Annotated in this window: 198 protein-coding genes, 6 tRNA genes, 36 pseudogenes, 1 CRISPR repeat array and 1 riboswitch (1 of these 242 cut by a window edge); of the genes and pseudogenes, 66 read left to right on the forward strand and 174 right to left on the reverse strand. The window is 39.2% G+C overall.

Annotated features, from left to right (window positions below):
- Positions 1-1,687: pseudogene (locus MAQA_RS01355) on the forward strand (LTA synthase family protein) (it extends 150 nt beyond the left edge of the window).
- 113 nt (positions 1,688-1,800) lie between these two features.
- On the opposite strand, the pseudogene MAQA_RS01360 reads toward MAQA_RS01355, so the two are convergent.
- Positions 1,801-2,522 (reverse strand): annotated as a pseudogene (locus MAQA_RS01360) (DUF2238 domain-containing protein).
- A 116-nt stretch (positions 2,523-2,638) separates the two neighbouring features.
- A complete protein-coding gene (locus MAQA_RS01365) occupies positions 2,639-3,280 on the reverse strand; it encodes a redox-sensing transcriptional repressor Rex (protein WP_036070572.1) in 642 nt (213 codons plus the stop codon).
- Positions 3,281-3,587: 307 nt separating this feature from the next.
- Between MAQA_RS01365 and MAQA_RS01370 the strand changes: the two genes are divergently transcribed.
- Complete coding sequence (locus MAQA_RS01370; protein ID WP_036070575.1) at positions 3,588-5,570, forward strand: ABC-F family ATP-binding cassette domain-containing protein; 1,983 nt, start codon at positions 3,588-3,590, stop codon at positions 5,568-5,570.
- Positions 5,571-5,601: 31 nt separating this feature from the next.
- On the opposite strand, the gene glmS is transcribed toward MAQA_RS01370, so the two are convergent.
- From glmS to MAQA_RS01410, 7 genes and pseudogenes are all read right to left on the reverse strand, one after another.
- Positions 5,602-7,410 carry a glutamine--fructose-6-phosphate transaminase (isomerizing) gene (gene glmS / locus MAQA_RS01375; protein ID WP_036070578.1) on the reverse strand — a complete coding sequence of 603 codons (1,809 nt, stop codon included), beginning with the start codon at positions 7,408-7,410 and terminating at the stop codon, positions 5,602-5,604.
- Positions 7,411-7,828: 418 nt separating this feature from the next.
- On the reverse strand, positions 7,829-8,656 hold the full coding sequence (locus tag MAQA_RS01380; RefSeq protein WP_036070580.1) for a hypothetical protein: 828 nt from the start codon (positions 8,654-8,656) through the stop codon (positions 7,829-7,831).
- Positions 8,657-8,723: 67 nt separating this feature from the next.
- Positions 8,724-10,077: pseudogene (gene glmM, locus MAQA_RS01385) on the reverse strand (phosphoglucosamine mutase).
- A gap of 197 nt (positions 10,078-10,274) precedes the next feature.
- A complete protein-coding gene (locus MAQA_RS01390) occupies positions 10,275-11,639 on the reverse strand; it encodes a CdaR family protein (RefSeq protein ID WP_036070583.1) in 1,365 nt (454 codons plus the stop codon).
- Entirely contained in the window at positions 11,636-12,457 is an 822-nt protein-coding gene (gene cdaA, locus MAQA_RS01395) for a diadenylate cyclase CdaA (RefSeq protein WP_036070586.1), read from the reverse strand. Before cdaA ends, MAQA_RS01390 begins: the two co-directional genes overlap by 4 nt.
- A gap of 654 nt (positions 12,458-13,111) precedes the next feature.
- On the reverse strand, positions 13,112-13,993 hold the full coding sequence (locus MAQA_RS01405; protein WP_036070591.1) for an arginase family protein: 882 nt from the start codon (positions 13,991-13,993) through the stop codon (positions 13,112-13,114).
- 274 nt (positions 13,994-14,267) lie between these two features.
- Positions 14,268-16,097: an APC family permease gene (locus MAQA_RS01410; RefSeq protein WP_036071001.1), complete on the reverse strand. Its 1,830-nt coding sequence runs from the start codon at positions 16,095-16,097 to the stop codon at positions 14,268-14,270.
- A gap of 280 nt (positions 16,098-16,377) precedes the next feature.
- Between MAQA_RS01410 and MAQA_RS01415 the strand changes: the two genes are divergently transcribed.
- From MAQA_RS01415 to MAQA_RS01450, 9 genes and pseudogenes are all read left to right on the forward strand, one after another.
- Positions 16,378-16,449: transfer RNA gene (locus MAQA_RS01415), tRNA-Glu, on the forward strand.
- 86 nt (positions 16,450-16,535) lie between these two features.
- Positions 16,536-16,609 (forward strand) — tRNA-Thr (locus MAQA_RS01420).
- Between the two features lie 7 nt (positions 16,610-16,616).
- A tRNA-Tyr gene (locus tag MAQA_RS01425) sits at positions 16,617-16,700 on the forward strand.
- 5 nt (positions 16,701-16,705) lie between these two features.
- Positions 16,706-16,780: transfer RNA gene (locus MAQA_RS01430), tRNA-Gln, on the forward strand.
- A 5-nt stretch (positions 16,781-16,785) separates the two neighbouring features.
- Positions 16,786-16,858: transfer RNA gene (locus MAQA_RS01435), tRNA-Lys, on the forward strand.
- 90 nt (positions 16,859-16,948) lie between these two features.
- Positions 16,949-17,548, forward strand: a complete 600-nt coding sequence (locus tag MAQA_RS01440) for a ChbG/HpnK family deacetylase (protein WP_052008391.1) — start codon at positions 16,949-16,951, stop codon at positions 17,546-17,548.
- Complete coding sequence (locus MAQA_RS14505) at positions 17,509-17,649, forward strand: hypothetical protein (RefSeq protein WP_159099946.1); 141 nt, start codon at positions 17,509-17,511, stop codon at positions 17,647-17,649. Before MAQA_RS01440 ends, MAQA_RS14505 begins: the two co-directional genes overlap by 40 nt.
- A 281-nt stretch (positions 17,650-17,930) precedes the next feature.
- A complete protein-coding gene (locus MAQA_RS01445) occupies positions 17,931-18,320 on the forward strand; it encodes a phosphatase PAP2 family protein (RefSeq protein ID WP_241463011.1) in 390 nt (129 codons plus the stop codon).
- A gap of 91 nt (positions 18,321-18,411) precedes the next feature.
- A pseudogene (locus tag MAQA_RS01450) lies at positions 18,412-19,471 on the forward strand (FAD:protein FMN transferase).
- Positions 19,472-19,576: 105 nt separating this feature from the next.
- On the opposite strand, the pseudogene MAQA_RS01455 reads toward MAQA_RS01450, so the two are convergent.
- Positions 19,577-20,597, reverse strand: a pseudogene (locus tag MAQA_RS01455) (branched-chain amino acid aminotransferase).
- A gap of 231 nt (positions 20,598-20,828) precedes the next feature.
- On the opposite strand from MAQA_RS01455, the gene MAQA_RS01460 reads away from it, so the two are divergent.
- Both MAQA_RS01460 and MAQA_RS01465 read left to right on the forward strand, forming a co-directional pair.
- Positions 20,829-21,578 carry an alpha/beta hydrolase gene (locus MAQA_RS01460; protein ID WP_036070594.1) on the forward strand — a complete coding sequence of 250 codons (750 nt, stop codon included), beginning with the start codon at positions 20,829-20,831 and terminating at the stop codon, positions 21,576-21,578.
- A gap of 20 nt (positions 21,579-21,598) precedes the next feature.
- On the forward strand, positions 21,599-22,030 hold the full coding sequence (locus MAQA_RS01465; RefSeq protein WP_077913522.1) for a GNAT family N-acetyltransferase: 432 nt from the start codon (positions 21,599-21,601) through the stop codon (positions 22,028-22,030).
- Between the two features lie 49 nt (positions 22,031-22,079).
- On the opposite strand, the pseudogene map reads toward MAQA_RS01465, so the two are convergent.
- Positions 22,080-22,821 (reverse strand): annotated as a pseudogene (map, locus tag MAQA_RS01470) (type I methionyl aminopeptidase).
- A 195-nt stretch (positions 22,822-23,016) separates the two neighbouring features.
- Here map and MAQA_RS16520 point away from each other — a divergent pair.
- Positions 23,017-23,554 (forward strand): annotated as a pseudogene (locus tag MAQA_RS16520) (DUF1361 domain-containing protein).
- Here MAQA_RS16520 and rpiA read toward each other — a convergent pair.
- Positions 23,555-24,227: pseudogene (rpiA, locus tag MAQA_RS01475) on the reverse strand (ribose-5-phosphate isomerase RpiA).
- Between the two features lie 264 nt (positions 24,228-24,491).
- Between rpiA and MAQA_RS16525 the strand changes: the two are divergent.
- The 5 genes and pseudogenes from MAQA_RS16525 to dltD all read left to right on the forward strand — a co-directional run bounded on the left by MAQA_RS16525 (position 24,492) and on the right by dltD (position 28,917).
- Positions 24,492-24,640, forward strand: a pseudogene (locus tag MAQA_RS16525) (teichoic acid D-Ala incorporation-associated protein DltX).
- Between the two features lie 33 nt (positions 24,641-24,673).
- Positions 24,674-26,200, forward strand: coding sequence for a D-alanine--poly(phosphoribitol) ligase subunit DltA (dltA, locus tag MAQA_RS01480; RefSeq protein WP_036071005.1), 1,527 nt, complete (start codon positions 24,674-24,676; stop codon positions 26,198-26,200).
- Positions 26,197-27,387: a D-alanyl-lipoteichoic acid biosynthesis protein DltB gene (dltB, locus tag MAQA_RS01485; protein WP_036070596.1), complete on the forward strand. Its 1,191-nt coding sequence runs from the start codon at positions 26,197-26,199 to the stop codon at positions 27,385-27,387. Before dltA ends, dltB begins: the two co-directional genes overlap by 4 nt.
- 15 nt (positions 27,388-27,402) lie before the next feature.
- Entirely contained in the window at positions 27,403-27,642 is a 240-nt protein-coding gene (gene dltC / locus MAQA_RS01490) for a D-alanine--poly(phosphoribitol) ligase subunit DltC (RefSeq protein WP_036070598.1), read from the forward strand.
- 15 nt (positions 27,643-27,657) lie between these two features.
- Positions 27,658-28,917, forward strand: coding sequence for a D-alanyl-lipoteichoic acid biosynthesis protein DltD (dltD, locus tag MAQA_RS01495; RefSeq protein WP_036070601.1), 1,260 nt, complete (start codon positions 27,658-27,660; stop codon positions 28,915-28,917).
- 70 nt (positions 28,918-28,987) lie between these two features.
- Here the strand turns inward: dltD and MAQA_RS01500 are convergent, their stop codons facing one another.
- The 19 genes and pseudogenes from MAQA_RS01500 to MAQA_RS01580 all read right to left on the reverse strand — a co-directional run bounded on the left by MAQA_RS01500 (position 28,988) and on the right by MAQA_RS01580 (position 47,855).
- Positions 28,988-29,974 (reverse strand): choloylglycine hydrolase family protein, encoded by a 987-nt coding sequence (locus MAQA_RS01500; protein ID WP_036070604.1) that lies wholly within the window; start codon positions 29,972-29,974, stop codon positions 28,988-28,990.
- A pseudogene (locus tag MAQA_RS01505) lies at positions 29,958-31,213 on the reverse strand (MFS transporter). The gene MAQA_RS01500 and the pseudogene MAQA_RS01505 overlap by 17 nt, the downstream one beginning before the upstream one ends.
- 262 nt (positions 31,214-31,475) lie before the next feature.
- Positions 31,476-32,030: a GNAT family N-acetyltransferase gene (locus tag MAQA_RS01510; protein ID WP_036070607.1), complete on the reverse strand. Its 555-nt coding sequence runs from the start codon at positions 32,028-32,030 to the stop codon at positions 31,476-31,478.
- A 284-nt stretch (positions 32,031-32,314) separates the two neighbouring features.
- Complete coding sequence (locus tag MAQA_RS01515; protein WP_036070609.1) at positions 32,315-33,592, reverse strand: hydroxymethylglutaryl-CoA reductase, degradative; 1,278 nt, start codon at positions 33,590-33,592, stop codon at positions 32,315-32,317.
- Positions 33,593-33,606: 14 nt separating this feature from the next.
- The gene (locus tag MAQA_RS01520) at positions 33,607-35,100 is read right to left on the reverse strand and encodes an acyl-CoA carboxylase subunit beta (protein WP_036070613.1); all 1,494 of its coding nucleotides are present in this window, start codon (positions 35,098-35,100) and stop codon (positions 33,607-33,609) included.
- A 7-nt stretch (positions 35,101-35,107) separates the two neighbouring features.
- A complete protein-coding gene (locus MAQA_RS01525) occupies positions 35,108-35,872 on the reverse strand; it encodes an enoyl-CoA hydratase-related protein (RefSeq protein ID WP_036070616.1) in 765 nt (254 codons plus the stop codon).
- Positions 35,873-36,085 (reverse strand): acyl-CoA carboxylase biotin carboxyl carrier protein subunit, encoded by a 213-nt coding sequence (locus MAQA_RS01530; protein WP_036070617.1) that lies wholly within the window; start codon positions 36,083-36,085, stop codon positions 35,873-35,875.
- A pseudogene (locus tag MAQA_RS01535) lies at positions 36,085-37,246 on the reverse strand (acyl-CoA dehydrogenase family protein). Before MAQA_RS01535 ends, MAQA_RS01530 begins: the two are co-directional and overlap by 1 nt.
- Before the next feature lie 128 nt (positions 37,247-37,374).
- Positions 37,375-38,196 (reverse strand): aldo/keto reductase, encoded by an 822-nt coding sequence (locus tag MAQA_RS01540; RefSeq protein ID WP_036070618.1) that lies wholly within the window; start codon positions 38,194-38,196, stop codon positions 37,375-37,377.
- Between the two features lie 120 nt (positions 38,197-38,316).
- A complete protein-coding gene (locus MAQA_RS14510; protein ID WP_159099947.1) occupies positions 38,317-38,454 on the reverse strand; it encodes a hypothetical protein in 138 nt (45 codons plus the stop codon).
- Positions 38,455-38,695: 241 nt separating this feature from the next.
- On the reverse strand, positions 38,696-38,881 hold the full coding sequence (locus tag MAQA_RS13415) for a hypothetical protein (protein ID WP_052008393.1): 186 nt from the start codon (positions 38,879-38,881) through the stop codon (positions 38,696-38,698).
- Positions 38,868-39,245, reverse strand: a complete 378-nt coding sequence (locus MAQA_RS13420; RefSeq protein ID WP_052008394.1) for a hypothetical protein — start codon at positions 39,243-39,245, stop codon at positions 38,868-38,870. The genes MAQA_RS13415 and MAQA_RS13420 overlap by 14 nt, the downstream gene beginning before the upstream one ends.
- Positions 39,246-39,248: 3 nt before the next feature.
- Positions 39,249-39,935, reverse strand: coding sequence for a YjjG family noncanonical pyrimidine nucleotidase (locus MAQA_RS01550; RefSeq protein ID WP_036070619.1), 687 nt, complete (start codon positions 39,933-39,935; stop codon positions 39,249-39,251).
- A 123-nt stretch (positions 39,936-40,058) separates the two neighbouring features.
- Positions 40,059-41,717, reverse strand: a complete 1,659-nt coding sequence (locus tag MAQA_RS01555) for a peptide ABC transporter substrate-binding protein (RefSeq protein ID WP_036070620.1) — start codon at positions 41,715-41,717, stop codon at positions 40,059-40,061.
- A gap of 196 nt (positions 41,718-41,913) precedes the next feature.
- Positions 41,914-42,477, reverse strand: coding sequence for a GNAT family N-acetyltransferase (locus tag MAQA_RS01560; RefSeq protein ID WP_036070622.1), 564 nt, complete (start codon positions 42,475-42,477; stop codon positions 41,914-41,916).
- A 70-nt stretch (positions 42,478-42,547) separates the two neighbouring features.
- Entirely contained in the window at positions 42,548-44,017 is a 1,470-nt protein-coding gene (cls, locus tag MAQA_RS01565) for a cardiolipin synthase (protein ID WP_420911919.1), read from the reverse strand.
- Between the two features lie 279 nt (positions 44,018-44,296).
- Positions 44,297-46,183, reverse strand: coding sequence for a PTS fructose transporter subunit IIABC (locus tag MAQA_RS01570; protein ID WP_036070627.1), 1,887 nt, complete (start codon positions 46,181-46,183; stop codon positions 44,297-44,299).
- Positions 46,180-47,103: a 1-phosphofructokinase gene (gene pfkB, locus MAQA_RS01575; RefSeq protein ID WP_036070630.1), complete on the reverse strand. Its 924-nt coding sequence runs from the start codon at positions 47,101-47,103 to the stop codon at positions 46,180-46,182. The genes MAQA_RS01570 and pfkB (MAQA_RS01575) overlap by 4 nt, the downstream gene beginning before the upstream one ends.
- Entirely contained in the window at positions 47,100-47,855 is a 756-nt protein-coding gene (locus MAQA_RS01580; RefSeq protein ID WP_036070633.1) for a DeoR/GlpR family DNA-binding transcription regulator, read from the reverse strand. The genes pfkB (MAQA_RS01575) and MAQA_RS01580 overlap by 4 nt, the downstream gene beginning before the upstream one ends.
- Before the next feature lie 242 nt (positions 47,856-48,097).
- On the opposite strand from MAQA_RS01580, the gene MAQA_RS01585 reads away from it, so the two are divergent.
- The gene (locus tag MAQA_RS01585; protein WP_036070635.1) at positions 48,098-48,472 is read left to right on the forward strand and encodes an iron chaperone; all 375 of its coding nucleotides are present in this window, start codon (positions 48,098-48,100) and stop codon (positions 48,470-48,472) included.
- A gap of 76 nt (positions 48,473-48,548) precedes the next feature.
- Here the strand turns inward: MAQA_RS01585 and MAQA_RS01590 are convergent, their stop codons facing one another.
- From MAQA_RS01590 to MAQA_RS01605, 4 genes are all read right to left on the reverse strand, one after another.
- Positions 48,549-49,073 carry an HdeD family acid-resistance protein gene (locus tag MAQA_RS01590; RefSeq protein WP_036070638.1) on the reverse strand — a complete coding sequence of 175 codons (525 nt, stop codon included), beginning with the start codon at positions 49,071-49,073 and terminating at the stop codon, positions 48,549-48,551.
- A gap of 133 nt (positions 49,074-49,206) precedes the next feature.
- Positions 49,207-49,413 (reverse strand): heavy-metal-associated domain-containing protein, encoded by a 207-nt coding sequence (locus tag MAQA_RS01595; protein WP_036070641.1) that lies wholly within the window; start codon positions 49,411-49,413, stop codon positions 49,207-49,209.
- Positions 49,414-49,440: 27 nt separating this feature from the next.
- On the reverse strand, positions 49,441-51,900 hold the full coding sequence (locus MAQA_RS01600) for a heavy metal translocating P-type ATPase (RefSeq protein WP_036070643.1): 2,460 nt from the start codon (positions 51,898-51,900) through the stop codon (positions 49,441-49,443).
- A gap of 17 nt (positions 51,901-51,917) precedes the next feature.
- On the reverse strand, positions 51,918-52,358 hold the full coding sequence (locus tag MAQA_RS01605; RefSeq protein ID WP_036070646.1) for a CopY/TcrY family copper transport repressor: 441 nt from the start codon (positions 52,356-52,358) through the stop codon (positions 51,918-51,920).
- 198 nt (positions 52,359-52,556) lie between these two features.
- Here MAQA_RS01605 and MAQA_RS01610 point away from each other — a divergent pair, with 198 nt between their 5' ends.
- A complete protein-coding gene (locus tag MAQA_RS01610) occupies positions 52,557-53,426 on the forward strand; it encodes an alpha/beta hydrolase (protein ID WP_052008395.1) in 870 nt (289 codons plus the stop codon).
- 10 nt (positions 53,427-53,436) lie between these two features.
- On the opposite strand, the pseudogene MAQA_RS01615 reads toward MAQA_RS01610, so the two are convergent.
- The 4 genes and pseudogenes from MAQA_RS01615 to secA2 all read right to left on the reverse strand — a co-directional run bounded on the left by MAQA_RS01615 (position 53,437) and on the right by secA2 (position 58,156).
- A pseudogene (locus MAQA_RS01615) lies at positions 53,437-54,100 on the reverse strand (N-acetylmannosamine-6-phosphate 2-epimerase).
- A gap of 16 nt (positions 54,101-54,116) precedes the next feature.
- Positions 54,117-54,469, reverse strand: a pseudogene (locus MAQA_RS16320) (hypothetical protein).
- 66 nt (positions 54,470-54,535) lie between these two features.
- On the reverse strand, positions 54,536-55,696 hold the full coding sequence (locus MAQA_RS01625) for an AI-2E family transporter (protein WP_052008396.1): 1,161 nt from the start codon (positions 55,694-55,696) through the stop codon (positions 54,536-54,538).
- 134 nt (positions 55,697-55,830) lie between these two features.
- A pseudogene (secA2, locus tag MAQA_RS01630) lies at positions 55,831-58,156 on the reverse strand (accessory Sec system translocase SecA2).
- Between the two features lie 435 nt (positions 58,157-58,591).
- Between secA2 and MAQA_RS01635 the strand changes: the two are divergent.
- Both MAQA_RS01635 and MAQA_RS01640 read left to right on the forward strand, forming a co-directional pair.
- Entirely contained in the window at positions 58,592-60,313 is a 1,722-nt protein-coding gene (locus MAQA_RS01635; protein WP_036070652.1) for a LysM peptidoglycan-binding domain-containing protein, read from the forward strand.
- A 114-nt stretch (positions 60,314-60,427) separates the two neighbouring features.
- Positions 60,428-61,568, forward strand: a pseudogene (locus MAQA_RS01640) (class I SAM-dependent rRNA methyltransferase); the annotation flags it as partial.
- 46 nt (positions 61,569-61,614) lie between these two features.
- On the opposite strand, the gene MAQA_RS01645 reads toward MAQA_RS01640, so the two are convergent.
- Positions 61,615-61,821 carry a YdbC family protein gene (locus MAQA_RS01645; protein WP_036070654.1) on the reverse strand — a complete coding sequence of 69 codons (207 nt, stop codon included), beginning with the start codon at positions 61,819-61,821 and terminating at the stop codon, positions 61,615-61,617.
- A gap of 165 nt (positions 61,822-61,986) precedes the next feature.
- Between MAQA_RS01645 and MAQA_RS01650 the strand changes: the two genes are divergently transcribed.
- Positions 61,987-62,697: a threonine/serine exporter family protein gene (locus MAQA_RS01650; protein ID WP_052008397.1), complete on the forward strand. Its 711-nt coding sequence runs from the start codon at positions 61,987-61,989 to the stop codon at positions 62,695-62,697.
- A gap of 12 nt (positions 62,698-62,709) precedes the next feature.
- On the forward strand, positions 62,710-63,168 hold the full coding sequence (locus MAQA_RS01655; protein ID WP_036070658.1) for a threonine/serine exporter family protein: 459 nt from the start codon (positions 62,710-62,712) through the stop codon (positions 63,166-63,168).
- Between the two features lie 51 nt (positions 63,169-63,219).
- Here MAQA_RS01655 and MAQA_RS01660 read toward each other — a convergent pair whose 3' ends face one another.
- The 4 genes and pseudogenes from MAQA_RS01660 to MAQA_RS01670 form a co-directional block, all read right to left on the reverse strand.
- Entirely contained in the window at positions 63,220-63,948 is a 729-nt protein-coding gene (locus tag MAQA_RS01660) for a GntR family transcriptional regulator (protein WP_036070660.1), read from the reverse strand.
- A gap of 61 nt (positions 63,949-64,009) precedes the next feature.
- Positions 64,010-65,395 (reverse strand): glycoside hydrolase family 1 protein, encoded by a 1,386-nt coding sequence (locus MAQA_RS01665; protein WP_036070662.1) that lies wholly within the window; start codon positions 65,393-65,395, stop codon positions 64,010-64,012.
- Positions 65,396-65,529: 134 nt separating this feature from the next.
- Positions 65,530-65,715, reverse strand: coding sequence for an Hsp20 family protein (locus tag MAQA_RS16530; RefSeq protein WP_420911920.1), 186 nt, complete (start codon positions 65,713-65,715; stop codon positions 65,530-65,532).
- Positions 65,700-65,975, reverse strand: a pseudogene (locus MAQA_RS01670) (Hsp20 family protein); the annotation flags it as partial. The gene MAQA_RS16530 and the pseudogene MAQA_RS01670, both read right to left, overlap by 16 nt.
- 755 nt (positions 65,976-66,730) lie before the next feature.
- Between MAQA_RS01670 and gdhA the strand changes: the two are divergent.
- Together gdhA and MAQA_RS01680 are read left to right on the forward strand one after the other, a co-directional pair.
- Positions 66,731-68,112: pseudogene (gene gdhA / locus MAQA_RS01675) on the forward strand (NADP-specific glutamate dehydrogenase).
- Positions 68,113-68,295: 183 nt separating this feature from the next.
- The gene (locus MAQA_RS01680) at positions 68,296-69,384 is read left to right on the forward strand and encodes a lactonase family protein (RefSeq protein ID WP_052008398.1); all 1,089 of its coding nucleotides are present in this window, start codon (positions 68,296-68,298) and stop codon (positions 69,382-69,384) included.
- Between the two features lie 10 nt (positions 69,385-69,394).
- Here the strand turns inward: MAQA_RS01680 and MAQA_RS01685 are convergent, their stop codons facing one another.
- From MAQA_RS01685 to MAQA_RS01715, 10 genes are all read right to left on the reverse strand, one after another.
- Positions 69,395-70,069: a histidine phosphatase family protein gene (locus MAQA_RS01685; protein ID WP_036070668.1), complete on the reverse strand. Its 675-nt coding sequence runs from the start codon at positions 70,067-70,069 to the stop codon at positions 69,395-69,397.
- Between the two features lie 164 nt (positions 70,070-70,233).
- A complete protein-coding gene (locus tag MAQA_RS01690) occupies positions 70,234-70,476 on the reverse strand; it encodes a DUF2187 domain-containing protein (RefSeq protein ID WP_036070671.1) in 243 nt (80 codons plus the stop codon).
- Positions 70,477-70,639: 163 nt separating this feature from the next.
- On the reverse strand, positions 70,640-71,557 hold the full coding sequence (locus MAQA_RS15065; RefSeq protein WP_241463012.1) for an ATP-binding domain-containing protein: 918 nt from the start codon (positions 71,555-71,557) through the stop codon (positions 70,640-70,642).
- Positions 71,541-72,110 (reverse strand): hypothetical protein, encoded by a 570-nt coding sequence (locus tag MAQA_RS15070; RefSeq protein ID WP_241463013.1) that lies wholly within the window; start codon positions 72,108-72,110, stop codon positions 71,541-71,543. Before MAQA_RS15070 ends, MAQA_RS15065 begins: the two co-directional genes overlap by 17 nt.
- Positions 72,058-72,429, reverse strand: coding sequence for a hypothetical protein (locus MAQA_RS15075; protein WP_241463014.1), 372 nt, complete (start codon positions 72,427-72,429; stop codon positions 72,058-72,060). Before MAQA_RS15075 ends, MAQA_RS15070 begins: the two co-directional genes overlap by 53 nt.
- On the reverse strand, positions 72,422-72,955 hold the full coding sequence (locus tag MAQA_RS15080; protein ID WP_241463015.1) for a helicase domain-containing protein: 534 nt from the start codon (positions 72,953-72,955) through the stop codon (positions 72,422-72,424). Before MAQA_RS15080 ends, MAQA_RS15075 begins: the two co-directional genes overlap by 8 nt.
- Before the next feature lie 213 nt (positions 72,956-73,168).
- Positions 73,169-74,113 (reverse strand): siderophore ABC transporter substrate-binding protein, encoded by a 945-nt coding sequence (locus MAQA_RS01700; RefSeq protein WP_036070673.1) that lies wholly within the window; start codon positions 74,111-74,113, stop codon positions 73,169-73,171.
- 10 nt (positions 74,114-74,123) lie between these two features.
- Positions 74,124-74,903, reverse strand: a complete 780-nt coding sequence (locus MAQA_RS01705; RefSeq protein ID WP_036070676.1) for an iron ABC transporter ATP-binding protein — start codon at positions 74,901-74,903, stop codon at positions 74,124-74,126.
- Positions 74,900-75,844 (reverse strand): iron chelate uptake ABC transporter family permease subunit, encoded by a 945-nt coding sequence (locus MAQA_RS01710; protein WP_036070679.1) that lies wholly within the window; start codon positions 75,842-75,844, stop codon positions 74,900-74,902. The genes MAQA_RS01705 and MAQA_RS01710 overlap by 4 nt, the downstream gene beginning before the upstream one ends.
- Positions 75,837-76,784 (reverse strand): ABC transporter permease, encoded by a 948-nt coding sequence (locus MAQA_RS01715; protein WP_036071013.1) that lies wholly within the window; start codon positions 76,782-76,784, stop codon positions 75,837-75,839. Before MAQA_RS01715 ends, MAQA_RS01710 begins: the two co-directional genes overlap by 8 nt.
- Before the next feature lie 169 nt (positions 76,785-76,953).
- On the opposite strand from MAQA_RS01715, the gene cbpA reads away from it, so the two are divergent.
- Positions 76,954-77,595 (forward strand): cyclic di-AMP binding protein CbpA, encoded by a 642-nt coding sequence (gene cbpA, locus MAQA_RS01720; RefSeq protein WP_036070681.1) that lies wholly within the window; start codon positions 76,954-76,956, stop codon positions 77,593-77,595.
- Positions 77,596-77,645: 50 nt separating this feature from the next.
- Here cbpA and MAQA_RS01725 read toward each other — a convergent pair whose 3' ends face one another.
- Complete coding sequence (locus MAQA_RS01725; protein WP_241463016.1) at positions 77,646-78,674, reverse strand: serine hydrolase domain-containing protein; 1,029 nt, start codon at positions 78,672-78,674, stop codon at positions 77,646-77,648.
- Between the two features lie 350 nt (positions 78,675-79,024).
- Here MAQA_RS01725 and MAQA_RS01730 point away from each other — a divergent pair, with 350 nt between their 5' ends.
- Entirely contained in the window at positions 79,025-80,038 is a 1,014-nt protein-coding gene (locus MAQA_RS01730; RefSeq protein WP_036070683.1) for a tagatose-bisphosphate aldolase, read from the forward strand.
- Between the two features lie 51 nt (positions 80,039-80,089).
- Here the strand turns inward: MAQA_RS01730 and MAQA_RS01735 are convergent, their stop codons facing one another.
- Both MAQA_RS01735 and MAQA_RS01740 read right to left on the reverse strand, forming a co-directional pair.
- The gene (locus tag MAQA_RS01735) at positions 80,090-80,737 is read right to left on the reverse strand and encodes a CPBP family intramembrane glutamic endopeptidase (RefSeq protein ID WP_241463017.1); all 648 of its coding nucleotides are present in this window, start codon (positions 80,735-80,737) and stop codon (positions 80,090-80,092) included.
- A 178-nt stretch (positions 80,738-80,915) separates the two neighbouring features.
- A complete protein-coding gene (locus tag MAQA_RS01740) occupies positions 80,916-82,250 on the reverse strand; it encodes a 6-phospho-beta-glucosidase (RefSeq protein ID WP_036070685.1) in 1,335 nt (444 codons plus the stop codon).
- A 149-nt stretch (positions 82,251-82,399) separates the two neighbouring features.
- On the opposite strand from MAQA_RS01740, the gene MAQA_RS01745 reads away from it, so the two are divergent.
- Positions 82,400-83,368 (forward strand): LacI family DNA-binding transcriptional regulator, encoded by a 969-nt coding sequence (locus tag MAQA_RS01745; RefSeq protein WP_036070688.1) that lies wholly within the window; start codon positions 82,400-82,402, stop codon positions 83,366-83,368.
- A gap of 70 nt (positions 83,369-83,438) precedes the next feature.
- On the opposite strand, the gene MAQA_RS01750 is transcribed toward MAQA_RS01745, so the two are convergent.
- Positions 83,439-84,095 (reverse strand): Crp/Fnr family transcriptional regulator, encoded by a 657-nt coding sequence (locus MAQA_RS01750; RefSeq protein WP_036071016.1) that lies wholly within the window; start codon positions 84,093-84,095, stop codon positions 83,439-83,441.
- 177 nt (positions 84,096-84,272) lie between these two features.
- On the opposite strand from MAQA_RS01750, the gene MAQA_RS01755 reads away from it, so the two are divergent.
- On the forward strand, positions 84,273-84,587 hold the full coding sequence (locus tag MAQA_RS01755; protein ID WP_036070691.1) for a hypothetical protein: 315 nt from the start codon (positions 84,273-84,275) through the stop codon (positions 84,585-84,587).
- Positions 84,568-85,791, forward strand: a complete 1,224-nt coding sequence (locus tag MAQA_RS01760; RefSeq protein WP_036070693.1) for an MFS transporter — start codon at positions 84,568-84,570, stop codon at positions 85,789-85,791. Before MAQA_RS01755 ends, MAQA_RS01760 begins: the two co-directional genes overlap by 20 nt.
- Before the next feature lie 54 nt (positions 85,792-85,845).
- Here MAQA_RS01760 and MAQA_RS01765 read toward each other — a convergent pair whose 3' ends face one another.
- From MAQA_RS01765 to MAQA_RS01830, 14 genes and pseudogenes are all read right to left on the reverse strand, one after another.
- Positions 85,846-86,658, reverse strand: coding sequence for a sugar phosphate isomerase/epimerase family protein (locus MAQA_RS01765; RefSeq protein WP_036070695.1), 813 nt, complete (start codon positions 86,656-86,658; stop codon positions 85,846-85,848).
- A 411-nt stretch (positions 86,659-87,069) separates the two neighbouring features.
- Complete coding sequence (locus MAQA_RS01770; protein ID WP_036070697.1) at positions 87,070-87,486, reverse strand: PTS sugar transporter subunit IIA; 417 nt, start codon at positions 87,484-87,486, stop codon at positions 87,070-87,072.
- Positions 87,487-87,500: 14 nt separating this feature from the next.
- Positions 87,501-88,496 carry an SIS domain-containing protein gene (locus tag MAQA_RS01775; RefSeq protein WP_036071019.1) on the reverse strand — a complete coding sequence of 332 codons (996 nt, stop codon included), beginning with the start codon at positions 88,494-88,496 and terminating at the stop codon, positions 87,501-87,503.
- Between the two features lie 20 nt (positions 88,497-88,516).
- Complete coding sequence (locus MAQA_RS01780) at positions 88,517-89,593, reverse strand: SIS domain-containing protein (RefSeq protein WP_036070699.1); 1,077 nt, start codon at positions 89,591-89,593, stop codon at positions 88,517-88,519.
- A 12-nt stretch (positions 89,594-89,605) separates the two neighbouring features.
- Positions 89,606-90,427, reverse strand: a complete 822-nt coding sequence (locus MAQA_RS01785) for a PTS system mannose/fructose/sorbose family transporter subunit IID (protein ID WP_036070701.1) — start codon at positions 90,425-90,427, stop codon at positions 89,606-89,608.
- The gene (locus MAQA_RS01790; protein ID WP_036070704.1) at positions 90,408-91,235 is read right to left on the reverse strand and encodes a PTS mannose/fructose/sorbose/N-acetylgalactosamine transporter subunit IIC; all 828 of its coding nucleotides are present in this window, start codon (positions 91,233-91,235) and stop codon (positions 90,408-90,410) included. Before MAQA_RS01790 ends, MAQA_RS01785 begins: the two co-directional genes overlap by 20 nt.
- 21 nt (positions 91,236-91,256) lie before the next feature.
- A pseudogene (locus MAQA_RS01795) lies at positions 91,257-91,725 on the reverse strand (PTS sugar transporter subunit IIB).
- 22 nt (positions 91,726-91,747) lie between these two features.
- A pseudogene (locus MAQA_RS01800) lies at positions 91,748-92,441 on the reverse strand (GntR family transcriptional regulator); the annotation flags it as partial.
- A 6-nt stretch (positions 92,442-92,447) separates the two neighbouring features.
- Positions 92,448-93,197 carry a GntR family transcriptional regulator gene (locus MAQA_RS01805; RefSeq protein ID WP_036070708.1) on the reverse strand — a complete coding sequence of 250 codons (750 nt, stop codon included), beginning with the start codon at positions 93,195-93,197 and terminating at the stop codon, positions 92,448-92,450.
- Positions 93,198-93,440: 243 nt separating this feature from the next.
- Positions 93,441-94,615 (reverse strand): annotated as a pseudogene (locus MAQA_RS01810) (MFS transporter).
- A 172-nt stretch (positions 94,616-94,787) separates the two neighbouring features.
- On the reverse strand, positions 94,788-95,261 hold the full coding sequence (locus MAQA_RS01815) for a MarR family transcriptional regulator (RefSeq protein WP_036070710.1): 474 nt from the start codon (positions 95,259-95,261) through the stop codon (positions 94,788-94,790).
- Between the two features lie 97 nt (positions 95,262-95,358).
- A complete protein-coding gene (locus tag MAQA_RS13425) occupies positions 95,359-96,234 on the reverse strand; it encodes a DUF6270 domain-containing protein (protein ID WP_149023273.1) in 876 nt (291 codons plus the stop codon).
- A 91-nt stretch (positions 96,235-96,325) separates the two neighbouring features.
- Complete coding sequence (locus MAQA_RS13430; RefSeq protein ID WP_052008401.1) at positions 96,326-97,381, reverse strand: hypothetical protein; 1,056 nt, start codon at positions 97,379-97,381, stop codon at positions 96,326-96,328.
- 434 nt (positions 97,382-97,815) lie between these two features.
- A complete protein-coding gene (locus MAQA_RS01830; RefSeq protein ID WP_036070716.1) occupies positions 97,816-98,568 on the reverse strand; it encodes a MurR/RpiR family transcriptional regulator in 753 nt (250 codons plus the stop codon).
- Positions 98,569-98,774: 206 nt separating this feature from the next.
- Between MAQA_RS01830 and MAQA_RS01835 the strand changes: the two genes are divergently transcribed.
- On the forward strand, positions 98,775-100,100 hold the full coding sequence (locus tag MAQA_RS01835; RefSeq protein WP_036070719.1) for a 6-phospho-beta-glucosidase: 1,326 nt from the start codon (positions 98,775-98,777) through the stop codon (positions 100,098-100,100).
- Positions 100,101-100,156: 56 nt separating this feature from the next.
- On the opposite strand, the gene MAQA_RS01840 is transcribed toward MAQA_RS01835, so the two are convergent.
- Complete coding sequence (locus tag MAQA_RS01840) at positions 100,157-100,588, reverse strand: universal stress protein (RefSeq protein WP_036070722.1); 432 nt, start codon at positions 100,586-100,588, stop codon at positions 100,157-100,159.
- A 147-nt stretch (positions 100,589-100,735) separates the two neighbouring features.
- Here MAQA_RS01840 and MAQA_RS01845 point away from each other — a divergent pair, with 147 nt between their 5' ends.
- The gene (locus MAQA_RS01845) at positions 100,736-101,188 is read left to right on the forward strand and encodes a MarR family winged helix-turn-helix transcriptional regulator (RefSeq protein WP_036070725.1); all 453 of its coding nucleotides are present in this window, start codon (positions 100,736-100,738) and stop codon (positions 101,186-101,188) included.
- Between the two features lie 11 nt (positions 101,189-101,199).
- Positions 101,200-101,559: a Lin0512 family protein gene (locus MAQA_RS01850; RefSeq protein ID WP_036070732.1), complete on the forward strand. Its 360-nt coding sequence runs from the start codon at positions 101,200-101,202 to the stop codon at positions 101,557-101,559.
- Positions 101,560-101,594: 35 nt separating this feature from the next.
- Here the strand turns inward: MAQA_RS01850 and MAQA_RS01855 are convergent, their stop codons facing one another.
- The 10 genes and pseudogenes from MAQA_RS01855 to pfkB (MAQA_RS01915) all read right to left on the reverse strand — a co-directional run bounded on the left by MAQA_RS01855 (position 101,595) and on the right by pfkB (MAQA_RS01915) (position 111,381).
- A complete protein-coding gene (locus MAQA_RS01855) occupies positions 101,595-102,077 on the reverse strand; it encodes a methylated-DNA--[protein]-cysteine S-methyltransferase (RefSeq protein ID WP_036070734.1) in 483 nt (160 codons plus the stop codon).
- Positions 102,078-102,090: 13 nt separating this feature from the next.
- The gene (locus MAQA_RS01860; protein WP_052008402.1) at positions 102,091-102,801 is read right to left on the reverse strand and encodes an HAD-IIB family hydrolase; all 711 of its coding nucleotides are present in this window, start codon (positions 102,799-102,801) and stop codon (positions 102,091-102,093) included.
- Positions 102,802-102,987: 186 nt separating this feature from the next.
- Positions 102,988-103,236, reverse strand: a complete 249-nt coding sequence (locus MAQA_RS01865) for a hypothetical protein (RefSeq protein WP_149023274.1) — start codon at positions 103,234-103,236, stop codon at positions 102,988-102,990.
- 313 nt (positions 103,237-103,549) lie between these two features.
- Positions 103,550-104,164: an ATP-binding cassette domain-containing protein gene (locus MAQA_RS01870; protein ID WP_338151602.1), complete on the reverse strand. Its 615-nt coding sequence runs from the start codon at positions 104,162-104,164 to the stop codon at positions 103,550-103,552.
- A 1,815-nt stretch (positions 104,165-105,979) separates the two neighbouring features.
- Positions 105,980-106,330: a hypothetical protein gene (locus MAQA_RS01890; RefSeq protein ID WP_036070739.1), complete on the reverse strand. Its 351-nt coding sequence runs from the start codon at positions 106,328-106,330 to the stop codon at positions 105,980-105,982.
- A 71-nt stretch (positions 106,331-106,401) separates the two neighbouring features.
- Positions 106,402-106,800 carry a hypothetical protein gene (locus tag MAQA_RS01895; protein ID WP_036070740.1) on the reverse strand — a complete coding sequence of 133 codons (399 nt, stop codon included), beginning with the start codon at positions 106,798-106,800 and terminating at the stop codon, positions 106,402-106,404.
- A 160-nt stretch (positions 106,801-106,960) separates the two neighbouring features.
- Entirely contained in the window at positions 106,961-107,341 is a 381-nt protein-coding gene (locus tag MAQA_RS01900; RefSeq protein WP_052008403.1) for a DUF3324 domain-containing protein, read from the reverse strand.
- 259 nt (positions 107,342-107,600) lie between these two features.
- A pseudogene (lacD, locus tag MAQA_RS01905) lies at positions 107,601-108,543 on the reverse strand (tagatose-bisphosphate aldolase).
- On the reverse strand, positions 108,536-110,449 hold the full coding sequence (locus MAQA_RS01910; protein WP_036070741.1) for a fructose-specific PTS transporter subunit EIIC: 1,914 nt from the start codon (positions 110,447-110,449) through the stop codon (positions 108,536-108,538). Before MAQA_RS01910 ends, lacD begins: the two are co-directional and overlap by 8 nt.
- Before the next feature lie 2 nt (positions 110,450-110,451).
- A complete protein-coding gene (gene pfkB, locus MAQA_RS01915) occupies positions 110,452-111,381 on the reverse strand; it encodes a 1-phosphofructokinase (RefSeq protein WP_036070743.1) in 930 nt (309 codons plus the stop codon).
- 141 nt (positions 111,382-111,522) lie between these two features.
- Here pfkB (MAQA_RS01915) and MAQA_RS01920 point away from each other — a divergent pair, with 141 nt between their 5' ends.
- The 3 genes and pseudogenes from MAQA_RS01920 (at position 111,523) to MAQA_RS16330 (ending at position 114,128) form a co-directional block, all read left to right on the forward strand.
- Positions 111,523-112,284 (forward strand): MurR/RpiR family transcriptional regulator, encoded by a 762-nt coding sequence (locus MAQA_RS01920; RefSeq protein WP_036070745.1) that lies wholly within the window; start codon positions 111,523-111,525, stop codon positions 112,282-112,284.
- A gap of 197 nt (positions 112,285-112,481) precedes the next feature.
- Positions 112,482-112,805: pseudogene (locus MAQA_RS16325) on the forward strand (thiamine pyrophosphate-binding protein); the annotation flags it as partial.
- 51 nt (positions 112,806-112,856) lie between these two features.
- On the forward strand, positions 112,857-114,128 hold the full coding sequence (locus MAQA_RS16330) for an alpha-keto acid decarboxylase family protein (RefSeq protein WP_338151604.1): 1,272 nt from the start codon (positions 112,857-112,859) through the stop codon (positions 114,126-114,128).
- Positions 114,129-114,270: 142 nt separating this feature from the next.
- Here MAQA_RS16330 and MAQA_RS01930 read toward each other — a convergent pair whose 3' ends face one another.
- The 19 genes from MAQA_RS01930 to sufC form a co-directional block, all read right to left on the reverse strand.
- On the reverse strand, positions 114,271-114,603 hold the full coding sequence (locus tag MAQA_RS01930; RefSeq protein WP_149023275.1) for a hypothetical protein: 333 nt from the start codon (positions 114,601-114,603) through the stop codon (positions 114,271-114,273).
- A gap of 866 nt (positions 114,604-115,469) precedes the next feature.
- On the reverse strand, positions 115,470-115,832 hold the full coding sequence (locus MAQA_RS01940; protein ID WP_036070755.1) for a hypothetical protein: 363 nt from the start codon (positions 115,830-115,832) through the stop codon (positions 115,470-115,472).
- Between the two features lie 64 nt (positions 115,833-115,896).
- On the reverse strand, positions 115,897-116,460 hold the full coding sequence (locus MAQA_RS01945; RefSeq protein WP_036070756.1) for a YcaO-like family protein: 564 nt from the start codon (positions 116,458-116,460) through the stop codon (positions 115,897-115,899).
- Between the two features lie 227 nt (positions 116,461-116,687).
- Positions 116,688-117,137, reverse strand: coding sequence for an ABC transporter permease (locus MAQA_RS13435; protein WP_077913525.1), 450 nt, complete (start codon positions 117,135-117,137; stop codon positions 116,688-116,690).
- Positions 117,103-117,516 carry an ABC transporter permease gene (locus MAQA_RS13440; RefSeq protein ID WP_052008405.1) on the reverse strand — a complete coding sequence of 138 codons (414 nt, stop codon included), beginning with the start codon at positions 117,514-117,516 and terminating at the stop codon, positions 117,103-117,105. The genes MAQA_RS13435 and MAQA_RS13440 overlap by 35 nt, the downstream gene beginning before the upstream one ends.
- A complete protein-coding gene (locus MAQA_RS01955) occupies positions 117,509-118,393 on the reverse strand; it encodes an ABC transporter ATP-binding protein (protein WP_077913526.1) in 885 nt (294 codons plus the stop codon). The genes MAQA_RS13440 and MAQA_RS01955 overlap by 8 nt, the downstream gene beginning before the upstream one ends.
- Positions 118,365-118,595: a CPBP family intramembrane glutamic endopeptidase gene (locus MAQA_RS16535; RefSeq protein ID WP_036070762.1), complete on the reverse strand. Its 231-nt coding sequence runs from the start codon at positions 118,593-118,595 to the stop codon at positions 118,365-118,367. The genes MAQA_RS01955 and MAQA_RS16535 overlap by 29 nt, the downstream gene beginning before the upstream one ends.
- A gap of 358 nt (positions 118,596-118,953) precedes the next feature.
- The gene (locus tag MAQA_RS01970; RefSeq protein ID WP_036070767.1) at positions 118,954-119,769 is read right to left on the reverse strand and encodes a SagB/ThcOx family dehydrogenase; all 816 of its coding nucleotides are present in this window, start codon (positions 119,767-119,769) and stop codon (positions 118,954-118,956) included.
- A 12-nt stretch (positions 119,770-119,781) separates the two neighbouring features.
- Complete coding sequence (locus MAQA_RS01975; RefSeq protein ID WP_036070770.1) at positions 119,782-120,561, reverse strand: hypothetical protein; 780 nt, start codon at positions 120,559-120,561, stop codon at positions 119,782-119,784.
- Positions 120,562-120,571: 10 nt separating this feature from the next.
- A complete protein-coding gene (locus MAQA_RS01980) occupies positions 120,572-121,138 on the reverse strand; it encodes a hypothetical protein (protein ID WP_036070773.1) in 567 nt (188 codons plus the stop codon).
- Entirely contained in the window at positions 121,090-121,428 is a 339-nt protein-coding gene (locus MAQA_RS01985) for a hypothetical protein (RefSeq protein ID WP_036070776.1), read from the reverse strand. Before MAQA_RS01985 ends, MAQA_RS01980 begins: the two co-directional genes overlap by 49 nt.
- Before the next feature lie 143 nt (positions 121,429-121,571).
- Positions 121,572-121,856, reverse strand: a complete 285-nt coding sequence (locus MAQA_RS01990) for a hypothetical protein (RefSeq protein ID WP_036070779.1) — start codon at positions 121,854-121,856, stop codon at positions 121,572-121,574.
- Between the two features lie 631 nt (positions 121,857-122,487).
- Positions 122,488-122,910: a LytR/AlgR family response regulator transcription factor gene (locus MAQA_RS16540; RefSeq protein ID WP_420911916.1), complete on the reverse strand. Its 423-nt coding sequence runs from the start codon at positions 122,908-122,910 to the stop codon at positions 122,488-122,490.
- Positions 122,911-122,920: 10 nt separating this feature from the next.
- Positions 122,921-123,232, reverse strand: a complete 312-nt coding sequence (locus MAQA_RS15100) for a response regulator (RefSeq protein ID WP_241463018.1) — start codon at positions 123,230-123,232, stop codon at positions 122,921-122,923.
- A 522-nt stretch (positions 123,233-123,754) separates the two neighbouring features.
- Entirely contained in the window at positions 123,755-125,149 is a 1,395-nt protein-coding gene (gene sufB, locus MAQA_RS02000) for a Fe-S cluster assembly protein SufB (protein ID WP_036070782.1), read from the reverse strand.
- A 13-nt stretch (positions 125,150-125,162) separates the two neighbouring features.
- Positions 125,163-125,603 carry a Fe-S cluster assembly sulfur transfer protein SufU gene (sufU, locus tag MAQA_RS02005; RefSeq protein WP_036070785.1) on the reverse strand — a complete coding sequence of 147 codons (441 nt, stop codon included), beginning with the start codon at positions 125,601-125,603 and terminating at the stop codon, positions 125,163-125,165.
- Entirely contained in the window at positions 125,600-126,826 is a 1,227-nt protein-coding gene (locus tag MAQA_RS02010) for a cysteine desulfurase (protein WP_036070788.1), read from the reverse strand. The genes sufU and MAQA_RS02010 overlap by 4 nt, the downstream gene beginning before the upstream one ends.
- Before the next feature lies 1 nt (position 126,827).
- Positions 126,828-128,129, reverse strand: a complete 1,302-nt coding sequence (gene sufD, locus MAQA_RS02015; RefSeq protein WP_036070791.1) for a Fe-S cluster assembly protein SufD — start codon at positions 128,127-128,129, stop codon at positions 126,828-126,830.
- 19 nt (positions 128,130-128,148) lie between these two features.
- Positions 128,149-128,937 carry a Fe-S cluster assembly ATPase SufC gene (gene sufC, locus MAQA_RS02020; RefSeq protein ID WP_036070794.1) on the reverse strand — a complete coding sequence of 263 codons (789 nt, stop codon included), beginning with the start codon at positions 128,935-128,937 and terminating at the stop codon, positions 128,149-128,151.
- A gap of 417 nt (positions 128,938-129,354) precedes the next feature.
- On the opposite strand from sufC, the gene MAQA_RS02025 reads away from it, so the two are divergent.
- Together MAQA_RS02025 and MAQA_RS15990 are read left to right on the forward strand one after the other, a co-directional pair.
- Entirely contained in the window at positions 129,355-131,760 is a 2,406-nt protein-coding gene (locus MAQA_RS02025; RefSeq protein WP_052008406.1) for a family 20 glycosylhydrolase, read from the forward strand.
- On the forward strand, positions 131,723-132,073 hold the full coding sequence (locus tag MAQA_RS15990; protein WP_036070795.1) for a MucBP domain-containing protein: 351 nt from the start codon (positions 131,723-131,725) through the stop codon (positions 132,071-132,073). Before MAQA_RS02025 ends, MAQA_RS15990 begins: the two co-directional genes overlap by 38 nt.
- An 84-nt stretch (positions 132,074-132,157) precedes the next feature.
- On the opposite strand, the gene MAQA_RS02035 is transcribed toward MAQA_RS15990, so the two are convergent.
- Complete coding sequence (locus MAQA_RS02035; protein WP_036070796.1) at positions 132,158-132,637, reverse strand: GyrI-like domain-containing protein; 480 nt, start codon at positions 132,635-132,637, stop codon at positions 132,158-132,160.
- A gap of 109 nt (positions 132,638-132,746) precedes the next feature.
- Between MAQA_RS02035 and MAQA_RS15110 the strand changes: the two are divergent.
- Both MAQA_RS15110 and MAQA_RS02045 read left to right on the forward strand, forming a co-directional pair.
- Positions 132,747-133,711: pseudogene (locus MAQA_RS15110) on the forward strand (helix-turn-helix transcriptional regulator).
- A 208-nt stretch (positions 133,712-133,919) separates the two neighbouring features.
- Positions 133,920-134,975, forward strand: coding sequence for an Lmo2079 family surface lipoprotein (locus tag MAQA_RS02045; RefSeq protein ID WP_036070797.1), 1,056 nt, complete (start codon positions 133,920-133,922; stop codon positions 134,973-134,975).
- Between the two features lie 138 nt (positions 134,976-135,113).
- On the opposite strand, the pseudogene MAQA_RS02050 reads toward MAQA_RS02045, so the two are convergent.
- From MAQA_RS02050 to MAQA_RS02190, 30 genes and pseudogenes are all read right to left on the reverse strand, one after another.
- Positions 135,114-135,943, reverse strand: a pseudogene (locus MAQA_RS02050) (MetQ/NlpA family ABC transporter substrate-binding protein).
- A gap of 17 nt (positions 135,944-135,960) precedes the next feature.
- A complete protein-coding gene (locus MAQA_RS02055; RefSeq protein WP_036070799.1) occupies positions 135,961-136,626 on the reverse strand; it encodes a methionine ABC transporter permease in 666 nt (221 codons plus the stop codon).
- Positions 136,623-137,646, reverse strand: a pseudogene (locus tag MAQA_RS02060) (methionine ABC transporter ATP-binding protein). Before MAQA_RS02060 ends, MAQA_RS02055 begins: the two are co-directional and overlap by 4 nt.
- An 81-nt stretch (positions 137,647-137,727) precedes the next feature.
- Positions 137,728-137,835, reverse strand: a riboswitch (SAM riboswitch).
- Positions 137,836-137,915: 80 nt separating this feature from the next.
- Entirely contained in the window at positions 137,916-138,110 is a 195-nt protein-coding gene (locus tag MAQA_RS02065) for a hypothetical protein (RefSeq protein WP_036070801.1), read from the reverse strand.
- Positions 138,111-138,183: 73 nt separating this feature from the next.
- Positions 138,184-139,333 (reverse strand): annotated as a pseudogene (locus MAQA_RS02070) (sensor histidine kinase).
- Positions 139,317-140,009: a response regulator transcription factor gene (locus MAQA_RS02075; protein WP_036070804.1), complete on the reverse strand. Its 693-nt coding sequence runs from the start codon at positions 140,007-140,009 to the stop codon at positions 139,317-139,319. The pseudogene MAQA_RS02070 and the gene MAQA_RS02075 overlap by 17 nt, the downstream one beginning before the upstream one ends.
- A gap of 100 nt (positions 140,010-140,109) precedes the next feature.
- Positions 140,110-140,974, reverse strand: a pseudogene (locus tag MAQA_RS02080) (cation diffusion facilitator family transporter).
- Positions 140,975-141,114: 140 nt separating this feature from the next.
- Entirely contained in the window at positions 141,115-141,423 is a 309-nt protein-coding gene (locus MAQA_RS02085) for a thioredoxin family protein (protein WP_036070808.1), read from the reverse strand.
- Between the two features lie 67 nt (positions 141,424-141,490).
- Positions 141,491-141,874, reverse strand: a complete 384-nt coding sequence (gene gcvH, locus MAQA_RS02090) for a glycine cleavage system protein GcvH (RefSeq protein WP_036071028.1) — start codon at positions 141,872-141,874, stop codon at positions 141,491-141,493.
- Positions 141,875-141,922: 48 nt separating this feature from the next.
- Positions 141,923-142,276, reverse strand: a complete 354-nt coding sequence (locus tag MAQA_RS02095; RefSeq protein ID WP_036071030.1) for an arsenate reductase family protein — start codon at positions 142,274-142,276, stop codon at positions 141,923-141,925.
- A 582-nt stretch (positions 142,277-142,858) separates the two neighbouring features.
- Positions 142,859-143,524: a type II-A CRISPR-associated protein Csn2 gene (csn2, locus tag MAQA_RS02100; RefSeq protein ID WP_036070811.1), complete on the reverse strand. Its 666-nt coding sequence runs from the start codon at positions 143,522-143,524 to the stop codon at positions 142,859-142,861.
- On the reverse strand, positions 143,524-143,826 hold the full coding sequence (gene cas2, locus MAQA_RS02105) for a CRISPR-associated endonuclease Cas2 (protein WP_241463019.1): 303 nt from the start codon (positions 143,824-143,826) through the stop codon (positions 143,524-143,526). Before cas2 ends, csn2 begins: the two co-directional genes overlap by 1 nt.
- A 26-nt stretch (positions 143,827-143,852) precedes the next feature.
- The gene (gene cas1, locus MAQA_RS02110; RefSeq protein ID WP_036070814.1) at positions 143,853-144,725 is read right to left on the reverse strand and encodes a type II CRISPR-associated endonuclease Cas1; all 873 of its coding nucleotides are present in this window, start codon (positions 144,723-144,725) and stop codon (positions 143,853-143,855) included.
- Entirely contained in the window at positions 144,726-144,953 is a 228-nt protein-coding gene (locus MAQA_RS16740; RefSeq protein WP_036070818.1) for a Cas9 endonuclease PAM-interacting domain-containing protein, read from the reverse strand.
- Positions 144,928-145,488 carry a Cas9 endonuclease PAM-interacting domain-containing protein gene (locus MAQA_RS16745; protein ID WP_036070821.1) on the reverse strand — a complete coding sequence of 187 codons (561 nt, stop codon included), beginning with the start codon at positions 145,486-145,488 and terminating at the stop codon, positions 144,928-144,930. The genes MAQA_RS16740 and MAQA_RS16745 overlap by 26 nt, the downstream gene beginning before the upstream one ends.
- Positions 145,427-147,640, reverse strand: a complete 2,214-nt coding sequence (gene cas9 / locus MAQA_RS16750; protein ID WP_479481409.1) for a type II CRISPR RNA-guided endonuclease Cas9 — start codon at positions 147,638-147,640, stop codon at positions 145,427-145,429. Before cas9 (MAQA_RS16750) ends, MAQA_RS16745 begins: the two co-directional genes overlap by 62 nt.
- The gene (gene cas9, locus MAQA_RS16755; protein ID WP_479481410.1) at positions 147,558-148,730 is read right to left on the reverse strand and encodes a type II CRISPR RNA-guided endonuclease Cas9; all 1,173 of its coding nucleotides are present in this window, start codon (positions 148,728-148,730) and stop codon (positions 147,558-147,560) included. Before cas9 (MAQA_RS16755) ends, cas9 (MAQA_RS16750) begins: the two co-directional genes overlap by 83 nt.
- A gap of 126 nt (positions 148,731-148,856) precedes the next feature.
- Positions 148,857-149,039: a hypothetical protein gene (locus tag MAQA_RS02130; protein ID WP_036070823.1), complete on the reverse strand. Its 183-nt coding sequence runs from the start codon at positions 149,037-149,039 to the stop codon at positions 148,857-148,859.
- 247 nt (positions 149,040-149,286) lie between these two features.
- Positions 149,287-149,718: direct repeats of the CRISPR family, unit length 36 nt; unit sequence GTTTTAGAGGTATGTTATTCTGAATGGTTCCAAAAC.
- Between the two features lie 349 nt (positions 149,719-150,067).
- A complete protein-coding gene (locus MAQA_RS02135) occupies positions 150,068-150,634 on the reverse strand; it encodes a hypothetical protein (RefSeq protein ID WP_036070826.1) in 567 nt (188 codons plus the stop codon).
- 87 nt (positions 150,635-150,721) lie between these two features.
- A complete protein-coding gene (locus MAQA_RS16545) occupies positions 150,722-150,985 on the reverse strand; it encodes a DUF3267 domain-containing protein (protein ID WP_077913527.1) in 264 nt (87 codons plus the stop codon).
- Positions 150,986-152,051: 1,066 nt separating this feature from the next.
- Positions 152,052-152,264, reverse strand: coding sequence for a hypothetical protein (locus MAQA_RS02140; RefSeq protein ID WP_036070829.1), 213 nt, complete (start codon positions 152,262-152,264; stop codon positions 152,052-152,054).
- Between the two features lie 134 nt (positions 152,265-152,398).
- On the reverse strand, positions 152,399-152,806 hold the full coding sequence (locus MAQA_RS02145; protein ID WP_036070831.1) for a hypothetical protein: 408 nt from the start codon (positions 152,804-152,806) through the stop codon (positions 152,399-152,401).
- Between the two features lie 678 nt (positions 152,807-153,484).
- Positions 153,485-153,838 (reverse strand): hypothetical protein, encoded by a 354-nt coding sequence (locus MAQA_RS02155; protein ID WP_036070837.1) that lies wholly within the window; start codon positions 153,836-153,838, stop codon positions 153,485-153,487.
- 262 nt (positions 153,839-154,100) lie between these two features.
- Positions 154,101-154,307: a hypothetical protein gene (locus MAQA_RS02160; RefSeq protein WP_052008407.1), complete on the reverse strand. Its 207-nt coding sequence runs from the start codon at positions 154,305-154,307 to the stop codon at positions 154,101-154,103.
- 567 nt (positions 154,308-154,874) lie between these two features.
- On the reverse strand, positions 154,875-155,231 hold the full coding sequence (locus MAQA_RS02165; RefSeq protein WP_036070844.1) for a hypothetical protein: 357 nt from the start codon (positions 155,229-155,231) through the stop codon (positions 154,875-154,877).
- A gap of 42 nt (positions 155,232-155,273) precedes the next feature.
- Positions 155,274-161,841 (reverse strand): annotated as a pseudogene (locus MAQA_RS02170) (DNRLRE domain-containing protein).
- A 343-nt stretch (positions 161,842-162,184) separates the two neighbouring features.
- Positions 162,185-163,357 (reverse strand): rod shape-determining protein RodA, encoded by a 1,173-nt coding sequence (rodA, locus tag MAQA_RS02175; RefSeq protein WP_036070847.1) that lies wholly within the window; start codon positions 163,355-163,357, stop codon positions 162,185-162,187.
- 188 nt (positions 163,358-163,545) lie between these two features.
- On the reverse strand, positions 163,546-164,328 hold the full coding sequence (locus MAQA_RS02180; RefSeq protein ID WP_036070850.1) for an ABC transporter ATP-binding protein: 783 nt from the start codon (positions 164,326-164,328) through the stop codon (positions 163,546-163,548).
- The gene (locus MAQA_RS02185; RefSeq protein WP_036070852.1) at positions 164,325-165,329 is read right to left on the reverse strand and encodes a FecCD family ABC transporter permease; all 1,005 of its coding nucleotides are present in this window, start codon (positions 165,327-165,329) and stop codon (positions 164,325-164,327) included. Before MAQA_RS02185 ends, MAQA_RS02180 begins: the two co-directional genes overlap by 4 nt.
- Positions 165,326-166,295, reverse strand: a pseudogene (locus MAQA_RS02190) (ABC transporter substrate-binding protein). The gene MAQA_RS02185 and the pseudogene MAQA_RS02190 overlap by 4 nt, the downstream one beginning before the upstream one ends.
- A gap of 102 nt (positions 166,296-166,397) precedes the next feature.
- On the opposite strand from MAQA_RS02190, the gene MAQA_RS02195 reads away from it, so the two are divergent.
- Both MAQA_RS02195 and MAQA_RS15115 read left to right on the forward strand, forming a co-directional pair.
- Positions 166,398-167,027: an alpha/beta hydrolase gene (locus MAQA_RS02195; RefSeq protein WP_241463020.1), complete on the forward strand. Its 630-nt coding sequence runs from the start codon at positions 166,398-166,400 to the stop codon at positions 167,025-167,027.
- Between the two features lie 234 nt (positions 167,028-167,261).
- Positions 167,262-167,468: pseudogene (locus tag MAQA_RS15115) on the forward strand (SdpI family protein); the annotation flags it as partial.
- A gap of 230 nt (positions 167,469-167,698) precedes the next feature.
- On the opposite strand, the gene MAQA_RS14515 reads toward MAQA_RS15115, so the two are convergent.
- Positions 167,699-167,866, reverse strand: a complete 168-nt coding sequence (locus MAQA_RS14515; RefSeq protein ID WP_159099948.1) for a hypothetical protein — start codon at positions 167,864-167,866, stop codon at positions 167,699-167,701.
- Entirely contained in the window at positions 167,863-168,531 is a 669-nt protein-coding gene (locus tag MAQA_RS02205; RefSeq protein WP_052008408.1) for an alpha/beta hydrolase-fold protein, read from the reverse strand. The genes MAQA_RS14515 and MAQA_RS02205 overlap by 4 nt, the downstream gene beginning before the upstream one ends.
- A gap of 231 nt (positions 168,532-168,762) precedes the next feature.
- Here MAQA_RS02205 and MAQA_RS02210 point away from each other — a divergent pair, with 231 nt between their 5' ends.
- Both MAQA_RS02210 and MAQA_RS02215 read left to right on the forward strand, forming a co-directional pair.
- Positions 168,763-169,311, forward strand: a complete 549-nt coding sequence (locus MAQA_RS02210; protein ID WP_036070854.1) for a DUF2975 domain-containing protein — start codon at positions 168,763-168,765, stop codon at positions 169,309-169,311.
- Between the two features lie 8 nt (positions 169,312-169,319).
- Positions 169,320-169,538, forward strand: coding sequence for a helix-turn-helix domain-containing protein (locus tag MAQA_RS02215; RefSeq protein ID WP_036070856.1), 219 nt, complete (start codon positions 169,320-169,322; stop codon positions 169,536-169,538).
- A 60-nt stretch (positions 169,539-169,598) separates the two neighbouring features.
- On the opposite strand, the gene MAQA_RS02220 is transcribed toward MAQA_RS02215, so the two are convergent.
- Entirely contained in the window at positions 169,599-170,624 is a 1,026-nt protein-coding gene (locus tag MAQA_RS02220; RefSeq protein ID WP_036070858.1) for a glyceraldehyde-3-phosphate dehydrogenase, read from the reverse strand.
- A 172-nt stretch (positions 170,625-170,796) separates the two neighbouring features.
- Between MAQA_RS02220 and MAQA_RS15120 the strand changes: the two genes are divergently transcribed.
- Genes MAQA_RS15120 through MAQA_RS15130 form a run of 3 tightly spaced genes read left to right on the forward strand, consistent with a single transcriptional unit; the run spans position 170,797 to position 173,111 of the window.
- Positions 170,797-172,068, forward strand: coding sequence for an AraC family transcriptional regulator (locus MAQA_RS15120; RefSeq protein WP_241463021.1), 1,272 nt, complete (start codon positions 170,797-170,799; stop codon positions 172,066-172,068).
- Positions 172,049-172,564: a hypothetical protein gene (locus tag MAQA_RS15125; protein WP_241463022.1), complete on the forward strand. Its 516-nt coding sequence runs from the start codon at positions 172,049-172,051 to the stop codon at positions 172,562-172,564. The genes MAQA_RS15120 and MAQA_RS15125 overlap by 20 nt, the downstream gene beginning before the upstream one ends.
- Positions 172,548-173,111 (forward strand): hypothetical protein, encoded by a 564-nt coding sequence (locus tag MAQA_RS15130; protein ID WP_241463023.1) that lies wholly within the window; start codon positions 172,548-172,550, stop codon positions 173,109-173,111. Before MAQA_RS15125 ends, MAQA_RS15130 begins: the two co-directional genes overlap by 17 nt.
- A gap of 172 nt (positions 173,112-173,283) precedes the next feature.
- On the opposite strand, the pseudogene brnQ reads toward MAQA_RS15130, so the two are convergent.
- Positions 173,284-174,634 (reverse strand): annotated as a pseudogene (gene brnQ, locus MAQA_RS02230) (branched-chain amino acid transport system II carrier protein).
- Between the two features lie 466 nt (positions 174,635-175,100).
- Between brnQ and MAQA_RS02235 the strand changes: the two are divergent.
- The 3 genes and pseudogenes from MAQA_RS02235 to ybaK all read left to right on the forward strand — a co-directional run bounded on the left by MAQA_RS02235 (position 175,101) and on the right by ybaK (position 177,777).
- Positions 175,101-175,631, forward strand: a complete 531-nt coding sequence (locus MAQA_RS02235) for a YceI family protein (protein ID WP_036070861.1) — start codon at positions 175,101-175,103, stop codon at positions 175,629-175,631.
- 440 nt (positions 175,632-176,071) lie between these two features.
- Positions 176,072-176,998, forward strand: coding sequence for an EamA family transporter RarD (rarD, locus tag MAQA_RS02240; protein WP_036070864.1), 927 nt, complete (start codon positions 176,072-176,074; stop codon positions 176,996-176,998).
- Positions 176,999-177,299: 301 nt separating this feature from the next.
- Positions 177,300-177,777: pseudogene (ybaK, locus tag MAQA_RS02245) on the forward strand (Cys-tRNA(Pro) deacylase).
- A gap of 37 nt (positions 177,778-177,814) precedes the next feature.
- Here ybaK and MAQA_RS02250 read toward each other — a convergent pair.
- Genes MAQA_RS02250 through MAQA_RS02260 form a run of 3 tightly spaced genes read right to left on the reverse strand, consistent with a single transcriptional unit; the run spans position 177,815 to position 178,600 of the window.
- Positions 177,815-178,003: a hypothetical protein gene (locus MAQA_RS02250; RefSeq protein ID WP_036070868.1), complete on the reverse strand. Its 189-nt coding sequence runs from the start codon at positions 178,001-178,003 to the stop codon at positions 177,815-177,817.
- Position 178,004: 1 nt separating this feature from the next.
- Positions 178,005-178,334, reverse strand: a complete 330-nt coding sequence (locus MAQA_RS02255; RefSeq protein WP_036070872.1) for an N-acetyltransferase — start codon at positions 178,332-178,334, stop codon at positions 178,005-178,007.
- Complete coding sequence (locus MAQA_RS02260; protein ID WP_036070874.1) at positions 178,319-178,600, reverse strand: GNAT family N-acetyltransferase; 282 nt, start codon at positions 178,598-178,600, stop codon at positions 178,319-178,321. Before MAQA_RS02260 ends, MAQA_RS02255 begins: the two co-directional genes overlap by 16 nt.
- A gap of 137 nt (positions 178,601-178,737) precedes the next feature.
- Here MAQA_RS02260 and MAQA_RS15135 point away from each other — a divergent pair, with 137 nt between their 5' ends.
- The 8 genes and pseudogenes from MAQA_RS15135 to MAQA_RS02290 all read left to right on the forward strand — a co-directional run bounded on the left by MAQA_RS15135 (position 178,738) and on the right by MAQA_RS02290 (position 184,813).
- On the forward strand, positions 178,738-179,049 hold the full coding sequence (locus tag MAQA_RS15135) for a GntR family transcriptional regulator (protein ID WP_241463025.1): 312 nt from the start codon (positions 178,738-178,740) through the stop codon (positions 179,047-179,049).
- The gene (locus MAQA_RS15140) at positions 179,046-179,315 is read left to right on the forward strand and encodes a UTRA domain-containing protein (RefSeq protein ID WP_241463036.1); all 270 of its coding nucleotides are present in this window, start codon (positions 179,046-179,048) and stop codon (positions 179,313-179,315) included. The genes MAQA_RS15135 and MAQA_RS15140 overlap by 4 nt, the downstream gene beginning before the upstream one ends.
- Complete coding sequence (locus MAQA_RS15145; protein WP_241463026.1) at positions 179,266-179,436, forward strand: hypothetical protein; 171 nt, start codon at positions 179,266-179,268, stop codon at positions 179,434-179,436. Before MAQA_RS15140 ends, MAQA_RS15145 begins: the two co-directional genes overlap by 50 nt.
- Positions 179,437-179,495: 59 nt before the next feature.
- Positions 179,496-180,611: an amidohydrolase/deacetylase family metallohydrolase gene (locus MAQA_RS02270; protein WP_036070877.1), complete on the forward strand. Its 1,116-nt coding sequence runs from the start codon at positions 179,496-179,498 to the stop codon at positions 180,609-180,611.
- Positions 180,592-181,695 (forward strand): DgaE family pyridoxal phosphate-dependent ammonia lyase, encoded by a 1,104-nt coding sequence (locus tag MAQA_RS02275; RefSeq protein ID WP_036070879.1) that lies wholly within the window; start codon positions 180,592-180,594, stop codon positions 181,693-181,695. Before MAQA_RS02270 ends, MAQA_RS02275 begins: the two co-directional genes overlap by 20 nt.
- A gap of 2 nt (positions 181,696-181,697) precedes the next feature.
- Positions 181,698-182,439, forward strand: a pseudogene (gene dagF, locus MAQA_RS02280) (2-dehydro-3-deoxy-phosphogluconate aldolase).
- A gap of 15 nt (positions 182,440-182,454) precedes the next feature.
- On the forward strand, positions 182,455-183,462 hold the full coding sequence (locus tag MAQA_RS02285; RefSeq protein WP_036070883.1) for a sugar kinase: 1,008 nt from the start codon (positions 182,455-182,457) through the stop codon (positions 183,460-183,462).
- Positions 183,463-183,478: 16 nt separating this feature from the next.
- Positions 183,479-184,813: a GntT/GntP/DsdX family permease gene (locus MAQA_RS02290; RefSeq protein ID WP_036070884.1), complete on the forward strand. Its 1,335-nt coding sequence runs from the start codon at positions 183,479-183,481 to the stop codon at positions 184,811-184,813.
- A gap of 47 nt (positions 184,814-184,860) precedes the next feature.
- On the opposite strand, the pseudogene MAQA_RS02295 reads toward MAQA_RS02290, so the two are convergent.
- A pseudogene (locus tag MAQA_RS02295) lies at positions 184,861-189,274 on the reverse strand (acyl-CoA dehydratase activase-related protein).
- Positions 189,275-189,574: 300 nt separating this feature from the next.
- On the opposite strand from MAQA_RS02295, the pseudogene MAQA_RS02300 reads away from it, so the two are divergent.
- From MAQA_RS02300 to MAQA_RS02310, 3 genes and pseudogenes are all read left to right on the forward strand, one after another.
- Positions 189,575-192,394: pseudogene (locus tag MAQA_RS02300) on the forward strand (sigma-54-dependent transcriptional regulator).
- 167 nt (positions 192,395-192,561) lie between these two features.
- Positions 192,562-193,041, forward strand: coding sequence for a mannose/fructose/sorbose PTS transporter subunit IIB (locus tag MAQA_RS02305; RefSeq protein WP_036070886.1), 480 nt, complete (start codon positions 192,562-192,564; stop codon positions 193,039-193,041).
- 112 nt (positions 193,042-193,153) lie between these two features.
- Positions 193,154-193,618 (forward strand): DUF986 family protein, encoded by a 465-nt coding sequence (locus tag MAQA_RS02310; protein ID WP_036070888.1) that lies wholly within the window; start codon positions 193,154-193,156, stop codon positions 193,616-193,618.
- 44 nt (positions 193,619-193,662) lie between these two features.
- Here the strand turns inward: MAQA_RS02310 and MAQA_RS02315 are convergent, their stop codons facing one another.
- The 4 genes from MAQA_RS02315 to MAQA_RS02330 all read right to left on the reverse strand — a co-directional run bounded on the left by MAQA_RS02315 (position 193,663) and on the right by MAQA_RS02330 (position 196,698).
- Positions 193,663-194,049 carry a hypothetical protein gene (locus MAQA_RS02315; RefSeq protein WP_036070890.1) on the reverse strand — a complete coding sequence of 129 codons (387 nt, stop codon included), beginning with the start codon at positions 194,047-194,049 and terminating at the stop codon, positions 193,663-193,665.
- A gap of 113 nt (positions 194,050-194,162) precedes the next feature.
- Positions 194,163-195,284, reverse strand: a complete 1,122-nt coding sequence (locus MAQA_RS02320) for a serine hydrolase domain-containing protein (RefSeq protein ID WP_052008409.1) — start codon at positions 195,282-195,284, stop codon at positions 194,163-194,165.
- A gap of 107 nt (positions 195,285-195,391) precedes the next feature.
- Positions 195,392-195,706, reverse strand: coding sequence for a hypothetical protein (locus MAQA_RS02325; protein ID WP_036070891.1), 315 nt, complete (start codon positions 195,704-195,706; stop codon positions 195,392-195,394).
- A gap of 65 nt (positions 195,707-195,771) precedes the next feature.
- Positions 195,772-196,698: a diacylglycerol/lipid kinase family protein gene (locus tag MAQA_RS02330; RefSeq protein WP_036070894.1), complete on the reverse strand. Its 927-nt coding sequence runs from the start codon at positions 196,696-196,698 to the stop codon at positions 195,772-195,774.
- Between the two features lie 142 nt (positions 196,699-196,840).
- Here MAQA_RS02330 and MAQA_RS02335 point away from each other — a divergent pair, with 142 nt between their 5' ends.
- Positions 196,841-197,836 carry an acrylyl-CoA reductase family protein gene (locus MAQA_RS02335; protein ID WP_036070896.1) on the forward strand — a complete coding sequence of 332 codons (996 nt, stop codon included), beginning with the start codon at positions 196,841-196,843 and terminating at the stop codon, positions 197,834-197,836.
- A 38-nt stretch (positions 197,837-197,874) separates the two neighbouring features.
- Here MAQA_RS02335 and MAQA_RS02340 read toward each other — a convergent pair whose 3' ends face one another.
- The 14 genes and pseudogenes from MAQA_RS02340 to MAQA_RS02405 form a co-directional block, all read right to left on the reverse strand.
- Entirely contained in the window at positions 197,875-198,525 is a 651-nt protein-coding gene (locus MAQA_RS02340) for a GntR family transcriptional regulator (RefSeq protein WP_036070899.1), read from the reverse strand.
- Between the two features lie 38 nt (positions 198,526-198,563).
- Positions 198,564-199,037: a hypothetical protein gene (locus MAQA_RS13445; protein ID WP_052008410.1), complete on the reverse strand. Its 474-nt coding sequence runs from the start codon at positions 199,035-199,037 to the stop codon at positions 198,564-198,566.
- Between the two features lie 422 nt (positions 199,038-199,459).
- Positions 199,460-200,068, reverse strand: coding sequence for a PepSY domain-containing protein (locus tag MAQA_RS02350; RefSeq protein ID WP_052008412.1), 609 nt, complete (start codon positions 200,066-200,068; stop codon positions 199,460-199,462).
- 128 nt (positions 200,069-200,196) lie between these two features.
- A complete protein-coding gene (gene hflX / locus MAQA_RS02355; protein WP_036070903.1) occupies positions 200,197-201,456 on the reverse strand; it encodes a GTPase HflX in 1,260 nt (419 codons plus the stop codon).
- A gap of 321 nt (positions 201,457-201,777) precedes the next feature.
- Entirely contained in the window at positions 201,778-202,395 is a 618-nt protein-coding gene (locus MAQA_RS02360; RefSeq protein ID WP_036070905.1) for a flavin reductase family protein, read from the reverse strand.
- The gene (locus MAQA_RS02365) at positions 202,385-203,005 is read right to left on the reverse strand and encodes an alpha/beta hydrolase (RefSeq protein WP_036070907.1); all 621 of its coding nucleotides are present in this window, start codon (positions 203,003-203,005) and stop codon (positions 202,385-202,387) included. Before MAQA_RS02365 ends, MAQA_RS02360 begins: the two co-directional genes overlap by 11 nt.
- Positions 203,006-203,013: 8 nt before the next feature.
- A pseudogene (locus tag MAQA_RS02370) lies at positions 203,014-203,974 on the reverse strand (ring-cleaving dioxygenase).
- Positions 203,975-204,862: a VOC family protein gene (locus MAQA_RS02375; RefSeq protein ID WP_036070910.1), complete on the reverse strand. Its 888-nt coding sequence runs from the start codon at positions 204,860-204,862 to the stop codon at positions 203,975-203,977.
- Positions 204,863-205,000: 138 nt separating this feature from the next.
- A complete protein-coding gene (locus MAQA_RS02380) occupies positions 205,001-205,366 on the reverse strand; it encodes an iron-sulfur cluster biosynthesis family protein (protein ID WP_036070913.1) in 366 nt (121 codons plus the stop codon).
- A gap of 56 nt (positions 205,367-205,422) precedes the next feature.
- Positions 205,423-206,433 carry a type I glyceraldehyde-3-phosphate dehydrogenase gene (gene gap, locus MAQA_RS02385; protein ID WP_036070915.1) on the reverse strand — a complete coding sequence of 337 codons (1,011 nt, stop codon included), beginning with the start codon at positions 206,431-206,433 and terminating at the stop codon, positions 205,423-205,425.
- A gap of 226 nt (positions 206,434-206,659) precedes the next feature.
- On the reverse strand, positions 206,660-207,019 hold the full coding sequence (locus MAQA_RS02390; protein ID WP_241463027.1) for a GNAT family N-acetyltransferase: 360 nt from the start codon (positions 207,017-207,019) through the stop codon (positions 206,660-206,662).
- Between the two features lie 93 nt (positions 207,020-207,112).
- The gene (locus tag MAQA_RS02395; protein ID WP_036070918.1) at positions 207,113-207,853 is read right to left on the reverse strand and encodes an FAD synthetase family protein; all 741 of its coding nucleotides are present in this window, start codon (positions 207,851-207,853) and stop codon (positions 207,113-207,115) included.
- A gap of 146 nt (positions 207,854-207,999) precedes the next feature.
- Positions 208,000-209,952: a heavy metal translocating P-type ATPase gene (locus MAQA_RS02400; protein ID WP_036070921.1), complete on the reverse strand. Its 1,953-nt coding sequence runs from the start codon at positions 209,950-209,952 to the stop codon at positions 208,000-208,002.
- A gap of 251 nt (positions 209,953-210,203) precedes the next feature.
- Positions 210,204-211,118, reverse strand: coding sequence for an aldo/keto reductase (locus MAQA_RS02405; protein WP_036070922.1), 915 nt, complete (start codon positions 211,116-211,118; stop codon positions 210,204-210,206).
- Between the two features lie 146 nt (positions 211,119-211,264).
- On the opposite strand from MAQA_RS02405, the gene MAQA_RS02410 reads away from it, so the two are divergent.
- Positions 211,265-211,355, forward strand: a tRNA-Ser gene (locus MAQA_RS02410).
- Positions 211,356-211,395: 40 nt separating this feature from the next.
- On the opposite strand, the gene MAQA_RS02415 is transcribed toward MAQA_RS02410, so the two are convergent.
- From MAQA_RS02415 to MAQA_RS02455, 10 genes are all read right to left on the reverse strand, one after another.
- The gene (locus MAQA_RS02415; protein WP_149023277.1) at positions 211,396-213,507 is read right to left on the reverse strand and encodes an ATP-binding cassette domain-containing protein; all 2,112 of its coding nucleotides are present in this window, start codon (positions 213,505-213,507) and stop codon (positions 211,396-211,398) included.
- A 554-nt stretch (positions 213,508-214,061) separates the two neighbouring features.
- On the reverse strand, positions 214,062-214,265 hold the full coding sequence (locus tag MAQA_RS02420) for a hypothetical protein (protein ID WP_036070924.1): 204 nt from the start codon (positions 214,263-214,265) through the stop codon (positions 214,062-214,064).
- Between the two features lie 155 nt (positions 214,266-214,420).
- The gene (locus MAQA_RS02425; protein WP_036070926.1) at positions 214,421-215,500 is read right to left on the reverse strand and encodes a PTS sugar transporter subunit IIC; all 1,080 of its coding nucleotides are present in this window, start codon (positions 215,498-215,500) and stop codon (positions 214,421-214,423) included.
- Between the two features lie 252 nt (positions 215,501-215,752).
- Positions 215,753-216,271, reverse strand: a complete 519-nt coding sequence (locus MAQA_RS02430; RefSeq protein WP_036070928.1) for a hypothetical protein — start codon at positions 216,269-216,271, stop codon at positions 215,753-215,755.
- Between the two features lie 84 nt (positions 216,272-216,355).
- Positions 216,356-217,183, reverse strand: a complete 828-nt coding sequence (locus tag MAQA_RS02435) for a WxLIP family cell surface protein (protein WP_241463028.1) — start codon at positions 217,181-217,183, stop codon at positions 216,356-216,358.
- Positions 217,143-217,388 carry a WxL protein peptidoglycan domain-containing protein gene (locus MAQA_RS15150; protein ID WP_241463029.1) on the reverse strand — a complete coding sequence of 82 codons (246 nt, stop codon included), beginning with the start codon at positions 217,386-217,388 and terminating at the stop codon, positions 217,143-217,145. The genes MAQA_RS02435 and MAQA_RS15150 overlap by 41 nt, the downstream gene beginning before the upstream one ends.
- Before the next feature lie 21 nt (positions 217,389-217,409).
- Positions 217,410-218,156, reverse strand: coding sequence for a WxL domain-containing protein (locus MAQA_RS02440; protein WP_036070931.1), 747 nt, complete (start codon positions 218,154-218,156; stop codon positions 217,410-217,412).
- A gap of 38 nt (positions 218,157-218,194) precedes the next feature.
- Complete coding sequence (locus MAQA_RS02445) at positions 218,195-218,950, reverse strand: WxL domain-containing protein (RefSeq protein WP_036070933.1); 756 nt, start codon at positions 218,948-218,950, stop codon at positions 218,195-218,197.
- A 4-nt stretch (positions 218,951-218,954) separates the two neighbouring features.
- Positions 218,955-219,287 carry an LPXTG cell wall anchor domain-containing protein gene (locus MAQA_RS02450; RefSeq protein WP_036070935.1) on the reverse strand — a complete coding sequence of 111 codons (333 nt, stop codon included), beginning with the start codon at positions 219,285-219,287 and terminating at the stop codon, positions 218,955-218,957.
- Positions 219,288-219,557: 270 nt separating this feature from the next.
- Positions 219,558-220,313, reverse strand: coding sequence for an SDR family NAD(P)-dependent oxidoreductase (locus MAQA_RS02455; protein ID WP_036070938.1), 756 nt, complete (start codon positions 220,311-220,313; stop codon positions 219,558-219,560).
- A 333-nt stretch (positions 220,314-220,646) separates the two neighbouring features.
- Between MAQA_RS02455 and MAQA_RS02460 the strand changes: the two genes are divergently transcribed.
- Positions 220,647-221,174: a hypothetical protein gene (locus tag MAQA_RS02460; protein WP_036070940.1), complete on the forward strand. Its 528-nt coding sequence runs from the start codon at positions 220,647-220,649 to the stop codon at positions 221,172-221,174.
- A 408-nt stretch (positions 221,175-221,582) separates the two neighbouring features.
- Here the strand turns inward: MAQA_RS02460 and lepB are convergent, their stop codons facing one another.
- From lepB to MAQA_RS14520, 5 genes are all read right to left on the reverse strand, one after another.
- On the reverse strand, positions 221,583-221,993 hold the full coding sequence (gene lepB / locus MAQA_RS02470) for a signal peptidase I (RefSeq protein WP_241463030.1): 411 nt from the start codon (positions 221,991-221,993) through the stop codon (positions 221,583-221,585).
- Between the two features lie 43 nt (positions 221,994-222,036).
- Positions 222,037-222,531 carry a hypothetical protein gene (locus tag MAQA_RS02475; RefSeq protein ID WP_036070947.1) on the reverse strand — a complete coding sequence of 165 codons (495 nt, stop codon included), beginning with the start codon at positions 222,529-222,531 and terminating at the stop codon, positions 222,037-222,039.
- A 265-nt stretch (positions 222,532-222,796) separates the two neighbouring features.
- On the reverse strand, positions 222,797-223,324 hold the full coding sequence (locus MAQA_RS02480) for a hypothetical protein (RefSeq protein WP_036070948.1): 528 nt from the start codon (positions 223,322-223,324) through the stop codon (positions 222,797-222,799).
- 573 nt (positions 223,325-223,897) lie between these two features.
- The gene (locus MAQA_RS02490; RefSeq protein ID WP_159099949.1) at positions 223,898-226,150 is read right to left on the reverse strand and encodes an Ig-like domain-containing protein; all 2,253 of its coding nucleotides are present in this window, start codon (positions 226,148-226,150) and stop codon (positions 223,898-223,900) included.
- A gap of 184 nt (positions 226,151-226,334) precedes the next feature.
- The coding region (locus MAQA_RS14520; protein ID WP_159099950.1) for an Ig-like domain-containing protein at positions 226,335-227,843 on the reverse strand (1,509 nt) is incomplete at its 5' end.

A 227,843-nucleotide genomic window follows, 5' to 3' on the forward strand; every position in this document is an offset into this window, starting at 1 on the left:
TTATCATATTTACGTTTACGCTTCGCTCACCTTTATTGTTGGCGTACTCATGTTGGTATTCGTTTTATATAGCCGCTTCTATCATGAAATTCCAACCTATCACAGCTTCTCGCTAATTGGCGAAGTTGGCGTTGTAAAAGATAGTGCCTCAAGTTTACTTAAATGGTATGACTGGTTGTTCTTTGCTAATTTATTGCTTTTCCCTGTCGTTCTTTACTTACGACTTAAAAAACACGTTGCTTTTAAATCTTTTCGAATCAAGCGTAACTGGTTTGGGGCTCTTGCTTCTATTTCGGTTTTACTGATCGGACTTTTCACTTACGACATGATGAATCAAAATATTATCAGTGATACAAAACGTGCTGAAAAAATGGGCGTGTTTACTTTTAACCTCGCCACTGCTTTTACCGGAACCGCCCATGTTCGTGCAGCTGATTTAAATGCTCAAAATGTTCAAAAGCTAAAAGGAATAACACCGAAGAAAAATCCTAAATATTTTGGAACAGCTAAAGGAAAAAACTTGATTATCATTCAATTAGAATCCTTGCAGCGGAATTTGACAAGTGTCAAAATAAACGGGCAGTCTATTACGCCAACGCTTGACAAATTGCAAAACGAAACGCTTTACTCTGATTCGTTTTTCCAAACCGTTTCAAAATCAAACACAGCTGATGCGGAATGGTCCGTTTATACTTCTACATTCCCAAGTGGCTACTACACGAACACACAAACTTATGGAAACCGAGTCATTCCTGGCTTGCCACGCGTTCTTGGAAAGAAAGGTTATACATCTGCTACGTTCCATACAAACGATGCAAGTTTTTATAACCGTGAGAATTTCTATCCAGCAGTTGGTTTTGATAAATTTTATGATCGTTCATTTTTTGGAGACGAAGACAAAATTGGATTTTCTGCAAGTGATGAAGTCTTGTATAAAAAATCACTGCCTGTTCTTGAAGAGCACTATACAAACAAAGAGCCTTTTTATGCCCAGCTTATTTCTGTAAGTTCACACATGCCATTTAAAATTCCAGAAGAAAAACAAGAATTGACACTTCCAGCGGATCTTGAAGGCACGGAATTAGGAGATTACTTCCAAGCCGTACATTATGCGGATAAACAACTTGGTCAATTTATTGATGAACTAAAGGCAAAAGGAATTTGGGATGATTCTGTTGTTGTGATGTACGGTGATCACCATATTATCGACACAACAGCACTTCCTGACAATCAAAAGAAATATATTAATCGTTCCTCAGAACTGAAAGCTCAACCTGCTGATGATTATCGTATTCCATTTTTCCTTCATGCTCCTGGAATTGAAAAAACTGGGAAAATCAATAATATTGGTGGGGAAATTGATGTAATGCCAACAGTTCTAAATCTTCTTGGTATCAAGACGGATAATCAAATTATGTTCGGGGAAGACATTTTAAATTCTAAGACAAACTTTGTTCCTGAGCGATATACAATGCCTGAAGGTAGTTATTTTGCTAATGATTATATGTACGCGCCAGATGAAAGTTTTGAAACTGGGAAAGCTACCCACTATGATGGTTCGAAAATGCCACTAAACGACTCCATCAAAGAACGCTTTGATGCTAGTCGGAAGTTGTTGCAGTACTCAGATAGCTATGTGGAAAATTTCCCGAAACAAAAAGATGAAGAAAAGCAAGAGGAGAAATAAAAAACGAGACTAACTAGCCAAAAATAAAAGAACAGAAATCGTTCAATGAAACCATTTGCAGAAATGGTAGACTTGACGATTCTGTTCTTTTTTGTTTTATTCCGAGCTTATTTTTATTTGGTTTTCTTCCAATTTTTCCGCTTAAAAGTAAATTGCTTCATCCACGGTAAGCCCTTCTTAAGCGCGATATAACCAATTATCGCAATAACAAGTGCTCCTAAAATATCTACAATGATGTCTCCCATCGTATCAGCAAGTGCTGCCCGTCCAACATAAGGCGTGCCTCCTGATGATTCAAAGCGTTGCATGTTAAGTCCAAGTAACCCATCAAACGTGTATTCATAGACTTCCCAAAATGCGCCAAGTGTGACTGCGAAACAAAAAAGAAAAAAACAGCTACAAAGCCTGGCTTCATTTTCAATACAACATTTTCATTGAAGTTCAACAAGCTTACAAAAGAAAAGCCTATCGCTCCTAGCATCGCACCACTGAAAATATGCAAAATTTTGTCCCAATAAGGAACGATCGAATAAAACTTTTGAATTGTTCCTAAATAAATGGAACCGTAAAGGAAAATAATAAACAATAAATACACGAGTCCAGGAATTTCAAACTTAAAACTTCTTGCAAGAATTGACGGAAGCGCCAAAATTAAAATCCCTAAAATAATTTCGACCAATAAAAAAATATAGTCACTTTGTAAAGTTACTTTTGGGCCGTGTACGGGTTGCTCAACAGGTGCGGTGAAAATCTCAAATACCGTAAAAACAAGTGACACCGCCATTGACGCAAAAATAAATAGTGCTACCCACTGCGTCCAGTTCAATTTTTTAATCCAGTTCATTCTTTTGTACCTCCCAATCATTTTAACAAGGCTTTCCGCCTTTCTTTACCCAAAAATAGTCAGAAAAAAACCGACATGATTTTCTCATGCCGGCGCAAAAGCTTTCTTTAATTTTTGGAAGGATAATTTTCCAAGAAATAAATGAGCGTTTGCAGTTCCGTCGTCAAATCAATGTGGTGTACGCGAACTTGTTTAGGAACGCTGATTCTCGCTGGAGTAAAGTTTAAAATCCCTTTCACATCAGCTTCTACGAGCTTATCTACCGTTTCCTGAGCTTCATCAGCTGGAACCGTTAAAATGACTACTTCCACTTGATTTTCTTTCAAAATCTCTTCCATATCGTTTAAATGATAAATTGGAATTTCTTGTTGAACCGTACCCACTTTGGCAGGATCAACGTCAAAAGCTGCACAAACTCGGATATTGTTGTTTTTCATGAAGTTATAATGAAGCAGAGCCATCCCAAGGTTTCCGACTCCGATGATGGCTACATTAGTTTCTTTATCTTGACTTAATGTTTTACCAAAAAAATCAAGTATGTAAGAAACATTATAGCCATACCCTTTTTTCCCTAATGCTCCAAAGTAAGAGAAATCACGACGAATCGTTGCAGAGTCCACTTTCACAGCTTCGCTTAATTCCGCTGAAGAAACGCGCTCCTTGCCTGATTCGTAAAGATATTTCAAATAACGATGATAAAGCGGTAAACGCTTCGCCGTCGCCTGCGGGATTTTTGTTGTTTCATCCATATTCTTCATTCGTCCTTTCTACCTTAAAATTCACTTTTTTTGACTACAAATCTGCAGTTAATTTAGTTTGAAGCTGTTCTTACTTTCACAATGCTTGCTTTACTACTATAAACATTTCACAAGCAATGCACAATCTTTTTGCTCAAAAAAAACCAAAAAAAAGTACTTAATTGTTTAATTCAACAGACCGTTCTATTTTATTTTACTGTAAAATCACAAATAAAGCTAACTATTTCACATAATTTTTTTTATGTGATTGCATGATAAACCGCTTTAAGCTAAACTAATAGAGATGGGAGAGAGAAAAATGATTCTATTACAAGCGCAACAAATTGCAAAATACTTTGGCGCAGAAGTGATTTTAGAAAATATAAAACTCGAAGTGAAAACAAACGACCGGATCGCGCTTGTTGGCCGAAATGGTGCTGGGAAATCAACACTTCTTAAAATTATTGCCGGACAAATCGGCTATGATGCAGGAACCATCTCACATCCAAAAAATGTGCGGATTGGTTACTTGGCACAAAACACTGGACTTGAATCAAGCAAAACCATTTGGAATGAAATGCTTGCTGTCTTTGATGATTTATTGGAGCTTGAAAAAGAGATCCGCATGATGGAAAAACGCCTTGCTGATACTAGTTTATATGAAGACCCTGAGTCTTCAAAACAAGCGCTTGAAACCTATGATAACTTACAGCATCTTTTCAAAGAACGTGGTGGTTATACGTATGAAGCGGAAATCCGTTCCATCTTGAACGGCTTTAAGTTTTATCAAGAAGACTATGGTAAACCCGTCTCCTCGCTAAGTGGCGGGCAGAAAACACGACTCGCGCTCGCCAAACTACTTTTATCAAAGGAAGACTTGCTGATTCTTGACGAACCTACCAATCATCTTGATATCGAAACACTCGCTTGGCTAGAAAATTATTTACAAAACTATGCGGGCGCGCTTTTGATTGTTTCACACGATCGCTATTTTCTCGACAAAGTGGTCAATCAAGTTTATGAAATCAGCCGTACGAAAATGCAGCACTACACGGGAAACTACAGTCGCTACTTGGTTCTCAAACAAGAAAAACTAGAACGTGAATGGAAAGAATTTGAAAAGCAACAAACTGAAATTGGAAAACTTGAGGATTTCGTTGCCCGCAATTTGGTTCGCGCTTCAACCACTAAACGAGCGCAGAGCCGCCGAAAGAAGCTTGAAAAAATCGAACGTCTGGACCGGCCTGAGGGAGCCGAAAAAGCGGCTCACTTTGGTTTTCAATTTGAGCGTGCCTCTGGAAACGATGTTTTATTTGTTGAAGAACTTGCAATCGGCTATGACAAAGAAAAAACAGTTTCGAAAAACTTAACCTTTGAAATGAAGCGTCAAGATAGTCTTGCACTTGTTGGACCAAATGGAGTCGGAAAATCGACATTGCTCAAAACGCTAATCCAAGAACTTTCTCCACTAAGTGGTAGCTTTCACTTCGGTGCAGGCGTGAAAATCGGTTATTATGACCAAGAGCAGGCGAAACTTTCTTCAAACAAAACCGTACTACTGGAGCTTTGGGACGACTATCCCGAGCTTGAGGAAAAAGTCATTCGAACAACACTCGGCAATTTTCTTTTTTCTGAAGACGATGTTTTAAAACTAGTTTCTACACTGAGTGGTGGCGAAAAAGCCCGACTTGCTCTTGCCAAACTAACCCTTCTTGGCGCTAACGTACTTATTCTTGATGAACCGACTAATCACCTTGACATTGAGAGTAAGGAAGTACTCGAAGCGGCTTTAATTGATTTCGCTGGAACGATTCTTTTCGTTTCACATGATCGCTATTTCATTAACCGAATTGCTTCTAAAGTCGTTGAACTGAGTCCAAACGGAGCTCTAGTTTATCTAGGCGATTACGACTACTACCTAGAAAAACTAGCTTACGAAAAAGAAATTGCTCAACTTGAATTTGAAGAAAAGCTTCAAACTGGCCAAATTGAAGAAAAAAGTGTTTCTGGTAGCAAAGAGTCCTATCAAAAAAGTAAAGAAAACCAAAAATTGTTCCGCCAAAAAACTAGAAAACTTGCAGAGGTTGAAACCGCGATGGAAGATGCCGACAGCAAAATTGCGGAGCTTGAACAGCTTCTAACACAACCTGATGTATTTAACGATCATGAAAAAACGCTACAAATCACAGAGGAACTAGATAGCGTAAAACAAGTAGCAGAGGCACTAATGGAAGACTGGGAAATTTTAAGTATGGAAATTGAAGAACTAACTGAATCAATAAAAAAAAAGACAAGCTCGTAGAGTACCTACGAGCTTGTCTTTTTTTTTGATTTTATTCAACCGTTACACTCTTTGCTAGATTACGCGGCTTATCCACGTCACAATCCCGATGAAGAGCGGCGTAGTAAGCTAGCAACTGACAAGGAATGACGCTAACAAGCGGTGTTAACAATTCATGAACGTGCGGTAACACCAACTGATCTCCCGGCTGTTCTAAGCCTTCCATCGCGAAAATACAAGCATTTGCTCCACGTGCTAACACCTCGTTTACATTTCCGCGGATGTTCCAGTTGATATTTTCTTGCGTAATAATCGCAAAAACAGGCGTTTCATCTTCAATGAGAGCAATGGTTCCGTGCTTCAATTCCCCACTTGCAAAGCCTTCCGTTTGAATATAGGAAATTTCCTTCAACTTAAGCGCCGCTTCCATAGCTACGAAATAATCAACACTTCTACCGATGAAGAAAGCATTGCGTGTTGTTGCTAAAAATTCACCTGCGATGTGTTCCACAAGTTCCTTGCTTGAAACCATCGCTTCCATGGCCGTCGCTGCGATCCCAAGTTCCGATACAAGATCAAATTGAATGGCAGCTTTATTTCCCCGAGCACGCCCAGCCGCTACAGCCAAAATGCTTAACACTGCTACTTGTGCTGTATAAGCTTTCGTTGAGGCTACCGCAATTTCTGGGCCAGCATGAAGATACATGGCTTGATCTGCTTCCCGGTCAAGCGTCGATCCCGGTACATTCGTAAGCGTCAAAGTCCGGTACCCCATTTCTTTTACTTTCACAAGAACTTGACGGCTGTCAGCTGTTTCCCCACTTTGCGTAATGAATAAGAATAACGGATTCTCTGAAAGAAGGGGCATATTATAACCAAACTCACTTGAAATATGCACTTCTACAGGAATTCCTGCTAAACGTTCGATTAACACTTTTCCTACATAACCTGCGTGGCTACTTGTTCCACAAGCAATAATGTAAACACGGTCTGAGGCAAGAAGTTCGTCAAGTACGGCTTGATCGACTGAAATTTCACCAGTATCATTTTGATACGCTTGAATGATACGGCGCATCACAGCTGGCTGCTCATCGATTTCTTTTAACATATAATGCGGATAAGTGCCCTTTTCAATATCTGAAGCATCAATGGTCGCAGTAAATGGAGCACGTTCTACTTCTTCCCCGTCAAGTGTTTCAATTTCAATTTGATCGCGCTTCAAAATAACAAGTTCTTCATCAGCGATTTCAATAAATTCACTTGTTTCCTTTAATACAGCCATCGCATCACTTGCGATCACATTAAAATTAGTCCCAGTGCCAATTAAAAGCGGGCTTTTATTTTTAGCTGCAAAAAGAGTATCCGGTTGGTTTTTATCAATAACACAAATTGCATAAGAACCGTGAAGAAGCCTTAAAGTCTTACGAATTGCTTCTTTAGTTTCCAATCCTTCTTGCGCAAATTTTTCAATGAGTTGAACGATAACCTCTGTATCTGTATCACTTTTAAAGAGCGCACCCTCTAGGTATGTTTCTTTTAGTGAAGCATAGTTTTCAATAACGCCATTATGCACAATAACAAAACGTCCTGATGCGCTTTGATGCGGGTGGGCATTTTCTTCACTTGGCTTACCGTGAGTCGCCCAGCGTGTGTGACCGATTCCAACTTCACCAAAAGCTTCATTCCCCACTTTCTTACGCAAATCTGCAATGCGCCCTTTTTCTTTAATCACTGTTACTTGTTCATGGTCTAATAGCGCAATACCCGCTGAATCATAACCACGATATTCTAATTTTTCAAGTCCGTTTAATAAAATCTCTTTTGCATTATTTCTTCCAATATACCCAACAATTCCACACATAATAAAAAGCCTCCAATTAATTTAAGGCAGACAAATCCAATTTCTCTACTGCCTCCTATTTTTCACGTTCCCTTGGAGGTTGTCGTGCACATGTTCTTTAGCGCTCTGTTCAACCAGTCACCTGATTGGTTTGTAGCTAAAGCTTAACGACTGCATGCACAGCCGGGAGACTCCCGCCGAATTCTCGATTAATCTCCTCCTCGTCAACTGATTTCAGATAAGCCGGAATTTCACCCGCTCATTTATAGACTGCAATCAGTTCTGGCGCTTTTATTTAGTTTTTAACGATCCTCCTTTTTCTCATCATTCAAGGAAACTTCTCTAAGTTTACAATAAAATGTATATACCGTCAAGCATGACAATTAGTCATTTTAACAAAATTGGTCTATACAAAAAAAGAACGTAATACCCTTTGGCATTACGTTCTTTTTTTACCAACTAATTGGAAGACTCCAGAAAGAGTTGCAAATAAAGCAATTAATAAATTGATGCCAAAAATGCGATTTTCTCCGTTCCCAAATTTCAAACCATTTTTAGCCGCATAGCGCATCCATTCATCAAACCAGAAATAATTCGTCAAATAAATAAATCCAATTCCTAACACAATCCCTGCCAAAAGGTAAGAACCTTTTCTAAAAGTCCAAATTGCCGCCAGAATAAGCAAGATAATGCTTACCCCCGCAAAAACTGCATCAAAATCGTTACTGAATAAAAATGGATTATTTTTCGCCGGACTACTATATTCCATTACAATAATAATTAACGCCCAAATAGCAAGTCCCGCAGCTAGTAATGCTGTTATCGCCCCAGAAATTCGCCATTTTGTCTTCCACGCTTCACTTTGTAAAACCGAACTCGTCGAATCGCTCATTCGAATAAAAAGTAAAACCACAAACAATGCGAATGCAAGAACCGTGAGGATTAGATTCGTGTAATTAAAGGGCATTTTTTGCTTTAATTCACTTAGCGGTTTAATTTGATAAAAATATGTTGATAAACCTTGAAAAACTACAAAACCAAGGAGGACAATAAGCGCTGGGATTCGAGTCGGATGACTTTTTAAAAGTAAAAAGCCCGCTCCAACTAATAAAAGCATGAATAAGCCTATAACCCAGTAGTTCCAGATAAAGTCGTACCCTTCTTCACTTGCAAAATAGCCATAAGCGGCACTCAAAAAGCTATAAAATTGTGTAAACCCAAGCATAAAAATTATACTCGCGCTTATTTTTCGAGCTCGTTCTGTCATTTTTTCAAGTCCTTTCTCTAAATAAAAAATCCCGCTACCGAAAAGCGATAACGGGATGCATTTAAAATTAGTTATCTAAACCCATTTCTTCTTGTACAACAGCAGCGATTCGGTTACAGTAACTTTCAGTTTCCTCAGCTGTCTTCGCTTCCACCATTACCCGTACAAGTGGCTCAGTTCCAGAAGGACGAACAAGTACTCGACCGTTTCCAGCCATATCTTTTTCAACGTCTTCAATAACGGCATGAACTTTCGGATTATCCGTCACAGCGTGTTTATCAGTTACGCGAATGTTCACGAGTTTTTGTGGGTACGTCTGCATTTCACTAGCCAGTTCAGAAAGTTTTTTTGCCGGTCGCTTTCATCACATTGATCAACTGAATTCCAGAAAGTAACCCGTCGCCTGTTGTATTGTGATCAAGAAAAACAATATGTCCGGATTGCTCGCCACCAAGATTATAATTCCCGCTCCGCATAGCTTCAACAACGTAGCGATCTCCAACAGCAGTTTGTACATCATGAATGTGAAGCTCTTCTAAGCCTTTATAAAAGCCAAGATTACTCATCACTGTTGAAACGACAGTGTTTTGTTTTAATAAGCCTTGTTCATTTAAATATTTAGCGCAAATGAACATGATTTTATCTCCATCCACAATAGTTCCATTTTCATCAACCGCAATGACACGATCGCCATCACCGTCAAAAGCAAGTCCAACATCCGCTTCTTTTTCTTTCAAGAATGCAGCAAGTGCTTCAGGATGTGTCGATCCAACACCAGCATTAATATTCAAACCATCAGGCGAAGCGCCCATTGACACAGTATCCGCCTCTAAATCTGCAAACAAGTGTGTTGCAAGACTCGACGTAGCTCCGTTTGCACAATCAAGTGCCACTAATAGGCCTTCAAAATTTTGATCAACCGTTTGTTTTAAGAACTGTAAGTATTTTTGTTTACCTTCAAAATAATCGCTTACAGTTCCGAGCCCCTCAGCACTCGGCCGAGGCAAATTATCAGTGGCCTCGTCAAGCAAAGCTTCAATTTCAAGCTCTTGATCATCTGAAAGCTTGAAACCATCAGAACCGAAAAACTTAATTCCATTGTCTTGTACAGGATTATGTGAAGCTGAAATCATTACACTTGCTGAAGCGCCTTGTGCTGTTGTTAAATAAGCCACACCAGGTGTTGAAATAACACCAAGTCGCATCACTTCAATCCCAACAGAAACAAGCCCAGAGATAAGAGCTGATTCAAGCATTTCCCCAGAAATTCGCGTATCACGTGCAACAAGTACTCGCGGATGTTCTCCCACATGACGCGTTAATACGTAGCCGCCCATACGACCTAATCGGAAAGCTAGTTCAGGTGACAACTCTTCATTAGCAACTCCACGAACTCCATCTGTTCCAAAATATTTACCCATTATTGATTCTCTCCTTCTATTCAAAGAAACATTAAAATTTAATTTTCCACTACTGAATCAAGCAGAATTTATTTTTTTCTTAACTGGCAAAAATTCACTGCAGGTTACATTATACCTTTTTTATAAGAAAAATTCATCTAAAGTCTAAAATCCAGCTTCAAAAGCGTTTGCCTGACTGATTTATAACATTTTATTCTTCATTTTTTTTCTTCAACTGTGAAAACAGCTGTGCTTGTAGAAAGTGAATAGGTGACCCCTCTTGGGATCCCTCCGACTTCAATCATTGTGCTATAGCGACCAACTGTTGCATTAGCTAAGTTGGTTGTAACACTTACATTTGAAGAATTAAGACCGTTCAGTAAACTACTTTTCCCATGTAGCGTCAAATTCACTTTGCCATTTGCTGGTGAAATTAAAGTTGCCGTTAAATTGGCTGGCAGAGATCCCGTTGAAATAGTGTGTCCAGATAAAGTCTTTGAAGACTCCGTATCTTCCTCATTATTTTCTTGCCCTGAATCGCTCTGCTCATTCGTGTTACCGCTTGAATGATTTTCTTCTGCTTCCTCATTTCCATTTCCACTTTCATTTGAGGAATTTTCATCCCCACTAGACTTTTTTGCTGTTTTGATCCGCACTTCAATTGATGAAGGTTGTACAGCTTTTGCCCCACTAGGAACTGGGATCTTAACCTCTTTTACCGTGTCCGCAGTTAAACTTGACACAGGAACGTTCACCGTGATTTGATCAATATCTTTTAGTACATCGTCATCACCAACGACTACAACCTCATCTTGATCTGTCGTCATGCTTTGGATAGAAATATTATCTGGCAAGTTGCCTTCCGCTTTTAATTTAAGCGGAACGGACTTCCCCACCTTGTTCACCGAAACCTTTACGTTTACTTTTTGTGGGCTGATCTCGACATCTAATTTATTCAAGTTCCGATCAAATGCAGAGACCGTCGCTTCGGCTTCAAAATCGTCCTTATGCTTCTTGTTATCATCTACATTGGCTTTGACATAGGCAATTTCTTCAATCGTATCTTTTGCACCTGTCACAGAAACTTTTCCAGGACTGATTTTAATATTTCCAGCTTTATAACCACTCGCAATCGCACTACTACTTAGTTCAGCATCTACTGAAAATTTCTTCGTTACTTTTTCCTGAACGTTCACTTTTACAGTTTGCGGACTAATAGTAGCTTTTAAGCGATTCGAAAGGTTTTTGATTTTAAGCTTCGTGTTTTGTTCTCCAATCGAAGCATTCCGCAAATCTGCATATACTTTGAAGTCCTGTTGAGCCTTTGTATTTTGAACAATGCTTCTTGGACCACTAATCGTAACGGATACCGTTTCAGGAAGCCCCGAAACATAAAGGTTTTTCTTATCATAGTAGACCTCTACCGGGACATTTTGAACAACCTCCGTATCATTTTGTGTCGTTGTTTGGAAAGTTCCACCGCTATTTTTATTATCTGTATTCACAGAAGTAAACAAAATGGCAGCTAACACAAGAGCAAGAATGCGAATCGACCATTTATTATTTAAAATTCGATCCATCATTTTTTACCGCCTCCTAGCCATTTAGAAAAGAAGGTCGTCTTTTTCTCTGGTAATTTTACGAGTTCTTTTTCAAGAATCTCTCTTAAGCGTTCCTCTGAAACATCGCGAAATAGCTCGCCGCTTTTCGTTACAGAAATTCCACCCGTTTCTTCTGAAACAACAACCGTTAAACTATCTGTCACTTCACTAATTCCAAGTGCAGCGCGGTGTCTTGTTCCGAGTTCCTTAGATAAATAAGGACTATCTGAAAGTGGCAAATAACTAGCTGCTGAAGCAATTTCATTGCCTTTAATAATAACCGCGCCATCATGGAGCGGCGTATTTGGAATGAAAATATTAATTAAAAGTTGAGAAGAAATCCGAGCATGTAGTGGGATTCCCGTTTCAATATAATCTTCCATTCCCGTATCTTTCGCGATCGAAATCAGCGCACCAATTCGTCTTTTTGACATATATTTGGTTGAATCAATGATCGCATCCACAATTTGATGCTGTTCCTTTTCAATACGCGAGCCAATCCGCATAAAGATATTTCCCCGTCCGAGCGTTTCAAGAGCTCGTCTCAACTCGGGTTGGAAAATAATGATAATCGCAAGAAATCCCCAAGTTAGTGCTTGATCCGTGATCCATTCTACAGTTTGAAGGCCAAGGAAGCTACTGATGATTTTCACCGCAATAATAATGAAAATTCCTTTTAAAAGTTGAACAGCTTTCGTTCCGCGGATGAGCATGATCAGCTTATAGATTACAAACCAAACAACAAGGATATCTATGATGTTTGCAAGATAGTGCAAAATTGAAATGTTTGAAAAGCTCATCTTTTCGCCTCCGTCTTTTAGGCAAACTTGCCTACATAATTACAAACTATCCGACAACATTCGGACAGATTCACTTTTCTTATTGTATCACAAAAGCTTTCTAACAACGATTAATATCACATGAGAAATGAAGAAGATTTTGCTTTTTTGAATAAAACTATTCCGAGCTTTTCCTTAATGAATTAAAAAAACACCCACAAAAAATTTTGAGGATGTTTCAGCTTCTAAATTTCATGATATTGCGTTTTCAAATCTTTTTTAGGCGTTCTTTTTTTTCTTATATTCCGTATTAAAATGTATCACGAACCCAAACAATTGGTGCAAGGATCCAATTAGCCCACCAGAAACACAAGCAACAAGTGTTATCATAAGAAAATTAAGTAGTGGAAAAGCTATACCACCGGTTCCAGCAATGCCAAGTATGAAAATAACAATCATGGGTATAACATAGTATCGAATATCCAGATTTGACATCTTGTGCACTCCTCACCTTCCAAAAAACTTCAAAATTCTTTACACACTTATTTCTAATTACAAGTATACGCTCAGATAAGCCCAATTTCAAGACGTTTTTCAAAGTTCACAAAATTGTCAAGTTTAACAAATGAAAGGTGATTTTTCACAAATATTTTCCCTTGTCTTTCTCTTGAATTTTCAAGTTAAACCTTTAGCTTTTTTTTCATCTACTAGAGATCGAGTTTTAAAATAAATTTCAAACATTCTAGCCATAAATTTAGCCGATTTATTCCCCTCATCTCGAAGTGGATTTAAGCCCGCAACCATAATCGACGAAAACGAGCCTCTCTTCGCCATAACTTCCATAAAATGTGCAACTTCTCTATACGTGAGCCCGCCAACAGATATCCGGTTTACACCAGGAACAAACACTGGATCTATCGCGCTTGCACTCAACAGTAAATGAACAGACGCATCTTTTTTGCGAGTCCAAGCAAGCAATCTCAAAATGACCTCTTCAAAGCCCAAATTTTCAATATCCGCTAGCCCAAAATATTTTACGCCAGCTTTCTCAAAGAAAGCTTTTTCAGTCTCAAGTTCTCTTTTGGCACTCAAAATACAAAACTGTGAAGGTTTTAACCTCAAATTTCCTAATTCAGAATTAGGTTCTTCCAAAAGCTTTTTTAAAACGCCAAGGTATGAAGCAAAAAAATCTGTTTGCACCGGTGCGTCAAGAATGACATAAATACTTTCATCATTTTGTTTTTGAGCGGCGAGAAAAAGCAACTGCGCAACCCACTCATCTCCAGCAAGAACAAGAGAAGTGTCTACTTGTCGAAGCATTACTTCAAGCAACTCCGTTTGACTTAGCATTTTATTTGTAACCGCTTTCAAATCAGTTCTTAAAAAAAGCATCTCTTCCGTACAAAAATCCAAATTTTCAAAATCACACAGTTCTATTTCCATATTGCTCAATTGTTCCAAAATCCCCGTATAACGAATCGCAAAAGGAGCTAATGCCGTTCCTTGTCGCTCATCTGAAAAAACCCAAGGGATTCCAACTACCCCTACTTTCTGCATCATTCATCCACCTATTCTCTATTTATTAGTAACACGTTCATTCTATCATGATTCAAGCTAAAAAGAAAAAATTTCGATGAATTATTAAAATTGTTTTTTCAGGTTAAAGAAGACATAAAAAATCGTATTTTCCTAATAGGAAAATACGATTTTCAAAAGAAAGTTCGTGAAGAAAAACAAATAGTTCACTTTTTACAGTTTTATTTCGTTTTGTTAAGCTTACTTCATTCCGAATACGAAATAGAAGTGAAGTTCCCCTACTTTTAATTCGTAATTATTCCTTTAGATGGTACGGATAGGTGGCAACAATAACATCACGCTGCATCATAAGCCTTGTCCGAATCATTAAACTGGTTTGGTTATGCAATAAGTTTTGCCAACCCTTCTTAGGAATAAATTGAGGAATAAGCACAGTTAATGAATAGTTATCATGATCTGCTTTTTGTTTAGCCGTATCAATGAACTTCATCAGCGGTTCAGAAATCGAGCGATAGGTCGAATAAAGATGGGCAACACGAACCTCAGGGTGAATTCGGTTCCACCTCTCGACGAATTCTTTTCCCTGCATCCGGTCAATCGAGACATGAACCGCAATAACTGTGTCGCCAATAGATTTCGCATATTTAAGCGCTCCTTCCACCACTTTTGTCGTATCAGAAACTGCGACAATCACAACATTTCCTTTGAAATCAGAAACGTCAATATCCATGGATTCATCCACTCGAAGTTGTCGTTTTAACTTTATATAGTGGCTTCTCGTCCGGTGAAAAACAAAAATCATGATCGGCAAGAAAATAAAGACGGGCCACACCGAATCGATCCGCGTAAGGAATAAAACGATTAACACTGTGAAAGAAATGATCGCCCCTAACAAATTGGCAGCGAGCTTTTTATGCCAACCTTCTGAGCGTTCCTTCCACCATTTGATGATCATCCCCGTTTGTGAAAGCGTAAATGGAATAAACACTCCAACCGAGTACAGTGGAACGAGCAATTCTGTTTTTCCTTTAAATAAAATGATCAGTAAAATCGAGCCAACCGCAAGGGTGATAATGCCGTTTGAGTAACCAAGCCTATCTCCTCTTGCCAAATACATCCGTGGCATATATTTATCTTTCGCAAGGTTAAACGCTAGAAGCGGAAAAGCGGAAAAACCGGTATTAGCGGCAAGCACCAAAATCAATGCGGTCGTTGCTTGAATAAAGTAAAACATGAAATTTCTACCAAAAACATTTTCTGCAATTTGTGAAAGAACGGTTACTTTAAGTTCAGGTACTGTTCCGTAAACGAAAGCAAGCACAGTAATTCCGAGGAAGAAGAACCCAAGAATCGTCGCCATAATCGTCAATGTTTTAGCAGCATTTTTAGCTTGCGGCTTTTTAAAAAGCGGCACTGCATTTGAGATGGCTTCAATCCCTGTTAACGAAGCCGAACCAGATGCAAAGGCCCTTAATAGTAGAAAGAGTGTCACTCCTTGTACATGTGTGCCAATTGAAGCCGTTTCGTGTGTAGCATCCATTCCTAAAAGAACTTTGATGATCCCCGTTAAAATCAGCACAACAATTGAAAAGACAAAGAGGTAGACAGGAATTGCTAAAATGCTAGCAGATTCCGTAATACCACGCAAATTAATGATCGTGACAACAATTACGAGAAAAACTGCAATCGGAACTGCAAAAGGAAAAAGTGAAGGAACTGCGGAAACAATGGCATCAGTTCCTGATGAAATACTTACGGCAACCGTAAGCATATAATCGACAAGAAGAGAACCACCTGCGACAAGTCCAGCATTTTTCCCAAGATTTTCTCGTGAAACTACATAAGCGCCACCGCCATGCGGATACGAATGAATAATTTGTTTATAAGAAAGATTGAGCGCAAATAAAAGAACCAATACGCAAAGTGCGATTGGAATCGAATACCACATAGCCGCTGCACTCACAGCAACTAAAACGAGCAGAATTTGTTCTGTTCCATATGCAATAGATGATAACGCATCTGATGAAAGCACAGCTAAAGCTTTCAATTTCCCTAATTTTTGTTCTCCCGCTTCTGAGCTTTTAAGCGGGCGCCCAATGAGTAGTCTTTTTAAAGGCGATGCCAATTTCATTCCCTACCTTTTTTTGAATTTCGTACAACAAGCTATACAATATCACACATTATAGCACAGGGCGCAATCAATATGTGCAACTTTTTATTACAAATCAAATACAGCTTGATGTTAGCAGCGTTACGGTGGGTTTTTTGACCAATTGATGATATTCTTTATCCGTATTTTGGCAAAGTCTTATTTTCAGAAAAAAAAAAACTTTATTTTAACTATTTACAAATGTCGTGACAGTTTATATAATAGTTTTTGGCTGTGAAAATTCTTTTCAAAGTTTGGCCCGTTGGTCAAGTGGTTAAGACACCGCCCTTTCACGGCGGTAACACGGGTTCGAATCCCGTACGGGTCATCAAAGCCCAGTTTTCCTCAAAAAAACTGGCATTATTTTAAAAAATGTTATACTATAATAAAGTGACGATTCACTTGGTATAACATGCCGACTTAGCTCAATCTGGTAGAGCAACTGAATCGTAATCAGTAGGTTGCGGGTTCAATTCCTGCAGTCGGCACTTTATTGGAGGAGTAGCGAAGTGGCTAAACGCGGCGGACTGTAAATCCGCTCCTTCGGGTTCAGTGGTTCGAATCCACTCTCCTCCACCAGTTAATGGGCTATAGCCAAGCGGTAAGGCAACGGATTTTGATTCCGTCACGCGCTGGTTCGAATCCAGCTAGCCCAGCCATTAATGAGCCATTAGCTCAGTTGGTAGAGCATCTGACTTTTAATCAGAGGGTCGATGGTTCGAGCCCATCATGGCTCATCAAAAGGATGAAAGAGAAGTCTCTTTCATCCTTTTTCTTATTTTTAATGCTATAATTTAAAAAATAATCGACTGAAAGGAACTAAAAAAATGAAGCTCGTAATTAATGCAGATGACCTCGGTTATACAAAAGCAAATACAGATGGAATTTTTCTCAGTCATAGTGAAGGTGTTTTAACCTCGACAACACTTTTAATGAATACAAGCGCAACAGCGTATGCAATAAGCGAAGCAAAAAACTACCCAGCTCTTGGTATCGGAGTTCATCTAACATTAACAGCGGGTTACCCGCTCACCAGTCCTAAAACACTGATACAATCAAACGGTGCTTTTTTAGATCAACTTACGCTTCGGCAAGCAGTGATTTCTGAAACAGAAGTCTTGCAAGAATGGCAGACACAAATAGAGCATTTTGAAAAGCAAATGGGTAAAAAACCGACGCATCTCGACAGTCATCATGATGTCCACTTTGATCCTCGCTTTTTTAAACTTGCGAAAGCTCTTGCAAAAAAATGGGATATTCCTCTTCGCGGCGCCGATCCAAGAATCCCAAACGTTCAAAATGCTTTCCCAGACCCTGAAGCGATTTCACCTGATTCTTTCATCAAGCACCTTGATCATCAAAGTAGTTACACAGGAACCGAGTTATTTTGTCATCCAGCTTTTGCGATGCCGAGCTTCGTAAATTAAGTTCCTATAATGAAGCACGTGAACTTGAATTAAAAGTCTTAACTGATCCAGTGATTCAAGCTTATCTTGCTGATTCGCAATTTGAACTTTCTACTTATTAAAAGGAGTGTTTCTATGCTGAATTCCAAAAAACAACCTGCTCATTCGATTTTGCTAGTTAGCGGAACGTTTTTTTGCACTTATCTTTCTCTTTTTCTGGAGAAGTCTTTCCACCAAAGCAGAATGGCTCACACAGCTTGATCAGAGCTTAAATCACCTGATTCGTTCTGACTTAAAAGAACCCTTTATCAAATTTTTTAAAGTTTTTACTGATCTTGGCGGGACAATGATTCTCACCCTTTTTTCAGTTCTACTTTTTCTTTTTTTATGGAAAACGAAAGGATTGTTTTTTTCACTTTGGGCCGGTTTCACCCTTCTACTCGGTGAACTTGTATTGCCACAAATTGTGAAACATATTGAACTACGTCCTCGTCCGCTTGATAAATTAATTTCCATTTCTGGTTACAGCTTTCCAAGTGGTCATGCAGCTGGATCAACTGCTTTTTATGGACTCACAGCTCTCATTCTTATTTTATTTTTCTTAAAAAAAGCATGGCAAAAATGGATTATTGGTATCTTAGCCTTTCTTTTAATTAGTCTGATCATGTTCTCGCGTGTATATCTTGGCGTCCATTATCCAAGCGATGTACTTGCTGGCTTTTCCCTTTCCGCTTCACTACTCTCTTTTTCTTTCTATTTTTTGTTTAAATCACCAATTTTGCAAAGAAGTTAACAAATTCTGTTGACTTCCCTGCAGTAAAAGGATACATTTAGTAACGGAATAAATTAAATTCGAGGTGACAGAATGAAAAAAAAGAAAATGGATTGCGCTTCTTTTTCTTGCTCTCATCGTTGCGCTTGCAGGTTGTGGAAAAAGTGAAACGACAGATAAAAAGCAAGCAGAAAAAAACAACTATCCTAGAAACCCCTTACAAAAAAACAGAATTCTTAATGGGGACAGTTGTCACTCTTTCCATCTATGATAAAGGCAAAGAAAAGGTGCTTGATAAAGGCTTTGATCGTGTAAAAGAACTGGCAGATAAAATCGATGTTAATGACGAAAAGACCCGTACGTCCGAAGTAGATAAAATCAATGCTGCAAGCGGTGTAAAAGCTGTCAAAGTGGACGACGACATTTATTACCTTATTAAAGAAGGTCTCAAATTCAGCGCACAAACCGGTGGTTCCAAAGATATCACAATCGGCCCCATCACTTCACTTTGGCATATTGGTTTTCCAGACGCGCGTAAACCTTCGCAAAGTGAAATCGATGAACGTCTTCCTCTTATCGGCTATAAAAATGTTGAATTAAATGATCAAAATAAAACCGTTTATTTGAAGAAAAAAGGTATGGAACTTGACCTTGGCGGAATTGCCAAGGGCTTTATTGCCGACGAAGTGAAAAAAGTTTTTAAAGAAAACGGCGTCACAACAGCCATCATTGATCTAGGTGGTAACATTTTACTTGAAGGTGAAAGTCCAAAAGGAAAAGACTGGAATGTTGGGATTCAAGATCCATTTTCCCCACGAAATACAATTCTAGGAAAACTGCCAGAAACCGATAAATCCATCGTAACTTCTGGTATTTATGAACGCTATCTAGAAGTGGATGGCAAAAAATATCATCATTTATTTGACCCGACTACTGGTTATCCATTTGATAATGATGTTGCTGGTGTCACAATCATTAGTAAAAAATCAATTACTGGAGATGGCCTTTCTTCAGCTGCCTTTTCAAAGGGTATCGATGAGGGACTTGCATTTATCGAAAAACACAAAGGCGTTGAAGCGATCTTTGTCAGCAAAGAAAAGAAAGTCTATATAACTTCTGGTCTCAAAGGAAAATTCGAACTTACAAGTTCTGAATTTAAAATGGGGAATTAAGAGAAAGTAAGCCTGACAAGCCTTAGTAAATGTTTTGTCAGGCTATTTTTTCATCAAAAAAGCCTTCACGAGAGCTTCAATAGCTCTCGTGAAGACTTCTTAAGATTATTTAACTTTAACGATCCAATCTTCTGGAGCCTTTCTTTCACCGAATTGAATGCCACAAAGTTCGTCATAAAGTTCTTTTGTTACTGGCCCAACTTCTGTCTCGCTATAGAAAACATGGAAGTCATCGCCATTTTGAATACCACCAATAGGTGTGATAACCGCTGCAGTCCCACAAGCCCCTGCCTCTTTAAAATCATCTAACTGGTCGATATACACGTCTCCTTCTTCTACTTCAAGCCCTAGTCTGTGTTCAGCTAAATAAAGTAGCGAATACTTAGTGATACTTGGCAAAATAGAAGGCGAAAATGGTGTAATGAAGCGATCATCTTTCGTAATAGCAAAAAAAGTTCGCTGCACCCACTTCTTCAATTTTCGTGTGTGTAGCTGGATCTAAATAAATAGCATCTGCAAACTCACGTTTTTTAGCTTGTTTGCCAGGAAGTAAACTCGAAGCGTAGTTTCCGCCGACTTTAGCTGCACCTGTGCCGCGTGGCGCTGCTCGGTCGAATTCGGATACGATAAAGTTTGCAGGCTGTAAACCACCTTTAAAATACGCACCTACTGGCGTACAAAAAATCGAAAAGATATATTCATTAGCAGGTTGAACCCCAACATTATCTCCCACACCGATGACAAATGGACGAAGATAAAGCGTGCCCCCAGTTCCATAAGGAGGTAGATAATCTTCATTAGCAGAAACAACTTGTTTGCATGCTTCAATAAATTTCTCAGTTGGAATTTCTGGCATTAACAGACGCTCACAACTTTTTTGCATCCGCTGTGCATTTTGATCGGGACGGAACAAATTAATCGAGCCATCTTTGGCGCGATAAGCTTTGAGCCCTTCGAAACACTGTTGGCCGTAGTGAAGCGCCGTTGAACCCTCGCTAATGTGAAGTACGTTATCTTCTGTAAGTGTTCCTTCGTCCCATTTTCCGTCTTTAAAATAGGAAATGTAACGCTTATCTGTTTTGATATAACTAAATCCTAAATTTTTCCAATCAATGTCTTTCGGCATTCTTTTCCCTACTTTCTCTCTCCAAAATCCACTGGAGCTTCTTTTAAATTCTAGTATAGCACAACATCTTTTCAGTTTCAGTAATTTTTTAAACCTATTTTTCAAATAAATCAAACTATCTAAATTCATTATATTTTCTATTTTCCCCGTTTAAATAAGCAAAATAGCCGCCTTTTTTATTCAATCCATGATAAAATGAAAGCATTCTGAACTGGAAGGGGAGATGGATCCATGGCTGAAGGAAAAATACTTGAAGAAAAATTGTTTAGTAAGCATTTAAATGAAGAAATGGAAGTCATCATTTATTTGCCGAAGCAGTACTCAACTCTTTACAAATATCCGCTTTTCATTATCCAAGACGGGAAAGACTATATTCGGTTCGGTAAACTCCCAAAGCTTGTTGACGAGCTTACAGAAAGCGGTCAAATCCAAAAATCTGTATATGCCTTTCTCCCGTATAAAACGGTGGAAGATCGACGAAAAAAATACCATCCAGATGGCGAGCAAAATGAGGCTTATTTACGCTTTTTAGCCCATGAACTCGTGCCTTTTCTCGAAAACTTAGTTCCATCTTTCCAAATGGCCGGCAGTCGTTTTCTAATGGGCGATTCACTTGGTGCGAGCACTTCCTTAAAGGCCTGCCTCAAGTACCCCTACACATTCGGAAATGTCGTACTCCACTCGCCATTTATAAATGACGACTTGCTAGAACTTGTGAAACAGGCTAATCCTGGGATGCTCAAAATCTTTCACATTATCGGGGACCAGGAAACGGAGGTTGAGACTACAAACCACACAATTGATAACTTCTTGCTTCCAAATGAAGCCTTACATAAGTTGATTCAAGATAAAGGCTTTGAATCTGAATTTCACTTATTCGAAGGTGGACACCGCTGGACTTATTGGCAACCCTTTTTAAAACCAAGCTTAACATATATGCTTCCGGCTCACACGTTTGACCTAGAAAGTATGGAAAGCTGATTAGAGGAGGAAAACAAACGATGACTGTACAAAAAGCAACTACTGAACAAATGCGCAAAGATGCGCTTCAAATTCGTAATGACGTTTTTGTAAAAGAGCAACATGTAGATCCAGAGCTCGAATGGGACGAATTTGATGATGATCCAGAAACTACCATGTTTGTAGATTATGATCAAGACCATACTCCCTTGCGACGGGGCGTTTCCGGATTGTCCATGGTTATGGCAAAGTTGAGCGCATTTGTGCTCAAAAAGTCGCTCGCGGAAAAGGCTCTGGTAGAAAAATCATGGAAGCCATCGAAGCGGAGGCAAAAAAAACGAGGTGTGAGCAAACTTAAACTGGGCGCTCAAGTAACCGCGATCCCTTTTTATGAAAAACTAGGCTACGAAGTGTGTTCGGATATTTTCATGGATGCTGGTATTGAACATAAAGAAATGCAAAAGCAAATTTAATCAAAAAAATAAGCCGGTCGCAAGCTTGCGACCGGCTTATTTTTTAGATCTACTTGGTCAAAATGATGGGGCCTTCTTTCGTCAAAATAAGTGTATGTTCAATTTGTGCTACATAACTCTTTTCAGTCGCATAAGTCCAACCATCCGTTTCTTGAAAAACTTCTTCTTCAAAAGTTGAAATAAATGGTTCGAAAGCAATCACCATTCCGTCTTTCAGTAGCTCATCATCCCAAGTGGCATTGTAGTTAAAAATATGGTCGGGAGCTTCATGAATCGTGTGCCCAATCCCGTGTCCCGTGAGGTTTTTGATGACCGTCAAATCATGCTCCCGAGCCGTTTTCCAAACTGCTCGACCAATTCCACTTTTTTTTAGAACCAGGTTTTGCTTTAACAAGTCCTGCATCAAAAGCTTTTTTAGCAACTTCGCAAAGTTGCTTAAGCTCTTCCTTTCCGTTTCCTACTACAAACGAAAGACCCGTATCCGCAAAATAACCATTTTTCGATCCAGAAACATCAATGTTGACTAAATCCCCATCTTTAATTTCACGATTTCCTGGAATCCCATGGGCAACTTCTTGTCCAACGCTAATACAAGTGAATCCCGGGAAGTCATATTCGCTCTTAGGTGCAGAAACAGCGCCTTCCTCTTCAAAAAGCTTACCTGCTAGTTCATCAAGCTCTTTTGTTGTTACACCGGGTTGTGTTTTTCGAACGAGTTCATCACGAATCCTAGCTACGATTTTCCCAATTTCTTTTAACGCTTCAAAATCTTCATTTGTTTTTGCTATCATTTTATTCCTCCATTACTTATTCAAAATAAGATTTTAAATTTTTATTAAAGATCTATCAAAAACAGGTATAATAGAAATTAGACAGCCTGAAAGGAGTTGCTACTTAAAATGAAAAAGCTGATCTGGCTTGCCGAATTTTTTATTTAAGCCTTATGTTGCTTCTTTTTTTTCGTTCTTGATTACTATCATTTTCTAATTTTAAACGTAACACTTGCTTATATTCCATTTGAAATCGCCGTATTTCTTTATCATAAAAAGCGAAATCCTTTTGTATTTTGGATCGTAGCAGTCGCTTGGCTACTCTTTTTCCCCAATGCCTTCTACCTTGTGACAGACTTTTTTCATCTGAAGCAATTCCGAATTTATGATTACAATGGGATTCTCAAAAAAGATAGTTTTCTTTGGCAAAGCTTTTCTGTGATGGCTGCTTCCATCTTCTTCGGTCTTTTCGTAGGCAACCTATCACTACAGTTTTTCTTAGATGCAGCCAAAGAACGAATGAAAAAAAAATCGAACGTTCCTTTTGCTTCCCCTTGTGCTCCTTTTATCGAGTTATGGCATCTATCTAGGACGTTTCGAGCGACTCCATACCATTCATCTTATCACAGAACCACTGGAAGCTGTAAAAAGTATACTAGATATCTCAAGCTTTCAATTTGAATTTATCGGTTACTTATTTATTTTGCAACTACTCGTATACTTGATGTTCCGTTTTTTCCCAAAAAGGCCTTAATCAACGTTTTTCGATTGTGCCGTCTTTTTTACCAATTAAAAGTTCACTTGCCACCTGTAAAAATAGTCCATGCTCTAAAATACCGGAAATGCTATCGAGTTTTTGTGCCAGCAATTCGGTATTTTTTATTTTTTTTTAACGAAAGATCAAAAATATAATTTCCATTGTCGGTTATAAACGGCTCTTTACTATTAAATGCATTTCGAAGCCTTGGATGAAACCCTAGTGCTACAAGTTCTTTTTCAACTTGTCTGTAGCCAAAAGGTAAAACTTCAACCGGTAGTGGAAAAGCTCCCAGTTCCTGAACAAGTTTGGTTTCATCAACCACCCATAAATTCCGTTTAGAATGAAGCGCGACCATTTTTTCACGAAAGAGAGCTCCCCCGCCGCCTTTTATCCCATTTAAGAAAGAATCTACTTCGTCAGCCCCATCAATAGTTAAATCAATCTCATGAACTTCATTTAAAGAAACAAGTGGAATTAATCGTTCACTTGCTAGCTCTTCCGTTTTTTTTGATGTTGCAACCGCCCGAATTTTGAGCCCAGCACTTACTCGCCTTCCGAGTTCTTCAATCGCATAAAACGTTGTTGACCCCGTCCCAAGTCCGACGACCATTCCTTCTTTTATCTCTTCGCATGCTTTTTCGCCAGCTAATTTTTTCATGTTTACCATTTCTTCACCCAACCTTACATTTTTAACATCTTTCTGACCGTTAAAATTGATTTCCTTCTTTCATTATACCGATAATCCTTGTTATTTTCAGGATTTTATTACTCCTCCACTGACCGTAATCGCTAAATGTTTATTTTTCGCCACATGTAAGCGCTTCAACCTTACAAAAATGTAATTAGACATTTGCAAACCCCTGGGTTACATTATTAATTGAGTAAAAGCTTAATATTTGTAACACAATAGTAATATTAATGAGGTGAATACATGAACAAAGTCAAGCATTTTTTTCTGTCTTCCCGGAACGGTTTTTGTTTTAAAAAACAATCTTCTATTTAGCTGTCTTACTTGGCTTGCTCTGGTTTTACGGATTCAAAAATCCGAACAGTACAAACTTTATCTATAACGAATTTTAAAAAGAAAGGATGAATAAAATGAGTGTGCAAACCATGGCAACATCTATTGTCGAACGAATTGATGAATGGGCAGAACGAACACCTGACTTTCCTTGCTATGATTATCAGGGAAGAGCACTTTCCTATCTGGCACTCAAACAAATGTCAGATGCTCTTGCCAGTCACTTGTTGAAAAAGCTGAAGCAAACAGACAGTCCGATTGTTGTTTACGGTCATATGAATGAACTTATGCCCGTTGCATTTATGGCTTCACTAAAAAGTGGACATGCTTATATTCCAGTGGATATATCCATGCCAAGCGAAAGAATCGAACAAATCATTCAAGCATCCGAGCCTTCTATGGTTCTTGCTGTTGAAAGTCTACCTGAAGATGTACTTTTGAAAGCTCAAGTTATGACAAGAGCAGAAATAGATGAAGCGATTCAATCAGAAGTAGGCGTGCAAATTGATCGCAGTCATTTTGTAAAAGGTGATGCCAATCATTATATCATTTATACTTCTGGAAGCACTGGTATGCCTAAAGGAGTTCAAATCAGTCAAAATAACTTAGTCAGTTTTTCCAATTGGTTATTGCAAGACTTTTCGCTTCGTGAAGGAATGCGCTTCTTAAATCAAGCCCCATTCTCCTTTGACCTTTCTGTCATGGATTTATATCCTTGTCTCCTTTCTGGGGGAACACTTGTACCAGTTGACAAAACGATTACCTCTAATTTGAAAGACCTTTATAGCACACTGGGTACTTTAGATTTAAACGTTTGGGTTTCAACCCCTTCTTTTATGGACATTGCGCTTCTTAGTCCAGACTTTAACGCTGAAACTTGTAAAACTTTATCTTCCTTCATTTTCTGTGGTGAAGTCTTAACCAAAGAAACCGCACGCGAACTTCTGAAACGCTTCCCAGATGCTAAAATCTTTAACACATACGGACCAACAGAAGCGACCGTTGCAGTGACTGAAATGCAAGTAACTAAAGAAATAATTGATGCCTATCCAAGTTTACCACTTGGTAAAGTCAAACCGGATACCAAGCTTCTAATTGTAGATCCAGAAACCAAGCAAGAAGTTGCTTCTGGTGAAAAAGGAGAAATTGTTTTAGTAGGACCTAGTGTTTCAAAAGGTTACTTAAACGAACCAGAAAAAACGGCAAAAGTCTTTGAGCACACAAATGAAGCTAATGCGTACTTTACAGGTGACTGCGGTAGCATTCAAGATGGCTTTCTTTTCTTCTATGGTCGGCTTGATTTTCAAATTAAACTTCACGGCTACCGAATTGAGCTAGAAGATATTGAAAACAACTTAAAAGAAGTCAGCTATATTCGCTCGGCTGTTGTAATTTCTAAAATTGTCAGTGGAAAAGTTGATAGCTTAGTGGCTTTTGTTGTCCCTAATCCACATTCTTTTGACAAGCCGTTTAAGCTAACTAAAGCGATTAAAGAAGAACTCCAAGTGAAGATGCCAAGCTATATGATTCCGCGTAAATGGATTTATAAAGACGAGTTTGCACTTACGAATAACGGAAAAATTGATCGCAAAGTTTTAAATGACGAGGTGAACGAATGACAACCCCATACGGTACAATATTTTACTTTGCAATCCTGGCTCTTTTTATCGCGCCTATCGTGATTGCAAATTTAATGGGGAAAAGACTTCCCGTTTATAACGCATTTGTAACGTTACTCTTTATTTTCTTTATGTTTTCAAGCAACATGGTACAAGGTATTGCCTTTATTGTTTTCATTTTTTGGCAACTTGTGGTCGTCCGGTTTTACTTTAATTACCGGCGCGTTCAAGGAAAAAATCATGGTGGCATTTTTGTATTAGCAGTGATTTTATCTATCCTGCCGCTGATTATAGTAAAAGTGCAACCTTTGCTTGAAAGTCAAACAACACTCGTCGGGTTTCTCGGCATTTCGTATTTGACCTTTAAAGCGACCACAATGGTAATGGAAATTCGCGATGGACTCATTAAAGAATATGATTCCACACAATTCGTCAATTTCTTGCTATTTTTCCCAACTATTTCTTCTGGTCCAATTGACCGGTTCAGACGCTTTCAAAAAGATGTCACAAAACCAGTTGATCAGGAAAAATACTTGGGGCTTTTAAATCGAGGTATTTTTTACATCTTCCTTGGTTTTCTGTACAAATTTATTATCGCTTATTTGATCGAAACCTACTGGAAAGGACCACTTGAGTTCAATGTCTTGCATCATGTTGACTTTGGTTCTAGCTTGTTCGGCTATATGTATGGCTACAGCATGTATCTCTTTTTCGACTTTGCTGGGTATAGTTTATTTGCCGTCGGTGTTTCGTACTTACTTGGTGTGAATACGCCAATGAACTTTAATAAACCATTTCTCGCTCGCAATATTAAAGACTTCTGGAATCGTTGGCACATGACACTATCCTTCTGGTTCCGAGATTTCATCTTCATGCGACTTGTCTTCTGGCTAACAAAGAAAAAATGGTTCAAAAGTAAGTTTACAATTGCCTACATTGCCTATTTCGTAAATTTCTTCGTGATGGGAATCTGGCACGGTCTACACTGGTATTATATTGTTTACGGTCTTTATCAAGCCTTGCTAATTGTCTGCTTTGATATTTTCGAACGTATCAATAAAAAATATAAGTTTTATCCAAAAAATAAAATCACTTATGTCATCGGAATGTTCATTACCTTCAACTTCGTTTGTTTTGGTTTCTTGATCTTCTCCGGCATATTTGACAAATTAATCAATTTAAACTAAAGGTGGGAATTAATTATGGCTTTTCGTGACGAAGTTTTAGATATTTTAGAGGAAATCACAGAATCTGAAGAAGTAAAAGAAAATACAGATGTACAACTATTTGAAGAAGGACTCCTTGATTCGATGGCAACTGTCCAGCTACTTGTTGAAATTGAAAACAACCTTGACATCACAGTTCCTGTTTCTGAATTTGAGCGCGACGATTGGGCAACTCCAGAAATGATCATCAAACAGCTTGAGGCATTAAAAGGATGAAAAAAAAAGCTTTGGATGATTTTTGGGCCGATTTTAGTGGCAGGTTTTATCTTCCTATTCATTTTATTTGGACCAAGCGCCATTTTTGGTGGTGTCTCCGAACGAGCTGTTAGTGAAGGGGCAACTTCAATGAGCCCCGCCGTGGTTGGTGGAGAAGAGATTCAGCGTGTAGCTTTTGAATCTGATAAGTATTTACCAATTTTTGGTTCATCGGAACTTTCACGAATTGATCCGCTTCATCCAAGTGTCTTTGCTAAAAAATATAAAACCGGCTACACACCCTTTTTAATCGGTCGACCAGGCACTCAGTCGCTCTATCATTACTTGGATATTAACATGCTAGAAAATGAACTAAAAAATAAGAAAGTCGTCTTTGTTTTATCACCTCAGTGGTTCCAGCCAAAAGGGGTAGACGATAATCACTTTGGCGCTACATTTTCACCAATTCAAGCCTATACATTTGCGTTACAAGATGAAAAGGAAACGCCTGAACGTCGCTACGCTGCACGCAGATTGTTAAGTTTTAAAGTCGTTCAAAATGACGCAACTCTTTCGAAACTGCTTGAAAATATCGCAACAATTGGTCCTAATAAGCCACACAGTCCGTTTCTTACAAAAAGAGCTGGTGAAATTCAGTATCGTGTTTTAAAACGCAAAGACGAACTGCAATCAAAGTTTGTAACAGGATCTAAACAAGCAAAAATCGACAAAGAAGTAAAGCAACTACCGGATCAACCAAACTTTAAAGAGTTAGATGAGTTTGCAAAATCACTTGGTGAAAAACAAACTGATAACAATGATTTCCATGTAAAAAATCACTACTATACTAAAAAAATCAAACCTATTGAAGAGAAATTAAAAGATAGCAAGAAAGATTTAAGTTACGTAGAATCTCCGGAATACGATGATTTACAACTTATGATGGATGCCCTTAAGAAGGTGCACGCAGATGTGTTATTCGTAAATCCACCGATCAATCGTGAGTGGACAAACTATCTTGGAATGGATCAATCAAAACTTCATAAGTACTATGAAAAATCAGAGGCTCAGGTTAAAAAAAATGGATTTAAATACCTTTCCTTAGAAGAGTATTCCGATATGCCTTACTTCTTAGAAGATCCGATCCACTTAAGTTGGCGCGGATGGGTTCAAGTAGACAAATCTTTAAATCGCTTTATGAAAGAGCCACTTCCGGTTCATTATCCGAAAAACAGATCCAAAATACTATTTTTAAAAAAGCAACCCTTGCAGAAAAAATTTAAAAACAAGAACTAAAAAAAGAAAAAATTAATTTAAAAAAGCGAAACGCGTTAGAAGATAGTATCTTCTAACGCGTTCGTTTTTGTTATTTTAGGGGAGTCATTTTAGCAACTTGCTGTTCGGATATGATTTGAAATCTAGTCGGTTCAGTTACCTTTTCAAGCGATAACATTTGTATTTGCCGATTATCATATAAATGGACATACAGTGCTTTTTCTTTTAAATCATACGCTGAGGTATATTGTGTAAACTGCACTTTATGGTTATCGCCCGATACCACTACACCTTTTGGAATATCAAAACTATCTAAAACATGGAAAATCAATTCAATTGCTTTATCATCATCTACAGGATCTGAAAATTGGTTTAAAAAAGTCGCGCGGACAAAACGAGAATGAGGCGTGAAGTCTCCTGGAATACCATAAAGTCCATTTCCCTTTCCTGAAGAAAAGATATTTGCCTCGCCGATTTTACGAGCCGGGGCAATTTCCTGACTTAATCCTACATAATTTTCGAGATTCGTTACGTGCCAATCAAATTTGGGGCTATTCGTAAAGGTTCCCACTAAATTATCATAGATTTCAAAACTACCTGGAATAGATGGCTCAACAACAAGCGACTTGCCGGACAAATCTTGAAAAACATAGTGCTGCGGGAGTGAGGTTCCAAGCATTCCACCGTCCGATGAAATTGCTACTTCGGCTAAGGCTTTTTCCCGCACTTCTTCAACATTTTTACAGTTTGCAAGTGCCCAGGTCACAAACTCTTCCCCTGCAAGCGGCAACTTACCTGCGGCTTCGATCTCACTTTTTGGTTCGTAGCGATTGACATTGCCAAAATAAAATGAACCGCCAGCTAACCCTGCATCGTTAACACCATCAACGACCATATCAGCTCCTTTTATGGAAACTCCTACAAAGGAATGTTTAGCCACATACTCTGTAAGTGATGCTTGAATCACTGTTTGAGCAGGTATAATTAATCCAAGATACTCTAAATCCATATCAAATTCTTGGGTTCTTCCCCAAAAAGGATTTCCTTGCTTCGAAAACACACTAATTCCTGTACACATATTTATCTTCTCCTTTTACACAAGTTGTTTTTGTTTTTTTCCGTTTTCCTCTAATCATAAGAACCGCCAAGCCGCCAAAAAGAAAAGTACCTGCTAGGAATAGAAAAGCGGACTGATACGAGCCTGTTTTTTGGACAAGCGCCCCAATAATCATCGGCGCAAAAAAAACCACCGAATACGCCACCCGCATTTACCGTTGCATACTTAGTTGCCACTTCATCTGGTCGGAACAACTGATGCGGCAAGCTCATCAATGTCGAAAAGGCGATGATACAAAGCATGTTAGCAATACAAAGCATGATGATTGATGTCAGTAAACTTTGCATCATAAAAACGCCATAAATACAAAGCGCTCCAACCAGGCCAGAAAGAACAATGATGTGCTTTTCTTTTCCTCTGAAAAATCGTCCAATCAAATATCCACCTAAAACGCCTGCAAGTAAAATGAAGACCCCCGTTAAAGAACTCACGTAGCCGACTTGATCAATAGGAAGCCCGCGAGCTTCACTTAAATAAGAAGCAAGCCAACTTGTTAAGCCGTAAACCGACGCATTCATAAGAAACGCAGCGATCACGAGCACCCAAATCACAGGATCTTTAAGAATTTGGAGAAATGAAAGGCTTTGCTTAGTTTCCTTCGTTCCACTCTTTGCTGTTTTAGTTTGCTTAGGCAATATTAAAAGCGAAAGGCCTATCAAAATAACGATGCCACCCATTATGTAATAGGTGTTGCGCCAACCCACTGTTGTCAAAAGCGGAGCCACAAGTAGTGGTCCAATAAACATTGCAAAACCTGATGAAGAAATCATGATCGTTTGTGCAAATCCTTTTTTCTCAGCTGGAACATTTGTCGCGATAAAACCACTCACAGAAGGGGGATATCCAGCGTGAGCAAGTGCACCCGTCAAAAAGCGAATAATCACTAAAAATAACAATGAAAAACCAAAGCCAAAGATCATTAAAAAAAAGACCCACTCCAACGAGTGAAAAAACAAGTACAATCTTAGAACCAAATTTATTGCTCAAATAGCCCATCGGTATTTGCATGATCGTATAGCCAAGGAAAAAAGCACCTAAAATAATTCCTTTTTCACTCGGATCAAAACCAAGATCTTTTGATATCGTTACTAGTGAGATTCCGATCGTATATTTATCTACATAAACACACGTATAGCCAATAAATAAAAGAAGCAGTAGAAAAAACGATTGATTAGCTCTTCCCTCTTTTTCAGTTGTCACGGCAAATTGCCCCTCTCTTTGATTTATTCTCTTGTTTCTACCGTCTAGCAACCTAAAACTGCACCCCATTTGACTGCGCTTACATTCATCTCCTCTCTAAAAGGCAAATTACTTCTATCACGACAATTATATCACCAGATAGCTTTTCAAGATAGATAATTAACAAACTAAAGTTTTATTTATCAAATTAGTTAACAAATTTGTCAAAAATAAAGAAATCCTTGCGATGCAAGGATTTAACAATCTTTACCGGCCGCCCGATTTAACCTTTAATAAATTCATTTTTTAAGAGCGCGTAGGTGTTTAAATCTGTAAATTCATCATAAAGTTTCTTGGCCTGTCTAAATGTTCCTTCTTTTTGAAACCCACTTTTTTCAGCCACACGATTACTGGCTACATTAGTTATATCCGCTACAATCGTCAAGCGGTTTAGCTTCATCTCTAGAAAAGCAACTTCACAAACAGCTCGCACCGCTTTTGTCGCAATGTTTTTCCCGCAATGAGTAGAACTCACCCAGTAACCAATCTCCGCACATTGATCGCTTAAACTCATGAAATGCAAATCAATCGCGCCAATAATTTCGTCATCAAAGGCAATAAAAAACAAGCGGTCTGTTCCTTTCATGTAGCCATCTAATTTCATTTTTATGTAGGCGCTCTCGTCTTCTGGGCTTTTTGTGCTATCTACGAAATCCAAAAATGTTCGCAAATGATCGCGATTTTTATCGAGCACATCAAAAACCTCTGTTGCCATCGAAAGACTCGGTTGAACCAAGCTCAACTGTTCATCAACCATTAATTTAAAAGCTTTCTCCATTTGCAGCTCCCCCTAAGTTCAAATTTTTCGTTCAAACATTGCTAAAAGTCAGATTTTTCTTTTCATAGTAACATATCTCCGCTTTTTGAACAACAAAAAAAGCATTGCAAGGATATGGTCGTAGAAAAGAGAGTTCTAAACAACTTAGGGAGCCTTGCAATACTTTATTTAATCATATCCTATTTCTAAAAAGAAGTCTGTGACAAATTTGTGAATAATTTATGAATTTATAGCCTTTTGTGTTGCTTTTTCGGTCCCATAAGAATAAATTATGAGACTTTTACTCAATTAGACGATAAATCACGCATTTTTTGCAAAATCTCAGAGGCACTTGTAAGACTCACACTGCGATTTTTCAGCAAAATTTCTGCCACTCGTTCCACTTCCGCTCCGACTGCTCCAGCTGCGATCGCCGTTGATTTGGCTTGTAGTGACATATGACCGCGCTGAATCCCTTCAGTAACTAGTGCACGCAAAGCCGCAAAGTTTTGCGTAAGCCCCACCGAAACAATGAACTCGGCAAGTTCACTCGCTGATTTCACACCCGAAATTTTTTTTGAAAGGGAGACAAGTGGGACAATCCCAATTGAACCACCGACCATGGCAACTGGCATGGGAAGCGTGAGTTCACCAACCAGCTCCCCCGCATCAGAAACTGACCAACTACTCATCGGTTGATACGTACCCGTTTTTGCTGCATAGGCATGTGCCGCTGCTTCCACCGCACGGGTATCATTACCAAAAGCAAGAACAACTGCATCCACACCGTTCATGATTCCTTTATTATGCGTTGTCGCTCGGTAAATATCGGCTGACGCAAATTCGTAAGCACGAACTATACGATCACGAACTTCTTCTCCACTAAAGCCCTTTCCTGAAATCAAGTCAGGTGAGATCACACACTTAGCCGTTGCCGTTGCTTGATCGACCAAATTGGTCAAAATCCGCATTTCCGCGATTCCACAAGAGAGTTCTTCAAGCCTCGGAGCAAGGGCTTCTACCATTGTATTGATCATATTGGCTCCCATCGCTTCAAGTGTTTCAACCGATATATGCACAACTAAAAGCGTCTCCCGCACCGTCTTTACCTCTCGAACAGTCAAATCAACAGCACCGCCCCCGCGCTTTTGTAAAGACGGATAGGCACTATTAGCAAGAAACAATAGCTCTGTTTTCTGCGCCAAAATGGCAGCCCGACTTTTCTTGACATCTTTTATCCCGCATAGCTCAATTTGCCCTGTCATTTCACGTGAACGCGACTCGGCCTTGATTCCCCCAGCTTGACGAATCAACTTTCCTGCTCCACTTTGTGCAGCAATCACAGAAGGTTCTTCCGTTGCCATTGGAACGAGATAATCCCGACCATTCATTCGCATGTTTAATCCCAGTCCAAATGGCACTCCATAAGTCCCAAGTAAATTTTCTACCATATGATCTGCTGTCTCAAAAGAGAGTGCCCCTGCTTGGTCAAACAAAGCACGTTCCTCATCAGACAATCCGCACAGCTCTTGAACCGCATCTAGTCGTTCTGTTCGCGTTTTCTTATAAAAGCCCTCAAGCATTTTTTCTCACCTACCTACATCGGATAAATTTTATGTGTCTGCGTCGTCTCCCGTTTATCCTCATAAAATGTAAAGCGCATCTCAAGTTCCTGACGCAATTTTTCCGGTGCAACGATTGCATCCACAATAAGTTCAGAAGCTTCTTGATAAATATTAATTTCCGCTTGATATTCTGCCGTTTTTTCCGCGATAAACGCCGCACGTTCCTTTTCATCTAACTCCGCAATCTTTCCTGCATAAACCGCATTAACAGCCGCATCAGGCCCCATCACCGCCACCTCAGCCGAAGGAAGCGCAAGAACTGCATCTGGCTCAAACGCCGGACCAGCCATCGCATAAAGACCTGCCCCGTATGCTTTGCGTACAATCACAGAAATCATCGGAACCGTTACATCACTTACAGCTGCAATCATTTTTGCCCCGTGACGAATAATTCCTGCCCTTTCAACTTGTGAGCCGATCATAAATCCAGGTACATCCGCTAAAAACAAAAGTGGGATCCGGTAAGCATTACAAATCTGGATAAACTTCGTCGCCTTATCCGCAGAATCTGGGAACAGCACGCCGCCCTTTACGATCGGCTGATTCGCCACAACGCCAATCGATTTTCCGTTCAAACGAGCAAACCCCGTAATCAGTTCCTTGGCAAACAGCGCTTTTATTTCAAGAAAACTATCTGCATCGACAAGCGCTCCAATGACTTGATACATATTTAGTGGAGCGTTGGGGTTTTCTGGAATGAGCGAACCAAGATCTTGCCCATTGGGAAGGTTAGGAATTTCCCCATCTGCCTCATCTAAAACTGCTAAATACCGTCTAGCAAAAAGAAGAGCCTCATCCTCTGATTTCGCAAGGACATCGCCACATCCCGATACCGTACAGTGCATCCGTGCTCCACCCATTTCTTCAAGCGACACCTTTTCACCAATGACCTTTTCCGCCATTCGTGGTGACCCTAGATACATTGAAGCATTTCCTTCCACCATGACCACAATATCACAGAAAGCAGGTATGTAAGCTCCGCCTGCAGCAGATGGACCGAATAGCAAACAGATTTGCGGGATTTTTCCAGCAAGCTGCACTTGATTGTAAAAAATTCGTCCAGCTCCCCGTCGCCCTGGAAACATTGCGACTTGATCTGTAATGCGCGCCCCTGCGGAATCCACAAGGTAAAACAGCGGAAGTCCCAATCGCCCTGCCGTTTCTTGCATCCGAACGATTTTCTCTACCGTTTTTGTTCCCCATGAGCCAGCTTTCACCGTCGAATCATTAGCAATTACCGCCACTTTTCGCCCATTCACAAAACCCAAACCGGTTACGACCCCGTCCGCCGGAAGTCCTTTTGCTTCACTTTCCGCAAACAAACCATCTTCTTGAAAAACGCTATCCGTATCGAGCAGTAGTCGAATCCGCTCACGAACAAACCGTTTACCTTTTTCGCTATTAGCTTGATGATATTTGGCTTTACCGCCCGCTTTAATCTTCTCTATCCGTTCATTCAAGTCCACTATACCGTTACCTCCCTTGAAATTTGGCTCTCCGCTTCTCTTGAAAAGCCAAAAGCCCCTCACGTCTGTCCGCCGTTGGAATCGTCTTTAAATAGCCTTCTTTTTCTAGCAAGAAGGCGTCCTTCTCAGGCAATTCGCTTGCTCCGCCGATCACTTCCTTGGCAATTTGAACCGCAATGGGCGCATTCTTTGCCAGCTGCTCCGCCCAGTTTAGCGCCGTATGGAGAGCATCTTCCGCTACTTGATTCACTAAACCAATCTCAAAAGCAGTTTCAGCCGTTACTTTCTTCGCCATCAAAATCAGCTCCATTGCTTTGCTTTTTCCTACAAGCCTTGTGAGCCGTACCGTTCCAAAAGAACCCGGAATAATGCCAAGGCTTGTTTCCGTAAGCCCAAGTTTCGCTTCTGGCGCCGCAATTCTAAAATCGCATGCGAGGGCGAGTTCAAGCCCGCCTCCAAATGCGCCACCTTTTAAAACGGCAATCGTTGGACACTTTAGCGCTGCCACTTGCGCACATACCGACCGAATCCGTTCTACAGCGGGCCAAACTTCATCCTCACTTAAACCTGCTCGTTCCGACAAATCTGCCCCAGCCGAGAATACGCGTTCGCCACTTCCTATAATGAGAAGCGCACGAACTGGCTTTAATGTTTGGAGCGTCTGCTCTAAATCAGCAAGCATTTCCTTTGAAAGCGCATTGGCCTTTTCAGGGCGATTTAGTGTCAAAATGGCTACTTCATTTTCTAAGTATTCCAAGTTGATCAGTGCCATTTAATCAAGCATCCCGATCGTATCATTTTCATTTACAAACTCGCCTTCTGTAACTGACCATTCTACAATTTTCCCCGTATTTGGAGCTTCAACAGGAATCAGCATCTTCATGGATTCAATTTCTGCCAAGACTTCTCCTTTTTCCACTTCGTCCCCTGCATGTTTTTTAAATTGATGAAGTGTTCCTGTAATGACCGCACGAATTTCTTCCATTATTTGTTCTCTCCTTCTTCCTTAAATAGTTGTCTTGCAATCACGAGACGCTGAATTTCTGATGTGCCTTCACCGATTTCAAGAATTTTAGCATCCCGAATCAAGCGTTCAACTTCTGCAGGTCGCATATAACCTGTCCCACCTAAAATTTGCATTGCCCGGTTAGCGTTTCTAGTAGCTGTTTCCGATGCAAAAACTTTTGCCATGGCGGCTTCCTTAATATAAGTTTCTCCGGCATCTTTGAGTAAACAAGCTTTTTGAACAAGCAATCTTGCAGCCTCCGTTTCAGTCAGCATATCCGCAAGCTTAAACTGAACAGACTCAAATTGCCGAATGGGACCGCCAAACTGAACGCGTTCCCCGGAATGACGGAGCGCTTTATCAAACGCGTCTTGCGCAAGGCCAACTGAAATCGCTGCAATCGAAATGCGGCCGCCATTTAGCACATTTAGCAACTGTTTCAAACCATCCGTTTCTTGCCCTAATAAGTTTTTTTTGCGGGACGTGCACATTTTTAAAAGTGATTTCACCCGTGTCGGATGAACGAGCGCCCATTTTATCATACGGGCTCGTCACGGTAATTCCTTCTGTATTAAGCGGTACAACAATCGCCGAAATAATTTTTTCGCCAGAAGATGTATAGCCCGTGATCGCCGCAACCGTGATGATAGAAGCGTAGTTCGCATTTGTAATCCACTGCTTGGTTCCATTCAAAATATATTCATCGCCCACTTTTTCAGCCTTCATCTCGATTCCCTTCGCGTCAGAACCTGCTGTTTTCTCTGTTAGTCCAAACGCTGCCAGTTCGTGGCCCTCTGCAAGCGGTCGTAAAAATTTCTCTTTTTGTTCGGGTGTTCCGTATCTTGCAATCGGTTCTGTTCCGATCGAAACCGTTGCGACATAACTCAGCGCAACGCCTAAACTTGCTCGAGCAATTTCCTCAGCGGCAATCATGTAAGCAAGTGTTCCCATGCCTTTACCGCCATATTCCTCAGAAAAAGGTAGCCCAAGATAGCCTCGTTTTCCCATTTCTGCAAATAATGCGCGCGGGAAACGTGCCTCTTTATCGAGCTTATCCGCCATAGGACGAATTTTTTCTTCCGCAAAAGCACGTACCTCTTTTTTTAGCGCGACAAGTTCCTTTGAAAATTCAAAATCCATGTTGCTTCCTCCTTCTTGGATTGTAAAATTACTTCCCTTCAATGATAACTATTCTCATTTTGAAAAGCAATTTTCAGGATTGCAAAAAAATCCTGCACAAGGCTACCTTGCGCAGGATTTTAGCTTCTTTAGAAATTAAAATTGTCTGGATCTGGACCCGTTCTTTCGTCTTTATTCATCCCTGAGATTGCAAGCATATCTTCCTCAGAAAGTTTAAAGTCGAACACATCCGCATTTTCCAAAATCCGTTCCTTGTGAACCGATTTTGGAATCGTCACAATCCCATTTTGCAGATCCCACTTAATAATTACTTGAGCTACGGATTTTCCGTATTTATCTGCAATTTTTTTAAGTTCAGGATCGCTTAACATTTGACCATTTCCAAGCGGCGACCATGCTTCAACAACAATTTTATGGTCGCGACAGAATTTCCGAAGCGGCTCTTGCGTTAAATGCGGGTGAAGCTCGATTTGGTTCACCATTGGAACAATATCTGCATCTGCAATGAGTTCCTTCAAGTGATGCTCTTGGAAATTACAAACTCCAATCGCCCGAATTTTACCATCTTGGTAAAGTTGTTCAAAAGCACGCCACGTATCTTTGAATTTCTGAGCAACTGGCCAGTGAATCAAATAAAGATCAAGATAGTCGGTCCCAAGTCGTTTAAGGCTTGCTTCAAAAGCTTCGATCGTTGCATCATAGCCTTGATCAGCATTCCAAAGTTTACTTGTAATAAAGAGATCTTCACGCTTTATTCCCGACTCCTTAATTGCTTGTCCGACGCCAGCTTCATTTCCGTAAGCTTTTGCCGTATCAATGGCCCTGTACCCAGCTTGAAGTGCCCATTTAACGGGATCAATCACTTCTTTGTCATCCACTTTCCAAACACCGAAGCCAAGGCGAGGCATTTTCACGCCGTTAGCGAGTTCAACGGTTTCTGTTATACTCATTCTCTTCACCTTCCTATTCTTTACGACTTTATTTTATACCCTTCTAAATGAATTTCAAATCATCCGCTCACAAATTTCATTCACCATTAAAGAGATAACCCGTTCCCCAAATCGTTTCAATTAGCCGATTCTCTCACTGGAATGTCTCTTTTCCTTTGTGCTTTCTGCCTGTGCTTGTTCCCCGTCTGCTTGCCCCATTCCACAACCTGAAATAATAAGCCCCGCTCCTAAAATAGCAATCATCATTTTTTTCTTCATTTTTTTCAGCTCCTCTTTCTTTGATAATTTTATTATAGGAGAGAGTTCTAAACTGCCAATAAACCAATTCTTAAATAATTCTTAAATCCCAAAAAAAGCTTGCCCTCATTCGGACAAGCTTTTGCGTTTGTTTTTTCGCTTACGAACAACTACAAAAATGATTCCCGCAAACACTATAAGTAGAATCCCTGCAAAAATAGCGATATTTAGCACATTCGGAACGCCTACTTCCACAAACAGTTTATTTTTTTTGATCGAGTGGCACTTTCCAAGTTAGCTGTCCGCCATCTTCCCGGTCCGCATTGCTATCTTGAACTTGCGAAATCGGCAAATCGAGCACAAAAGTATAATCAATCTGTGCAAGCACTTTCTCTGGAATAGGGATTTCTCCACTGCCCAACTCTCCAATAAGTTTAGGAATATCCAAATTCGCTTCCACCCGGTAAGAAGTCATAAAAAAAACCACGTTTCTCCCGGATTTTCACGCCATATTTTGCAAGTTCCTGCTTTGAAAGCGCCTGTTGATCCATTTTCTTCACTTTTTTACGAACTAGAAAATGTGTGGTTGACTCTTTTTTAACTGAAAAACCTTGCTCTTTCAATTTTGCTTGAATATCACCGCTGACCTGCTCAGAAAAAAGCCCTGCTAGTTTCGAAAGTTTGATATCAAAAGTGAGTTCAGCGGAACGATCACGATTCACCTTCACTGTATTTGTCACACTAGCACAGCCAGCTAAAAATACGACTAGTACTAACAACCATAAAACAAGAATTCGTCCTTTTCCTTTCATCGCTTACCCCACAACAATCTTCGGAAGCTCTTCGAGTGATTCAATTTCAAAAGTTGGTGTGTTTTCAGAGCTATTAATATCTTTATGCGGATTAAACCAACAACTATCTAGTCCAACTAAATTCGCCCCGCGAATATCTGAGCTAAGCGAATCACCAATAATCAGACTTTCTTGTAAAGAAAAAGCCGGAATTCGTTCAAAGCAATATTTAAAGAATTCAGGCATTGGTTTTTGAAACCCTGTATCTTCTGAGACAAAAATCCCCCGAAAATATTGATCCATTCCAGAATCCTTCAAACGTCTGTATTGTGTCTTCGATACACCATTTGTCACGATATACAAATCAAATTCCCGGTACAACCTTTCAATTAGCGGTTTAGCTCCATCAATCAACTGATGCCCGTCTTCAAGAAACTCTCGGTACCGACTTTCCATCGCAAAACCATCCACTTGTTTATTAAATTCCGCAAATACTCGTTTAAAGCGCGTATTTAAAACTTCTTCACGAGAAATTTCTCCACGTTCAAATTGACGCCACAAACCCGCATTCAGGTTTTTATATACCATTAAAAGCTCCTGACTAGCATCAATTTTTTCACTTTGAAACAAACGCTTTAAAGCACTATCTTCAGCCACTTTAAAATCAAGCAACGTATCATCCACATCAAAAAGTAACGTCTTATACCCCATTTCCCAAGACTCCTCTCAAAACTCTGTTCTCAACAAATCCTATCATAAAACGCGTCCCCTTGCCATTAAAAGTTCCCATTTAAAACAAAAACTTGCTGGCCTTTTGGCCAGCAAGTTCCTATCTTATTTCCATTCAATCCACTTATAGCTATAAGGAGCACCAAACAAGTGATGAACCATCCCAGTTAAGTTTGACTTTTGAAGTGCTGCCGTTCCATTTTGATAAAGTGGAGCGATCCCAGCATCATCTATCAAAATTTTCTCTGCATCAATCATCGTTTGCCACCGCTCTTCTGGTTTAGTTGCAAGCGTAGTTGAAGCTTCATTTAAAAGCTTATCATATTCTGCATTTGAATAATTCGCTCGATTATAGTTGTTGTTTGTAATTTGCGTCGCAAGGAATGTGATGGGATCTTGATAGTCTGGCCCCCAGCGCGTCAGTTGAAGCGTGTAATCCTTATCTTCATCCAGTTTTAGCCGTGACTTATAAGGAACCGTCTTAATTTTCACTGTCACACCGTCTAAGTTTGACTGCAAGGCATTTTGGATGAACTCCCCAGATTTCTTGTTAAAATCTTGGTCATCAACAAGAAGTTCCACCGTAATTTTATCCAGTCCCAGTTCTTTTTTCGCTGTTTCCCAGTATACTTTTGCTTTTTTCGCGTCTGTTTTGACTAACGCCCCACTTTCTTTCCGGAAATCTTCTTTAGTTTCTGGATTGAACGTGAATTTTTCTGGCACATACCCTTCAGCCGGCTTCGAACCATTTCCAAGAACAGTATCGACCAATTGTTCACGATCTAGCGTAAGTGCGAAGGCTTGACGCGCATTTTTATTCGCAAATAGGGTATCTTTTCCATCTAGTTTTTGATTAAATTTCAAATAGTAAACAAAAGCTTCTAGTTCAGTTTTATAATCCTGGTCTTTTTGTTTCTGCTTAGCGTAATCACCCGTAAGTGTTGCCCGGTCCAGCTTCCCAGTATTGTAAAGATTAACCGCTGCACCAGGTTCTTTTACCACTTGCACATTAATTTGGTCCACTTTCGTTTGCTTTTTGTTCCAGTATTTATCATTTTTCTTGAACGTCCACTTTTTGCTTGTGTTTGTCCAGTCTTTCATCACAAATGCACCATTATAAATCATATGTTCACTGTCTTTAGCATAATCTTTCCCTTGTTTTTCCACGTACTCTTGTTTTTGTGGATAAAACGTCGGGAAAGTAAGTAGTGAAAGGAAATAAGGCGTCGGTTGCTCAAGAGTAACCTCAAGCGTTTGATCGTCCTTTGCTTTTACACCCAGTTCTTCAGGTTTTTTCTTCCCTCCAATAATATCCCCAGCATTTTTCACAACTCCTTCAAAAATGCTAGCATATTCCGCAGCAGTTTCAGGATTCACGATGGTTTGCCATGCATATACAAAGTCATGTGCTGTAACAGGGCTCCCATCGCTCCACTTCGCATCCTTACGAAGCTTCATCGTATAAACCGTTTGGTCTTTGTTCACTTCTGGTTCCCCAGCTGCAACGCCTGGTGTCACTTGATCTTTTTGATTCAAATAATAAAGTCCTTCAAAAGCTTGATTGATAGCTGTAAAACTTACGCCATCTGTGCCTTTCTTCGAGTCCATTGAAGGAATCTCAGCTAATTCCATCAGATTTACAACTTTCTTTCCATTTTCACTTGAGCCACTTTTCGAACTAGAATCACTGTTTCCTCCGCATGCAGACAAAACAAAGCTGATAATCATGATGCTCGAAATAAGCCAAATACCCTTCTTTCTCATACAAAACTCCCTTTCTTTTTTGTTAGTCACACGCGAAATAGTTGTTTTCAAAAATCATAATAGATTTTATACATCAAATTTTCAGTGTTTTTATATATTAGCATATTTATGATAAATAAAAAAGGGGAATTTTCAGTGTTTTTAAAAAAGATGCAAAAAAAAAGAAATCACAGCGATTAAACTGCGATTTCTTTTCTTAAATTCTTTTTTGCATATGGTCGTATAAGTGTCCACTCAAAACGATTTCTGAAGTGGCAACGAACCCTTGCCGTTGATAAAGCTTTTTGGCTTTCGGGTTGGCTTTATCGCAACTAAGACCGATTAATTTTTCACCTTCAGATCGAGCGATTTCCGGTAATGCTTCAAGCAGTTGCGTCCCGATCCCTTTACCGCGAAAACGAGAATCTGTCACAATCGAGTCTAAATACCATTCACCTGGAAATGTTTCTTTTTCAGTAAATACAGGAAACGTATAATTCAACTTATTTCGTTTTGCAAGGACTTGCCAAGGCTCATCGATAATTGGTTCATCTTCACCAGGATACCCCGCCACAACGCCTGCAATTTCGCCCTTTTCTTCAAAGACATGCATTCGGTTATATCCGTAGCGGTAATCGGGTACAGCAATTCCCTCTTGAAGAGTAGCTAAAATCGCCTCTTCAGAGTCTGCCTCCAAAATAGGAAGTTCCATATCCTTCCAAATAGTGAGTAAAAGTGGTGCGATTTGTTCAGCATCTGCTGGTGTCGCTTTTCGAATCATTTTATACAATCCCCCAAAACTAATTAACGTTAGGTTAATTATAACATGCTTCCAAAAATCCGTCTATGACTCATAAAATTGGTGAAAGCAAACTTGATAAGTTTTCTTTCATTTTCGTAAACGTAGATTTCTTATCCATATCAGCCATCGTATACAAATGGCTTTCTGCAAAATCTCGTTCAAAGTCTTGTTGCATTTTAAGAATGGCATCATCACGATCATATAAAAAGACCATCAGTTCATGATTTAAACGGAAACTTCTTACATCAAAGTTTGCCGTTCCAACTGCACCGCGTTCACCGTCGACAAGCACTTGCTTCGCATGGATGAAGGAATCATCACGATAAGCATAGACTTTGGCTCCCGCTTCAATCATTGTTTCAATATTTCCATTGCTACCATAAAAAGAAATGCCTCGGTCACCTTTTCCTGGCAAAATGATTCTCACATCAATCCCACTCATGGCTACACGTCTGATCACGGCAAGAGCTTCCTCATCTGGCACAAAGTAAGGAGAGGTTATCCAAACAGATTCTTTAGCCGAATCCATTAAATCAAGCAATGCATCTCGAACCCATTTTTCTTTATCATACGGTCCGCCGTAAATAACTTGCGCCCAGTTATCACCTACTGGTTCTGGTGAAAAGTATCTTGCTAATCCTGCAGAATCAACAAACGGCTTTGCAGAATCGGCTTTGTTTTCCATATACACCCAGTCAACCAGAAATGATTCTTGAAGCTCCATAACAGCTGGACCTTCAATTTTAATATGGGTATCACGCCAAATAACGAACTCTTTCGAATTACTTCGATATTCTTCTCCGACATTCAAGCCCCCTGTAAAGCCAATTTGACCATCTATAACCACCATTTTTCGGTGATTTCTCAAATTAGCTGTCCGCGCAATCCAGATAGAACCAAGTGGATCAAAAGCATGAATCTTAATCCCAACTTTTCGCATCGGCGCTAAAAAATGTTCCGATAATTTTGAGGATCCCCATGCATCATACATGAATTTCACTTCTACCCCAGCTTCTGCACGTTCGATTAAAAGATCTCGGATTTCCTGTCCGATTGCATCTGACCGGTAAATATAATATTGAATATGGATATGATTTTGCGCTTGTCGCATTGATTCAAGTAAAGCAGGGAATGTTTCTTCTCCATTTGTAAGCAAGGTCAACCGATTTCCGTTAACAGGTTGAATATGCGTAAGATGCTCAATTCGTTTTGATAAATGTGGTGGTTTCTGACCCTTTGTATAGGGTGCTAACTCATGGATTGTATCTGTAATGCGATCCATTTCTTCAATCTGATTGTGTTGAAAAATGCGATTTTGTGGATTTCTACCAAAGAACCAATAAATAATAACACCAAATATAGGTAAAATGAAGATTGCTGCAATCCAAGCGATTTTTGATGAAGTTACGCGACGGTCAAAGAAAAGCAACCGAATTGCAATAATCATCCCACAAAGCTCAACAAAAATACCGGCACTGTATAAAATAATGGATGACCATTGTTTTAAGACAAATCCAATAATCAGGATAAGTCCAATCAGTATGACTAACTGAAATCTTTTTTTTCATTTTTTTTTCCCCTTTTCCCAAGTTTCGCTTTCTATTGTATGTAAATTTCGTTTAAGATTCAATCTAAAACCCCATCTTTCAAAATTCTCCATCTAATAAAGCGAACCAAATTTAAAGATACCTTGAAATTGGGTAGATGGGTACTCAAAAAATAGTTTTTCAAAATAGGAATATTGATGACTTGCTAAAAAGACGTAGGTGAACAATCACCTACGTCAGACGGATAGATTTTACGCATTTTCACGTGGTTTTTTCCAAAGCCCGTAAATCAAGCCTGAGATGACCATCCCGATTAAAATTGCGGCTAAAAACATCAGCGGTTTATTCGCAAGGAAAGAAACAAAAATACCGCCGTGAGGTGCTGGTACATTGACAGCCCAAATTTGTGTGAGCGCACCAGCTATCGCTGAACCAATAACAGAAGATGTGATTACACGAAGCGGATCAGCTGCTGCAAACGGAATGGCACCTTCTGTAATAAACGCGAGTCCAAGAACATAGTTTGTGATCCCAGATTGCCTTTCTTGTTCAGTAAATTTATTTTTAAAGAACGTTGTCGCAAGTGCAATCGCAAGCGGTGGAACCATCCCACCGGCCATAACAGCCGCCATAAATGCGCCATCGCCTGTCGACGTAAATACACCGATCGCAAATGTATAAGCTGCTTTATTAAATGGACCACCCATGTCGATCGCCATCATCCCACCAAGCACAAGTCCAAGAATAGCAGCATTTGCTGTTCCTAATCCTTCTAGTTGCGTTGTTAAGAACGAGTTGATTACCTTAAAAATCGGATTGACAATAAAGTACATCAAAGCCCCAGAAATCAAGAGCCCAAAAACAGGATAAAGCAGAATCGGTTTCAGTCCATCAAGCGAGCGTGGTAAGCCACGGAACAAGCGTTTCAAACCAACCACTACGTAACCAGCTAGAAAACCGGCGGCAAGACCGCCGAGGAAACCTGCACCAGAATTAAGAGCCATCAAACCGCCTACCATACCAGGCATAAGTCCCGGACGGTCTGCAATACTGCTTGCAATAAAACCAGCGAGAATCGGAATTAGGAATAGAAACGCCCCAGTTTCTCCCCCAGAAATCGTCGAAAGCATATTGAAAATAGGACTTTTTGGATAAAATTGCTCGATTAGGAAGGAAATCGCCATAAGAATCCCGCCGCCAACAACAAATGGCAACATGTGCGAAATCCCATTCATCAAATCTTTATAAATTTTGCTTCCAACCGAAACTTTTTCGCCCTCCGCTTCAGTTTGTTCTCCATTTGGATCTGCGTGGTAAACTGGTGCTTCTTGTTTTAGTGCTCGATTAATCAATTCTTCTGGCTTACGAATCCCATCACTAACCGGCGTTTCCAAAACATGTTTCCCATCAAAGCGAGCCATCTCCACTTTTTTATCTGCCGCAACAATGACACCAGAAGCCCGTTCAATGTCTTCACTTGTCAACCGGTGTTTAATACCTTCCGAACCGTTTGTCTCAACTTTAATTTGCACGCCCATTTCCTTGGCTTTTGCTTTCAAAGCATCCTCTGCCATGTACGTGTGAGCAATCCCAGTTGGACAAGCTGTAACTGCAATAACAAGAGGCTCATCTGTTGCTTTTGCTTCTGCTGGCTTTTCAGGCTCAGCTTCCACTTGTTCTGATTTCGCTTGTTCAGCATCAAAAAGTTGAACGACTTCATCCGGTGTTTGCGCATTTTTTAGGCTATTTACAAAATCTGGATGCACAAGGAGACGAGATAAAGCAGCGAGAGTTTCAAGATGGGTTTCATTTGCCCCGTCTGTTGCTGCAATCATGAAAAACAAGTGTGCCGGCGCCCCGTCAAGGGATTCATAGTCAAGCCCTGCTTCGCTCTTTGCGAAAACAACAGTCGGCGTATTCACCGCTTTTGTCTTCGCATGTGGCATCGCGATCCCATCGCCAATTCCCGTTGAGCTCTGCGCTTCACGCTTCATAATTTGTTCTTTAAACAAAACGGGATCATTTATCTTTCCATGCTCTTCAAGCGAGGCAATCATTTCATCAATCGCGCCTTCTTTTGTTGTCGCTTTTAAAGACATGATCATAACATCTTTACTGAGTAAGTCCGTAATTTTCATTTCGAATCCTCCATTTTTACGATTTCCACTTGCGGTAAGATTTCTTCAATCCGCTTCGCTTCTGCAAGATCAGTTGAAAAAGCTGTCGCAGTTCCTGTTGCAACACCAAGACGGAACGCTTCTACAGCATCACCAGACTGATGAAACTTCCCAACAAAACCAGCAATCATCGAATCTCCAGCACCCACGGAATTTTTTACTTTGCCTTTAATGGGTTTCGCAAAATAAACTTCGTCTCCTGAAAAAAGTAAGGCGCCGTCTCCTGCCATCGAAACAATCACGTGTTTCGCTCCCATTTCTAGACACTTTTTACCATATGGAATCAAATCTTCTTTTGTCTCAAAATTCACATGGAACAAATCAGCGAGCTCATGATGATTTGGTTTAATCAAAATCGGTTTTTTAGGAAGTGCAGCAAGAAGCTCTTCCCCAGTCGTATCAATCATGAAATCAGCTTTTTTCGCCTGAGTAAATTCAATAATTTTATCATAAAAGTTTTTCCCAAGCGAAGGCGGGACACTTCCTGACAAAATCACGATATCGCCAGCACCAATTCCAGCAAGGGTTTCAAAAAAATGCTTTTGTTCGCTTTCTGTCACAACTGGACCAAGCCCGTTAATTTCGGTTTCTTCCCCAGATTTCAGCTTGATATTGATGCGCGTATCATCAAGAACTGGCGCAAAGTTGGTTTTGACCCCTTCTTTTTTCAACCAGTCCGCAATGAAACCGCCCGTGAAGCCCCCGAGGAAGCCGCTCGCTTTTGACTCAATTTGAAGTTGACCAAGTACACGTGAAACATTAATACCTTTTCCACCAGGAAGCTTATGGTCTTCCTTCATTCGATTTAATGCACCAATTGAAAAATTTTCTACTTCGACAATGTAATCAATCGAAGGGTTAAGTGTCACTGTATAAATCATTTTTCTACCTCGATTATCTTGGTTTTTTGGATAAAGGTTTCTCGGTTTTGTTCCTCTGGTAAAAAGTCTGTGATAATCACAGCTTGTTCCAGTTCAAACATTTTCGCAAAATTTGCTTCGCTAAATTTCGAATGATCCGCTAGCACAAAAGATTGTTCTGCTAAATGAACTGCTGCCCGCTTTAAAAAAGCTTCTTCAGGGTCAGGCGTCATAAACCCACTTCGTTCATGAATGGCATTTGTCCCCATAAAAACTTTATCAAAGTGATAATTTTGGATATTATCAAGGGCCACGGCACCAATCACTGCTTTTGTATGAGCTTTCATTTTCCCGCCTAGCAAGTAGCTATCAATTTGAAGCTGAACGAGCTTTTCAATATGCATCAAACCATTTGTGACAACGGTTACTTTCTTGTCCTTCAAAAAAGGAATCATCTCAATTGTCGTAGAGCCAGCATCCAAGTAAATAAAGTCATTCGTTTCAACTTGTTCCGCCGCATATGCAGCAATTTCACGTTTACTTTGAATGTTTTTGAAAGATTTTTCATTCATGCTTGGTTCCAAATTGTGTTGCTTCACAAGTTTAGCCCCGCCATGAACACGTTCAAGTAATCCATCTTCTTCAAGTTCAATCAAATCTCGGCGAATCGTTGACTCAGAACAATTGAGTTTTTCCACCAGATCCGTTAACTTCACAACGCCAAAGTGCTCTAAAGTGCTAAGAATTCGTTCCTTCCGTTCTGCATTTAGCATTTCCTTTGCCTCCATCCATTTGTAGTTTACCATCATATTCATTCAAAAACAATCATTTTCTTTCTTTTTTATTCATTTTCTTTCTTCATTTTACCATAAAATAAAGAGCTAGCTTGGTCTTCTTTAAGTGCAATTCGTTGAAATGTGCTTTTTTACCCTGAAAATTGTGTTTTTTCTGGTGTTTTATAAAAGGGCTTGGTAGACTACTAATAAGCAAACCTTTTCGAATTAGGGGGATAAAAATGGAAACATTAACGGAATACTTAGACACGCTTGAAATGCCAGAGCAGCGTGCTCGCATGGTGGAGATTTTTGATTGGATAAAAGAAAGCTTCCCGGATCTCGTTCCAGTCATCAAATGGAATCAACCAATGTTTACTGACCACGGCACTTTTATCATTGGCTTCAGCACTTCCAAAAAACATATCTCGGTAGCGCCTGAGGTGAAGACCATGAAGAAATTTGAAGAAAAAATAGCAGATGCTCATTACGGAGCTACTTCCAACTTGTTTCGAATCACTTGGATACAACCGACCAATTTCGATTTATTGAAAGAAATTATCGAATTTAATGTGACTGATAAACAAGATCATACAAAATTTTGGCGAGAAGCTTGATTGCGCAAGAACTGCAACACCGAAATAAAAGCACAAAAAAAGGATTAGCTGTTTTCAGCTAATCCTTTTTTAGAACTTATTTCGATCTACCAGTTACAAATGCTGTAGCGATAGCACCGATTCCTTCGAGAATGAAGAAAAATCCCATCAACAAGACGATACCAAGTGCGCTCACAACTGGATTGAATAGGGCGATAAAACCAAGTATGATTCCAACAATCCCGATAAAGAGCACAAAGCCCCAACTTGAACCTCCAGCTTGTTTAAGCGTAAATGCGCCGATCGTCCGAACGATTCCAGCGAAAAGAACCCACATTGCAAACACAAGAATGAGCGATGCGGCTCCAGCAAATTGATTGGCCAACATCAAAATACCAAGTAACGTCGATAAGATCCCGTCTGCTAGTACCCAACCGGACAAGTGACGTTCACTTTCAGTAAAGTATGAAATGATGTGGAAAATCCCCGATATCAAGAGTAGTAAACCAATCACAACGTTGAGTGTCAACAAGGATGCTACTGGATTGAACATCACCCAGAATCCCATGATGATCATCGCTATTCCCGCTAGAACGATTAAAATTTTTGTAAAAGTCTTCATACATTTCCCCTCTCTTCTTATTACTCTTGAATATTACCTCATTTTTAAGTTTTTGAAACCCAGAATTCCTCTTTTAAAAAAAATAAAAAAAGGTGCCCTACTTACCTTTTAGGCAAATCGGACACCTTTTCTTTTAAATTTCAGCGACGACTATAAACTTAGTTCCATCAAGCGCTTGATTCAAGCGTTCCACTGAAACCTCTTCTCCTGTCACTTTAGCTTGTTTCTTTTCTAGATCCACATCAACAGATGCAACACCTGGAATTTCTTCGAATGAAGATTTGACGATATTTTTGCAACCATCACATTTCATCCCACTAATACTGACCGTTTTTTCCATTTCCCATCTTCACCTCCTTCAAACTCATTATTTAGCTGGTTTAAACCGTTTTAAACGCAGTGCATTCATTAAAACAGATACCGAACTAAAGCTCATGGCTGCCCCAGCAATCATTGGGTTGAGTAGTGGTCCGCCGAACAAATACAAAATTCCCATTGCAACTGGAATCCCCAGTACATTGTAAGCGAATGCCCAGAACAGGTTTTCACGAATATTTTTAATTGTTGCCTTGCTAAGTTCGACAGCTGTCGCCACATCAAGCAAATCACTATGCATCAAAACGATATCCGCTGATTCCATTGCAACATCCGTTCCCGAGCCAATCGCAATTCCAACATCAGCTTGTACAAGAGCTGGCGCATCATTAATGCCGTCTCCAACCATGGCTACTTTTTTACCATCTTGTTGAAGTTTCGCTACTTCACTTGCCTTATCTTCAGGCAAAACCTCACTTAACACGCGAGTGATCCCCACTTGTTTCGCAATAGCTTCAGCTGTTTTACGATTATCCCCGGTAATCATAGCCACTTCAATGCCCATTTGTTGCAAAATTTGGATGGCTTTCTTGCTGCTAGGTTTGATGGTATCCGCAACCGCGATAATTCCAACAAATTGATTGTTAAGCGCCACATACATAGGCGTCTTCCCTTGTTCTGCTAACTTTTCAGAAGTAGTTGCAAATTCGCCTAGCAGAATACCACGATCTGCCATTAGTTTTTGGTTTCCTAATAAAAGTGCTCCTGCTTCAACAACAACCTCAATTCCGTGACCAGGAATCGCATTGAAATCTGAAATCGGTTCAAGATCTAAGCTCAACTCTTCAGAGCGAAGCAAAATCGCTTCCCCAAGTGGGTGTTCCGAACCTTTTTCCGCAGAAGCTGCCAACCGAAGAAGTTCCTGTTCGCTGATACCACTTCCGCTTACAACCACATCGGTCACAGCTGGTTTTCCTTCTGTAATTGTACCCGTTTTATCAAATACAATCGTTTGCAGTTTTTTCGTCGTTTCAAGCGCATCGCCACTCTTGATGAGCACCCCATTCTCGGCCCCTTTTCCAGTTCCTACCATGATCGCAGTAGGTGTCGCAAGACCGAGCGCACAAGGACACGCGATGACGAGCACAGAAATCGTAATCGTTAAAGCAAATACCCAAGATTCTTGCCCTAAGAAGAACCAAAGAACACCTGCTAGAACAGCTAGCCCGATGACAATTGGCACGAACACCCCAGAAACTTTATCAGCTAATTTTGCTATAGGTGCCTTGCTACCCTGGGCTTCTTCCACGAGTTGAATAATTTGCGCAAGTGCCGTTTCTTTTCCAACCTTGGTTGCTTCAAACGTAATGTTCCCATTTTTGTTCATACTTGCCCCGACCACTTCATCGCCAGGTTTCTTATCGACAGGCATACTTTCACCTGTTAGCATGGATTCATCAATCGAAGTTTTCCCTGAAAGCACAACGCCATCAACAGGAATTTTTTCACCTGGGCGAACTTGGATTAAATCCCCTTCTAACACTTCATCGATTGCAATTTCCATCTCTTTTCCATCACGCATCACACGTGCGGTTTTCGGTGCAAGTCCCATCAACGTTTTAATTGCTTCCGAAGTTTTCCCTTTCGATACAGCTTCAAAATACTTCCCAAGCGTAATCAACGTTAAAATAACCGCTGCCGATTCATAATAAAGCCCCATCGCAAAACTCGCGTCACCTATCCAAACTCGGATGGTTCCATATAAACTATAAAGGAAAGCTGCACTTGTCCCAAGCGCAACGAGCGAATCCATATTTGGATGCCCCTTAAATAAAGCTCTGTAGCCAACTGTAAAGAATTTTTGGCCTAAATACATCACTGGAAGCGTCAAAATGAGTTGTGTTGCTGCAAAAACAGAAGCATGTTCCTCTGGATTTAAAAAGCGAGGAAGCGGAAGTCCGAGCATATGCCCCATTGCAATATACAAAAGTGGAACAGTAAACACGCCAGAAATCCAGAATCTGCGCCACATTTCTTGGATGCGTTTTTGTTTCTTATCACGGTCATGATCCACATCAAGTGCCTGTCCTTGCTCTTCTTTAGCTCCGTATCCAGCATCTTGAACAGCCTTTTGAATCGCCGGAACAGATAAAACTTCTGGATTAAAATCAACGGTCATTTTTTCACTAGCTAAGTTGACCGTAGCCTCGTTAACGCCTTCCAGTTTATTCACTGCTTTTTCAACCGTTTGTGCACAAGAAGCACAAGTCATTCCTTCAATATCAAAAATGCGTTTTTGCGACTTAGAAACTGCTTTATAGCCAGCATCTTGAACAGCCCTTTCAATATCTGAAACGCTCAAAACAGCGTCATCATATTGAATGTTCAACTTCTCAGTCGCCAGATTAACAGATGCCTCACTTACGCCACTCAATTTTCCTGTCGCTTTTTCGACCGTTTGCGCGCAAGAAGCACAAGTCATTCCTTCAATATCAAATGTTTTACTTGCCATCTTCCCCATCTCCCTTGTCATTTCTCGTGGCATTTGCACTGTCCGGGAACACAATTGCAAGGCACACTTTCAACTGCCGTTTTTCGCTTTTCTTCAAGCAAAGCTTCAATTGCATCAATATCATCAAAACTTAATTCACGTTCTGCAATAATTAGTTCTAGCAAATTCCCTGTTTTTTTATTACAAACCTTAGTTAGCAAATGTTCAGCTGCTTGTTTAATGCTAATGTTTTCTTCAACAAGCGGCGTATAAATATATTTGTTTCCTTCTTTACTGGTTTTTAGCAAGCCCTTTTCAACAAGTCTTGCTAAAAGAGTTTTCACAGTGGAAGGTTTCCATTCGGTTTTATGATCTAACACATCAATGATTTCACTGCTCGTTGTCTTTCGTTTTGTCCAGACAATTCGCATGATCTCCCATTCGGCATCCGTAATTTTTTCAATGACAGAAGCATCCATCGCTTTTCCCCTCCTTGTCTACATTTGTAAACTACATGGTTAAAAAAATAACTTGTCGTTCGATATTTAAAGTTTACAATTGTAGACGAATTTTGTCAACCACTTTGTCAAAATTTTTTTTCAATTAGCAAAAAAACTGGTGTTTTTCACTCTCAAAGCTTACACTAAACATAGCTTAAACAAGAGGAGGTTTAGAGCTTGGAACAGAAAACATTCACCTTTGCTGAAAAAAACGGGATTATACTTTCAGCAGATTTGATTACTGGAAAAGAAAAAACCAGTCAAACGATTATTTATTTTCATGGTGGCGGCTTACTTTACGGCTCTCGTCACGACTTAAATGATGCTTACATCGGTCAATTTTTAGAAAATGGTTTCAATGTCCTTTTAGCAGATTACAGGCTTGCTCCTGAAGTCAAGCTCCCAGACATTTATGAAGATGCTAGTGATTTAATCTTATTTTTCCGGCACCACGCGGAAAGTTTAGGGTTGCCAGACAAAGAATTTATTTTATTTGGTCAATCTTCTGGTGCTTTTCTTGCCTTGATGCTTGCTTCAGATCCCATGCTTCCAAGGCCATGTGCAGTTTTATCTTTTTATGGCTATTCTTCCGTTTCTGCCCCTTGGCTAAGAGAACGAAACAAATATTTTAATACGTTTCCGCTTATTAGTGAATCGCTAAAAAATGCGATGATTCGGCAAACTCCTTTAACGGTGGGATCAGTTGATACTCGCTACCCTCTTTACGTGTATTCTCGTCAAAGTGGGAAATGGTTAGATCTCGTTTTTGGCGAGCACTATTCTAAACAAGATCTCGAACCATTTGAACTCGATCCAGAACGTGATTTTCACTTTCTGCCCCCAGTTTTTCTCGCACATAGTTTTGCAGATGAAGATGTTCCAATTGAAGAATCGGAAAAAATTAAAAATGGGACGCTTACAAGTGAGCTCTTTACAGTGCGTGATTTACCGCATGACTTTGATACTCATACCGCTGGAGCTGAAGGTCGGATGGCTTATGATGCCGCCATTCGCTTTTTGCATGACGTCCAAAAGAAAAACCAGTGAACGAATTCGTTCACTGGTTTTTTGGTGCAGCTTGCACAAATTTTTTGGTTAGAAGTTGTGGCCGCGTGATCGCACTGCCGACAACAACGGTGTACGCCCCGCTTTGATAGGCCTTTTGAACTTCTTCTGGAGTTTCAATGTGGCCTTCGCAAATCACTGGTATTTTGAGAGTCTGGCTGAGACTTTCTACTAGTTGAAAAGCAGGACCTGTTTGTTCTTTTGATTCCTCTGTATAGCCAGCAAGTGTTGTTCCCACTAAATCAAAACCAATTTCTTCTGCGCGAACGCCTTCTTGGAAAGTAGCAATATCGGCCATTGCAAGTTTTCCTGCTTGATGGATTTTTTCCACTAACTGTTTTAAATCCGCATCACCCGGTCTGGTTCTTTCTGTACCATCAAGCGCGATGATTTCTGCCTTTTGTTTCAAGCAGCTCCAGAACTTCTTGTTCGGTCGGTGTAATGTAGACCTCTGAATCGGGATAGTCACGTTTGATGAGGCCAATAAGTGGCAAGTCAACTACGGCTTTAATCGCCTCAATATCTTCTGCTGAATTTGAACGGATGCCAACTGCGCCACCCATTTGGGCTGCAAGTGCCATTTTTGACATCACAAATGAACTATAGAGCGGTTCATCCGCTAGCGCCTGACAAGATACAATGATTCCGTCCTTCATTTTTTCTAGCAAAAAATCACTTCTTTCTATTATAATCCGTGAAAATGTATAGACCAATAATTAAGCAAAGGGTGCATGTGATCGGGCGGAAATACAGTCCCGAAAAGCTTGGGGAAAAAAAGCAGGCCTAAAATTAAACCAAACACCCAGAGCACTAGTGCTAAGAATAGCAAAAAATCATTGGTTTTTGCAAGAATAATCAATATGCCGGCTAAAAACATGAGAATGCTTAGTATAAGTCCAGCATTTGCAGAGAGTCCTTCTGGTAAGCCAAATAAATTGATGGGTGTTGTACTACTTAATTTGAGCCAAGAAAAAAAAACCTAGAATAGAAGCTTGAATGGAGAAAACCCCAGCAAAAATTCGCAAATAAAATCACCGTCTTTATTGGATTGTTCGATTTTGTCTCGAACGTAAGTAAACATAGGTTCTTGTTTAGTTAGAATCTGTTGTGTCTTTTTTGTCTGTTTGTTTTTCTTCTTTAGGCTGTACATAGATGCTTTCTGGTTGTTCACCGTATAATCCAGAAATTCGTTTGAACCAAATGAACACGTGTGTCCAAACTACTTTTAAAACAGCGTAGCCAGGAACGGCAAAGATAACACCCAAAACGCCAAATAGTTTACCCGCAACAAGGATTACAAACAAAATGGTAATCGGATGCACCTTGAGCGATTTTCCCATGACTTGCGGGGATATAAACTTCCCTTCTAGGAGCTGAACAACAACCCACACGACGATGAGTTTAATGAGTAGCCAAGGTGAGGTTACAATCGCAATGATGATGGCTGGTGTAATCGCTATAGCAGGCCCTAGGTAAGGTACAATGCTTGTAAACGCGGCAATAATTGCAAGTGTGAGCGCATAAGGTAAGCCGATGATCAAATAACCAATAAAAAGCAATATTCCTATGCAAAAGCTGACAATAATTTGCCCGCGAATGTAAGAACTAATTTGATGATTCGACTCTTTCAGCACTTGGCGCGTATGTGCACGGCTGTTTACTGGTAAAAATTTTAAAACAAACTCAGGAAGTTTCTTTCCGTCTTTTAGCAAATAAAATAGAACAAGTGGTGTTGTAACAATTGCAAGCACCACTTCTGTTACTGTTCCAACAACATTTCCAATGCTTGAAATAGCGCTGTTTAAAACGTCTGTTCCTTTGTCAGAAACAGTTTTCATGATGTCATTCATATTCGTTGACACTTTGTCTTTAATTTGATCAAAAAGTGGAGACTGGCTGAGTTCATTAAATTTATCTGTCACTTGATTCCAATAAGTTGGAAATGTCTTAATTAAACTCATGATCTGATCTCGAACTGCTGGAATCACAAAGCTGAAAACTAACACAATGATACCAAGAATCACAAGGAAAAGCAGCCCAATCGACCAACCACGATGCCAGCCATGGCGTTCAAGAAAATCAATGATTGGGTTAAACAAATAGTAAAGAATGCCCGCTAAAATAATCGGAGCGGCGATCGTTTCCACAATAACCAAAAGTGGATGGAAAACAAACGAAATTTTGGTAAGCACATAAATATCAAGTGCCACGAGCAAGAAAATCAGTAATCCCAACACGAATTTGTTTTCAATAAAAAACTGTTTAAACTTTTGAAAGTTTTTCTTTCAAGTACAATCACCTACCTGTCCTTCTATTATAGCGTGCTCTTTAAAAAAATTACTTGTTAAAAATCAGATTACTGAAAAAATCAGTCTCAAGATGGACTTTATCCAACCACAAGTCCATCTGGATCTAATTCAAGCAAGGCATGTGCAAAATAGAAATGATAATCCGCTTGGAATTTTTCAAACAAAGCGGCTCCTTCTTTTTGATACATCACAAGCGGATCTTGCTGGCCATAAGCACGCAAATGAATCCCTTCGCGAAGTTGAACCATCTCATCAAGATGAATAACCCACATTTGATCCATTAAATTTAAATAGACTTCTTTTTCAATCATTGCAATCGTATCAGCAGGAAATTTACGTCTAACTGTATTGTGCCAAGCCACAATTTTTTCGCCTACTTCCCGAGGCTCCATCAAAGTCACTTGGTCAAATGTATATGGAAATTTAGTTCCGCCAAGCAATTCTTTTTGTTTTTCAAAGAGCTCTTCTTGTTCTTCTTCCGATTGCGCTTCACGAAACACCTTGCTTGCTACTTCCCTTAAAATTTTCTCAGACGAAACTCCGAGCTTATTGCGGCGAAGCACTTCATCGCGTTCTTTATAAACGATTTTACGTTGCAAATCAATCACTTCATCGTAAGACAACAAGTCTTTCCGCAAATCATAGTTAGCTCCTTCAATGCGTTTTTGCGCATCTACAATAAAACGACTAATTTTGGGGGAGTTAACCGGTTTTCCGTCATGCGGATGCTTCCGCTTTAATTTTGTGCGGAAATTCTCCCAGCGTTTATTATCAAACTGTTCCAGCAAGTCATCTTCAATAGAGACCATAAATTTACTAAATCCTGGGTCTCCCCTTCTTCCAGATCGCCCCATTAACTGCAAATCAATTCGTCTACTTTCATGCCGTTCTGTTCCGATTACAGCAAGTCCGCCCAATTTATAAACTTCCTCGCTTAGCTTGATATCCGTTCCTCGTCCTGCCATATTGGTCGCAAGTGTAACCATCCCTCGTTGACCTGCTTTGGCGATGATTTCCGCTTCTTGCGCATGGTTTTTTGCATTTAAGATTTGATGAGGAATTCCTGCTTTTGTCAAAAGTGAACTGATCCATTCATTACTTTTAATTGAAGAGGTTCCGATTAACGTGGGTTGACCTTTTGCGTGCCGCCAAGAAACTTCATAGACGATTGCACGTCCCTTTTCTTTTTCCGTATAAAATACATCATCCGGCATATCTTCCCGATTGACGCGTAAATTCGTTGGAATCACAACAACATCAAGCCCATAAATTTGGCGAAATTCTTCTTCTTCCGTCTTAGCTGTTCCTGTCATGCCCGCGATTTTTTGATACATACGGAAATAGTTCTGAATTGTAATTGTCGCAAGTGTCCGGGATTCTTCATGTACTTCTACTTCTTCTTTTGCTTCGATCGCTTGGTGCAAGCCATCATTAAAACGGCGGCCAGGAAGCGCTCGACCAGTATGAGGATCTACGATGAGCACTTCTTCTTCTAAAACGACATAGTCTTTGTCTTTATGCATCAAAAAGTGAGCACGTAAGAGTAGCATTGTAATCCTGAGCAGCGGCTGGTTATCTGCCGTATATAGGGAGCGTACTTGCCAAAATCGTTCCGCCTTTTCAATTCCCGCATCATTTAACCAAATCAATCGTTTATGTTCATCAATTTCATAGTCATCTTGCAACATGGTTTTGACAAGATCATTAGCTTTTAAATAAAGGCTTAAATCTTCTTCCTTGCGGTCCGAAATGAGTAGTGGTGTTCGCGCTTCATCAATTAAAATAGAGTCGGCCTCATCAATTAAAACAAAGTCAAGCCCTGTTTGTACTTTGTCTTCAAAAGAACGCACCATGTTGTCTCGCAAATAGTCAAAGCCAAATTCAGAAGTCGTTCCATAAATGACGTCTGCCGTATAAATAGCTTTTTTTTTGTCTTTTATCGAGTCCTGCCGCATTAAGAGCTACAGAAATTCCCAGATATTCAAGAACTTGACCGATTTCTTCCCGGTCACGGTGCGCCAGATATTCATTGGCCGTTACAAGATGAACTCTGTTGCCACGAATCACTTCAATATACATAACGAAAAGTGAAACGAGCGTTTTACCTTCCCCCGTCTTCATTTCCGCAATCTTCCCGTCTCCAAGAACAAGGGCGCCGATTAACTGCACAATGACAGCTTCCAGCCCAAGAACACGCTTCGCAGCTTCACGAACCAGTGTAAAAATATTGATTTTATCACGTATTGTGATTTCTTGCGTTTGAAATTTATCCCGCCAGATCTGCGTTTGTTTCATCAATTCACTTTGATCCATATTGGTATAGAGGTCTTCTTTTTTGACAATTTGACGCGCTGTTTCCCTGTATTGTTTTACGATTTTTCGATCGTCGAAATTTTGATTCATACTTCCCCCTCCATGCTTTTCATTATACAACACTTCCTCCCTGAATTTGAACTTATTTCTCACTTGAATTTCATTCTATTCTCTTGTCAATTTACAAGGGCGGCTTTTCTGAACCTAAAAAGAGATATTACAATTTGATTAAATTTTTCTATTTAACAAAAACAATAGGTTGCCAAATACGCAACTTGTGGATAGAGATGCAAACTACAAACCATTCTTGAAAGCGGTGATATTCAACTTTAACGCGTTTTAGAATGCTTGTTCGGCTTCTTTTTCGTTACAGCAATATTACAAGCAGCTGGTATAGTCCTTTCCCTCCCCCTTCTCTGTTCCGAGTCTGGTTTGTTTTTTAGCATTAAACTGGGTAAAATAAAACTAGTCAGTATTAAATTTTGATGTGAACTGATTGTTAGAAAAGAGAGGAGTTTTAGCAATATGAAAAAAGCGACCATTGCAACAGCTACCGCGGGGATTGCGGTCACTGCATTTGCGGCGCCAACGATGGCTTCTGCCAATTCGGTAGTCGTAGAGTCTGGTGATACGTTATGGGGAATTGCAAATTCGAACGATACAACGGTTGATTCTTTAAAGAAACTCAACAACCTTGATGGCGATAAAATTTTTCCTGGTCAAAAACTCGTTATCAGCGAAGCGAAAAGTGAGCAAGCTGAAAAAGAAGTTTCTGCCACTTGGTTAAATGTTCGTCAAGGTCCAAGTGTTGATAAAAGCATCCTCACTTCCATTCAAGGTGGAACAAAAGTAACTGTCCTAACAAGTGAAGACAACGGCTGGAATAAGATCTCTTATGCAGATGGTAAAACAGGTTATGTGAACGGAAAATATTTGGGAGAAGCAAAAACTGCTACTCCAGCAAAAACTGAAAATACAGAAGTAAAAGCTTCTACTCAAACTGAAAAAACAGAAACTGTAAAAGAAGAAACTACACCAGCGAAACCGGCTAATCTTTCTAATTATACGGTTAAAAGTGGAGATACACTTTGGGCTCTTTCCGTAAAATTTGGTTCGTCGGTGCAAGACTTAATAGCTTGGAATAACTTGTCTTCTTCTTCTATTTATGTAGGTCAAACGCTTGCAGTGAAAGCGGAAGCTGCGAAAACAGCTCCAAAAGCGGAAGCACCTGCTCCTAGTGAAACACAAACGGTACAAAAAGAAGAAGCTAAAGCTCCAACACAAGAAGCTCCTCAAGTTGATGTGAATGCTTCAAGTTATACAGTACAAAGTGGCGATTCGCTAAGTAAAATCGCTGGCTTATTCAAAACAACGGTTAGCGAACTTAAAGCTTTGAATGGTCTCTCAAGTGACTCAATCACAGCTGGAGATGTACTTAAAGTAAAAGGTGAAGTGAAACAAGCAGCACCTGAAGTAAAAGAAGAAGTGAAGCAAGAAACGGCTCCTCAAGCTAATACTGAGAGTCAAGCTTCTAACCAAACGGAACAAAAAGTGGAAGCTCCACAAATTGACACAAACGCTTCGAGCTACACAGTTAGAAGTGGAGATTCATTAAGTAAAATCGCTGGTATTTTTGGAGTTTCAGTTAGCAAACTTAAAGCATTGAATAGTCTTTCAAGCGATAGCTTGCAAGTTGGACAAGTGCTGAAAGTGAAAGGGACTGTTCCTCAAACTAGTACAAATAACACTTCAAATAGTGGGGCTACAAATATTAGCAATGCCAACTCTGGTTCAAGTAGTAGCTCTAATGTTTCAACAACACCTTCTAAACCTTCAACAGGTAGCGGAAGCAGTAATGTTAGCAGTGGAAGCAGCCAATCTGCAAGCTACAGCGCGCTGATTGCAGAAGCTCAAAAACACCTAGGTAAACCTTATGGTTGGGGTGCAAATGGTCCTTCTTCTTTCGACTGCTCTGGCTACACAAAATATGTTTTTGGTAAAGTAGGAATCAGCCTCCCAAGAACTTCTGGATCACAATATGCAGCTGCAACGAAGATTACAGAAGCTCAAGCTAAACCAGGCGATCTTGTCTTCTTTAACTACGGAAGCGGAATTGCACACGTTGGTATTTACGTTGGCGGCGGTCAAATGATCAATGCTCAAGATAACGGCGTAAAATACGATAACATTCACGGCAGTGGTTGGGGTCAATTCTTAGTTGGCTTCGGACGCGTTGCAAACTTTTAATCAATAGAAATTGAACTTGAAAATAGCTTCCTGCTATGTGGGAAGCTATTTTTTTACGGAGTGATTTTTTGATGGCATTAAAGATCAAAGTAAAAAAAACAATATCTCACCAAATATCAAAATGGCTATCCGCTCCTTTCATCCGAATGGATTCAATCTCTCCCTGAAGGAATTCGAGAAGGGGATTTGATAGATATTCTCTCTCCTAGTGGTCAATTTATTGCAAAAGGCTATTACGGGAAACAAAATAAAGGGTTGGGCTGGATTTTCAGCGCGAAGCGTGAAGCGAAACTTGACGGTTCCTTTTTCCAGCATATCATTAGCCAAGCTCTTACACTTCGAAAGTCACTGTTTAGCGATGAATTAACAACGGCTTTTCGTTTATTTAATGGAGAGGGAGATGGACTGGGTGGCGTTACCGTGGATTATTATGACGGTTTCTTGCTCGTTCAGTGGTATAGTCTTGGGATTTATCGCTATAAAAAAGATTTTTTGAAAACCTGGTTCTCTTTTCCGTTTGTAAAAGGAATTTATGAAAAAAAAACGTTTCGAGACTTCTGAGGAGACAAGCGATTTTGTTGGGGGAATAGAGGCTCCTGCCCCGCTTCTTGTTAAAGAAAACGGAATCACTTATGCAACTTATTTAAACGATGGCTGGATGACAGGCATTTTTCTCGATCAACGAGAGGTTCGAAAGCGAATCATGGATGAATACGCCTTATCGAAGCGTGTCTTAAATACTTTTTCTTATACGGGAGCTTTTTCTATTGCCGCACTTTACGGTGGCGCGGCACATACAACGAGTGTCGACGTGGCTAAGCGGAGTCTTGCAAAAACGGCTGAACAACTACAAGTAAATGGTATGGATCCAGCTGAGCAAGCAATTGTTGTCGAAGATGTTTTCCATTACTTTAAATATGCGAAGCGAAAAGGATTACGTTTTGATCTCGTTATTGCTGATCCACCTAGCTTTGCTCGCACCAAAAAAATAACGTTTCGAGCTTCCAAGGATTATCCTGAGTTGCTGCGTGATTTGATTGAGATTACGGCGCCAAATGGCATGATTGTTGCTTCTACTAATTATGCAGGCTTCTCTTTTCAAAAATTTAAAGAGCAGGTTGAAGAAGCGTTTCGTGGTACGAAACGCAGTTATCAAATTCGCGAAACTTTTCAGTTACCTGTTGATTTTGCAACGATTGAAAGCTTTCCAGAAGGGAATTATTTAAAAGTCCTCTTTTTAGAACTTGACGTATAAAAATGACCGCCTCCTAGGCGGTCATTTATACTTAAGACTTATTCAATTAGAGTAGCTTTTTCAGTTGTTCGGCTTCTTCGTCAGTAAGTGTAATCCCTTTTCCCATTTTTTCATGATCTTCTGACCAGTCACGAATATCAAGCTTTGGATCTCTTCCATTCCAGCTAATGCGATTGAGTTCTTTACTCCAACCACGCGCATTCGTGGATAGCACACCGAGCTTTTCAACAATTTCATAATCAATGGAGGCCATGATTCAAAAACCCTCTTTCCTTGTTATTCTCTTTATTTTAACAAACTTCTCTAGATACTAGAAATTATTTCTATCCTGCGGTAGGATTAAGTACAGCATTATTTTAGCAAAGGAGGTCCCTTTTTTTGAAAAAAAGAAAAAGACTATTTACTTGAAACGTGTTTGATGGCCGGAAAAATCATGATGGAAAGCGGCGCTGAAATCTATCGTGTGGAAGATACGATGAACCGAATTGCTGATGTCGCAACGAATAAAAAAGGCATCAGTTTTGCAACGCCGACGGGAATTTTCATGTCGATTGAAGGCGAACGCAATTTACAGTTAGAAACAATTCCAACACGAACCATTAATTTAGAAAAAGTCTCTCTTGTTAATGATCTGTCTCGCGAATTTTCTTCACGCAATATTACACTCGAAGAACTGCATTCTAGCCTTGCTCAATTGGAGAAAGATACGCGATTTTTCCCTGTCTGGTGGCAAGTTATCGCAGCAGGCCTTGTGAGCGGAGCGCTCATGATTATTTTTGGCGGGGCTTGGTTCGATTTTATCAGTACTTGTCTAATTGGAACAATTGGCTTTATCATTTATTACTATGCTGCCGAATGGCTTAAAATTAAATTTTTAGCTGAATTTTTATCTTCATTTGTCATCGGATTACTCGCAGTAATTGCAGTGGACAGTCATTTAGGTATTAATCTTGATAAAATCATCATCGGAAGCGTTATGCCTCTTGTGCCTGGAGTCCCTATCACTAATGCTGTCCGTGACTTGCTTGCCGGCCACTTGCTCGGCGGAATGGCACGTGGAATGGAAGCATTGCTAACAGCGGGCGCGATCGGAATTGGAATTGCCGTTGTATTTCGTTTTTTTGCATAAGGAGGGATTATTGTGTTACTCATTTGGACGATTTTCATTCAACTCATTTTTAGTTATATCGCAACGGTTACCTTCGCGGTCATTACGAATGTTCCAAAGCGAGCTTTAAACGCATGTGGGCTCACGGGAACCCTCGGCTGGATTTTTTTCTGGGCAATCAAGGAACTCGGTGGTGGAACTTCAATGGCAACACTTGCTGGGGCTTTTATCGTGGCTGTTTCTAGTCACTTCTTTGCTAAATACAAACGCATGCCGATCACGATTTTTAATGTTCCTGGGATTGTTCCGCTTGTCCCTGGTGGCCTCGCTTATCAAGCGGTTCGTAATTTTGTACTCGGAGATTATACTGAAGCGATTGGTTTTTCTGTCCAAGTAACGATCGTTGCTGGTGCCATTGCTGCTGGATTGATGCTTTCGGAAATCTTCAACCACAGCATTCGCCGCTTCCGAGAACATAAAGCTAAATTTTAATGATAGTCATAAAAAAGAAGGGAAGCCTCAAAATGAGGCCTCCCTTCTTTTTTATCGTTTCGCGATGTTTACTGTCGTAAATACAAATTTGTCGTAGCGATGTCTCGACCTTGAATATTCAAAAGCAACACCATTGTTTAAATAGACCGTTTGTTCCACTTCCATTACTGGTTCATTCTTTTCACAGTTCAAGTACTGCTCATCAAGTTCGTCTGGTTTATCTGCACGTATTTGTTTATAAGAGCTCGCAATTTTTTGGTTCAGTTCTTCTTCAATATACGTGTAAATAGAACCTTCAAGTACTTGCTTTGTAATGCCTGGAATAACATTTACAGGCATGTAAGTATGCTCAAGAACATAAGGCTCAGCATCTATTCCTCGCACTCGTAAAATATCATAAACCGGCGCTTCTTTTTCAATGTTTAATCGCTCGGCCACGACTTCATCTGGAAAGACAACTTCAAAATGAATCACTTTTGTCTCAACTTTTTGTCCTTTTAAAAGTTTCGTAAAACCATTCACTTCTTGATTATGGATTTGAAGTTCGTCTGCATCCAGCGCGGACTTGATGATGAAAGTGCCATGTCCCCGTTTCCTGTAAAGAAGTCCTTCCAAGACTAAAACTTCAAGCGCTTTTTTCATCGTCATTCGACTACAGCCAAATTCTTCTGAAAGCGTCATTTCATCTGGAATAGGTCGATCAAGCGGATACATATGTTCCTTGACTCGCTTCCTCACTTCATCGGCAATATAGCTATATTTGGTTTGATTTCTCGCCACGCCAGCCACCTCATTCGTTTAAATACTGTCTTTATTTTATCATATTCTAGCAAAAACTGCTTTAAAATCCATTTTGTGAAGTCAGCGTCTTAAACCATTTCCCGGAAGCTTTCACCGTTCGCTTATAGTTTTCATCTAAATTCACTTCAACGAAGCCGTAGCGATTCTTATAGGCATTCGCCCAGCTCCAGCAGTCCATGAATGTCCAGAGATGATAGCCATGGCAATTTGCCCCTTCAGCAATGGCTTTATGAAGCCATTTCAAATGAGACTCAATAAACTCAATTCGGTAAGTATCCTCAATGAAGCCATCACTATTGCGGTAGCGCTCCTCACCTTCCACGCCCATTCCATTTTCAGAAATAAAGAATGGAATATTTCCATAGTTATCACGCAGATTGATCGCAATATCATAAATAGCTTGCTCATAGATTTCCCAACCACGATACGGATTCATTTTGCGGAATGGCATTTCATAGTTGTCAAACAAGTGCTCCGGCATAAATGGTGCGTCTGGATGAGGCATATTTTCTTTCGCCTTCACGCGACGCGGTTGATAGTAATTCACACCAAGAATATCGACCGTGTTTTCCTTGATGATTTCCAAATCTTCAGGTTCATAATTTGGAAGGAAATCACGTTCGCGAAGAATCTCAACCAAATCACTTGGAAATTCGCCTCGAGTTACCGGATCAAGGAAGCTACGGTTGAAAAACAAATCGGCGATATGTGCAGCTCGCAAATCGGCAGGATTTTGGCTTCTTGGATAAGATGGCGTCAAGTTTAAAATAATACCAATTTTTCCATCCAAGTTTAAGGCATGGTAAGCTTTCACAGCTTTTGCATGCGCAAGCGTTGTGCCAAATGCCACCTGCGCAGCCCGTTTAAAGTCCACTACATTCGGATAGTGCATATCGTATAAGTAGCCTGCTTCAACAGGGACAATAGGTTCGTTAAATGTAAACCAGTATTTAACACGGTCGCCAAACAATTTAAAACACGTTTCGGCAAATGTGACGTAAGCCTCAATCACTTCGCGGGATTCAAATCCCCCTTTTTCTTGCATGGAAAGTGGCATATCAAAGTGATAGAGGTTCATAAACGGCTCCACGCCTTGCTTTAGCATTTCATCAATCACATTATTGTAAAATTCTACAGCTTTAGGATTTACTTCACCAATGCCATCAGGAATGAGTCGTGACCACTGAATGGAAGTCCGGAAAGAGTTGTGGCCTGTTTCTTTCATTAGTGCTATATCTTCTTTGTATTGATAATAAAAATTAGATGTGTTTTTAGGGCCAACGCCATTAAAGAATCTGCCTGGCTCAATCTCATACCAGTAATCCCAAATGCTTGGTTTACGGCCATCCACATCTGCTGCACCTTCAGTTTGTGGGCCAGATGCTGCGCTCCCCCACCAAAAATTTTCCGGAAATTGATATTTCATATAAATCCCTCCATCTTTCTTTTCGTTTCTTTTATTATACATTATTTTTATAAAAGTATAAACTAATTTATAAAAAGAATATATAAAAAGACTTGCAGTATTTTTCCTGCAAGTCTTTTGAGCTTTAAACTGTCCTAGTTAATCTTGATATCCGCATTATTTTCACCATTTATGATAGGTAAATCAATCCGCAAAATCCCTTCTTCAAGGGAAGCTTTAATCTTTTTCGGATCAATGTTACCAATTGGATAGGAACGATGAAACTCGCCACTTGTCCGTTCTTCACTAATAACTTGATTATCTTTTTTTCTTTTTTCGATTCTTTGTGCCGCTCTGCAAAAATGGAAAGTAAGCCATTGCCATAATTTAGCTTAATATCTTCCCTTTTAAAGCCTGGCATATCGACAAACACCGTGTAACTTCCATCATCATTTAAATGAATGTCTGTATCCATGATGCGAGACATTTGCTTAGCTTCACGGCGATTTGGATAGAAATCTTTGAAAAAATTCCTTCTGAAGTCGTCAAAAAAGCCGTCAAAATCACGATCCACTGGGTACAAGTCTCTTTGATTCCGCATAACAAACACTCCTTTAATATTTTTTACACCTGTCTTCTTCCCGCTTCCTATTTTTTTAAACGTTTCTTAAAAACTTATTTTGTGAAACTTACCTTAGATACAATGTACCTTTTTTCGAGGCGTTTCTTACATCTTTTTGAACAATCGTGATAAAGTATTTCTTTTTATCTCTCGCGTGTTATGATTAGAGTAATCTATATAGGTGTTGCAATCCCTCAACAATGACTAGCCTTTCCGCACCTATATAGACCCCGATTTTCCATGAGCAGAAAGAATACTGCTTAGACCCGAAAAAAGCCAAAGCTGATTTTCAGCTTTGGCTTTTTTATTGCTTATTTTGTTTGAAAAAGTGTCTTTTCTGTGAAATGGTGACAAAAATGTAATGTTAGCTATTTAAATTGTAAGAAAAGAAACAGGATTATCTGATATAACTGGGCTATACTAAATTTATCGGAGAAAGTTACTTTACCCAAAAGAACTGTTTTGTGTTTATCTTAGGCAAGATGACTCTTAAGTAAATCATTAAACTCGTTAAGTTTCCCAAATTATCCCTTAATCTTGTCTTCGAAAAACACAACTCCAATAACTCCCTTTATCCTACACGTCCCCCCGTGTAGGATTTTTTCTTATTTCTTCCCCCGGTCAAACTTGCACGATTTTTTTTCAAACGGTAAACTGGTATTTATAAGAAAGTTTCATAAACAAGCTGGATTATAGCTTATTTAAGAAGTTCAATTTAAAGGAGCCGATCATTTATGAATCAACCTCGTTTCTCTACTTCAACTGTCAAAACAACCTCAGCAGAAGATTATGTCGCTCGGATTTATGAAAAAGTTCAAGCGCGTAACTCAGGCGAGCCAGAATTTCATCAAGCTGTAAAAGAATTTTTAGATTCAATCGTTCCAGCGCTTCAAAAAGAACCTGCTTATGAAGAAAACGGGATCTTAGAAAGGTTAGTTGAGCCAGAACGGTTGATTACTTTTCGCGTTCCTTGGATGGATGACTTGGGGCACGTTCAAGTAAACCGTGGCTTCCGAGTCCAGTTTAATAGTGCAATTGGCCCTTACAAAGGTGGTTTAAGATTCCATCCATCTGTAAACAGTAGTATTATTAAGTTCCTCGGTTTCGAACAAATCTTTAAAAATTCACTAACGGGTTTACCCATCGGCGGCGGAAAAGGTGGATCAGATTTTGATCCAAAAGAAAAGTCTGATGGTGAAATTATGCGTTTTTGTCAAAGCTTTATGACTGAGCTTTCCAAGCATATCGGCCCGAATACTGACGTCCCTGCTGGGGATATCGGAGTTGGTGCTCGCGAAATTGGTTATTTATTCGGACAATATAAACGAATGCGCGGCGCTTTCGATGCAGGAACGCTTACAGGAAAGGGACTTACTTATGGCGGAAGCCTAGCTCGTACGGAAGCAACTGGATATGGCGTAGTTTATTTCACTCAGGAAATGCTCGCTGCTAAAAATGAAAGTTTCAAAGGAAAGAGAGTCGTTATTTCTGGTTCTGGAAATGTAGCTATCTATGCGATGGAAAAAGCAATGGAGTTTGGCGCAAAAGTTATCGCATGTAGTGATTCAAGTGGTTACATTTACGATTCAGAAGGAATTGATTTGCAGACCGTGAAACAAATAAAAGAAGTTGAACGTAAACGAATTCATGAATACTTAGCGGTTCATCCGACTACTGATTTCCACCCTGATGGCGATATCTGGTCTTTACCGTGCGATATTGCACTTCCTTGTGCCACTCAAAATGAAATTAGCGAAGCCCAAGCAAAAGAGCTAGTCGCAAATGGTGTCATGGCAGTTGCTGAAGGTGCCAACATGCCTTCTGAACTTGCAGCAATTGATGTTTTCTTAGAAAATAAGGTTTTATTTGGTCCGGCAAAAGCAGCGAATGCTGGCGGAGTGGGTGTATCCGCACTCGAAATGGCGCAAAACAGCAGCCGAATGAACTGGAGTTTCGCAGAAGTGGATGAACATTTGCAAGATATCATGAAAAATATTTATAAAACTCGAGCTTGCTTGCAAAAGAATATGGTCATGAAGGCAACCTTGTCGTTGGAGCTAATATTGCCGGTTTTCTTAAAGTGGCGGATACCATGCTTGCGCAGGGTCTTATTTAACCGAAAAATCAACATCTGCTAACTAGATGTTGATTTTTTCTATGTTTTTAGTGAACAACTCACCACTACACCAAACTTGCTCGCTTGTTTTTCGGATAAATATAGCAAATTAGTCTATCCTATTTCTTAACTATGCTATAATAAATAAGCGAGAATTTTTAAAAACTAGGAGGAATGAAAGCGATGACAAATCAAACTGCAACTGCTTACATTGGAACTTACACCAAAGCAGAATCAGAAGGAATTTACCGTTTAGTCGTAGACACCAAAACGGGAGAAATTCTGGAAAATAAGTTGGCTGGAAAAATGGATAATCCGACTTATTTGAAGATTTCGGGAGATGAAAAATATCTTTATTCCGTTGCTAAAGATGGAGATAAAGGAGGACTTGCGGCTTTCGCAATAAATCAAGATGGTTCGCTTTCTTTGCTTAATACAGAAGTTAAAGTGGGGAATCCTCCGTGCTATGTAGATGGATCAGATGATAATACTGTCGTTGTTTCTGCGAATTATCATCTCGGAACGATACTTAGTTATCCAACTGAAAACGGGACGTTACTTAGTCCCCTTTCTGAAATTCAGCATACTGGAAAGGGTGTACATGAGCGCCAAGAAAAACCACATGCCCACTTTGCTGGTTTCACCCCAGATCAAAAATTTGTTGTGACTTGTGACCTCGGAACAGATCATGTGACAACGTATAGCGCAAAAGATGGTCGTTTAGAACAAGTAGCAGATCTTGTTGTCACACCGGGAAGCGGTCCTCGCAATCTGGTTTTCCATCCTAATGCCAAGTGGGTTTATATTATGACAGAACTAACTTCGGATGTGTTCGTTGCTAACTATGATGAAAAAACAGGAGAACTTTCAATTATTCAATCCATTCCGTCACTTCCAGCAGATTTTTCGGCTGAAAATAAAGGGAGTGCAATTCACATCTCGAATGATGGTCGTTTTCTTTATGTTTCTAACCGTGGTCAGGATGCAATCGTTTCATTTGAAATTGATGCAAGTAGCGGCATGCTAACACTCCTTGAAACAGTTTCTGTAGAAGGAGCTGGCCCTCGTGATTTCGACCTTGATCCAAGCGGTGAAATCCTGCTTGCAGCCAATGAAAATACTCAAAATGTTACTGTGTTTAAAGTAGATAAAACTTCAGGACGGTTAACCCTGCTTCAAAAAGATATCCATGTTCCTGAGCCTGTCTGCGTCAAATTTATGCAGCTTAGCCATAAAGAATTAGAAAAAACGCTCGGGTCACGTGTGACCTGAGCTGTTTTTTTTATTTTTGTCCAGCTAATATGTAACTGGTATCTCCGACTGTTTGAACGGTCAGTGAGTCAGCTTCATAAAGCAGTGTCGTTATACTTGCGTTTTCCAGTAAAGGATCTACTTTTTCTGGGGCAATCAACGAAATGGCAGTATTGATTGTAAGACCGTGTGCGACGACTAAGATATGCTTCTCCGCTTCGCTCGCTTCACGTTGGATAATTGTCTCAAGCGCTCTTTTGACACGCGTCTCCATCACTTCCCACGGTTCTGCGGTATTCGTTGTGTCAAGCTCGCAAACACCCGATACGATCTCTGCAAAGCTTGTTTGAGCCATGCCTGCTTCGCCTGATTCATAGCCTAAGTGCGTCAAAACAGTTTCAAACATATCCGCACTCGGCAAACCTTCAAATTCGCCAAAGCATAATTCACGCAAATCTTTTAACATCGTTTCTTTGAGATGCGTTTGTTTGCTTTCTTGTAAAACGAGGCGCACTGTTTCAACGGTTCGTCTTAAATCACTTGTGTAGACGGCATCAAATTTCAAATCGAGTCCTCGCCCAAGGCTCTTGGCTACTTCTTTTCCTGGAACAGTTAGTGGCGTATCAGACCAACCTTGAATTCGCTCCATTTTATTGAACATGGTTTCGCCATGCCGCGTTAGATGTAGATAAAGTTTTCCGGTCAAAAAAATCGCTCCCTTCTCTCTTTCATCATATCAATCGGTCTTTGTAAACGCAACCTTTTGAAAGCTTTTGGCAAACGAAAAAAGACTCAGTGTAAGCTGAGTCTTCTTTCTTAGGAGGGTTTGGCGACAGTTTGAATTTGGGGTATCAAAATATCACCAGTTGTTTATGCCGTCTGCACTTTTTTAAATAGAGTCAGTTTAGCAAGATTAACGACGGTTCTTCGGCTTTCACCAAATTTGATAGGTTCTGCATCAACTTCAACCAAGACGGAGTTTGTATAAAAGCCAATCACTCTTCCAACGTACTCAATATGTTCCCGTTCAAACAATATTTGGTCTCCCATTTTTAGCTCTGTTTCATATTCTGGCTCTGTTCTCAACAAACTAAAACTACTGTGTTCGCTCATCTTGTTAACCTCGCTTTCCTTTTCTCTACAGACTTATCATAACCGAAATGAAAGCTACTCTTCTATTACTCATGATAAATTCAGCAATCGTTTTTGTATAAATTGTGACAAATTATATTGAAACACCCGGCCAACTCTCTTTTACCAAGTTGACCGGGTGTTTTTAGCGAGGAAGCCTGGAAGAATGACGTTTATTTTCTAGCCGGTAGAGCTCTTCTGGAATTTCAGAGAATAAAGGCGATTTGCTTCCATTTGAAGTGACAACTAAGTCATGCATCGCACGCGAACAAATAGTATAAAGCAGGGTTCGCTCTTCTTCAAGCGCGTAAGCCTCTTTTGAAGCATCTAGCACAATAACGCTATCAAATTCGAGTCCCTTGGCTAAGTAAGATGGGATAATCATCACACCTTCTTGCAATTTTTGGTGTTCAAAATGGACGAGCCGAACTTTCATTTTCTTGTAAAGAGACAGATAGGCAGCTTCGCAAATTTCCTGGTTTTTCCCAATGATCGCCACCATGTTTGATTTTTTGGCTAACTTGTTTGCTTGCTCGTAAACATTCTCCATCATCTCTACAAAGTTTTCGGTTTCAATGAGTTCTGGCAGTTCTCCTTCACGTGCAAATGGAATGATTTCTTCCTTTGCTTGGATAATGCCTTTTGTGAAATTCGTGATTTGCTCAGTTGAACGGTAGCTTTTATTTAGTCGAATGACTTCAGTTTTTTCAGGATCAAACAAGTCTTTAATCTCTTCAAGCAGCGTTCGTTCTTTTTCTTGTGTTTTAAAGATCGCTTGGTTGAGATCACCAAGCAGTGTAAAGCGACTGCTTGGGAACAAGGTTTTGAGGTAATAAATTTGTGCGGGTGAGTAATCCTGGATTTCATCAATAAACAAAAATTTCATCGCTCGATTGGCTTCTTTTCCAACAACTCGGTCGCGTAAGTCAAGATAGAATACCACGTCTTCTTGTGCAAGTTTGTTATCATTTAAGCTTGCGACAAGTCGTTTGATTTCAGTTTGCCACTCGCTTTCTTGGATGCCGAATTTCTCTAAGCTTAGGAGCTTAGGGACAGTTTGCATAAAGTGAACAAACTGCTGGCGAATATGGAAAAACCGATTTTTTTTTGATTGCTTGATGCACTTTCTTCATTTTAAGACGAACGATTTTCCGCGCCAGGTAATCTTGTTCGGCATCAAAGCTATCAAATTCCAGTTCAAGCGGAACCAAATTTTGATACGTTTCTTCACTTAAAAGCTCAATTTCATCCTTTACCCAGTCTTTTTTGGCTTCTTCATTCGCAAACACAAATAGTTCCTCTCGCAAGGCTTTCCGCGTGAGTTCAAGTCGCGCCGAGAGCGAATAATCAGAACGAGTTTGATAAAAGATTTCCTTCACTTTATTCTTCGAAATCACGGTTTTCCCGTGAAAGCGAATATCTTTGAAGCGCAAACCGTCTTTTTGTAAAAGCTTTTGATAACGAGAAATAGCAGCAAAAAGCTGTGTGCTTTCTTTCAGCCCGAGAATATTCTTGCGCCATTCGTTCGCCTTATCCTCAAACTGCTCAAATAAGCTTTCCATTTCAAGTTTGCCGAGACGAGCGGCCGTAAAATCTTGAAAAGTGGTTTGCAGCATATTTTTTTTCGCCAAGTTCAGGGAGAACATTGCCAATATAGTGATTAAATAAACGGTTAGGTGAAAAAATAATCATTTGTTTTTCATCTAGACCTTCACGGAAGCGGTACAGTAAATAAGCGATTCGCTGCAAGACTGCTGAGGTTTTACCGCTTCCAGCTGCACCTTGGACAAATAAAAGATCACTTTTCGTATCCCGAATAATCCGATTTTGCTCGCGCTGAATGGTCGCCACAATATTTTTCATTTGTAGATTGGATTCAGCGCCAAGAACTTCCTGAAGCATTTCATCTCCAATCGCCGCACTTGTATCAAACATAGATTGGAGTTTCCCTTTTTTTAATCGAAAACTGGCGCTTCAAAAGCACATCCACCGTAAGCTTACCTTGCGGCGTATCATAACTTGCTTGGCCGATTTCCCCATCATAATAAACGCTTGAAATCGGAGCGCGCCAATCATAAACAAGAAACTGATCCTTTTCATCAAGCGCTGAACCAATTCCAATATAAATTTCTTCACGTGGGGTTTCTTCATCGGCAATATCAATCCGAGCAAAATAAGGAGCGTTTTTCATCTTATCGAAGACTTTCAATTGCTTCTCAGCGTGTTCATAGTTTCGTTCTCGTTCACGCAAAAAATGTTCTTGCTGACGAATACTAATATTTGTTTCTGAAACGTCATCTGGTTCAAGCAAATTAACCCGAACGTCATCCCAAAAATTTGAACGAATGTCACTCGCTTCTTGTTTAACAGAAACAAGCGAATCCTTGATTTGTTTTTCTTGTGTTTTAATTTGTTCGATTGTATAGTCAATCCGCTTTTGTTCTTGTTTTTCTTCGCTCATAAAAAAGCCTCCTAAAGGTATTGACAACTCATTGATTTTAGTGTATAATGTAAATGTGTTAGGTGTGTTTTCAAAAAACTTCAATCTAACAATGTTTTTTAGTATACCATGAAAATATAAAATCTGCAATGTCTTTCCACTTTGAGAAAGGCTTTTTTTATGCTAAAAAAAGAAGCTGCTAGAGATTTCAAATCTTAGCAGCTTCTTTTTCAATTAAAAACTATCCCCAACTTCTTTAACCATTTCTTTGACTGACTCAAGGCCGCCTCCAGATAGATACCAATATTCCGGATTCAAATAAATGATTTTACCATTTTTATAGGCATTCGTTGTTTTTACTAAATCGTTTTCTACTGTTTTCTTAGCAGAAGATTCTCCACCAACGGCAGCTCCACGATCAATCACATAAATATAATCTGGATTTTTATCGGAAATATATTCCATCGAAATACTTTGCCCGTGTGTTGAAGCCTTGATCGACGTATCCACCGGTTCTACGCCCAAAACATCGTGAATCAACCCAAAACGCGACCCCGGTCCATAAGCACTGATTTTTCCATCATTTGCAAGAATGATCAAGCCTTTTTTCCCTTTCGGCGCCGAAGCTTTTACTTTCTCAATTTGTGTGTCAATTTTATCCAATTCTTTTTGGGCTTGCTTTTCTTTCCCAAAGATTTTCCCGATTTTTTCAACGTTCGCATGGAAAGACGCTATGTAATTAGAAGTATCCAGACCCAAATAAATGGTAGGCGCAATTTCACTAAATTTGTCATAAGCATCGCTTTGCCGCCCAGAAATAATATTTAAATCACTTCCTGTTTCATTAATCGCTTCAAAATCTGGCTCCTTTAATCCACCTGCATCTTTGACTTTATCTGTATCAAATGCTTTTAGATAAGAAGGTAGGTTTTGTTTTGGAGTCGCCGCAACTTTATTGCTTAATCCTAATTTTTCCATCGTGTCTAGAGAACCAAAATCAAAAACGGTTACTTTTGACGGGTCTTGCGTAAGTTTTGTTTTACCTAATTCATGCGTAATCGTAATTTCTTTCGAATCTGCTTTCGCTTTGTCCCCATCTGAACTTGCTTTCCCGCCTCCACAAGCTGTAAGCACAACTGCCAATAGACTAATAAAAAAGAGCGTTGCTAATTTTTTCATAATAAACCTCCTATTTTTGGTCAATCTTGTCTTTCACGTTAAAATATAGTCCAAATTTATTTCCGCCAACCTCTGTGATCGGAATGTCCATTTCAAAAATTTCCCGCAAAACAGCTTCATCCATCATTTTCGCAGTTTCACCTTCTGCAAGTTTTTCGCCATCTTTTAGCGCCACAATCCAATCAGAATAGCAAGAAGCAAAGTTAATGTCATGCAAGACGAGAACCACCGTTTTCCCCAGTTCATCCACGAGACGCCTAAAAATTTGCATCATGGAAACAGCATGTTTCATATCCAAATTATTCAGTGGCTCATCAAGCAAAACATAGTCGGTATCTTGCGCAATCACCATTGCAATAAAGGCACGTTGTTTCTGGCCACCGCTCAGTTCATCAAGGAATTGATGCTGTTTAGCTTCCATTTCCATATAGCGGATCGCTTCATCCACTTTTTGAATGTCTGCTTTCGTTAAACGACCGGAAGAATAAGGAAAGCGCCCAAAACTTACTAAATCCCGCACGGTTAAACGCGCCGTCAAATGATTCGATTGTTTCAAAATTGAAATCCGCTTAGCCAGTTCTTGATTATTCCAGTCAGAAAGTTCTTGCCCCGAAAGCATAATATGACCGGAATCTGGCTTAGTCAGCCTGCTCATAATCGAAAGGAGCGTACTTTTCCCTGCCCCATTTGCTCCGATAAGCGAGGTGATCGACTGAGGCTTTACTTCAAAGGAAACATCGTTCAAAACGGTTTTATCTCGATAGGTTTTTGTGACATGCTCAATTTTCATACCAGTTTCCTTCCTTTCAGGAGTAAATATAGAAAATAAATTCCGCCTGCTAAATTGATAATCACACTAATTGGCGTGTTGAAATGGAAAATCCGTTCAGCGATGACTTGTCCAAAAGTTAGCGTTAATACTGAAATCAGCGCAGCTGCTGGGATCAAAGTTCGGTGCTTGTGGGTTGGAAAAAGCTGGTAAGCGATATTCGAAACAATCAAGCCAAGAAATGTGATCGGCCCGACAAGCGCGGTGGCAATACTCGTTAGGATGGCTACCACAATCAATAGGCGCTTCACCACTTTTTCATAGGCTACCCCAAGATTCATGGCTTCTTCTCGGCCAAGTACGAGCACATCTAGATACTTGCTGATTTTTCCCAAGTAAAGAAGAACTAGCCCGGTGAGGATCACACTTAAAAGTAGCACATCCGAGTTGACATTCCCGAAGCCCGCAAAACTTTTATCCTGCACGATTTGGAACTCATTTGGGTCAATTAGCATTTCCATAAAGGAAGAAAAGCTACTGAAAAAAGTCCCGCATATGATGCCAACAAGGAGTAGCAAATAAATGCTTGTTCCTTTGCGCTTGAATAATAGATAGTAAAAACAAATTGAAAACACAACCATCAGCCCGCAAGAAAACACGAAATTGATTTCGCTTCCGAGGTGAATCAGGTTACTTTGTCCAACTAAAAAGAGGATCGCCGTTTGAAATAACATGTATAAAGAATCAAGCCCCATAATACTAGGTGTCAAAATTCGGTTTCCCGTGATGGTTTGGAAGATCACGGTTGAAATCGCAATCGAAGTCCCCGTTAAGAGTATCGCAAGCCACTTTGTCCCGCGAAGCTTCAAGGCAAATTCTAAGTTCCCGCCAATAAATAAAAATAAATACCCAGCCGAAAAAATCAAGACGAGGACGATTAGAAGGGTCATTTTTTTACGCATAGCTTTTCCTCCTAAAGAGTAAAATGAGGAAGATAACGCTACCGATGATCCCCACAACTAAGCTGATCGACACTTCATACGGATATAAAATCACGCGCCCAATCATGTCACAAACGAGTAAAAAGGAAGCGCCAAATAGTGCTGTATCCATCAAGTTTTTTTGCAAATGGTCTCCTTTTAAAATCGAGATGATGTTTGGAACGATCAATCCAAGAAAAGGAATCATCCCCACGGTTAAAACGACAGTCGCTGTGATAAAAGAGACAATCACAAGTCCAATCTGCATAACAGCACGATAAGAGAGTCCTAAGTTGCTGGCGAAAGTTTCTCCCATTCCACTCACTGTGAATTTATTCGCATATATGTACGCAAGGATAAACAGTGGAATGGACAAGTAAAGAATTTCATAGCGTCCCTTCATAATCATCGAGAAGTCTCCTGCAAGCCATGAAGAAATATTCTGAACGAGATCAAATTTCACAGCAAAAAACGTAGCAATGGAGCTAAGAATGTTCCCGAACATCAGCCCAACAAGCGGAATTAAAATGGTATCGCGAATCGAAATCGAATCAAGGATCTTCATAAAGACAAAGCTCCCTGCCAGTGCAAATAAAAAGGCGACACTCATTTTGACAAAAAGAGAGGAACCAGTAAAAAAGAGCAAAGAGACGAGCACGCCAAGTCTTGCGGCATCCATAGTCCCAGCGGTCGTTGGTGAAACAAATTTGTTTTGCGTCAAGCTTTGCATAATCATACCGCAAATACTAATTCCAGCACCGGCAATGATAATACTGATAAGTCTTGGAAAACGGCTGAATAGAAAAATATCGAGCTCGTGGCTACTCCACGTGTTTATATGTATTGGAAGTTTCTCTACACCTATAAAATGAGAGACGACAGCAAGGAATAAAAATATGATAAAAAGCACCAGTCGTTTCATTTCACCTCTCCTTTTCAAGCCACTTTTTTCTTTCATTTCGTTTTCCTCTTCCATTCTAATTGATAATGAATCTCATTGTCAATAAGGCACTAGTAAAAATTTACTGTACTAACTGTACCATTTGAGATAAAATGAAAGAGGTAGGTTAAATTGAGAAGGAGTGACTGATATGTTGATTAAAAATCTTTGCATACCAAAAACCAAATTAACAACGGTTCCAGAAACAGCAACATTAAAAGAAGCGATTGATTTGCTTGAAGAGTCTGGTTATCGCTGTGTTCCTATTCTTGATCAATCTGGCGACAAATTTTTGGGAAATATATACAAGATGCACATCTATCGCCACGTGGCAAATGGGGGCAGCTTAGATCAACCTGTAACTTCCCTGCTCAAGAATGCAACGAAACACATCAGCGTCAACTCCTCATTCTTCAAAGTGTTCTTTACAATTAAAGAACTGCCTTACATCGCAGTATTAAATGAGAATGGCGATTTTTACGGGATTCTAACGCACGGAGAGTTACTTGGACTTTTAGAGGAAGCTTGGAATGTTCAAACAACCAGTTATGTCTTAACTATTGCAACTGGAGAAGTCCCTGGAGCCTTAACTAAAATCACGAAAATCATTGATAAATACACCTCGATCGCAAGTGTCATTACACTCGATGATCAAAGTTCAGATTTTATCCGCCGAATTCTTGTGTCTCTTCCACTTTCTGTTACGGAAGAGAAGAAAAATGAAATTGTTCGGCACTTAGATCGCAAAGGTTTCCGTGTTGTCGAAGCTGAAAACTTACAAGAAGAAAAATAAAGAACGTAAAAAACCCCGTATCTACTTAACACACAGATACGGGGTTTTTTTCAATTTGTTCGATTCAAAATTTGATAAATCTCGTTATTCACTTTTCCAAATGAAGTAATATTATTTTGTATGTTTGAAAATAAAATAACGAAGGTTTTACCGGATTTGCTAATGCTATTTGACACGTTCCAGCCATTTAATACGCCATGATTATTGTAGCTTCCAGGGTCTGCATAAAAACCCATGCCATAGCCTGAACTGCTTCCTTTCGTAAACATTTCCGCTAAACTTTCAGGCGACAATAGTTTTCCACTCATGAGTGCCTCGTCAAATCGGTACATATCTCCTGCCGACATGTAGACATTTCCGACACCAAAAAGTTGCGATAAATCAGGCATACTAGGAATGCTGTAACTCCCATCTTTTTTTAGATAATAGCCTATCGATGCATTTTTTTGTTGTTTAAAATCTTCATAAAAGCCAACTTGTGTCATTCCTGCCGGTTTAAAAATGTGCTGTTTATAATAGTCCGCTAGTGACTGTCCACTCAGTTTTTCAACCAAATAAGCAAGAACCGTGTAGTTGGAATCACGATAATCCCATTTCCCAGGAGCTCGTTTGACTCCTCGCTCTTCAATATCTTGGACAAGCTCTTTTGGTGTGATTTTTGAATTTGTTTCAAGGTGACCTTTCAGTCCGCTTGTGTGGTTTAACAAGTTTTTAATGGTAATTCCACTCGGGAAACCACTTAGATACTGAGAAACCGGATTTGTAAGCGAAAGTTTCCCTTTTTCAACGAGCTGTAAAATCGCTGTTGCTGTTAAAGCTTTTTGCGAAGAACCAATATAAAACTCCGTATCCGGCGTGTTTTTTTCCTGCTGTTCCATGTTCCTGTATCCATATCCTTTGTTCAAAACCATCTTTCCATTTCGAACGACAACGGCCGTACCACTAAAGTGCAGTTGCGTAAGATACTGGTCCAGTGCCTTATTTTGCACAACTTCTTTCGTTTCTACTTCTGTCTTTTTCTTTTCTTTTTGGCTAGAAACAGAGGATTTCTCTTTCTGAATTGATTTTTCTTCTTGCACCGCCTTATCGGCACTTTTTGGCGTTAAAAGCTGTACGACTAAAAAAAAGAACAGCTAAAAAAAACCACAAGGGTGAGTACGAATAAAAAAAATTTTTTCTTCCCAGTTTCTTTTTTTTCTCGTCGTCTTTGATTTTTCCGATTTTGCTCCAAAGTGAACACTCCTTAGCAGGTAATCTATCGGAAAAAGAACTTACGCCCCTCCGTGTTTTTCCCAAAAGCTCGATAACTCCTATTTGAATAGTAGTTGAAAATTCCTTAAAAAGCAATTTTTAACAAAAGGGTTTAAAGAAACTGCTACAGGGTAAAGAATGACGTATGAAATATGCAGAAAAAGGAGATCGATAAATAATGGTTACAATGACAAGAGGCAAATTTGATAGTTTGAATCGTCTTGCAAATGATAAAGGTGTCATTGCCGCACTCGCGATTGATCAGCGTGGTTCACTCAAAAAAATGATTCAAGCTGCCAAAGGTACAGAAGATAAAAAAGATGTGGAAGACTTCAAACAATTAGTTTCAGAAGAACTTACTCCTTATGCTTCTGCTATTTTGTTAGATGATGAATACGGTACGCCTGCTATTAAAGCGCGCCATGAAGGTTGCGGGCTTTTGACTTCTTATGAAAAAACAGGATACGATACTACGATTCCTGGTAAATTGCCTGACTTAATTGAAGACTTATCGGTACTTCGGATCAAAGAAAATGGCGGAGATGCTGTTAAAATCTTGGTTTATTATGATCCGGATGAGTCGGATGAAATTAATGAAATCAAATATGCTTTCTTGGAACGAATCGGAGCGGAATGCCGCGCCGTCGATATCCCATTTTTCCTTGAGCCAATTACATATGATGCAAATGTGACTGACTCAGGCTCGCTTGAATACGCAAAGCTTAAGCCAGCTAAAGTGAAAAAGGCGATCAAAGAATTTTCGAAGCCTCGTTATGGCGTTGATGTATTAAAACTTGAGGTTCCTGTTAACTTTAATTATGTGGAAGGCTTTGCAAAAGGTGAATCCGCTTATTCGCAAGCGGAAGCGGCTCGCCATTTTGAAGAGTGTTCGGATCTTTGTCCGCTTCCATTCATTTATTTGAGTGCTGGGGTTACGGCGGAAATGTTCCACAAAACGATCGCTTTTGCTAATGAACACAATGTGCAATATAGCGGTGTATTGTGTGGCCGTGCAACCTGGAAAGACGGTATTGAAGTTTATGGTAAAGAAGGCGACGATGCGCTTCGCAAATGGCTTCGTACGCAAGGGAAAGAAAATATTACGTCGCTTAACAAATTGCTTGATGAAGGTGCTGTTCCTTGGTGGACAAAATATGGCAATAAGGAAGATATCCAAGTTATCGATAAATAATCGGATAGAAAAAAGGCCTTTCGAACGCACCCGTTCGAAAGGCTTTTTTATTTAGACAATGAAGAAGTAGCCGATTAAATTATTGATGAAGTGAAGCAAGATACTCGCTTCGATGCGCTTTGTTCTGTAATAGACAAGGCACAACCCAACTGCCATCACGAAGTAAAGAAGGAAACTTAGAATATCTGTCGGGATATGGGCAAAGGTGAACAGTAAGGCGCTCACTAGAAAGCCTATTTTTGGATACTTCCTGAAAATGATCTTCATGATCAAACCTCTGAAAACGACTTCTTCTGCGATTGGTGCTAGAATGACAACGGCAACGAACACGACAAGTGGCGATGCCGAGCTAACCATATCTTCAATGCCAGCTTGGTTTGCGGTATTGAAGCTTGGGTTTAAGTAAGTGATCAGGATTTCAAGTAGGTTTGAAATGACAAGGGTTCCGAGGCTGATGACAATAAAACTCAGCCACGTTTTTCTTGAAAAAGCTCGAAAAGAAAAAAGTTTCATGTTCGAGATTTGTAGTAAGAAAAGAAGAATGATCAAAGCAAATGCTTGCGTGAGATTCATGTACCAGTTCATTTGGAGTCCGTTAATGATGCTATCAAGCGATTTATCAGCATTTAGACCTTGAATGATGGGTGGAATCATAGCAAGAATTTCGCCAACAAATTCGAGAATAAAATATAAGACCAAAAAAAATAATGCCTAACCAGGCTTTCGGTTGAGGTTCTGTTTGAAGTTTAAAGGGTTCGTTTTCCATAGTTGGCTGCCTCCAAGTGTTTTTTCATTAGTTCTATCATACACGATTTAAAACGTTTCCCATAGTCCTAAAAGTAAAAAAAAGACTCGCAAAAGCGAGTCTTTTTAAAACTTAAGCTTGTTGTTTCACGAAAAATTGAGGCAAGTGCTCTTTATGGGCTTCAAGCAGCTCATCCAGTACTTCTTTTGCGATATCTCCACTTGGCACAAGCGGGTTTAAAGTGAAGGCTTGCAGAGCTGTTGCATAGTCACCCGTAACAGCGGCTTCGATCGTTAATTCTTCCATCGCTTTCATCACTTGTAGTAAGCCCCGTTCTGCAGGAGCAAATTTCCCGAAATTGATGGGTTCTGCTCCGTGAGCTCCAATGATGCTTGTGATTTCAACGGCACTTTCGTAAGGGACATCATCAATCGCCCCATTGTTCCGTGTGGAGACGACCATTTTCGTTCCTTTATCATTGTAAATCGAATTGATGATTTCACAAGCGGCATCGCTATAATGTGCCCCACCACGCTTCGAAAGCTCTTCTGGTTTATAATCCAAGTTTGGATCTTTATAGAGTTCAAACAAGCTTTCTTCAAGACGTTTTACGACTTCCCCGCGAGTGCCTTCTTCTTGGAAGGCTTTCATTTCGTCTTTTAGCATGTTATCTGTCATGTAATAATAGCGGTGATACGGGCAAGGAAGCATCTTCAAATGTTTTACTTGTTCATAAAGGAAGCGCATGTCTTTGATGTTTTCAACAACTTTTTCTGGATTTGCTCCCGGCGCGTAAAGCCCGTCAATCACTTTTTCAGTTAATTCTGTGCCGTCTTTATCAAAAATACGATGCCAGTGCAGGTGATTAATGCCCGCAAATTTGAAGAACAAGTCTTCTTCTGGTTTACCTAAAACGGCAGATGCACTTTTTACAGCTCCAATGGGAACATTACAAAGTCCAATTACTTTTTCCCAGTTGCCATAGCGAAGTACGGCTTCTGTCACCATCCCTGCAGGATTTGTGAAATTGATCAACCATGCATTTGGACAAAGTTCGCGCATATCACTTACGATATCCAAAATGACAGGAATCGTCCGGAACGCTTTAAACATTCCTCCGGCACCATTCGTTTCTTGCCCAATCATTCCGTGCGAAAGCGGGATCCTTTCGTCTTTGATCCGCGCGTCAAGCAATCCCACCCGAAATTGTGTTGTCACGAAATCAGCATCTCGTAAAGCTTCACGACGGTCGAGTGTTAAATGGATTTCGCAGTCAATTCCTGCTGCTTTTACCATGCGTTTTGCCATACTGCCGACAATTTCAAGCTTTTCGCGTCCTGCTTCAATATCCACGAGCCATAGTTCTTTTACTGGAAGTTCACTGTAGCGTTTGATAAAACCTTCAATCAATTCTGGTGTATAACTTGAGCCTCCACCAATTGTTACGATCTTAACTCCGTCTTTCATAGTTTTGAAACCTCCCAAATTTAAGCGTTTTCTTCTTACAATTCGATGATAGTTTATGTAATGCATTACAGGTCAACCCCCTTTTTGAGAATTTTTTATTTCTCGTTTTATGCTATACTAAAATTGGATAATAGAGCGAGGTGTTCGGATTGGCAAATATTCAAGAAATTGCAAAACGCGCAGGAGTATCTTCGGCAACGGTTTCCCGAGTGATCAACAAGCGCGATTACGTGAGCGAGGAAACAAGAAAGCGCGTTCAAACTGTGATTGACGAACTCGATTATGTTCCAAATCTTAATGCGGTTTCGCTCAAAAAAGGAGCCACTAAATTGATTGGACTTGTAGCGCCAATGTTTCGTGATTCTCCTGGAATTTTCATGCAAAATTTTACAAATGCCGCACAAGAACATGGATATAACGTGACACTTTTTATGACAAATGGGAAACGCGACAAGGAATTAGAAGCGCTTGAAATGTTGCGCCGTAAACAAATTGATGCGCTTGTTCTTGTCATCCGTCAAAATGAATGGGATGTGATCGAGCCTTATACCAAATACGGCCCGATCGTGACTTGGCAACGCATCGAACATAAAAAAATCGCCTCGGTTTTCATGGATCAATATGAAGGCTATACGGTTGGTCTTGAGCATCTTTACGAGCGCGGCTACCGCCGGATTTGCAATATTTATGGTTTTACAAGCGGATTAAATACGCAAAGTCGGATGCAAGCCTATTCAGATTTTTGTAAGCGCCACAATCTTAACCCGCATGACGTGAAGCACTTTTACGGGATGGGGACACGTGCACAAGGAGAAGAGATCGTCCATTTTTTCAAAAAGACAACGAACAAACCAGATGCTTTCTTTACGCCAAACGATTATTTAGCCGCGGGAATCGTGTCTGAGGCACGTAGGCAAGAACTGCGGGTTCCTGCAGATTTTGCCGTATGTGGCTTTGACGACATGGAAGTGGCGCATTTATTTGATATGACGACGATTCATTACCCGGTGGATAAGCAAGCTCTAAACGCCTTTACGATTATCCACAATACACTAAAGCAAGCAAACCAAAAACTCATCCCGCTCAAGTTTCACTTGGTAGAGCGGAAAACGACTTAAATGGACACATTTATAAACTAAAAAAGCTTCTCCATTTTTAAAATGGAGAAGCTTTTTTTGATTAGCCTTGTTAAAAAATAATATGTTCTTCTAGCAAACTTAAATTAGTAATGACGAGTTGATTTTTCGTAACCTTAATCACATTTTCTTGCTTAAGCTGCCGTAAAATGCGACTTACACTACTCGCTGACGAGATCCCACAAAACTTCGCGATTTCTTCATTGGTTACCGGAAAGTCAATCACGATTCCATCCTCTGTTTCCACGCCGAAAAAGTCATACAGCTCATAAATTTGTGAACAAACCGCTCCAATTTTCCCATTCATCAGCATCTGTTGCATTTTTTTCATCATATAGAGCAACCGGTGCCGGTAAAATTCTTTCACATAATGTTGCAGTTCAGGACTATCATTAATGTCCTTCCAAAATTGTACGCGATTGATTCGGTAAAATTCTGCTGAATCTGATTCAATTCGGATGTTATAAGGGGCATCAATGAACTGCGAATACTCATCTTTTAAAATCGAAACGATTTCTGATTCTTGAATGTAGCGCAAGTTAAACTCCCGGCCATCGTTTGAGATGACGCTTGCTTTCACGATCCCCTCTTTTAAAATGTACGTATAACAATCTTCAAGTCCTTCGTAAGTTAAATATTTATGATACCCCTTTTTAATGACCGGAAAATCATTCTCTTCCACATAGTTTCTTAACACACGATTATCCAACTTTTCTTCCCCGCCTTTTTGATCCGCTACAAAAAGCATATAAAAAATCCGTTTCAAAGACATTAACATTTGTTACTAAAATCTGTTACTTATAATTTTACACATGAAGTGTGCTTTTCGACAAGTCTTTTTCGCCTTATACTGAGAAACATATTACAAAAGAAAAGAGGAATACCAATGAACATTTGGATGAGCACGATTGTTGAACGTCTTGATACAGCTTATAGTAACAGATTCGATTCAAAAGCAGCACTGATTTTTTTAAACGATGCGTATCAAAGCGCTATGGAACTGATGCGAGAGCTTACGATTCGGGAATCACCTGAATCTAGAGAATTCCTGAGACTCTTCATGACGACAAGAGACTTATTTGTGGAACAGCTCGTTGATCGTTATCCATCAAACTACAATGAAATCGCTGCAAGAATTGAAAAAATCAAAGCGCTACAAAAGATTGGGGAACGAGATTCTTATGCCAGAAAAGCTATTTAATAAATATTTTATTGGCGTGACGATCCTTAATTTCGTCGTCTATCTCGTTTATTACTTACTGATGGTCATTATTGCCGTAATTGCACAAGATGATTTGGGAGCCAGCATGAGCGAAGCAGGATTTGCTTCTGGGATCTACATTATCGGGACTCTTTTGGCACGTTTATTAATGGGAAAACAAATCGAACTCCTCGGTAGAAAATTTGTACTGCGCATAAGCTCCTTGTTTTATCTTGTCACGACCATTTGTTACCTTTTCATCCCTAGCCTTGGCGTTTTATATATCATCCGTTTCTTAAACGGATTCGGTTATGGCGCCATCTCCACTGCTACAAACACGATCGTAACAGCATACATTCCACAAGCTAAAAACGGAGAAGGCATTAACTATTACGGCTTAAGCACGAGTCTCGCTGCTGCTGCTGGACCATTTCTTGGCATGTTACTTTTAAGTGCTACAAATTTTGAATTTATCATCTGGCTATCCATTAGCTTGATTTTAGCGGTTGCGATTGCTTGCTTCCTGTTTCCAGTAAAAAATATTCAACTATCAGCGGAACATAAAGCAGCGATCAAATCTTGGAATTTCAACAGTTTCATTGAAAAGAAAGCCTTATTTATTACTCTCATCGCTTTTTTGATGGGACTTTCTTACTCGAGTGTCCTTTCATTTTTATCTTCTTACGTAAAAGTCATCGATCTCGTTTCTGCGGGTTCTTTTTTCTTCGTCGTCTATGCGCTTGTCATTACATTCACCCGTCCTGCTGCTGGGCGGATCTTTGATGCAAAAGGTGAGTCCTATGTGATGTATCCAAGTTATATTTTCCTTGCGCTTGGCTTACTTCTACTAGGTGTAACGTCTAACAATTTGACGCTTCTTATCTCCGGTGCCTTTGTCGGGCTCGGTTATGGAACTTTTATGTCAAATGGGCAGGCGGTTTGCTTGAAACTTGTGAACACACACCGGATTGGCGTTGCGCTTTCTACTTACTTTATCGGTTTGGATTTAGGACTTGGCGTTGGGCCATATATCATGGGCATTCTTAAAAACGCAACTTCCTTTAGAGGGCTTTATCTCATCGCAAGTATTATTCCCCTCGTATGCGCGCTTCTCTATTTTGTGAATCATAAAATGAAACACAAAAAATGGGAACATGCTGAAGCACCACTTAAGAAAATGTCATCAAATGAAGAAAGTATTTGAAAAAACAGATGTGGGAAGTTTTCCCACATCTGTTTTCATGTTCTTCGGAGGAATTCATTTTTCATCCCAAATTTTAATTTGTTTTAAGGAATCGCGGTAATAGTTGGTTAAAACTTCCAGATAGTTTCCGCCTTTTTCAGCTGTAAACGGATCTGGACCTTCGGCCACCATTTCCATAATAATGGGGCCTGTGTAATCCACTTTATGCAAAGCTCTTATTTGTGCTTTGATATCTGCATGCCCATTTCCGACAGCTTGGCGGTTTGAATCTGCTACATGATACATCCCTAATTGATTGCCTACTTTTTCTAGTGTAGCAACCGGATTTGTTTCTTCGATATTCATATGGTAGGCATCCAGCAAAACGAATAACGAATGACTATCCACATCGCGAATTAGCCGCAAAGCTTCTTCCCCTGTTACAATTTGGTGATTTTCGTAGCGATTCAATACTTCAAATACGACCACAATCCCCATTTTTTCTGCTTTTTCCGTGACGGCTTTTGTACTTTTCACAAGTTGCTCCCAGTCGCGTGCTCTATCTCCGCATCCTCTGATTTTCCCAACTTCACCGTGCAAACAAATTTTGGGCACTCCAAGCTCAAAAGCCCAGTCCAACAACTCCAAAAAATAGTTTTCCGCTTGCTGACGAATCTTTTCATCACTAGATGCAATATCCACATTGTTCGGTGTGACGGAAAGAATTTTTAATTGATGCTGCTTCAGTAATCGTGCCAGTTCAACTGGATTTTGCGTGAGATCCCCGTCAACTTCAACACCGGTTACACCAATTTCATTTGCTAATTGACACTTTTTTTCAATCGGGATATCACCAAAACTCCATAAACAAACCCCATAATCCCGCATTTCTATTCCCCCTTTTTGTTTTCATTTCACTTTTAGGGTAAACTTATTGTTACGCTCAAAAAGTAAGCCCTTACAAAAAAAAGCATACCGCATTCAGTTGAGAATAGCACTCCTAAATTTAGAGACGCGAAACTCCTATTTCTTGCATATAATCTTGGGTTTAAAGACGGGATAGAGCGCCTTTCTTAAAAATGAGGCGATTAGCTTTTGATATTCTTGACTGGCTAGCGTCTTTTCGCCGTAAATCAAAATTTCATATCAGACTTGTTTTCCTGAACTCCTAAACCTGTACCATGGAAATCATGACGAGGGAACAAGGCTGATCATAATTATGTCCTGCCCCTTTTTTCAGGACATTAGAAAACGAGAGCCACTTTCAAAGAAAATTCCTTGAAAGTTCTCTCGTTTCATTTAAAAATCGTCATCTTCAAACTCTTTTGGTGCTTCGTAACGGTAAATCCCGGTTTTCCCTGTCTCAAGTACCTGATTCGCCAAATCTGTTAGTGAAAATAAATGGCGACTGATTAATGCTTCGAGTAACATCGGAATATTCGCACCCGTTAAAAGCTCCGCTTGCATAAACTTATCCAGATTTCTGACTAAAACATTAAAAGGAGTGCCTCCCTTTAAATCTGTCAAAAATAAAATGCCTTCATCCACATTTAGCTTGGCTACTTCATGTTCCATTTTAACAGCTAGATCTTCTGGCGTTTCCCCAACATCAAAAAATGTATAGCCTACATTTTCTTGTTCCCCACAGATCATTTCAGCTGATTGAATCAACTCACGTGCAGCATTTCCGTGCATACAAACAAAAACTGCTTTCACATTTGCCACACTCCTTAATACTTCAATTGACGATAATAACGTCTGATTTCCATTGGATGGCGGTTAATTCTTTCGATGTGTACGTCAATCCGGTTGTTTACTGCATGGAGAATAAACGGCGAAAGTGCTCCTCGGAATTTTTCTGAGATCCCGGGTACGTCATAGTCTTTAGCATCAATAACGGTGTAATTCCCGCAAATTTGGGGAATGAAATTCACTACTCTTTCACTCAATGAGCGCTGGCTATCTTCTGTCACATAAATCGTAACCGGTGTGTCACGCTCCACAATTTCAAACATGCCATGGAAAAATTCATGCGCTTCAATTGATTTTGTCTTGAGCCAATGCTGTTCTTCCCAGTAACACATTGCGTAAGAATAAGTCGCGCCCCACTGGTTTCCTGCCCCAACAAAATAATGCATATCATCGTCATGGTGAGCTTCTGCGAAAGCTTGTCCAAATTCGTCAGCTGCTTTTTCCACTTCAACAATTCCCTTTGCAAAATGAACATCCATTTCTGCATAAAATTCTTCATAGTCTTCAAATTCGCCAGCAAGCTGCATCAAACGGTCTCCCACCATAAAGAACTTCAATTGTTCATTTAGCGGATAAGAAATCAAATGGTCTACCATACGAGCTAGTGCCGCTTCCTTTTCATCAATAAAGCCTAGTACTGTAGCACCAATTTCGTTGCATTTTTTAACAGCAGCCACAACCTCCTCAGTACTCCCAGTAACCGATGAAATAATCACAAACGTGTCTTTCGTAATTCGCTTATTCCCAGTTGTTAAAAACACAGCGGCATTTTCATAAAAAATTTCCATGCTTGTTTTTTCTTTCATATGCACAACAGCTTGCATCGCCGAAGCGTAAGTGCCCCCAATTCCAAGCCAGCATACATTTTGAAACCCACGTTCATAAATCGCATCCACAACTTCATTAATTTGTGGTCGAAGTTTCAGCGCACCTTCCATATTTTTTAATGTCGCTTGTTCGTCAAATTTCAACATCTGCATTCCTACTTTCTCTCTTAAATTTTTGAACCCGTTATACGGTCGAACTCTGGATAGGCGGAAATTTCCAAATTGATTCCTTTCCACTGTGAAACTTTATAAGATAGTAAATGCACTGGAATAGTAGTAAAAAGCGATGCAAGATACTCACTTGTTTGAACGCCGAGCATCAAATCCCGAGCTTGTCTTTCTTCCACTTTGTCTGCGTAAATCGTATATACCGTTTCCACATGTCCTGCCAAAAATTGTTTCAATTTTTCAGCACGCTCTTCGAGTTTCCCGTGAGGTTCGATAAAGAAAATGCGATCCGTTTTCGCTAAACCAATATAAGGACCGTGCATGTATTCTTCTAATTCTTTACCAAAAGCAGAAATCCGTACCGTTTCCGTGATCTTCGTCTCGCCTTCTCGCGCAACACCGTAAGTACTTCCATAACCAACAAAAATCATTCGATCAGCTGTTAAAAATTCTTCTTTTAATCCTTCAATCCACTGTTCCGCTTTTGCAATTACTTCTGGCAAGAAACGAGCGATTTTGCTCATCTCATCCAGTTCCTTTTCGTAGTCTTCCGTGTGCAGTCGTTTCATTTGACGCGAAAGCTCCAGCGCTAATAAATCCAAAATGAGAATCGTCGCACTATAACCAGCTGTGACATAAGGCATTTCTTCCACTCCCATACCCATCCCAATCACATGCTTCGCTTTTTTCGAAATCGGACTTTCAAGGTCACTCGTCAAAGTAAAAACTGTTCCGCCATGCTTTTCAATTTCTTCCACAATGTGAATCGTTGAGTAACTGTGACCGCCTTGCGAAATAGCCAGATATAGCGTCTTTTGATTCAAATGCATCATATAATTAGCTGCAAAAGAAGGCTCCTCAATATAAACAGGAATCTGCAATTTGCTTGCTATATAAGGTTGTGCTGCAAAAGCGGCATTTGAGCTCGAGCCAGTTGCAAAAATAACAATGGACTCGTAACTGGCTAATTCCGTAGCAGATAGCTGTGTTATTTCCTGCAAAATATCATTTCTATTTTGCAAAATGTTTTGATAAATAGTTTGTTCGAGATTGATATAATCTTCCATACTTTTCATCTTTTCACCCACCTATTTTAATAAACCTGTATAAGCACCTAAGATACCAATTGCCGCAATCATCAATAAAATCCAATGGGCTTTTAACCCTTTTTTATCTAGCCAGAAGATAAAGAGCGTAAATAACAGCGGTAAAATGCCTGGAACAATGCCATCAAAAATACTTTGAATGCTTACGGCATCTTTTCCTGTTCCAAACTTAAGCGGCATTTCAAGCGTTACCATCGTAGCAACCATCGCTCCAACTACGCTTAGCCCAAGTACAGACGCCCCGTAAGAAAGCTTTGCCATCAGCCCAGTTTTTTGTACTTTCTCGATAAAGCCAGCGCCGATGTTGTATCCGATAAATAACCCATAGTAACGTGTAGCAATCGCTGGAATGTTAAAAATAAGCAAGAATAAAATTGGACCTAGAATATTTCCTTGTAAAGCAAGCGAAGTGCCAATCCCAGTTGCAATAACTCGAAGTGTGCCCCAGAAAAACGAATCTCCTAACCCGCTAAGTGGACCCATTAGTGCCACTTTAATATTATTAATGGAATCCGTTTCAAACTCAGGATCTTTTGCTGACTCTTCTTCCATGGCTACAGAAATCCCAAGTGGAAATGTGGAAAGCCAAGGTGTCACGTTGTAGAACTCTAAATGTCGTTTATAAGAAGCGATTCGCTTTTCTTTATTGCCTTCAAAAATTTTATCAAGCGCGGGAAGCATGGCGAACGAGTAACCTAAGTTCGATTGTCGCTCATAGTTCCAAGCCCACTCCATCGTAAAAGAGCGCCAAAAAACTTTCATTAAATCTTTTTTGGTGAGTGTTTTAGAACTCTTCATCTTCATAGTCGATTCCTCCCTCTTTAGCAAGTTTTAAATCTGAATCTTTCGAATTTTGATTCGTTTGTTTGTCATCCTTAAATGCTGCATAGCCAGTTAAAATAAGTGCAAGACAAGCCCCAAAAATAGCAACTCCTGTAACCGGAACTTTTAAATAAACAGCAAGTGCGAATCCAAATGCGAAAAATACGGCATTCTTTTTGTTGATCATCAGTTTAAGTAGCAAAGCAAAACCATAAGCCGGAAGAAGGCCTGTCGCGATCCCAAGTCCATCAATCACAAATTGCGGGATTACATCCAAAATGGTTTTAATGACAGAGTTCCCTGCGATAAATGAAAAGGCTACGATCAAACCAATAGGTAGGTTAATGGAGAAAAATCCACCCCAAAGCTGCATTCGGTCAATTCCTTTTGAATTCCCCTCCTCTGCGTAACGATCTGCTTTATGAACGAAGTAAGGTAAGACAAAAATAAAGCAAAGGTTTTTAAGGATGAGAACAAGTGATGCAATCGGAATTCCAAGTGCTAATGCAACGGCGGTTCCTTTACCTGCTGCAATGGCAAAAGCTGTTCCAAGAACGCTTCCGGAAATAATTTCTGGCGGGATAGATGCTCCGATAGAAAACGCTCCAACAAAAGCAAGTTCAAGGGTTGCCCCCATGATAATCCCCGTTGTAACATCTCCCATGATGATTCCTGTAATGGTACACGTCACGAGTGGACGTGACAGCATTGAGGAACCAAATAGATATTCCGCATTAGCAAGCATTGCTGTAAGCCCTAATAGAATAGCTATAATGATATTGTTTTCCATGAACTTTGTTTCCTCCCTCTTTTATGCTTCAAATGAAATCTTTTTTTTCATTTGGAACTTGTTGAATAAATACATCTATCTGTTTCTGCTTTAATTCCATTAACTTCGCTACTTCTTCGGATGTTAAGTTCACTGCCTTCGAAAAATTCTTCGTTCCTTCGCGCTGTTTTGTTCCACCTAAATTGAGCAGCGAAATTTGTCCGTTAACGCCTTCAATCAATTTGTAAGCGTCATCAACAGATTCCACAACAATAAGCATCTTATATTTATCGGTCACACCAGAATTGATTGCTTCGATACTGTCTGCAATGCTTTTCATCACTAGTTTAGCGTCATCTGGTTTTGCAAGTCGGATGGCAGATTTACGGAAATCATCCCCAGCCACACTGTCATTAGCAACTAAAATGGTATTTACATCCAGAGCACCGAACCAAGACACGGCTACTTGTCCGTGAAGTAAGCGGTGATCTACTCGCAAGAATTCAATCATTTTTCTTCCTCCTCTAAAACGATTAGTTAAAGTCAATCATATATTCAGTTAACATCGCATTTTCATAGCGATAGCCTACTGCTACTAGGGAATTTGTGTCGTCGTAATAAACTGTACTCAATTTGACGACGGGTGTATCTTCATCAATTTGCAGGTATTTCATTTGTTCTTGAGTACTTTTAACAAGTTGAAGTTCCTGTTCAAGCGCAAATAGTGCCTGCCTGCCAGAATTTACTAACTCCAAAATACTTACAATTTGTAAATCCTTGACTCTTAAATCAGGATAAAGACTAAGCGGCAAAAGCAAAATCTCCATCTGATGTGCATCCTTATTTTTTTGAAGCAGACGAATAAAATAAAGCAATTCATTTTCTTTGATTCCGAACTTTTGTGCATAAAATTTTCCCGCTTTACGCATATAAAAGTCTTTAATTTCTCGAACTGCTGACTCAGCAGAACCGCTTTTCATCACACCTGTCATTTCCAAGATATTTTGCGTTGTTAGCTTTGGTTCCACGTACAAGCCAACGCCGTTTTTACGAATCACAAGCTTTTCTGCTACTAAGAGGTCAACCGCTCGGCGAATCGTTGTCCGACTACTTGAAAAAAGCGATTGTAATTCTTTTTCGCTCGGCATGAGCATTCCTGGCTTATATTCTTCCCGTTCAATTTTCTCTTTCAATTCGTCTGCAATTTTTTTCAAATAAAGGTTTTTTTCTCGCTCATTGTTCTTCCTCATCTTCCAAATAATCAAATATGTTTGTCGCGTTGATTTTATAAGTGACTTGATTTCCAATTAAATATTGTTTGCTGTACTCGACAGGCTCATCGTTTTGGTCGAACGCCTTACTGGTGACTTCAAATAGAGGTGTATTAAGCGGCACTTCCAGTAATTCTGCTTGATCTTGATCTGCACGAATGAAACGAATTTCCTCGCGACCATACGTAGGTGTTACCCCAAACTGCTCTTTTAAAGCACTGTATAGCGACCTGTTTTCAAAGTTCAACACTTCAATTCCAGAAAATTGTTCGGCATTCAGATATGAAATTTCATACATAAACGGTTGACCATCAATGAATCTTTTTCTTTTAAGCTCAAAAAGTTTTTGTTTTGCCGATAACCTTAAAAATAAATTTATTTCTTTTTGTCCAGCTATTAGCCCGCTACCAAGAACTCGGATCGACTGCTGCTGATTTTTATTGTTTAGCTGCTCGCTCATCGAATTCATAGCTAACAAATTAATAGTTTGCTTCTCATTAATTTCCATGCCTTCACGGTTATTTTTCTTGATAGCGCCTTCTTTTTCAAGCACATCAAGTGACCGCCTTAGCGAGGTTCGGCTTATCCCAAGTTCAATCCCAAGTGTTCGTTCAGACGGAAGTTCTTTTATGCCAACCGCTGTTTTTTCTTGGATAATGGCTCGAAGTTGCTCTTCTCCAAGGACTGATGGTGATAAATCTTTGTACTCCATACGCAAAGCACCCTTTTCTGGTATCTTTTACTAAATAACCCATACTTCTCGATCCCTATAACTCCTTGAAATCTGTTTAATCATTTTTAAAAAGATACAGGTTTATCGTTTTTTAATACCAATGTTATTGTAAACGGTTTCAGTTAAATAGTCAATACCTTTTCTAAAATTAATCTATAACCTTTAAAGTGGTCCACATTCAAAAAAGCCAGCCAAACTTGCTTGGCTAGCTTTTTTGAATCCTTAATTTTTTTGTATTTCACTAGTATTTTGCCGAGTGAAAATGGGAATAGCTAGTGAGATCAGTAAAACTCCCATAATTGCTGGTGCTGTGTGACCGAATAGCACGTAGATTTGCCCGCCAATTACTGGTCCAATGATTCTTGCAAGAGATTGTACTGATTGACTACTTCCCTGGATGCGCCCTTGCTCACTTGATGAGACAGACTTCGATAAGATCCCATTAAAAGCGGGACCAAATAGTGAATCTCCAAAGCCAAAGACAAACATTCCTACAACAAACAATGGGGCAAATTGGAAGATCGCAGAACTTGCAATAAAAGCATATCCTAGCACGTCCAAGATTAAACCGAACTTGGCAATCTCTGTGTCACTAAATTTCTTCAACAACTTAGGCATAACTAGTCCCTGAGCAACAATATCTTGAATCCCCATAATCGAAAAGGTAAGACCAATTAACACCGGTTGCCACTGGAAAGTATCTTTCGTAAATTGAGAAAAAATAGCTTGAAGTGAACCGTTGGGGATCCAAATCAAGAGCCCTGCAATAAATAAGCGCGCGAGTTGCTTCATAGAAAAAAGATGAACAAGTTGCGTAAAGGGGTTCAGTTGACTCCGCTTGATTCTCTTTAATCGCTTTTCTTGAGCAAGGCTCTCCGGAATGTATAAGATTCCGAAAACAAAATTTAAAAAAAGTAACAATCGCCCCAAAAAAACATGGGCGCCGCATAGCCAAAATGAGTCAATAAGCCGCCTATTGCTGGACCAATCGCTACACCAGTGCCAAATAAGGCACTGACCCAGCCAAAATATTTAGTCCGTTCTGAAGCGGGGGTAATATCCACAAAATAAGCAAACAGTGTACTAATGCTTCCCCCTGTAATCCCCTCAAGAATTCTTCCCAGAAACAGCACCCAAAGAGCGCCGCCAATTCCAAAAATTAAGTAGCCCACTGCCGATCCTAAAAGACAAACGAGTAAAACAGGTCGTCTTCCTAGCCGATCACTTAAAGCTCCAAGGCTTGGAGAAGCTAAAAACACACAAACTGCGTAAACAGAAGTTAGGGTCGTGACGATAAATGCTTGGTTTGCAGGTGTTGTCACATAAGGAGCAACGAGAAAAGGAATAACTGGTGTGATAATACTTAAACCTAACCCGCACAGAAAAATAGAGATCAGCCAAAAACAAGTGCCTTTTTTTCTGGAACGGGAGGTTGGTTTCTTTCAATTTGTAACAATATAATTTCTCCTTTTTTGTTTCTTTGTCAACAAAAATCATAACTCTGTTTTGTGTCCGTGTCAACAAAAAAATAAAAAATAAAAAAAAACAGCACTTAATTGCCGTCTTCTTTTACTCGTTTTTTGATTTCGTTTTCTGTTTATTCATTTCTTTATCTAAATGTTGATTATAGCGATCAACAAACTTTAACATGCCCTTTAATTCTTGCCTTGTAATACTATCGAATACAGGCTTATCCCGTTCTTGAAATTCCTGATGAAGCCTAGTATGAATTTGATCCACTTCACGACCTTTTTCTGTCAAACGAAAATAAATTTCCTTTTTATTTTCCGGCTTTTGATAACTTTCAATTACTCCTTTTTCCGTCAATTTTTTGGTCATTTTGCTCATCGCACTTCTCGTCATGTAAAAGGCTTCAGCAAGTTTAGTGACATTCGCTTCATTATTTTTACCGATAAATTCTAAGCAATGTACTTCCGCAGGTTTATAGCCACTGAGGCTGTTCTCCATTTTGCTTTTATTGAGCCAAACTAGCTTATTATACACATCTCGGAATCCAGCTAAAAGACGTTCTTCGTGATTCATGAAGTTTCCTCCTCTCAAATCCATATTCTTATTATAATAGAATTTTGTTTCCCATTCAACAAAACCAAAAAAAGAGGGGAATGCCCCCCTCTTTCCACTAATCTCGAAAAGAATTAGTCTGATCGATATAAATCATTTCTTTCAGTAGATCTTTATAGTAGCCTGATTCGAAATGAGAAAATGAATGGCCAAAAGGATAATAAAAATCACCGATATAACCTTTGTTCGAAAAATCAATAACACGAACATTCGGAGCGACAGATAAGAAATAGTTATTTAGTCTATCCCAAAGAAGCTGTGCCTTTTCAATAGCCATTTTGTTTTTATAAGCGATTACTTTTTGATTTTCATCATAATATTTATAAGTAAAGCCGCCTTTATTTAAAATAACACGTTCCTCGGGAATAATCTTTAGTAGCTTTGCCAAAAATTCATCAGCATGTTTCTTCCAAACCTGATAAAAAGCCTCATCATCAGTATGGTCAAGGATTTCTTGACAAGGAATCACGTCAAATAGCGGTGAACCTTCTAAAATATAACTACCGGTTATCGCCGATTTTTCATCAAGCCAAATAATTGGTCGAATCGCATCTGGATATAAATCAATTAGAAAATAATCAGGCTGTGCCTCATGAAGTCGTTCAAAGAAATCCTTTCGGAAATCATCTTTCACATTTTCAAGTTCTGTTTTCGTAAATGTATCCGCATATTGATCAAATGGAATTCCCTCTGAATAAGCCGGCGTCGTTGCACTAATGAGTGAAGTGTGCGTTTGTGTAAATTGAATATTAAAAAACGACTTATAATCTGGATTAAAATATGGCGAAGTATTAAAAGCGTTTCGGCTAAAGCAAGTCCCCATTACAACAAGATTCTTAGGTTCTTGCTTAATAATCGGAGCTGCGACGAAACGAATGGTTAAATCTCCCATCCCGTTTTTCATCAAACGTGCACGATACTTTCCTTCGTTCACAAAATCAAACTTCGGTTCAAATTCAATCTCATCTGAAACAAAAATAGGCAGATCAATACCTTCACTTGTACGTATAAAGCCATCCCATTTTTCATCTGGCTGATAAGTCTGAAGCGGGTAGAGCGTTTTTTTTAGAAAGTTTGACCTGAAAAGATCGAAGTTTTTTCGTAATGGGCTGAACAGTTTCTTCAAGGTACTCAAACGTTGAAAATTTAGAATCACGCCGCTTTAACACAAACTCAATCGGCGAAATATTTCCCGAAACTTCAAAACCAAAAGAAAAAACACCTAGTCGTTCTTTAAAAGTTACTAATCTGACCAGTTTATGAAGTTCTTTCCGGTAATAAAAAGATAAACGCTTCGAACCTGTCACATAAGACTCTAATGAAGACCTAAAAGGCTCTTCTAGCAAGAATTTGTGAGGAATATCTTCAGCCACGCCAGAATGTGTTTCAATATGTGCAAGTTTTGAACCTGTCCACTTTGATCGCAACTCAATAAACGTATCAATATTGTTCGTCTCATCAATCAAAAATTCTTCAGAAAAAGAGTCTACTGGAAGAGCAACTTGGATTTTCCCATTTGCAACCTTTCCAATCGGAAACGACTCACGCTGCTCAAAAAAGTTATAAATCTCAGGTCTTGAACGTCTCTTCAACCAGAAGACAGCATCTAGACCTTCCACTGAATACTCAGATGTCACGCGAACATCAAGCTGTAGTTTTTTAGTATCAAAAGAAAATCGTTGCAAAATCGCTTGGAAGGGTTTCGGACGACTGACAAAAGTTAATAAATCTTCAGCAAATTGAAAAGTAAAACTGTGTAACGAATCGTCCACAGAAATTGTTTCAAATGAAAGAGGTTGAGCTACCTTCAACAAAATATCTTTATTTTTACTTCTGCAAAGAAAACGCCATTCTGTTTCCCGATCAGTCAACGAATGTTGAAGAACCAGTTCAAGTGGTAAATGAATTTCATAGCCATCTTTTACTTTTTGAAATTCAAGCTCAAACTTTCTTGCAGGTCGAAGAAACTCTCTCCGTTCCTTATAAAAGATTAGAATAGAATCTAAAGCGATTTTCTTCGAAATAAGAATTCGCCATCCTCTTTTCACTTCATCTAAAGAGATTTTTTGCGCTACAATCATGCTATTCTGTCCTCCATCTATTTTAATACTTTAAGATTAATTGTAGCATTATTGTTTCGTTTTTTAATAATACTTTGCAATTTCAAAAGAGCAAGTAGCTTTAAAAAAAAGCTACTTGCTCTTTTTCACACATCATATTCCAATTCTTTTTCCGCTTGTCCGATAAAATCAAACGGCGTTTGGACAGCTTCTCGATCAACCACTTTTATCCCTATTCGGAGCTCTGAACAACTTCAACCTCCCTGCCACTTCTCTTCAATGAACTTTCAAGCAAGTGAAATAAATTTTCTAGCATCGTAAATTTCTGTCCGCCAAGCTTATCCGGTAAAACCACGAGCGTACTACAGAACTTCCTATCTTCAATAAATGGATATGGATAGTTGCTAAATAGCAAATCTTCTATAGCAACAAAGCCAAAAGTTTTACAACGATTTTCAGTCAATAGTTTGATCAATTTGACTGCGAATTTCTCGTGCTATGCATTCAATCGTATAAAGTGCAGGAAGCTGAGAAGTAATATTTGCCTCTTGATACATTTCTTTGTTGATATAGTAGGCAATATTCGCATCGGAAAGTCTCGCGATGCTTGATTTTGAACTATTCGTAATGGAAATGACTTGGCACTTTTGAGTTTTGAGTTCATGGATATAGCGGATAATATCTTCATTTTCACCATCCACAGATAGCGCAACTAAGCAAATTTTATCCGAAAGCTTATCCGAAAGATGATAAAATGGATGGTTCAGTGGGTCTTCGATATGGAGAGCCAAAGTGAACAAGGATGAAAAATATAGTGCTCCATATTCTGCAATGACGCCTGATGAGCCAATTCCTACAAACAAAACGAGCTCCGATTGACGCAAAATCGAAACAGCATCCTGAAGTTGTTCTTGAAACTCTTCTCCTGCTGTTCGTTTTAAAAAGTCAATATAGGTCGTTTCGTCTGACATATCAATCGCAATCCGTCGCCGCTTTTCTGCATAAAGCTTCAGTTTCACGCGAAATTCAGAAAAGCCACTACATTTAAATTTACGACAAAAACGCAAAATGGTCGTAGTGCTTACATGTGTCTCATCTGCTAAATCACGAATTCGCATATAAACTACCTTTTGAAGGTTAGCGGTGATAAAATTATAAATTTCTAGTTCGGTATCATTTAATTCTACGGATTGTTCTAAAAATAACAAAGTCATCCCTCCACTCGTTCATTCTATCATGTAACACCTCGTTACTCAAATGTAACAAATTCCAACTTGAAAAATAGCTACCTAAAGTCCTGAATCGACTAGCTTTTCCAAGCAATTCTTTCTATACTGAATTTGTAAAGAACAGCTGTTACGAAAATAGAAAGCGCAATCATTGGATTGTGTTTTGAATACTGGAGGTAAAAATAATGAAAAAAGATGGTATCAAAATCGCAACGATTGGTGGCGGATCGAGTTACACACCAGAATTGATTGAAGGTTTTATTAAACGCCAAAATGAACTGCCTGTTCGTGAACTTTGGCTTGTAGATGTGGAAGCTGGGAAAGAAAAACTTGAAATTGTGGGGAATTTAGCCAAACGAATGGTCAAAAAAGCTGGCGTAAAGATGGAAATTCACTTGACGCTTGACCGTGAAGAGGCGCTAAAAGATGCAGATTTTGTCACAACACAGCTTCGGGTCGGTCTTCTTGATGCTCGTGTTAAAGACGAACGGATCCCAAATTCTCACGGAGTTGTGGGGCAAGAAACGAATGGTCCCGGCGGTATGTTTAAAGGACTTCGGACGATTCCAGTTATCCTTGATATTTGCCGCGATATGGAACGGCTTTGTCCGGATGCTTGGTTAATCAATTTTGCAAATCCAGCAGGAATGGTGACAGAAGCCGTACTTCGCTACAGCAATCAGAAAAAAGTTGTGGGACTTTGCAATGGTCCAATTGGGATTGAACGCAATATCGCAGAAACGCTCGACGTAGATCCTTCTGAGATCTATGTAGAATTTGTTGGCTTAAATCACATGGTTTTCGCCAAAACGGTTTATTATCAAGGGAAAGATGTCACACGTGATGTGGTTTACAAAATGACGGAAGGCGATTCAGGCTCGACGCTTAAAAATATTAATGCAACTGGTTGGGATAAAACCTTCTTACGCACGCTTAACATGATTCCGATTGATTACTTGCGCTATTACTGGCAAACAAAGCAACAACTTGAAGATCAAGCAAAAGCTTATGCCGAACACGGAACACGTGCAGAAGTTGTGAAAAACGTGGAAGCGGAACTATTTGAACTTTATAAAGAAGAAGAACTGGCTGAAAAGCCCAAACAACTTGAGCAACGCGGTGGGGCTTACTACAGCGAAGCGGCTTGCAACTTGATTAATTCAATTTATAATGACAAGCGTGATATTCAAATTGTCAATACACGTAATAATGGAGCGATTCTTGATATTGATCCGGATTCTGCAATCGAAACCAATTGTGTGATTACTCGTCAAGGGCCAATTCCACTTGCAAGTGGGCATCTTCCTATTGCAATTAATGGGATTGTTCAAGAGATTAAGACGTTTGAACGTCTTACAGCGGAAGCTGCAGTAACTGGGGATTATGACAAGGCGCTGCTTGCGATGACGATTAATCCACTTACACCAAGCGACGCAGAAGCCCGTATTTTGCTTGATGAGTTGCTCGAAGCGCACAAGGATTACCTTCCGAACTTCTTCAAGGAAGATTAGGAGTCAGAAGTTCAACTAAAAACCAGCTAGGCGCATGTGCCTAGCTGGTTTTTCTTCTAGCGTGCAATCAGTGTATCTACACCCGAATGCGCTAAAATATAGGTAGAAATGCTGCCGAGTACGATTTTCTCCACTTTGTTTAGTCCAGTAGCTCCCGCGACAATTAAATCTGCGTGAAATTCTTCTGGAATGTCTTTTGCTAGTATGGTTTTTGGATTTCCGCTTTCTACATAAGTGACAATTTCTTTGATGTCAGCGGCTTCCGCGCGATCCCGGTAACCTGCAACACGTGCCCTCGCTTTTTCTTTCGCACGCTCTTCGAGTGATCCATCATAAGAAATATTTGGCGAAAAAGAACGTAAATCAACAACACTTGCAATTCCGAGTGCCGCTCCGTACTTTCCAGCTAGTTCAAGCGCCTTTTTGAATGCTCTATCTGCCTGATCTGAACCGTCTACGGCGACTAAAATTCGTTGATAATTTTCCATTATCCCTACCTCCTCCATTTGAGTTCCTTAATTCCCTTTACCCAGAAATTGTCTTTTCTACCCTTTTTTAAGGAAAAAATAAATTTCTTTTTTCGAGAAAATAAGGATATGCTATACTAAACGTATCGAATAAAAAGGGGCTAAAAAATGAATAATGAAAAGCAACTCAATCAACAAATCGCCATGTTTTATTTTGCTTACAAAAGTTTTTCGGATTCTCTTGATGCAATCACTTCATTCCACAGCCTTTCGCATCTACAACACCGGATTCTTTTTTTCGCAGAACAAATTCCTGGAATGACAACGAGTGAGCTGATAAAGATTCTAGAAATTAGCAAGCAAGCACTTGCGAAGCCACTTCGCGAGCTTAAAGAAAAGGGACTGATTTATGTGGCCATAAGTGAAGAGGATCAGCGAAAGCGAGCACTTTTCCTTACTTCAACTGGCATTCATCTGATGCGTGATTTAAATCGTCAACAGCAAAAGCAGTTTTCTGAAGCTTATAAACGGGCGGGCGATCCAACTGGAGCTGCTTTTGCCGCTGTTCTGAAAGAATTTGCTAAAGATCGCCCAGGTATGTCTTTTATTGATCAATTTTAGGAGGTTTTTTGATGGAAAAATTACTTTTTATCCAAACAGGATTTGGTGTTGATGTTCATGGTCAGAATGTAACAAAAGCTGCTAAACGTGCTGTAGAGAATGCTATCTACCATAACTCAATGCCCGGAATTGAAGATTTGCTACCTAATCAAGATTTAAACAATATGAAAGTTCGTATCAAGCTTGCTGTCCCTACTGATAAAGACGCACTTGACAAAGAGGCGGTCAAAGAATTAATTCCTTACGGCACGGTTGAAGTTGAAGTAATGGATGGTGGCATGATCACAACAAGCGGCATTTTCCTTGCTGAAAAGGATGACAAAAACGAAATGATGTATATCGTTAATGCTTCTGTTGAAACTGGCTATTAAACAAAAATAAACCGAGAAGCTAAGAGCTTCTCGGTTTATTTTTGCGCTTTTTCAAGTGCAAGTAATGCCGTTTTCATGTCTAGTCCGCCTGCATAACCTGTGAGTGAACCATCTTTTCCAATCACTCGGTGGCAAGGGATCACAATCCAAATGGGATTGGCGCCAATAGCCCTTCCAACAGCACGGACTGCTGCTTTCCTCCCAATTTTTTCAGCAATTTCGCCATATGTTGTTGTATGCCCATATGGAATTTGTTGTAAAGCTTGATAAACACTTTTGGAAAACGGTGTGGCTTCCAAATCGAGCGGGAAATCAAATGTTTGACGCTTTCCTTGATAGTAATCAAGCAGCTGTTGCTTTTCCAATGCAAGCCTTGCTTCGTCATATTGCAAATCTTCTTTTGGTAAATGTCTTTTTTTCCAGCTTTTTAATTGGTCAAGACTATTTCCAATATAACAAACACCTGTCTTTGTTTTCGCAAGGACAAGCCCTTGTTCCTGCATGGTACCATAAAACATTGTCTCACCTGCTTTATTTGTAGAAATAACTCCTTAAAAAGTGATAGACTCCATCACGGTCATTGGATTTTGTTACAGCATCCGCACGCTTTTTCACAAAATCATCCGCGTTTTTCATCGCCACGCCGACACCTGCTTCCTGAAGCATACCAAGGTCATTTTCGCCGTCTCCAAAAGCAATCACATTTTCCGGTTTCACATTAAGTTCTTCAGCAAGTTTACGAATAGCCAAACGCTTGTCGTGTCCTTCTGGAAGAAGCTCAATATTGTTCGCATGCGAAGACAAGCAAGTGACCCCGTTTACCTTTTCGAGACGCTCGCGTACTGCTCCAATTCGTTTAGGACCATCTTCTTCAATAACGATGCCATTAACGATTTCTGGAATAACCTGCAAAAAATCCGTTTCTCGCTCAACAAGCTCATAGCTCGGAGCAGCAACCCGCGCGGCAGCGTCACTCGTTTTCCGCAATTTTTTTCGCTCCTTAGTAGAATAAACCACATTTTCTGAGAAAAAGGAGACGAGCATATCCTCACTTTGACAGACTCGGTAAATCTCAAGTAGCACTGCTGGCTTAATTTGCGCTTTATAAAGCACCTTCCCACTTCCTGATATTGCAATAGAACCGTTCGAAGCAATGACGCCTGCTTCTTTATGAACAGATTCCGCAAAAAAAACGCGCCATCGTAAAAAGGCGACCTGTAGCCACAGTAAAATAATGTCCATCCGCTATTAAATCCTGTAAAATCTGCCGGTTCCTCTGCGAGATCATTTGGTCGCTTGAAAGAAGCGTCCCATCTAAATCCGAACAAATCAAATGTTTTTCCACGTTTTCTCCCTCTTTGTTCCCGAAATTCTCTTCTCTTTTATTGTAACGGGAAACGTAGAGTTTGTATATGGATTTTATGCGTTTTACTGTAAGAGAAGCGAGTAGTCAATGATTTGATTCGCTGTTTCATCAATACACCGGTAATGTAAATAGAGTTCCAGTTTTTCGGTTACTGATTGATAAAAGCTAGGTAAAATCGGAATTGCCATTTCGTATTGGCCATCTTGACCAGGATTCAAATGGATCTGAGTTCCCCATTTCACCGTGTGGTCATCTTTTTTTAAGGGTTCATAAGAAATCGGAATACTCGTTGCAAATGCTTGATTCGCCAAGTAAAATTCATCCAATTTCACCTCTAGTTTTTTATCAGAATAATTGGTTATACTAAGCTTGAACTTTTGATAAGTTAGCTCTTCTTTCCTGAAGGTGTCCGTTTGATTTGCTTTGATAATCAATCCATTTTTTGTTCGGATGGGCTCATTTTTTGCAAGTTTTATAGTTTGAAAATGAACAGATTGAGCAAAAGAGTGAAGCTTGTAGAAACGAAAACTAGCAAGACCTGCAAGGACTAAAATGAATAAGCTAAGCCAAATATACCTTTTTTTTCACGCTTCAAACTCCTCTTCTGAATAAATTTTACCTGATTCAAAGAAAAATAGCTTTGTGCAAACTTCTTGCAAAAATTTTTTCATTATGGCTTGTAAGCAGTACACATTTACGAGCATTCTTCCACTCGGAAATTAATTCAGAAAGTAGCTTTATTCCTTTTTTATCGAGTGCATTAGTTGGTTCATCTAAAATAATAAGTGAAGGATTTTCCATGAAAGCTTGGGCAATCCCTAATCGCTGTTTCATGCCAAGTGAATAATCTTTTACTTTCATTTTACTATTCGGCTCTAATTCGACTCGCTCCATTGCTGAAATAATTTCTTTTTCTCCAATTTTATTTTGAACAGATGCAAGCAATCTCAAATTTTCTTTTCCCGTATAGTATTTAACAAATCCAGGATATTCAATGATAAATCCAGTATCTCGCGGAAATTCAATTTCTTGATATAATTTTTGCCCATCTATTTCAATACTTCCAGTATCTGGCTTTAAAAATCCTAGTATCATTTTAAACAAGACCGTTTTTCCTGATCCATTTGCACCTTGGAATCCATAGACTCCCCCACTTTCCATTTCGCAGGAAAAGTCGGAAATAATTGTTCTTTTTTTTAGCTGTTTACTAATTGACTTAATCGAAAGTGTTCTCTTCATTCAAACAACCTCACTCTAAAATAGGATTTTTTTAGCCATATAACTAAGAGATATATAAGAATGGTCCAAATGGCTAGATAAATTGTATCTGTCGTTTCCCAAGTACGATCCATTCTTGCTTCCATGGTGTAATTGACAAGGGAAAAATAAGAAGGTTGGAAAACTGAAAAAAAGTAAATAGCGATGATGCAGCTAAAGACATAGGTGCTGGATAGAAAAAATAACAAGCAAAAGGCTAAAAGAGACACTAAAAAATTAGTGATTAAGTTAAATAATACATGTATGACTATTTCTTTAGAAAAGGAAAAAGTAACCACGCATAATGCCAAATGATAAAACAGAATCAAGCCAAAAAAAACTGATAAAATTCGCATAAAAAAGGAGCCTTGTAGTTTTCACACGTCCTAATAAATAGCGATCTATGGAATGAATGGTCTCTGCAAATAAGTCTAAAAAAAAGAAAATAGGGAACCCATTCGAAGAGTAACCACACAAAAGGGATTTCAAAAACAGAAAGGTCTGTTTCTATATGGATTCCTTTAAAAATCTCGCTATAGCTTTTAAAGAAAAGAGCGGCGATTAGAACAGGAAGTACAAATCCCAGAAAGTGCCTTCTATTTAGCTGAGAGAAGTTACGTTTTATAAGCTTTATGAACATTACCGCTCCCCTTTCCTTGAAAAGAGTTTTGTAAATTTGATGGATTCACTATAGCAGATAATGAGTAGCACCAACACACCCCAAATTAATCCTAGATTAGGCCAAGAATAAATCTCCATTAAATTAGGTCTTTCATCAAAGTACCACTTATCTGCAAAAAACGAGGTTCCATTAAACCTATTTATCCAAAAATCTTCAAAAAACAAATAGCCAAACAAAACGAAAAAGGAGATAAGCGAATGATGAAATAGTCGTGTCAAAAACTCAAAGCAAATTAATAGGAAAAAAAGTAAAAAAAGAAAGTATTGATGACTAAGAAAAGTAGATTGATACTCACTTCTTCATTTTCTAAAATAGCAGGAAGTGCAACGCAAAACTCTACAAAGCAACAGAAAAACGCAAATAAACCATTACGCATAATTTGTACTACAAGTAAAAAACGGTTTGTTCTAAATCTCGCAAGAAAAAATTCCGATGTGTTTCGGTGTAGAAAACCAAAACTCATATAAAGAAAGGGGAAATAAAAAAAAGACGAGATATCTTTTGCTGAAAAAAAAGTTCTAAACCTCTATCTTCTGGCTTCTCGCACAGTAAAAAAGTATTGCTTAAAGAAAGAAAAAGTAAGAAACAAGCAATAAAGAGCCCTCTCTTTTTCTCAAGCGCGAAAGAAGTAAGCAGCACTGTTTTTAATTTATCCATCGCTAAGGATCTTCTTTCTATAAAGGAAATAAAAAATAGCTATAAGTAAAAATGGCACAAAAAAAACCAATAAGGAAGAAGGCCTACTTGCTGAAATCGACATGTTCAAAAATTGAGCTGGGGTCCATGCTACTGAAAGATCCAAAATTGCAGACAAAAAGCCCACCATTGTTTGTATTAAAAAGGGAAGTAGTAAACAAATAAAGCGACTCGATATATAAACGGAAAATAATGCGGCAAGTGTTGCAAATAAGCTAGCATATAAACTGACTAAAAAAAATATTAGCACAGGTTGCTAAAAATGGATGATAATAGAAAAGTGAAGGAAACATAAATGTATAAATTCCACGTCCAGCATTATCTAATGCAAGATAATCATGAAACTTGAAATCTGGCCAAATGAGGAAGAGGCTTAAAAAATCCATCATTAAAATCACGAAAGACATGAAAAAAACCGATCAATAAAGAAGCACGAAAAAAATAAAAAGAGCATAGCCTTGATTTGAAAGCTTATATCTTGAAAAATAATGGAATCCGGATTTTCGGTAGTCAAAATAAACAGAAACTGTTGGAATAGCTACCAAAATGGGGAGTAAAATGTAAAGAAACGTTCCATAGCCATCGCCATTTTCGTTTCCAATCCACATCGTATAAGGACTTAAATAAAAATCAAAGGAACGGATATTAAACGTCGCATGTAAAGCCGTCTCCAAATTATGAAGAACATTTAAAAATGGAAAAATGATCATCAAGATTATTGATAGATAAAAATAAGGATTTTTAATATAGGCAATAAAGTAGTTTTTCATGCTGTCCCACCTTTTGGATTATTCCTAATCGACCATCTAGATTTTGCATCTAGATGGTCATCTTTATGTACTTAAATATCAGGTTGCCATGAGCCAGATGCTGTAGATCTGCTTCTATCCCAAAACCAGGTGCGAAGCTTAAACTGAATATCTACCGAACAACCATAACCATAATTTTCAACAGCATAGTTAGGAAGTGTTTGCCCACCGATCCTTTGCTTTTTGTCGTATCCAGCATTGACTCCTTGCCTATTTGCCCGGGGCCACATATAAATATCACCTTTAGATTTTAAAGAACTCGTGTAAATTCCATATGATGATTTCGAATATTTTCTTGTCTTTGGTGTGAAATCATATGGACTACTATGATAAAAGACATTTTTGAAACCAACCTTATAGGCTTCTGTATTCATCCCTCCGATTGACAGCAGTACTACTAACAGACTCATAATAACTAGTAATTTTTTCACAATTTATGCACCTTCTTGTTGTTTATTGAGATTTTTTTCTCATGCGCAAAGTATAGCATGAAAAGCGAAGTGAAAAATTGACAATATTGACAATTTCCCCTTACAAAATTGTCACATATAAAAAACCGAGCTTGATCTTAGCTCGTTTTTTTTTCATCTATTACTCCTCTTCCTTTTTCTTGCGTGATTTTCTGCCTAATAAATACACGCCAATCAGAAGAAGAAGGACAAGAATCACGCCGCCAATCACATACCACATTGTGTAGTCGCGTTCCAGTTCGACTGCCTTGTCGTTCCACTTGGCTGCTTCCTCTCGTTTGATTTCAAAGTTCTTTGTAAATGTCCATTTTTTCCCGCTCCCCCATGCCGTTAGATGAAGCGTATATTTCCCAGGTTTAAACGCCTGATTGTTCCAGTTCACTCCATAATCAAAGTTGGAATTGGGCGCAAGCCGCATGTTTTCCTTCTTTTCTCGGAATAAAACCTGTTCTTTTCCGCGTTTTGTCACCTTCGCATCCACTTTAAAATCTTGGATAATCATCGGTATCCTTTCCTTTTCCCCAAAATCTCACCTCGCTTCACTGTGGGATCATGCTTACAAATTGATGTTGATTGCAGAAAATCATTCTTGTTAATAAGTAAGCTCCTATAATTTATCATATGAAGTTTCACTAAAATAGAAGTGGCGAATACGCTTTACCCAAAAAATCGGACTAAATTATGTCAAAAAGTTCACAGAAATAGTTCTTGACAAAAAAGAACATCCTCGTTTCGAGAATGTTCTTTTAATCATATACACCCTATTTCCTGTACCCTGAAGCTGTTTCGGATAGAACCTGGCTTAATGTTTCAATGTTTTCTCTTCCTTTTGTTTGTAACCATTCGCGCGTTTTAGCTTCCCCATCTTGAATGAAAATAGCAACTGCATCTTTCCATGTTGCCCGCCCACAAAGAACACCGTTAAAATGGGACCCAGCTTGTTTAGCAAATCGAAGTGTTTCTTGAAATATTTCTGCACTAACTCCAGCACTTAAAAAGATAAATGGATGTGTAGAAATTTCACTTTGAAGTTTAAAATAATGAGCCGCTTCTTCTTTTGTATAAACTGCTTCTGAACCGAATCCTTCCACATATTTCATATTAACAGGCACTTCTACTTTTAGTACATCTGCCCTGTAACGTGGTTTGGAGAACTCACGCATCATTTCAATTACCTTTCGTGGTTTTAATTTGGCGAATTCCTTTTCATCACTTACTTTTGCGTCATAAGATAACAGTTCTAAATAGAAAGGAATTTCTTCTGCCTCACATTCGGAACCGATGCGTTCGACAAAAGCATGTTTTTGTTCGTTAATATCTTCTGCTTCGTCTACATCATAATAAAGAAGAAATTTTACAGCGTCGGCGCCCAGTTCTTTAACTCGTTTGGCAGACCAGTTTGACAATAAATCAGGAAGCCTCCCTGGCACGCTTGCGTCATAGCCCGTCTTTTCATAAGCAATTAAAAGTCCAGCTGAATCCGCACGCTTTTCTGCTGCTGGAAGCCCATATTCTGGGTCAAGCAAAATGGAAGAGGCGTAAGGGGTTAATTCTTCCGAGACAAGCTGTTTAAATTGGCGGATATTTTCATCCGTCCCTTTTTCCCCCCATCATTCTTTTAAGCGCTCCACGCTGATCAATCGCAAGCGCACTAATAATATGGTTTTTATTGGCTAATTTCGTCATTGCTTCTTGTTTAGTCATGATTTTCCACCTTTTCTTTAAATAATTGTTCGATTTCATTTTTTGTTTTTGCTTGCATTAATTCGTTAATAAATGACTCATGAACGAGCAGTTTGGAAATCTCAGAAAGGATAGCTAGATGTCCATGAGCTCCACCTTTTGGAATAAGCATGGCTAACACAAGCCTTGTTTCAGAATCATCGAGTGAATTCCATTCCACACCATCTGCTAGTTTCATAATAATAAGTGCCGGTTTAGCAATTTCTGCAAGTTCCGTATGTGGAATGGCTATCCCATGTTCCATCCCCGTCGTGCTTTCTTTTTCGCGTGCTTCAAAGCCAGAGACGACTGCTTTTTTATTCGTCGCAAGTCCACTACGAACAGCAATATCTGCTAACTGTTCAAAGCACTCCTCTTGCGAGCTCACTTGTACATCTGTGAAAATAAGATCGTTTCGAATCACATCTGAAAGTGAAACAGGTTCCGCCTTTTCAGTGACAACCGTTTGTGGACTGACCTGTTTTTTTCGTTCTTGTTTTTGAGCACTACGATTCTGATTCCAAGCCATCAGTGCCCCAGCAACAATAGAACCTAGTAAAATGGCAAATATCCAAAGAAGTGGATGAGTCACAATCGGTAGTACGATAAAACCTCCATGCGGTGCTGGTACTTGAACTTGGAATAAGTACGTTAAAATCGCAGCAATAGCAGATCCAATCATCAAAAACGGAATAACAACGAGCGGCTTTTTCGCTGCAAATGGAATCGCACCTTCTGTAATATGCGTCGAGCCAAGCAAGAAGTTTACATAGCCGGCACTTCTCTCATCTGCTGAGTAAGCTTTTCTTGCAAACAACACGGCAAATCCTGTCGCGAGTGGAGGCGCGATACATGCTGCGGATACTCCTGCCATGAAAAAGTAATTCCCTTGGGCAAGAAGGGCTGTCCCAGTAACGTAAGCCGCTTTATTAACAGGGCCACCCATATCGAATGCACACATGGCACCAACAATGAGGCCCAGTAAAATTGGATTGGAATCTTGGAAGCCAGCCAGAAAGTCCATCATCCCTTTATTAATGGTTTCCATCGGTGTTGAAAGTAGCCACATTGAAAGACCTGCGATGAAAATCCCAAGAACTGGGAAAAGGAAAATAGATTTAAGACCATCCAGTTGCTTAGGCAATCCTTTTAAGAGATGGGAAAGTCCAAGCATGACGTAACCTGCTAGGAAACCGCCGACGATACCTCCTAAGAAACCGGTTCCATTTGTGAAAGCGATCATCCCGGTAATAAATCCAATAATAAGTCCTGGTCGTTTGGCGATAGCTTCTGCGATATAAGCCGACAGAATGGGAACCATTAAGTTCATTGCGATGCCACCAATGGATTTTAGATAGAATGCAAATTCGTTATATTCGGCGCTTTTTGGATCGGCAGAATTGATGCCAAACATGAAACTGATGGCTACCATGACACCACCTGCAACAACAACGGGTAGCATATGGGAAACCCCATTCATTAAGTAAACATAAATTTGATGCCAGAAAGAGGGTTTTTCTTCGGCCGACTGGTTCGCTGAGCTTATAGAGGCTCCGCCCGCTGCATGATAAACAGGAATTGTATCGGATAGTGCTTTTTGGATGAGTTCAGGGGCTTCTTTGATGCCGCGTCCAACGGAAACATCAATTACTTTCTTGCCGGAAAAACGTTCTTTACGAACATCTTTATCCGCTGCGATAATGACGGCATCAGCGGCATCAATCTCAGCTTGTGTTAATTCATTTTGGATACCTTCTTGGCCGTGTGTCTCTACTTTGATGGTAATGCCTCGATCTGCTGCAGCTTTTTCAAGGGCTTCTTGTGCCATGAAAGTATGAGCAATACCTGTTGGACAACCAGTCGCTGCAATAATTTGATAGGTTTTCATTTTTAATACTCCCTTCTTAACGAAATAACTTCAATTTGGTCAAGTAGTGCGTCAAGGTCTGTGAGATCGCCAAGTCCCGCTGTGAAAGCCGTCGCTGATCCAGCTGCTACGGCATATTTCAGTGCTTCTTGTAAAGAGGCTTGTTGTAGTCTTTTCCCGACAAACGCTGCAAGTAACGTATCGCCTGCGCAAGCTGTGTTGACGACTTTTCCTTTTGGTGCATTAGCAAAATAACTTTCGTGTTCATTTAAGAAAAGTGCGCCCTGTGCCCCGATTGAGACGAGCACGCCTTCAGCTCCTTTTTTCAAGAGCGTTTTGGCAGCCGTTTCAATTTCGCTTATTTCCGTAAGTTTTTCTACACCGACAAACGCTGCAAGTTCCTCTTCATTTGGCTTAATCAAATAAGGTTTATCGGATAAACATTCGACAAGAACCTCAGAACTAATGTCAAAAATTACACGGAATTCGTTTTTCTTTGCCCGCTTTGAAATTTCTACGAAAATTTGGTCATCCACACCTTGTGGTAAACTGCCGCATACGAATAAAATATCGTCTTTTTCCAATCGATCCATTTGTTTGAGTAGTTCAGTTTGGTATTTTTTAGCAATTTCAGGACCTTGATTCACGGCTTTATATTCGAGCTTCCCCGCACGGATAAAAGTATTAATCCGCGTAATCCCTGGTACATGAACAAAATCTGTTTGAATTCCTTTTTTCGTCAGTTCTTGTTCGATAAAGTCCCCGGTAAAGCCTGCCAAAAAGCCAAGTGCTACAGAATCAATCCCCATTTGCTTTAAAATAAAAGAAATATTAATGGCTTTTCCATTCGCCTGGTAATCTTCAAAAATACTTCGATTGACAATGAATGGTTCAAAATTTTTAAACTCGGTGAATAAATCAATTGCCGGATTCATCGTGCAGGTGTAAATCATGTTTTCACCTCTTCCTTAACTTATGTTTTTGCTATATGATAAGTATGACGCATTTTTCTTTGTAAATGTTTTCAGAAAGCGTCAAACGGCTTGTAAAAATTTACGAATGGATGTGAAAAGCTTGGAAAGTTCTTTTTTTTTATGCGGAAAAAGCAGCATTACCATCAGCTAAGTGAAGCCGAACGTTTTCTCATTGATTATCTTGAACGTCATCTAAGTGAAATCCCTGAAAAATCAATTGTCGCTTTAAGTGAAGAAGCGAGTGTATCTACGGCAACGATCACGCGTACGATGCAAAAAATTGGCTATACAGGATTTACTGCGTTTAAGATTCACATAAAAGATGAAATCTCCGATCCGGATTTCGATGTCATTGAAAAAGTGGATAACGAAATCAAAAAAGCGATCTTAAAAAACGAGCAAGAAGTAACGAATACCATTCATCAACTTGATAGCGGCACGATCGAAGATGCCATTCAAAAAATTCATTTTGCCAGACGAATCGTCATTTTCGCACGTGGCTTCTCAGAACTGATCGCCCAAGAAATGATGGTCAAACTTCAACTTCTTGGTAAATATGCTGAAATGCACAACGACCCGAATATTATCCCAACTATCAGCAAGCGCTATACCTCAAAAGACGTTGTCATTTTCATTTCGCTAAGCGGAGAAACGGCAGAACTTGTAGATGCTGCCCGAGTTTGTCGCGACAAAAATGTAGGCATGATCAGTTTTACCGCGAGTCGTTCAAGTTCACTTGCTCGCCTCACAGAAATTGATTTCGTTTGTCATAAATCGGCTGTATCATACTTTCCAGATTACGAAGTACGTTCAAGACTACCTATCCAAGTCATGGCGCGAATCGTGCTTGATGCCTATGCAATTCGTTTTTTTGAATCCTAATAGGGGTAAAGAAGCAATAACAGGGAATGAACTCTTTTTAAAAAGAGAACGCTCCTTTGTTTTTGCTTCTTTTTTTTGTTTCCTCATAAAAAGGAAATCTTTGACGTTAATATTCAAAGTGTTACACTGGGAATTTGGAAACTACAGCAAGTGAAATCGCATTCATCTTGTCATTTTTCAAATAAGGAGGAATAAATATGTATACAATTGGAGACTATTTACTTGATCGACTGAGTGAGATCGGAATCACAGAGATTTTCGGGGTCCCAGGTGATTATAATTTACAATTCCTTGATAAAATCATGGCAAATAAAAATTTAAACTGGGTTGGAAATGCGAATGAATAAAATGCCGCCTATATGGCAGATGGTTATGCACGCACGCGAAAAGCTGCGGCTCTTGTGACAACATTTGGAGTTGGAGAACTGAGTGCTATGAATGGTATTGCTGGAAATTTTGCAGAAAATGTTCCCGTTGTTGAAATTGTGGGGTCTCCGCAATCAGCCGTTCAAGATGCGCGAAAACTCGTTCATCATACTTTAGGCGACGGAGAATTCTCGCACTTTGAAAAAATGCATCATTCTTTGACCGCGGCGACGGCTCACTTAACCAAAGAAAACGCGTGCGCAGAGATTGATCGCGTACTAAACACATTGCTAGAAACGAGAAAGCCGGTTTACCTTAACTTGCCAATTGATGTTGCGGAAAGCCCCACCTCAAAACCAAGCAGGAAATTATCTGGTTCGAAGGAATTAACGAGCGAAGATCAAAATTTGCTTCAAGAAATTGAAAGTGCATTTTCGAAAGCAAAACACCCTGTCATAATGACAGGACACGAACTTGCAAGTTTTGGCCTTGAAAAATCTATGCAGAGGTTTATTGAAAAGACAAAACTTCCTGTTACAACACTTAGTTTTGGTAAAGGCGTGATAGATGAAACAACGGAGTCTTTTATCGGAACATATAGTGGATCGCTTTCAGAACCGAGCGTTCAAACTTTTGTGGACCAAGCTGATTTTCTACTGCTTTTAGGCGTTAAATTATCCGATTCTGCAACTGGAACATTCAGCCAAGGTTTTAGTGAAGAAAACGTGATTGCAGTCAATGTGGATGAAGTCAGTATTTACGGGAAAATAAGCCAAAATCATCATTTTGAACCGCTTATCAAGTCGCTTGAGACTCTAGAAGTCGCTCCTTATAGTGGCGATTATCCGGCAAAAAACGATGATTTAGCTTCATTCATTCTGTCAGCTGCTCCTTTGACGCAAAAGAGATACTGGCAAGCAATGGATGCTTTCTTTGAACCAGGCGATACGATTATTGCAGAACAAGGAACTTCTTTCTTTGGGATCGTCCCACTATTCCTTAAAACAAGGACTTCCTTTATTGGGCAACCTTTGTGGGGATCGATTGGCTTCACTTTCCCAGCTACACTCGGCAGTCAAATTGCCAATCCAGATAGTCGGCATATCTTAGCTATTGGTGATGGTTCTCTGCAACTAACGATTCAAGAACTAGGAGTCGCACTACGACAAAAACTAAAACCTATTATTTTTGTACTAAATAATGATGGCTATACAGTTGAACGCCAAATTCACGGTGCGGAGCAAGCTTATAATGATATTCCAATGTGGCGCTACGAACAGTTACCTAATACTTTTGGCGGGGACTCGGATGTGTTTAAAGCCTACAAAGTCCAAACTGAAAAGGAACTTGTTGTGGCTATGAAAGAAGCTCGTTTAGACCCAGACCGGTTGTACTGGATAGAAGTTGTGCTTACGAAAATGGATTCACCAGAATATCTGCAAAAACTAGCCGAACTTTTGACTAAGCAGAATTCTTAAGTTGAAAAAAGAGATTTACTGAATTAAATCAGTAAATCTCTTTTCACATATTTAAATTTTTTACGAATTTAATTTGCCTAAAATGAGAGAGGCCTCCGAATAAATGTATCTCTCATTTTAAAAAATATGTAGATTTTTCTCTCTATTCCTTAGTTGATATATTTTTTACAATAAGATAGTTCTTGATGCAAAATACAAAGATAGCTAGAATTCCGAGAAAAGCAATAACCGTTACTATTCCGATTCGAAGTGAAAACGAAATGAGAAAGAGAACAAACAAAATCAAACAGGGAATCATTAATGGATTTATTTTGATTTCCAGTTTATCACCAGGTTTTGCCTCCACTGCTTTTGATCCCATATACCATTGATTGACGCTTATTTGTGTTGGTCCACTTACTTCAAATTCTCTTTCTTCATTATTTTTCAGACTAGCTACTTTTTCCCGATCCATTTTTACAGAAATTTTTGCCACCCCTCCAACAGCTCCTGTATTCCTTTTTATCCCTATTTTCATGATCATCCAACCCTTCTTTTTTATTTCTCTAAAATTTTAGCATATTTTTCAGTAAATTCATGTGTCTATTTTATGAACTTTTCTGTTGTTTATATCTAAAAGAGTGTAGGAATTCCTTTTATAAATTGTATCTATTCCCCTCTTTGCTCTGGCATTATATCAATATAGAATCGTATCAAATTTCTAAAGATCAATAAGAGAAAGCAAATTCCAAAAGAGATTGGTTTCGTTAACTCCAACTTATAGTGAATTTCCAGGGGATTAAAGTAAGAGATATATTATGGAAGTATCTAATAAAACTATCGAAAACTAAAACAAATCATTAATGCCTATTCCACTATTTCTGTAGCCGTCAGTGTATCCAATCAAATTAGCTGACCTAAGTTCAGTTAAACACCGTCTTCAGGTCAGCTATGCTTTCTAATTAAATTTGATCCAACTTTTTTGACTTCAGTATACTTTAAAACACACTCGCCCAACACCAACAACAGCAGCTACAACACCAACCACCTGGAGCTAATGCCGTTGCATTAAAGTCTGATTGATCTTCAACTTTTTTGATGATTTTCATAAGTTCACCACCTTTCAATTTACTATTTCTTTTTTACAAATGGAAAATGCTATGAACCCATACTCATTATGGATATGGAAGAATATCTTTCCTGTATGTTGTTCCTTCAACTAAGTATGTTTCGTATTTATCATGCCCCAACATAGGCTGTCCAGCAATAAAAGCTGGGGTAAACTCAGGGATATATACTTTAGATATATAGATATTTTTAAATCTTTTCGAAATTTTATAAGGAAAATAAATAGGATCAATGTTATTTTTTTTTAAGAAATTCTTCAATGTCTTTTTCATTTTTGAGTTTTGCTAATTCAGATAGTTTTACTACTTCATTACCTTTAATGTACCAATTTAATTTTTCTTTATGTTCTTCTAATCCGTAATAACTTACTGCTTGATAAAAAGTTTTGAATTTTTTTGGGTCATCGTCTGGTTCAACCGAAAGAACATAATTAGAGAATTGTGAAGTAATCCAGTTAGGAGCATAAACAATTTTTCTCGTGTTATTAATTGATTGAACATATTCTTCTAATGAATGAAGAATCGCTTTTTCAATATCACTATCAATCCCCCCACCTGTATTAAATGAATACTGGGTAAGATCCGAATCAAATGACATTGATGTTATCACATAAAAATCTTGTTGATCCTGATTATGCAAATAAAACTGGATGTTATTTTCTTTAATATAAGGTAGAAATTTTTTTTAGTTTCGGATTCTTTATTTGGTCAATTTCAATTCTCTTAGGCTGTCTGTTAACATACCAAGTTAAATTAATTTCATTTCTTTCAAGGATTTCTGTTAGTCCATGTTTTTTTCCACCGCGATAAGTGAAATGACTTGTCAAACCTCCACTTGTTGAATAGCCTATTCGCTTTTCATCTTTCAAATGTGGCTTGTAATAAATCAACATCAAAACAGCTGGGAAATATATTTCTTCTCCTGAAAAATAATGCTCTCCTTTAACCCAAGATATCGTAGTTTCTTCCATAAAATCATCGAAAACAAACTGATCTGAATCAAAATCTTCAGAACGGAAATTTTGCAAGATACTTGGATGTGAGGCGTTCTTATCTAGCTTCTTTAAGTCTTTATACGAGCCATAAATTAATTCTTGCTTGATTTCAAAGAACTCAAAAATCCCAACAAAACGTTCAAATGCTTCACCAAAAGAAGAGCAAATTGCTTTGTACATTGAGAAGCCCTTTCCACCAGCAAATACAGATGTGCTAACATCTTCAGACATAATTGTTTTTCCTAAGAGATAATTCAATAAATAGTCAATACTTGTAAATTGTGTATTACCAATAAATAAAGATAATTCATTAGATGGAGATAGAACCAAATCAATTTTTTTTAATCAAATTGAAATAGCCAAGATAGTTCATCATCTCCTTATAATTTTTATAATCATCTATTTCAAATATATACGGTTCACAAATTTTCTGATGATTGATTACATTAATTTTCATGTTATGCCTCCCACTTGATTTTATACTTATAAATAACAACTGTTAGAAGTATGCTTATTCCTGCCAAATAAAAGACACTCATTATATTTTCTTGAAATACTTGCTTGCCTAACCATAGCCCCTCTAAAACTTTAATGGAGTGAGCCATAGGCGTAAACTCTGCTACTTTTTTAATCAAGGAAGGAAGTGAGTCCAGTGGTATGGCAATACCTGACCCAAAAATCATCACCAGAAAAATAGCTGTTGAAGCAATATTTGTACTTCGTGACGATTTGAATAGCAACACCATCACATAGCCAAGACCATAAAAAATATAAATCGATAGTAACCAAAACAAGACGAAACTAACTCCCTGAATAAAAGTCATATAGAAATGAGCATCAAAAAAGAGAAAGCAAGTGAGACTCACAAGAATGCTAGAGATCAGATTGACAACAATATAAGTGACCATTACCGAAAAAAAAATACATCATATAAGATATTGGATAAGAAAAATACCTTTTCAATGTGCCCTTTTCTTTAAGCTCACTAATTGAAATTGGAATTCCCATTAAGCCGATATTAGCAATAATAAAGACAATATTTATCGGAAAAACCGTATCAATTCCTTTAAAACCTTTCTCTGCATCCATGACATCTTGTCCAAATGCGGAACCAAAAACAATCGTCAATACTAACGGTAAAACAAAGATAAAGAAAATTGAAGACGGCTCTCGCAAAATTGCTTTTGCTTCTGTTTTTACGATGGACTTACATTTAATAAATTGGGAAACTATCATTTTTCCTAAGTTCATTTCTTCAGTTTCTTGTACGATATTGTCTTTATGCATCCAATTTCACTTCCTTTTCTGACAGATACAAATAAATATCTTCCACCGAAATGTTGCGTGTATCCTCAACTTCCAATTTGAAGCCCTCATCAAGCTGATCCACCGATTTCTGAATATAAAAATTAACTAATAGACCAGAATAAACCGTTTCATAGTGGATATTGAACTCTTCTAGTTTTTGACTAATTCGCTCTTCATCTGCTTTTTTGCTCTGTATTCTCGTCTGATATTCAAAGGTTTCCAGCAAGGAGACCTTACTCCCTTTAAATAGTAAATTCCCTTTGCTCAACAATAAAATTTGATCACAGTAGCTTGCTGCTTGGTCTAAATAATGATCAGAAACAATACATATTTTTTCCGTTGAATAGTCTTTAATGACAGACCAAATGAAATCTCTTGTTTGAACGTCTAACCCAGAAGCTGGTTCATCAAAGAAAATAATGTCATAATCTTGAATAAAAAGAGAAGCAATCAATAATTTTCTCTGTAACCCCCCAGACAATCTCTGGCTTTTCTTATGTCGATGTTCATATAATCCGAATTTATGAAGATATAAATTGATGTCAATTTCTTTATCAAAAATTTCACTCACGAATTCCAATTCTTCTGTTACAGTTATGTTTTTTCTAACTCCATTTTGTTGAAAAAGAATCCCTACCTTTTTCTTGAATTCTGATTCAGTTATTGCTGCATTATATTCCACACTTCCAGAATCGGCTGAAATGATCTTGGCCATTATTTCCATCAATGTCGATTTTCCACTTCCATTTGGACCAGCTAATAAATACAATCCATTTTCAGAGATGTCGAAGGATACGTCTTTTAACGCATGATTATTGCCATAATATTTATTTAAATTCATTACCTTTATATTCATGCCACTTGCCCTTTCCTGATTTTTTTAGCATCAAATAATTATAAGAAACATGTATAGTAATCACGAAGAGAATATCCCTTGATAGCAAATAACTCACAGCCAAAACAAGACCCAAAATACTTTTAAACAGAACTTGCCATTTCCCAAAAACAACATGACATAGTCCAAAAATAAGTGAAGAAACAAAAATAGATACAATCATATATTCTTGTTTAAAAAAACAACGCTTGTCTCCAAACTAATTCTTCAAGAACCGAAATGCCACTCGAAACAAGAAAAATGAAAAAATTCAGCGTCCCTTTAAAATAAAAAGCTATATCTACTATTAATGATTTTTTGGTTACCATAAAATAGGCTGCTACTTCTAGCATATAGACGGTACAACCCAATATTATTCCAAAGATAATATCTTGAAATCTAAATTGAAACTTCGCATAAGCGTCATGAGGCATGTATAGCAACACAATACAGATAAGACTAACGGTATATACTGATAGCCAAACACTTAAAAAACTGATAACGAAGAGTGAGCATCACCACGCTTAGTAGCAACAACATAACTATAATTGGCATTTTTTACCAATACTTACCGATAAAATTGGAAGCTCTTCACTTTCTAATTCCAAATACTTTTCTACTTCATGCTCCAAATAGCCAGCAACAATGCAGCTCCCCAACCCCAATGACTCAGCAGTAATTTGTAAATTAGCTGCCGCAATACCTGTATCCACATGAGCAAAGCGGTAGCTACGTCGCAAATATTTCCATGATACTCGATTAAAGTCTGCTACATAAAGAACACAGATATTCGCATAGGTTATAAATTCATTTTGATAATGAATTTTATTTATAATGGGTCTAACATTTCCGTGATCAATTTGAACTAACTCATGTTTCAAAAAATTATAATAATAGATGCCACTTTCAATATTCTCTACATTATTGATAAATAGATACATATCTAAGTAATTGATCCCCCCTTGGCTATTAGTTTTCTTCACTGGAAACTCCCGTCGTGAATAGGCTCCAACAAATGTTTCTTTCCATCCAAAAGAAGTACTCATTAATGTAGAGAACTCGCTGAATGTCATTTCCTCATTTGCATAATCTCGTACACTTTTTCTATTCTGTAACAAATCATTGACCAGATTATCCGAAACTTCTGCCAACTTAATTACATTTTTTGCATTTTTATATTTTGGACTGATATTTTCAATGTAGTAATCTTCTTCTAAAACTTTGTATTGCTCATAATTCTTTGTTTTATAAGGCGTATCATCAATCACTTCGTGGACTAGTCGAATCACGTCTGTCACACCACATTCCACTAATTCCATTTGAAGTGTATCAAGCAAGTTGTTCCATGCTGTTGTCATTTAATTCTCTCCTTATCGATTGATAAAATAATTCATCACACTGCGTTCCACCCCATCAATTTGTAACCAGTCATTAAGCTTCTTGGTAGAAAAATATTCTAGTTTTTCTTCACTTAACTGATACTCTAGATAATGTAGAATTGCTCCATGCTTTAATAGTGCTTCTCTATAACCCGCCTCTCCCAAAAATAACATTTCTCTAATCGGAATAAATATAGGAAATAAAATTACACTATCTCTCTCGAGTTCTAACTTCGCTTCTTCAAATAAAAATCCTTGTTCTTGCTCAAATACTTGTTTTCTGTCCCCTATGTTATCTTTCCACTTAAACAGAAATTCTTTTTGGGGCAAGTATTGATAAATTTTGTCTTTGTGGACTAAAAGTAATTCAGTACTATAAAAATCTAAAGATGGTGCTTTTAATAATTGTTCACAAATAGATTTTATTTGTTTCGGAGCATGAATATAGGGGACATACTTATCACCTTCAGAGACATATTCTGACTTCGTAGGGTGAACGGTTTCAATATGCCATTTTTTTTGCTTTTTCCAGAAGCTTTTTTGTTTTTTTGAAAATTCACTGCTTTGATGGTAAAAACCATTTACATGCGCAAATTCATATGGTGAGAAATACTCCTCACTTGTGTATCTGCTTGAGTAATAGCTCAAATTACTTTCACTAAATTCAAAAATATTTTCTGATTTCACTGTATTTTCTTCTAAATAGGCTTTGAAAATTGCTTCCTCGTAAGAAGTAAATGCCGTTTCTGTGTTTTTCTCAATTTTACTCATCGATTTCACCTCAAATGAATGGATGTTTTATATTAATATCAGATTGACTTAACGAATTTTTAGGAAAACGAAATAATTTAGTCTTTGTGATAATAAATCGTTCTATATCAATTGAATATGCAAAGGAATTAATCAAAGTCTTTTCTAAATGCCGTTTTAAAATTAATAAACTACTTATCAGTACATACTCCCATTTAAAAGCATGAATTTTCATATCTACTTTTTTAGAAATCAAATGTTCTTTCATTACTTGATAATCTAATAAATTATGTAAAGAAGATTCTCGCATAATTTCATAGTCGTTATAGCACAAACCATCGTTCGCCATCAGTGGGAGAATGATTCCCTCATCCCCATCCACATAAGTTACAAATAATTTTTTATTATTTCTTACACAAAACTCATCGATCTCATGTAATACAACTGGAGAATAATAAGGCATGAATAAAGCAAGTATATCTTCATTAATTTTAAAATAATCAACGGTCTCTAAATCAACAACTCTAATTTCGTTATCAACCGCTTCTTTTAGTTTTTTTTGTAACTTGTTCTCTGGTTTTTGATGGTGTAAGTACACAAATTGTTTCTTTTTTTTTTATTTGATTTTGCAACTAAAATATCTGAGTCCCTTAATTGAGTCAAAATATCAGAAATTTGCTCTTCGGAAATAGTTAACTCTTGCTGTAATACTGATTGGATGTCTTGTTCTTCCATCGGATAATCCAATTCTTCAAATAATAAAGTCAAAAAACCTAACCTATCCTCATCAATAATATTAAACGAATAATTTGAAATTGTTCCTTTCTTCAATAGGTATTCGTACTTGTTCACTCTAATAAATAAAATTTCCTCATTTAGCATTAACATATTCTTCCTCCTCTAAATCGACTAATACACAAAATGATTTTTCACGATATTCTTGATCTAAAGTTGCTAACTCCATCATCTGTTTTTCTTTTATATCAATGTCATGTTTATCGCAAAATTCTTTGATAAGATTAATTGCACTCTCAAAATTCTCTGGGGTATTTAAAAAAGTGAACTTTTATTCCTTGTTTAGAAAATATTTTATTTTCGGAGATACAATAGTTACCATCTAGTTCATTATTTAAATCTTTAACTGGAATAACTATCTCAATAATCAACCCATCTGTTCTTCTTCCCCTTGGAATAGTTAAAACTTTCATTTCAAAACTTTTCTTTTTTCGTTTTAACTTATTGAAACATTTTATCGATTCCCTTTTCACAAATGATTGATTTGCATATTTTTTTTGTGAAGCTAATTGTATTTCCAAGACAAAAATTCTCGTACATTTCTATAACCATTTACTAACCTCCTTGTATTGATTCCCTTTCAGCTCTTATTTTTGTATCAATCATCAGGTAGTAAGCCCATTCCCGGATTAAAACTAAGTAATAAATTGGAAAGCTTTATTACACTTTTGCCAAATAACCTTTACCTAAGCAATAATACTCCGAATCTCCTCACCATAAACTGCGACATTCTGTTTTTCAATGACATATCTTTCATATTCGGCTTATTATAAGGCATTATATATGGTCTATATTATTCACCAATAAATTTTCATAAAAACTCTAAAAATGAAAAAAAAAATGTCAAAAAAAAAACAACATAATGACACTTATGATTCATAAGTGTCATTATGTTGTAGATAACTAATACAGTAGACAATTTTATTAATAAACATACTATTTATAAATAAACAGAAAAATAGGCCAAAAATAATTTCTTTATTCAGAAGAAAGTAACTTGCCTATTTTAAAATTGATGGAAGAATTTTATCATGCTTGAAGACTACATTTAACTGTTAAAATTCTCTCTTCCCTCCTAAAAAGAAGACAGTTACTTCCGTCATATTAAGGACATCTGTTTTTTTTATTTACTTTATTGACTTTGCCTCAAACTCATTCATCGTTTAATCTATCCAACAATCCTTTTAGATATCTCACCGAAGCATAACAACTTTCTCCATTATTCATAACAATCTCTCGTTCTCTTTTAGAAACTGAATGGACATTTTTTATATTCACAACAAAAGATTGGTGACATCGATAAAATGATGTGCTTTGTCTCTCGACGTCTTTTATTTTCCCATAATATTCTACCAATCTATTATTTAAGTGCACTACTAAACGATGGGCAGTTCTTGAAGATTCAATAAATAATATATCCTTGATTAAAAGCTTTACAGATGTCCTACAGCTTTCCACAATAATATATTCCTCTAGTTTGGTATGAGCGCAAAGATATCTCTTCACAGCCACATCAATACAGCTGATGATTCTACTTTTCAGCATCGCATCATCACCTTTAAGAATATAGTCCATCGCTTCTACTTTATAAAAAAAAAGTTAGGTGTGTAAGCTCCGCATGTGCTGTCACGAAAACGATTCGCGCATCCGGATATTCTTTTCTTATCTGTCCTCCAAGCGCAATCCCGTTCATCTCTGTCTTTAAATCTACATCCAAAAAAAACAATCCTGCATGTCCATCATTAGCTTCCATCAAATGATTCAACAGTTTTTCCGGATCTTCCCCTGCCCATGCAAACTCAACATCTAAATCCTGCATTAATAAATAATTTTTAATGATCTTTGTTATTTTTTCTCTTTGACTCAAATCATCTTCACAAACGTAAACTTTTAACATTAATCGATCTCCTTTTTTGCTCATCACTTAGAAGTTTTTATTTTATGTAGATCAATACTTAAAAAAATCATCTTGCAAAATTAATTTACGTGTCTGAAACTAAACAAATTATACCATCTCAATGCCAAATATTGCAGTGAAATTTTTCACATAAATTCCAAATTTTCTTTACTTTTATATGTAACTACTACCTACCTTTAATTTCAAATTTATGAAATTAAGATGATTTCACGAACACAATTTGGCAGAAATTTGATGGGAAATCTTTCGCACAATAAAAAAAAATGAATAAACATCAGATAACAGCTTACAAAATCTGGTTTCTCTCACAGTCTGCTGTGTCCTAATCAGCGTAGCATTATCTTTCCGCTCTTTGCCCCCCTCATCTTTTTCCATACCATTCTACCACTTCTGCAACATCATAGGATAATTCCAAATAAATCAAATCAGCTTATTGATATTAACAAAACAAAAAAAGCTCTAAGTGTTGATATATCAACACTTAGAGCTACTATTCAAAAATCAACCAATCGAGCCTTCCATTTCGAACTTGATCAATCGGTTCATTTCTACTGCATATTCCATTGGTAGTTCCTTTGTAAACGGCTCGATAAAGCCCATAACGATCATTTCCGTTGCTTCTTCTTCCGTCACACCACGGCTCATCAAATAGAAAAGCTGTTCTTCTGAAACCTTCGAAACTTTCGCTTCGTGTTCCAGTGAAATATTATTGTTTAAGATTTCGTTATATGGAATCGTATCCGATGTCGAAGATTGGTCCATAATCAGCGTGTCACACTCAATATTCGAGCGCGCCCCGTCTGCGTTCCGTCCGAAATGGACAATCCCACGATATGTTACATTTCCGCCTTGTTTCGAAATCGATTTCGAAACAATGGTGCTCGACGTGTTCGGCGCCATGTGCATCATTTTCGCACCGGCATCTTGACGTTGGCCTTTCCCAGCAATCGCAATCGAAAGTGTCGTCCCGCGAGCTCCTTCACCGCGAAGGTAACAAGACGGATACTTCATCGTCAGTTTTGAACCAATGTTTCCATCAATCCATTCCATTGTTCCGTTTTCTTCAACAAAAGTACGTTTCGTAACAAGATTATACACGTTATTTGCCCAGTTTTGAATCGTTGTATAACGGCAATATGCATTTGGTTTCACGACAATTTCAACAACCGCCGAGTGAAGCGAATTCGTCGTATAAACCGGCGCCGTACAACCTTCCACATAGTTGACACTGGCGCCTTCATCGACAATAATCAGCGTCCGCTCAAATTGTCCCATATTTTCTGAGTTAATTCGGAAATAAGCTTGAAGTGGCGTATCTACTTTAACCCCTTTTGGTACATAAATGAACGAGCCACCCGACCAAACCGCCGAGTTTAGTGCTGCAAATTTGTTGTCAGACGGCGGGATTACTTTCGAGAAGTGTTCCTTAAAGATGTCTTCATTTTCCTTGAGCGCCGTATCCGTGTCTTTAAACACAATACCTAAATCTTCAAGATCTTGCTTCATGTTGTGATAAACCACTTCGGATTCATATTGAGCTGATGCTCCTGCAAGATACTTCTGTTCGGCTTCTGGGATTCCAAGTTTATCAAAAGTACGCTTAATCTCTTCCGGAACTTCGTCCCAAGAGCGAACTGTCTGTTCGGACGGTTTGACGTAATAGGTAATGTCGTCAAACTCAAGTTCAGATAAATCTCCACCCCAAGTCGGCATTGGCATCTTATAAAATTGCTCAAGCGACTTCAAGCGAAAATTAAGCATCCATTCCGGCTCTTCTTTAATACTCGAAATTTCTCTTACTACTTTCTCCGTTAGCCCGCGTTCCGTACGGAAAACCGAAGTATCTTTATCATGGAAACCATATTGGTATTCGCCAATTTCTGGAATTTCAGTCATGCCTTTTCCTCCTTTAACGACTTTCTTTTTCGTAAATCGCTTTTTCCATCGCCTTCCAAGAAAGCGTTGCGCATTTAATCCGTGCTGGGAATTTTGCAACTCCAGAAAGCGCCTCAACATCCCCATTTTCATCCACAGGTTCGTGTTCGTGCCCTTGCACCATCTCAGAAAAGCGTTTCGACATCAAAAGTGCTTCCTTTTCCGTATGACCAACCACACTTTCAGTCATCATCGAAGCACTGGCCATCGAAATCGAACAACCGCTTCCGGTAAATTTCGCTTCGGCAATTTTGTCGCCTTCAATTTTGAGATGCAGATGAATTTCATCCCCGCAAGTTGGATTATTCATATCAATCGTCACATTCGAATCTGGAAGTTCGCCTTTATTTCTTGGATTCTTATAATGATCCATAATGACTTGTCTATATAACTGATCTAATTTTCTTGAACTCATAAGCCAAAATACTCCTTTGTCAGTTGAAGTCCGCGGATGAACACATCAATTTCTTCCTTCGTATTATACAGATAAAAGCTTGCCCGCGCTGTCGACTGAACGCCAAGCCACTTCATGAGCGGTTGCGCGCAGTGATGCCCGGCCCGAACAGCCACTCCTTCTTCATCAAGCACCGTCGCCACATCATGCGGGTGAATGCCATCCAAATTAAAAGTAACGAGACCACAACGTTTTCTTGCATCAAGAGGTCCGTAAATCGTTAGTCCCTCTATTTTTTGCATCTCAGAAAGCGCGTAAGCCGTAAGCTCTTCTTCATACGCATGAATGTTTTCCATCCCGATTTCCGACAAATAATCAATCGCCGCACCAAGGGCAATTTCACCGCCAATTGTCGGTGTTCCTGCCTCAAACTTCCACGGTATTTCTTTCCAAGTCGAATCAAAAAGTTCCACAAAGTCAATCATTTCGCCGCCAAATTCCGTCGGTTCCATTCGCTCTAACAGTTCACGTTTACCATATAAAATACCCGTCCCCGTTGGCGCAAGCATTTTATGACCAGAAAACGCATAAAAATCAACATCCAAATCTGTCACACTAACCGGCATATGCGGTACCGCCTGAGCACCATCCGCAACAAGCACCGCGCCAAATTCGTGCACAAGCTCCGCAATTTCCTTAAGCGGCGCAATCACTCCCATCACATTCGAAACATGTGCCAAAGCGACGATCTTCGTTTTCTCAGAAAGAACACTTCGCACCGCTTCAAGAGTAATCGAGCCATCTGCTTCCAGTTCCACATAGCGAAGCGTCGCCCCTTTACGTTTAGCGAGCTGTTGCCAAGGAATCAAATTTGAATGATGTTCTAGATAAGAAATCACAATCTCATCACCTTGTCCGACATTTGATTCCCCGTAACTATCCGCAACCAGATTCAGTGCCGTAGTCGTTCCACGTGTAAAAATAATTTCTGAACTACTTTTAGCAGAAATGAATTTCGCTACTTTCGCACGAGCCGCTTCAAAAGCATCCGTTGCCCGCCCAGCAAGCGTATGAACGCCGCGGTGAACATTAGCATTATCTTCCGTGTAGTAACGACTAAGCGCATCGATCACCTGTTTAGGCTTTTGTGAAGTCGCCGCATTATCCAAATAAACAAGTGGCTTTTCATTCACTTCTTGATTTAAAATTGTAAAATCCGAACGAATTTGAGCGAAATTTTTCATCTTAGCGCACTTTCCCTTCGATAACCTCTTTAAGCATCACTTTCACGCCTTCAATCGGCAATTGTTTCACAACCGGATCAAGGAATCCGTGAATCACAAGGCGTTCTGCTTCACTGCGTGAAATCCCGCGGCTCATCAAGTAAAATAATTGAACCGGATCTACACGTCCAACAGAAGCCGCATGTCCTGCTACAACATCATTTTCATCAATCAAAAGAATTGGATTCGCATCGCCACGAGCTGACGGACTGAGCATCAACACACGAGATTCTTGTTGTGCATCCGATTTCGACGCCCCGTGTTTGATGTGTCCAATCCCATTAAAGATCGTTGTCGCTTTATCTTTCATAACCCCATGAGAGAGAATCGTTCCCGTTGAAGCTTTTCCGTAATGCGTCACACGCGTTGTCACATTTTGCGTTTGCTTCCCGCGTCCAACCGTCACTGTCTTCACATCGCCCGAAGAACCGTCTCCCATTAAGTTCGTTACATTTTCATTGATCGTATCGCCGTCATTCATTAAGCCAAGTGCCCACTCAATCCGACTATCTGCGCCAATATGACCACGACGATTCATATAAGTCGTCACGTGGCTCGACAAATTATCAACAGCACCGAAAGTGATTTTCGCACCGCGATTTGCGATTACTTCTTCAATCACATTCACAACACCCTTTGAATCTTCATCGAGTGTCACATAGTTTTCCACGTAAGTGACAGAACTGTTATCGTCTGCAACGAGCAACACATGGTTTACAAGCGGAAGGGAAGCATCTTTTTGTACGAATACCGCTTGAATCGGCTCTTTGATCTCCACATTTTTCGGCACATAAAGAAATGCTCCGCCATTGACTAATGCCGCGTGGAAAGCAGTGAGTTTGTGTTCATCACTTTGAACGGCTTGCGTCATGAAATACTTCATGACAAGCTCTTCATGTTCTTTTAGGGCAGTAAAAATGTCTGAAAAAATCACACCTTGCGCTTTTAATTCAGCACTCAGCTGAAGTTTCGCCGGATGCGTATCCACTTGTACATAAAAATTAGCCTCTTTATTATCTAGATCCACAAGGCTCGCTACTTTATCCGCAAGCCCTTCATCCGTTATGCCATTTTCAAAGGCTTGGTAGGTGTCAAACTTCGTAAAATTCCAGCGATCGATTTTTGTTTTATCCACAAAAGGCAAGCTAAGCTCCCCTGCCGATTTCCAGTTCGCTATGCGAAGATCTGTAAAAGCTTTTGGTTCGCCAGCGCCTTCAGAAAAAGTGCGGATAAAATCATCCTTTAAAACCGTATTTTCCGTCATGATTTTAGCCTCACTTTCCTTAGTTTTGTTCGAGTGTTTCTTCTTCCTCTTCAAACTCAATACCAAGCTCTTGCTTGATCCAATCGTAACCTTCTGCTTCTAGGCGTTTCGCAAGTTCTGGGCCGCCTTCTTTCACGACTTTCCCTTGCATCATTACATGTACAAAATCAGGTTCGATATAATTTAAAAGACGTTGATAGTGCGTGATGATCAAGCAACCAAAGCCTTCGCCGCGCATCGCATTCACGCCTTTTGATACCACTTTAAGCGCATCAATATCAAGCCCTGAATCAATTTCATCAAGAATAGCAATTTCTGGTTCAATCATGAGAAGTTGCAAAATTTCGTTACGTTTTTTCTCCCCACCAGAAAAGCCTTCATTTAAATAGCGTTCAGCCATTTCTTCATCCATATCAAGCAATTCCATCTTGTCATCAAGCTTGCGGATAAATTGCATAAGCGGGATTTCTTTTCCTTCTTCACGACGGCTATTAATAGCAGCACGAATAAACTCAGCATTTGTTACACCGCTGATTTCACTTGGGTATTGCATTGCAAGGAAAAGCCCTGCACGAGCGCGTTCATCTACTTCCATTTCCAGTACATCTTCGCCGTCCAGTGTAATCGTTCCTTGAGTAACTTCATATTTCGGATGCCCCATGATCGCCGCAGACAACGTGGATTTCCCTGTCCCGTTTGGCCCCATGATCGCATGGATTTCTCCTGTAGAAATTTCAAGGTTCACACCTTTCAAGATTTCTTTTCCTTCTATTTCAACATGTAAATCTTGGATCTTTAGTGTCGACATTAAAAAATACCCTCCCTATCGTTTGTTCATGCTTTTTCGCATAATCTCAGTTTAGTATAATTCTAATCTAATCGCAACCAATAAAAATGCGCTGCACGTTTTACCTCCTTCATTTTACTATTAAAAAGTCGAAATTGCTAGCTTATAAATGATTATCATCGTTAAACTACATTTGAGAATCTTTCAACTCATATTTTTAAAACCACTGTGAACTTTTTCTCAAATAAAAATAAAAAGTATAAACTTATTGCATAAAAGTCAAACTTTTGCTATATTTTTTATGTAAGCGTTTTACTGACAACGAAGAAATTAGCAAACGGATTTTAAATAAGAGGAGGGAAAGGGAGAACATGAAAAAGAGAACTTTGATTATCGCACTATTTGCCGCTTGTTTATTTTTAGGAGCTAATCACGCGCATGCAGAAGAAAAAGCAGCTATCAGCAACGGTGGATTCGAAAGACCGCTTGAAAAAAAATGCAACTCAAACGTATAAAGCTGAACGAGTTACTTCATTAAATGGGAAAGTACATTCAGGCAATTTCGCTTTAAAAATTGGGAATGAAGCGCCTGACAAAGCAGATCCAAAATATCCGCTATGGCAATTTAATGGTAGCAAAGGGTCTGTTAACCAAGTCGTAAAAAACGTGAAACCAAATACGCAGTATAAAATTTCGATGTATTATTTCAATGAAAGCGGTGCGGATATACGACTTGGCGTGCTTGATACAGAAGGAAGTAAGAACTGGAAAAGCGGTCAACTGAATTCCGTATATCACAATTACAAAACGAAATCGAACGCATGGGAACAAGATACTTTCACAATTACAACAGGACCACGCACGACGGAACTTTATCTTTTTGCCCTAACAAACTGGAGTCCAGACTTTAATTTTGCGAGTGTCTTTTACGTGGATGATTTTTCAGTTGAAGAAGTTGCTAAAGAGCCTTCTACTGTCACTCAAACAATCGACTATAAACCAGCTACAGCTAATGAATTTCCTATAACGATGCCACTTATTAAAAACTTTACGAAAAATGATGATCCAGCCTTTCAACTGAACAAAAAACATACGGACTTCTATGCCTCTAAAAATACTTTCACCCAAGCGAAAACACTTGCGCAGAAGTTAAAACAAGAGGGAATAATTAAATCTTACTCGGTTAAGATTACTAATAGCAAACACAAAAAGCGTTCGGGTATTTACATAACTGAAGCGCCTATTAGTTATGCTCTCAAAACCGACACCCCCGTTTCTAGAAAAGAAGCTTACGAAATCAATATCTCAAAGGAAAAAGTAGAACTTCATTCGAGTAACTTAACGGGCATACAAAATGGTACGATGACCCTCCTTCAAGCTTTAAGACAACGGGACTGGCTTCCTGCGGGAACTGTTGAAGATTACACCGACCAAGAAATTCGTGGCTTACAAGTCGATTCTGGACGGCGCTATTATTCGATGGATTGGCTTAAAAAGACGGTCGATCAAATGGCAGAACTTAAAATGAACAAACTGCAGCTTCGTTTAAAAGATAATGAAGGAATTCGCTACGAGTCGAAAGTGGCTCCCCAATTTGTAGATACTTACGGCGGATACTGGACGAAAGCAGAAATTCAAGACCTTGTTCGCTATGCACGTGCTCGTAACATCGAAGTTATTCCAGAAGTTGACCTTCCTGGGCACTCTGAGCAAGACGGAATCTACTTTGACGCCGATTGGCTACTCAATCCAGGTGAAGATTCACGTGCTCTTGACTTTTCAAATCCTGAAGTAAGAGAATACATGGCTAATCTCTATAAGGAAGCATTCGATTTATTCGATTCAAATATCGTCCACATCGGTGGAGACGAATACTTCCAAACGAAAAATTTTGAAGACCCTGAAGGAAAACTTGCAAAATGGGCACAAAAAGAATCAGGCAATCAAAATGCAGACCAGTACGATGCTTTAAGGCTCTTCCTAAATGAAATGGCGAAACCGTTTCTAGATGAAGGCAAAACGGTCTTCGTTTGGAATGACAATTTGATTGGTGATAGTAACGCAGTTATTCCACTTGATAAGCGCATCACAGTTGACGTTTGGGCTGGAACTATTTACGGCTCAACTACTGCCAAAGAAAAAATCAGCCAAGGCTATAAAGTGGTTGGTTCAGCCTCTGACTTGTATCACGATTTATGGCCAGAAAATGACAAACTCGATCGCCCGCTACCTGAAAAACTTTATAATGAGTGGTTCTCAAGCACCTATTCTCGCGGATTCAATCCTGCTGAAAACTTAACTGACCAAGAACTACTACAAAGCAAAGGACAATTCTTCCCGATTTGGGACGATGCAAACGGATTCGCACCAGAATATATTTTGACGAAAACACTCTATCCACGAATCAACTTATTTGCAAATTCCATGTGGGGATCAACAGAATGGCGCGACACACGTAATAAACCATCTTTCGGTGAACTTGAAAGAGTCATCACTTCGTTTGCAAACAAAGATGCAGCAAGTATTGAATACACAAATGACGATGTTCGTTTCATTAAAAACACGATCAATGAAGCGCTAAATAGTAATCCGCAACAAGGGACAACAAAAGCAAGAGCTGAACTAAAAACATATTTAGCAAAAATCGAGCAGAACCGAGCAGCCAATAATGACAAGATTTTCACTGCTATCCGCCTATTTGAAAATTTAGGTAAAGATTCAGGTCAGAAGCAAGCCACTGTAACGGTTCGTTACCAAGACACACGGGGCAACAAACTTCTTGATGATGTCCAGTTAAAAGGAAACATTGGGGACCGCTATCAAACAGAGCGAAAAAAAAATTGATGGCTATAGCTTTAAAAAGGTCATCGGACAAGCTTCTGGTAAATTTAAACAGCACTCGCAAACGATCACTTATGTTTACGAGAAAAAACCAGAACGTGCTGGAAACGTCACAGTCACTTATCAAGATAAGAATGGCAAAACACTCGCTCCATCTAAAATTTTGACCGGTAAAGTGGGTGAGCGTTACCACGCAAAAGCCAAAAGCATTAAAGGCTATAAATTAGTAAGTTATCCAAAGAACGTCAAAGGAAGCTTCACTAAAAAAGAACAAACCGTTCGATTTATCTACCAGTATCACAAAAACAAACACTAATAAAAAAAGAAGTCGCTTCAAGCCAAATAGGGCTGAAGCGACTTCTTTTTATGAATTAAAATCAATTAAACACATGCCTTGTCGTTATTTTTGCACAACTGGAATCCAGATTTCTCCATAAACACGCCCGTCTCGTTCGCCCATCTCAACGACTGCATTTGGCCCGCCTACATAAGCAACACCTTCTACTTCTGATAAGACTTGCCCAAAAGCGATTCCAGCAAGCGTGTTACTAAGTTCTTCAGTTGTTGCTGCTTCCCCACCTACAACAACATATTCCCCTTTTGGAAACTGAATCATTCGAGTAGCATCTGATAAATTTTCTTCTGTTAAAACTCCCGCATAATACATCATTTTATTGTTAACCGCTTCATTTACAGCAAATAAGTATGCATTTGATGCCACTTGTTTTAGTTTCTCAAGCCGCCCATCTTGTTTGATAGTCGCCCAAAATGCTTGTTTCTCACGATTAATCCCTTCAAAATCGCGGTAATCACTAACCAACTCCGTGCCAATCCCTAACACTGTAAATTCATCTTTTGTTTCTAGCTTGTAATCTGCCATTCTTTATCCCTTCCTTCTCATCTATTCATCAAACAGTTGGCTTTTCTATTTGATAGTCTTATAATACAAACAAAAGATTTCAAAAGATGACACTATTTAGGAGGTTCTAATGCAAAAAGTTGAACGAATTAATACCATCATGCGTTATATCAACAATCGCGCCCACTTTACTATCGCTGAAATCATGGAAGAATTTCAAATTTCTCGCTCCACTGCGATCCGTGATTTACGAGAAATTGAGCAAATCGGCTTACCACTTGTAGCTGAAGTCGGGAGAAGTGGCGGTTATTCAGTAATGAACAATTCGATTCTCCCGCCCATTCGCTTTACAGATAATGAAATTAAAGCTTTAGTCGTTGCTTTCATGGCGACGCGAAACCAGCAACTACCATTTTTGCGAAGTCGTCAATCTTTAGCCGAGAAACTCCTGGGTTTGATTTCTAAAAATCAGCAAGATGATCTCGTCGTCTTGAATCAATTGTTATTTTTTGAGGGCACAAACCCTAATAATCCGGATTTGCTAGATCTAAGTGACTTGCCTCAGCCAATACTTGAAGAGTTGATCCAACTCTCGCTCTACGAAGAACATTTAGAAATCTGGTTAAATGGAGTAAGTCATCTTATTTGTCCATTGCGGCTCTATAACGAAAAATCCGTTTGGTGGTTAGAATATTATGATTTCCATCACGAAACTAAAAAAAATGCAAACCGTTGATGAAATTGAATCCGTTAATCCCGTTCAAAGTTATAAGAATAAAAAATGGCCTTCAAAAAAGAAAATACTTGCCCAACTAGCAAAAAAAAGCACGACAAGAAAACTTGCACCTTGAACTCGGCGCTAAGGCTATCAGTCAATTCAAAAAATACCATCCACTTAAATTTTCTCTTTCCTATATGGATCCTTATCAAACGAGTGCTGTTTTAAAAACAGAAATTGATACGCATGATGAGGCAGAGCTTCGCGAACTTGTTCATTGGCTATTTTTTCTTGGGGAGGAATTAACTATCCGAAAAATGCCAGCCGAACTTCTAAACGTGTATCGAAAGCGTGCCCGCGAAATTGCTTCTTTCTAAAAAGCAGCCCTGCAACGGGCTGTTTTTTATATCAGTTTTTTCAAAAGGTTCATTTCCTGCCCCTAAATGAACCTTTTTTTGCAAAAAGCATTGTAATCTCTTGCTTGCTATGCTATTGTTTATTGTGGCGTAACACAATTGAAACAATCTAATTGTATTGTAACAATCGAACAAATTGTGAAACAAATCCGCTTTGGAGGAGATTTATATGAAGAAAGCAATAAGTCTGGGGCTTGCTCTTTTATTGCTTTTCACAACGTTATCTGGATGCAGTTCCCCTAAATCGAACTTTACATCCACATTACGACAATTTAGTTTAAATGAACAATATACCTTAAATGTTCAAACTACAATGAATGAATTTGTTAATCACGGGCAAAATGCTCTTTTTAAAAACTTAGAAAAAGGCGATTCACTATCTGCTAAAGTTTCAATTGATGAAAAACAAAAAACAACCTTTGCCGATGTGAATGTCTATAAAAGCAGAGTTCCATTCCATTTTGAAGCCTTGCAAAACAATAAAACAGGTCGTGTCTATATACCGGTTAATACACTTTATGAACTAAATGAAGACAGCAAACAAGTTTTTGGTAAAGACGGACAAGAAATTCTCGATTTTGTTTTAGCACATAACACCGCACTCAAAGCTAAATATCTTGATTTCTATGAAACAGCGCAAAATTTACTTGGATTCACAATCAACCAAGTAGCAGCTGAAAAACAAGCAAACGAAATCCGTCGACTCGAAAAAGAAACGCTACAAGTCTTATATGATTTCCTCAATCAAATGGATGAAAGCGACTTTAAGCAAGAAAAAGGACGCAAAATATCGCTTCAATTAGACAAGCAGGACTTGAGCGAACTTGCGAGCGAAGTGATGCAAGTATGGGATAAAGATGACGCTGCCGTTCGACTGCTATCCACAGGAAAAGAAATTTCTAAAACCGAAGCCAAACGCATTTGGAGTGACTTAAAGGAAACGAGCAAAGCTGAAATGAAAAAACTGGTGGCAGCAAAAGATGAAGACTTATCCGTACAATTAACCTTGGCGCAGGATGCAGATAGCAAATTCAAGGATTTAAAAATCCGAACCTTGCGTACTGCCGCTGGAAATGAAACGCTGTTCGACTTTTCAACTGACATTGAAGCACTTCCTTTTGAAGTAGTACAGAAGATGCCTGAGGAAAATAAAATCGTAAATAAAAAAGAGCTGGATAAAGCTATCTCTGATGGATTGAAAAAGTATTTAGAAGCAACCCGCTAGGACGCATTCAAATTTACTAAACCGCCTAAAAAGGCGGTTTTTGCTTCGATTTAAAGACTGGCATCGACCTAAAAAAAGCGAAAAGCAAAGGCCCCATTTGAAAATGGATTTCCTCTGCTTTTCGCTTTTTATTTTCGTTTATTTATCAACTGGAACTACTGCGCCTTTCCATTTATCTGTGATCCAGTTTTGAATTTCTTTCGAATGAAGGACTTCTACAAGTTTCTTAATGTTTTTATTGTTTTTATTCGATTCTTTCGTTACCACAATGTTGGCATATGGTGAATCTTTACTTTCAATCGCAATCGAATCCTTCGTTGGGTTCAAGTTTTGATCCACAACAAAGTTTGAGTTGATTGCTACAGCATCGCCTTCTTCATGATTGTATGCCGTCATCAAGTAAGCTGGATCTAAATCATATTTAAATTTCAAATGCTTCGGATTGTCTTTAATATCGTCAAACGTCGCATCCTCAGGCTTCACACCATCTTTTAGTGTTAAGAGCCCTTCATCAACGAAAATGCCAATCACACGAGGCCAGTCAGATTTACTATTCGATAGCAAGATTTGTGCGCCATCTTTTAAATCCTTCAAGCTTTTCACTTTCTTCGAATAAATCCCCATTGGTTCAATATGAATCGCGCCTACATCCGCAAATTTATAGCCTTTTTTCTTTTTTCTTCTAATTCTAAGTACGGTTTATGTTGGAAATAGTTTGCATCAATTTCGCCTTCTTCTAGAGCTTTGTTTGGAAGTACATAATCTTGATACGTTACAATTTTAAGGTTGATCCCTTCTTTTTTCAAAATCGGTTTGGCTTGCTCTAAAATTTCCGCATGCGGAGTATTCGAAGCTCCAACAACTAATTCCTTACTGTCTCCCGAACCTTTCTTGTCAGCGTTCCCGCCACAAGCTGCAAGGACTAAAACTAAACTAAAAACAAATAATGCACTTAAAACTTTTTTCATTTTGACACGCTCCTTTTTTATCGTTTATCCACGATTTTCGTAAGTAAATCGCCGATGAATTGAAAAATGAAAACAATAATTAAAATGATGATCGTTGCTACAATCGTAATTTCTGGCTGGTTCCGTTGAAAGCCTTCCAGATAAGCGGCATTTCCTAATCCGCCGGCACCAATGATCCCCGCCATCGCAGTAAAACCAACAAGTGAAATCGCCGTAACGGTAATACCAGAAATGAGTGCTGGTAACGCTTCTGGGATAAGCACCTTGAAAATAGTGGTCGATAAGCCGCCACCCATAGCCTTTGCCGCTTCGAGCACGCCTTTATCCACTTCACGGAAAGCAATTTCAACCATACGCGCATAGAAGGGAGCTGCTGAAATAATCAAAGCTGGTAACGCGGCTTTCGGGCCAATGATCGTCCCAATCACGGCGCTTGTAACCGGAAGAAGTAAGACGATTAAAATGATAAAGGGAATTGAGCGGAATACATTCACAAGGACCGCCGTCACCCAATATAACATTCTTGCAAAAATATTTTGTTTGTGGTTCGTTAAAAACAGCAAGAGACCAAGCAAAATGCCGAGGACAAAGACGGCAATCAGCGAAATAATCGTCATGTACAAGGTGTCTTTCGTGTAACCCCACATAGCTGTCCAGTCAATATCGCTAAAAAATGCGTTCATCCTTCAATCACTTCCGTTTCTACTTTCGCCGCACGTAGCGACTCAATCGTCTTTTCAATTTCTTCGTCTGCGCCTTGAATCTGCACATAAAGCGTTCCGTAAGCACCGTTTTGTGTTTGCGTTAAGCTTCCATGTAAGACATTTAAAGCCACATCATGTGCTTGAGCTACTTGTGAGATAACCGGCTGGGTCGCATTCTCGCTCATAAAGAGCAACTTCACAAGTCGGCCTTCTGAATAATTAGTTAGCAAAAGGTGGATGATTTCTTCTGTTTCATCCGACTCTGTCACTTGTTCGATAAAGCGCTTCGTAACATTTTGTTTAGGATGTTTAAAAACCTCTAGCACATCCCCAAGCTCCACAACTTTCCCCGCTTCCATAACCGCAACTCGATTACAGATTTTACGAATGACATGCATTTCATGCGTAATCACGATAATGGTTAAATGAAGGCGCTTGTTAATATCAAGCAAGAGATCCAAAACTTCATCTGTCGTTTGTGGATCAAGCGCACTCGTTGCTTCGTCACAAAGTAGCACATCTGGATCATTGGCAAGCGCTCGTGCAATCCCGACACGTTGCTTTTGACCGCCACTTAATTCGGATGGATAAGCATTTTCTTTCCCAGAAAGCCCTACAAGTTGAATCAATTCTTGCACACGTTCTTTTCGTTCTGCTCGTTTCACTCCGGCAATTTCAAGCGGAAAAGCAATGTTTTCAAATACTGTTCGCGACCAGAGCAAGTTGAAATGCTGGAAAATCATCCCGATTTTTTGCCGCGCTTTTCTAAGTTCCCGCCCTCTAATTTGACTGATTTTTTTTGTTGTCCACTATTACATCGCCTGCAGTTGGTAGTTCGAGTCCGTTAAACATTCGGATCAAACTACTTTTTCCTGCCCCGGAATAGCCCACGACGCCGAAAATTTCGCCATCAGCAATCTCAAGGCTCACATCATCAACTGCACGCACGCGATTTTTACGTGCTAGATAATCTTTTACTACGTTCTGGAGCGTTATCATTTTGCCTCACCTTTTCCCTCATAAACTAAAAATGCCTTCCTGCATGAGCAGAAAGGCATGAATAAATTCAACTTCGCTTTCTTCTCATCTTTCAGAACCATTCGTTCTGCATGAATTAGCACCTTAAGTAAAAAACACTTAGGTTGCTGGGTTTCACAGGGCATTTCCCTCCACCACTCTGGATAAGAATTTGGAACTATTTTGTTTGGATTGTAGTTATCCTCTATTTTTTTATCTTACATTTTGAAGAACCGTTTGTCAACAGTAAATTACACGTTTTTATCTACGAAAGTAAAATTTGTAACGTTTATCGCATCGCTTCCTCCGTCAAAGCTTTCGGCGGATAGCTTTTGTTCAGCCATTTCACCGTACATATGCTGAACAACCGTTTGACTTACAAAATAAAAAACTGCCAAGACCGTTAAAATCGCAACCGCAAGAATCGTCAGGTTTTTCTTGGTCATCACTTTCTCCCCCTCATGCATTCTAGTTTACCTTTCCAAACTAAATCGCAAAGAAAGAAAAAGATAAGAAAGTTTAAAGATTGAGTAGCGGTAATTTTACCGTAAAAGTCGTCTTCCGGTTTTTGCTTGTCGCTGTCACAAGACCGCCGTGACGTTCCACAATCGACTTCGAAATCGCAAGCCCAAGCCCCGTCCCCGTTGTCGTCCGATTTTTATCCACTTTGTAAAACCGCTCAAACAAATGAGGCAAATCAAGCGCCGGAATTTCTTCTCCGAAATTTGTCACATCGATCACCGCCCAGTCCCCTTCCTCGCGAGCCGCAACTTCAATTTTTCCGCTATCACTGCCATAGCGAAGCGCGTTTGAAAACAAGTTTTCAAACAGCCGCATAATTTGATTGCCATCCCCATTTACAAGCAAATTTTCCGCCTGATAAAGCTCCACAATTTCCGTTCCTTTTTCCCGCGCCAATCCGTCAAACTCCAAAACGAGCTGTCGCAAAAGTTCAACCATATCAAGCCGGTCTTTCGCAAGCAAATAATCCGGGCTTTCAAGTCGCGTATACGAAAATAAGTCATCAATCAACTTATGCAAATGGCGCGCCTTATCGTAGACTAGGTCCGTATAATATTTGAGCTCCACTTCATCGCGGTAACGATCATCGTGAATATAACTCAAATAGCCAAGAATCGACGTAAGCGGCGTGCGCAAATCATGTGAGACATTCGTAATCAAATCATTTTTCGCTTGCTGCGCTTCCTGCTCCTGCTCCATCAAATTTTTCTGCCGAGCACGCATCTTCTCGATATTCGTCTCCAGTTCGCGGATTTCTGGAACAAGGCTCGACGTATCCACCGCCCTGTCAGTACCAAGCGCAAAATTAATCGTCCGAAGCTGATTTTTCAGCGCCCGCCCGCGCATAAACCGGTAGAAAAGATAAAAAACAAACCACGCCATAAAAATTAGCAACACATATTTCGCAAGAATCAAAGTGGGAGATTCTACAATATTGTTATATTTTCCGCGCCCAAACAAGTCAATGAACGAATCATTTAAGCCACGCAAAACCACCGAATCATCACGAATCGAAAGCAACCATAAATAAATGGTTTGAAGGGCAAATGAAGCTATAAACCAAGATAAAATCGCAAATAAAAATAATTTGCCACGGTCGCATCACGTGCATCACATGTTTCAACCAACGTTTAAATTTCAATTTTATATCCTACTCCCCAAATCGTTTTGATGACATTCTCGCCACCCATCGCAACCCGCATTTTATCACGCAAGTTACTAATGTGAACCATGACCGTCTTGCTTGCTCCAAAAGCTTGCTCCTGCCAAATCTTTTCGAAAATATATTCCGAGCTAAAGACCCGCCCAGGTTCACTTGCAAGCAAGTAGAGAATATCAAACTCTGAAGTCGTTAAATGCAGTTCACTTCCAGAAACCGTCACAATATGTTGATCGCGGTTAATTTCAATCGGGCCAATCACGAGATGCTGACTTTCCGGCTTGGCGCCTTGTTGCATTTGCTTGATGCGTCGCAAAATCGCCTTCACCCGTACCGAAAGTTCTAGCGGGTTAAAAGGTTTTATCATGTAATCATCCGCCCCTGTAAGTAAGCCCATGATCTTGTCATTATCCTCTGCTTTCGCGCTCAGCATCAAAATCGGAGTTAAAATCCCATCGCTTCGCATTCTGCGACAAACCTCAAGCCCGTCTAGTTTCGGCATCATGATATCTAAAATCACAAGCGAGAATTCCCGCTCATTCACAAGTTCTAAAACTCTTTCCCCGTCATAAGCCTGATAAATCTCATAGCCTTCATTTTGAAGATAGAGTTGCACCAAATCTACAATTTCTTTATCATCATCCGCAATTAAGATGGCTGTCATATTAAGATCGCTCCTCTAATTTGTTAGTCTCATTGTATCACCACTCCAAGAAAAAAAGAAATCCGAATCAGATTTCTTTAGTAAAAATTAAACTTTTCCTTTAACTATAAATGCGCTCTTCCTCTGGCTCAAGATGAATCAAAACCTGTGCTTTCGAGTAAAAGTCATAAATTTCTTTTTCAATTTCATTGCAAAGCGTATGCGCCGTCTCGATCGTCATCTCGGATGGCACGACCAGATGAAAATCAATATATTCTTCTGCCCCAGCACGCCGCGAGCGAAAATCGTGAAATTCAATAAACTCATCTTGATGCGCTAAAATAATCCGTTTGATTTCCGCTTCTTCTTTGCGTGATAACCTTTGATCCATAAGCGGCGGGAAAGACTCCTTCAGCAATTTAAAGGCTTCATACATGATATAGATCGCCGTTAAAATGGCAATAATCGGATCCAGAAACAGCCAACCCGTCAAATGAACTAAGAGCAAACTGAACGCAATCCCAAGCGAAGTGAACACATCCGTATATAGATGAAGCGCATTCGATTTCATCGCAACTGAGTTCGCCTTATCTGCAGCCCGTTTAATGATGCGAGAAACGACAAAATTGATGAGTGCGCCAAGCACCATAACCCCGATTCCAAGCATCGGCAGTCTAATTTCATGCGGATTAAAAAACTTGTCGATGGACTCTGTGATGATCCAAATCCCCGCTACAAAAATCAGCAACGTTTCAATTGTCCCCGCGATATTTTCCGCTTTACCATGCCCGTAAGGATGATCCTCATCGGCCGGGCGCCCAGAAATCCGGAGCGAAAAAAAAAGTGATGATGGAGGCAAATAAATCCATTGATGAATGGATCCCCTCTGAAATAACAGCGACTGATCCCGTTAAGAAACCAATAATCAATTTCAAAACAACAATCACAAAGTTACTTATCACCGAAAGAATCGTTAAATTTTTTATGTTTTTCTACATGACTTGCTTCCATTTCAAACCCCCAGAACTTTTTGCCGTAGTTATCTTATCACAGCCTGCCGCTTTGGGTCTACAGCAATCTTTTTAGTAGTGTTCAGCTCTATATCGAGAAGGAAAAAGTTTTTCCTTTAGGCAAATTTGGAAGTGAATTCAAAGACATCCATCACATTATTGATTTCATAGCGCTTAGCGATAAGCTCGCCATTTCGAATCGCGACAAGCGCAGGAACCGATTCAATTTCAAATTGACTCGCATAATCTGGGATATAGTTAAGGTCAATTTCGGCGATTTGAAGCCCCGCCTCCCCTTTTAACACGAGTTCAATCATTTCACGAGCAACCTGACACCCGCCGCACATCGGTGTATAAAAAAAGAGAAGCTGATCCCGTTTTTCTTCAAGGACGGCTTCAAGTTCCTGTTTTCCAAAAGCAAGCATTTTCGTTCCCCTTTCCACTTAAGAAAAACCGGCTCCACGAAAGGAACCGGTTTTTGCTGTCTATTACTTACGCTTCATCAACGCGTTTTTGGTAATCTCCACTTGAAAGCAGTTCATCTAAATCTGCTTCATTTGTTGCTTCTACTTTCAAAATCCAGCCTTCGCCGTATGGATCGCTATTTAGTGTTTCCGGTGCATCTTCAAGAGCCGGATTCACTTCAACGACTTTACAAGCGATCGGTGCAAGAAGATCAGAAACCGTTTTAACCGATTCAACACTTCCGTATCCACCATCTTTGTCAAATTCATCGCCAACTTCAGGAAGCTCAACGAATACAATGTCCCCTAACTGATCTTGTGCAAAATCCGTGATTCCGATCAGATATGTATCGCCGTCTTTTTTCACCCATTCATCGTCACTTGAGTACTTTAAAGTTTCTGGTATATTCACAGCCATTTTAAAAATTCCTCCTTTTTCTCTCTTTCCTGATACGCTAAATTATTTCCAATCAGCTTCAAATTCTTGTTCTTTAAAGCCGAGTGTTACCTTAGTTCCGTCCGTTGTAAGCGGGCGCTTGATGAGTTTCCCATCAGAAGCAAGCAGCTTGAACGCTTCATCCTCCGGCATATCCTCAAGTTTGTCTTTAAGACCGAGCTCGCGATATTTAATTCCACTTGTGTTAAAGAAACGACGCAGTGGCAAACCACTTTTTTGCCAAAGTGCTTTTAGCTTTTCCTCAGTTGGCGGCGTTTCAACCAAATCAATTTGATTATACTTCACTTGATTTTCATCAAGCCAAGCTTTCGCTTTCCGGCAAGTTGAACATTTTGGATACCAGTAAAAATCAATCATATCAGTTGCTCCCTTCATACTCTATTCACTTTCTATCATAGAATATTTTGAAGGAAAGCACAACTAAAAAAACAGTATCTCTGCGCTACAGTAATCATCTTACCACGACTCCTATACGAAAGCAATACCAACGCAGTAAGCGCATACAAAAAAATGCTTTTTTTTGACTCTTTGTTTAAAAAAAACGACACATTTGCGGAACAAAATTCTTATTTTATTGGAAAACCGCTTGCTTCAGGTGCAAATAGGCAAATGCAGCAAGCGGCTTGAATTTGTTTGGAATAACACAGCTCTAAAACAGCTACGCAAAAATGAATAGTATACCGTTTGTTTTGGAACCATTCAGAATAACACAGCTCTAAAACAGTAAATAATCAGTGGAGACGTTAAAGTAAGTTTTGGAACCATTCAGAATAACACAGCTCTAAAACCTCGGAAAGTTTTTTCCGATATTTCGTAATCGCGCTACTCGTCCCTAGCAAGGACTTCAATTCTAATGGTTCCTTTTTCATATTTCCGCTTTCAAAGAACATACTCTTTCTTGACTTCTTAGAAACATCGACTGCTATTCAAGTTGTCTATTCACTCGACTAAATCCTCAGTGCTTAAAAAGTAATCTTCATCCAAAATATATTGAATACACCCATCAACCCTTCTCGGCTCAATGATCAATACCTCAACACTATTTAATGAAATATACTCCAGAATCTCCACTATTTCTGTTTTTGTTAAATACGAGCAAATATTTATTAAAACTAAAAGTTTTTTCTTGGATAAATATTTATAGACTTGAAGAATCTCCATAAGCTTTTCAAAAATCGTGTCGCTTTGTGTTTCAATCTTGATTCCAAGAGACTTAAATAACTCTAAAATGGTTATTTCATCACCTTCTAAATCAAGTTCATGCTCTAATAGTTCATAACCAATGAGTTCACTAATTGTAGACGTTAACTTATCAATCATCGACTTCACTTCTGGTTTTTCATTTAACTGCTTTTCCAAATCAGAATAAATGAGCTTTAAAACGGTAGGTGAATTGACATCGAACCCCAAAACATCAGTGATCAGCATTAACTCAGAAGATTTCAGGGCTTGATATTTATCATCAAACAATTTCAAATCATTCGCTTCTTCATATTGATAAAGCTTCTGTATAATACTCGAAAACACCTTTACATCTTCTACCACAAGCAAGGTACCAGCAAAGATTTTAACTGGTTCATCGAGCAACGGAAAATTAAGATTCATCATAATCCTCCCCTAAAAAAATTATCCTTGCGTCTGTATTTGCAACACTCACATCTTGTACGCCACTTAAATAAAGCATTCTTGAAAATTGTTTTTCTGTGACCGTAAGCAACGTAATCAAACCTTTTTTTGGGCGTATTTTGCTTTAATCGACTTACCATTGCAGTATTAGCAGTATTGTTTAATAAAATTTTACTGTAAACGGAAAACTGATGCATAATAAACCCTTCGTTTATTAGAAACTTACGGAACTTTCTGTACGCTTTTCTCTCTTCAGCAGTTTCAGTTGGCATATCAAACATCAAAATCATCCTCATATAGCGATAGCTCATATCCCAAATTCAGGAATCCTTTCTGTTCCCACTTCTCCATTCAGTGCTTTAATCACTTTCTTTGTATAATCACTCACTATATTGGTTAAGAACATATTATGACCATTATAAAGATAATTATTTGTAAATAATTCAAATAGTCTTCGCTTTATAACTAAAAATTCCTCTTTCCTATTTTCATAGACAATTTGATCGACTAACGGGCGGAAAGGTTCCATAATGTCGCTCGCTAGATTAAAATCATTGAATTGATTAGCATGCTTTAACCCTAGTTGTGTAAGGCAACCAGATTTTACAATTTCTCTAGCAAACATACTCATTAGTAGCGTATACCCATAATCCAAACCAGCATTAATAGGTAATTCTTCTTCTCTAGTAAAATCATTTCCGAAAAGACTATTAAAATAAATTCGCGCCGCGTGTCCCTCACGATTCGTGGGATCAAACAGTTCCAAACAATTATGAAGTTCCATCAGTGACTCAGCTTTTTCGTATTTTTCAAGTTGTTCAAGGTGCTGCTTTTGATTTAAAATTTTCTGGGAGATAATTTTTGTCCAAACCTCTGCTTTATCAGCATCTTTCCAAACCATTTGCTTTGTCAATTGTAAACTGCTATCATGTCGACCATAAAAAGGTTGCAATTTAGCGATCGGCAAACGCTTATCATCGCAAAAAAGAACTAAAATATTTTCATCTACCAACCTTTTTAATAACATTGTTGTTATCGTAATATCAGTCGTTTCTAGTAATAAAACGTCTATTTCTGAAAGATGAATTAACTCTTGATTACCAGATGTTCGGTAAATAAAATGGTTATTTTTATAGGCTAATTTCGAATGCTGATTCACAATGATCGTGCGCCAACCCATTTATTCATCCACTCGCTTTCTTGTTTCATACAATCCTGTTATAGACTGATAAACAATTGTTGCTTTTAGTAACTCAGCTGTGCTTGTGTAACGGTGACGATCAATTTTTTTACCAAAAAACTCAAAACTGGCTGGAGCACCCATTTTATTGAGTTGCATCAAGTTAACAAACGAAGCCGCTATTTCTTGGGCAGAAGCATCTTTATTTTTTTTCGTACAACTCTTCAACCTGCTCTAATCGCTTATGAGCTAATGTGTATTTCTTGGCAAATTCACTGACTGCTACCAAAACCTCAGAAAAGCTCTCTTTATGCTCTTCCACATATTTTAAACTGTTATCTTTTTCAGTCGAATTGCCCGTACTAATTTTCGCGTGATATAACAATTCAACTAAATGATTAGGCAGAATCATTTGATTTCCTTTTTGTGCCTCACCGGCACTAGCCAGCAAACGACGCCGACCATCTTCAAATTCATAAAGCGCATATTTAGGCAATTTCAGTTGCACAGTTGGACTAACGTATCCCTTACTTTCCAAAAAGCGCGCGGCGTCTTTTTCAAATGCTGTTCGTTCCATAATCGTAATTCCTAAAATTTCTTGCGTAACTTTTCGGCTTTTTCCTTTTTCATGAGAAAGCAAGATCGAATAAGCCACAATCGGACTGTCAAAACCACCATATTTCGTTGTATCCCATCCATTTTTACGCGGAATTAGTTTTTTTTGAAGGCCCTTTTGGCAAAATCGATTCTTTAGAAAAACCACCCGTTTGCACTTCAACTTTTTTGACAATATTCATTTGGTGGTAGCCTAAAACTTTTTTGATCGTCTTGATATCTCGTTCTTTATGCCAAACGATTTCACCATTTTCATCGGCTCTTCTATCTGTATCAAAAAAGCGCATAATATTCGAGTAAAATCGAGTTTTCTCTGTTGCTTTATTATCTTTGAAAAGGTCAAATTTATGGTAATCTCCATAAACAAACTCTGGGGCAAGCTTTGGATAGACCTTTAATAAAGCATTCGCTACTACACCGTTTAGATAAGCATCATGTGCGTGATGATAATCATTGATTTCTCTAACCTTATATAGCTTAGTCATTTGTCGAAAACGACTAGTTAATGCTGATTTCAACGTGATAATTTGAGTTTTAAAAATGGTCTTCCCCTCTGAATCTTTTTCTGCATTAAATTGTTGATGAAGAATACCCGCAACATTTTTAGTAATTTGTCTCGTTTCAACAAGCTGACGTTTGATGAAGCCCAGCTTATCACGTTCTGTCAATCCCCCACGTTCTGCTTTGGTTAAATTATTTAATTTTTTATCACTAATTAATTTCGCACGATGAAGTGAGTTCCAGAAAACCTTTCTATTCCTAACTACATCTATACTAGGAACATCATCTGATTTCCCACGGTTTCCAGCAGAAGTTACTAGCACACGATTATCAAGCGAATTATCTGTTATAAAGCTCTGTGGAACAATATGATCGATGTCGTATTGTGAGAGCTTATGTATATCTAGTGGTTTACCTGTATACATATCTCTTCCGTTTTGTAAGTAGTACAAATACAAACGATCATCTTGCAAATCTGCATTTGTCACCGGATCTTCTTTTAAAATATCACTTTTAAGTTCGCGAATTGCTTCTTCTAATTTTTTCAACCGGGGTTTGGAACTATTCCTTCCTCGTGCTGTCGTTTGAGTTTCGCGGGCCATTTCGATCACAATATTTTTTGGCGCGTACCCCATAATCCCTACTAACTCTTGCACGATTTTCAAGCTTTGCAAAATTCCTTTTTTAATAGCAGGACTTCCTGGTAATCCTTGAACAATTTCATCAATTCCCGCAGATATGTCAACGCTTGCTTTTTCAATGATTTCCTTAAAGCTTAAATCCTTATCCGAAATGAGTTGCATCAAGTTTCGATTTCTATTTTTCTTAACTCCATCATCACTCATCAAAAAATCCAAAATCGTTTTTTGCGACTGTTTATCGCGAATGCCGACCAGTAGTTTTTTAGAAAAGCGTCCCCATCCCGTATAATGACGTCGCTCCAATTTTTTCAGAATTTCTTTTGAAAGAAGATCCGAATACTTACTTAATTGCGCTTGAATCATCTTGCGATCTTCAAAAACAGTCAAAATTTTAACAATCTCTTCAAACATTTCTTCATTTTTTGGATCATTTAAAAGCTCTTCAGAAATCCCCAATTTGATAAAATCATGATAGGACTTGAGCGAAGCATTGAAGGAGGTTTCAATCCCGTTCACTTCAGGACTCTCTAAGCCAAAGACATTGCTCAAATAATTTTCAAGCATTTTCCGAGTTACCTTGCGCTCAACCTTAAACAATCGATTAAAAATAGCCAGCTTTTCTTGTCCATTAAAATTTTGTACAATTCCCCGATCATCCGTATAGGAAACCTTCGTTAATTCATTATAAACCATATATTTTTCATAGATCATGCTATGTTTTGGCAGTACCTTTTCTTCCGGCAAATATGTATCAAAATTCGTCATTTTTTCGATGAATTTCACTGCCGAATTCGCCACATCAATGTTTTCTTGTAAATTCCACGGACGAATTGCCGCATCTGTCGTACGCTCTAACCAAGCGAATCGACTGTTATCTTTCGCCAAAGGACCGACATAATAAGGAATCCTAAACGTAACAAGTGATTCAATTTTCTCCTGATTCTCCGCCAAGAAAGGATAATAAGCCGCTTGTTGCTTGATAATCGCCTGCAACTCTTTCAAGTGAATCTGGTGTGGAATGACCCCATTATCGAATGTCCGCTGTTTCCTCAAAAAATCTTCTTGTTCGATCTTTTCAAGAAACAACTGAGCTCCCGCAAGTCCACTTAGTTTTTTCTTTAAAAAAGGTGTAAAATTCCGCCTGAGTCGTCCCGCCATCAATGTATCCTGCATAACCATCTTGTTTTGCATCTACAAAAAATGTTTCATATTCATCAGGCAAATGCGTTTTTACAAACTTTTTCAATGTCGCTAAATCTGCTTTGTGCTCATCAAAGCGTTTCACCATCGCACTTGACAACTTAGCTCTTGTTGCACGGTCATTGACCGTCAAAATGTTCGCGAGTTCCATCGCATCATAAACATTCTTAGCCGCAGCAAAAAGTTCGACATAGTCATCCCCAATACGTCCAAGCAACTCTTCCAAGTCTTCATCATAGGTTTCCTTTGAAAATTGAATTTTAGCATCTTCATCTAATTTAAAAATCGATTTGAAATTCCCTTGATTGCCAACCATCAATTTAAAAAACTGATTCAATAGCCCATTCGATTTTTCACCAGGAAATAGTTTCAGCAATTCGTCGGCTTTTCGCGATCTTGATAATTTATCCTTCAAAATGGCTTCTACTTGGGCATCATCAGACATTTCATCACTAGAATCAGATAAATCATCATAATAACATTTCATAAAATCATGAAACGCTTTTTTGATTGACGTATTTTCCAAATTCAAATCCCCTTCAATCAAAAAATGCCCTCGAAATTTGACAATGTGCGCCAGAGCCAAATAAATCAACCGTAAATCTGCTTTATCTACCGAATCTGCGAGTGACCTCCGAAGATGATAAATCGTCGGAAAATCATGGTGGTAACTCAATTCTTCTTCAATTGTCCCAAAAATGGGGTGTCTTTCATTCTTTTTATCATCCACAACTAAATAACTCTCATCCAGTCGTGCGAAAAAGTTTTCATCTACTTTGTTCATTTCTGGGCCAAAAATTTCTTGCAAATAATTCAAACGATTCTTTCGACGACGCAATCTACGACGAGTTGTCCGTTTTAGCCGTGTATCCATCGCTACTTGCCCAGCGTCAAACAAACGAACACCCCAAAAATTTTTCTTCACACTCGCTTTACTTGCCATACCAGAAACTTTCATTCTACGTCTTATAAGGTTATAGTCTTCCGTTAAAACTGCCCAGCCAACACTGTTTGTCCCAATATCCATACTAATTGAATAATCTTTCATCTCGATGCCTCTTTTCTTTTAAAATAAATTTCTGTTTCGGCAGCGCGCAACCACGTAGCTAGCTACGCCTCCTATTCACCAAAAGTTGTTCATTAATTCTGACTTAATTATATACTATCTAGATATTTATTCAACATTTCTATTGCCAAAAAAAATTAAATTTGATACAATGAGCTTGTTGGAATTATTCAGAATAACATAGCAAGTTAAAATAAGGCTTTGTCCGTAACCAACTTTTAAAGTAGCGCTGTTCTCGGCGCTTTTTTCATGCCCAAACTTACGGAAAACTATGGCAAGCTTATCTTTCATAGCAAGCTCCGCCTAGATATTTCCTTTCCATTTAATTTTTCAAAGCTTTGTACTATTTTAGAAAAGTTTATTTTTAGCAATGAGAATTTGGTATAATAGAAGAGAAATATAGCCTTTAGAATCATAACTTTATTTACATATTTTAATGAAACAATCCTTGACAAAAAAAAGATGAAAAAGAACCATCAGAATAGAAGTTCTGCTAGGTACGAGTACTGCGATTACGAAACGTTGGAAAACTTCCGAGGTTTTAGAGGTATGTTATTCTGAATGGTTCCAAAACTTGAGAAACAACTGCTTGACGTGCATAAGCGTTTTAGAGGTATGTTATTCTGAATGGTTCCAAAACAGATCGCGACGCCTCCTTTATGACTGACGTGTTTTAGAGGTATGTTATTCTGAATGGTTCCAAAACAGATCGCGACGCCTCCTTTATGACTGACGTGTTTTAGAGGTATGTTATTCTGAATGGTTCCAAAACATTCTTTCAGCTCTGAAACACCTGTCGCGCGTTTTAGAGGTATGTTATTCTGAATGGTTCCAAAACGGCTTAACGCTTCGTCCTTTACTCCGCCATGTTTTAGAGGTATGTTATTCTGAATGGTTCCAAAACTCGTCCATCTTGTGCTTCTTTAAAATATTGGTTTTAGAGGTATGTTATTCTGAATGGTTCCAAAACAGATTCTGTTGATGCAATGCTTGTATTGCAGTTTTAGAGGTATGTTATTCTGATAGAACGCACAGAATCTGTGCGTTCTATCTTTCTTTCCTCCTATTCACCGTTCCAAACATCATGCCTCAGCGAATACAATGGAAATTCTGGGTATTCAAATATTTTTTTATTAACCAAGACGTTAGTTGCTATTTTTTTTCTTAAAAAAGCTCAATTTTATTCTCCTTTTTCTCCCATTTGTACCAATATTTTTCAAGCAATTCAAAAGCGACTTGCTGCGTCATTACCTTAAAAGTCATTTCTATGCTCCAACAAAACGGTTTTCCTTATTCACACGATTTAAATAAAATATTTATTATTTTCCTTCCGAAGTCATGAAGTTTTTAATGATCTTTTCAGATTTCCCACCAAAGCGAATTCCTGTGATATCCTCTTTTTTTATCCATGCTACGCCATCAGACGAACCTTCATCCGTATAAACTTCTAATTTAAGTCCAAAAAGATCATCTTCCACAACGATTCCATTTAAGTATTCTTCCCCGCAAAGCAACTCAATCGTAGTGACTTCTCCAGAATGAAGCAAATAATCAGAAACAATCTCCATAATCGAATGTTTGCGTTTTGGCGTATCGCCCTTAAAAAAAGTTTCCTCATAAATCTCATTCAACGACTGACCATAAACTTCAACTGCCTTTAAATCACTCGTACCCATCTCAATTTTATTAATCGCTTCAATAGGGACAGCGATCCATCCTTCTAAAATCCCATCTTGCCGTCGCGCACGGAAAAGAACATCATTTTCCGTTACTGCTTCAATATAGCCGGCATTATAACTTTCAAAATCATCTCCTAAATATAGCGCTGTTAAGTGTTTTTCGTTTTGACATTCCATTAAAGCTTTGTAAATAAATTTTGTACTCAATTTTATTCCCCTTTTCATAATTATTATTTTTTCTATAGATATTTAGTTGCCGTTTCGTATATTTCAAGCTCACAGAAAAATGACTAGTTAGCTTTCATATATTCGAAAACCCTCTTCGGTGTCTTCCACCTTAACTGTTTTTGGTTCTTTTACTAACAAATAGCACCAATAAAAGTCACCCACACAGCCGCTTCCGTGGACGGTGGCCAAAATAACGTAAACTTCTTGAGGAAGCCAACCTAAAAAGAACAGTATAGTTAGAATACTTGTAATAAAGAAAAATGGTGCGATAGAAATCCAGATAAATTGATTTCTTGAATAAAAAGAATTTGGGCTGCTAGCATAAAGCAATCCATTTTTCTATCCGAATATCACCTTGCTGCCTGTTTCACTAAACAGCTTGAAAAACAAACCATGTATCCCTTCATGAATGAGTAGCGATAAAAAATAAAAAAGAGCACAGTGATCAAAAAATAACACTAAAGTGAAAATCCCAAAATCGTGATAATTTTGGAGAAGCTATCATTGAAAGAAGCTGAAATATCACAATAAAGGCGATCGTAATCTCCAAAGCCATCCAATCTAGTTTTTAATAAATTTTTTGTCGTTTATCAAATTGATTTCTTTTTTCAATTTCATACTGCTTCCTACTTTCTGAATCTTTAGAAAAACTTGACTCTAGTATATCTATCCCTAGAATCAAGTCTTTTTTTATTAGATCTCAAAATTCACATTTATCACTTAGCTGTTGCCTAAACCTAAAAGCCCTAGATAAATTGTAATAAATATATACATTAGAAATGATATGCCACACAATAAAAGACCTACCATCAATAAAAAGCCAGTGATTTTCCTTTTTTTTTATTTCTCTTAAACAGATAATTATAAGCAAATTAATTGTAACGGAAACAACTAATAATATATTAAACACCTCTTTCTCAATACAATAAATATGAAGCTAATAATGTACAAATAAATAAAAAGATCAGTACATACTGTAAAACTTTACCTACTCTAGTCTTTTTTTGTCCACTCTGTTCCAATAGACTTTCACATTGAGCAATAATGAATAAAGTTTGTAACCCTAAGCCAACTGATAAAAAAAATGGTTGTCATTGTGGTTTTTAAAAATCAAATGCACAATAATTATCAAGAGGATGGCTATACATATTAAAGAAATACTCAATTTAGAATCAAGTTTCTTACTCATTTTTATTCCTCGCTAACATCTTTTACTTGTTTCATTCAGAATAATATATTTACTAGTAATTCCTTTACAAAACTTGATTTATAAAAGACTCCTCCATAATTCTGAATATAAACAGCTACTTACTATTAAACTAATAATGTCTTCTAACTACGTTTGAACTCCTTCTCAAAGCTCTTTTATGCCTTATTTGTGTATTTTTTATCAAATTTAGTCATTTTCGTTTTTCTTTATTTTTTTTAATATTTTTTCGCTTCTTTTTCCTGGACTTCTTGATAATTGCTTTTTAGGTTTTTTCACTAAGCGTTTATAGTTTTTCTTCGCTGTTGAATATATGGGCTTTATACTCTTTTTACGATATACTTTCATTCCCATTCTTAGCTTGGAGCCCACACCAAATATTCTGCCAACACCTGTCCACATTAACCCACTTCCTGCTCCTTTTAAAGCCGCTCTCCTAGATCTGGGTTATACGACGTAAATACACCTTGTTCAAGTTCATAACTACCGCATTCATATTTACTTCGTAAAATATGAATACTATCAATAAACTTCTATTAAGCTTCGGAATTATTGTAGTTATATATTATTTTTCTCTGAAAATTTTTCGAAAATTTTCCAGACATATCCATTCCTTCCACTTCAAACACCTTGTCTGCCGCATACCAAGGTATTTCTATTTGGATACTCTTTTCCAAACCCAGCATCGCTAGTTCAATATACTCATCAACAACAATGATTGCTTTTTCAGAAGGAAAATAAATATAAAACCAGAGAAGTGGAAAGTCATCCATCATCTGTTCAAAATCAACTAGAGACCTTAGCTCTTCTGTCGTCATATTTATATGAATTTCATTTTTAACTTTAAGCTCGTCATTCCATCTCAATAAACCTTTTTTTATTGTCTGTCTAGTAATAAGATAAACTACAGAATCATTCGTTTTTTGGCAAATGTCCTTAACCATCTGCCAAAAAAACTTTTTCTTCTAAATACACAACTTCAACCTCTTCAAAGAAAAAATGAAATTTACTATTACCAAACACGATTAAATTTGGAAAACTTTTATTCATATCAATTATTTTTTTAACCGAAGAGATTATTTTTTCCTTCATGTTTCCATGACATTAATCACCATCTCCTTAATCTAAACTTAGTTTTATGTTTTTTGTTTGTAGTCCTCCTATATTCAGCAGTTGCTTTTCTTTCCCCACTTCTAAGCTTATTTTAAGGTTTAAATGGCAATAAATTAAGTTGGTTTAGTAAAAAGTTGGAATGACAAATATTCCGATGTAAATACACAACATCAAAAGAAAGCTCGTACAATAAACAAAGATATTCTTTGTTAATTTTTTCTTGCTTATTGACCACCATATTAGTATTACAGCAATTGATAAAATAAAAGTTACAATGTCAAAAAATCCCAAATGAGCTAGCTTTACCTGAAATATAACGAGGCAAAGCGAAAGTGTATATAACGCAATTCCCACGTGGATATACGCAAAAAGATCCCTGAATTTATTTTGCTTTTCTTTATCAGAGAAAATGTAGTATTTTAACATCAAGTAGGATGAAAAAAGACCTATTAATCCAGCTAAAATAAAATACAAACCATCTATAAAATTTTCCACCATCTCACCTCAGTTTATGGATTTAAAATAAGAACGGTAACGAATAAATGAACGTTATACAATCCCGCACCAATGCCCAGTAATGAAGAAAAATAAATCATTCCCTTGTTATGCCTTATTAAAAGAAAGCCTAGATTCAAAACAAGAATTATAGCTATTTGGAACAAAAAATAATAATTAACAGTATCCCATATAATGAAATAAGCAAAAGTTAAAGGTAGATTTGCCATAAATATATAACCCAGTACAATAACTAGAGCTATATTTAGACCATTTAGTTCCCTTTGTAAATCAAAAATATTTTTAGCACATATACTACAGATCAAATATGAAAAAACTACAACAACTATTTTAAATACAATAACCATTTCTTTCCCCCTCATAAATGAAACTTATAGTTGTTTCATTGAGAATCTACTCACAAGGCGATAACTCCGCTGTTCAAATGATAAATGCTATCGCCTCAGTTACTCAATGTCTTTAAGATTATCTTCTTCTCTTTTTTTCCTTACTTTTCCTCTGTATATCCGCTTCTTTTTATAAAATTTTTTGTACTTCTTTAGCTCGATTTTTTTCTTATATTTCCACATTCTGCTTACAAACATTTGAAAAAACTTTCTAGATCAATTCTTAAAAAATAATTGCTTTCACATTGTCTATTTTATACAAATTGAAAACCTTTTTTTTAAAAAAATTCTCCTTATAAAAAGAAAGATATTCATATGTAAGCTCTTCTGCACCATATTCCGCTTCCTCTTCATCAAATAGCTCATCATCCAGCCACTGATAATAATGTTGGATTTCATGGGAAAGTGTATTGAGTGTGTTAAATATCATTTGAAAAACTCCATATTCTTGTTTCCCTTTGGTAAAATCTCCTGTTGCGACTTTTATATAGGCTCCTCCATTTTATCAAAAGGTGCAAAAAAAAGCACCTGTAACCAGATCTCCATTTAGTGCAGTAATATATTTATCTGCTTTTACATAAACTCTTATCCTTTGTGGAAAATTATAATAACTTCTCAACCATTCTCCATATTTTACAAACTCTTCTTTTAAAAATGGATCCACTTCTTTTTGATTTGAGATCCTTATTCCTGACCTAGCTTTGCTAAAATAGAGTAAAATTCAAAAGACTAGAGTTGTGATTGAAACTCTAGTCTTTTCCTCCACCTACTTTGTTAGCTATGATCCACACTAATAAAAATAGTTTTTAATCATTGGATAGACAACTGATTCGTTCATTATCCGAGCTTCTTTTTCTGCTACTTTCCTAGATAAATTTATATACATTAGAAATGATGCGTCTTACAATGAAAGACCAGCTATCACTAAAAAATTACTTTATTAGTCATAATAATCCATTCTTCGTTTGTTATTTGTATTCTCACAGCTTCATTTACTTTAATAAATAAAGCTAGCTATGACATAATAAATATATAAAATCATCGAAACTATAGATATTAATATAGATATTATGACCAAAAATTTGTTATTTCCAAATCTCTTTTTCCATAAAATTAATATCCCATCAATACTCAAAGCGCAAATCTGGACAATTAAAATTATATAAGCATATGTGCTTATTTCCTCGCTTGAACTAATAAAAATGCCTGTCCCAACTCCCAACAATCCTATAAAAGCCATAGCAACAGCAATATTTTCAAAAAGAGGACGACTCTTCTCCGCAAAATATAGTGGTAAGAAACAAATCCCAAAAGTAATAAAATTTATTAATAGGTCTACACCAAATTCAATCATAACTATCCTCCAATACTTCAATTACATGAAGTTACATTTATTTCACCTATGTTTTTTTATTGCATTAGACATGCTTTTCAGTTTAGCCTTGGTAGATTTTTTCCTTGCCTTTCTCATTCCCTTTAATCTCCTGACCGGTGTTCTTCTTAAATGCTTTTTAGGATTTTTCAAAAGTCTTTTAGCATGTCTACCATATTGTTTAAAATTTTGCTTCAATCGCCTTGTTTTAACAGCTCGTAAAAAGACCTTTCCTTTTGAAACAAATCCCAGTGCCCTTCCAACTCCTGTCCACATCAAACCTTTACCTGCTCCTTTTAAAGCTGCTCTTCCAGCTCCTTTCCAAGTAGACTTTTTACCGCGCAATTTATTTCCAACATAGTACTTAGCGGCTCCAATTGCTGCACCAATACCAGCAGCAGTTACATACTGCCAAAAATGCCCATCTGGATCTACCTTATTAACGGGATCATTCCCCACATAATTATACCCATTCATCGTCTGCGGGTCATCTTCGTCGCCTGGATCCGGGTCGTACGCCGTAAAAACACCTTGTTTCGGCTCATAATAACGAGCCATCAAATAATACTGACCTAGCTCCGCATCATACGTATATCCGGCATAGCCATAAGGATTCGCTTTTGCTTCCGTCGTTTCGGCTTGACTCGAAAGCACATTTCCCCAAGCATCATACGCATACTCAGCTACCACTTTCCCTGCTTCATCCGTAAGTGCCACAACGTCCCCATGCGCATTATAATGATATGTCAGCGTCTTCCCATTCATCTTCATCGCGAGACGAACGTTATTATCCGAATACACATACTGCCGTGTCACTTTCCCGCTTGCATCCGTCTCATACAAGACATCAATACTATCGCCATCATAATGATAGTTCGTGACAACGCCGTCTACCGTTTTCGATAGTCGTCTGTTGTCATCATCATACGTATACGTCGCAAAAGGCTTACTCTCGCCCTTTTTCGTCACAGACGCCAAGCGATCACCCGTATCCCACGCATAGACAAATTTGCCGTCACTCACACGGTTGCCATTTTCGTCGTACGTCAGTGTTTCTCCATTCCAGGAAACGAGCTGGTTACCTTTATTATACGATGCTGCAATCGTCTTTGTCTCGCTTCCGCTGATCGAAACTTGCGTACGGTTCCCAAAACCATCATACGCGTAGCTTTTCACTGTTCCGTCAGGCAAAGTTTCCTTTGTGAGTTGATTCACCGCATCATATTCATAAAGCGTCTTCCCGGACTTCTTGTTATCAATACTCGTGCGATTGCTCGCCGCGTCATACGTATAACTTTCATCAAGAATCGCTTCGCCTTCCTTAGTTCCGATCGAAACATTGGTCACTTTCTGCGTGCTATCATAACTATAATTCGCAGCCGTTTCATTCCCAGCTGTATACACGCCGATGTTCCCAAATTCGTCAAACTCGAAATAAGCATTCTTGCTCCCATCATTCACTCGCGTATTTTGGTCTAAATCATTATACGCATACATTGTTTTTGCCGTGAAAGCACCATGGCTGATCGAAACGGATTCCACTTTGTCCGTCTTGCCTTTGTTGCTTGCTGTTGGTTTATCCTTATACGCATAGCTGACAGAACCACCGCGCTCCTTCACATCCGTGATCCGGTCCGCATCATCATATACCTTGTCCGTCACGAGTCCATTGACATCATCCGTTACCTTCGTTTGATTGCCATTCGGATCATACTGGAAGCGGAACGCATTTTCTCCGTTCCATTTCACACCATTCACACGGTCCGCCGAATCATACGTACTTTCCGTCACACGTCCATTTGGCATCGTGGCTTTTGTTTCATTTCCAGCCGCATCATATTCATAAACAATCTTCCGGCCAAGCGCGTCAACAAATTCCGTGTTCTTATTATCGACATCATACACAAACTTGTTTTCCTGTGTCACACCATCTGCCGTAACAAACTTCTCCGTCGTGTTTCCGTTGTCGTCATATTTATAGGAAACTGCGGTGCCATTCGCCAGCGTTGTTTTCGTTAGCGCATTGTCCGCATCATACTCGAACCGTTTTGTGTGGCCTTTTTCATCCACTTCTGATTGTTTATTTCCATAAGCGTCATACGAAAAACTGATTTTCCGACCTTCCTCATCGAAGCTCGCCGTCACATAATTCCCATCCGCGTCATACTCATCACGCGTTAGAACCTCGCCTTCAACGATTCGGAAATCATCAAACCAAGCTTTTCCTGTTAAAGCTCCACGAAACATCACATTAAGCTTAATTTCCTTAATTGGCTTCGCTGGCCTCACAACTACCGCACTACGGTTCCAATCATTCGTTCCAAGTGGAAGAGGTGCCTGCACATATTCTTTCGTACCATCTTGGTACATCACGTCGCCCCAGACCGAATAATCTTTCACCATGTTGCTTGTTGAGCCATTTGCTTTCACATTTTCTGATTTGGACATCCCCGTAATCGTGACCGGTTTCGCTACTTTTTGATTTAGTTTCACAAATTGTCCTAAGTAAGCTGGCGCATCCGTTGTCGCTTTTCGCTCCATTTGAACCGCACTATCACCACTTGAAGATTCTGTATCAACAACGCTTAGCGCAACTTGCGAAGCATTTCCAGTTCGCGTCCAACCAGCCGCTGTTTGATTCGTGTGCTCTTCAAAGCTTCCGTTTAAAGCTGGGTTGAAACTTGAAGATGAGCTACCCTTTTCAAATTGAACTTTGTCATACCAAACCGTTCCTCGACCTTTTCCAGTAGCAGCTTGTTCATTTTGAAGATAAAGCACTACTTGTCGTGTCGCCTTCGAAGTTTTGAATGTAAATTGACGTTTCACCCAACCACTGTTACTTTTGATTGAAGTTGGCCTATTGGACGCCCAAACGCCAGCATCAGTGATATCTTTTCCACTCGCATCTTTTTTGCGAGCAATCAGCATACCATCGGATTTCGTCATATTCTCCGCTTTCGTCCAAGCACTAAACGTATATGTTGTTTCCGGCTCTACATCTACCCACTGAATCGCAGACGTATAACCACGATCCGTATTTGATGCCTCACTGACAATCTTGAGTGCCCCACTTCCGCCGAGCGCACCAGGAGCACTTTGCGACGCGTCATGACTGATCGTGCCTTTGCCATTAAATTCCGTTTTCGCCCAGTTCGTAATGCCCTCTTCAAAGCCACTATTTTTCACAAGATTATGAGCCGCGGCAAGTTCGCCACTCCCCCGAACTGCATTTCCATAAGCATCATATTGCGTCACAGATGAACGGTTTGCTTCCGTTTGTAGTGTTTCCGAAACCGCATCGGCTCCGTCATAAGCAACCGTTGTTTTCCGTCCTTCCGTATCCGTTTCAGAAGTCACATCATTGTTCTTATTGTAGGTGAACTTCTCCGTTCCATAGGGATCCGTTGTTTCAGTAATGTTCCCATCTGCATCATACTTATATGTTTCCGTTTGCCCTTTCGGACTCACTTCCTTAATCAAATTGTTCGACTCATACGTATAACTTGTCGTAAGCTTCAAGCCATCCGCATCGACAATTTCCTTCCTCGGGTTTCCAGCATCATTGTATTCATAAACCGTCTTTTTCTTCTTCTCATTCGTTAAAGTTGCCGTTTGTGCTGCCTCATCATACACAATCCCCGTTTTCTTGCCAACCGGATCAGTAATCCCAACAAGCTTTTTATCCTCATAATCAAACGTCGTCTGATACGGTTTTTCTTCCGTATGTTTTGGATCATAAATTGTCGTCAAATTCTCATCCGTATAGCCATAACGATACAACTTCCCACGTGCTGTCGAAGAACTCATGAGCTCCTGCTTGTCATTATAGCTGTAAGTGATCGTCCGCCCCTCTGGCCCAGTCATTTTCGAAATGAGACCGTCCTGATACGTAAAATTCACCGTCCGCCCAGAAGCATCCTTCACGCCCGTAAGCAAACCGCTCGAATATAGATAGCTAAGCACGTTCCCGCTCGTGTCCTTTTCAGAAGATAGCCTTCCATCAGCCAAGAACCGTGTTTCTGATTTATCCTCTTCAACCTTAAGATAGCCTTCCGCCGTCTTTGAAAGCTCCGAATAAATCCCAGCCGGCGCCACATACTTGCCATCTTTCTTCTTAAAGCGGTGCGACTTCTTGTCGGATTCCACCCAAAGAACATCACCATTTGGTTCCTCAATCAGTTTTTCCTCAAGCGTACTTGTCCAGCCATACCCAAACAAGCCAATTTGCTCATCTTGACTGTTGAATGTTCGGTCGATATTAATACTTGGACCGCGACCTTCAATATTAAAATCTGTTTCATGAAATAAAAAGTTTCCATTCGTCGCATTAACTTCCCCGCCACGCACTGGAATACTCATCCAGTAGTCTGACATCCCAAGTTGTTTATTTAAAACTTCAGGAATTTGCGGGGTAGCGGGTTCCGATTTGATACTTTCCTTGTGATTTCCCGCTTTTTGATAAGAAACAATCCGGAACCAGTAATTTTTCCGATCTTGGTACACGCCACCAGAGTTTTTATAAACAGGGGACGGGTCTCTTGCAAGCTCAGTTCCCTTCCCATCTGTATGAAGTGTCCATTCACCTGCTTCAATTTCCGTTGTTGTCGGCCAAATCCCTTTTCCTTGCGTTGTCCATTTCGTGACATTACCGACATCAAAAGTTTGATTGACTTTTCCATTAAACATCAAAACTTGATAACCATCCGCGAGCGGATCTTTATCCCAATTAAGTTCCACATAACCCGAATTTTTATTCGCTAAATTCGAGTAAGCTTTGGCATTTGGAATCTTTTGCTTTTCAAGTGGCAAGTAATTACTCGTCACATCCGAATAAGGACTTTCACCGCCCGGATAAAGTGCCCGCACGCGAATCGTATAACGCGTTTGATTACGGAACCAAGAAGACCCATAATACTCGAATCCATTTTCATAAAAAGCGCGTGGATCCGTCATAAAATCTTGCCCCTTACCATCTTGATGGAATTCAAAAGCGCCTGCATTAATTTCTGCTTGCGTAGGGAAAATTTTCTTTCCCTTTGAAGTCCAGCTTGTATTCTTTCCAGCTGAAAAGAAAAAGTCCTCTTTTCCGTTGTTGAAAATCACTTCATAACCTGTCGCTCCAGAAACGGCTGGCCAAGAAACATCGAAATACCCTGTTCCAGTTCCAACGCCATTCGAAAAGCCCTGTACAGTTGGCTTTGCAGGTTTATTGTAGGAATAAGTCACTTCGAGATACGGATAATTCGTATTATTCTCCGAAGCCACAATTTTTTTTCCAGTAATTCTGATCAATATTTGTTCCAAGTCTAAAGCCATAGTTTGGACGCGTTCCACTTGCCCAAGCTTGAACCGTTCCTGTCACATCTGCAGCCGCCCACTGCCCACGGCCAACACTAACTTGTCCAATCCGTAGTGCTTTTGGTTGATTATTCCAGTTTACTTGCCACGGGGACCAGTTGGCAGACGTTTCATATACCCAGATATCATTCTTAAGCGTCGGCGACATGTGCCAAATATTATACATCTTGAGCGTCGCTTTCGAAATGGTCGCCTTTTGCAAAGTGGACGTATCCATTTTAAGGAACGCCCCATTATTCCCCGTGCTATTATCCCATTTCCCCAGTTTTAGCGTATAGGCATTCTGACCGGAATCCCATAACTTGCTTCCAATATTGTTTTCGTTTGGTTTCGCTGAATTGACATTAGCATTATAAATTTCATCCAAACGAATCGATGGATCCACATAAACCGGATAAACACGCTTCTCATCATGAAACCAGTCCATATCCACTTTTAATTCGAGTTGATAAACTGTTTTGGTCAATTTTTTCAATTCGAAATATGACTGATTCGTAGTCGCTGCTTCCCCAGTTTTTTCATCGACATTTGAATCTGCCAAAATGGGTTTTGGCAGTGTATATTTTACTTTCCCTGCCGCATCACGGAAAACGATATCACCGTTTTCTTCTTTCGTAACCGCAAGTTTTGTTTCAATTTGATAAACATACGTATCGGCTTCCGTTTGTTCTTGCAGAACTAAATCCTCTTTCACCGAACGATTAAATGTAAGATGACGCAAATCTGTTTTCGGCAAAACTTCTTGATAAGTTACTTCATTTTCTTTAAATTTCGCTGTCTGATCTTGCGCATCAATTTCTTTCTCCCCTTGTTTAGCTCCCTTTAAAGCAAAAACAACTTCCGCACCAGGCTTTGTCAATTTCTGATAAGCCCCGTTATCCATTTTTTCTAAAAATTCTATCTCTAATTTCGTTTGCTTAGGCTGAATCACATCCGATTTTTCTTCTTGCTCTAGCACCGGATCCATTTCTTTGAGCTTACCATCTTCCTCCATATGAATGGGTTCCGAAAAAATCTGCTTAGTAAAACTCCCATCGTGATTATCAAAAACCTTTTCACTCTCTGTTCTTTCGCTAACCACTTCCGTTGGCTTTTCAGTTTGTTTTTTCGTCTCTGCTTTCTCTTTTTGTGCGTCAGAATCTGATTCAGCTTTCCCTTCGTAAGGTGGAATCAACGAAAAAACCAAACTTGCCGCCATCAAACTGAGCAACCCTTTTTTAAAATTTTTCTTCATTCTTGTCTCCTTTTTGAGTCATTTTTTAAGGCTTATTAAACTCGCTTCGCCCACTTAAATGTTCAAAAAGTTTCCCTAAAAAAAGTAGTATAGCTCCCAAACTATACTACTTACTTTTGATCCCTGTGAAAATCCATTATAACATGGTCCAAATTAAAAAAATGTGAAAACTTTGTGAATTTTAACTGGTAAAGTTTTCAACTTTTTCTAGAAAACTAGTAGACAAAATTCAGATTTACTGATAAAACACTCTACTTTTATATCCTCCTCCTAACAAACTGTTGTTTCTATCATAGGCTTTTTACACAAACAAAAACCTCTTCTTTTAGAAGAGGTTTTTGTTTTATTCTGCCTTTCGTTCACGGGTAGTGAACATGGATTTCTGGTAATTGAATCGAATCGAAAGTATCAATCCAATGGCCATCATATTTCCAAGTAAGGCGCTTCCTCCGTAACTTACAAATGGAAGCGGAATCCCCGTAATCGGAAGTAAACCGATATTCATTCCAACATTCTCCAAAACGTGGAACATGATCATCATCACAACACCCGTACATATATACGAATAAAATGGCACATTAATATCGAGCGCTACACGAATAATTTGATAAATCAGAAGGAAATAAAGAGCTAACAAAATACTTGCTCCGATAAAGCCATAATCCCCACCAATGACCGTAAAAATGAAGTCATTGTGATTCTCTGGAATTGAAATCGCATTATAGCCAGCACCATTTCCTGATATTTGTCCAGACCCAATCGCCGTCATCGCTCGTAAGACTTGATACCCACCGCCTTGTGGGTCTGTTTCCGGATTGATCCACGTTGTAATCCGCTCAAATTGATACGGCTTAAAGCCTAATTTGATGAGCCAGCTTTGGTGGTTAATAACCATCCAAATGGCGGCACCTCCAACCGTAAAAATCGAGCCAAAAATCGGTACGATGATTTTCCAGGATATCCCTGATACGAGTATCATCCCTGAAGCAATCGCGATAAAAACAAGTGCAGTTCCAAGGTCAGGCTGAAGCATGATTAAAGCCATTGGCGGCAACATGATAAGTCCCATCTTGATCAGCAAAAGAAAATCATATTTGACTGTATGAATCTGGTGTTTCTTGTTATGGCTCATAATCACTCGCGCAAGTACAATAATCATGATCACTTTTACGATTTCTGACGGTTGGATGCTTCCAAGAAACGGAATAATAATCCAACTTTTCGCGCCTTTCACTTCCCTACCAAACATCAAAACGAAAATCAAAGTAAGCAAGCCAAAGCCGTAAAAATAGTAAGCCCATTTTGTTAATTTTTCATAATCGAGCTGCATCATCACAATAATTGCAAACGTGCTGACAACATACCAGATTCCTTGTTTCACAACAAAGTTTGCATTATATTGCTCATTGGTTAGTTGTGCACTGTAAATTGAAATTAAGCTGATAATACAGAGTAGCATTAGCGTGAGTACAATCCCGTAGTCGATCCGCCCCGCCATCTTATTTTGTTGGTTCATTCCTTACGCTCCTAACTGGTTAGGCTGCAAGCTAAAACAAAATTCCCCTTGCTTCCAAAAACAGCAAATTCAAAACTCAACTTCTATCTTATCATAAATCCTTATCATGAGTAAAAACATCTTTCTACATTATAATCAAGTTCGCACGAGATAGGAAGTATTTTCATCAAATTCTAATTTAAAGTTTTTTATAAGAAACGCGTTGATGAAATTGGTCGAATCGAAACTTTCCCTTCAAGTTCGGTCACCGCGGCGCGAATTTGGAAAACCTTTTCCAAAAAAGGTTCTGTCAAAACTTCTCGCGGTGTTCCTGCTGAAACGATTTTCCCGTCTGAACAGGCAATGATTCGGTCGCTATATTGTGCCGCTTGGTTTAAATCATGCAGAACTAGAACAATCGTAAGACCATATTCGCGGTTCAAGTTTTCAAGCAAATCCAGCAGTTCGAGCTGATGCGAGATGTCTAAATAAGTTGTCGGCTCATCTAACAATAAAACGGGGGTCTTTTGGGCAAGTGCCATCGCGAGCCAAGCGCGCTGCTTCTCTCCACCAGAAAGTGTATGGAGCGGTCTATAAGCAAGTGCTTTTAAATTGCACACCTCAATCGCCCAGTTAATCACCGATTCATCTTCTGCCGTTAATCGCTCGAGCCATGCTTTATGTGGCAAGCGCCCGTAAGCGATCAAGTCATGCACGACGACATCAAGCAAGCCATCTGGCGCCTGCGAAAGCATCGTCATTTCTCGTGCTAATTTTTTCGAACTAAAATCTGGAAGGTTCGTTCCGTCAAGCAAAACGCGCCCATCACTCGGCGAAAGTAACCGCATCATCAGCCGGAGCAATGTTGATTTCCCCGATCCGTTCGGTCCAATCAAAGTGGTGATTTTTCCTGTTTCAATTTGCAAAGAAAGCTCATGAATCGCAAACTCTTTTTTTCTTGCGAATGATAACTGATCCATTTCTATTTTCATGAAGCTACCCTCCCGCGTTGTAAAAGAATCAAGAAGAACGGTGCACCGATCATTGCAAGTAAAATCCCTACTGGTAGCTCAATCGAGCCAAACCAGCTTCGCGCCGCTGTGTCTGCGAACGCGACGAGTAAAGCTCCGCCAATTGCTGATAGCGGCAAGAGATAGCGATAATCGTTTCCGATGATCAAACGGAAAATATGTGGCACAACAAGACCGACAAAACCGATCAAGCCCGCCACACTCACCGCAACACCACTTAAGAAAGCTGCTAACATAATGATGAAGAAGCGATGTCTTTCAACGCCATAGCCGAGCAATTTCGCAGCATCGTCACCAAGCATCAACACATTAGAAGAGCGAACGGCAAACACGCTTAGTACAAAGCCGACAAGCATATATGGCCAAATAAGTTCCAAATGGTACCAGCTTTTCCCAGATAACGTCCCTGTCATCCAAGAAATAACGCTTTGAACCCGGTTGGAATAGAGCACCATCACACCAGAAGTCATCGCGGAAATAAACGCATTGATCGCGACACCTGATAGAATCACACGAAGTGGTGAAACGCCTTTATCCCATGCAACGAGGTAAATAAGAAGTGCTGTCCCAAAGGCTCCAATAAAAGCCCCAAGGGGAACAAATCCTGAAAGAGCTGGAAAAACGATCGTCATGATGATGGCAACTAGACCGCCACCTGCTGAAACACCAATAACGCCAGGGTCGGCTAGCGGATTTCGCATCACACCTTGAAGCAAACAACCGGCGATCGCAAGTGCAGCTCCGACGAGAAAAGCAATCAAAATACGCGGTAGCCGCAAGTTAAACACAAGTTGGTCCGAAAGCGCACTCCCGTTTCCTGTTAAACTTTGCCAGACTTCGATGTAACTGAGTTTCACGGAACCAGTCGTCAGGCTGTAGAAAAATACGGCGACAAGGAGAACAAAAACGATGATGAAAGACAAAAGTCGTCGCCTTGCTCTCGGATCTCTCCTGCTACTCATTTTCTCACCTGATTCAGTTTATCCGTCATTAACGCAAGCGCCTCATCAATACGAAGACCGGGATTCGTGCCGAAAAGATCAGCGGGGAGCACAACAATATGGTCGTTTTTCACTGCTGATGTGGAATTCCACGCTTGATTTTGCTTCATTTCCTTTTTAAAAGCCGCTTCTGTCTCCTTTTCGTCCCCCCCATGAATCATGAGAAAGATAATTTCTGGATCAGCCGCCACAATTTTTTCGACATTTAGTGCCGCGTATTGCGGGAAGTTTTCAACTCCCTTAAAGTCTTTTGCGACATTGATCCCGCCCGCTTTTTCAAGCACATCTCCGCTCAGTGAAGTCGGTAGCGCCGCATAGTTACTACCCGGTGCACCAAGAACTAGGAGTGAGCGTACCTTATTTTGCGGGGCTTTTTGTTCTGCATTTTTTTTCATTCTGCGTAATTTCGGCGTTCAATTTCTCCGCCTTCTTCGGTTGCCAGACTAATTCGCCAAGGATCTCCGTTTGCTTCTTGATATCCGAAATCGAATTAGCACCCGTTAAAATCACCTTCGCGCCAAGCGATTCAAGCGCCGGTACATCCTTCAGGTTTTGCTCTGAACTCGCCACAATCGCATCCGGATTTGTAGCGGCAATTTTTTCTAAATTAAGATCATGCGTATTCCCCACTTCAGCGGCTTTTTTGAGCGCATCCGCCTCAACACCACTCGCATCCTGAGTTTGCCTTCCAACGACTGTCGTGCCAAGTGCATATAAAATATTCATATCTGAATTTGTGAGCGCAACAATTCGCTTCGGTTTTTCTTCAAACTCAACCGTTCTTCCTGCCATATCTTTAATCGTCAAAACTGCTTTCTTATCTGACTGCTTTTTATCCGGCGATTCTTTTGTCGCATCCCCATTCGCTCCGCAAGCCGTAAGAAACAGAACTGCGATGAAAATCACTCCTAAATAAGCCTTTTTCATAGTGTCCTCCCTCAGGTTTTCTGTTATATTTATTGTACTAGAAACTTGCCATTTATTCAAAAAGATAAATGAGAACAAATTTCATTAAGGAGGAGTTTTTTTATGGCTATCATTGATTTTCAGTTTCTTTCAAAAACACTTGCAACCACGACTTCCATTTCCATCATACTCCCTGAACGTGACGACTGGTTTCAGGCTCATGGCAACCAAACACCCTACCCCACACTTTACTTGCTTCACGGCTTGTCGAATAATCACTCAACTTACGTTCGAAACACCAATATCGAACGCTATGCATCCGAAAAAGGAATCGCAGTTGTCATGCCTTCTTTCGACCATAGCTTTTACAGCAACATGGCTTATGGACATCGTTACTTTGATTATTTCACTAAAGAATTGCTCCCTTTACTTCCAACCCTTTTCCCACTTGCGCAAGAACGAGAAAAAAACTTTGTTGCCGGTCATTCCATGGGAGGATACGGCGCATTTAAAATGGCACTTTCCTCTCCTAGCCACTTTGCCAAAGCAGCAAGCATGTCCGGTGTAATGGATATTGATTATATTTTGCATCACCCGTTCGACAACTTCTCTATTGAAGCTGTTACCGGCGGCAAAACGACCTTACACGGAACGCCAAGCGACCTGTATCATCTCATTCGCGAAAACAAAAAAAAATGGTGTGTTGCTTCCAGAACTCTATCAAACTTGTGGCACCGAAGATTTCCTTTATGAAGACAACCTTGCTTTCCGTGACTTCTTAAAAAAAGAAAACATCCACGCGAAATACGTGGAAGCTCCTGGTGAACACAACTTCAAGTTTTGGGATAAAAGCATCGAGAACGTACTGGAGTGGCTCTAATGTTTGATTTTCTCTTACCATTTCTTTTAATCGGTTTTGGCATTTATTTTCGCTTTTTCACACCTCAAAACAAAACAAGCGCCTTAGCTTACTGAACCAAAGCAAGTTTAAAAAGCGATCATCACTTTGAAGCCGCCCATCGCTATTTAGGCTTACTCTGGATCTCATTTGGTGCTTTTGCGATTTTTCTTTATCTGCTTTTGCTTTTCATTCCGCTGAATTTCTTCGTGCGTAGCAGTTTATTTATTTTGATAGTCATTCTGCTAGTTTTTCTTTCCATTAGACAAACAGAAAAGTATCTAGCAAAACTGTAAAAGCTTGAGAATAAAACTACTGAACGCCATTGATCCGCCCAAAACAAAAAATAAAAAAGGGAAAAGCCACTTAATAGCAAATGGATTTCCCTAAGATTTCTGTTTAATGAGTGCTCACATCAAAACTGTGAGCCTCACTGCTCGGGTTAACTTACTTCTTTCCATTTTGAGACTCGTTTTTGCTGTTTCAGAGCATCCGTCCTTTTTCTCCAAAGTTAATGAGCCTTCACTTATTTCATACCAATTGCTTTATAAGTTGCAATATGTGAAAACGATGAAACCGAAGTAAATTCATCTTCTTCCCATGGCAGTTCTTTATCTAAGTTTTGAATCAAATGATTCATCAAATTCGGATGATTTTTAATGAGTGGGCTATGCGGTTCTGGAGTTGGCATCACAAGTAAGTGGCTTTCAATCTGGTATTCTTCTTGAAGCTTGCGATGAAAACTTGTGATTGCCCTAAAACCGTAATCACGCACACCTGTAAAAAAAGAAAAAAAGCTGGCGTTTCATCTCTTTTTTCCAGTTCATTAAAAAGAGCCTTGTTTTCAAAAATCGTTTTTACTTGCTTCTCAAATACCGGATCATTATTGAAAAAAAGACTGCGCCCACTTGCCCCAAACGTATCCGTCGAAATCTTCAAATCAGGAACCATTGTAAACACCTTTTCTACTTCTGGACAATGAAGTGCAAGAATGATTGCTCCCACACCGCCTTTTGAACTTCCTACTAAATAGACATGTTTATAGTGATGTTTTTGGATAAACTGCGAAAGTTGTGAACTGAGTTCTTCGTAAATAAAGCGCCCATGATCGAATAAATACCAACCATATAAACTAGAATAATAATCCTCAAGATAAAAATAATCTCTTGTTGGATTTCGCTCGGATACTTTCATGAAATGGTAGTATCCATGTAAATTTTTAACAGTTTGCTCTGAAATTTCACCTCGAACTACTTTATCTGCATAAGCTTCATTCGTTTTTGTAAAAACGCCCTGAAAAATGACTACTAAAGTATCCGAATTATTGGTAATATATTTCCCTTGTAACTGAACAGTCATTGGCTTGCCCTTTCTTCCAAAAATTTACAAAAACTTCATTTAATTGTTTTATAAATTCACAGTAGCATAAATTTCTTTTTCATTTGTGACAACTTTTAGGCAATACCCCTTCTTTTCATAAACTTAGACTAGCTAATTTTATTTTCGCTTAAAAATTAACGATAAACATTAAAAATATATTGACTATTATTAACTTCCTGCTAAAATAACAGAAAAGGAAGGAGAATACTTATGCGCCAACAGCAAAAGAATCAAAAACTTGCAACGATCTTAAGCCTTTTATTAAAAATCAGTGCCATCATTTGCGGTACGCTAACGTTCCTTATTATTATTTTTCAACCGAAAACCCTTACTACTACCGTTCAAGAAAAACAATTCACTGGCACTTCTTTCCAAATCACCTTGCAAAATCAAGTAGATGATGGCGTTAGCCACACAACTGCTCAAATGTGGATTCTTACCCTCGTTTTGCTATGTTCAGCCATTCTGATCATCTCTATTCTTTGGCTAGCGAGCCAGATCTTCCACGAACTGGCCGTTCAATTTTCGCCATTTCAAGAAAAGTATGTTCGAAAGTTACGGCAAATTTCCATTTTGCTATTTCTATATGCGTTTGTACCACAACTGCTTTACTCGCTCCTTAGCACGCTATTACTCCCCGGTTACCTATTTAATTTAGGTCTTGATTCAACAATACTGTTTGCTGCCATTTTCTATTTACTAACCGAAGTCTTTCGCTACGGCGTGAAGTTACAAACCGAATCTGATGAAACGTTATGAGGTGAAAAATGGCTATCATTTTAAGATTAGATCGCGTCATGGCCGATCGAAAAATATCGTTAAAAGAACTCTCCGAAAAAGTCGGAGTTGCAAATGTCAATTTATCCAAAATGAAAACGGGCAAAATTAGTGCCATTCGTTTTTCAACTCTCAACCAAATTTGCAAAGTCTTAGAGTGTCAACCCGGCGACATTCTTGAATACGTCAATGACGATCCAGAAAACTAAATACTAAAAAGCGGAGGACATAGCAGTCCTCCGCTTTTTTCAGGATACAAAACTGTTATTCTATTGTAGAACTGCTTCTTCCATCTTAGCTGCAACTAAATAAGCCAAATCGATCACTCGGCAAGCATAGCCCCATTCATTGTCATACCAAGCTAGCACTTTGACTTGCCGCTTCTCGATCACCATTGTACTGAGCCCGTCAACAATCGCCGAATGTGGATCCGTTGTAAAGTCCACAGACACAAGCGGTTCCTCCGTATAATCGAGAATGCTTTTGTACTCTGTTTGGGCAGCTAATTTAAAGGCCGCATTAATTTCAGATTCTGTTACATCATTTTTTAAAGTCACCACTAAATCCACAAGCGACACATCCGGTGTTGGTACGCGCAAAGAAGTCCCATTTAGCTTACCTTTGAGTTGAGGCAGAACAAGCGAAATTGCTTTGGCTGCCCCGGTTGTCGTTGGGATAATCGAAGTTGTACAACTTCTTGAGCGCCGCAAGTCTTTATGTGGATTATCCAGACTGTGCTGATCATTCGTATAAGCATGAACAGTCGTCACAAGTCCATTTTCAATGCCGAAGTTTTCATCCAAAATTCTTGCAACAGGTGCTAAACAATTCGTTGTGCAAGATGCGTTCGAAATCACATGGTGCTTTTCATGATCATAATCTGCTTCGTTCACACCCATAACAATTGTGACATCTTCATTTTCACCTGGTGCCGTGATAATTACTTTCTTCGCACCTGCTTCAATGTGGTACCCTGCTTTTTCTTTGGAACGGAATTTACCCGTCGCCTCAATGACAATGTCGACTTCTAGTTCGCGCCACAGAAGGTTTCTCGGGTCACGTTCATTCACAAGCAAGACTTCTTGCCCGCAAACTTTGAGCTTATTTTCAGAAAGAATCTTTATTTCACCCTGAAATTTCCCGTGCACACTATCATACTTAATGAGGTGCTGAATCGTTTCTGCTGGATAGCTGGCATTGATTGCGACTACGTTCACCAAACCATCCATCATGAGTTTCCTAAAACACATTCTGCCAATTCGTCCAAATCCTGTAATTGCTACATTTTTCGCCAAGCTTATTTCCCCCTTAGAAATAATTGCAAAACGACTTGCAGGTTCAGTATAACATGGCTTGTTTAAAAATGTAAGCGTTTACCTATAGGGGACGAATTGTAAATTTTTTCGAAAAATTTAGCTTATACCTGTCCATTTCAGGTATAATAAAGCTATGAGGAGGTAGAGAGCTATGCTAGAACAAGAAGAATTCCAAATTCAGTTAGAAAAAATCGAACAGCCTCTCACACGCCGGGATATTGCCACAACTCTGTTATTTGTCATTGACGGCGAAGTCGAACTTTCTACCAGTAAAAAAACGGTAACCTTAGAAGCGGATGATCTTTATATTCTGAACCAAAATGAGCCCTACACTCTCACGGATCTCACGCATAACACGTTGATTCGTTTGCAAATTAAAAGTGCTTTTTTTGCTCACTTTTTCCCAGGCTATTATCAGTATTCATTCGAAAGTTTTTCAAGAGAGATTGATAGTGGGCGTGAAAAAATTGTTTCCTCCCTTCGGCATAACTTGGCATTACTCGTTATGAATGCCTTTAATCCCACTGAAAATAGCCAGTTGATTTCGCACAATACCATTTTTCAAATCATGCTCCTTTTAACCAAATTTTTCAAAAAAGAGCAAACCAGACCGCTCACGCAGAAAACTAAGGATGAACGCTTGGCGCGAATTATTACCTATCTGGAAAATCACTATGATGAGCCCATCAGCCTTAGCAAAGTAGCTGAGCAAGAATATTTATCAACTTCTTATTTCTCACGTTATTTTAAGCAAAAAACAGGGATGGGCTTTTTGCAGTATTTGACCCTCATCCGCTTGAAACACAGCGCGGATGACTTGATACTGACGGATGAATCCATTACAACGATTTCCATTCGGAACGGCTTTTCAAGTCCGAAACATTTTACGGATGCTTTCAAGGCTTATTATAACGAAACCCCGACTAGGTATCGTGAAAAGGAAGATAATCAGCGGCTTTCTTCTCCTTCTGAGAAGAAAGCCGCGACCACACAAATTTTGGAACTCACGCCAGAAATTCTCAATTTGCTTGCCAAGTATCATCTGGAAACGGCTCGAGAAACTAGCTTAAACCCGATTCCGATTGAGCAAAAGACCATTACAGTTAATCCTATCGCTAATGAATCTTTGGCGCAACCCGCTTATTTGCTGACAATTGGAGGATTAAAGGAGCTTTTGAAGGATAATGTTAAAAAACAAATTGAAATGGTGCAGCGTGAAATTCGGCTGGAGTTTATCGGTATTCGGCATTTACTGCGAGGCCGAACTTTCTTGCCAGAGGTGGAGACGGATGAAACGGTGCCGACTTCTTCCACATTTGCAAATGCAGACCTAGCGCTCAGTTACTTAAAAAATCAAGGCTTACGGCCATTTATTCGAATTGAATATCAGGAGCTTTCGCGGGATGAAAATTTTTTATTTTGAACAGCTTGCTCACTTTTTACGTCATTCGATTCAAGTTTTCGGGCATTCTTTTGTCGCTTCTTGGGCTTTCATGTATTATGAGCCGGAGCAAACACTTGTGAGAGCTGATGAATTAAGGCGCGTTTTCTTGCGATTAAAGCGGCTTCTAGTGAAATTTGAACCTGCAATCCAACTTGGAACGTTTATCCCGTTTTCAGAACGTGCGACGGTGCCAAAATCGCATCAGTGGGTTCTAGAAACGAGTGATCAAGTTGATTTTCTAACTTATAATGCCAATCCAAATGAAATCATTGATTTTTCAAAGGAAACGTCCATTACTTTTCAAAATGCGGAACGCTTCACGCTTACGAAAACCAAGAAACTAAAACAATACTTGAAAAAGCATGGCATTCAGAAAAAATTAATGCTTATCAATTGGAATACGCTAACTGGGAATACTCGTTATACGAATGGCACTTTTTTTTCGTGGAGCTTTAATTTTGGAAGCTTTGTTTGATGTGAGTCCAGAAGTTGCAGGACTTGGTTTTTGGATCAATACAGAACTTCACGAAGAAGAAAATAATAAGCGTAATATTCGGATGGATGGCTTGGAACTTTTTCATTTCTTTAACGGGAAACGTCCTGCTTATTATGCGCTTAACTTCAAAGAACGGCTTTACGGCACGGTTATTGCACGTGGAAAGGATTATATTTTGATGGAAAATACGGATGGCTATCAGCTCATTTTGATGAACTCTGTCAATTTGAATCCGAAACTGTCTGTAAGCGAACTCGTTCGAAATGAACAGCGTAAGGAAGTGCATTTACGGATTCTTGGTTTGAAGGAAGGCGAATACCAATTGCGCAAATGGATTTTCGATCGTGACAACGGCGCGCTTTACTCCAAGTACTGGCAGCTTAATAGTCGACACGGTCTAGATGAGGAAATTCTTGATTATATCGTGACAGCTTCAAAGCCTACTTTAACGGTAACGGATGAACTCATTTCAGATGATTGGTCCTTTTTATGCTTATCTGGAACTCAATGCTATTCATTTTTATGAACTTAAGCGCACCATTTAAAAAAGGAAGTGCCCGTGGGCACTTCCTTTTTGTTTCCTTATTTGGATTGTTTTTTGGAATAAGAGTGCAAGCCCAGCCAAATGAGGAATACTGGGATACCAATAAAAATGATCAATGAAACGATATTCATGAGCGTCATGTTTGATTCACCCTCTAAATGTTTACTTCATTTTTGGCGCTTTCAGATGTTGGTTTCGTGCAAAGCGCAATGATGATGCCCACTACTAAGCCGCAAAGTCCGAATGTAATCCATCCAAGCGACTGATTGTAAAATGGTACATAACTTGAAAAGAAGTTCTCTAGACCACCAAGTGGAATCTTGAATGCTTTCGCTCCTTCCATGATGGAAATCACAGCTGTAAAAAGAATCGTCGTTACATAAACGACACGTCGTCCTTTAAACAGTGGATTTAGGAACGTAAGCAAAATAAGCACGATTGTAAGTGGATAAATCATCATCAATACCGGTACGGAAAACGAAATCAAGTTTGCAAGACCAACGTTAGCCACGAGGCAAGCGAATGCTGAAAAGATGACCACGTAAGTTCCGTAACGAATTTTTGGAAATAGCTTTTGGAAATAACTTGCGCAAGCAGTTGTAAGCCCGATACTCGTTGTCAGGCAGGCAAGACCAATAATTAGCGCGAGTAAAATCCGTCCAAAACTACCGAAATAATAATCCGCTGCTCCTGAAAGAACAGGTCCTCCATTATCAAATAAGCCGAGTTTACCTACGCTCATAGAGCCAATGTAAGCAATAAATATGTAAACAAGTGCCAAACAGCCCACTGCGATGAGCCCAGCTTTCAAGCAAGTCATAGCAATAGAACGCTTTGTCTTGGCGCCGCTTGCTTTAACGGCATTGATCACGATAATCCCAAACACAAGTGAAGCAAGTGCATCCATTGTATTATATCCCTCAAGGAATCCAGTTGTAAATGGACTTGTGATGTAGTTTCCTGCCGGGGCAGTTTGTTCACCAAGTGGTTTCACAAGAGCTGTTACAATCAAAATGAGAAGAAATAAAAGCAAGGCTGGTGTTAAATATTTCCCTACTCGATCAACGATTTTCGAAGGCGAGAGCGAGAGCCAGAGCGTTAACCCGAAGAAAATGATTGAAAAAACAACGAGGGCAATCTGATGATTTCCTTCCCCAAGAAATGGTGCAATGCCGATTTCAAAAGAGACAGTTCCCGTACGTGGAAGTGCAAAGAAAGGGCCAATCGTTAAGTATAGAGCAACTGTGAAAATAATACCGTAAACAGGATGTACACGGCTTGCAAGCGTCTGTAGGTCACTACTTCCAGAAATCCCAATCGCAAGAACACCCATTAGTGGAAGTCCAGCTCCAGTTACTAAAAAGCCGATTATTGCAATCCAGACACTAGTTCCGGAAAGTTGACCAAGATATGCCGGAAAAATTAAATTCCCTGCTCCAAAAAAAAAGTGCAAATAGCATGAGTCCAATAAAAAAATACGCTGAAAAAGAAACTTTCTTTTCCATTTAAATTCTCCCCTTTCTTTTACATTTGAAACTTTCTGACAAAAGATCAATATAACGAAACAGCTCTTCCACGCCATTCAGCCTGAAAAATCAAATTTTGATTCTCTATTGTCAGAATATTCTTTTCTGAAATAGCTAAGTAATAAAAACCAGTCCCCGTTTGCTACCCATTTGTGCAAAAAAGACAGCCTGTCCCTCTCCATATTGCTCCTTTCTTTTGTTGTTTGTAAATCATATCATACTTTTAGGGTAAATGGCTAGAAATTCAATGATAAAAACTAAATTTTCTAAAATTATATTTAGTCAGCATCACTTTTAAAAAAATTTATAAACTATATTTTATTAGTTGCTTATGTTTTGTAAGTGTGTTATAGTTTATTTATAAACAATGATGAACCTATTCAATTCAGGTGATCATCAGCTAAAAAATATATGAAAAGTAAAATGAAATTGGAGGAATGAAAAAATGGCAGTAGAAAAATGGAACATTGATCCCGCACATAGCTCAGTTGAATTTCAAGTAAAACACATGATGGTTTCTAAAGTGAAAGGTGCATTTAACACTTTTGAAGCAGATGTTGAAATGGATCCTGAAAACTTACAAGATGCAAAAATCAAATTTACAGTAGATGCAGCAAGTGTCGATACGCGCCAAGCACAACGTGATGGTCACCTTAAGAGCGAAGACTTTTTCAACACTGAAAAATATCCTAACATTACTTTTGTCTCGACAGATATTACGCCAGATGGCGATGATGAATACGAAATCACAGGTGATCTTACAATTCGTGAAGTGACAAAACCCATCACTTTCCATGTGACCTATGAAGGAACAGGAAAAGATCCAAACACTGGAAACATGGTAGCTGGTTTTGAAGGACGCGGCAAATTTAACCGGAAAGATTTCGGTTTGAACTACAACGCTGCACTAGAAACTGGTGGCGTGCTCATCGGGGATGAAGTGAAAATCAACGTCCAAATCGAAGCTTCCAAGTAAAGAAGCGGCTAACGAAAACAAAAAGCGAATGACTTCCAAATTTTGCGGAGCCATTCGCTTTTTTTCTTGCTCAAAAGACGGATTTATTTGTCTTTCTTGAATTTATCTTCTGCCTGCTCTTTTAAATCCTCAGCTTTTCCTTTTAGGTCAGCACTTGCTTCTTTGGCCTTCCCTTTGGCTTTATCCAAGAATCCTTCAGCTTTTTTTCTTGTCGTCTCCCGTCACTTTCCCAGCTTTTTCCTTCACTTCGCCTTTCGCTTGATCCAGTTTGCCTTTATCTTCAGCCATTTTACATCATCCTCCTCTATTTTAGTCTCATTTTTTACTTTCCACACTTTACTTAAAGTCAAACTTTCTTTTTCAAACAAGCGGCTAGCTTTCGGTTATGAAATGCGTTAGAATAGTTTAGTTACTATCCATTAACAGAAAAGAGGGAAATCATGAGAAAAAACGAACAAACAATGGGAATTTTAGCTGGAGCCTTCGCCTATGTTTTATGGGGGATTCTACCTATTTATTGGAAACTTGGAAAAGAAGTACCTGCCATTGAAATTTTAGCTTACCGGATCATTTGGTCTTTTGTCTTCATGATTTTTCTTATCATGGCGATCAGAAAATCAAAGGAAGTCTTGACCGAAATGAAGGCGATTTTCAAACAGCCAAAGACAACACTACTTATCACATTAGCTGCCATTTTAGTTACGGCTAACTGGTTCATTTTCATCTTCACAGTGAATAGCGGGCATGTGACAGAAGCTAGTCTTGGCTACTATATTAACCCGCTTGTTAATGTTTTAATTGCCACCGTTTTCTTAAAAGAGCGACTGAACGTAGCTGAAATTATTGCCGTTATCTTCGCCTTTATAGGCGTTTTAATTTTGACTTATCACGAAGGTGGAGTTCCTTGGGCAGCTCTCGCGATGGCCGTTACCTTTAGTTTATATGGCTTGATTAAAAAATTTGTTCCCGTTTCTACTTGGACGGGCCTTACACTCGAAACACTGATTATTACACCGTTCGCGCTTATTTATTTATTATTTTTCGCCAAACACTTCTTCATGAGTTTCCCATTCCAAACAGATCTCGTGATGATTGGCGCAGGAATTGTAACCGCGATTCCACTACTTCTCTTTGCTACAGCAGCGAAGCGAATCAGTTATACGATGGTCGGTTTCTTGCAATATATTGGACCGACGTTAATGCTTATTTTAGGCGTTTTACTATTCAAAGAAAGCTTTGATTCCATGCAATTTACGGCGTTCGCCTTCATTTGGGCTGGAATCATCGTCTTTACAGTTTCACACATTTATATTAGTGCTAAACTTAAGCAACTTCAAAAATCAGCAGAAGCTGAACAAGCAAAATAATTTTGCTAGAAACGAAAGTTTAAGCTACTCTTATTTTATCGCATCAAAAAAAGAGGAACTCTAGTGAGTTCCTCTTTTTTAACTCCGCTTGCTCCACCTATTACAATAATATTTTTCCTTCTAATTTCATAGCTACCTTCTCAAAATGCATCATTCTCCAAAAAAAACTTTCTTTCTAAAAATAGTCCTCCTTTTTGTAAAAAAAAGTACAGTTACAATCAAAAGGATAAAAACCGTCACAAAAAATACAATTTATGACAGTTCAGAAAAATGCGTTATAATGGGAAATGAGGTGATAAATGTGGCACATAAAACCAACGCCTGCCGAATGCTTGATCAAAAGAAGATCCCCTATGAACTTCACGAATATCATTTTGATGAACAGCACTTAGATGCCGCTCATGTTGCAAAGGAAACGGGGAAAAACCCAGCTCAAATCTTCAAAACACTTGTTGCAATCGGTGATAAAACGGGGCATTTAGTTGCCCTACTTTCCGCTGAAGATACGCTTGACTTAAAAAAAGCTTGCTAAACAAAGTGGAAATAAAAAAGTGGAGATGATTCATGTGAAAGATCTTGAAAAAATCACAGGCTACATTCGTGGTGGTTGTTCTCCCATTGGAATGAAGAAACTATTTCCAACTTTCATTGATGAAAAAGCCCACAATTTCTCAACGATTTACATTTCGGCTGGGAAACGCGGGCTACAAATTGAACTTGATCCAAATGAATTGCTTCCGCTATGCCAAGCAAAGTCGGCTAACCTAAGAACCGAATAAAGGACTTGCGCTAAAAAGCGCAAGTCCTTTAGCGTTACTAAACATTCCGAACCATCTGCCACTGAGAGATCCATTTCAAAAAGCCTGCCTCAAGAAAAGCATCGGCAAGGGGCTTATCAAGTGCACAGTTATTGAGAAACAGCTTCTTTTCAGCACCAAAGGCAAAGCCTAACCCGGCTAAAGCATCTTGTAGTATCGTCCCCTCTCGAAGTTCAAACTTGCTCACTTCAATGCCTCGATCTGATAATGCATAACGAAGGTGAAAACTGCCCTTTCCTTCTTCCAAAATGAACCGACTTACCGTTTCTTCTTTTTTTAAATCGTGGCTGATTTTGCCATGGCGTCAAAAGGTCATTTTCGGCCTCCATTTCTGGCTGCTCTATAACGATCTCTGATGCCTCACCAAGTGGCCCATCCAAAAAATAAAGTTCATTTATGATATCGAATTGATGTTTTTGATAAAAATGCACCGCTCGTTCATTTGCAGTAATAACTTCCAGTTTAAATTGTGTTCCGGATGCTTTTTGTAGCATGTCATCCATTAATAGATCTGCCATCTTTTTTTTCCGCGAAATTCAGGCGCAACTCCTATACCCCCGCACCACGAATAATTTCCTTCGCGTGCAAACAAACTAAAGCCAACCGGTTGCCCTTCGAAAAGCGCAAGGCAAGATAAATTAGGGTCTAATAAAAACTCATCCATTCTTGCAAAAAAAGCTTCTTCTGTTAGCATCATTTCTACGACATAATCAGCAAAACTCACATTCCACGCCTCCATCACCTGTTCTCGGCTTACTTCTGCGAATTTTTTCAGTTCAATCATCTGCCACCCCTCCTTTTTCCTTTTTTAGCATAGCATAAATGCCTGATTGAAGCATGATTCAGTATTGTAACCGCCCTCTTTTTAGTTTATCATAAGGAAAGAACAATCTAGTTTAAGGAGAAAAATGATGAAAAGAAATGTTGTTTTGTATCAAGAAATCGCAACAAAGATCAAGAAAAAAAATTCTGGATGGTAGTTATCCGCTCGGCGAAAATATTCCGAGTGAACCAGAACTCGAGAAGCTTTTTGGTGTGAGCAAAATGACAATCAGGCAAGCAGTGGCACTTCTCGCTGCTGAAGGCTACGTGGACAAGCAGCGTGGCAGAGGAACACAAGTGATCAGTAATCAGCTATTTAATAAGCTTTCAAAAGCAAAATCTTTTTTCAAAAAATCATCGAAGAATCTGGTTTTTCGATTAAAAAGGAAATTCTTTCGATTGAAACTATAACACCTGAAAGCCATCCCGTTTTAGCGACTTATTTTGATGAGCCTATCACGCATATCAAGCGACTTTATTATCTTGATAACAAACCATATATCTATTATCAACATTACATTCAAGAAGTCACGCAAATTCATGAGGCTAACTTAAACCTAGATCATATCTCGCTTTACCAGCTACTAAAAGAAAACGGCTATACGGTTGCCTCGTTTGAAGATACTTTTGAAACAGCTACTTTTTCAACATATGAAAAAAAAGCAACTGCAAACTGAGCAAGAAAACGGCTTGAAGCGCATGCGTAAATCATCTGACAATAGTGGTCATTTAATTGAACTTTCAATTGGTCTTTATAACACTCAAATTTTCCCTTATAAAATTGAATATGAAGTTTAAAAAAGTGATTGCGTTTTCAAACATTATAATGTTATAATGTTTCAGAAGGAGGTGACAACATGATCGATCTTCTAATAAAAAATGGAAAAAATAGCCAAGAAGAACCGCTTTCTGTTGCCATAACAAACGGGAAAATTTCAGCTGTGGCACCACAAATTAACGACGAAGCTGAAAGAATAATCGATCTAGCTGGAAAACATTATATTTCTGCTGGATGGATTGATGATCATGTTCACTGTGACACTGAAATGCCAATTTATTATGACCAGCCGGACGAAATTGGTATCACAAAAGGGGTCACAACGATTATAGATGCCGGTTCTACTGGTGCTGATACCATTGCATCTTTTTATAAGCACGTTAAACAAGCCAAAACCAATGTCTATGCGCTTATTAATATCTCTAAAACGGGGATCATTGCACAAGACGAACTTTCTAATTTGAAAAACATCCAAAAAGAAGCTGTCAAACAAAAAATAGCTGAACTACCAGATTTTATTGTGGGACTTAAAGCAAGAATGAGTAAAACAGTTGTCGGTGAAAACAATTACGAACCGCTCCTTTTAGCCAAAGAATTGCAAGATGAACTAAATGATTTACCCCTTATGGTTCACATTGGTTCAAACCCACCAGATTTAAAAGAAATTTTAACACGTCTAGATGCCCGAGATGTCCTTACCCACTGCTTTAACGGGAAGCCGAACGGAATTTTGGATCAAACAAGCAGTAAAATTAAAGCGGTTGCAAAAGAAGCTTATGACCGAGGAGTTCGCTTTGACATCGGACATGGCACAGATAGTTTTAACTTCCGCACAGCACGTCTAGCTAAAGCAGAAGGACTTACCCCATACTCACTTAGCACAGATATTTATCACAAAAACCGCGAAAAAGGGCCTGTCTATGATTTAGCCACAACAATGGAAAAACTACTTTCACTTGGCTATTCCCTTGCTGAAATTATCCCAATGGTGACCACACATCCAGCTGATAATTTCAAACTTCACCACAAAGGAAGCTTAAAAGAAGGTTTTGATGCCGACCTTACAATTTTTGATTTGAAAGACGGGCATAAAGAACTAACGGATTCAAATGGCAATAAAATGATTACTCACACCGTGATCGAGCCGATTTATACAATTGTAGGAGGAAAAGTTTATGACATCGGATCTCTATAAAAAATATGATTTAAAACAAGTCGTCAATGCTTCTGGAAAAATGACTATCCTCGGCGTATCAAAAACACCAGATGAAATTGTCGATCTCCAAAAATTCGGTGGCCAACATTTTTTCGAAATGGCAGATCTTGTTGAAAAAACGGGACGCTACATTGCTGATTTGCTACATACAGAAGATGCCGTCATCGTCTCAAGTGCTTCGGCTGGTATTGCTCAATCCGTTGCCGGTTTAATTGGACAAGGAAGTGATTACCACCTGTATCACCCGTACACGGACAAAATTAAAAAACGAGAAATCGTGATTCCAAAAGGTCATAATGTTGATTACGGAACTGCCGTTGAAGTGATGATCGAGCTTGGTGGTGGAAAACTTCGCGAAGCCGGGTATGCGAACATGTGCTCAAAAGAACACGTAGAAATGATGCTTACGGATGAAACAGCCGCACTTCTTTATATCAAAAGTCACCACGCAGTCCAAAAAAGCATGTTAACCATTGCCGATATGGTCGAAGTCAGCAAAAAACACGGGATTCCTCTCATTGTGGACGCTGCTGCGGAAGAAGATTTATTCACCTATGCAAAACAAGGAGCAGATCTTGTTATTTATAGTGGCGCAAAAGCAATTGACGGACCCACATCTGGACTTGTTGTCGGCAAGAAAGATGCCATTAGCTGGGTACGAATGCAATCGAAAGGTATTGGCCGAGCTATGAAAATTGGAAAAGAAAACATTATTGGGCTTACAGGCGCGATTGAGCGCTACTTAAATACTCCAGGTGAAACGGGCGAGAACATGCAGGAAAGACTTCACCCATTTATTGAAGCCTTAAACCAAATCGATGGTCTGGAAGCAAAAATCGTCCAAGATGCTGCCGGACGTGACATCTACCGAGCTTCCGTCAAAGTAAGCAAACCGTCAGCAAAAGAAGTCATCGCCAGCTTAAAAACTAAAAGTCCAGCAATCTATACACGTGAATACCAAGCTAATAACGGCATCATTGAATTTGATATTCGTGCCGTAAATGCTGATGAAATGAAACTAATTGAAAATCGCCTAAAAGAAATTATGGAAAGTGGGAAATAATCATGCAAAAAACACCAAAATACTTGAACGATCGCATTTGTTTAAATGTGCTAGCTAATTCTGTTGAAAACGCCAAAGAATGCTATCAAGCTGCAGAAGGTCACGTCGTGCTTGGCGTTCTTTCAATCAATTATTCATCAGATGAAGCGGCAATTACAGACATGAAAAAATACATCGAAGCAACAGATAACGCACTATCTGTAGGGCTTGGCGCCGGAAATCCTAAACAAAGTGAAATGGTGACACGCATCTCAGCAGAGCTTCAGCCCCAACATATCAACCAAGTTTTCACAGGAGTTGGTGCTAGCCGTGCACTTTTAGGACAAAAGGAAACCATCATTAACGGACTCGTTTCTCCAACAGGAAAAGTTGGTTATGTAAATATCGCAACAGGTCCTCTTAGTAGCGAAGCTCCAGCAGGAGAAGTTCCAATCGAAACTGCCATTGCCCTTTTAAAAGATATGGGAGGAAGCTCTATCAAGTACTTCCCGATGAAAGGTCTAGCACACGAAGAAGAATATCGCGCTGTTGCCAAAGCTTGTGCCGAAAATGACTTCTATCTAGAACCAACTGGCGGAATCACGCTTGATAACTTCGAAGAAATTGTTAAAATCGCGCTTGATGCAGGCGTTAAAAAAAGTCATTCCTCACGTATACAGCTCAATTATTGATAAAGCAAGTGGTGACACAAAACCAGAAGATGTTAAAACTCTCTACCACATCATGAAAAAATTGACTGACTAAAGGAGCGATGACAAGATGAAAGTTTTATCTTATGGAGAAGTGAATTTACGATTCACTCCTCCAGATTATCAACTATTAGCACAAACCAATCAGCTTACTTACCAAGTTACAGGAACTGGCGTAAATCTACTAACAAACCTAAGTAACTTTGGGATGGAAACAACTTTACTGACAACACTTCCAGATAACAGTGTTGGTAAAATGGCTGCCGCCAACATTCGTAAATATGGTATCAAAGATCATCATATCCAATTTAATGGCAATCACATGGGTAGTTATTTCGTTGAATTAGGTTATGGCGTTCGCCCAACAGTTGTCACTTATCAGAATCGCTTAGCAAGCGCTTTTTGCCAAGCGGACCCTGCAAGTTATCCGATTGAAGAAGCCGTTAAGGAAAATGACATCATCCACATTTGCGGTATTTCTTTATTATTAAATGAACGCACTCGTGAAACCGCTTTAAAATTAGCAGCTTGTGCAAATGAATTTGGAAAACCGCTTTACTTTGACTTCAATTACCGACCAAGTCTAAATACAGAACATAGCAAAGCATTTATTAAAGAACAGTATGAAAAAATCTTATCGCTTGCGCATACTGTTTTCGGCGGAATTCGTGACCTTACAGAACTGCTTGACATTGAAGTAAACGAAGAACTACCGTACTTAGAGCAACTACAAATGGGCATTTCCATTTTCAAACAGAAATACAATGTCACAAATTATGTAGGAACTAATCGAGGTTTTGAAAATCATGAACATTCCTTAGCCGGCTTTATGGACGGAGAAAGTTTTAAAGTTAGCAGCACCATGCCAGTCGATTTACTTGATCGCATCGGAGCAGGCGACGCTTATGCAGCGGGAATCATTTTTGGTCTTACTAATAACTGGCCAGAAGAGAGGATTTTGGAATTTGCAGTTAGTAATGCTGTCCTTGCTCATACCATCACGGGAGATGTGCCACACACTACTCTGGAAGAAGTAGAGGCACTTATGGAAGGCAGACAACAAAGTCTAATTCGTTAAAAAAGGAGAGAAAAATATGCACGACATCTATTTGTTTTCAATCACCATCGTTGCCATTGCCATTGTCATTTTAGGTGTATCCTGGTGGAAATGGCATGCCTATCTTAGCTTATCCGTTGCTACCCTCTTTTTAGCCATATTTGCTGGTATGCCATTTGGCAAGATCACCACCGCCTTCGAAACGGGCGTCGGCGGCGTTCTTGGCCATCTAGTAGGCATCTTAGCACTTGGAACTATCCTTGGAAAAATGATGTCCACCTCTGGGGCAGGCATGCAAATTGCTAATTTCTTTGTAGAACGCTTTGGAGCCAAGCGCTTGCCTTGGGCAATGTTTTTCTCCGGACTTATTATCGGCATCCCAGTTTTCTTTGAAGTTGGTCTTGTCATCTTGCTGCCGATCGTACTTTCCATCCAAAAAACAGTCAAGAAAAACATTCTTTTGCTTGGCCTACCAGTTCTTGCTGGACTTTCGATTGCACATGGAATTATTCCGCCACACCCAGGCGCCATGACAGCAATCGGCATTTATAACGCCAATGTCAGTGAAGTTTTGCTTTATTCGCTTTGCTTCGCCCTACCAGCAGGTATCGTCGCAGGTCCTTTATTCGCAAAATTCATCAGCAAACGTATTACACCCAAAAACGAACCCGACCTCATGCGTCCTGATGTAATTAAAGATAACGAAAAATTGCCATCTGCCGGCGTCTCTTTCTTCATTGTCTTTCTACCGATCATCTTGATGCTACTAACCATGATCGCTGCTCTATTTAAGCTACCAAGCGGCCTAACAAGCATTATCGACTTCATCGGTAGCCCACTTATCGCTTTACTGATTTCCGTATTTGTAGCTTACATCTTGCTTGGTTTCCGCCTCGGTTTAAATGCAGAAATCATCCGCGGCTTAACGGACGACAGCATGAAGCCCCTTGCCTCCATCATTTTGATCATCGGAGCAGGCGGCGCCTTCAAGCAAATTTTGATTGATACAGGCGTTGCAACAGCTATCGCGAATTTATCAGGGCAAATGAACCTTTCCCCGATTGTAATGAGTTTCCTTGTAGCAGGACTCATTCGAGTGGCAACAGGCTCCGCAACCGTTGCGTTAACAACAGCTGCTGGGATCGTCGCACCAATTGTCGAACAAATGACAGGCGTCAATACCGCTTTACTTGTCATCGCAACTGGAGCAGGTTCCCTCATGCTTTCCCACGTAAACGATGCTGGCTTTTGGCTCGTTAAAGAATACATGGGGCTAACAGTCAAAGAAACTTTCAAAACTTGGACCGTGTTAGAGACCTTGCTATCTTTCAGCGTGTTTTTCATGGTACTTATTGTCGATATTTTCGTTTAATCAAAGACTCCCTTCGCGTTCTATATTTCGAACACGAAGGGAGTCTTTTATTTCCCGCAATGGCAATCATCGCCGCCACGGCAACACGTTTTGGCTTGGGCTTCCTTCGCTACAAAAGTCGCAGCCCGCACCGCTTCTGGTACACTGTCTTTGACGCGACGCGCTTTATCCCGAATCAGTTCTTTTGCCCCTAAACTTACCTTTTCTTCTGGCAAGAACCCTGAATTTGACTTGTCCACTTCAAGTTGCTTCTTCGCAATCGAAAGCATCAGTTTCATTCGATTGAGCTGATTAACTGCACTTGAACCCGCATCATAATCAATCGACATAATATTCGCGTGTGGATAGCGTTTCTTAAGCCCCTTAATCATACCACGTCCTGTAATATGATTGGGTAGACAAGCAAACGGCTGCAAGCAGGCAATATTCGGCACATCACTATCCAAGAGTTCAAACATCTCACCTGTCAAGAACCAGCCTTCCCCCATTTTATTTCCAAGCGAAAGTAATTGACTTGCCTTTTCCGCGATCACTTCAATGCTTTCCGGAGCATCAAACCGCGCACTCACACGAAGCGCATCCACAACCGGTTTGCGATACTGATTGATAAACGGAATCGCGACACTTTGCTTAGCAAAAGATTTCACTTTGGAACGTCCAAATGTGTTAGCAGCAAAATGAGCATCGTAGCAACAATAAAGCAAGAAGTCCGTTAAATCTGGTACAACAGCTTCCCCGCCTTCCGCCTCGATCACATCCACAATATGATTATTAGCACCTGGATGGAATTTGACGAGAATTTCTCCAACCACCCCAACACGCGGTTTTTTCTCATCTCGAATTGGCAGTTCATCAAAAGCCTTAACCATTTCCTTTGCGAATTGCTTATAGCCCCGGAACGAATACTTTTTCATCAGCTCGCGTCCCTTTTCCAAGTAACGCGCATATAACTTGTTAGCACTTCCCTGCTCCATTTCATACGGACGAACACGGTACAGCATCCGGTCCAGTGCATCGCCAAGTGCAAGCCCCGCCATAAACCGCATCACAACAGCAGGTGTCAATTTAAAGCCCGGCTGCTTCTCAAGCCCACTTGCATTCAGGGAAATGACAGGAATTTGTTCCATCCCTGCTTCTCGGAGCGCTTTTTTTAAGCATGGCGATATAATTGGTCGCCCTGCAACCTCCGCCAGTTTGCGTCATCAAAACAGCTATTCGCTCTAAATCATAATCTCCATGTTTCAGAGCATCCATCATCTGACCGATAGTCAAAATAGCCGGATAACAAGCATCATTATTAACATAGCGCAAGCCTTCATCAACCCCGCGCGGCGTAACTGCCGGTAAAACCTCCAAGTTATATCCAGTTGCTCGCCCAGCAGCTTCAAGCATCGCAAAATGAGTAGGTGCAAGCTGTGGTGCAAGTATCGTATAGCCTTCTTTCCGCATTTCCTTAGTAAATAGAGGTCTTTCCTTTGGTGGAGCCATTTCAGCAGGTTTAATATGATGACGATCTCGTTCTTCAATCGCCGCTTTCAAAGAGCGCACCCGAATCCGAGCCGCACCAAGATTGTTAATTTCATCAATTTTTAATAGCGTATAAACCTTGTTATGACCTTCAATAATTTCCTGACACATATCCGTTGTGATTGCATCTAGCCCACAGCCAAAGGAAGTCAATTGCACAAATTCTAAGTTTTCCTGTTTCGCCGCAAAACTTGCAGCTCGGTATAGCCGCGCATGATATTTCCACTGGTTTTCGACCCGAAGCTTATGATCGATCGATCCAAGATGCGAAATCGAATCCTCCGTTAACACCGCCATGCCGTTCATCGTGATAAGTTCAGGAATACCATGATTGACTTCTGGGTCAACGTGATAAGGATGCCCAGCGAGCACAATCCCTTTCACATTATTTTTAGCCATATAATGAAGAGCTGCTTCGCCTTCGTTTTGAATATCACGGCGACATTTTTCCGCTTCCGCAAGCCCTTTTTGGACAGCTTGTTCCATTTCTTCTGCAGGAATTTCAGGGAAAGTTTGTTTCATCGTCTCGATAAATGCTTTTTCATTATCAAGCGCAATAAAGGGACTGTACATTGGGATCCCCTTTTCTTCAAGCGCATCCACATTGACGCGAATCACTTCTGGATACCCTGCAACAACCGGACAGTTGAAATTATTAGTGGCTTCGCCAAATTCAGGTTTTTCGTAAACTACCGACGGATAAAAAATCGCATCCACTTTTTTACGCACAAGATCCATCACGTGCCCGTGTGTCAATTTGGCTGGGTAGCAAACGGCTTCTGATGCAATCGTTTCGATTCCTTTTTCATATAGATTCTTCGAGGATTTCGAGGAAAGCATCACACGATAACCAAGTGCATCAAAAATAGTAAACCAAAGCGGATAGTTCTCATAGATGTTGAGCGCCCGCGGAATCCCAATCGTGCCTCGAGTAGCTTCACTTTTTTTTGCACGCTTTATAGTCAAAGGTCCGTTTTAACTTGTAGGCGTATAAATTTGGCAAAAGATTCTTCACCGTTTCCACCCGTTCGCCCCGTTCGCAACGATTACCACTCACAAACGTCCGGTCATCCCCGAAGCGCGTAACCGTCAACTGGCACGTGTTGCTACAAAGGTTACAACGCGACTGTGAAGTTTCTGCACTAAAATCACGCAATTTTTCAAGAACTAACATCTCTGTGACAGTTCCAGTTTCATAATGTTCCTTAGCAATTAGTGCAGCTCCATAAGCCCCCATCATTCCTGCAATATCTGGTCGTACAACTTCTCTTCCAGTTAAAAGTTCAAACGCACGTAAGACCGCTTCATTATAAAAAGTCCCACCTTGCACGATGACTTTTTCGCCAATATCTTTAGGACTACGCAATTTAATCACTTTTTGAAGCGCGTTTTTAACCACGGAATAAGCAAGTCCAGCTGAAAGGTCTTCAAGACTCACTCCTTCTTTTTGAACTTGTTTCACTTTTGAATTCATGAAAACCGTACAACGTGAACCTAAGTCAACTGGCGCCGTTGCAGAAAGTGCGCGCTTGGCAAACTCTTCAATCGGCACGTGGAGCGTCTTCGCAAAAGTTTCTAGAAAAGAGCCACAACCTGCCGAGCAAGCTTCATTTAACATCAAACTATCGAGTGCTCCATTTTTAATTTTCATACATTTCATATCTTGCCCGCCGATATCTAAAATGAAATCAACGTCCGGGAGAAACTCGCGAGCAGCTCGGTAATGCGCCACGGTTTCGATTTCACCAACATCTATTTTAAGTGCCGCTTTAATCAATGATTCCCCGTATCCTGTAATTCCTGATTGCACAATCCGAACTTGCTCAGGCAAAACTTCATATAATTTGCTCGTCTCATCAATAACAGATTGAAGCGGACTTCCGTTATTACTTCCATAATAGGAATACAAAATCTCATTTTTTTGCCCCATTAAAATGAGCTTGGTTGTCGTTGAGCCCGCATCAATCCCTAAATAAGCATCCCCTTCATAATCTGCTAAATCTGCTCTTGGGGCTTTCATTTGATTATGTTTTGCCCGAAAATCAGCTAATTCTTGTTCAGAGCGAAATAGCGGAGGTAACGTCACGGTATCTTTTTTAACAGAAGATAGATCCATATTGGATAATTTTTCGACAAGATTAGCAAGCGTGATTGTTTTTTCTTTCATGCTGGAAAAAGCAGTTCCAAGAGCAATAAAATATTCTGCATGAAGGGGCGCGATAATCTCGTCTTCCTTCATTTTAAGTGTCTCAGTAAAACGAAAACGCAACTGATCTAAAAAGGTTAATGGACCTCCAAGAAAAGCCACTTTCCCCCCGAATAGGCCTCCCACACGCCAGTCCGCTAATCGTTTGCGTGACAACGCTTTGGAGAATTGACGCGGCAATATCTTCTTTTCTTGCTCCTTCATTTAGAAGTGGCTGCACATCTGTTTTCGCAAACACGCCACAACGCGAAGCAATTGGGTAAATCGTTTGAGCAGACTTCGCTAATTCATTAAGCCCTGTCGGATCTGTTTGTAAAAGAGTAGCAATTTGATCAATAAAAGCTCCTGTTCCTCCTGCACAAGCGTTATTCATTCGTTGCTCAATACCACCACTAAAATAAATAATTTTAGCATCTTCTCCGCCAAGTTCAATGACAACATCTGTTTCAGGAATCACTTGTTCAACAGCTTCTGTACAAGCAATAACTTCCTGAACAAAAGGTACATCCAAGAATTTTGAAATCGCAAGTCCAGAAGACCCAGTAATTTGAAACGTCATTTGCTCGACATCTACTTTTTTTTCGTAAATCTTCCATAATTTCAAGTGTCACTTTTTTTATATCTGAATAGTGACGCCTATAAGTTTGAAACAAAATCTCCCCTTTTTCATTTAAAGCGACGGCTTTTGCTGTTGTCGATCCTACATCTAGCCCCACGTGAATCGTCATCTTTTTCATCCTTTCTATTCCGCTTTTACTTACATGTGCAATTTTGAACTTATAATCGTGCTGTTTTTCACAAACAAAGTTCCAATAAATGAGTGATTACTCACTCAAAAGGCGACCCGAAAACACAAATACTATAGACACCCTCATTTTCACACTAATTAGTCGATTTGTAAAGTGAAAACAAAGCGTATTAACATTGACTTTTCTGCTATGAATGCTAAAATAGATACAGAAAAAATAGTGTATCGGACAAATGCAATACACTACTTTAATAATGAGGATTGATGAGGTGAACCATGGATGAAGCGTATTGATAAAATCTTTCACTACTTGAAAGAACAGGGATCAGACAGCAATATCCTTGAACTCGTAGAAAATGGAGAAGGTTTCACGGCTTCTCGCCTCTCAGATGAACTTCAGATTTTACGCAATAATGTCAGCATGGAGCTAAATGAACTGTGCCGCAGAGGTGCACTTGTCAAAATTAATAGCCGGCCTGTTCTCTATTATGACAGGGAATCCCTTGAACAGGTTCTTGGACGTGAGTTAACAGATTCTGAACTCGTTTTTCATTCAGCCGATGAGTTGCTTGTGCTTTTTTCTTCTGAAGAAAGTAAAAAAAAGTCCCTTTGAAGATTTGATTGGAGCTGACGCAAGTCTCAAAACTCCGGTTGAACAAGCAAAAGCTGCGATGCTCTATCCACCAAATGGACTACATGCACTGATACTCGGTCAAACTGGTGTTGGGAAGACTCTTTTCGCCAATTTAATGTATCGTTTTTCTTGCCAAACCAATCGTTTAAGTGAAGAAGCGCCATTTATTGTTTTTAACTGTGCCGATTACTACAATAATCCCCAGCTACTCATGTCTCATATATTCGGACATATTAAAGGGGCTTTCACTGGAGCAGAGACAGAAAAAGAAGGACTTGTTGAAAAAGCCAATGGCGGCATTTTATTTCTCGATGAAATTCATCGCCTCCCTCCCGAAGGCCAAGAAATGATCTTTTATTTAATGGATACAGGAACCTTCAATAAATTAGGTGAGACAGAACGCAAACGTAAATCTGATGTTTTAATCGTTGGTGCTACAACTGAAGACCCTGAATCTTCGTTACTCAAAACATTTGTACGCCGAATCCCCATCACAATTTCACTTCCTTCTTTTGAAGAGCGAACTGCTCGTGAACGTGTTGAACTACTTACACATTTGTTATCTAACGAAGCTCACCGTGTGAATAAACCGATTCGAATTGAAGATGAAGCTGCGAAAGCTTTAATTGGAAATACCGCATATGGAAATATCGGTCAATTAAAATCTAATGTCCAGCTCGTATGCGCGCAAGGCTTTTTAAATAGCTTCAACCAAAATGATGAAATTGTGATTGATTTTAAAACCTTGCCGATCAATATCAAAGATGGTTTCTTCCACTTTAGCGGGCGACGCAAGGAGCTTCAGGAAATTTCTGAGCACCTCGAACCTTACACAACTATTTTTCCAGAGCAAAGCCGCACTTTTATTACAAGTGATGAATATGAACCGAATTTCAACCTTTACAAAATCATTGAAGACAAAGCCTCTATTTTGATGGATCAGGGCGTTGAGAGTGAAGATATCAAGAAGTTTATTACTATGGATATTGATGTCCACTTGAATAGTTTTTACAACAAATTTAAAAAATACCATTCAAACACGGGAAAACATCTTAAAAATTGTAAATGAAGATATTTTAAATTTTGCAGAAGATGTAAGAGACCGCGTGGAACGTCATCTCGGAAAAAAAATTAAATGACCGTTTTGCGCTTGCATTTTCACTGCATCTCACTTCTTTCATTAAACGCGTTGAAAGCAATAAACCGCTGAAATATACAAACATTGAAAACGTTGTTGAAGATAAACCGGAAGCTTACCACATTTCACGGGAAATTAAAGACGAGATTGAAGCTGTTTTCCATATTCGTGTTCCTAATATGGAAGTCCTTTATTTGACGCTTTTAATCAGCTCCCTACTCAAGGATCAGGAAAATTCACGTGTTGCAGTATTAGTGGCTACCCACGGAAACAACACCGCAACAAGCATGGTCAACGTCGCCAAGAAACTGCTTGGGGATGGGCTTGTCGAAGGAATTGACATGCCACTTGATGAAAGTCCTAAAATTACACTTGATAAATTGACTGAGCGAGCAAAAGAAATGGACATGGGCTGTGGCGTATTACTACTTGTCGATATGGGCTCGCTAACCGGCTTTGCACAAGTGATTACAGAGCGAACTGGGATTGATGTGCGTTCCATTGATATGGTGTCAACAGCAACCGTAATTGAAGCTGTACGTAAATCCAATATCCTAGATACCGATCTTGCCGATATTTACGACGCGTTAAAAGACTTCCGTGGATACGGCGGTTATGCTTCTTCTGATAGCGACTTGCTCGATACAGATGCGAAGCCGCACGCGATTGCGACCATTTGTGCAACCGGGGAAGGCACGGCCGAAAAATTGCAAAGCTTCATTGAAAACATTTTAGAAACCATTACAACTGATCCCATTCGTGTCGTTCCAATCGGCGTTCACGAAAGCGAAAATAAGATGAAAATTTTGATGGAAGAGTATGACGTATTGATGGCCGTAGGAATTGAGAAGCCAAATGTGCCCGTTCCATTCATCCCGCTTGAAAAGCTGTTCGCAAGCGACGGAGAAGAACAACTCGTGAACCTGATTAAAGGACGGAATGTTTTTGTCAAGAAAAGCGAGACAGGAAGAATTGCCAAGGAAGTCGTTGAAGATAGCCTGAGTGAATTCTTGACCTATTTAAATCCCAAAAAGACCATTGATATTTTAAATACCTTCTTGAAAGTCTTAGAAGAAAACACCGAACCGATCTTAAATAATGCTTTTAAAATCAATTTACTCATCCACATTGGCTGCGCACTTGAACGCATGGTTGTAAACGACGGCCTCATTTACCGCGAGGATCATTCCAATTTCGATCCTGCTGTACTAGATGCCCTGAATAAAGCCAACGAAGCGGTATCCAAGCGATTAAATTTAAGTCTAACAGAGGATGAACTTTATTACATTCACGATATCATCCAAACGATGCCTGCACATTCTATCTAAATAGCCCTCCCCTTGAGGGCTATTTTTCGCGCGCTAAAATGATAAAGTTTCCTAAGAGAGTTGATTTATCCTGCAGAAATTCATATAATTCAAGAGATACTGATATTTCTAGCCATCCGCTTTAAAAATGATGCGTTGCAACAAATAATGAGGAGGACGATCTACCAATGGATATCCGTCTAGCTAGAATTGACGACCGCTTGATTCATGGTCAAGTAGCCACCGTTTGGACAAAAGAAACAAAAGCGGAGCGAATCATCGTCATAAATGATGCGGTTTCAAGAGATGAATTTAGAAAAACATTGCTTATTCAAGCAGCTCCGCCCGCTGTAAAAGTAAATGTGATCGATGTTGCTAAAGCCATTCGTGTTTACCAAAATCCACAATATGCCACAACCCCTGTCTTACTTTTGTTTACCAATCCTATGGATGTACTTACACTTGTAAAAGCAGGTGTTGCCATCATGTCGGTCAACATTGGCGGGATGGCTTTTCGAGCTGGAAAAAATCAAATTACCAATGCGGTTTCTGTCGACGAAACGGATAAACTCGCTTTTCGCGAACTAGATAAACGCGGAATCGAACTCGAAATTCGCAAAGTTGCTTCCGATAGCAAAGTGAAGCTGATGCCACTACTCGATAAATGACAGAGAGCGCTTTAAATGGTGAACTTTCCTTTCAAGAGCTTCACCTAGTATGCTACAATAAAGTACAACTGATCGATTCAGTAAATTGTGATAGAATGTGAGTGAAAAAATAATGGAATGGTCTGCAACCAATATCTTTCTTTTAATTTTTGCAATTGGAACGGTTCTCTTTATTCTTTATGATCTCGTCGTATTGACTTTTTGGAAGGGAGCTACAAAGCTAAAAGTAAAACTTCGCTCAAGAGGGCGATTTGATGGGTACATATTTTTTGGTTTATTAGTTCTACTTTTCGCATTGAACATTTTACGTAATGGTTCCTTTTCAACAACTGTGTTACTGGGAATTCTAAGCGTTTTGTTTTTCTATATTGCGCTTTTCCGCAAGCCACATGCAATTTTTAAAACAAATGGATTTTTCTATACTTTCATCTTCTTTCCTTACGCGCAAATTGAACGGATTAATTTGTCGGAAGACGGTATTCTTGTGATTGAAACAGGACGGTCTCGCTTGATGCTTCATCCCCGCTCAGAAGCCGATTTAGATAAAATGATGAAAGTTATTGCGGAATATAAATAAAATGACGACAAAGGTGCCTAATAAGGCAAACTTTGTCGTCATTTTTATATACCGACACTTGTTATTTTAATTTCAGGAACAAATAAATCAATGAATTTTCCGTGTAGCTGATCAATATGCTCATCAAATTTCGAATCGAAGCAGATGATGCTTTCTTCTAACCGCAAAACGGCAAACCCATCTTCTTCATAGTCTTCAAGTATGCCTACGATATGAATCTGGTCATCTTGATCGCTTTCTAAAAGACAATGTTTTTCTTCACTTTCATCCACATCATCAAACGTAATCAATTTAGGAATATTGACTTCTACCGTGTACTTTCGCCCGGGATCCGGATCTTCGTCGTCATCCCAAGTTGCAATACATTCCCCAAAATCACTCGTAAAAACAATTCGAGAATCCTGAATCTTGTCTTGAACCTTTATCTCCAATTATCGTTTCCTCCTGTATCTCAAGTTCGAAACTATTATAACACGGTTCCTATAAATCAAGCTAATTTTTATTCATGATCGCTAAAATATCTTGCGTATACTGATAGTCAGACTTAGCTTTTGTCCGGGCATTTGAAAGTAAAATAACAATTTTTTTTCCGATCTTTCGTGAAAGCATTTCCTGCCTCATAACCCGCTAAAACTCCTCGAGCTATATAATGATCGCCTAAATCATAGAAACCAAACCCATATTTTCCTGGCCCCTTCTTAAGCATTCGAGCTAGACTTTCTTTTCCAATCAACTTTCCACCCAAAAGCGCATCGTCGAATTTTTTCACATCTTGAACTGCCATGTAAATATCCCCAGCACCAAAAAGTTGTGATAAATCTTGACGAACTGGCGCATTTATCATTTTCCCCTTATCGCGCAAGTAACTTTCCGTGTGCATAAAATTCGTATTGTACGTCATATAAAATCCTGCGCCACTCATCCCCGCCGGAATAAAAATATGCTGTTCCATATAATCTTCAAAGTCTACCCCAGAAATCGTTTGAATCAAATAAGCAATCACTGAATAATTATCATCCGCATATTGCCACTTACCTGGCTGCGTTTTAATTCCTGCTTTTTCAATTTCACGAATAATTCGATATGGAGTAATCGGATTATTCCCTTCATGCCGCGGTTTCATTCCGGTTGTGTGCCCAAGAAAATTCACAATCTTAATTTTTTGACCGTTTGGAAAGCTCGGAATGTATTTTGCAATTGGGTCATCTAGACGAACCAATCCTTGTTCCACTAGTTGCAAGAACGCAGTTGCGACCATCGCTTTTTGCATGGATCCGATATAATAAACACTCGAAGTCGTATTTTTATGTCCATTCGCTAAATCAGAATAGCCATATCCCTTTTCTAAAACAAATTTCCCTTTATCCTCAATATAAACTGAACCAACAAACCCGCTACTTTTCAAATATTCATCTATGGCTTTTTCAGGTACCTCATTTGCTTTAACCGGATTATCCGGTTTAAGTGGTGTCTTGTTGTTTTTCTTAGCGTCTTTTGAAGCAGCCTTTGTTTTTGCTGTTTCTGCATTTTTGGCTTCATGAGAAGTAATAAACAGCGAAACAAACGAGCCAATGCCAATACCTATTAATAAAATAAGGACAAGGCTCCAATAAAACCGTTGTTTTTGTTTCTTTCCTTGCGTTTTCTTTAAGCGAGATTGTGTCACGAAATTTCTCTCCTTCTGTAAATAAATCGAATTCCCCACTTAAATAAATCTAAAAAAGAGGCCAAACTACGTTATCGTAGCTTACCCCCTATTTTAAGTTTATCTCATTACTTGGAACGCTCTCCAAGCTGTTTCGAAATGGCACCCAACCACTTCTTTTGTCGATTAACCACAAACTGATAAACCGTACCGTCATTCAGTTCAATTTCAATGAGATTAGCCAAAACTGCCAGACCAAAAAACTTTGTCTTTTTTCCAGAAAATCGGGCTATCTCTTCCAATTTTATCTCTATTTTGTCGTCGAATGCTTCGTTAGGCTGATGAATAATACTATCCGAAGTCAAGTACAGCTTTCCCGGTGCTGCCTTTGATTCCGTTTTGACATTAGCAAGACCTTTGTAAAGAACCTCACGCTCTGCCACGACTCATCCACCTTCTTTCACTCGTCGTGATTTTATTTTACCAGAACGAAGCAAAAGAATCACTATTAAAATGTCTTAAAAAAGCTTTTTTTCTTCTTGCCTCCTTCTGGAACAAAAAGATTCAAATGACTTGGAAAAACTTTAATTTCAACTGGCAAAGCAGGACCAGGATCCCCGTCCACATTTACCGATAAATCCTTACCAGAAGCATCAATTGTAAGATGTTTCGTTTGATAATATTCCACACCCTCATTATTTTGCAAGCTACCTTTAACAAGTTGAGGAAGCATGCCCGCTGCATCAAACAGACCTAACTTTGTAAGCACGAAAACATGTAATAAACCATCATCAAGTTTAGCATCAGGCGCCCAGTTTTCCATTCCACCGACAGAATTTGTTAATCCCGCGACAACAAGAGCCGCATCTCCGTCGAAATGTCCTCCATCATAGTCAAGCTTAAACTGTAGCAATTCGTGACGATTAAAGGCTTTAAGCCCCTCCACAAAATAAGCAATTGAACCAAATTTAGTTTTTTGTTCCACACTTACTTGGTCAACCGCTTGCGCAATCATCCCAACAGCAAGTACATTCATAAAGAAGTGGTCTTCAATTTTACCAACATCCATCGGCTTCAAAATAGCCGTTTCAAGCATCTTAATCGCTTTTTTCGGCTTAAGCGGGATTCCCGTTGACCTCGCTAAGTCATTCACCGTTCCAAGTGGAATAAAGCCAAATGCTGGCCGCTTTTCATGAATCGAAAGACCGTTAATCACTTCATTTAACGTTCCGTCTCCTCCCATCGCAATAACCGCATCGAAATTTTGTTCAGCCGCAAGCGAAGCAAAATCCGTTGCATCTCCACCTTTTTCTGTTCTCTTTACAACCACTTCGCTAAATCGCTTTAGTAAAGTTTTTTCTGCTTTATCCGCATAGCCTTCCGCTTTTTCTTTCCCGGAGGATGGGTTCACAACAAGCATCACTTTTGTTGTCATCACTTTCACTTCCTTTTGTCGCAATTCGTTTTTATTATACATGCTAATAGCGCAGAAAAACAACTCTTGGTAAAAGCTCTAACTTGAATATTTTTAGAACGAGCGCTACATTAAGGTTAGAGAAAATTGAAGGAGGAATACCATGACTGCATTTCGCGCTTTATTTGTTGATCAAAAAAAACCTGAAGAAACGAGCCTTGAAATCAAGTCTATCCAACTTGATGATCTACCCGAAGGCGATGTCACGATTCGTGTTCACTATTCGGGCATCAATTACAAAGACGGACTAGCCACACTTGCAAATGGCAACATTGTCAAAAACTATCCCTTCATTCCTGGAATCGATGCTGCAGGTGTTGTCATTGCTTCAAGCGACCCCGAATTTAAAGAAGGCGATCCCGTTATCGTCACAAGTTATGAACTCGGCGTAAGCCACTTTGGCGGGTACAGTGAATATATTCGCGTACCAAGTAAATGGGTCGTGCCTCTTCCAGACGGACTCACACTACGCGAAGCTATGATCTATGGAACGGCTGGATTTACAGCAGCCATGAGCGTCTTAGCCCTTCAAGACAACGGAGCAGAACCACAAGATGGGAAAGTTGCCGTAAGTGGTGCAACAGGAGGCGTAGGAAGCTTTGCAACCGCAATTCTCTCAGAATTAGGATTTTCAGTTGTTGCTTCTAGCGGGAAACAAGGGCGTGAAGACTACCTCGCAAAGCTCGGAGCAGATGAAGTCGTATCTCGGGAAGCCTTTCAGCCAGAAAAATTACGTCCGCTTGATAAAGAGCAGTTTGCCCATGCGATTGATTGCGTCGGCGGAAAACCGCTTAGCTACTTGCTAAGCACAACTAAATACGGCGGAAGTGTAACTACTTGTGGTATGTCGGCGGGATACCAATTAAGCACAACTGTTTATCCGTTCATATTGCGTGGCATCCATCTACTTGGTATTGATTCCGTTTATTGCCCATATCCGCGTCGAAAAGAAGTTTGGCATCATATCGCAACAGACTTCAAACTAGATTCACTACTGGATTGGGTAACAACTGAAATTACACTTCAAGATCTTCCAGAAGCGCTTGAAAAAAATATCCAAGGCGGCATTTTAGGACGCTATCTTGTCAGACTCATTTAAAAGCTAAAAAACCGAGATCCTTTTTGGATCTCGGTTTTTTAGCGATAAGCAGATAAAATTTGCCGCTCCGTAATTTGATCAACAACTTCAAGCGCCTTAAAATAGTTTTCCTTCCTAATTGAAAAAAGAATCTGTTCAATACTTTTCACAAAGTCTTTTCCAGAGTTTTCAATAATCGAAAAAACTTCCGCTGTTCCAAATTGTTCCACTTTCACAGAAAAGTCTTCCACAATTTCTGAGTAGCAATCATTTTTCAAATAAAAAACAAATTCAAGCAAGACCGATTTGCCATAATAAAAATAAGCTCTTTCCTTCTTACTTTCAAGCGCCCAATCCAGCTCCAGCCGTTTTTCTTCAAACCGCTTATAATTAATTGGTAACTTTTTCACTTCAATGCGACGAATGGCGTGCTTTAAAAATAAGCCCAGCACATCGAGCATTTCAATATAATCGTCTTTCGTCAGCCGACTATCTGCAACAACGGCCCCTCGATATTCCGTATTTTCAACAAAGCCATCTACCGTAAGCATCGAAATCGCTTTTCGAACCGGCGTCCGACTAATATTCATTTCCTTCGAAATCTTTGTTTCAATCAACCGCTCACCCGGCTGATAGAAGCCATTTTGAATTCTTTCTTTTAACTCCCTGTAACATATCGTCTCCATCGTTTCTCTTCGTTTGTTTTCCATCTCCAAGCTCCTTCTCTCTTTACCTGACTGAAATAACTTCATAAAAAGGATTTTGAATCAATAATTTCCTGCAAAAACGGGTTTTCCTGTACTTTCTTTTCGACTATCCGAAAAGGATCATAATCCGTGTTCTCCCTAGCACGAAGTACAGTTTGAATGTAAATCACCGTTTGAACCATTTGCTCTGCTTGCCGCATATCCCTTCCAAAAAGATATCGCATCGCTCTTTCAAGCAAAAGAACCAAATAGAAGAATAAAGTTGCTGCTAACAAAATAACAAGCACAGCTAACAACCGGTTCCAGCTCTTGTCTAAGGCAAACAAAAAGCTACCGCCATATATCGCCAAAAACACAGCAATAAAAATCTTAAAAATAAGACCCATTACACTTTTTTTCTTATCCATAGCCCCCGTTTTCGCTTCCGAGCGAATAAACAAAATCAGTTCAGAAAGCTCAGCACGCGTTTCAAATCCATTTTTTGCTAGATACCCGTAAAAAAGATAATCCTTCATTTTTTGCAATTCCTTAAAGCTTCTCAGTTGAAATTTAACACGAATCAATCGTTTTGCACGCAAGTGAATCAACAAATAAAAAAAAGAGGATTGCAAGAATGGCATCAAGTAAAAGCACAAACCAAACAACTCCTGAGCTCAAATAAAATAAAAAAACGGCGACTGTTCCTAAAAAGAGCAACATTAAAAGAACAAAGTAGCCTACCCAAAAGCCCTTCATAAAACTAAATATTAAATTCCAATTTCCAAGTTTTTTATGATAAAATGCGAATAACTTTGTTAGTCCCACCGCTTACACTCTTTTCTAATTTCAACTATCTTCAGTTTAACATGGAACAGCAAGTGAGAAAAGAAGTAAACAAAAAAAACACGCCATATGTTGTACATTCCCCCTACAACATATGAAGTGTTTCTTTTGCTCATCAATGCGGGTCTACAGAAAGAACCTTTCCAGTTTTCGCATTAATTCGAACTTCACTATCATCTGAACCTGTTTCCACCGACACATCATAAACCGTATCCTGATAAGAACGATCCAGCTCTATAGAAGAAACAGGGCCATCCACCTCAGCAACCGCTTTTTTCATTGCATCGCTTTCCGAAATCAAGCCCTTCAGATCAAGTTTTTCTTGATCTAGTTCCTGCTTGTCCTCGTTATCAACAGCTTCTTTCTGATCTTCTAGCACTTCTTTCGATTCAGCATCAAGCTTTAACTTATACTCATTTTGATCATCCATACCCTCTACTGAATAAATGATCCGACCGCTATCTTCTTCAAGTTCCACAGAAGTAATCGCTGCATTTGCATACTTATCTTCAAATTGCTTAATAACATCTTGAAACGATAAACTTAGCTTTTTCCCATTTAAATCATTCGAAGATTGATTCCCTGTTGTACTCTTTTGTTCAGATTTCGTTGTGTTCGTCCCGTTCGAATTTCCTCCATGATCATCATGGTCATCGTCATTTCCACAAGCTCCTAGTAATGCAAGTGCCACTACTGGAACCGCTAAAAGCCCCCACTTTTTCATCATATCCCTCCGTATCTCAAGTATCGTACTTTTATAGTATACAAAATCTCCTACTAGTTTCCATCCGTTTTGAGTCCCGTTTGAGGCTAGGTCTGCAGTCCTAAAAGCAGGAGAAAGCTTACACTTCATTAAGAAACTCGCCATCTAAATTTTTTCAAACGCTCCTGATCAACCGGGCTCAGCTCTACCTCGACTTTCGTTCCCTCATTCAAATATTCCTCCGAAAGAACATTCGCCTTATCGTTCAAATAAGCTACCACTTGCCCCTCTTCAAAAGGAATTAAAAGCGTTACCTTTTTGTATCCCGTAAAAATTCGCTTTTTCACCGTTTCTGCAAGCTCAAAAAGACTCGCCTCGTCACGTGCTGAATAAACCAGTGTATCTCCCGCAAGAACCGGGTAGTTTTCCTCCGCAATTTTATCCGCCTTGTTGTATGCAAACAACACCGGAATCCCCTCAACGCCGACCTCTTTTAGCGTACATTCCGTAGTTTCGATCATCGTTTGATAATTTGGATCCGAATAATCAACAACATGGATCAACAAATCCGCATCCCTAGCTTCTTCTAGTGTCGATCGAAATGCTTTCACTAAATGTGTGGGTAGCTTGCTGACAAAACCAACTGTATCCGTCAGTAAGAAACGTTTATGATCCGGAAGAACGATTTCACGAACACTCGTTTCAAGTGTTGCAAACAGCATATCCTTTTCAAATACTTGCTTGTGTTCACTGGTGCTAAAATCCGCAACAAGTCCATTCATTGTAGTTGATTTCCCAGCATTCGTATAACCAACAAGGGAAACCACCGGGATTTCATTTTTCTTTCTTTTCCTACGTCTTGTTTCCCGTTCGGCAACAATCGCATCTAATTCCTTCGTTAACTTGCTGATCCGGTCTTTAATAATCCGCCGATCTTGCTCGAGTTTCTTTTCACCAGAACCACGATTTCGTAAACCTGAACCACCGCCTTGTTGATCGAGCGACTCGCCCTCCCCGATCATCCGTGGCAGTTCATATTTTAACCTTGCAATTTCTACCTGTAATTGAGCTTCACGAGTTTTCGCGCGTTCTGCAAAAATGGAAAGAATGAGCGCTGTCCGGTCAATAATCTGAAACCCCGTTGCATCTTCTAAGTTCCGAATTTGCGAACCTGTTAATTCATCATTTAAAACAAAAGCCTTTGCTTCTTGCATCTCACCTAGTTGTTTTAACTCTTCAAGCTTTCCCTTTCCAACATACGTTGCCTTATGAGCACTATCTAAGTTCTGCCTTACTTCATCGACTACTTGATAGTGATTCGCTTCTGCCAAATTGCGCAGTTCAAGCATTGTGTAATCAAAATCCTTCTCTGATCCACTAACACCAACTAAAATAACTTTTTTACTCATAACAAAATGACCTCCTGAAAAAATTTTTCAGTGCGGTCAGGACATTCCCTATTTCTTCTTAAAAGAAGACACAAAAAAAAGAAAAGTCGAAATCGTCTCTCCCTAGAATTATAGTTCAGTTTAGTTCCAAATAGGGTCACAAAATGTGATAGACTGGTCCCGTTCCATACCAAAAAAACTTGGTATTCCGCACTATTCAATTAGCGGTTAACATTCACTTCGGAACGAAGTCTATACAGCCACATAATTTGCAAACCCTCCTAACATTTTAGATAGCCCCATTCTAACATGAGGAAACTAAAAAAACAAGGCACCCAGAGATTAATCTGGGCGCCTAATCGTATAGCGTTCACCAAGCCTAGCATAATCGTTCCCACTAAGTCGCGAAACTACATCCAAAAATTCTGGTAAAATATACTCTTTTTCTTCATCAAATACATCACGTGAAAAATCATAGCGAACCACCCGGGCAATTAGTAAATCCGCCGTTACAACACCAGTGTCATTATGAATCTCGATGCTTTTTTCAAGCGAGGCAAGTAGTTTGATCTTTGCCTCCTTAATTTGCGGAGTAGCAAACCCATTTACTCGTTCAAGATGAAGCGAAGTTCGGTCGAGTTCACTTTCATCCGAATTCAATCGAGCTGCCGTTTCATTCATATCTGAAACAAAAGACTCACTAACGATATGAATAATCAGTTCACCATTTTGCTCTGCATTTCGTGACGTATCCTTTTTGACATCGTCCACTCGCTGCACAGTGATAGAGACAAGTGGTGGGTCATTCGAAATAATATTAAAAAAGCTAAATGGTGCTGCGTTTACGGTATTTCCATCCGCAGAAATCGTTGTAACAAAAGCAATCGGGCGCGGAATGATCGAGCCACTCAGGAACTTATAGTTTTGCTTAGGTGAAATTTTATCAGCATCAAATTGCATACTTATCACCACTAAGTTTTTGATACCAATCCCGAGCACCTTCCAGTTCCGTCATCGTTAACTGATGCCCCGAAACCGTCCACATCGTTTCAACGGACGCTCCCCGGATCTCTAGTTCGCGTTCAAGTGTCGTAGATGCAGCTTGCGTAACAATTGGATCATTCATTCCCGCTGTGAGAAACACACGGCGGTGCGAAATATCAAACGTATCCGGGTCATTTCCAGCAGGCATCGCATGAAACAAAATCCCGTAGTGAAAACCCTCTTCTTCCTGCAAGAGCGCATTAGCCGCAATATTAGCGCCATTCGAATATCCAAGAGCCACAAAATCGTTAAAGACCAAATCATATTTTTCAGCAAGCCGTTTCGTTTCACTAAGCAATTCCTTCGTTTTTCCTGCTAAATCTACTAAATCGAAAGAGCCATCCGCAAACCGTTTGAAAAATCGGTTCGCGCCATTTTCTGAAACGTCTCCTCGAAGCGAAAGAATAGGGGCACCTGGTGCAACAAATTGGGCGACATCAACCAGTGAGTGTTCATCGCCTCCTGTTCCGTGCAACAATAAAATGGGAGACTGGATCGCTTTCCCAGCAATAAAAAGGTGTTCCATTTCGAAAATCAGCTCCTTTTAGTATCAAGCGGACGCACGTACGCCTCGATTTCATCACGTTTTGGTTCCAAAAATGGTGGTAAACTTAGTTTTTCACCTAAAGTTTCATAGGGTTCATCACCCATGAAACCAGGGCCATCCGTTGCAAATTCAAACAAAATTTGACGACTTGCTGGCATATAAAGCGATTCAAAATAGTAGCGATCCACAAAACCACTGTTTGGTGCTTGGAATGTATTAATTCGATCGATCCATTTCAGCAATTCTTCATGGTCTTCTACACGGAAAGCCACATGGTGAACACCACCATAACCTTGCATAGCAAGTGGTAAATCTGTTCTTTCTTCCACAAATACAGAAGCCCCGTTTCCGCCTTCTCCCACTTCATAAAGATGCAATCCATTTTCTTCTTTCACATGAGTGAACCCAAGCACAGCCTTTAAGACCGCATCCATGTTCTCAAGCGAAGTCACCGTAAGCTTCACAGGTCCTAATCCATAAATGGCATATTCAAGCGGAACAGGCCCATTTTGCCACGGCACACCAGCCGCCACACCATGATCTGTTTGATCCGAAATCAATTGCAATTTTTGTTCATCAAAATCTTCAAAAGTTAAGACTTTTTTCCAAAACACCGTTTCAATTTCGCCATGAGTGACATCTAGTTTACGAAAACGTTCCTTCCAATATTCAAGCGCCGCGTCACTTGGAACACGGAATGAAGTTAGCGAAATGCTATCCGTTCCAGCTCGACCTTTCGGCAAATCAGGAAAATCAAAAAACGTCATATCCGTTCCAGCATTCCCTGCATCATCAGCAAAAAACAAGTGATAAGTGGCAATATCATCTTGGTTGACTGTCTTTTTCACAAGACGCATCCCCAAAATATTCGTAAAGAAATCATAATTTTTTTTCTGCACTGCTCGTCATCGCAGTTACATGGTGAATCCCTCGTAAATCCTTCAACATTTAAATCCCTCCAAAATAAGATTCAATCTCCGCTCGTTTTGCTTCCAAAAACGGCGGTAAACTGAGCGTTGATCCTAACTCATCCAACTTCTCATCGAGCGTAAAACCCGGTTCTAGGCTAGCAAATTCAATGCGCCCGAAACCCGGATCCCGCAAATAAAGACTCTTAAAATAGCCACGATCTACTAGCTCTTCCACAACAAAACCCTTGCGCATCGCCGAGTCGTGTAGCCTACTAACTTCCTCTTTCGACCGAAGCGCGTAAGCAATATGATCGATTGCCCCACGACCAAACCGTGTTTTTTCAGCAAGAACATTCGGTATTATTTGGGTAAAACTACCCGCCATGTCATCCGACAGGCGCCCTGCTTCCCCTTGAAAACCATTCTCCCTCAACCAGTTTTCCATCTCCAAGGGAACATTCGTACAAATCTCCACTTGGACAATCCGAATAATTTGTTCCTCTTGACGAATATCACTATGACGAGTCGCAAGCTTCGCGCTAATCACTTCAGAAATCTCCATGAGACGCAGTTTCATTCCATCCGGATCATCTAACAAAATCCCAGTTTCATCACGCTCGAACAAACAGCCATAACGATCAAGTCGTCTTTCCCAAAAAGCAAGACTACCGGCAGGAACGCCTAAAGAAACTCTGCCAAAATAATGAGCCCCTTCATACGTGTGTCCAATCCGCGGAATTTCAAAAAACGTTAAAACCGTTCCAGGTGTACCCGCATAATCCCCATAAAACAAATGGCGCATCTTTAAATTTGTTTGGTTAACCGTATTTTTCACCAAACGATAACCGAGAATGTCTTGATAAAAATGATGTGTCGTCTCAAAATCCTTAATAAATGCAGAAATATGGTGGATACCTTGTATCATGTTCCCCCCTCCTTCTATACTTGATGTTTATAGTTTATAGCTAAACTTTAAAAAAGTAAAGTAATTTGCTTACAAAAAATAAGTGTTCATTTAAATAAAGAAGCAACCTGCTCTTTCAAGCGAGCAGATTGCTTCTTTTCAATGTTTCGTCATCGTTGTTTTATCCTTCACAGGAACATTTCCCGAAATAATACCACTATAAGTTCCACTAAGAACTAGCATCCCCATACTGCTTACCCGAAGGTGATTCTCTTGATCCAAATAATCAAGCGAGTAAGGTTTCATATAAAAAGTTCCGATATCCGAATCAACTTCCGCCGTGTACTCATGTAAATCCTCATCCGAATCAACAAACACGAGATCAAATGCTAAATCCAAACTACAGCTACCTGCAAGATCAGAAAACTTTCCCGCACCATCATTTAAATTCAAAATGAGCTTTGCCCCATCAGGTTTCTTATTCAAAATCTTTTCAGCCGCTTCTTTTGATACTTCAATCCGCAAATTTCACACCACCTATTAAAAAAGGCGGCTTAAAAAGCCGCCTCAAAATTTCTAGCTTACAAGTTGGCAAATTTTTCAAGTAAACGAATCATTTGGCAAGTGAAACCATATTCATTATCATACCAAGCAACCGTTTTAACAAGTTGAGTCTCTCCATATGTTGTGACTTCCGTTTGCGTTGGATCATAAATCGAGCCAAACGTGGTACCAATCACATCTCCAGAAACAATTTGACGATCATCATAACCGAACGATGGATTGTTTTCCGTGTGTTTCTTCATCGCCGCATTCACTTCATCTGCCGTTACTTTTTTATCAAGCACTGCTACAAGTTCAGTAAGCGATCCATCCACAACAGGAACCCGTTGTGCGTGCCCTTGAAGCCGACCATTAAGTTCTGGAATGACAAGACCAATCGCTTTTGCGGCACCCGTTGAATGTGGAATCGTATTATCCGCAGCTGAACGAGCAGCACGTAAATTCCCGCCACGAACTGGACCATCAAGCAACATTTGTGTAGAAGTATAAGCATGGACCGTTGTCATCGTTCCCACTTGAATACCAAACTCTTCATTTAAGAAATAAGCCATAGGCGCCAAGCAGTTCGTTGTACAAGAACCCGCAGAAATAATCTTATCATCTTTCGTAAGCGTATCGTCATTAACATTATAGACAATTGTCTTCATTTGACCCGCTGGAGCCGAGATAACGACTCGTTTCACACCAGCATCTAAATGCGCTTGCGCTTTTTCTTCTGATGTATAAAAGCCAGTACATTCAAGTACAATATCAACACCTTGTTCTTTCACCCAAGGAATTTTACTCGCATCCGGTTCCGCATAAACACGTGTTTCCGTCCCGTCCACAACAATCGAATTTTCCGTAGCTTTCACCGTACCTGGATAAGTACCGTGTGTTGAATCAAATTGCAAGAGTTGCGCGAGCATTTCAGGGTTAGTTAAGTCATTGATTGCTACAACCTCAATATCATCTGAAACTTCCTTAATTCTGCGAAAAGCTAAACGACCAATCCGTCCAAATCCGTTAATCCCAACTTTTACTGTCATAAGACTCTTCCTCCTATCAAAATCTATTCATCAACATTCTTGCTGAATGCACAAAGTGTTGTAAAAAAACCTACATTTTTATTTATACCCCTTTTTTTTTATTCTAAATACATTTTTTTCAATTTTTTTAAGTGACAAACATTATCATTTTAAATTTTTCCGTTTCATCCATATCTCACCCTCAAAAGCAGACGTCAGTTTAGCAAAACCAAATTGACAAAAGAAATCAAGCGCCGTTTGATTCTCCGGCAAAACCCGCAAAAAAAATCTCATCATACGGATATTTCTTCGCCTCAACAAACAAACCTTCCAGAAGCATTTGCCCGAAACCCATAGAGCGAAATTCAACCGCAACAAGCAAATGCGCAAATTCAAGCGTCCCTTCCGTCTCATCTAGCCAAATCTCTCCATACGCAGCCGCTTTCCCGCGCTCATACAACACAAAAGCAGCCTTCTCTTCCGCTTCGATCCAAGCCAAAATTTCTTCTCGCTCAATCCTTCGCTTTCCCGTCGCCAAATAATTATCGGCTTCACTTTGAAAAAGCGGCAAAATAGCCGTCACATCCGCTTTCGTCACCCGTTTCATACCATTCCCTCCAAAAAAAACGATTCTCCTAAGCCATACCCTAAAAAAGCCCTTTACTAACAAGAAAAAAGCTGCTCGCTTCCACGACCAGCTTTAGATCTCCTTCACAAACCGAATCGAGCTTCTTCCATCCGGTAACCCACTTGTAATTTTGTGCTCCTCCGTGACGAATACAATCCCAGCTTCCGTCTCATAGCGCCCCGGCGCAGGAAGACAATAATCCTCAATTCCGTGCATGACACCATCCCGAACCTCCCCTGTCACATAAAAAGGGTGCCCGAGCAATTTCTCAGCCTTTGCAAAATCCCCATCCCGGATGAGCGCTCGAATTTCAGTTGAGCTGATTTTATCTAGAATCCCTTCTTCCGTCTCCACAGGAATCGCAGTCACTTGAATGCCGAGTGGGCTGACAAGTCCTCTTAAAAGTTCCACATCCGAAACCGCACCTTTTCCAAAATTGAATTCCTCACCAACAATAATGTGAGACAAATTAAGCTGGCTCAAATGCTCATATACAAATTGTTCCGGTGTCGTTTCCGCATACTCTTTTGTAAAATTCGTTTCATATAAGACATCCACCCCATAATAGGCAAGCCAGCGTTCCTTTTCAGATCCTGGCGTAAGTGCTTCACGAAATTCCGAAAGACCCTCTAGCGCCCAAAGCGGATGTGGGCTAAAGCTAATCACCGAATAAAGTTCATCCGGTTTTTTTATTTCAAGCGCCCTTTGTAAAATTCGCTGATGTCCGCGGTGTACCCCATCAAATTTGCCAATCGATAAAACTGCTTGCCGCGAATCTGGAACCGGCGCCAAATCAACATGATAAATTTCCATACGCTTCACTCCCAAATTCTACTTTATAGTAGCCTTTTAAAATCTACAACTCATCTGTTTTGATAAATCGCTAAAATCGAACATTATCGTTTCCCGGTCACTCACACATCAAGTAAACGATTCCCCATAAAAAACACCTGCCGCATTTAAACGGCAGGTGTTTTCAAATGATAAATCTCCGGTTTTTGCATTTTTTCGGACTTGCCTTTTTCTTTTGCCAGCTTCCGGTTCGGTAAAAGTAACCGTAACCCATTTAAAATGACAAGAATCGTACTTCCTTCATGCCCAATCACACCGAACGGCAAGTTGATAGATTGAAATAAATTGGCAAGCACTAAACTGATAATGACCAGAATCGAAAAAGTGATATTTTGCTTCACAATCCGCCCAAGTCGAACAGAAAGCACACTCGCATAACTCAATTTCTCCAAGTCATTTTTCATGAGCACAACATCAGCCGCTTCCATCGCAATATCCGTTCCTTCGCCCATCGCGACTCCAACCGTTGCATGTGCGAGCGCCGGCGCATCATTAATCCCATCTCCGACCATCGCAACCGATCCGTAAACCGTCTTCAAATCGCGTAGCACATCGACCTTTTGCTCTGGAAGACAACCTGCAATCACATAATCAATCCCAATTTCTTCGCCAATCGCAAGCCCTGTCGCCTCGTTATCTCCCGTCACCATAATCGTTTTGATGCCACGTTTCTTTAGGCTAGAAACTGCACGTACAGCTTCTTCCCGTTTAACGTCCTTAAGCGCGAGCATCGCAACCACTTGATCTCCACACGAAGCATATACGAGCGTCTTCCCTTCCCGGGGAAGTGTATCGCCTAACGAACCCGCAAACTCCTCAGCCTGCTCACTTCCCACAAAGCGAGCCTTCCCAACGCGCCACACTTCTCCGTCAATCTCAGCCAAAACACCAAAACCAGGTACATCTTTCATCACTAAATCCGTGATGTTTTCCGTCCGCTTCTCAGAAAAATCTCGTACAATGGCTTCGGCAAGCGGATGCAGAGAATTTTGTTCGAGTGCATAAATCCGGTCGATCACTTGTGCACGATCCCATTCAGGCGCTACGAAAAAATCCGTAACCACTGGCTTTCCTTGCGTAAGCGTCCCTGTTTTATCAAACGCAACCGCTTTTACACTTCGCAAGTTTTCCAAATGGACACCACCTTTAAATAAAATCCCATTTCGAGCTCCATTTGAAATGGCTGCAAGCGTTGCAGGCGTCACAGAAGCAACAAGTGCACAAGGCGAAGCAACCGTCAAAAGCACCATTGCCCGGTAAAAAGTTTCGTTCCAGCTCCAGTCTAGTAAAAAGTGCGGTAAAAAGAGCATCACAAAAACAAGTAACAAGACGGCTTTCACATACTTATCTTCAAACTTTTCGATAAACTGTGCCGTATGTGAAGGCTCACTTTGTGCTTCTTTCACCATTCGAATAATCTGACTAAAAAGCGTCTGATCCACCGTTTTCCGCACTTCCATTCGAATAACACCTGAAAGATTCACTGTCCCGCCAAAGACTTCATCCTGAACGCTCTTAAGAGCAGGAAGGGATTCCCCATTTATCGCCGATTGATCCACTGAAGTCTCTCCTGAAACAATCACCCCATCAATCGGAATCCGCTCCCCTGGGCGTACCAAAATCAAATCTTGCAGCTTAAGTGCAGCTACATCAACCTCTTCCGTTTCCCCCGTTTCTAGCAGTAAAAAAGCAGTTGCCGGTTGAAACGACATCAGTTTCGTAATTTCTCGCTTGCTTTTGTTCGTCGTGTACGTTTCGAGTGCACCACTCAGCGAGAAAATAAAAATTAGAACCGCGCCCTCAAGCCAGTAACCAATAATGGATGCTCCCGTCGCCGCAAGCACCATCAAGAGCTCCACATTTAGCTTCCGCGTCTTAATCGTGTCGAGAATCCCCTCTTTCGCCTGATCAAATCCTCCAATCACAAACGCCGCAATAAAAATCCCAGCCGTCGCACCCGCAGGCACCAGGTTTTCCGTTTGCCAACCTAGTAAAATAAGCAACCCACTAACACCAGCTGCAAGAAACTGCCAGTTCTCCTTCCACCATTTAAAACGCATCCTAAACCACTCCTTTCTTCTAACTGATAATTGTTATCAAAGCCCTTAAAAACACGAAAATCTGCTTTTGCATGCGCAAAACCAGATTATATTTATTATAATTTGCAGTTTTCTTATTTCACTAATATTATAGCATGTCTATATTGACTAAACAAGTTAATTGATAAAATATTATTTTAATTGAGAATTAGTTTCATTCCCGACAAAGCATAAAAAAACCGGAAAAGAAAATTCTTTTCCGGTTTTACTATTTAAGGAAGTACATTCCCAGCAGCACGATAAATCTCATACCATTCCTCACGTGTAAGCGAGATGTCCGCTCCCTTACGAATAGCTTCAATCCGTTCAGGGTTCATCGTCCCAAGCACAGCTTGGATTTTAGCAGGATGACGTAAAATCCAAGCAATAGCTAGCGCCGAATTCGTCACTTGATACCGTTCAGCAATTTCATCCATTTTTGCATTTAACTCAGGGAACTTCGGATTATCCAAAAACACCCCTTCAAAATAGCCATATTGAAACGGCGACCATGCTTGAATCGTCATATCATGAATTCGGCTGTACTCTAAAATGCCATTGTCACGATCAATCCCAGCATCCACTTTCATATTTACATTCAAACCAGCATCAATCATCCCCGTGTGCATCACGCTAAATTGCAACTGATTCACAATCAATTTTTGTTTCACACTTTTCTTCAAAAGTTCAATTTGAAGCGGGTTTTCATTACTCACGCCAAAATGCCGAACCTTCCCAGCGCGCTCAAGTTCATCAAAAGCAGCCGCCACTTCATCCGGTTCAACAAGCGTATCCGGACGGTGAAGCAAAAGTGAATCCAAATAATCTGTCTTTAGTCTTTTCAAAATCCCATCAACCGAAGCAATAATGTGCTCCTTGGAAAAATCAAAATACCCTTGTCGAATGCCACATTTCGATTGTAAAATCATTTTATCGCGAATGCTCGCATTCATGCCAATCGCATCCGCAAAAACTTCCTCGGATTTCCCGCCACCATAAATGTCTGCGTGATCAAAAAAATTAAGACCATTTTCAAGTGCAGTGTGTACAACCCGATCTGCTTGTTCTTTCGAAAGATCCGCCATGCGCATACAACCAATTGCAATACTAGGAGCAGCAAGCTCGCCGCCAAGTTTCAATGTTTCCACGTGCTTCACCTCTTCATTTAAGATACCTTTATTTTACCACTTTTACACGCCCCAACCAATCCAGATCCACTTACATGAAAAACTTTCAAAAAAAGCTAGCAATTTCCCCCAATTTATTATAAAATAGTCTCTGTTGACTAAAATATGGAGAAATACCCAAGTTCGGCTGAAGGGGACAGACTCGAAATCTGTTAGGCGTCCCTGTGGCGCGCCGGGGTTCGAATCCCCGTTTCTCCGTCAAAAAAAGGTTTTCGCAAATTGCGAAAACCTTTTTCTTTTACAATTTTCTAGCCGTGAGAAAGTATATCCTCTCATCAACCATCCGCGCATGACAATCGCTAAAACCTGCTTCCTCTAAGGCCTTACTCAGTTTTTCCGCAGAAAGCCGAATATGGAGGGGCGGTCCTCCATCAGGCATTTTTTCTTCCTCATATTCAATCACGGCAATATCCCCGCCATGTTCTATCACGCGAAACACTTCTGCAAGCACCGACTGCAAATCGGGCACTTCATGCAAAATTAGTGATGCTAATACATGTCGAACAGAACCATCTTCAAGCGGAATTTTCGACACATCAGCTTGGATTCGCTCTACATTCGAAACCTTTGCTTCCCCCATTTTCTTCTCGATTAGCTCAAGCATTTTCAAATCCGCATCAATAGCAAAAACCGTTCCTTTCGTTTTCATAGCTAGAGGAATCGTGAAAAAACCCGTTCCAGCGCCCAAATCTAAAAACGAATCATTTGCTGAAAAACTCGGTAGGGCTTCGATCAACTCATTTATCCGAAACCCCTTCATGCGTTCTTTGTCATCTAAAAATGCAGCCTTCTTGTGAAAATGCCCTTCGTGACCGCTCATTTCGTCACACCTTTCTACAATTTGATTTCTCGGTCCGTAAGACCTGCATAAAATTTTTTCTTCGTGTGAAACTAAGATGACACATCCCTCGTAGCTTCTTAGCGCTTCCTTCAAAGCTTCCTTACTCGCCGCATCCAAGTGATTGGTCGGTTCATCTAGAATCAGGATATTACTTTTCGTCAAAAGTAGCCGCGCCAATTTGATTTTCGACTGCTCGCCCCCGCTCAAAGTCTTCACAGACCGTGTAATATGCTCCGCTTTCATCCCACTTCTCGCAAGGACTTGTCGGATTTGCTTCGACGATAAAAATGGAAATTCTGTTTGAATCAAATCTAGCGCCGTGCGATTCTCCTTTTCAAAGTACAAATCTTGCTCAAAATAACTAATAGCAGCACGATTTGCAAGATGAATTTTCCCAGAAATTTTTTCTCGTTCACCGAGAATCGTCTTGAGTAGCGTGGACTTCCCAATGCCGTTAAACCCTGTAATAACCACCTTTTCATCCGCATGAATCGAAAAACTAATGGGGGAAAACAGCGGGTATTCATACCCCACTTCAAGATTATCCACAACTAGACTTTTCCCAATAATTTTTTGACTAGCTTCCGGAAAAGCAAACGAAGGCCGAACCGCTGATTCAGGCGCGTCTAAACGTTCTAAACGATTCAACTGCTTCTCCCGTCCACGCGCCATTTTTGAATTTACGCCCGCCTTATTTTTCCGAATATAGCTTTCCGTTTCTTCAATCATCCGCTGCTGTTTAACGTACTGACGCCGATATTCTTCATTCAAGTGTTCCTTCTGCTTCACAAAGTGCGAGTAAGATCCGTTGTATTTCCTAATTGTACCAAATTCCACATCAAGAATCTGCTTAGCAATCTTTTCAAGAAACCCGATATCATGAGAAACAACAATAAATGTGCCTGGGAACTGAATCAATTGTTCACTCAACCATTCCACATGTTCCTTATCCAAAAAGTTCGTCGGCTCATCTAACAGCAGAATTTGCGGCTTTTCAAGTAACAGTTTTGCCAAAATAATCTTAGCTCGCTGTCCACCACTCACATCTGAAATCTTCCGATCCATTCCAAGCGCATCGATCCCCAGACCACGCGTGGCTTGTTCAATTAAACGGTCTGCTGCGTAAAAATCTGATTGAATTAAACGTTCCTGCATCCCCGCTGCCTTAAGCAAAGACGCCTCATCACCTGCCATATAATATTCATTCATTCGAGTTTCCATTTCAAAGTATGTTGTGTAGGCCTGCTCTAAACAGGCTTGAATCGTTAAATCAGAATCAATTTCTGCGTACTGGTCTAGATGAGCCACATCAGCACTTTTTTGCCATTTGATTTCACCAGAATCCGGTAGCAATTCGCCAAGTAAAATTTTGATTAACGTACTTTTCCCAGCACCATTTTGTCCCACAACACCAACATGCTCTCCTTGAAAAATATCAAAAGAAGCATCTTTATATAAAGTCTTCTCTGGAACACGATAATTTAAATTTGTTACTGTTACAACACTCATTATTTCTCCTCTTTTCTTTTGAACTTAGAAGCAAAAACACAAAAAAGCAGAAGGCGCCAACAAATTGTTCGCCTTCTGCTTTCCAAAACAAAAGGCCTTAGACAAAGCATGTCTAAGGCCATTACTATTTTCAAACACAGTCGGTAAAAGTGGACAAACTAAATAAGACTCATTACTTGAACGAGTTTCCACTTCACCGACGAGGAAAATTTATAACTGATTAGCCTCTACACAATGCCTCATCGCTTTCATCTGTGCAGAGGTAATTCTTTCAATAAATGGATATAGCTTTTGCATTTTTTTACACTTCCTATTCATCTATCAATATAAACAAAGAAGTCTTCCACTGTCAACCTCCTTTTTGTTTTTTTAAGTAATAAATGAAAAATAGGAAGAGCAAAAAAGCAAGAAAAAGAACTCTAGCAATCGTTTTTGTTTGAATGACAAAAGTTCCCCCAAGATTTAAAACTAATAACAACAATGGAATAAAGATAAAAAAGGTAGTGGTGAAAAAGCGATACGAAAAAGCATTTCTTTCTTCTCGATATTGATGATTAAAATGATTCCCTTCCAGACGAACTTCTTCTTTTTTTTAATAAGAAAAGAAGGGTGGCTCCAATAATCGTCAGCAAAACTGTAACAATTTGGCTAAGTAATTGTTTCCAAGTAATCATCTTACCGCCCATTATCAGTGCAAGAGCAAAGCCATAGATAAAAAAAAGGAACAACATACCAACGTTTTTCCAATATTTTTTCATCCTTCGCCCCCTTACGTTTAATGAGATTGTAAATTTACTATTTCATCTTAACCTTAAATTCGTTTTTTTGTCCGAAACTTAGTTCCAGTAACTACTTTTAAAAAATGACAACTTCATGAAAAGAGATAGCGTCAAATGACGCTATCTCTTTTCTATTATTGAACCTCTATCCGCAAATCATCTTTCATCGTCCATCTCATTCGTCTAAATACCACATGGACAACAAAAGTAATAACACCAGAAAGCACAACTCCAACGCCCATATAAACTAAGAATTCCGAAGTACTAGTAGAAAGAATATTAAGAGGTGCAATCAATGAATTAAGCCCTAAACCCGCAAGTTCATAAGTGGAACGAAATCCGAAACCAACAGTAGCAATCGGTGCACAAATTGCTGCTGCAATGAACGGCGGAATCACAAGTTGTGGGTGAAGCGTTAAATTAGGAAATTGCACTTTTGGAGTAATCAACCCTTGTGAAATATTGGCACCTAGGTTATTTTCCCGCCAGGACATAATAGTAAAACCAACAAACTGAGCAGTGCAACCGATAAGTGCTGCTGCCGAGGAGACAGGATCTAATTGCAAAGCAATGGCAAGCGCTGCTGATGAAGCAGGTGTCATCAAAAGGACACTCCATACAAGCGAAACCACCACTGAGCCAAGAATAGGGCTCACAGTGACTGATTTTGCCATAAACGCACTAACTTGGAGGAGTAATGGCGTTGTCACTGCTGCAAGTCCAAGTCCAGCAATCCCCCCTACTAAAATTGATGAAAAAGGAATAAACACCATATCGAGAAACGTCTTCCCAGTAATCCATTTTCCGACGAGCGCTGCAATGAGCCCAGCTAAAACAGCACTAATTGGTTGACCTGTTACAAAAATCCCACTACTTGCCGGTTGTAGTAACGTATGCCCAGTTGCTGTCATTGCTTGCATAGCATCGCTTGTAAAGTAAACGGCATTTGCTCCAATTGTCGAAGCCACCATCGAACTAAAAATTACCAATGTATTCCCTTTTAACTGATAAGCAATTCCTGCGCCAAATGCCGGCGCTAATAGCAACTTAGCTACCGTTCCAATGCTATGAAATGCAGGCCAATGAATAAAATTACCAATTGTTTCGAATAGTAAGCCAATTCCAAGCATAACAAGTACTGCGTTAGAAACGCCTGCTGCAACACGATAAACATACTCTTTAATCGTTAATTTTTCTTCTTGTAATTGTTCCATATGTATCACCTCTTTATGTATATGAAAATTATCATACCATATATCGTTAGAATTGTCTAAATAATTTTTATAAATCGAAAATAAAGTGTTTTGCGTCTGGATTTCCCCATAAATAGAAGCAGGGAATACCGGGCTCATCTTATCCCATCCCTGCTTTGCGTTTATTATTATACATAAGAAAAATATTCAATTTCTGTTCTTACAAAATGAACAAAATGGATTGGGTTTATTCTCAAGTTTGTTTGATGACCATTAAATCGCAATATTTTTTTTTCGACTTAGCATTTGGCATTCGTCTAATATTGCTTGATCCGTTTCATCCACATTCAATTCCATAAGCTTCACATTAATCATATATGGCCATGGAAGTTTTATTCCTGCCAAAAATTGAATAATTGCTGCTTTCAGCTTCCAAGATGAATTTCGCGGTTCAAGCAAATGCTCCGCCCATCTCGCTTCTTTGCAAAGGCCCTCCAAAAGTAGGGCACGAATCGTTTGTCCTTCAGAACCTAACTCTTGTAAAAACTCTTGCGCGACTTCCCATACCGTTACATTTGTCATAGCCGTATAACATGCTTTTTCTTGACACAGAATATCATCTTCCATGTAAAAAACATGACCATAACGTTCAGAAAAAGTATAAAGTGCCCCATCATCAACTAAGAAAAAATTCTTATTTACAGAAATTGATTCACCCGGTGCTAAGTAGCAAATACTCACATGTGATTGAAAAGAAGGAAGGTCAGCAAAGTTAAATATTTTCGTTTTCAAAATGCATCCCCCTAAAAATTCCATCTAAAATTAGCTAGTAGAAATCCCATAGTTCACTCATCTGAGAGACTATGGGATCCAAATTTATTTGTCTTTCGATTTATGCTTCAACCGATAAATCAAGTAAGAAATAATGGCTAACAAGAGAACAATGACAACAGCTCCCACTAAAATGTAAATCCATGTATGGTCTTTCTCTAATTGAACAGCTTTGTTATTAAAGTCCTTTGCTTCTTTATCTTGAATTGTAAATTCCTTATTCAAAATCCATTTTTTGTCACCTATCTTGGCAACCCCTTTAAACTCATATTTTCCTGGTTTAAAAGGTTTATTATTTAGGCCAACCCCAAAATTAAAGTTCGAATTTGGTGCCATGCGCAAATTTTTCTGTGTACTTTCATAAAGAACATCTGATCCGCCTTTTTTATAGATCTTAGCTTCAATCGTCATATCTTTAACAATCGCAGCCTGATTATTTTGGATATTTGCATTGATGGCATTTCTAAAATTAATTTGAGCCGGTTTTACTGAATTCAAGACCAAATTAGGCTTAACTTGTTTATCCGTTTCAGTTAACTGCACACCAATTGTGTAAGCATACCGATTAATAATTTGATTTTCATTTTTCTTTTCCTTCGGTTTGTTACTTTCATCTTCTTTTTCTGTGAAGTATAGTCCACCTAAAACAACCCCATTAAATAGCTGATCAGGCATTTTCAAGTGCACTTTTACCTTTTGACTGGTCCCAGCTTTAAGCTTAGCTTCTTTTTGGACATTAGCAATGTCTTTAAAATTCACTTTTAAACTCGGATCTTTCTTTCTATCAGGACTATTGTACTCCACAACACCATTATCATTTGTGATAGCGGTATTAGCTTGAATTTCTACAGTAACATCTTTTTTTTGTATCATTTCGAAGCTCTACCTCAATATCTTGCTTTTGCCCAGGCTTCATTCTCAAGTCAAAATAAGTTTGCGACTTATCAATTTGATTCCCTGGAATAATGGCCTGTACTGCAAAATTCATTTCAGCCGCAGCAGCTGGCCTAGCAACCAAGAGGCCACTTACTAAACCAACTGCAATTAAAGCCATTATTTTTTTCATCTTTAATTTCATACTATCCCTCGTTTACATTTATCAGGCTGGTGAATCTGTTAACGTCCAAGTTAATTTGGTTGTATACATGCCTTTTACTTTTTTCGCATTTCCTGGTACAACTAGTTCAATACTTTTCTTAGCTTCTTCATCATCTTTACCAAAATAAGCAAACCAAGTACCAGTACCTTGACCATCTGCTGCATTCATTACTTGTGAACCGCTTGTTGCACCTGGTGTTAATTTAATACCTTGATCCACAGATGGCGCTTTCCCATCATCTTTCGAGTTTGGTGTTCCGTTCTTTAAAGTAAGTATTGCACCATCAAGATAATCTTTTCCATTTTCGTTTTTAAATTGTTCATTTTGTGTAACGGTTAAACGCCATCCTGTATTACTACCACGTTTATCAGTAACTTGAACAAAGTTTGGTGTATCAATATCATTCCCAGAATTTTTATCTGTTAAATGATCCAAATCTGCATAATAGGTTTCCGTTGCACCAGAAGATTCTTGAGATAAGAACCTAAAATTCGATACATAATCAATGCTCAATGGTCCCGCAGTTCCAGGCTCATGATCATTTTCATCTTTTGGTACCACTGGATTATTAGGATCTGGATTAAGAGGGTTTTGTGGAGGCTCAGTGTTTTTATTGATCGTAAATTCAATAGTTCCGATGGAATTCATTTGACCGCCATCAGCTGCATGTGCAGTTAAAAATGGTGTTCCTGTTAATGTTAATAGACTAGTTAGTCCTGCTACTGTAATAATCTTAGTTGTTTTCATTTTTCTTCCTCCCTAAATTTCACATAAAATAGTTTTTCTTAATTAACTGGTGAATCAACGAGTATCCAAGTCAGTATTGCTGAGTACGTTGCATCTTTGATCTTTTCAGATATTCCTGGAACAAAAAGCTGTACACTACTCGGTCCAGATTGATTATTACCAAAACTTTCAATCCAAGTTGCCATTCCAGTATTGCGCTTGGCAGTAAGAACTGTTTTCACATCCCCAGCGCTTCCAGATTTCCCAGGCGTTAAAATAATTTTTTTAGCCTCTGCTTCTGGTGGCGCTGCTTGATTATCTTTTGTTGTTTTGACAACTGGATTCATTAAACTTAAGTAAGCCCCTTTCAATTCTTTTGCCCCACTTGTTAAAAAAGGAGTCTTCTGCCGAACTTGTAGCGTCCATCCATTGTTACTCCCTCTTTTATCAGTTACTTGTACAAAAGGAGCTCGCTCAACATTTTTTCCATCTGCTGTTTTAATAACATCTAATTTCACATTATATGTTCTGTCCTCTGCAGAAATTAACTGATTACCAAAATGGAAATTTGAAATGTAATCAATGCTCAGCGGCCCTGCAGTTCCAGATCCGATATCTGGATCCGTTGGCTTAATGGGCTTATCAACATTCGGATCAAGAGGATCAAGAGGAGCTGTAGGCGAAGCATCTTCAGAAAACGTAACTTTTCCCATTGTATTTGCTGTGTTCGGGTCAACTGCTAAAACGGATGAATTGCTAAAACCAAACGCAATCGCAGTCACAAGACAAGCTAAACTTATTTTCTTTAAATTCATCGCATCACCCCCTCCTCCTTTGCTTGGAAACATTCAACAACAAAATTCCACATATGAAAAGAATTCCGCCGTACAAATAGTTCCTAGTCATTGACATATCTCCTGTTGTTGGAAGCTTAGCCACTTTTGGTTCAAATGTTGGATGCTCTGCATTTGGAATAGCGAAATGAGGTTCTGGTTCGAATCCATTTGGAGAAAGATTCTTTATTTCTGGGATGTAAGTTTTATCAAACTGTATACTCGCTTCACTATCCACACTAGTTGCAGTTGCACCAATAGGAACACTTAAGAATATAATCAATAATACAACGCAGACAACTCTATAAATATGTTTCAATTTCCAGCCCCCTTATGCAGGTAGATTCTCGGACATGTTTGTTAATGAAACAAGTAAAGTGTCCGCTTTTTCTCCACTTCCCCTCCTCATAAAATTTTTTCTTTACTCACCATCGTTGTTACTCCTCCATTATAAAAGGATTTAAGTCCTGCCCTTCGTTACTTTGTATCGCTGAAAAAATATTTTGTTTACAAATTTATGAACAGGCCCCTATGCTCTTCAAAAAAAAAAGCAAGCTGCAAAGGCAGCCTGCGTTTCGTTAATTTATCTTTACAGCGTATTTCCTCCATCCACACTTAAAATCGCTCCCGTCATAAAAGCAGATTTTTCTGAAGCAAGAAATGAAACAAGCCCTGTTACTTCGTCCACCTGTCCAAGTCCCCCATCACGCAAAAGTCCGGCAGCTGATTTCGGCTGTACAAATTGGTGTTCCATCATGTATTTCCCAATTTTCTGGGTCATTCCTGTCATAATTCCTCCTGGACAAATGGTATTCACTCGAATATTTTTACTTGCATATTCCATCGCAGCATCCTGTGCTAAACCCACAACTGCATGTTTTGTAGCTGAATACATTCCAAATCCTGTTTCAGAACGAATTCCCGATGAAGAACTGACCAGAACAATATGTCCCGATTCTTGTTCAAGCATGATTCGTAACATATATTTCAAACCAAAAAACGTCCCCATAATATTGCTGTGAATCGTGTAACGAGCTTCATCTTCAGTAATTTCATGCAAGAGCTTCGGGTCGTGTGTGACACCTTGATTATTCAAATAAAAATCAACTTTTGAAAATTTATCTTTTGCAAGTTGCATGACTTTTTCCGCTTCTTCTTCAACCCCCATGTCTGCGTACATGAACGTTGCATCAATGCCTTCATTGCGGCACATCTCTGCTGTTTTTTCACCTTCTTCTGCATCCCAATCAGCGAGAACCAAATCAAAACCATCTTTTGCAAGTTGTAACGCGCTTCCACGACCTATTCCTGTTGAAGCCCCTGTTATTACGGCAGTTTTACTCATTTTGAATCCCCCTTAAACTTTTAATAGAGTCCTATTTAATTTTAACACTTTCTCCCTTTGTTAATGTGATACTTAGTATCGAAAATGAATGTTTTTTTTCATTATTTCTATGAAGTTTCATATTTCTATTTTTTTTTTGAGAAAATCTATGCTAAAATACATTTCTATGCAAAGGAGTTGAAACAGTGGACTTTATAACTTTTTTTCAAGGATGAGGCTCTATGTACTTCAGATGTCAGACACAATCATTTTACATACAAAGATGTACTATTTGAATATTCATCTCTGAAAAAAAATGAGGATATTGGCATTCTTCTCTCAGGAGATGCCGTTATGGAAATTCGAAATTCCAAGGGTGTTTGGGTTCCGAATAAAATCATTAAATCTGAAGATATCTTTGGTATCGAAAACTTTGCAACCGACATTAGAAAAAATCGGTTAGCCGATTATCGAATCACCGGATTAGATGGTGGAAATTTGTTATTATTCAATCGTGAATATTTGCTCATTCACATGTCTACTCAGCCAGAAATCTTGCAATTCATTTTAGATAAAACTGCAAATGCCCTTGTTGATATCACCTATATTCATCGCTACAGCCAATCTTCGTTAGCTTACAAACTTCTATTTGAAATCTCTCGCCTCATGACTGATCTTAATCTACCAACCAATGAAAATATTGTAACTTTCCCAAAATACATCACCATTACCTTTTTAGCTGGATATCTTCGTTCTAGTCGGAACCGTATCTTAGAAGAAATCATCAAACTTGAAAATCAAGAAGTTGTTATTTCACGTAAACCACTTGTCGTTGATTTACAAAAAGTTAAACAGGTATGTCGTGCTCGTCAATATGAATAAAGCGTGAGATCAAATTGGTCTCACGCTTTTATTTAACGAAAAATTTCAGAACAGAATATACGCCGAGAAAATAACCCAATCCTAAATTAAATACGATGTTACAAAAATAAACTATAGGATTTCGCAATTTTAAATTCCGAATAGCTAGTTTGCACAATAAATCGGACACAAATAAAAGAAGTATACCTATAATTCCTGGAAGAAAATAATGGCTAACCCAGCTAAAAAGTTGCGTGCTAAGAGAAATACCATTACTTGGTTCATATGAAAACAGCAGTAAATATGCGATGATGTACAAACCTACAATGATTTCTATACAAAAAAAGAAGAAAAAAAACTTTTTTTCCAGGTTCGGTAAAATAATGCCAACTTTTTTCCCCCTTTTTGGTAAATACTTATCTGAGTTTATCAAAAATGAAAAATCCATTTCCCCGTAATTTTCGAAAGATCAATAAAGCCAAATTCCCTACTGTCTCTGGAATGTAGCCGATTATCACCGAGAACAAAAACCTTCCCTTGGGGAACAGTTTTAACACCAGAAGAATCTTCCAGCGAATAATTTAATTTTGATAAGGCTTTGCTCCTCAGAATATATTTCTCTTTTTGTTCTCTCCCGTTTAAGTATAAATTACCATCGATAATTTCTATTTTATCTCCAGGGAGCCCGATAATACGCTTAATATACTCCGTATTAGGTACGTCTGGAGAAGAAAACGAGATAATATCACCACGTTTATAGGTGGCATCTCGCTTATAAATCAAGCCATACTCATTGCTTTTAAGTGTGGGTTTCATCGATACCCCTTCAATTTTGACCAATGAAAAATTGAAGAAAAAAATTACACAGATAACAGCTATAATGCTAATGGCTATAATAGCATGCAGAATTAGTTTTTTTAAAATTTCTTTTTTCTCTGTTGACTTGCCACTTTTTGATGTAGATTTTTTTTTTTGCTCGTTCTAAAGTCTGTATAATGTCTGTATTATTTTCATCCAGGCTGCTAGCAAGTTCTCCTTCTTTACGCTCCCTTTCTGGCAATACTATTTCTTGAGTTGTCATTTCTTGTTCTTCATACTTAGCTTTTGAATCATCTTTTACTTCGATATGCTGTATTCGCCTTTCATCAAGTCTATCTAAAATAGAAGTTAATCTTGTGATTTTTTCATCAAAAGCTCTTTCGCATTCATCTTCATCAGATTTTTTCAGTCCAAAAGTAGGGATAATTAAAGCATTTAAAATAATATCTCGTATCTTAGAACGAAAAACTCCCGAAAAATCATCAATCTCCTGAAGATTGCTTGAAGGATTCGAAGAAAAAAAACTCGATTTTATAATCGCCTTCAAAACCGTTTGCAATCACTATTCGGAGCCAAATAAATTGCGGAAACTCTATCTTTAGTTCCTCCATGCATTCCTTCACGTTAATGGCTTTTGCTTCAGAAAAATGAATCCGTATGATATATTTTTGACCGCAAAGAAGTCTATTAAATTTTTTCTTGTGATAAATTTAATTTTTGCTGATAAAGCTCTAGCTCTTGATGCGATGCTTCATAAAGCACATGCCCCTGAAATCCATCTTTTTTTTGTCTCAATTAAAATGTTCATATTGACAACCCTCTTCTTACTTCAATTCTTCAATAATATCATCCAATTGATCGATCCAACTTCCTAATAAATGATCGGTAACTTGTTTCATTTGAATCATTTTTTCTCGATACTGTTCAGCTTGCTGACTAATTGCTTGAAACTCTTCCTGTTTATTAACCAAAATATCCTCTGCCTTTTTCTCTGCTTTGCGAACGATCCGATCAGCTGTAGTTTGGGCTTCAATTAAAACATCCGCTAGGGCTTCTTTCGTCAAACTTGAAGATTCACTCAGAGAAGCGGGCTCATCACTTTTTACAGCTCTAAGTTGGGGTTTTGATTGCTCTACTTTTTCGTTTATCGCCAACTGATATTTCTCTTTCATTTCTTGATAATCTTGTTCAGTCTTTTCCATCAAACTAAGTCGGTCTCTTAATTTATAATTTTCATCCTTTAATTCCTTACTTTTGGCCTTTTCCTCTTCAAAATCAGTTAATAAGGATTTCACTTCTTTTTCTAGTTCTAACAATTCCTCATCCGGCAAATTTTGGCGCGGTTTATTCATTTTTTGAGCTCCTCTCTATTATCCGTTCCATCATTATGCCTTATTATATAAAGCTTTATTCTTGCTATCCTGTTACTTTGTTTCGATTGTCATCTCACTTTTTGACTTTTCTATGTAAAAGAAAAAATTATTTGTGATAAAATAAACATTATATAAAAAATTGATATTTCAAAATTTTCAAAACTATAAATGCTTATTTCTAAGATTGGGTCCTGCATTCGGCTAAAGGAGTATGATAGACATTGAGGGAAAGCGGGAAAATATGTGCACTGAGTTTGATGCACTATTTAAAAAAACATGGTTCATTTATTTGTAGTTTATCACTACCAAATGAACTCAACATTTACTCTCAGAAACAAATTAATGAGATGTTAGACACTCTATTCCACTATCATTTATTGTATAAAATTTATGGTAAATCTGGATTAGAAAAATATACTTTAACCAATCGAGGAAAATATGTAGTAGATAAGATAGACAGCATCTAGTAAAATCAACAAGCCAATGCAGGACTCAACTTGTAAATAAACAAAAAAGCTGTCAGAAAGTCATATTCCGACAGCTTTTAAATAATCAGCTTCCGATCAGCACTCGAGTTGGAAGACTTTCGATATTGTTGCTAATTTGTGTAACAGCTATTTCTGCACCAACTACTGCATCATTTGGATTAATAGCAATGAAAAAGTATCCTGCAGCATTTGCTAGACCTGAATAGTTTTGTCCACCAATTTGTACAACTACAAATGCATTTGGACTAGCCTGTCCAGATACTGCCGATGTTCCCGGAAGAATGGTATTAATGCTTGGGCTCTCTGGATAAACAATAATGACTTTACTTTCAGTACGTCCAGAGGCTGGATCAGTAGCTGTAATTTCTATATTTTGTCCTGCTTTATAAGATTGACTCATTTGAATCATAAACGTGCCAAGCGTTGATGCTTGGCCTTCATAAATACGATTACCGACTTGAACTTTAATTTTACTATTTGGAAGGGCCATACCTGTTAAAATCCGATCTGTATCAGTGATCATATTAACGCCTAGTTTGAAACTTCCTTGTACAACTTTGGCATTTGTTACAAGACTTTTGTGTTGCCCATCTGTTGAATACACCGAAATCAATGAGTTTACTGGATACGTATGGTCTAACAAGACCTTAAAGTTCCCTTCTGCATCTACTTTGGCTTCATAACTATCTGTAGAAATATTTAGTTTAATAGTAGTATTTGGATCCGCTGTACCGGAAACTGTAGTATCTTGGGTAGTTACTGCATTTATCAGCGGCGCTTTAAGTTGAATATTTCCTTTTGTGACATACATAGTGGTAGTTGAGCTTTCTACTCCACTTTTAATACCATATGCAGAAACAAGGGTTCCTTCAGGATAGGTTTTATCAAGCTGAATAGAAAATTTATGTGTATCTGGATCTGGTTTTGCCGTATAAGTTTGGTCTCCACCAAGAGTAACAATCACTTTATCCGCATCTGACTCTCCTGTGAGCACTTTTTCTGTTGAAGTAAGTGAATTTAATTGAGGCGGAGATACGACAATCCCTTGTTTCACATAGACGACCGTATCAGAGCTAGTCTGTCCATCCTTTATAGCTCGTGCCGTGACCTTTGTACCAACTGGTAAAGGCCAGAGCTTCACACTGAACTTTCCTGTACTAGCATCTGGTTCAACCCTAAAAATAGTATTTTGTACTTCAACCTCTACAATTGGAGCGTTAGATGTCCCTGATAAAACATTATCCGTAGTATTAATAGGATTTAATTGAGGTGGAGACAAAGTGACTCCTTGCTCTACATAAATCGTAGTTCCAGAGCTACGCTGTCCATTTTTTACAGCATAACCAGTAATTTTTGTGCCTGCAGAAAGTCGTGAACCTAAATTCACGCTAAATTTTCCAGTTTTCGCATCTGGGTAAGCTTTATACGTAGCATTTCCAATTTCAATTTCTACAAGCGGTGCATTCGATGATCCTGTTACAATTGTATCTGTAGATTTAACAGCATTTAAAACTGGTGGATCCACTTTCACAGCTTCTGTAACTGTAATAGCTGCACTTGGACCACGTTGACCTTCTTTTACCCCATAGGCTGTTACTTTCGTCCCTGCAGCGAGTGTACGTTTTAGATCCACACTAAATTTTTTAGTAGTAGAATCTGGATAGGCCTTATAAATATTATTACCAATTTGAATCTCCACAAGTGATTCATTCGACATTCCAGTTACAACTGTATCTGCAGTCGTCATTGGATTTAATTGAGGTGTCTCAATGTAAATATTCTTTTGCTGAACAAATATTGTGGAAACAGGACTAACCTGCCCATCTCTTTCACCATAAACATCTATTCTAGTTCCAACAGGATAAGTCCGCCCCAGTTGTACAGTAAATGCACCAGTTCCTGATGTAGTTGACCCATAAAAATTTTGACCATTGATGGTGACCCGAACATTAGGAGCATTCGAAAATCCGCAAACAGTCGTTTCATTTGTATATACCGGATTGACCATTGGAGCATTTAAACTAGGCGGTACCACCCCTGACATTGTCGTTTTTATTGTATCCACTATATAACCTTCAGGGTTAAGTTGATAAACAATGACTTCTGATCCTCCAGGGAAAGTTCTTCCCAAGTTAATATAGACATTTCCCCATTTATCTACTTTTGAAGAAAAAATGTTTCCATTAACAACAGCTGTAGCCGTCCAGCCTGGTGTCGCAACCCCAGTTATCACACTTTGTTGATCTGACGGTGGATTAATTCGTAAGGGTTTATAGGATGGCTTCCAAGGTGGAAAATAAAAAATCTGGACTCGCATTATCACTACTTTGTGCAGAAACTGACTGAGTACCTTGCCCCCCCCAAAAAAAACACTTAAAAAAATCAAAATTGCTAGAAGCCATTTGAGTAATTTTCTCTTTTTTTTTCATCTTTTTACAACCCTTCATTTTACCTTCTTGTTTGTATAAAATAATGGGGCACTTCATGATGCCCCACTATTCTTAAAAAATAATAACTGAACTTACGTGACTCTTCACCCCATCAACTTCTGAATAGCAGTCTAAAGTATCAAAAGAAGCAATTGGATTTTTAAGTCTGAATATTGCTTGACCATTTGAATCTGCCATTTGTTGTAATACGTCTGAGCCTCCATGTTGAGACTGAATAGTCATGGTTACTAAACTATCTGGATCAGCATTAATCACAATCATTTGATCTCCTACTGCTGGGATCTTACCTGTTTCAAAAGTAGGAAGACGTGGTTCAACAAGTTGATTAACTATTTCAGCATTTTCACCCATGGAAGTTACATATGCTGAAACAGGTGTCCCTATTGGATATCTTCTTTCAATATCCACAACAAAACTACCGTTTGCATCCGATTTTGTCTTGAAAAGACGATCCCCAACTTTGACTGTAACATCTACATTTGGACGTGAAACATTACCTATTGCTTGTTCATCTTGGCTAGTGACAGGACTTAGCGACATCGTTAATTTCTGTGAATCCATAACCATCGATTGAAATACTGGGCTCACATTATTAGATTCGTCTGTAGCAGTAGCCGTAATTGTTGTCCCCATCGGGAAATTCCTTGCTAGATCAATCGTAAAATTCCCATTTTGATCTGCTTTTTTAACATATGAAGCAGTGCTTCCATTTGGCAATCCTAAAGAAACTCGAACTACAGCAAACGGCTCCGTTGATCCACTAATCGTTGTGCTAGTTTTTAAAACTGTATTGAGGGCTGGTGCTCCAGGAGCTGTTGTATCTTCTACTACAATTTTAACTGGATCACTTTCAATTCCAGATTGGCCCGTTGCCGTGACATTTACTTCTGTATTTTTTGGATAAGTAGTATTTAATTTTACAACAAAGTCCCCATTATTATCTGCTTTAGTTGTATACAAGTCTTGACCAAGTACTACTTTAATTTGTGAATTAGGTTCAGCCGTTCCTGTGACCGTTTTGCTCGAATCTCCTACCTCATTGACTTTAGGAATCTCTGTCTTTACAGTTCCTTTAACAGTTACAATCGCTGGATCACTTCGATTATTTTGTGTATCCACTTCCACTACTTTGACCTTTGTTCCACCAGGAATAGGCTGGTTCAGATTAATCGTAAATTGTTTATCTGGTCCTACTTTTCCATAGAGGACTTGGTCATTAATAGATACAATGATTTGACTTCCGACTTTACTGCCTTTACCTGAAATTTGTTTCATTGTATCATTGAGCGGATTTACCACTGGAACACCTGGCTTAACTGTATCAACAACCGAAACAGTCGTTGTAGGACTTTCATTCCCTGCTTCATCTACTGCTTTAACCGTAAGTTTATCTCCAATATTAGCAGGTTGGGTCAGATGAATAGAAAATTGGCTTTGTCCATTTCCTACATCCACTCCATTCGCAACACCTTCACCCACTAAATCTCCTTTTTCATCTCTAACTTCAATCTTACTACCTGTTTCAGCAGAGCCTTTTACAATTTGTTCGCTCACTTCAAT

It is taken from the genome of Listeria aquatica FSL S10-1188, assembly GCF_000525795.1.
GTDB classification, from domain to species: Bacteria; Bacillota; Bacilli; order Lactobacillales; family Listeriaceae; genus Listeria; species Listeria aquatica.

Excerpts from the sequence above, each read along its gene's own strand:
- MAQA_RS01465 (WP_077913522.1), top strand. The coding sequence starts at position 21,599 with ATGACTGTACAAAAAGCAACTACTGAACAAATGCGCAAAGATGCGCTT.
- MAQA_RS01785 (WP_036070701.1), bottom strand. The coding sequence starts at position 90,427 with ATGAAGATGAAGAGTTCTAAAACACTCACCAAAAAAGATTTAATGAAA.
- pfkB (WP_036070630.1), bottom strand. The coding sequence starts at position 47,103 with ATGATTTATACAGTGACACTTAACCCTTCGATTGATTACATTGTCGAA.
- MAQA_RS01560 (WP_036070622.1), bottom strand. The coding sequence starts at position 42,477 with ATGATTCGAAAAGCGACACCAGCAGATGCTGAACAAATCGCACCACTT.
- MAQA_RS01945 (WP_036070756.1), bottom strand. The coding sequence starts at position 116,460 with ATGTCTGAAGATGTTAGCACATCTGTATTTGCTGGTGGAAAGGGCTTC.
- MAQA_RS02400 (WP_036070921.1), bottom strand. The coding sequence starts at position 209,952 with ATGCGTTTTAAATGGTGGAAGGAGAACTGGCAGTTTCTTGCAGCTGGT.
- MAQA_RS02445 (WP_036070933.1), bottom strand. The coding sequence starts at position 218,950 with ATGAATTTAAAGAAAATAAGTTTAGCTTGTCTTGTGACTGCGATTGCG.
- MAQA_RS01700 (WP_036070673.1), bottom strand. The coding sequence starts at position 74,113 with ATGAAAAAATTAGCAACGCTCTTTTTTATTAGTCTATTGGCAGTTGTG.
- MAQA_RS02425 (WP_036070926.1), bottom strand. The coding sequence starts at position 215,500 with ATGGAACAATTACAAGAAGAAAAATTAACGATTAAAGAGTATGTTTAT.
- MAQA_RS01715 (WP_036071013.1), bottom strand. The coding sequence starts at position 76,784 with ATGAAACGACTGGTGCTTTTTATCATATTTTTATTCCTTGCTGTCGTC.
- MAQA_RS01890 (WP_036070739.1), bottom strand. The coding sequence starts at position 106,330 with ATGAAAAACTACTTTATTGCCTATATTAAAAATCCTTATTTTTATCTA.
- MAQA_RS01805 (WP_036070708.1), bottom strand. The coding sequence starts at position 93,197 with ATGGAGTACAAAGATTTATCACCATCAGTCCTTGGAGAAGAGCAACTT.
- MAQA_RS02275 (WP_036070879.1), top strand. The coding sequence starts at position 180,592 with ATGACATCGGATCTCTATAAAAAATATGATTTAAAACAAGTCGTCAAT.
- MAQA_RS02330 (WP_036070894.1), bottom strand. The coding sequence starts at position 196,698 with ATGACAACAAAAGTGATGCTTGTTGTGAACCCATCCTCCGGGAAAGAA.
- MAQA_RS02390 (WP_241463027.1), bottom strand. The coding sequence starts at position 207,019 with ATGAAACGGGTGACGAAAGCGGATGTGACGGCTATTTTGCCGCTTTTT.
- hflX (WP_036070903.1), bottom strand. The coding sequence starts at position 201,456 with ATGAGTAAAAAAGTTATTTTAGTTGGTGTTAGTGGATCAGAGAAGGAT.
- MAQA_RS01975 (WP_036070770.1), bottom strand. The coding sequence starts at position 120,561 with ATGAGTAAAATTGAGAAAAACACAGAAACGGCATTTACTTCTTACGAG.
- MAQA_RS02290 (WP_036070884.1), top strand. The coding sequence starts at position 183,479 with ATGCACGACATCTATTTGTTTTCAATCACCATCGTTGCCATTGCCATT.
- MAQA_RS01860 (WP_052008402.1), bottom strand. The coding sequence starts at position 102,801 with ATGGACATTATTTTACTGTGGCTACAGGTCGCCTTTTTACGATGGCGC.
- MAQA_RS01690 (WP_036070671.1), bottom strand. The coding sequence starts at position 70,476 with ATGAGCGAACACAGTAGTTTTAGTTTGTTGAGAACAGAGCCAGAATAT.
- MAQA_RS01550 (WP_036070619.1), bottom strand. The coding sequence starts at position 39,935 with ATGGGGTATAAGACGTTACTTTTTGATGTGGATGATACGTTGCTTGAT.
- MAQA_RS02130 (WP_036070823.1), bottom strand. The coding sequence starts at position 149,039 with ATGAAAGATAAGCTTGCCATAGTTTTCCGTAAGTTTGGGCATGAAAAA.
- MAQA_RS02145 (WP_036070831.1), bottom strand. The coding sequence starts at position 152,806 with ATGGTTAAGGACATTTGCCAAAAAACGAATGATTCTGTAGTTTATCTT.
- MAQA_RS01765 (WP_036070695.1), bottom strand. The coding sequence starts at position 86,658 with ATGCGGGATTATGGGGTTTGTTTATGGAGTTTTGGTGATATCCCGATT.
- MAQA_RS02205 (WP_052008408.1), bottom strand. The coding sequence starts at position 168,531 with ATGACTGTTCAGTTACAAGGGAAATATATTACCAATAATTCGGATACT.
- MAQA_RS02165 (WP_036070844.1), bottom strand. The coding sequence starts at position 155,231 with ATGATTGAATTTGGTGTAGACCTATTAATAAATTTTATTACTTTTGGG.
- csn2 (WP_036070811.1), bottom strand. The coding sequence starts at position 143,524 with ATGAATCTTAATTTTCCGTTGCTCGATGAACCAGTTAAAATCTTTGCT.
- MAQA_RS01710 (WP_036070679.1), bottom strand. The coding sequence starts at position 75,844 with ATGCGTAAAAAAATGACCCTTCTAATCGTCCTCGTCTTGATTTTTTCG.
- MAQA_RS15080 (WP_241463015.1), bottom strand. The coding sequence starts at position 72,955 with ATGAGCGAAGAAAAACAAGAACAAAAGCGGATTGACTATACAATCGAA.
- MAQA_RS15075 (WP_241463014.1), bottom strand. The coding sequence starts at position 72,429 with ATGTTTGATACAAGTGCGGCGATTGGAGATGAAATGCTTCAGGAAGTT.
- MAQA_RS02340 (WP_036070899.1), bottom strand. The coding sequence starts at position 198,525 with ATGGAAAACAAACGAAGAGAAACGATGGAGACGATATGTTACAGGGAG.
- MAQA_RS13440 (WP_052008405.1), bottom strand. The coding sequence starts at position 117,516 with ATGCATAAAGACAATATCGTACAAGAAACTGAAGAAATGAACTTAGGA.
- MAQA_RS01500 (WP_036070604.1), bottom strand. The coding sequence starts at position 29,974 with ATGTGTACAGGAATTAGTGTGTTTTCGAAGCAAGGAAATCCTTTTTGG.
- MAQA_RS02395 (WP_036070918.1), bottom strand. The coding sequence starts at position 207,853 with ATGGAAATTTATCATGTTGATTTGGCGCCGGTTCCAGATTCGCGGCAA.
- MAQA_RS01595 (WP_036070641.1), bottom strand. The coding sequence starts at position 49,413 with ATGGAAAAAACGGTCAGTATTAGTGGGATGAAATGTGATGGTTGCAAA.
- MAQA_RS01855 (WP_036070734.1), bottom strand. The coding sequence starts at position 102,077 with ATGTTTTATGGTACCATGCAGGAACAAGGGCTTGTCCTTGCGAAAACA.
- pfkB (WP_036070743.1), bottom strand. The coding sequence starts at position 111,381 with ATGATTTACACCTGCACGATGAATCCGGCAATTGATTTATTCACCGAG.
- MAQA_RS02360 (WP_036070905.1), bottom strand. The coding sequence starts at position 202,395 with ATGCAATTTGATGCTGATAAAATTTCACCTAAGCAAAACTATAAGTTC.
- MAQA_RS02045 (WP_036070797.1), top strand. The coding sequence starts at position 133,920 with ATGAAGAAAGCAATAAGTCTGGGGCTTGCTCTTTTATTGCTTTTCACA.
- MAQA_RS02455 (WP_036070938.1), bottom strand. The coding sequence starts at position 220,313 with ATGAGTAAAACTGCCGTAATAACAGGGGCTTCAACAGGAATAGGTCGT.
- MAQA_RS01555 (WP_036070620.1), bottom strand. The coding sequence starts at position 41,717 with ATGAGAAAGAAGGGTATTTGGCTTATTTCGAGCATCATGATTATCAGC.
- MAQA_RS02155 (WP_036070837.1), bottom strand. The coding sequence starts at position 153,838 with ATGGTTATTGTATTTAAAATAGTTGTTGTAGTTTTTTCATATTTGATC.
- MAQA_RS13445 (WP_052008410.1), bottom strand. The coding sequence starts at position 199,037 with ATGAAGGATTATCTTTTTTACGGGTATCTAGCAAAAAATGGATTTGAA.
- MAQA_RS01440 (WP_052008391.1), top strand. The coding sequence starts at position 16,949 with ATGAAGCTCGTAATTAATGCAGATGACCTCGGTTATACAAAAGCAAAT.
- MAQA_RS02440 (WP_036070931.1), bottom strand. The coding sequence starts at position 218,156 with ATGAAAACAACTAAGATTATTACAGTAGCAGGACTAACTAGTCTATTA.
- MAQA_RS01570 (WP_036070627.1), bottom strand. The coding sequence starts at position 46,183 with ATGAAAATTACGGACTTACTCAGTAAAGATGTTATGATCATGTCTTTA.
- MAQA_RS01680 (WP_052008398.1), top strand. The coding sequence starts at position 68,296 with ATGACAAATCAAACTGCAACTGCTTACATTGGAACTTACACCAAAGCA.
- MAQA_RS01390 (WP_036070583.1), bottom strand. The coding sequence starts at position 11,639 with ATGATGGATCGAATTTTAAATAATAAATGGTCGATTCGCATTCTTGCT.
- MAQA_RS02185 (WP_036070852.1), bottom strand. The coding sequence starts at position 165,329 with ATGAGTAGCAGGAGAGATCCGAGAGCAAGGCGACGACTTTTGTCTTTC.
- MAQA_RS01530 (WP_036070617.1), bottom strand. The coding sequence starts at position 36,085 with ATGGAAGAAATTCGTGCGGTCATTACAGGAACACTTCATCAATTTAAA.
- MAQA_RS01985 (WP_036070776.1), bottom strand. The coding sequence starts at position 121,428 with ATGTTAATGCTAAATGAGGAAATTTTATTTATTAGAGTGAACAAGTAC.
- MAQA_RS01845 (WP_036070725.1), top strand. The coding sequence starts at position 100,736 with ATGAATAATGAAAAGCAACTCAATCAACAAATCGCCATGTTTTATTTT.
- MAQA_RS01970 (WP_036070767.1), bottom strand. The coding sequence starts at position 119,769 with ATGACAACAGCATGGAACAACTTGCTTGATACACTTCAAATGGAATTA.
- MAQA_RS02160 (WP_052008407.1), bottom strand. The coding sequence starts at position 154,307 with ATGATATTTAACACACTCAATACACTTTCCCATGAAATCCAACATTAT.
- MAQA_RS02075 (WP_036070804.1), bottom strand. The coding sequence starts at position 140,009 with ATGACAGCCATCTTAATTGCGGATGATGATAAAGAAATTGTAGATTTG.
- MAQA_RS02255 (WP_036070872.1), bottom strand. The coding sequence starts at position 178,334 with ATGGCAGATCTATTAATGGATGACATGCTACAAAAAGCATCCGGAACA.
- MAQA_RS01645 (WP_036070654.1), bottom strand. The coding sequence starts at position 61,821 with ATGGCCTCCATTGATTATGAAATTGTTGAAAAGCTCGGTGTGCTATCC.
- MAQA_RS02195 (WP_241463020.1), top strand. The coding sequence starts at position 166,398 with ATGGCTATCATTGATTTTCAGTTTCTTTCAAAAACACTTGCAACCACG.
- MAQA_RS01650 (WP_052008397.1), top strand. The coding sequence starts at position 61,987 with ATGGCCGGAAAAATCATGATGGAAAGCGGCGCTGAAATCTATCGTGTG.
- MAQA_RS01540 (WP_036070618.1), bottom strand. The coding sequence starts at position 38,196 with ATGAGTATAACAGAAACCGTTGAACTCGCTAACGGCGTGAAAATGCCT.
- MAQA_RS01780 (WP_036070699.1), bottom strand. The coding sequence starts at position 89,593 with ATGAAAAGTATGGAAGATTATATCAATCTCGAACAAACTATTTATCAA.
- MAQA_RS01365 (WP_036070572.1), bottom strand. The coding sequence starts at position 3,280 with ATGGATGAAACAACAAAAATCCCGCAGGCGACGGCGAAGCGTTTACCG.
- MAQA_RS01910 (WP_036070741.1), bottom strand. The coding sequence starts at position 110,449 with ATGAAAACCTATCAAATTATTGCAGCGACTGGTTGTCCAACAGGTATT.
- dltD (WP_036070601.1), top strand. The coding sequence starts at position 27,658 with ATGATTTTTGGGCCGATTTTAGTGGCAGGTTTTATCTTCCTATTCATT.
- dltB (WP_036070596.1), top strand. The coding sequence starts at position 26,197 with ATGACAACCCCATACGGTACAATATTTTACTTTGCAATCCTGGCTCTT.
- MAQA_RS15125 (WP_241463022.1), top strand. The coding sequence starts at position 172,049 with ATGAAAATTTTTTATTTTGAACAGCTTGCTCACTTTTTACGTCATTCG.
- MAQA_RS01705 (WP_036070676.1), bottom strand. The coding sequence starts at position 74,903 with ATGAAAATTGAGCATGTCACAAAAACCTATCGAGATAAAACCGTTTTG.
- MAQA_RS01815 (WP_036070710.1), bottom strand. The coding sequence starts at position 95,261 with ATGAATCACGAAGAACGTCTTTTAGCTGGATTCCGAGATGTGTATAAT.
- cas2 (WP_241463019.1), bottom strand. The coding sequence starts at position 143,826 with ATGTTTGATATGCCAACTGAAACTGCTGAAGAGAGAAAAGCGTACAGA.
- dltA (WP_036071005.1), top strand. The coding sequence starts at position 24,674 with ATGGCAACATCTATTGTCGAACGAATTGATGAATGGGCAGAACGAACA.
- MAQA_RS01790 (WP_036070704.1), bottom strand. The coding sequence starts at position 91,235 with ATGGAAAACAATATCATTATAGCTATTCTATTAGGGCTTACAGCAATG.
- MAQA_RS13435 (WP_077913525.1), bottom strand. The coding sequence starts at position 117,137 with ATGGTCACTTATATTGTTGTCAATCTGATCTCTAGCATTCTTGTGAGT.
- MAQA_RS01635 (WP_036070652.1), top strand. The coding sequence starts at position 58,592 with ATGAAAAAAGCGACCATTGCAACAGCTACCGCGGGGATTGCGGTCACT.
- MAQA_RS01510 (WP_036070607.1), bottom strand. The coding sequence starts at position 32,030 with ATGGAGAAAGCTTTTAAATTAATGGTTGATGAACAGTTGAGCTTGGTT.
- MAQA_RS01740 (WP_036070685.1), bottom strand. The coding sequence starts at position 82,250 with ATGAAAGACGGAGTTAAGATCGTAACAATTGGTGGAGGCTCAAGTTAT.
- MAQA_RS02215 (WP_036070856.1), top strand. The coding sequence starts at position 169,320 with ATGGCTATCATTTTAAGATTAGATCGCGTCATGGCCGATCGAAAAATA.
- MAQA_RS13420 (WP_052008394.1), bottom strand. The coding sequence starts at position 39,245 with ATGAAAGGAAAAGGACGAATTCTTGTTTTATGGTTGTTAGTACTAGTC.
- MAQA_RS16540 (WP_420911916.1), bottom strand. The coding sequence starts at position 122,910 with ATGGACTATATTCTTAAAGGTGATGATGCGATGCTGAAAAGTAGAATC.
- MAQA_RS01370 (WP_036070575.1), top strand. The coding sequence starts at position 3,588 with ATGATTCTATTACAAGCGCAACAAATTGCAAAATACTTTGGCGCAGAA.
- MAQA_RS02335 (WP_036070896.1), top strand. The coding sequence starts at position 196,841 with ATGACTGCATTTCGCGCTTTATTTGTTGATCAAAAAAAACCTGAAGAA.
- MAQA_RS02095 (WP_036071030.1), bottom strand. The coding sequence starts at position 142,276 with ATGATTGATTTTTACTGGTATCCAAAATGTTCAACTTGCCGGAAAGCG.
- cbpA (WP_036070681.1), top strand. The coding sequence starts at position 76,954 with ATGTTGATTAAAAATCTTTGCATACCAAAAACCAAATTAACAACGGTT.
- MAQA_RS01775 (WP_036071019.1), bottom strand. The coding sequence starts at position 88,496 with ATGTTGAAATTTGACGAACAAGCGACATTAAAAAATATGGAAGGTGCG.
- MAQA_RS01525 (WP_036070616.1), bottom strand. The coding sequence starts at position 35,872 with ATGGCACTGATCAACTTGGAATACTTAGAAAATGAAGTAGCCATTTTG.
- MAQA_RS01600 (WP_036070643.1), bottom strand. The coding sequence starts at position 51,900 with ATGGCAAGTAAAACATTTGATATTGAAGGAATGACTTGTGCTTCTTGC.
- MAQA_RS01405 (WP_036070591.1), bottom strand. The coding sequence starts at position 13,993 with ATGCAGAAAGTAGGGGTAGTTGGAATCCCTTGGGTTTTTTCAGATGAG.
- MAQA_RS02490 (WP_159099949.1), bottom strand. The coding sequence starts at position 226,150 with ATGCGAGTCCAGATTTTTTATTTTCCACCTTGGAAGCCATCCTATAAA.
- MAQA_RS16330 (WP_338151604.1), top strand. The coding sequence starts at position 112,857 with ATGCATCATTCTTTGACCGCGGCGACGGCTCACTTAACCAAAGAAAAC.
- dltC (WP_036070598.1), top strand. The coding sequence starts at position 27,403 with ATGGCTTTTCGTGACGAAGTTTTAGATATTTTAGAGGAAATCACAGAA.
- glmS (WP_036070578.1), bottom strand. The coding sequence starts at position 7,410 with ATGTGTGGAATTGTTGGGTATATTGGAAGAAATAATGCAAAAGAGATT.
- MAQA_RS02010 (WP_036070788.1), bottom strand. The coding sequence starts at position 126,826 with ATGAAAAATTTCGCTCAAATTCGTTCGGATTTTACAATTTTAAATCAA.
- MAQA_RS02085 (WP_036070808.1), bottom strand. The coding sequence starts at position 141,423 with ATGCTTGCTTTTGGAAAACAGGAACTTGAAGCCGTCCTTGAAGAAAAA.
- sufC (WP_036070794.1), bottom strand. The coding sequence starts at position 128,937 with ATGTCGACACTAAAGATCCAAGATTTACATGTTGAAATAGAAGGAAAA.
- cas9 (WP_479481409.1), bottom strand. The coding sequence starts at position 147,640 with ATGGCGGGACGACTCAGGCGGAATTTTACACCTTTTTTAAAGAAAAAA.
- MAQA_RS15100 (WP_241463018.1), bottom strand. The coding sequence starts at position 123,232 with ATGTTAAAAGTTTACGTTTGTGAAGATGATTTGAGTCAAAGAGAAAAA.
- MAQA_RS02350 (WP_052008412.1), bottom strand. The coding sequence starts at position 200,068 with ATGAAAAAGTGGGGGCTTTTAGCGGTTCCAGTAGTGGCACTTGCATTA.
- MAQA_RS02025 (WP_052008406.1), top strand. The coding sequence starts at position 129,355 with ATGCAGAAGAAAAAGCAGCTATCAGCAACGGTGGATTCGAAAGACCGC.
- MAQA_RS01515 (WP_036070609.1), bottom strand. The coding sequence starts at position 33,592 with ATGCTTGAGGGCTTTTATAAGAAAACGCGAACAGAACGACTAGATGCG.
- MAQA_RS16535 (WP_036070762.1), bottom strand. The coding sequence starts at position 118,595 with ATGATTGTATCTATTTTTGTTTCTTCACTTATTTTTGGACTATGTCAT.
- MAQA_RS15135 (WP_241463025.1), top strand. The coding sequence starts at position 178,738 with ATGTTGTTTTGTATCAAGAAATCGCAACAAAGATCAAGAAAAAAAATT.
- MAQA_RS01585 (WP_036070635.1), top strand. The coding sequence starts at position 48,098 with ATGGAAACATTAACGGAATACTTAGACACGCTTGAAATGCCAGAGCAG.
- MAQA_RS01840 (WP_036070722.1), bottom strand. The coding sequence starts at position 100,588 with ATGGAAAATTATCAACGAATTTTAGTCGCCGTAGACGGTTCAGATCAG.
- MAQA_RS02480 (WP_036070948.1), bottom strand. The coding sequence starts at position 223,324 with ATGAATAAACCGCGCCAAAATTTGCCGGATGAGGAATTGTTAGAACTA.
- sufU (WP_036070785.1), bottom strand. The coding sequence starts at position 125,603 with ATGAGTTCAAGAAAATTAGATCAGTTATATAGACAAGTCATTATGGAT.
- gap (WP_036070915.1), bottom strand. The coding sequence starts at position 206,433 with ATGACAGTAAAAGTTGGGATTAACGGATTTGGACGGATTGGTCGTTTA.
- sufD (WP_036070791.1), bottom strand. The coding sequence starts at position 128,129 with ATGACGGAAAATACGGTTTTAAAGGATGATTTTATCCGCACTTTTTCT.
- MAQA_RS01920 (WP_036070745.1), top strand. The coding sequence starts at position 111,523 with ATGCGGAAAAAGCAGCATTACCATCAGCTAAGTGAAGCCGAACGTTTT.
- sufB (WP_036070782.1), bottom strand. The coding sequence starts at position 125,149 with ATGACTGAAATTCCAGAAATTGGCGAATACCAATATGGTTTCCATGAT.
- MAQA_RS01850 (WP_036070732.1), top strand. The coding sequence starts at position 101,200 with ATGGAAAAATTACTTTTTATCCAAACAGGATTTGGTGTTGATGTTCAT.
- MAQA_RS15065 (WP_241463012.1), bottom strand. The coding sequence starts at position 71,557 with ATGCAAACTGTCCCTAAGCTCCTAAGCTTAGAGAAATTCGGCATCCAA.
- MAQA_RS01460 (WP_036070594.1), top strand. The coding sequence starts at position 20,829 with ATGGCTGAAGGAAAAATACTTGAAGAAAAATTGTTTAGTAAGCATTTA.
- MAQA_RS02260 (WP_036070874.1), bottom strand. The coding sequence starts at position 178,600 with ATGATTGAACTGAAAAAATTCGCAGAAGTAAGCCGAGAACAGGTGATG.
- MAQA_RS02065 (WP_036070801.1), bottom strand. The coding sequence starts at position 138,110 with ATGACCAAGAAAAACCTGACGATTCTTGCGGTTGCGATTTTAACGGTC.
- MAQA_RS02270 (WP_036070877.1), top strand. The coding sequence starts at position 179,496 with ATGATCGATCTTCTAATAAAAAATGGAAAAAATAGCCAAGAAGAACCG.
- MAQA_RS02210 (WP_036070854.1), top strand. The coding sequence starts at position 168,763 with ATGCGCCAACAGCAAAAGAATCAAAAACTTGCAACGATCTTAAGCCTT.
- MAQA_RS02055 (WP_036070799.1), bottom strand. The coding sequence starts at position 136,626 with ATGAACGCATTTTTTAGCGATATTGACTGGACAGCTATGTGGGGTTAC.
- cas9 (WP_479481410.1), bottom strand. The coding sequence starts at position 148,730 with ATGAAAGATTATTCAATTAGTATGGATATTGGGACAAACAGTGTTGGC.
- MAQA_RS15070 (WP_241463013.1), bottom strand. The coding sequence starts at position 72,110 with ATGCTGCAAACCACTTTTCAAGATTTTACGGCCGCTCGTCTCGGCAAA.
- MAQA_RS02460 (WP_036070940.1), top strand. The coding sequence starts at position 220,647 with ATGGAAATTCGAAATTCCAAGGGTGTTTGGGTTCCGAATAAAATCATT.
- MAQA_RS01870 (WP_338151602.1), bottom strand. The coding sequence starts at position 104,164 with ATGAAGAGAACACTTTCGATTAAGTCAATTAGTAAACAGCTAAAAAAA.
- MAQA_RS01605 (WP_036070646.1), bottom strand. The coding sequence starts at position 52,358 with ATGGATGCTTCTGTCATTGAAAAAATTACGGATGCCGAATGGGAGATC.
- MAQA_RS02285 (WP_036070883.1), top strand. The coding sequence starts at position 182,455 with ATGAAAGTTTTATCTTATGGAGAAGTGAATTTACGATTCACTCCTCCA.
- MAQA_RS02375 (WP_036070910.1), bottom strand. The coding sequence starts at position 204,862 with ATGATACAAGGTATCCACCATATTTCTGCATTTATTAAGGATTTTGAG.
- MAQA_RS15150 (WP_241463029.1), bottom strand. The coding sequence starts at position 217,388 with ATGAAATTAAAGATGAAAAAAATAATGGCTTTAATTGCAGTTGGTTTA.
- MAQA_RS01730 (WP_036070683.1), top strand. The coding sequence starts at position 79,025 with ATGGTTACAATGACAAGAGGCAAATTTGATAGTTTGAATCGTCTTGCA.
- MAQA_RS02140 (WP_036070829.1), bottom strand. The coding sequence starts at position 152,264 with ATGTGGACAGGTGTTGGCAGAATATTTGGTGTGGGCTCCAAGCTAAGA.
- MAQA_RS02415 (WP_149023277.1), bottom strand. The coding sequence starts at position 213,507 with ATGAGTGTTGTAACAGTAACAAATTTAAATTATCGTGTTCCAGAGAAG.
- MAQA_RS01580 (WP_036070633.1), bottom strand. The coding sequence starts at position 47,855 with ATGCTAAATGCAGAACGGAAGGAACGAATTCTTAGCACTTTAGAGCAC.
- MAQA_RS01900 (WP_052008403.1), bottom strand. The coding sequence starts at position 107,341 with ATGATTATCCAAGATTTTAAAGTGGATGCGAAGGTGACAAAACGCGGA.
- cdaA (WP_036070586.1), bottom strand. The coding sequence starts at position 12,457 with ATGAGCTTTTCAAACATTTCAATTTTGCACTATCTTGCAAACATCATA.
- MAQA_RS01755 (WP_036070691.1), top strand. The coding sequence starts at position 84,273 with ATGAACATTTGGATGAGCACGATTGTTGAACGTCTTGATACAGCTTAT.
- MAQA_RS02435 (WP_241463028.1), bottom strand. The coding sequence starts at position 217,183 with ATGATACAAAAAAAAGATGTTACTGTAGAAATTCAAGCTAATACCGCT.
- MAQA_RS02420 (WP_036070924.1), bottom strand. The coding sequence starts at position 214,265 with ATGAAAAAATATTGGAAAAACGTTGGTATGTTGTTCCTTTTTTTTATC.
- cas1 (WP_036070814.1), bottom strand. The coding sequence starts at position 144,725 with ATGGGTTGGCGCACGATCATTGTGAATCAGCATTCGAAATTAGCCTAT.
- MAQA_RS02180 (WP_036070850.1), bottom strand. The coding sequence starts at position 164,328 with ATGAAAATAGAAATGGATCAGTTATCATTCGCAAGAAAAAAAGAGTTT.
- MAQA_RS02305 (WP_036070886.1), top strand. The coding sequence starts at position 192,562 with ATGGATATCCGTCTAGCTAGAATTGACGACCGCTTGATTCATGGTCAA.
- MAQA_RS01665 (WP_036070662.1), bottom strand. The coding sequence starts at position 65,395 with ATGAAATATCAATTTCCGGAAAATTTTTGGTGGGGGAGCGCAGCATCT.
- MAQA_RS02235 (WP_036070861.1), top strand. The coding sequence starts at position 175,101 with ATGGCAGTAGAAAAATGGAACATTGATCCCGCACATAGCTCAGTTGAA.
- MAQA_RS13430 (WP_052008401.1), bottom strand. The coding sequence starts at position 97,381 with ATGATTGTAGCGCAAAAAATCTCTTTAGATGAAGTGAAAAGAGGATGG.
- rodA (WP_036070847.1), bottom strand. The coding sequence starts at position 163,357 with ATGAACCAACAAAATAAGATGGCGGGGCGGATCGACTACGGGATTGTA.
- MAQA_RS14510 (WP_159099947.1), bottom strand. The coding sequence starts at position 38,454 with ATGAAGAAAAAAATGATGATTGCTATTTTAGGAGCGGGGCTTATTATT.
- MAQA_RS01590 (WP_036070638.1), bottom strand. The coding sequence starts at position 49,073 with ATGAAGACTTTTACAAAAATTTTAATCGTTCTAGCGGGAATAGCGATG.
- MAQA_RS02365 (WP_036070907.1), bottom strand. The coding sequence starts at position 203,005 with ATGGAACACCTTTTTATTGCTGGGAAAGCGATCCAGTCTCCCATTTTA.
- MAQA_RS01940 (WP_036070755.1), bottom strand. The coding sequence starts at position 115,832 with ATGTCATTTGATTCGGATCTTACCCAGTATTCATTTAATACAGGTGGG.
- MAQA_RS01380 (WP_036070580.1), bottom strand. The coding sequence starts at position 8,656 with ATGACAGAACGAGCTCGAAAAATAAGCGCGAGTATAATTTTTATGCTT.
- MAQA_RS01955 (WP_077913526.1), bottom strand. The coding sequence starts at position 118,393 with ATGAATATAAAGGTAATGAATTTAAATAAATATTATGGCAATAATCAT.
- MAQA_RS01760 (WP_036070693.1), top strand. The coding sequence starts at position 84,568 with ATGCCAGAAAAGCTATTTAATAAATATTTTATTGGCGTGACGATCCTT.
- MAQA_RS15120 (WP_241463021.1), top strand. The coding sequence starts at position 170,797 with ATGCTAGAACAAGAAGAATTCCAAATTCAGTTAGAAAAAATCGAACAG.
- rarD (WP_036070864.1), top strand. The coding sequence starts at position 176,072 with ATGAGAAAAAACGAACAAACAATGGGAATTTTAGCTGGAGCCTTCGCC.
- MAQA_RS01835 (WP_036070719.1), top strand. The coding sequence starts at position 98,775 with ATGAAAAAAGATGGTATCAAAATCGCAACGATTGGTGGCGGATCGAGT.
- MAQA_RS02310 (WP_036070888.1), top strand. The coding sequence starts at position 193,154 with ATGGAATGGTCTGCAACCAATATCTTTCTTTTAATTTTTGCAATTGGA.
- MAQA_RS02035 (WP_036070796.1), bottom strand. The coding sequence starts at position 132,637 with ATGGCAGATTACAAGCTAGAAACAAAAGATGAATTTACAGTGTTAGGG.